The following is a 230,686-nucleotide window of genomic DNA, read 5'->3' as shown; positions in this document are numbered from 1 at the left end:
ATGGATCAGATGTTCAAGCTTGGTGGATTTGTTCATGTGGATATGAATGGAAAGAGGAAATAGCTAAAAGAACAGGAAGAAAAGACAAAGGCTGTCCAGTTTGCCGAAACAAAATCTTAAATCAATTATCTTCATTACAGAGTAAATATCCAGAAATTGCGGCAGAATGGCATCCGACATTAAATGGAGATTTAACACAAAATGATGTTTTACCAAACTCCAAAAAAACTGTGTATTGGATGTGTCGAAACAATACACAGCACGTATGGAAAACGAGTATTGCCTATCGAGTGAATAGAAAAACAACTTGTATATATTGTGCGGGTGCAAGAACATACTTTGAAAATGGATTTGCTTCTCGATATCCTAAACTTATGGACGAATGGTGTTATGAACAAAATAACGGAATTAATCCTGATGATCCATTCTTAAAACCTATGAAAAAAGTATGGTGGCGCTGTAAAAAGAACCATATCTGGGATATGTCCGTTTGGTATCGTATAAGAGGAGAAGGGTGCCCTTATTGTGCCAAAAAACGTGTGTTGCCAGAAGAGAGCTTTGCAGCCCTACATTCCAAATTGTTCTCAGAGTTACATTCGAAATTGAATGAGGGCGTAGACCCATGGCAGTTGGCACCTAAATCAGGGAAAAAAGTGATATGGCAGTGCACGAAGGATGAACAGCATATCTGGGAAATGGGAATTAATAGACGTACTCATCATGGTGAAGGTTGTCCGTACTGCTCAAAGACGCGCGTGTTACCAGAAGAAAGCTTTGGAAATCACTATCCACATTTAGCAAAGCAATGGCATCCTACAAAAAATAAAAGAGACTCTTACGGATATATTGCTAATTCAAAAATGGTTGTATGGTGGTTTTGTGAAGAATGTAATCATGAGTGGGAAGATGCGATAGTAAAACGTACCACTATAAAAAAACAGAAACCTTGTTGTGGTAAATAAAATTGTTACTTTCTTTAAAAAATCCGTTGTAATAATAGAATAATTTAGGATGCTTTTTATGATAACGAGCACAGAATTAGATTCATTAATTGAACGATTAAAAAGTGGTGCCTCTGATTACAAAAATGAAAATCCAGGTAATCGTGGTCTTTAGGAATATATGCTGCTAGATAGTGTGAGGGAACGGATTCATGCACGTGGTATTTGGATACCGTATAGAGAAGTAAGATGTACTTTGCATATAAAGGGGCAAATGGTATCGGAAATGAGTTTGAAAGCATATGGAATATTCATTATTCTTACGTATATATGATAATAAGGTGGAGGGGCGAGAAAAGGAAGCGCAGCGAGTAACGCAAGAAGAACTGCGTGGAAAAAATCGAACCGCTTCTAATCTTTCATCATAAAACAGGAAAATAAATGGCATTTATGCCACTAGTAGAACAAATTGCTCTTTGTGGTAGAGATTCATTAAAATTGGATTGGCGTCCAACACATCTTATTAAAATTAAGATGGTTTAAGTCGGGGTCTATGTAGCAACGGAACAAAAGCACGCAATAAGTATTAGCGGACATTATTTGCGCATGAAAAAGGAAGATTCTTCAATACAGAAAATCTCCCTCTTTAAAAATGCATGTAAGTACTATTTATAAATGTCACCACGATTTCCAATGGCTTGTATGTATATGACTTTCTCATCATGATTGATTTCAAATAAAATTCGAAAGGTTCCAACCCGTAATCGATATAGATCTGTGTAACTCTTCATACTTTTAATATCTCCTTCAGGAGGAATTTCAAGAAGTCCCTTCAATCCTGCAGCAATTCTTTTTTGTATTTCTTTTCCTTGCTTTGCAATAAATTTCACAGCGGACTTATGGTAAATCAATTTGTAGTCCGAATTCACGTTTTGCGTCCTCCCCTGATACATATCCTTCGTCACTATTTAGCTGATCTACTTCTTGTGTAGATAATGGTTCATGATCTGGATTCGCTATATCAATTTTTTTCCAATCGTTAGGTTTCTTTTTTGAGCGTTGGACAAGAAATTCTAAAAAATCAAACGCTGCTTTTTCATCTTGTCGGTTAAGACGATCTATCAATTGATACAACTCATTTTTACGAATAGCCATGTGGTGCACCTACCTTCGGTTTTATTTGGCATGTCCACTAATTAATTTTAGTGGACATGCAGTGTGGGGAAATAAATGTTTGATGTCCGCTAATATAATTGATAAGATTAAAATAACATGTCCGCTAATGTAAGTCAATAAAAGAGGAGGGGTATTTATGCATTCCACTAAGACAATTTCTATACAAGCAACATCTTTGATTTCCAATTTTATGTCTAGCTTATCTCAAGAAGGAGATTTGCATACAAAAACACTAAAAGAATATACGAGTGATTTAAAAGATTTTGTATTTTGGTTTGAAAATATGTGGGGAAAACATACTGAGGATACTCTTTTTCATCCAATAGAAGTTACCGCTCGCACTATTGCTCGATATCGAGAGCATATGCAAGTTACAAGATTACTAAAACCTTCTACAATTAACCGGCGCATTAATTCAATCAAACGTTATTTTGATTGGGCTAAGCAAAAAGGACTGGTACAAACAAATTATTCAAAATCAATTAAGTTTGTACCAACAGAAAAAACGAGTCCCAAACGTATGTCAGATAAAGAAGAAGCCGCGTTAATGCATGCCGTTGAAAAATACGGCACACTACGTGACAGGGCAATGATTATTTTCATGCTTCATACTGGTCTTCGTTCAATGGAAGTGTGTGATGTTCAAATAGAGGATGTTGTCATGAAAAAAAGAAATAGCCATATTGTTGTTCGATCTGGAAAACGAAATAAACAGAGGGAAGTGCCTTTGAATAGTACAACTCGTTGTGCACTAGAAGAACATATTAGAGTAAATGAGATTTCACAGAGTTATTTGTTTCCTTCTTCTAAAACAGGAAAACGCCTACAAGAAAGAGCGATCCGCCATATTCTTCAGAAGTATATTAGACTTGCAAAGTTAGAAGGATTTAGTGCCCATGATTTAAGGCATCGCTTTGGTTATGTGATGGCTGAACGTACACCATTACATCGTCTTGCACAAATTATGGGACACAATAACTTGAATACCACGATGATTTATGTAAGAGCTACACAAGAAGATTTACAAGGAGAAGTAGAAAAGATTGCTTGGAACTAAAGAATACACATCATCCTACTCATTTAGTCATGTGATACAAAAAGAATTGTAACGGGAGGAGCAAGGGTTATGCCTGTAGATTTTTTAACACCTGAACATGAAGAAAAATATGGTTGTTTTTGTGCCACTCCAACATCAGAGTAGTTAGCAAAATATTTTTGGTTAGATGATACAGACAAAGAACTGATATGGAATCGTCTGTAGGCATGGGATGAAAGTGAGGTTGGATACGGAGTGCTACCAAAAAACCGTAAGGTTTGTGGCACTTTAAGTATCCAAAATGTTGGTATTATTTTTTTATCTTGTTGTTGCAGCTACGCAATATAACTGATACAATATGAACATGATAAATAATTATAGAAAAACCAAAACAACTGTTTCATTCATTCACTACCATTTTGTGTTTTGCCCACGATACAGAAGAAAGATTTTTCGTAACTACTCAGCCACCTTTCGGTGTCTTTTTTAAATTTTACTAGTTTCATATGCCTCCCATTTGTAAATACTGAGTATATCAAACAGGGGAGGTGAATCTTATGGTCGATCGAAAAATTATTTTAGATACATATAAAAAAGGACCTGAAGCTGTTATTTCTTTATTTGAAGAAACATTTTCTAAGTTAGAAAAACGTATACAAGAACTAGAAAATGCTTCAAAAAAAAACTCCAAAAATAGTCATAAGCCACCTTCTACAGATGGTTTGGGTAAGCCCGTTACAAAAAGTTTGCGCAAACCGTCTCATCGTCAAACGGGTGGCCAGTTGGGCCACAAGGGACATACTCTTGGTTTGACAGCGACTCCAGATCATACGATTACACATTCTCCTACATATTGTACTTGTTGTCATACTTCCTTGAACCACGAGCCTGTAAAAGGGTATCGCATTCGCCAAGTGTATGACTTACCACCTATTCAGATCGAAGTGACAGAACATAAAGTAGAACAGAAAGAATGCCCACATTGCCATTCTATCCAAGAAGCCCAATTTCCTTCGACAGTATCTCGTCCTGTTCAATATGGTCCAAATATAAAAAGACTGATTCCCTATTTAACGCATTATCAATGCATTTCTTTGAAGCGAACAAAAGAATTCTTTCAGGATTGTTTTGGACATTCTATAAGCGAAGGAACCCTGGTAAATCATACACAGGCTTTCGCTTCTCAATTGCAGCCATTCATAAAAGAAGTAAAGGAAAAGATTCTGCAGTCTCCTGTTGTCCATTTTGATGAAACTGGTATGCGTGTAGAAAACAAAACACAATGGTTACATACTGCCAGTACACCGGAGGTGACATTGCAACATATTCATCAAAAACGTGGAAAAGAAGCAATGGATGCTGGAGAAATCTTGCCATCTTTTTCTGGAATTGCGATGCATGATGGTTGGAAATCGTATGATGCGTATACAGATTGTCGTCACGTTTTATGTAATGCCCATCTCTTACGAGATTTACAAGGAATTATAGATAGTACTGGAGAACAATGGGCACAACAGATGCAGAAATTTCTAACGCAAGCGTTGACGATGAAAAAGCAATCCGAAGGTACCATGCCAAAAGCGACGCAAAAGAATCTGTTTATTATGTATCAATCCATATTGAAAGAACAACAGATTCTTTCCACGAAACAAAAGAAGAAAGGAAAGCAGACGCCTTCTCAAAATTTATGGAATCGCTTCGTCAAGTATTCTGACAGAATTCTAGCGTTTTTAGAACATCCAGCCATTCCATTTGATAACAATCAAGCAGAACGGGATATTCGGATGACGAAAGTAAAACAGAAAGTGTCTGGGACTTTCCGAAGTAAGAAAGGCGCAGAATCTTTTTGTCAGATACGAAGCTTTATGAGTACCATGAAAAAACAAAAACAATCGGTCTTACAAGCGATAAACCAAGTCATAGAAACTAGAACGGTTCCTTGGAATAACACGACTTCATAAGAGAATTTCTCTATTTGGCATAGATTCTTTCTCTGATTGGAGTATTTTCTTTTCATGTTTTCGAATCGGAAACATGTATTTGGCCTGTTTTTTTATTTGAAGAAGCTGAGTAGTTACGATTTTTCTTCACACAAAAGTAGAAGAACGTTTCAAAGAGTTGGTCCAAGAGGTATGTGACGAACTGGATATTGTTATTATCGCAATGGAATGTGACAAAGACCACGTTCATTTGTTCTTGCATACACTTCCAACACGCAGCCCTGCTGATACAATGGCGAAAATCAAAGGAGTGACATCAAAGCGTTTAAGAGAAGAGTTCCCTCATCTCGCGCACTTGCCAAGTCTGTGGACTCGTTCCTATTTTGTTTCTACTGCTGGAAAGGTATCAAGTGAGACAATACAACAGTATGTAGGAAGTCAAAAAAAGAGGGGGTGAAACGGGTGACACAAACCATCACGGTCAAAGTTAAATTGCTTCCGACAAAAGAACAAATCAAGCGATTAAAGATGCGAAAAGTGTATGTTCTACAAAAGTAAAAAAGAGTACATACAAAATCGTTCCGATTCTAAAAAGACCAGTTTGTGTGTGGAATAACCAAAACGATCCCTTTGACTATACGCACTTTTCCATCCCGTTCATGATAAAAGGCAAGTCAACACGGTTACAGGTTCGTGCTTTATGAATCGACAAACATAATCGCAACTTCGACTTGTTGAAACACAAGTTAGGTACCCTTCGTATCACAAAGAAATCCGGTAAATGGATCGCTCAGATATCTGTCACGGTCCCTACAATAGAAAAAACAGGAACGAAAATTCTAGGAGTAGACTTAGGTCTCAAAGTTCCTGCGGTAGCCATCACAGACGATGATACAGTTCGTTTCTTTGGAAACGGTAGGAAAAACAAATACATGAAACGTAAGTTTCGTAGTGTTCGTAAGAAGTTAGGAGAAACGAAATGCCCTTCGACCACTTGATGATAAGGAACAAAAGTGGATGCAAGACCAAGACCACAAAGTAAGTCGTGAAATCGTCGATTTCGCAACGAATCATACGATCTCTGTCATTCGATTAGAGCAATTAACGAACATCAGACAGACGGCACGAACAAGCCGTAAAAACGAGAAAAATCTACACACTTGGTCATTCTTTCTCCTAGCGCAATTCATCGCGTACAAAGCGAAATTAGTTGGTATACAGGTTGAATATGTGAATCCTGCTTATACAAGTCAAACGTGTCCAAAATGCACGGAGAAAAACAAGGCGAAAGATAGAAAATATAAGTGTCCATGCGGATTTGAGAAACACCGCGACGACAAACCGTCCAAAAGGAACAAAATCTAAATACGGCATCGCTTCAGAATCGGTTGCTGCAAGAAGTGATGCAAGAGAAAAAGAACGTTACGCTAATTTTGTTGAAAGGTTTTCATATAAAAGGGAAAATACAAGGATATGATGTATATTCGATTCTAGTAGAGGTGGAAGGGAAACAACAGTTGGTATATAAACACGCCATTTCAACAATTCATCTTTAAAAGAAAAGAAGCATGAATGTAAGAAATCATGCTTCTTTCGACTAATAGATAGACAGATAAATATTTATTTTTTATAGCTTCTTTTAGTAGTTTTCATACTTTAAAGGCAGGTGTTTTTCCTGCAGGAATAGTCATAGGTTATCCGTTTTATAGATTTTGTCCTTCACGTGCAGAACGCTCTCGCACCTCGAATGTACAAAACCCAACTAGTTGGACATTGTCCCCATTTTATAAAGCGCGTTGAATGGATTCTAATGGGGTATCTACCGCGAGACTTCAAAATACGTAACGTTCCATACACTAGGGGAAACGGTGGGATATTAAGTTACAAAACTACTTCGATTCATCGTAGGGTTCTTGCTACAGACCGTAAAGTAGAAAAACAACATAAACAAAGGGACCATACTTATGATATTATCCCCTTTAGGTAGACAGTGTGAAAAAGACCATGTATACACATGGATGTTACACTGTTACTTAGAGGGGATGTTTCATGGCCAAAAAAGGTACAATATTTCATACATACTCAAATGAGATAAAGTTATCAGCTGTTCAAAGTTATTTAATCGGGGAAGGGACGCTACGATATGATAGCGGAGAAATATCAGTTGAGAAGCTCTACACAACTTAAAATAGGGTGAAAAAATATAAAGAATGTGGTGCAATTACAGATACTCGTGGGGAAAACAATAAAATGAAAGGCATACCGAACCCTTTAAAAGGCAAACGGATTCATTTTAAAACTGTTGAAGAAGAGCGTGATTACTATAAGGCCCAGGTTGCATATTTAAAAAAGCAGTATCCAAATCTGTAAATGGGGGCGTACTAAAATATAAAAAACGATATCATATCATTGAATGACTAAAAAGAAAATATCTCGTTATATGGCTTACTAATTTTGCGGGTGTACATCGCTCAAGTTACTATCAGTGGGTTCATACAAAAAGTATGAACCACATACGACTAGAATCCGATACACGATTAAAAAAGGTAATTCAATTTATTCACCTAGAGCACAAAGAATATGGTTATCCACGTATGAAAATTGCTTTAGAAGAAGAGGGCTATTTTATAAATCACAAAAAGGTATATTGATTCATGAGTGAGCTTAACATTCAGTCTATTATTCGGAAGAAGCGTCGCTTGTTACAGACATTACCTACCTACGATTTCAAGAGGGCTTCCGCTATCTTTCTGTTGTACAAGATATTTATAATAACGAAGTTGTTTCTTGGAAAATATCCAAGCGTAATGATACTGAACTTGTATTAGATACAATTGAAATGTTGGCACAAAAAAGAGATGTGCGTGGAACCATTCTCCATTCAGATCAAGGGCTCCAGTACACATCTCATGCCTACAACAAACTAATGTTCGATTTGGGTATCATTGGCAGCCACTCTCGCAAAGGAAACTGCCATGATAATGCCTGTATCGAGTCATTTTTCTCCCATTTTAAATCAGAGATGTTGTATGTGAGTCATTTTAAAACAGAAGCGGATTTCATACAAGCAATTGAAGAATATATTTACTTTTATAACTATAAACGTTTCCAAAAAGACTAAGCAACCATCGAGATTCGATAGTTGCTTAGTCTTTTTAATACTGTCTATTTGACAGGGATAAGACCAACTTAGCGGTCTCTTTGTTTATGATGGTGAGACTATAGTATATATAATTGTAGAATGTGGGGTGGTTGGTTGCTAGCCTTTCTCTTATATGTTAGAGAGAAAGGAGGTGACTCCTATGATGGAATATTTACTGTCTTTGCTACAGGATTTGTTAAAAGTCTTTTTGACAATCCTTACTTATCACGGCTTATGGAAATAAGCTTGTCAGCAAATTTAGCAAAAAACGTAAAAAGACCTCCCTACGCCGTGGAAAGTGTGGAAGGCCTTCTAAAAGAAAATAAATTTTAGTAGTAACCAGTCACCTTACGGTAACAGTTACCAGAAGAGATGTTAGCGCATCTCTTCTTTTATTTTATGTGTTTTAGGAAATACTTATACCTTAAACTGATACTTATATTATATCATTTTCAAAATCAATTGCAAATCCCGCTGCAAGATGAAACAACGGGATCTGTAAGTTACTAATTGTAAAATCATAAGTTGAGATTCGAAATGATCAGAATAAATATTATCAATTCACTTTATCTTACATGTATGCAAAAATGTAACTAAGCTAAACTTTTCTTTCAATCTTTTTCCCTAATAAAGGTTGAATACATACACAATTTTTAGCCGGAAAAAGAAAAGCTCATTTTTGTGGGAAATGAGCTTTTTAATCATTTATTCGTCGCAAAAACGATGGTTTTTGATAATTATATTTTTTGATACATGATAAGATAAAGAAATGTATTTTGACAGAAGTGAACTTGCTCTTCCTTTAGAGGACGGAATATCAAAGCGGTTCAACAGAAAAACTATCCCCAACAAGCTCAGCTGCATTAACTTGGTCTACAAGTTTGTAGATAGGCGTTGTTTCTGAAAATGTAAATACTTGCTTGCCATTTACCATAACACGCCACATTACATCATTATTACTAACTGGATTTGTAGCGTTATAACCACTAAGTACCAAATGATTTCCTATTTGTTTAAAAACCAATCGACCTTGTCCCTTATCAATTGTAAATGTGTATGGAATCCCAATGGTTTTCAGCAATGTTTTTGCTTGCCAATCATTATTATTTACACCATACACTTTCAAATCATTTGAATTATATTCAGCAATTAAATACGTTGCTTGAGCCGCGCTACCGGATATGAAAACGGGAACATCCCCAAAATAATTTTTATAGCTTGTAGATAGGCCATGCTCTGTATGATAGTGTCCTGCAAATACAGCTTTTACATCATATTCTTTTAACAGATTGATAAACCTTTGATTTGGCCCAGATTCTAAATTAGGATATTGCGATTGGGGATATTTATCTGAGTCCCACCCCCAATTGTTAGGTTCATGAAGATTAATAATAATTGCTTGTCCACTTGCTGAGGCCGATTTTAAATCTTGTTCTAACCAATCTAAAGAACTTTCCAGTGTAAATTTAATTCTTCCCATTTTAGTGGATACTGTTTTGTCTGGAAACGTCATCGTTGGATAATTATTAAGTTGGATAGAATGGATAGGACCCATATTAGTTGAGTATGCAAAACTTCCAGAATACTCTTGTGTCGGATCAGTAGTCGATGCATTAGGATTATTCATTTTCATATCAAAACTAGTTGTCGGTACACCGTATATTACCTGACTGAAATAATTCATAAATGAATTATAAATACAACCATTATCAGCACAATCGTTATAATTATTTTGAATGTCATGGTTACCTAGTCCTGGATAAACTGGAGATTTTAAAACATTCATAAGCTCCACCATTTTCCCCCATTCATCTTCAGCACCCAACCCTAAGATTTGAGGTCCATGTCCAAATGCAGTTATATCACCATTAACTAAAACCGGAGTAATCGTGTTTTTTATCGTATCAGTATACGCATTAATACTGTTATATTGTGCTCTAATCAATTGTTCTGAACGAGTTTTTTTCTCCGAATCAGATTCAGGTTCTCCTCGATCTGTTTTATCTGTCCATGGATACTGTGGATCCGAAGTGATTACAAAGGAGCCAGAATCCTTAAAGCCCTTATCAAAACCTGCGACTCCTGATCCAGGACCATCTGCTAGAACCTGTGTACAATTAAACATTCCTACAAATAGTATAAAAAGAATAAATGTTTTTTTAATCATCAAATCACTCCTGTAAAGATGCTAATTATTCAAATATTTCTGATAATTAACCGTAATAATTTTCTATTGTAAAGAGGGGATTACCATGATACTGCTTGTAAATGAAAGTGGAAATATCGGTTTTACTTTTGCATGTTTTTTTTCATCATTATCCCTCCCTTTTATTGTTATGCTCTCTCCCTCCCTATTCTAAGTTACACATACTACTTTATACAGCAAAAAAAAGATATTTGATAACTGCTAAAAAACTAATGATATGTACAGCAGAAAGCCAGGAATCGATGGGATACGAGAAACTCAATATCAGTTTTATTGCAAGGTTTTTTAACGAATTTCCCGAAATTCATCTCCCACCTCCCGTTAGGTTACGCCCTTCACACGCTTGAGGAAGGAGAGTTCTTTCAGAAAATTCGTTAAAATGATCAATAGATGGGGACTGATGATGTTGATACTTCATTTAAACTAGAGCTTGTAGAGAGAATTAAAAAATACACGGAACAATATGCAAGAATGGCCCACGCAATTGAATTACACCAACAAACAAAGAAAATCATGAAAGAAATTTATACTGTCATCGGAGTAAGTCAAGTTGCTTTGTATCGGAAGTTAAAAGAATTAAAAAAGATGAAAAGACGAATCTTTTTTATAGAAAAAATCGTATTTTTATATGAAAATATGTCTCACCGTACCATTTCGGTAAAATGGTACGGTGAGACCAAATAGCTGTCTTTATTTTGATAATGATGGTAGGTTATCTTCATATATAATATCAGTAGAACGTTTATTTCGATAATTAGATTCGATATCTAAAACCTCAACATCTAGCATTACATATTCTTTGTTTTTTTTCAATTACTGGTGATATGTTTGTAACCTTATACGTTCTATTTCTTGGCAAAAGTAATTCCATTTCTCCGGGAACAGTACTTAACAGGTCTACATATATAGCTGGTACCCCTTTAGGAACATGGATTTTCATCAAAATAGACTGTAAACTAAATGTTTTTGCTGCATCTTTTTCTGCTTGTAGGGTAAGTTTATTCCAAAGGTCAAAGAAATTTTCCCCCCAAGCTGTCGCTTCTGATTTACAGTCCGACTGAAAATCCAAGGGCCCTATAGGTTTTAAGAACAAGGACATTTCATCTCATGTTTTACAATATGTTTTTCTAATTTTCAGCATACAATGCAGTATCACTTCTTTCCAATTACCTTGTGAATATACAAGTAACAATAGTAAAGTCTATCTAAAAGGCTTACATTTTTTATTTTGTTAAGAAAATATTAAGAATTTTCATCATTATTTATTTAGAAATTCGATGTATCATTCAAATTACGTTACAAAAAATGATTGTACATAGAATGCCGTCTTATCGATTACATTAGAAATACTGTAACGAAATATAAACTATATAGGGTATATTTCATTTTTTTAAATATTACGTATTTTTAATTAGAGCGGAAATAGGGTGTTTTTGCCCAAATCCCCGAAATGGGGGAAGGAATACATAATGAGAAAATTCTTTTATATTAGAGTAAGTAGTAAAAATCAATCTATTGAGAGACAACTCGCAACCGCAGCAGAGATAAGTATTCCTGAAGAATACATCTTTATAGAAAGAGCAAGTGGAAAAGATTTTAAACGTCCTGAATATCAACTTATGAAGCGTATGTTGAGAAACGGCGATGTTTTATATATTCAATCATTAAATCGTTTGGGAAGAAATAAACAAATGATTTTAGACGAATGGCAAGAATTAATTAAAGAAAAAAAGATTGATATCGTTGTGTTAGATATGCCACTTCTTAACACTATGAAATATAAAGATTTAAATGGAATTGAAACTCTTATTTCAGATTTAATTTTACAGTTATTAAGTTATATGGCTGAAGATGAAAGAAAAAGAATCCGCGAACGACAAAAAGAAGGAATTACAATTGCACTTCAAAAAGGAGTTAAATTTGGCCGCAAAAAAGTGGAAATAGATGATAATTTTAAAGAAACTTATCAAGAATGGAAAAATCATAAAATTACTGCGGTAGAAGCCATGCAAAGAGTAGGGATGAAGAGTAATACATTTTATAGAAGAGTCAAAGAATACGAATATAGCTTAGAAAACGGCAAGCTCTCTTAAAAGAAAGACTTGCTTTTTTCTTATTCCCCCTTTTCGGGGGATGGGCAAAAACACCCAAAATAAAGACGTTAAAATCTCAGCCTACGTAAATGGGACTGTCCTTCTTGCTTGACACACTATAATAGGAACTTAAGTATCCATTTAAAGAATGAAGCGATAAGGCTGTTAACCACAGAGACTGTGGAGCTAACCCAATCAATTAGAAACCGATAAGTTGCCGTACTTAGGAATCCCCCCACTTTCATTTCTAAACGAAGTGAAAGTGGGAGTAGTTCAACCATCATGGATATAGTTATTTAATAATGATTTGTGGGAATAATTCCCTTGTTTATCCGCAGCTTTTATTTCGGCTGTACTTGGGAAGGCATTTTGAAAGTGTTTGATTAGATTTGATTTTTTAGTATATGTATTGTACAGGTAATGCGAAGTGGTTATTATTTATTCTTTAGGCATTTAATGAACCGATAGACCATATTCATTCTATATTAGCATATCATTTACCTCGTGGATAAAGGGAGTCTATATGATTTATTTGTATATAAAAGTATTTTTTTTGCAGAAAATTACATTTAATAAAGGTAATTTCCCTTTATTTCGTTCCACCTTTTCCTTGTTATAATCAATATGGAAATAAAGAGGATGTTATCTACACGTTCTCTTCATTTTACATGTAGAACAAAAGGGAGAGTAAAAGATGAAGATAAAAAATATATACAAAGTGTTGGCGACTACTATGCTAGTAGGCCAACTGATGGGTCCTGCGATTTCGTATGCGGCTACACAGGATCCTAGTGAACAAACCAATCAAGAACAAAAAGAAGTGAAACATGGTTTGTTAGCAAATTATTATACAGATGATGCGTTTAAAGATTTAACGATGTTTATGGTTCAATCTACAAGTAAAACGCAAATCAACCAAGAAACGCTACAAGGTGCCTTATCTAAAGATAAGCAACAGTTTCAATCCGTACGATGGATGGGCTACATTCAACCGAGTGAAAGTGGTGAATATGAATTTTCTACATCAGATGATTCACATACAACCATTCAAATCGATGGGAAGGTGATTGTACAAGATGCTCCCATGAAAGAAAAGATGACCCTAGAGAAAGGGAAAACGTATGCCATTACGGTAGAATATCACACAGATAAAAATGGAGCAAAAAATGTAGCTTCACAATTTGAGATGTTGTGGTCTGTGAATGGAAAAGAAAAAGAAGTTGTGCCAGAAAATAATTTAGTCTTACCTGATTTTTCTAAGGATAAAGTCAAGCAATTTACAACAACTGCTAAAAGTAATGTCCTGGCAGATGATGGGGGGATTACAATTGATTCTGACGATGATAACATTCCAGATGATTGGGAGATCAATGGATATACGGTGAAGAATGGACTCGTTGTAAAATGGGATGACTCGCTGAAAGAACAAGGGTATACCAAATACAAATCGGATCCACTGAATAAACATACCACGGGAGACCCGTTTACGGATATTGATAAAGTGTTAGGTCACGTAGATGGTGGTATTTTACCAGAAGCGAAAAATCCGATTGTAGCTGCTTTTCCTAAAATAGGCGTTAATATGGAAAAAATGATTTTAACAAAGAATCAAAACGTGTCTCATGATCAAGGGGGGACAGAAACAAATGAGGCAAGTAACACAGTGGGGGTCTCCACTACCAATAGTAATACGGAGTCGAATACGGAAGGGGTGTCTGCATCTGGCGGTTTCCCATGGTCTGTTTCCGTATCAGCAAATTACTCTCATGATTATACAACGAGTGTATCTGTGGATCAATCGAATTCTACCACAACTGGGCATAGTAACGGAAAATCATGGAGCGAAACATTAGGAATTAATACCGCAGAAGCAGCCTTTTTAAATGGAAATGTACGATATGTAAATATTGGAACTGCGCCCATTTACAATGTAAAGCCTACGCTTAATTTTGTTGTAGGAAAAGGTTCCTCTGCGCCGACAATCGCAACAGTCGTCGCAAAAGCAAACACAGTAGCCAATGTGTTAAACCCTGGAACATCTTATCCGTCAGCAACACAAAATCCAATTGCTTGGAATACGATGGATGATTTCAATGCACAGCCTATTAAGTTAAGTTATAACCAAGTGAATGATATAGAAAATGGAGCACCTTTACAAATTCAAACCACACAAGTATCTGGAAATTATAAAACATACAATGCTGATGGAGATACGATTGTGAATGATTCGCAAAAATGGGAAAATGTTATAAACGATATTGACAGTAAAACAGCATCTATTACTATCAGCACATCAAATAACGATACGAAAGAACGATATATTTCCGCTCGAAAAGCAGCAAATTATGAGACACAGAGTCAACCAGAAGTAACGTTAGGAGAGGCAGTGGAAGCTGCGTTCCCTGGAGCGAAGGTGAATGGGGATAAATTATCCTATCCAGGTCTTGATTCAGAAGAGATTGTTATAGATCGTCAAACGTATGATGACATACACAATCAAATGAGTCAAACAGGTGATCAAAATCTGTTTCATGCAAAATTAAAACAAGGTATGAACATTCTAATTCAGCCAAAATCAGTAACTATACGTACAATTGATAAGGGATCTGGTCGATTGATTTTTAAACAAACAGGAAATAGACTAACGGTTTCTGGTGAGAACACTGCCTATCCAATTAGTGACTCTCGTAGCGTTTGGCGTATTATGATAGACGGTAAACAAATGTATACATTTGTAGAAAGCACACCTGTCAAGGATATTGTAGAGAAGTTTAATATGTATAGTCAAGTTTTTGTCGGGAATAGTTTTTCTGTTGAACCTATGTAATCATTGAAAGAGGGGGAGAAAAATCAGGAGCCGATGAGGATGTATAGATTCACTGTTCGTAAGTAATTCTAGTAATACCTGATGAGAAGTATAAGCAGATTCTAGTAGGTCTTTCAAGTGTAAAAAATCCATTTACAGGCCTGAGAACCCACCTAGATACTTCTCCAGGAGAAGTATCACTAGCTGAACGGGCTCCCTACAGGGGGGGAGAGCCAGCATCTCCGAGTAAAACAGACATTTTTAAATATTCAGAAAATAATTAAGGCTATTAAAGTGGTTTCACATTTAGCTCAAACGTCTAAATGATTTAATCATTCAAAGCAACAACCTAATTTTTAGAAGATATTGCCACACCCTACCCTTCTGAAAAGATATATTAACAAAAAGTGTCACAGAACTATAGTTCTGTGACACTTTTTGTTAATATAAGACTGAATATAATAAAAAACAGGAGGTTTAAGCTTGAAAAAAAGTGACATAGAACTCAAAGAGTTTGGAACGTATCTTTTGGAACAAGGTAAACGAGAAATTACAGTTGAAGATTACATACGGCATATTCAAAATTTTCATTCTTGGTTAGTACATGAAAATAGTTCCTTACAAGATCTTACTCGTTATGATATTCAACAATATATTTATTTCTTATCAGGTTGTGGAAATCAAGCTACAACGATTACGCCAAAATTTAGCGCTATTGTTTCGTATGTTCATTTCATTGACCGAGAGGACTTACTTCACGATATTAAACGACCGGAGGTCCGACATGTTCGTCACATCTCTCCTAAATCTCTTTCCAGAAATTAAAGGAATCAATTACTTAGGAAAGTTGAACAATCTGAAAATTTTCGGAATATAGCCAATTATCTATTTAACGCTGTACACAGGCGTACGTATTTTTGAATTAGTGGCTTTAAATCGTGAGGATATAGAAATGCGAGAAAAATCTGGATTTTTAACCGTTCAAGATGGCAAAGGTGGCATTTCAAGAAAAATACCTTTACCAGTTGAAAGTCGATACCATTTACAACGCTATTTACAAAGTCGAACAGATTCTCAAAGCGCTTTATTTCTTTCTAATTATGGGAAACGCTTATCAAAACGTTCTGCTCAAAGAGTGTTTGAAAATTACGGGATTCATGCGCATATGTTAAGGCATACGTATGGCCGAGAATTAGTATCTTCTGGTATCGACATTGCAACAGTTGCCGAGTTAATGGGACACAATGATGTAAATACAACTAAACGCTATGCCGCACCTTCAATGACCGATTTGGAACAAGCAATAGACAATGTCTTTCAACGATAGGAACACTTTATGAAACAATAATTAAATATTAATGAAGAAATTGAAGCTTTTATGTTAAATCCTCAAGAATTAGCGTTAGTTACAAGTAAGCATAAAACGACTCGAGTTGGTTTTGCTGTTCTACTGAAATATTTTCAAATAGAATACTGTTTTCCGTCAGGAAAAAGTGAAGTTCCTAAGAACATGTTACACTTTATTGCGAAGCAATTACAACTACCTTTAGAATTATATTCATCTTACCAATTTGGGTCTCGTACTACCCATCGACATAAGCAAGAAATCCTTCAGTTGTTTGGTTTTAAAGAAGAGCAAGATGAAGACCGAGAATACATTCAAACATGGCTCTATAATTGAGTTTACGAATATAATCTAGATGCTACTCTATTGAAGGAACATTTATATATTAAGTATCGAACAGAGAAAATTGTAGCTCCTTCTGAGTGGCAAATAAATCAACTGGTTCAGCAACTTATTTTTCAAAGAAAACAAGATTTTTATTAAGAAATGTATAAAAATCTTTCAACTATTACTTTGAAAAAAATCGATGATTTATTGGACTATTGGGGACATATAGAAAATCAAGAAAGCGGTTCTAATGAAAGCCAAACATCAGAAATTAAATTCCGAAAATTAACAATTGGACCTGGATGTTTAAGTCAAGCCACGTTATTTACTGAACTTGATAAATTAAAAACTTTGCTAGCTTTAGAACTACCTATAAATTTATTTTCTGAAATACCACCTAAAGTACTTCAGAAATACAGGTTACGTGCTATTTCTGAGGATAAAACAGAGTTGCAACGTCACAAGAATCCGATTCGGTATACATTACTCGCCACTTTTTTCTGGTTAAAAATAAAAGAATTGAATGACAACTTAATTGAACTCCTTATTACCCTTATTCATAAAATTGATGGTTGTGCTGAGAAAAAAGTAAAAATGGAAATGATTTTAGAGGTAAAAAAAGTGTTTGGAAAAAACAAAATGTTAATTGATTTTCTCGAAACAGCACTTCAAAATCCCGAAGGGACTATAAAAGACACCTTGTTTTCAGTCGTAAATCCGCAAATCCTTGAGGATATTGTTAAAGAATTAAAGTATAAAAAGTCTATGTATCAACAAAAGGTTCACTGGAAAATTCGGAATTCTTATAGCAGTTCCTATCGTACTGCAGTAACAGAGATATTAAAACTGCTTAATTTTAAGTCGAACAATCATCTTCATCAGCCTGTTATTGAAGCGATTGAACTTCTACGAAGTTATGATAGTTCCAAACAAATCACATTTTCACCGCATGAAGATATTCCGCTGGGAACAGAAATTATTCCAATAAAATGGTATGATTTGGTTGTAATAGAAGATCAAAATAGAGATATACGTGTGAATCGAATCAACTATGAAATCTGTGTTTTACATGCTTTAAGAGATAAATTGAAATGTCGAGAAATTTGGGTAGCGTTTTCTCATCGTTATCGGAATCCAGAAGAATATTTACCAGCTGATTTTGAGGGAAATCGTATCCAACATTATGAAGAATTAAATCAACCTTTAGAATCTCAAGAGAAAATAGATGACCTACAACAACAACTACGTGCAAAACTAGATATGTTAAATAATAATATTCCTAAGAATAAAAAAGTGAAAATTTTAAGTAAACATAATGGGTTGATATCAATAGCTCCAAATGAATTAAGCAAAGAGCCGAAACAATTAGGTCATCTAAAAAGAGAACTGTCCAACCGTTGGTGGATGACAAATTTGATTGATATTTTGAAAGAGACAGCGCTAAGGACTGGTTTTATCAATCACTTCCAAAGCTTAGCTACTCACGAACGATTATATCGGGATGAAATTCAAAAAAGATTATTGCTATGTTTATATGGGATAGGGAAAAATACTGGAATTAAACGGGTATCTTCTGGTGATGCCAGTATGCAATATAAAGCGCTCTTATATGTAAAAAGAAAGTACATACATGTAGAAAATTTAAGAATTGCAAACCAAAGTATAGTAAATGCAATTTTAACTGAACGAGCCGCACCTATTTGGGGACAAGGTACCACTCATGTACTTGTAGTCATGTCATAGATCGGGATTTGAATGCAGCCATCAACTTGTCACGTTATGAATTAGTCAATGAACCAAACGTTATGGCTAATATGTAGGATGCGTTGTATCCGAATGTACGCCCTCGGAGAGTTCTATCAAATGGTAGTAGCTTTGGCAAAACCGGACTCGTAGAACAGGGAAATAAACAAACTTTATAGACTTTTATAAGGTTTTGGCAACGGTACTCCTTAATATACCTTTTGGAGGGGATGGGTAAGAAACCTCATTATATACATTAGAATGGCTGCAAGATCCTGCACTGAGAAGACGAATTCAAGAGGTACTCAATAAAGGAGAAGCGAGACATTCGCTTGCACGAGCCGTGTGTTTTCAACAATTAGGAGAAATACGTAATCGTTCTTATGAAGATTAGTTGCATCGAGTGGATGGTCTTCAGTTATTAATTTCTGTCATTGTCATTTGGAATACAGTGTATATTGAAAAGGCGATAGAATTATTACGATCGCAATCGTAAGGATTGGAAATTCCAGAAGAATATGTGCACCACATGTATCAATGTGGAAATAAATATTTACTTGAACAGCTAAAGTTCAGAGATTACTTGAGAGATAATGATGAAGCAAGAATTGAATATGAACAGCTCAAACTTAATTTAGCAAAGTTAAATAAAAATAATAAACGTAAATATGCAGAAGAGAAAACTACTTTCATTAAATCAATTTTAGAAAAAAATTAATGGTTTTTTATTAAGTTAACATGATAGTAAGTTGAAGAAGAAAGGACATAACATATTTTATATGACTAATATGTTATGTCCTTTAATTTATCTATCTTTTTTCAATTTAGGTCTTGATAACGTACAAATTTCCCGAAATGGTATCGTGGGGCCTTATTGTGAAATTAGGTTTTATCAATCAGACCTAATACGTGAAGTTTATGTATTATTTTTTTATCATAATCTCTTTAATTTATTGACATTTTAAGTTCATTTTATGTATATTTATTTCTTAATAGGTATACAATTTGTTTATTAGGTTCAAAAATGAATTTATAAGAACTTAAGGAGGGATTTTTATGACTGCTATTAAAGGCGTTAAAAAATTACCTATATGTGTTAGTACTCAAAGTGCTGTAGATTTATTTAGTAAATTGGCCAATATATCTTCAGAAATCGGAAGACTTGATGAAAAATTTAAACGTTCAATTTTACAAAGTGATTTTGTTAATATGTTAGCGTTAAATGAGTCTGTGCAATCTACAAGGATTGAAGGAACGCAAGTAACTTTTACTGATATGGTGGAACGAACTCATAAAACAGAACAGAAATGGGAACATATAGAGGTATTAAATTATCAGAAGGCTCTTTTAATAGGACAAGATAGAATGAGAAATGGTTACCCTCTTTCTACAAGATTAATTTTGGAACTACATGAAATCTTAATGGATGGGGCTAGAGGGACAAACGTTGCTTGTGGGCAATTTCGAAAAGTCCCTAACTGGATTGGTCCTACAAAAAGGCCTGAGGATGCGGTATATATACCGATAGATTCCAATGAAATAGAGGATTACTTAAAAAATTGGGAGACTTTTGCCAATGGTCATCCATATGGAGAGAAGATGGATACTTCTCATTTAAATTCTGATTGTTATATTATTAATGAGGAAGCTCATCCTTTATTGAAAGTAGCTATATTACACGCTCAATTTGAGTCAATTCATCCATTTTTAGATGGTAATGGACGTTTAGGAAGAATTATTATCGCGTTGTATATGATGCAATCTAAACAATTATCTAGTCCTATATTCTTTGTAAGTGAAGAATTAGAAAAACAAAGGTCGAGATATTATCATTTATTGAATGAAACACGTGGAGCAAATCCAAATTGGTCAAACTGGTTAAGCTTCTTTTTAGATGCTTCTAAACGAATGGCTGATAAATTGAATGTGTTATTTGACAAAGCTGAAGAACTTGCAAAAATAGGAATGGGCAAGTGTGAAACAGATACGGAAAGACGGGTATATTTAATGACATTTATGTCGCCTAATATTACAGCGGTACAGGTATCTAAACAATTTAGAATAGCGCCAAGTACGGCGAGAAGAATTTTAAATTCTTTAGCAGATAAAGGGCTTGTGTTTAAAGATGCTACAAAAAAGAGAAATATTGAATACTTTAATTATGATATTTTAGGTATAGTTGGATAGTAAAAAATAGGTTCTGTTGCAAAGTGTGAAAAAACATAAACCGACTTACAAAATATAGTTGTAGTTTAAGCAGTTCTGAATAAGTTTTGTAATTCATTGTACATCGGAAAAGAGAAGTCTGGAATGTGACTTCTCTTTTGTTTATATATAGCATGAATCGTTTCGATTCCTTTTAATGTACGTGAAGCATGGCGAAGACTTTGAAATCCTGCGGATTTAACAAAACATCGCTTGATATGTCTATGATCTTGTTCGATAAGGTTATTTAGATGCTTAACGGTGAAAATCTCGATAGAGATTATTAATGCAGCTATCAATATCAAAAATGAAGCAATACGCCTATTAGCGTTAGCATAGATAGTAATAAAATACCCCTTGGAACAAGGGAGTTAGCTCGGCTGTCTTAGGAGGGGTGATGACACACCCTCATCTTGAAGGCTGTTCAAAACAGAAATGGACTGCGAACGTTTCGTCATTCAGGAATCCCATCCGTTACACCGTAAGGTGTAGGACTTGCGGCTTTAGCCGTGGGAGTGTCAATGGAATAGAAGTTATGTATCTATCAAGTGTTTGAAGTAATTGCGTAAGAGCTGATTTCGATACCAAAGTATACAAGAACAATACAATCAATTATTTAATAGGAGTGAAGTCAAGGGGGCTGAATAATCAAAACAATCGAATATAGGTTTCTTATTGGATAAGGTGCTTATATTCGATTGTTCCAAAAAGTTTTGGTGCAAACCTTGAATGATGTCAAAATATAAGCGTATCTCCGAATATTAAGTTACTGTTTTTTATTAAAATACGCGTTCGCACTCTAAATTTTGAATGATTTATTTTCAAAATCATCAAATATTCATTTTAGAATTATTATAAATTATTTTTGCACCGGAATCCCCCATCCCAAATTACTATTTTACGTTAGTGATTTGGGAATTAAAGTAACCAATAGGTAGTGGATGCTGTTCCTTGATATTGCTGATTCTTATCATAAAAATCAAATCGAAGTTCTTGTACATGTGGATAATTTGTATAACGCATATATTTATATATATACCATCCTTTTAAATTGTTTGTATTTCTTATAAATAAGTCACTCATTTTTTTAGGTAAAACCAATGGTCCTGGTGCATCCATCATTCCTTCTGGAGCTAATCGAAGGTAGACATTATTATTTTTTTGAAATACTTGTGTAATATCTAACCATTCTGATCCTGTGTATTGATACGATGTAGAGTTACCCATTTGATTTGGTGATGCATCTACAACTTGTCTTGAAAAATCTATGATGTTTTCTCCTGTTGGTAAAGCCGTAGCAGAACAGGGAGCCTCTATCATAAAACTACAACAAGCAAGTATACCTGGAATAACAATAGATTTATTTTTTCTTGATTTCATCTTGTAAAATCCCTCCAATAAATTGTTGTATATGACATATACAACCATACAATACTGAATTTTGATTGACTAGATTTCATAGGTTGAGAAATATCTTACGGAATGACCTGTGGATAAAACGGAAATAACGATAATATTTCACCAAAAAGAAAAAACGCAATCACTTACGAAAGCGTTTTTTCTTTTGCTTATTTTTATGAACAATGGAAAGGGCTTCATGTCCACTTTGATTTTACCATACATCACCATCGACAAATATTGAGAAAATTCCATATGTAAAATAAATAATCCGGATTACAGAATTTATGATGCTTTCATCCCACGCAAGACGTTAGTCCGTCTTTAGACGTGGGATGAAAGCATCGTTTTTGCATAGCAAACCATGGTATACTTTATGTATAGTCATGCAAAAGACGTAAAAACATTTGAGAACGAACAATCTGTACGGTATGGTCACAGTACCGTAGCCCACGAACCTATATGGTCTGTTGTGGGAGTGGTGATGGCACACCGCAATCTTGCACGTCAGCGATACCAGAAATGGACTTCGCCTTTGGTAGCAAGAATCCCACTGACGTTAGTCAGCTTGCCCCTTTAGGGGTGGGAGTGTCAATATGTATTCTAGGTTCTGGTGCAAAAATAATTACTGGAATAGAAGCTCAAAAAAGGACAAACTTCTCCACTGTCCAAAGGCAGATATATCTTATCAATGAACGCTTTAGTTTAATAGCATAAAGTTAAATTTCGTTAGGAATCTTTCGTTCTCTCTATATCCTTATTATTTTTGTACCAAAACCGGTATTAACACAATCGATTTATAAAGAATAATTCGTAACTACTCAGCTTCTTCAAATAAAAAAACAGGCCAAATACATGTTTCCGATTCGAAAACATGAAAAGAAAATACTCCAATCAGAGAAAGAATCTATGCCAAATAGAGAAATTCTCTTATGAAGTCGTGTTATTCCAAGGAACCGTTCTAGTTTCTATGACTTGGTTTATCGCTTGTAAGACCGATTGTTTTTGTTTTTTCATGGTACTCATAAAGCTTCGTATCTGACAAAAAGATTCTGCGCCTTTCTTACTTCGGAAAGTCCCAGACACTTTCTGTTTTACTTTCGTCATCCGAATATCCCGTTCTGCTTGATTGTTATCAAATGGAATGGCTGGATGTTCTAAAAACGCTAGAATTCTGTCAGAATACTTGACGAAGCGATTCCATAAATTTTGAGAAGGCGTCTGCTTTCCTTTCTTCTTTTGTTTCGTGGAAAGAATCTGTTGTTCTTTCAATATGGATTGATACATAATAAACAGATTCTTTTGCGTCGCTTTTGGCATGGTACCTTCGGATTGCTTTTTCATCGTCAACGCTTGCGTTAGAAATTTCTGCATCTGTTGTGCCCATTGTTCTCCAGTACTATCTATAATTCCTTGTAAATCTCGTAAGAGATGGGCATTACATAAAACGTGACGACAATCTGTATACGCATCATACGATTTCCAACCATCATGCATCGCAATTCCAGAAAAAGATGGCAAGATTTCTCCAGCATCCATTGCTTCTTTTCCACGTTTTTGATGAATATGTTGCAATGTCACCTCCGGTGTACTGGCAGTATGTAACCATTGTGTTTTGTTTTCTACACGCATACCAGTTTCATCAAAATGGACAACAGGAGACTGCAGAATCTTTTCCTTTACTTCTTTTATGAATGGCTGCAATTGAGAAGCGAAAGCCTGTGTATGATTTACCAGGGTTCCTTCGCTTATAGAATGTCCAAAACAATCCTGAAAGAATTCTTTTGTTCGCTTCAAAGAAATGCATTGATAATGCGTTAAATAGGGAATCAGTCTTTTTATATTTGGACCATATTGAACAGGACGAGATACTGTCGAAGGAAATTGGGCTTCTTGGATAGAATGGCAATGTGGGCATTCTTTCTGTTCTACTTTATGTTCTGTCACTTCGATCTGAATAGGTGGTAAGTCATACACTTGGCGAATGCGATACCCTTTTACAGGCTCGTGGTTCAAGGAAGTATGACAACAAGTACAATATGTAGGAGAATGTGTAATCGTATGATCTGGAGTCGCTGTCAAACCAAGAGTATGTCCCTTGTGGCCCAACTGGCCACCCGTTTGACGATGAGACGGTTTGCGCAAACTTTTTGTAACGGGCTTACCCAAACCATCTGTAGAAGGTGGCTTATGACTATTTTTGGAGTTTTTTTTTGAAGCATTTTCTAGTTCTTGTATACGTTTTTCTAACTTAGAAAATGTTTCTTCAAATAAAGAAATAACAGCTTCAGGTCCTTTTTTATATGTATCTAAAATAATTTTTCGATCGACCATAAGATTCACCTCCCCTGTTTGATATACTCAGTATTTACAAATGGGAGGCATATGAAACTAGTAAAATTTAAAAAAGACACCGAAAGGTGGCTGAGTAGTTACAATAATTCTTTGTATTTGTAGTCCCAGCAATTGTCGGTATTGTTCACGTATCCGTTGGTATGAACATGGTTAGTGTTCTTTTGCCGGATTCATATTTTCGTAGTGATTTACTCCATTTACTATTTCATTACAGTTTAATTGTATAAGAGGATTGTGCTTCTGGAAGAAAATTAATATAATGATGTGATTTATACAAAAATTGTATTATTTATTTAAGAACAGATTATTTCAATAACCTGTTCTTTGTTTGTAAAGAAATACGTACACAGCTTTAGCAAGATCCTTCACTAGAGAAAGAATAAGATGAAAAATAATTCGAGATTTTTTATCTTTAACTATCTCCCAAAAAGGAGAAATAAGAAAGAGTAACCTCTTACAAAAACATCCAATAGAAATCCTCTTTTTTTGTTAAATTTATCATTTATTTGTACTAAAAATACGTTGCTTTCTTACAAACTTGTCATCTATTTGTAAGCTTAATCGATGTCTCTTCTTTCTTTTTTTATATAAAGTATGTTAGATAACCAGCTTTGTTTGATAGAAACATACTTGCTAAGGAGGAGACACCATATGAAAAAAAGTATTCAAGTAACTTTGAGTTCCATTATTATCGCATCCAGTATGCATTCCTATTGTTACGCTGACACAATACCTACAAATAAATCACTTACAGGCAAGGGTGTAAAAGTTGCTGTAATAGATTCTGGTATAGATGTTACACACCCAGATCTCAAACAAAATTATGTAAAAGGATATGATTTTCTCGATAATGATACGGTCCCTGAAGATAGGGATGGACATGGTACACATGTAGCGGGCATTATTGCTGCAAACGGAGCGATGAAAGGAATAGCGCCAGATGCATCCATTCTAGCATACCGTGTTTGGGGTGGTTCCAGCGGAGGTCCTCAAGCGATTATAAAAGCCATTGAGCAAGCGATTAAAGATGGAGCACAAATTATTAATTTATCATTAGGAGAAAACATTGATGGTACTGATACACCATTAAATCAAGCAATTCGAAAAGCGATCAATCGTAATATTACGGTGGTAGTAGCCGCAGGGAATGCAGGACCTACACAGTGGTCTATACATAGTTTAGCTAGTACACCCGAGGCTATCACGGTAGGGAATGCAAAGGCGCAGGGGATAAAAGAAACGATATTACAAATTCCAGGTATACAAAAAGAAATTGGGCTTCATCTACTGGACAAAAATCAAACATTGCATACGGGAGAGTATGGTATTGTGTATTTACATGATTTCAATCTTGATAACATACAAAAGGAAACTGACTTCAAAAATAAAATTGTGGTGATTGAAAATGCGGATTTCAATGGTGAACAAGCTATGAATACTTTACAAGAACTTCAAAAATGGGGTGTAGTAGCTATTTTGGACAGTCTGAATGATGAAAACAAATCGGTCAAACAGTATGCATCTTTATATAGGACAATGTTGAATATCCAAGAAAAAATTCCTGTACTGATAGGGATTTCGAAAGAGGAAAAGGGAATGTTAATACAGGCAGCTCAAGAACAAAAAATAGTAACCATTTTAAATGACACAGAGGCACGAGTTGATTCTAGCAGCTCGCATGGACCTACGGTAGGTTCTTGGGGAATAAAACCTGATTTAGCTGCACCAGGAGTGGATATAGAAAGTACATTCCCACTGAATTTAGAGGAAATGCCCTCCTCACAAAAGAAGGGGTACGCTATTATGTCTGGGACGAGTATGGCAGCCCCTTATGTGACAGGCGCCGCGGCGTTACTCAAGCAAGAGCATCCTGACTGGACACCTTATGAAATCCGTGCAGCTCTTACGGGTACGACCACATTACTTACAGAACGATCTGGTCAAGTCACAACCCCTTTGGCACAGGGATCAGGACAAATTAATATTGAAAAAGCTTTACGCGCAGAAATATTACCCTTAACGAATAATCTAAATTTCGGTTTCTTACATGCAAATACAGGAGTTCAAACCGTGACTCAAACATTAAGAATTGAGAATGTATCAAATAAGAACTGTACTTTATCTACTCAAAATCAATTATTAGATGGGAAAGTAGACATAAATATACCAGAGTATATTACCATTCCTGCCCATCAGACAATTGAAATTCCTGTCAAGTTACAGGTAGATACCTCTCTTACAATAGATAAACATATAGGGTTGATTTCGCTTGGACAAGGTGAGGAACAAATGCATATCCCGTATATCGTGTCAGTAGATCCAAAAGATTATCCATTTTTATCAATTGTTCATGGCGAAGAGACAGTTTCGCGTAACCAATTCCCTTATTTGTTAGAATATGATACACCATTCCCACCAAAACAGTTAACAATTTCTATTACAGGACATACAGTGGAGCAGCAACCATTTTCTGCGACTTTAATGGACACACGACATCCATCTAAAGGGTATCAACAATTTAAATGGGATGGAAAAGATAAAAATAAAAAGAAGGTACCGAAGGGCACCTATACAATTGTGATTACAGCGAAATATAATGGGAAATCATATGAAGTATCTCATCCCTTGACAATTAAATAACAAAGACGTTTGTATATATTCTACATGTAATTTTCACGCGTATTTCTTTAGGATGAAAATTCAAATGTTTGGGAAAGCTTCATCATTTCTCCTCTGTTAGTGAAGAGGAATAAGGGGTACGGCAACCATTCCTTCTTTGTAGAGCCACTCGCCAAATTGGCCCCACACGACAAAAAAAGAAATAAGAAGTAGCAAGAAACATCTCATTGCTGAAAACTGCATGATTTGCTATACTAACAGAGTTTTCGAGTAACGTGTTATTTGTTCTAGACGAGTATGTACTTGCTGACAAAAAGGCTTGGATATGTATCCAGGGCTTTTTGTTTTGTTATAGTTAAGTGTAGTGAGTAGCAGAATGAAAAAATCTTCATTCCTTTCTCAAAAAGGGCTAAAAACAGCATGATGGTTCTTTATTTTTAAATATTCAGCATGATCACGGTGTTTTTAATCTTTCCCAATTATTGTATTGTTCTTGGCTGATTTGTAGTTGTAGACTTAAACCTTTTGCAAGTGATGCCATCTTGGGCTCTTGTTCTAACATGAGTAACATCGGTTTATTGCTCTACTTCTAAGTGTAGATGTTTTAATCCGTATATTAAAAAACTACCGGTACTTTCTAATGTAATAGTAGGATTACGTTGAATATGAGAAAAAGTATTCAGTAACGATGTAAGACCTATTCGGGTCTCTAAGCGAGCAAGTGGGGCACCAAGACAAAAATGGATTCCATGTCCGAATGCTATGTGTGGATTGGGATTGCGATTTACACAAAATTGATTTGCATTTTCAAATTGATTCTCATCATGATTTGCTGAACCGATCCATGCAAGAATGCGGTCTCCTTCTTTTAACATTTGATCGCCTATCTTGACATCTTGCTTGGCAACCCGTGCCACTAATTGAATCGGAGATTTATAACGAAGTACCTCTTCAATCGCGGAAGGTATTAATGTCTGATTACAACGGATTTGTTCCAGTATTTGAGGGTGCTCCGTAAAACTCCAAATAGCATTCCCAATTAAATTCACCGTTGTAATGTGACCGGCTAATAAAAGGATTTCACAAAAGGACAGTAGTTCGATTTCAGATAATCGTTCTCCGTCTATTTCTGCGCGAATAAGTGCACTAATTAAATCCGCGCCCATATGTATCCGGCGTTGTTTAATAATCTGCCGAAAATATTGATTCATTTCTTCTAATACAGTTTGTCGATCCGGTCTATTATTCAGATTAAATTCGCCTTCGGTACTTAAAAGTTTATCTGCCCAATTTTTAAACATACCTCTATCCTCTGTCGGAATACCTAACATTTCAGCAATGACAATTGTTGGCAATGGGGCCGCAAAGTCTTGTATGAGCTCGATTTGACTTTTATTTTTCATGTTATTGATCAACTCATTTACAATTTGTGCAATCCGTGGTTCCATATCTTGGATTACTTTAGGAGAAAAAGCTTTAAATACTAGATTACGTAAATTTTTGTGTATAGGTGGATCAGATGTAAGTAAAGTTTTCGGACGTGGTTCTAGTTGCGAATTATTACTTTGAGCAAAATCGGAAGAAAATATTTTATAATCAGTGATAACCCGGTTAACATCTTCATATCGATATATCCCCCATACTTGTTGTGAGTCATCATAAACTATAGGGTAATCACAACGCATTTTCTTGAAAAATGGATATGGATTCAGGTACTGTTTAGAGTTTGGAAATAGCTTCATCGTCATTGCACCTCGTTCATTTTTATATGTATTATTTTCTACTTCTATTATTTTATTCTATTTTCATTGTGCGCTATCATTTGTTCATTGTTTACGTTAGGCTTAATCACCAATTTTGTGATTTTTCAAAATATAATAGAGATTACAGAAATTTTATGGTTACTCAAAAATGAAGGTTATCGCTTTTCACGCCAAGATTTAGAAAGGATAAGTCCCTATATAACTAGGCATATAAAACGATTTGGTAATTATATAATTGACTTACAAAAAACCTCTCATCCAATAGAGGAAGAAAAAGTAAGCGTATGACCTATTTTTGTGTATTATCTTGGCTACATTCCCTTTAGGGGGGCACATAACCGAAAAAAGAAAATTGTACGTTAAGGAATATTTTTACATAAAAAGAAGAGTCGTCTTTGCATCTTTTTTCAATTCTCTTAATTTCCGATCTAACGCAGCTAAGCTTACACTTGTGATAGCACAAATTTCTTTAATCGTTTTCTTCGTTTGTTGGCGTAATTCAATCGCATGGTTCATTCCTACAGGTTGTTCTGTACATTTTTTATTCTCCCTCGGTAAACTTCTTTTTGTTTTGCAAGTTTGATTCCAGCAATTTATTTTTCCTTAATCATTTCTCGGTTTAACTCACTAAAGACTGACATAACTGTTTAAAAAATTTTTCCTGTTGGAGTTCTTGTATCAATTCCTAAATTTAAAAAAGAAAATTGTACGCCTTTTTACGAAGATGTTCAACAAATTGTAGTAATTAAATTGTATGCCGTCCTTTTAACTAATCAAGGTTTAGATATGTTTGCAAAATTAATGGGACGAATGTGTAACCGCGGAGAAAATAAACATAATAAACAATTTCAGAAAGATGGGAAATCAACAAATGAAAAAGTTAGACTTTATGTCGAAATAGGAAAAACATTAATTGAAGCAAAAGAATTAGAAACAGATCCTTTCGAAGCTGTACAATCTATTATATCTTAGAAGAAATTCGTAATCGATCCTATGAAGATCAATTACATCGTGCAAGTGGACTTCAACTCATTATTTCTGCGATTGTAATCTGGAATTCTATCTATATCTCTCGTGCAATTGAAACGTTACGGAATAATGATATTCATATTTCAGAGGAATATATGCAGCACATCTTTCCATTAGGCTGGGAACATATCGCACTTACAGGCAATTATATTACAAAACTACCGATTCGTTCGGAGATACTGGTTTTACCCCTTTTTGGTGGTGTTTTTGTCTCGTAATGGTTTTAAATTATCGAAATTTATATCGTTGTATATTCGCACTTTTGGAATTTGACCCCGATTAGTAGTTTTTAATTAGATTTGAGCTACACATTGTCAATGTATAATGTTGCCTTTGACAACTCCATTTTTATGAATCTAAAAATATAGATTTAATGTTATTGTACTAATAGTCAGAAATATAATTCGAATTTAAATATTTTTAACAATTAAAATTCGGAGGACGTATATTATGTTAAAATCTTACAAAAAATTAAAGAAAATCATTCCGGTAACAATTCTATTAGCGGCTACGTTAACATCTTCACCGCTTTCTTCTTTTGCGGCTGAAAAAAACGATGTGCAAAATAATTATGTTTCTTCTCAAAAAACTAATAAAGTATTTCAGCCTACAGAAGAATCAATTACTTTCATGTCTAAAATAGTAAATAGTGGGGCAATTAAAGAATTTGATTTTAGTCAAGACTTAAAATCAATGACATATAAACATGATATGGTCACAATGAAAAATATTTATAACTTTAATGATGAAGAGCTTGCTAAATTAGAGCAAATTGTAACCTTCTATAATGAAAGTATGAAGAATAATTCTGTTGCAATAGGTGGTTTAACTAATCCACCTATGAACTCAGTTAAACAAGGTGGTCCGCAATATGTAGTAACTGATTGTGGTTGGACATGGATTAAAATGACTTTTACTAATGAAGAGACAAAATTACTTTTAGCTGGCGCTGCAGCTGAAGGAGCATACGCTTTATATGCGGCATTTGTTGGATTATCAGCAATTGCAGCTACGCCAGTAGGAGGAGCAATTGTAATGGTTTTAGGCACTCTTGGAATGCCTAAATTTGCTTCAATTTGTCAAACAGTTATACGCGCTCTATCTGCAGGAAAAGGAGTTTTTGTTGAAATTGGAATGGATGGTGTGATTCCATATATTACTGCGAGTGTTGCAAGACATTAAAATACACAAGGAGATGGGGCATATGAAAAATCATCAAAAAGGTAAAGATATGTTTAAAATCTCCTGTAATTTAGGGGTCTTCGGATATACGTTTTTCTTAGGATCTATGTATACATACGTGTACTTTTCAGGGGAAATGCTACTTGCAGTTTGTATTTATGCAATGATTGGAAGTGTATTATTAACTATACAGTATCATTTATTACGTCAGTTAGGTTTAAAAGAGAGACTATTTGAAATAATGTTGGTGTTAATATTTCAGGCATACAGTATGTTTTTTAAACATGATAATATTAATATAGTAGCTGTTGTAACATGTATCATTGGTGTTACTTGTGTATTAATTAACCACAAAAAGGTAAAGAAGGTCTATAGATAAATAACAACGTTATTATAATTTTTCAAAAGAGAGAGGGGCATACCATTACAGTTATGCTCCTTTCTCTTTCTTTATTTCAACCCAAATTGAGATTTGTTTTGTATGGGGTCACACGACCGAAAAAAATCGCACGTTAAGGAATACAAACACAGAGAAAATGATTTTCCCTGTATTTGTATTTTGCTTTATTCTATTTTTTTCGTAGTGGCCGTAAGTTTTCGAAATTCACTTTTTGATTTAAATTCCAAATATAATCGCATGTAAGTGCGATATGTTCCCAGCCTAATGGAAAGATGTGCTGCATATATTCCTCTGAAATATGAATATCATTATTCCGTAACGTTTCAATTGCACGAGAGATATAGATAGAATTCCAGATTACAATCGCAGAAATAATGAGTTGAAGTCCACTTGCACGATGTAATTGACCTTCGTAGGATCGATTACGAATTTCTCCTAATTGATTAAAAAATACAGCTCTAGCCAAAGCGTGTTTACTTTCGCCTTTATTTAACTCAACCTGAACTTTTCTTCTATGTTCAGGATCTTGAATGCTCTTCGTCAACTTGATGATACAGAACAAAGATGGATGCAAGACCAAGATCACAAAGTAAGTCGTGAAATAGTCTATTTTGCAACGGATAATACTATTTCTGTCATTTTCGATTAGAGCAACTAACGAACATGAGACAGACGGCACGGACAAGCCGTAAAAACAAAAATCGTGATATCGTTGGGGCGATGAATATTCGCTACGCAACTGTGGTTGGCGGTAATAGTCAATCAGCCTAAGAACCTATATGGTCTGTCTTAGGAGGGGTGATGACACACCCTCATCTTGAAGGCTGTTCAAAACAGAAATGGACTGCGAACGTTTCGTCATTCAAGAATCCCATCCGTTACACCGTAAGGTGTAGGACTTGCGGCTTTAGCCGTGGGAGTGTCAATATATGCGAATTCCGTTTTTTTGATATGTTCTCTAGGAGGTTCATTCTGTTTTATTTGTGAGTGAAATCATAAAATGAGGACAAGACGATGTATGTTGACATATCTTGTCCTCATTTTGAATGAAGTTAAAGAAAAATAATCAATGACAATCCCACGAAACAGATGTAGTTTTGGTGCAAATAACAGTAGTAGGATGGGATTGTAATGTAATGTAAGGATGTGCAAAAAGAAATGTTTCATAAGAATGGTTATAAAAACCATTCTATGAAAAAGTATGGTAAAATAGAAGGGATATGTGTATAAGGAATTCGAATCTCTCCTTCGTTAAGAGGAAAGATGGTGCATTATAAGAACAACTAATGGATTTGTGAATCCATTAGTTGTGTTAATTTTTGAAGTATTTTTTGTTTCTTTTTACTTTTCTTTTATAAATAGGAAATATAAGATGTAGACATGAAAAACCGCTTTATTTCTACAGATTGAAATTAATTTTTTATAGTATTACAGTTTTTAAAAATGAAAACGGTCACATAAGGTATGAGATATGCTATGTGTACAAAAGGAGGGCATTTCTATGAAATCAACAGGCATTATACGAAAAATTGATGAGCTTGGTCGAGTTGTGATACCGAGGGAAACGAGGCGTACACTCAATATTCACGAAAAAGACCCACTAGAAATATTTGTAGAAGGTGAAACGATTATTCTACAGAAATATAAATCGTATGGTACTTGTCCCATTACAGGAGAAATTTCTTCCCAGAATATCAAACTAGCGGATGGAAAGCTGACATTGAGCCCAGAGGGGGTAAAGCAATTATTAGCTGAATTAGAACAATACAAAGTAACGGTATGAGAAAAGAATAGGGGGCGAATTCGTTGGAAGTGAAATTACAAGCATTCCAAAGGGATAGAAGCAAGAACATGCTATCTTTGCAGGAACAATTGTTACAAGAGGCTTTTCAAAAGAGGAAGGATATCACGTTAATTCTGTTAAAGGGATTGCATGTAAAAGGAATGATACGAGGATTTGATACTTATTCTGTTTTAATAGAAGTTGAAGGAAAGCAACAGCTTGTATATAAACATGTGATCTCCACGATTCGCTTCTAAAATAAAACAGTAGCATGAAATTTTTAGAATTCATGCTACTGTTACAAAAATATTATTTAGCATTTACAGCTTCTTTTAATGTTTTCCCCGCAAAGGCAGGTGTTTTTCTCACAGGAATGGTAAGAGTTTCACCAGTATATGGATTGCGTCCTGCACGTGCGCCTTTCAGCGCGCATACGGCGTTCCATCGATGTAGATACCGAGAAAATAATGGGTTTACCCTGTACATCGTCCCCTTCGCTCCGATATCGGGCACAATTAGAGAAACACGTTGGTATCGCATACGGAAAAATGGAGAAGGATGGTTTCAATACTATAGACAGAAACATCCGAAATTATTTGAGAAATAAAGATTATACATGTATGAAGAGTCGAAACACCGAGCGGTGTATTACTGTTCGGCTTATTTGGCGATTCACATGTAATTCAGGATGAACAGGAGAATATTCTAACTGATTGAATATTCTGAAATTATGTTAATGCAATTTTTGAACGTGATGTTAGCCTCTTCGCTCTCTTCACCTATTCAAATGTTGAAAATAGAAGACCCAGATATCCACCGCGAATACGACAAAGACAAATTGTCCATTCTAGATGTATTAGCAACTTTAGATGACAAGACCCAAATTGCCATTGAAATACAATTGTAATGACCAAAATGATTTTCTGAAACGTAGTTTGTATTATTGGAGTCGTTTGTATGCTTCTCAAATGCAAAAAGGTAATTCTTATGACGCATTGCGAAAGACGATTACCATTAATATTTTGAACTTTCCGGTCTTTCCAGAATACGAAACGTTCCATACAACAGGGAAACTGTGGGATATTGAGTTACAAAAATTACTGATAGACGATTTAGAATCGCACATCATTGAAATCCCTAAATTAATGGCGTAATGGAAACAAGAACAGGTCAACCCGTGGGAAGACGACTTTGTACGATGGTTACTCTTATTATCCGCTAATGATGATACACAATTAACACATACGCTGGAGGAGATCGCCATGAACAGAGACCCGATTTTAAAAGATGTGATGCAAAAATGGGAAAAGATGAGTCAAGACCCTGGATTCCGTATGTTATATGAAGCAAGGTAAAAGACACTTATTGATGAAGCCACTAAATATAAATATGCAGAGAAAAAAGGGCGAGAAGAAGGTAAACTAGCCGAAAGAGAACAATTAATCCGTGGCATGTATATCGAAGATATCGCAAAGTTTACAAATATGGAACTGTCGGAAATACGCTATCTTTTGGGACAATAATATAGGTAAGAGCTTTTAAGAGAGGGAGTGTTATATATGGGGGGCTATTTAGAAATTGGAATTCTTACTGAAATTATCATACCAAAGCAAGTGTATGGTAATCCAATCGATATAGAAGTAATACAACAATCTGTCTTTCAAAAATACCTACTCGATTCTACATTGTATACTATTCAGGACCAAGAAAATTCGTATTGTTTGACGTTAAATCCGAAGGTATTACAATCGCATATAGCTCTTTTTCTACAAAAACAAATGTCATGTATGAAAGTATATACGTATATGCAAGAAGAATGGGAAGGCCTTCAATCAGTACTACATGCTTCTACCAGTTCGGAAGACATTTTAGCAATAGCGAATCAACAGAGATTCAGAAATTTTCAATCTGTAGAGATATATGATTATGTAAAAGCTCCTTTTCGCTCTTTAGATATTCGCCTGAAAATTATCGGTTACCATTCCGAAGGAAAAATACTAGCGGAAGAATTTGGAAAAACCGCTCATTATTTGATGAAACTAATTCGTGATTCCGACCCTACCAACCCTTTAGTGAATACCGTAATTGTTGCAATTCAATAAGGTTTTCAGTAATGCTATAGCTAAATCGGGTTTTTATGCCAAATCACATAAAAAGGGAAATGAGACAAAAAACCACTAATCTTTTTTATTCGTAAAGATACACGATTACAGTGACTAGACAAATCACAAATATTAAGTAATGAAAAAGTGTTTTAAGAGTTGTTTAGTTTATTAGAACAAAAGTTCATTTTGTTTCCGTTCTTAAGTTGATGGGCATGTAGGTGACCCCTACAAGTGAAAAATTGTAATACCTACGCTATTCAACTATAAAGCGAAGAATTGCATGGTTATCAATATAACGTAGTCGCGCAGGGAAGGGGGTTTTTCGAAAATATATTGTTTTCTTTAGCTAACATTAAAAAGATTCCAGAATGTTGGAGCTCTAAAGAGTTTTCTAACACTCTGGAAAAGGTAGCGGTAATCTTTTTAGTACACAAGGGTTTAGATGACAGAAAATTCATTCATCTTACACTTTATTTTAAATTATTAAAAGCGAAAATACAATTTTAATTACAGATTTCTCATTATGTTTTTTGAATAGTAATGGACAAAAAGGTTCCAACTCTAGTAACTCGATAATGTGTCTCATACTATGTTCAGAATCATAATACATATAAGTATGTTATATATTGATATTTTCGCTTCGCGCAATTCATTGAGTATAAAGCGAAATTAGTTGGTATACAGGTTGAATATGTGAATCCTGTTTATACAAGTCAAACATGTCCCAAATGCACGAAGAAGAACAAGGCGAAAGATAGAAAATATAAGTGTCCATGCGGATTTGAGAAACACCGCGATATCGTTGGAGCGATGAATATTTGCTACGCAACTGTGGTTGGCGGTAACAGTCAATCAGCCTAAGAGCCTATATAATCTGTCTTAGGAGGGGTGATGGAACACCCTCATCTTGAAGGCTGTTCAAAATAGAAATGAACTGCGAACGTTTCGTCATTCAGGAATCCCATCCGTTACACCGTAAGGTGTAGGACTTGTGGCTTTAGCCGTGGGAGTGTCAAAAGATGTAGAAGTGTTCAAGGAAATACATCCAACTTTATATTCGAACTTTATGAATTTGAGCATAGATATCTTGTAAATGTAAATACTATACAGTATAATTATAACCGTTATAACGTAATAACAATAAGATGCTATAACAAGAAAGATAGGAATAAACACAGACAAACATGTCGTAGTAAAACAAACTAAAAGGAAATAAGATACCTACTGACAATATCACGTAGTAATTGTCAGTAGGTATCTGCAAAGCGAGGAAATTCAAATGACTGTAGTAACTATAGGAGGTGCACTAACGATGAAACCAGTAGAAAGAAAGGTAACAAAGATAGGGAATTCTTTAGGAATAACTGTTCCGCAAGAAATTATGAATTTGTTAGATGTTAATTTGGGTGACATCGTTAGTCTAGAAGTAAATGATAATAATGATGAAATTATTATCAAAAAACAAAAGAAGGTATCGCTACCTAAAGATGTTGACCCTATGTTTTTGGATATTGTTTCTGATGTATTCGAAAGATATGATGAAACTCTAAAAGGTTTGGCGAACCGTTAGAGAGGAAGAAGTAGTAAGATGAATGCAGTAAAATATATAACAACAACCGAAGTAATCCTTCTTAATGAAATTGTCATTAAGAGAATAACACCAAGTGAACCCGTAGGTGTAAAAGAGTTGGGGCTTTTAGAGTCTGCGGTAGACCGTCCTAAATCTTCAGCATTTGGAGATGATGCTTATCCTACGATTTTTGAAAAAGCAGCCGCATTATTCGAATCAATAGGGAAAAATCATGCTTTTTTTAATGCAAACAAAAGAACTGCATTCACAGCTATGAACTTATTTTTAGGTTACAATGGTTATAAATTAGTAATGGGACAAAAGTTCGCTGAAGACTTTACTGTGAATATGGTTAATAAGGAATACACCTTCGAACAAATAGTAGCCATCATAAAAGAATACTCAGTAGAACGATAAAGACATAGATGTGAAATAATCTATGTCTTATTTTTTATTTAAACTATATAATTGTACCCATACGCCCATTATCCTTGCGCAGCCGCTTTATCATTTTAGCCAAGAAGACTCCTTCCTCAAGGAACGCGAAGTTAGTAGGTGGGAGATGAATTGGCTTCGGACAAGGGATGGCAGGAAGCCATCTTAATTGTTCGACATACATAAACTGTTACTTCACTATCTACCGAACGCATGTTTGTTGTACAATAGAAACATACCGAAATGGAGGTGAAATGAATGATGATTAATAAAGCATATAAATTTCGTATCTATCCAAATAAAGCACAAGCAACCCTAATCAATAAAACGATTGGCTGTTCTCGTTTTGTATTCAATCATTTCCTATCTCTATGGGATAATGCATACAAAGAAACAGGGAAAGGTTTGACATATGGTACATGCTCTGCCAAACTCCCTGCCATGAAGAAAGAGTTTGTTTGGCTAAAAGAAGTGGATAGTATCGCGATTCAGTCGTCTGTTCGCAACCTTGCGGATGCTTATACACGCCTTTTCAAAAAACAAAACAATGCCCCGCGTTTCAAATCTAAGAAGAACAACGTACAATCTTATACCACAAAACAAACAAATGAAAACATTGCCATTGTAGGAAACAAAATAAAATTGCCAAAACTAGGTCTTGTTCGATTTGCCAAAAGTCGTGAAGTAACAGGACGTATTTTAAATGCTACAGTTAGACGGAACCTTTCTGGCAGATACTTTGTGTCATTGTTAGTTGAAACAGAAGTGCAAGAACTTCCGAAAACAAACTCTTACATTGGAATGGATGTGGGACTAAAAGATTTCGCCATTTTGTCAGATGGAACAACCTATGAAAATCCGAAGTTTTTTCGATCATTAGAAGAGAAGTTGGCAAAAGCACAGCGTGTTCTTTCTAGAAGAATGAAAGGATCTTCTCGCTGGAATAAACAACGAGTAAAAGTAGCTAGAATTCATGAATACATGACGAATGCTAGAAAAGATTACTTGGACAAAATCTCGACTGAAATCATCAAAAACCACGATGTTATCGGTATAGAGGATTTGCAAGTATCAAATATGTTAAAGAATCATAAGTTAGCAAAAGCAATTAGTGAGGTATCATGGTCTCAGTTTCGAACTATGTTGGAATACAAAGCAAAATGGTACGGCAAACAAGTCATTGTTGTATCGAAAACATTTGCTTCAAGCCAATTATGTTCTTGTTGTGGATATCAAAACAAAGACGTTAAAAATCTAAACCTACGTAAATGGGACTGCCCTTCTTGCCTTACAAACCATGATAGGGATATTAACGCAAGTATCAATCTAAAGAATGAAGCGATAAGGCTTCTAACCGCAAGGACTGTGGAGATAGCCTAATAAATTAGAGTTCGATAGAACTCTTTACTTAGGAATCCCCCTCTTCTAAACGAAGTGAAAGTGGGGGTAGTTCAATCAACTAATTTGCCAATATACAAGCGGCGATCACGCATTATTTTAGCAATCCCACTTCAATTAGAATAGGGCATGCCTTACCGTTCTTTGTGAAAAACGATTACCATCATCTATTAGATGTTAAACTCTTTCCTCATTATGATGATATGCACACTGTTGGACAGTTTTGGAGCAGGCAACATCAAGAGGTGTTACTCAAAGCTTTAGAAATCCATTGTATTGAAATTCCAAAGTTACTACAGCAATGGAGAGAAGAAAAAATGAATTCGCTCGTTGGTTATTTTTATTACCAGCACATGAAGATGAACATTTAACCCACACTTTGGAGGATATGGCTATGAAACAAGATCCAATGTTACAGAAGGCAATCCACAAATGCGAAAATATGGGTCAGAGTAGCTTTTTCCGTCTCGCATAGGGGTATGGCAACCAAAAGCGAAATATGGGGCCATATGCAAATATATTCCAAATCAAAAAGGGTATGTGAAGAAGTTTTTATTCGCCACATACCCTTTTTATTAATTGGCTACTTGGTAAATTGGCATATCGAACTGTAAATCCGGTGGCTGTCTATTTGGATCAATCCCATATTTGCCAAATCGATTCACATGAGCTGTGATATATGGACTTAACTCACTTAGTACTTCTTCGTCCAATTCATTTCCATCTTGCCGATAATCATGTAACACTTGTGTTAATGCAAATACATTGTAAAAAATTAAACAATTCGCTACTAAGTGATTAAACTTAATCACTTTTCTTTGGTTTTCTCTATTATTTTCAGTAATGATTCCCTCTCCACCAAAAAATAGCCATTTGGTAAACCCATTAAATGATTCACTCTTATTTGTAGCTGTTTGAATGGTACGTCTCAATTGTTCATCAGCTATGTACTTTAATAAAAACATAGTACGAATTACACGTCCTAATTCACGAAACGCTTGATATAATTTATTTTTCTTACTATAGGTTCCTAGCTTATTCAAAATAGTGGAAGGAGTAATTTTTCCTACTTCAATTGACATGGCTACTCGTAGCATATCTTTATAATGGATTTCAATTAAATCCAAATCAATTTCATCGGTAAAAATATCGTCAATATGCTTAAATCGACTTTTTTTATCTGGACGGAACATTTTTAAATCTTTCCAATTTCGAATTCGTGGCATTAACTCGATTCCCATTAAGGTAGATAATCCAAAAATGGTAGCACTTTGTCCTTGTGTATCAGAATGAATGACTTCTGGTTGAATCTCAGAATTGTTATTCATTAAGACATCTAGTATATAAAGTCCTTCCCATACACCACACGGTATAAAATGACTAAATAATGCAATGTAATTATCAGAAACATGATAATAGCAAATTCCCCCATATCCTCCATAACGGATATGCCTCTCAGATAACAAGTTTTGTTCATATAAGGCCCATATTGTTCCATCAGCAGATGCGCTTTTCCCGTCTCCCCAATACTTAGGTAGGCCGAATTTGTTATAGGAATTAATAATGAATTGGATTGCTTGATCTAGATTTTCTGTCGTAATGTGTCTTTGATTTACCCATGAAATTTGCCTTCGGTCCATATTTCCTAATGATCTTGCAGTTTGAACAGGCCCTAGATTACAAAACCATAGCAAAACACAGTAGTTAAATAGCGTTCAATCGGATCTTCTATCGAGCCTCATGTTTTGAAATGGGTTTAAAAAATCGAGTCCAGTTTAACCAATGTTCTGTATCACCTAGCATATCTAAAACATTGATGGGAACTAGATTTTGAGCAATATATTTTTCTAAACTTTTTAATTTAGGAGAAGGTTTTCTTTTCTTTGACTTTCCAATGACAATTTCACCATTCTCAATACGCACTTGTTTATTGTATGGAAAAGAAGCATCTGTTTTCTTTGCTATTTTCATAAACCTTTTCCGTAATTGTTTTACATATTCTTTACCTGTAGAGGGGAGATTGCTTTTATGACAAAAATCCAATAATTTTTGTTCATATTCATTCCAAGAGATAAGTTGTTGTCGATAATCAGCGTATTTTTCACTTCCCTCAATGTAAAGATCTCCAGATTTTAAACCCCACATAATTTGGGTAAATACACAAGCTTCAAAGTGACGGCGATTCACTTCTTCTGGATAACACCCAGATTTTCGATTTGGAGCTATCCATCTCCACCATGCATCAGGAATCCACGATAAATCGAGTAGAGGTTTTATTTCCTTTTTCCAGTATCCCTTTTTTTCAATACTTACGATAGAAAGAGACTCTTTTCGGGAATTTTGATGAGTTTTTAAAAACGCAATTGTATCTTCTAATCCTTGATCTTGGTTTGTAGAGCGTAGGGAAACCGTGCTTAAAATTTTAAACAACGTAGAACGACTACTTTTATAATAATCCCAGACAAAGACAAAGTAATTATCACCACTATAAGCAAGATGTGATTCGCAATCATGTAATATCTCCTCATGTCGGTTTCCTACTACTTGTTCAATCGCTTCCATTTTATCTTGAGATTCATTTCCTGAACGATAAGCAAGAATGACATCATGAAGAGTTGTAATTAACAAATCGGTCCGTTTTTGGTTCTTCATTTGATAGTGTTGTAACTGATCACGACTTTTATTACGGGCGGACATCATTCTCTTAACCATCATTTCTCCAATATTATCTAAAACATGGGCGAGTTGAGATTGGATAAAAGAGAGAGCAAGTGCATATCGTTTTTTAGGTTCCATTTTTTTCATTCGTGCTGCATCGAGCGTTTTGGCTTCCGAGGCCATTTGTCGTACTTTAACAGAAGGAATACTCTTCAGTATAGTAGTATTTACTTTTTGATCCATTAACCATTCCATTTGTGCTACTAATTCCCTGAAATGCTTTATAGTAGGACTTTTGGCATCTTGCTTGAGATGATGCCAGAGAGTATACACCGTACCATCATTCGTTTGAAAGAGAGAATCAATCTTATTTTTATCGTTTTCATGTATCGATTGATATATTTGTTCATACACCACATGGTACGATTGAGATCGCAACCTCTTAGCTGTCTCATTTAAAGTAGAAAAAGTAGGTAATTCAAAACGCTGACGAATTAATTCATCTATTGCAGCATTAATGAAATCGGCTGAGTCGTCTTTTGTTGATGATACTTGATTCATTGTATCAGTCATAATTTTTCTAGCTTGGTCATTGAAGAAATGAATGTTTTTATATTCTCTAATCAAGGCATGGTGACGTTTTTGAGTACCTGAGTTATGATATTTCTGTAAATCATGTCGTGATACAAGAGTAAGATTCATTTTTTGAGCAATATGTATGACAATGTCTTCAGGTATTTCTGTTACAGGAAGAAAATATCCTAATCGTTGAAATGTTTTTAGTAAAACAAATAATCCTAATTTAGCTACATCTCCTTTTACATGTGGCTTCATCCAATGAATTTCTTCAATTGTAGGAGAATATAGCTCTTGTAATTCTTTTTGGGATGGATTACTTTTCAGTCGAGGATAAGCTGTATCTTCGATACTAGGCATAAAAAAACTCCTTATATGAATTTAACTACTAATACAATCTTTTATTAGTCCATGTTTCGATAAAGGGTCATTCTAGATACACCGGCTTTTTCGGCAGCCTCTGTGATACTTGTTCCTTGTTCTATTAAATAAAATGCATAACTTAATTTTTCTTTGTCTACAGATGGTCTACCAGGATATTTGCCTCTTTTTTTTGCTGCCAGAATCCCTTCTTTTGTTCGCTCTGAAGTTAAATCTCTTTCAAATTTAGCAATACCAGCAAAAACAGTAAACAGCATTTTTCCATGTGCAGTTGTTGTATCAAGCCAGGACTCTTTTAAGCTTTTTAAATTCGCTCCTTTTCGAGAAATGAGCTCGGCAATCTCAATTAAATCCTTTGTAGAACGTGAAAGTCGAGTCAGGTCTGTTACTACTACTGTATCTCCATTACGCAGAAACTCTAACATTCTATTTAGCTCCAGACGATCTAGTTTGGTTCCTGTTACTTTTTCAAAAAACATACGCTCGCACCCAGCGTCTATTAGTTGCTGTTCCTGGCGGTCTAAATTTTGATCAATGGTAGATACCCGCATATATCCAAACTTCATATAATTCCTCCTTTTCTGTTATAGTGTATCAAAAACGATATGAAATAGGTATTGTCACAAAAATGGTCGTTTTTGTTACACGGAGGATGAGTAAAGAAACCCAATTCATAAAGGTTAGTTTGTCAAACTAAAAAAATCCATTTATTAAAGGAGTTATTTTTATATTACACCATCCATGTTTAATGTTACTATTACAAATGTTCAGAATATTATTGCGAAGGATGGATGTAAATAATGAGATTTAAAAGTAAATTTTTATGTACTTCATTAGCATTATCTATAGGTATTGGTTTTGTAATGCCTAGTTTTTCTGTATCTGCTGAAACTTCAAAAATTTCAGTTCAATCATTAGAAGAAGAAAAACAAATAAATGAATTAGCTGATCAATTAAAATTTTTAAATGAAGAAGCAATGGTAGTTCAAAATGGTGAAAGAGTTTTTGATTTTAATAAAATTGAAAATAAATATGGACTGGACTATGCAAAAAATTAAAAAAATGATATTACTATGGTTGAAAGAATAAACGCCGATAAAGTTAAAAATCCATTTAATAGATATAAACGAAGTGCATGGACAGATTGTATGGTTGATGCTATAAAAGATCATTTTGGAGTAGCAGCTGTTACTGCGGCTTTGGAAGGTGGATTATGGGCATACCTTGAGAAAAGAGCGTATAAAGAAGCGGCTAAATTATTAGTTAAGTTTGCTATTGGTTCAAATGCTGTTGGATTAGCAAGTACTCTTATTTATTATGGTGGTAAATGCACTTATCAAAATGGTTGATATAGTTATATTTTAAAGCGAGGTTTAAAATATGCGTGTACATAAATTTTTGTATATAATGGTATATTTAGTTACCCCTTTTATATATTTCATAGTATCTATTATTTGGGGGAAGTTTATTTTAGAAAAATCCACATGGGATAATGTATCAGATAATTTATCAATCATGGGAATATATTATTTTTTTGTAAGTATTTTTTGGTTAGTCAATATGAAAACTATTGATATAGCTACAGAAAAAATAGAGCGTAATAAAAAATGAACAAAAAAGATCCTTAAGGGAATCGCCATATCAAAAATTGTTAACGTGGTTTTTTCCTAAATACTGTCGGCACCACAAAAAAGTAAAAAATCATATGGATAAATTTCTTTTCTTGATAAATTAATCTTAAAAATTAAAATAATAAATCGACCATACCCTAAAATTCGTTTTATGAGAGTTTGTATCATCCTACCCTCTGCACAATGTGTAGGGGGTTTTTCAAAAAAAAAAGACACCCTAAGGTGCCTTCCTTTTATCATGTTAGAATCAACATTAACTTAGACTGTATTAACTTTATTTACATTTTTGTTCTGGAATCCATTTTTGTAATCCACACGTCCACTTAATAAAAACTTTATACAACACTCTATTTAATATTTTAAATGGTATATTTTGTCTTATTCCCCCTTTTCGGGGGATGGGCAAAAACACCCAGATTCTTTTGAACTACCAATCAAGAGCTTAATTGGAATATATTTGCATATGGCCCCTTATTTCTCTTTTGGTTGCCATACTCCGCATATGAAGCACGAGAAAAAGTGTTATTTGATGAACAAGCGAAATAGCTTATGGAAATAAGCTTGTCAGCAAATTTAGCAAAAACGTAAAAAGACCTCTCTACGCCGTCGAAAGTGTGGGAGGTCTACCAAAAGAAAATAATATTTAGTAACCAACCACCTTGCGACTATAGTTACCAGAAGAGGTGTTGACAGCATCTCTTCTTTTATTTTATGTGTTGTAGAAAATACTTATGTGTTTAAGTTGATATTGATATTATGCCATCTTCAAAGTAACTTGCAAATCCCGCTGCAGGATGAAGCAACGGGATTTGCAAGTTACTAATTGTAAAACCATAAGTTAAGTTTCGAAATAATCAGCATAAATATTATCAATTCACCGAAAAAAGCAAGCTCGCTTAAAAGAAAAGCTTGCTTTTTTCTTATTCCCCCTTTTCGAGGGGATGGGCAAAAACACCCTACTTCTAAACGAAGTAAAAGTGAGGTAGTTCAAGGCTGGTATGAACTTAATAACTGCCCTATAATAATCAATTTGGACACAATCTTGGAAAAGATCAATGAAGAGGAAATGTTAAACTGGTTAAAGTGTGGGAAAATTATTGAGGAATAAGATTAAATTGATACACTTTGTATTATCTCCCTTTTTTAGGGTGAGCAAAAAAGCGCCAGATGCATTGTATAAATGTATTTCTCATATATATTCACAGTGAAAGAGCTTGTCTCATAGTATAATGGTGAGCACTATAATAGATTTTTCACAAAATGAGCAAGTATATGTGACCTAAAGAAAAAGGAGGGTAAAAAGGCTTTTCTTTATTTAAAAGAGGAGTGGTCAACGTGGAAGAATTACAAGATGTAAAAAGGGCAGTACAAGAAATTAAACAAGATATTAAGGAAATAAAATTTGAAATGAAGAGCTTAGAAATGAGAACAACAGGAAATGAAAAAGATATTATTAATATTAACAAACACTTGGATAAAATCAGTGCAAATACAACTTGGATATTACGTCTAGTTGTAGGTGGTATTATTGGAGCAATTTTCACATTTTTATTAAAAGGAGGAATATAGATATGAGTTTATTAAAAATAATATCAGCTATGAAATTGAGAGTTATTAAGAGGAAACGGCATCAATAGAACAATAATAAACGAATATCAAAATTTACTATAGCTGTACGAATGTGGTATGAGAAGAAACTATTTACCAAAAGAAATCCCCCATTGTCTGATGAGACGATGGGGGATTTCTTATCTTAGAAGTCGAAAAACAACTAAGACGGTTTGTTCGATGGCAATATCATTATACCGCATTTTTGAATGAAAATGACCTGCGATTTTTAACTTTTAAAAAGGTGAAAAATAAAACATGTAGTCCTTATTAGTTTAATAGATGTTTTATATAAGCCTAAAAACGATGGTTATGAGTCAATTGAAAGGTCCAACCAAGAAAAAACACTCTTCCGAGTGTTTTTTCTTCAGGCTGTGGAGAAAGTCTTCTCCACAGCCTGTTTTTGTGTCTGAACCTCTTTTTATGTGTCAACACTGATAAAAAAGAGGAAAAGGAGAGAGTTTTTATGATGGGTGCTTTAAAAAATCATCGTGATGAACGTGTATCTGTTTCTGTAGAAGAGTTGGTTCCACAAGATCATTTCCTTCGTGCGATTGAAGCGACAATTAGTTTTGATTTTATTGAAGAGAAATTACGCCCTTATTACTGTGAAAACAATGGACGTCCGTCAATCCACCCTATCGTTTTATTTAAAATGATGTTTATTGGATATTTTTACGGTATTCGTTCGGAGCGTCAATTGGAAAAAGAGATTAAAACGAAGATCGCCTACCGTTGGTTTTTAGGATTTTCTCTATCAGATACTATTCCAGATCATTCTACAATCAGTTGGAATCGCCGTACCCGCTTTATTCATACAAATATTTTCGAAGAAATTTTTGATGAGATCGTGAGGCAAGCGACAGAGCACCGGATGGTGGGAGGACGTGCGCTAATGACAGATTCTACGCACATTAAGGCCAATGCCAATAAGAATAAATTTGTACATAAATATAAAAAAGAAAAAGCAAAGTTTTATATAGATGAGCTAGAAGCTGCGGTAATCGAAGATCGTAAGGTACATGGAAAAAAGAATTAAAACCTAGAGAGGAAAGTGATACTCCTACCAAAAAAACTCGTATAAGTACCACGGATCCAGATAGTGGATTTTTAATGAGAGATGGAAAACCGAACGGTTTTCATTTCTTAGACCGTCGTACGACTGATGCGAAGTACAATATTATTACAGATACCTATGTAACGGCTGGAAATATGGCAGATTCCGAGCCATATTTAGCACGCCTCCAAGCTCAAATTGATAAATTCGGGTTCAAAGTAGAAGCTGTAGCTCTTGATGCAGGCTATTTTACGAGCTATATCTGTAAGAAATTATCGGAGAGAAATATATTTATGGTGATGGGGTGTATTTTAGAGTATGCGACAACGGATCGTGAAGGATATCGCTAGAAAAAACAAACTAACAGTTACAGGGAAAAAGTTGTACAAAGTACGCTGTTCAACTATAGAGCGAAGCTTTGCAGACGCCAAAGAACTACATGGTTATCGATATGCTCGATTTCGAGGGCTGAAGTCTGTCCAAATGCAGGCTTATCTCACCGCAGCTTGTCAAAACATGAAAAAAATAGCCCTCCATCTGACCAAAAAAGGTCTGGTGGAGGGCTATTTTTTGAAACTCTATTATTTTATGTTGTTTGTATTCGCTAAAATCAAAATGATTACAGAGTGTTGGGAACCCCTAAAGGCTTTCCCAACACTCTGAAGAAAAAACACTCTTCCGAGTGTTTTTTCTTGGTTGGATTTGATAAAAAGTTTTGCTTTCCAATCTAATGCATACATAAAACAAGTAACAACTTTAAATTAACTATATCATATAAATTAAGATAAAATATATGTGTGTTTGTACTTTTATAAAGGTAAAAAATATAATATAAATATGTGCGAAGGTTGACTCAGACGTGTTTCTTTTATATTTCAATAGGACATAATTTTTTTGTAAATATGATTTTATCTGAAGGAGCATTTCTTTTTTCAAAATAGGCGTAAAATGAGAGGGGTGATATAAAAAGACGTTAAAAGTGAGAGGAACACTAACGATGAAACCCGTAAAAAGGTAACATAAATAGGGAGTTTTTTAGGGATAACTGTTTCACAAGAAAGAATTAATTTGTTGGGTCTTAATTTGAGTGACATCATTAGCTTAGAAATTAATGATGAGATTATTATCAAAAAACAAAAGAAGGTATCGCTACCTAAGGATGTTGATCCTGTGTTTGAGATATTGTTTCTAATGTATTCGAAAGATATGATGAAGCTCTAAAGGGTTTGGCGAACCGTTAGAGAGGAAGGAGTAGTAAAATATATAACAACAACCGAAGTAATCCTTCTTAATGAAATTGTCATTAAGAGCATAACACCAAGTGAATCCGTAGGTGTAAAAGAGTTGGGGCTTTTAGAATCTACAATAGACCGTCCTAAATCTTCAGTATTTGGAGATGATGCTTATCCTACAATTTTTGAAAAAGCAGCCGCAAGATTCGAATCAATAGGGAAAAATCATGCTTTTTTAATGCAAACAAAGGAACTGCATTAACAGCTATAAACTTATTATATGTTTACCATAATTATAATATGTCTATTGAAAAATTCTAAGATAGGTCTCATATCTTCAATGCGAAAGAAGTTATACGAAAGTAAGCCATATAAAGAAGATGTAAAACTTTGTATATCGTAAAAAATTGTGTTTCGCACTTTGCTGTTATCATAGGAAAACACTTAGGTATCTAAGTCATTTTTCAATGCCAAAGGCCCCTCATCACTAATACAACCCTTACTGTTCTTTGATTTATAAGAATATGTAGTGTAAGAATGTTCTCATCTATACTTGAAAAAAGCATATATATATAAAGGGGAAAAAGTGAGATAGATGGGAGGAATTATCGTGACTAAAAAATTACATTTGGGTTGTGGACGAACTATTTTGAAAGGGTGGATTAATTTAGATATGATGCCTATGGAAGGAGTAGATGTAATAGCAGATTTAAATCAATGTAAAGTGGAGCCTTTACCGTTCGAAGATAATAGTGTAGACGAATTTTTTGCTTCGCATGTATTAGAACATATTCATAATTTGTTAGACTTAATGGAGGAATTGCATCGTATTGCGAAAGCAAATGCAACGATGATCTGCCATGTTCCTTATGGATCTAGTGATGATGCATTTGAAGATCCTACACATATCCGGCAATTTTTCTTAAACTCTTTTTCTTATTGTTCACAACCTAGTTATTGGCGAGCGGATTATGGTTATAAAGGAGACTGGTCGATTGAAAAAATAACTCTAATTGTAGATGGTGAAACTTATAAAAATAAATATGCTAAAGAAATTTTGGATGATGTCTACAAATATAGAAATGTCGTGATAGAAATGATTGTAAAGTTAAAGGCCATTAAACCTATAAGAGAAGCAAATCAAAAATTATTAAACAACGCTCCTATTGAAATTCAATTAACTGCACTCAATTCACAAAAAGCATAACTACAGATATACAACAGATAGGTAAAGAAGGGTATCCTCTCCATCAATTGAAAGAGCATTATGCTCTTTCAATTGATGTTTGCAAATTTTGTTTTAGTCACTATTAATGAAATTGGCTACATTTATCTATTATAAATTATATTTTAGAAATTCTAGATTCTCTAAATAATGAATATTTCTTTTTTAAAACTATCAAATAATATATATTTCCCGCCATTAATGTGCTCTAAATTAAAAACCCCATCCTTATAGCTTATTAACTCGATGTAAGTGTCTTTATAAAAAATTTCAAATATTATTAAATCTTGGTATTCTCTCCATGAAATCATTTCTCCATATACCATTGCATATCACTGTAGATGACTATAGATAATGCTTTTTAACAATTTTTTATCTGTTGATAAAGATATATCTATATTGTGTGTAAAGGGTGAATTCCAATCTGGAGCTGTAGTCTTTATTATTAAAGCCTCGTATTTATATTGCTTATATTTTAATGTCATTATACAAACCTCCTCGTATATTAATATTTAAGCCCTATTACAGGCTTAGATTTTCTTCTTAATAAGAGCCCTATAAATAAAAATACTTGGACGTCTCAAGATATTTCTAGATAATGATTGTAGGATCATTTGGGACAATTCTTTCACCTCCTGTGGATTTACCACATTTGAAGAGTGTTTCTCAGTGAACGTGCGGGACTCCCTACTCGCAGGCTGAGCAGCCTGCCCCTCGAACCTAGATGATAGTAGCTCTAGGGCGGCTTTCGATTCAGGACTAGCTCTCATACACGAGGTTGTTGGTCGGCGTACACACTAGAGATATCTCGAGACGTCCAAGAAATGATTCTAATATAGAAGGGAGGTCTCTTACATGAGATTATTTGTTGGTTTAGATGTAAGTTCGTTTGATATGAAAGTTTGCTTTTTAAATGGTGATGGAGAAAAACTGGATTCTTTTTCGGTCAGTAATGACCTACCAGGAGCTACTACACTCAAAGAAAAATTATTACAGTGTGTTGCAGGGAAAGAGGTCGACATCCTTAAGATTGGCCTAGAATCCACCTCTGTTTACAGCTTTCATCCTTCTATGTTTCTTCACCATGATATAGATTTACAGCGTTTTGGAGCAAAAGTATTTCTCCTAAACCCAAAGCAAGTCGCAAATTTTAAGAAAAGCTATTCTGACATGAATAAAACCGATGAGATTGATGCCTATGTCATTGCTGATTACTTACGATTTGGCCGCAATCAAATGTCTATCGTAAAAGAAAGCCAGTACGTGGCACTGCAGCAATTAACTCGATCACGATACCAACTTGTCAAAATGTTAACGAAAGAAAAACAACACTTTCTTCAACACCTAAGTTTTAAATGTAATACATTTTCACAAGAGGTGGATACTTCCGTATTTGGTAGCGCCATGACAGAACTATTTCTTGAAAAATTCAGCTTAGAGGAACTAGCTAATATGCCTTTAGAAGAACTCGCTGAGTTCCTACAGGAAAAAAGTCGAAACCGTTTTGGTGATCCAAAATGCGTAGCAGCATCCATTCAAAAAGCTGTGAAAGCTTCTTATCGCTTGGATAAGGTTGTAGAAGATTCAATAGATGTCATCTTAGGTACATCCATCGCAGTCATTCGTACGTTTCAACAGCAAATCAAGGAATTAGAAAAGTCTATTAAAAAAATCATGGCTGGTTTGACCCAAACACTTGAATCTATTCCTGGAGTAGGTCCTGTTTTCGCTGCCGGTATCATTGCTGAAATTGGCCAAATCGAAAGATTTGACGATGAAACAAAAATAGCCAAATACGCTGGATTATACTGGCGAAAGCACCAATCTGGTCGTTTTACAGCTGAAGATACTTCATTATCCCGTACAGGTAATCATTACTTGCGTTATTACTTAGTTGAAGCCGCCAATTCAGTAAGAAAGCATGTATCAGATTATCAAGAGTATTACGTGAAAAAATATAATGAAGTACCAAAACATCAACACAAACGTGCACTCGTTCTAACCGCAAGAAAATTTGTGCGATTGGTGGATGCGCTACTACGTAGCCACCAACTTTTTACGCCTGGAAGGTGTGTGAAAGAATGACATAAATTTTTGTCATCGCTACCTTTCATTATTTTCCAGTAAATTACATTCGTTACTGGTTTAGTTTCGTGATGCCTTTTTTAAACAAATTGACCTTTGGCAACTTTAAACTTTGTTATTTCTCAGTTGACATACTACCGCAGGTCTATATATGTATACTATGTTTAAACTAAAAAAATTGTGAGACAGTCCGTATGTTTTTAATAACTACATACAACATAAGTATATTATTCTTAATAATATGGACGGGTGGATGGTTCTTTTAGAGATATAGGGAGCACACATAGATGCTTTGGATTTGAAGCAGTCTATTTGTTGTTGTTTTCTGCTTTGAAACATGGTATTTTTGCTCATATTTAAACTAAATAAAAAGTAAATTAGCAATGTGAGTTTGCTCAACAATTTTGGTTTTGACAATAGCAAAAAGATTTGAATTAAAAATAATACTGCTTGTGTAGTAAGCGGTATATTTCACCTCCTGGACTAGGGAGTGTACTAGTTACTGCATAAAGTCTGTCACTTGTCTTCTGTTAACAAATAATTAAGGGTGGGGAGAATACATCATTTGAAATTTTGCTCATTCTGTTTTTGGAAATATAGTTTACTTTCGAAAATTTTAGAACAGAAGGTCGATACACCTCGGTAATGTCCTTTTTAAAAGGTTATTATTATAGCTTTGATATATTTTATACTCTAGTATACTGAACTTAGTGAGTTACTCGTAACTTACAGAATTTATGATGCGTGAAAGCCCACGCAAGACGTTAGTCCGTCTTTAGAGGTGGGATGAAAGCATCGTTTTTGCATAGCAAACCATGGTATACTTTATGTATAGTCATGCAAAAGACGTAAAAACATTTGAGAACGAACAATCTGTACGGTATGGTCACAGTACCGTAGCCCACGAACCTATATGGTCTGTTGTGGGAGTGGTCCTGATCATGGAACGGCATACGTTGAATCGACAGATATAGGAGATACTGTTTATTTCCAGCCATTTGATAATACAACCAATGGAGGATTGCTAGGCGCAAGGATTAAGTCACTTGCACTCATTGATGGGAAAAAATATCCGACAATAGGGTATTTTATTCAAAAACAAGCGAATGGACAAATCAGAGATGGCTATTATAATCCAGCAGATTTATCTTTGATTGCAGATTCAAATCATTTAGCAGATTACGGCTATACACCGTCCGTAATTGATGCGATTCAAAAAGATTTAAATCAAACATACAGCGTGATATGGGATGGAACAAGCAAACTAAAACGAGAAACAAATTATCAACTGCTTCCAGATGCTTCGGGTCTACAGAATGATGCAGCTGCATTCGGCTATAATCAAACGCTAACCTCGGGTGTATCAACGACAAATATGTTTGGAATAGCAACAACAGTCGGATGGAAAATAGGTTTGAGCGCGGGTATTCCAGGTGTTGTAAATGTTACTTCAGAGATTAGTGGAAGCTTAACAGCTAGTTTTCAGCATACTGTAAACGTTACAAAACAAACTAGTTCACAAGTTAAATTTGACATATCAAGAGTAGATAACCCTGACTATAAGTATAATGACTATGCGGCGGCTGTATACAAAATACAGTCAGACTATACATTGTTACCTGGTAAAGGATTATCCTCTATTATAGGATCAAAAGATCCGGATTTGAACCCAGATGGTATGACTCCACGTTTAGCTGCATTAGCAAATACAAATTACGCATATGAAGGTTCAAAATATTACTTCACAGTAACACCTGGATCACACAAGAAAAGTGTTTAATTAAAAAGCCTCCGTAAGGAGGCTTTTTAACCAGGCTGTGGAGAAAGTCTTCTCCACAGCCTGGTTTTGTGTCTGAACCTCTTTTTATGTGTCAACACTGATAAAAAAGAGGAAAAGGAGAGAGTTTTTATGATGGGTGCTTTAAAAAATCATCGTGATGAACGTGTATCTGTTTCTGTAGAAGAGTTGGTTCCACAAGATCATTTCCTTCGTGCGATTGAAGCGACAATTAGTTTTGATTTTATTGAAGAGAAATTACGCCCTTATTACTGTGAAAACAATGGACGTCCGTCAATCCACCCTATCGTTTTATTTAAAATGATGTTTATTGGATATTTTTACGGTATTCGTTCGGAGCGTCAATTGGAAAAAGAGATTAAAACGAAGATCGCCTACCGTTGGTTTTTAGGATTTTCTCTATCAGATACTATTCCAGATCATTCTACAATCAGTTGGAATCGCCGTACCCGCTTTATTCATACAAATATTTTCGAAGAAATTTTTGATGAGATCGTGAGGCAAGCGACAGAGCACCGGATGGTGGGAGGACGTGCGCTAATGACAGATTCTACGCACATTAAGGCCAATGCCAATAAAAATAAATTTGTACATAAATATAAAAAAGAAAAAGCAAAGTTTTATATAGATGAGCTAGAAGCTGCGGTAATCGAAGATCGTAAGGTACATGGAAAAAAGAATTAAAACCTAGAGAGGAAAGTGATACCCCTACCAAAAAAACTCGTATAAGTACAACGGATCCAGATAGTGGATTTTTAATGAGAGATGGAAAACCGAACGGTTTTCATTTCTTAGACCATCGTACGACTGATGCGAAGTACAATATTATTACAGATACCTATGTAACGGCTGGAAATATGGCAGATTCCGAGCCATATTTAGCACGCCTCCAAGCTCAAATTGATAAATTCGGGTTCAAAGTAGAAGCTGTAGCTCTTGATGCAGGCTATTTTACGAGCTATATCTGTAAGAAATTATCGGAGAGAAATATATTTATGGTGATGGGGTATCGCCGATTTGGAAAAAGAAATAAAGAAGTACCAAAAAGCCAATTTAAATATGTAGAAGAAATGAATGCATTCGCTTGTCCGATGGGGTGTATTTTAGAGTATGCGACAACGGATCGTGAAGGATATCGTCAATATAAATCGAAGCCAGAAGACTGCGCTGTTTGTCCGCTACGTGAGGTATGTTTTTCAAAGAAATAAAAACAAAAAGTTATCACTCATCATATATGGGAGAAATATAAGGATATCGCTAGAAAAAACAAACTAACAGTTACAGGGAAAAAGTTGTACAAAGTACGCTGTTCAACTATAGAGCGAAGCTTTGCAGACGCCAAAGAACTACATGGCTATCGATATGCTCGATTTCGAGGGCTGAAGTCTGTCCAAATGCAGGCTTATCTCACCGCAGCTTGTCAAAACATGAAAAAAATAGCCCTCCATCTGACCAAAAAAGGTCTGGTGGAGGGCTATTTTTTGAAACTCTATTATTTTATGTTGTTTTTATTCGCTAAAATCAAAATGATTACAGAGTGTTGGGAACCCCTAAAGGGTTTCCCAACACTCTGATTAAAAAGCCTCCGTAAGGAGGCTTTTTAACAGGGTTCTTGCTATCAACTACAAAGTAGCAACATTCACAAGGGTGTTTTAGGTGGCGCACAATCGAAAAAAGAAAATTATACATTAAGGAATAATATTATTATTATTATATGAAAGAGATGTTTATTTTCTATTTGGGTCAGTGTATCGACCCTAGTCTATCAAATTTTTTTTATGTGAAAAATGTTTGTTTTTCGAGAGTTAGTTAAACCCTAGTTATATAGGTTTACTTAAAAAATACGATAAACCCTGCTTTGGTTTTTTTCTAAAGAGTGGGTTATGCTAATCAATTCGTTCAAGGGTATAATTTTTTTATAAAATAGTGAGAGAACATGAGAGAAATAACGAATAGATGTGGCTGCTCTCTGTACAAAAGAAAACGAAGTCTGTCGTAGGACTTCGTTTTCTTAACATACCAGAAATCACACTAATTCATAATGAGTTTTTACATTTTTTCTGTAATTATATTGATTTACGCACGATTTTTCAAACTTGTAACGTTGTTAACTGTACCTGCAGTACCTTCAACATTTTCAATTGTTTGAGGTATAAACTCTTTTACAGATTGTAGATGGTTTTGAACAAAGCATTTAATCCCTATCGAAAGCGTTTCTACATCTTCAACAGATAGATTATATTGTTCTTTTACAGAGCTGTTATGATTGGTAGGAAAATGATCAATTGGAACTTCAAAAATCATAATTATTTTTTCACTCCTATGTAGTGTAGGGTTTTTTATGAAATTACCTGTGTATAAAAAAGTATTTTTGAATTAAGATAATAAATCAATCAAAGTATCTAATCCAGCAGCGATAGCAGGTGGGGATGCGAGTAACCCGCCTGCTAGAAGTAATGCAAGTATAGGACCCATATAAATCAACTCCTTAAATATATTTAAACAACTTTATAAATTTATAATGCATTAAAATGTTGTTCAAGAGATACTTTGTCCTGTAATAGGACAAAGTAAGATTATTGATACGTTTTTAGAAAGTACTTTTTTCTATAAGATGGGGATGACACATGACTATACTTCACATAATATATAGATTAGAAATAAAATGTTTTTGTGTGTATAAAAAGTACAAAATGGAGTTTATGTAGTGATAGAATGAGAACGCAATGGTCTAATCGTGTTATCAAAAAATCACGTTTTTGATGAGGTTAAAAACTATGTGAAATAAATTTTTAAAAAATACTATCAGAATATAAGTAACAATAACAATCATTAAGGATTTTTAGTGTTAACGATTGCATATAACGGTTTAAAATATGTCTGTAAGACCAATCTGTAAAAAGATTATATTTTATATATTGAACAATGTATGTATCGTCAACGTTATCACATCCCACAAGTTAATTTGTAAATGGTTTTCAGTTTCATTGAACGAAAATAACTCTAGGTTCAGCCAGGAATTCATAATCTTCTTTAAAATATTAAAAGGGGATTTTTGTATCTAAAAAATTTAAAATGTACCATTTCGTCCTTATAAAAGGATAAAAGAAGATTGTATTTTGGGTATAAATTCTATAAGGTAAGCGCATACCATATAAAACATACATCGGGAGTGTGATACACAATGAAACCAATTTTAAAAACAAGTATAGCTCTAATGCTAGTCTCTCTTTCTCTCATGGGGTGTCAGTCGCCATCAACACAGCCGAAACAAACATCTTCACTAACAGAACAACAAGTCATGGCAGATGTTTGGTATCAAACGGCTGGAGAAGCCAAAGCGCTCTATCATCAAGGATATAATCTAGGAAAAATGAAATTAGACGCGGCGCTTGCCAAAGGTACCGAAAAAAAGCCTGCTATTGTTTTAGATTTAGATGAAACAGTCGTGGATAATAGTCCGTATCAAGCTATGACTGTGAAAGAGAAGAAAGGATTTCCCTATAAATGGGAAGAATGGATTCAACAAGCGACAGCAGAAGCTCTCCCTGGAGCTGTTTCTTTTTTACAATATGCAAATGAAAAAGGTGTATCAATCTATTACATTTCCAATCGCAAACAAAATCAGTTAGACGCCACTTTGCAAAATTTACAGAAATTGAATATCCCACAAGCTGATAAGGAGCATGTTTTATTGCAAGGAAATGAAGAAAAGGGGAAGGAAGAGAGAAGAAAAAAAGTTGCGATAGAACATGATATTGTTCTATTTTTTGGAGATAATTTATCTGATTTTACGGGATTTGATGAGAAATCGGTACAAGATAGAAATCAAGCGGTCGAAGAGATACATGAAGTATTTGGAGAAAAGTTTATTGTGTTCCCAAATCCGATGTATGGGGATTGGGAATCAGCTTTATATCAATATGATTTCAAAAAATCAGATGCTGAAAAAGACAAAATCCGTAAAGATGCATTGCGTATATTTGAAGGTGGAAAATAATGAAAGACTAAAGAATAATAAATGTTTGCTATGATATTCTATTGTCTGTCACTTATAAGGTTGAGCGAATGCGCTCAACCTTTTTTCAGTGTGTCAGGTATAGAAATTATTTAAGCGGTGAAACTCTACTGTGGAGGTATACATTGACCAACGACTAAGGGAGAGTAGAATAAAATTTTGGATTGACGAACAGAAATCTGATAGGAAGGCTTCTGAATAAGTTGAAATCCAAAAGATGTTTTTAATACGTATTTTTCTTTTCCATAGAGGCTCCTTACTTATATCAGCAGATACCTTGCTGTACAGAACATTGAGGTGGTACAGTAAAACTGGAACACAGTATAGAGATAAATTATTCTATATAAGAGGTGTTTCAGATGAAAAAACAGTATGATGAAATGTTTAAAAAACAATGTGTAGAATTGGTGGTTAAAGAAGGGTGTACAATTTCGAGTATTCAAAGAGAATTTGACCTAGGAAACGGGACCTTAAATGCATGGATAAAGAAATATTCTTCCCCATTTTTGGATAATGAGAAATCTGATATGGAAGAACTACGTTCTTTGCGGAGAGAAATCCAGGCTTTAAAAAAGGCGGCAACTTTCCTTGCCAGCAACCAAAACTAACACGCTTTCAATTTATCAGGCAATATCATCACATATTTGGAGTGCGCTGGCTTTGCCATTGATTACAAGTTTCTGTTAGTGGTTTTTACGATTATACTCATCGTAAGCCCACTGAAAATCAGAAAAAACGTAATGGTGAGCTTATTTCAAGTGAGACAAGCTTTATGTGAAGCTGGATTAAAGTGAAAAATTGTCACCTATTATAAGAAAAGAAAGCACGAACATCATACATTTCCAAATGTACTAGAGCAATCCTTTAAACCTGGCAAGAAAGACGTTCCGACTGTTGTATGTGATATCACAGAATTTCGTTTAATGAATGGAATGAAAGTCAAAAAAGAATCCTATTTCATAGTGATCAAGGATCTCAGTTTGCCAGTTATAAGGTTACTGATTTTTGTAATCAACAAAAAATTCAGCAAAGTATGTCCCGCAAGGGAAACTGTTGGGATAACGCTGTGATGGAATCTTTTTTTAGCATCTTTAAACGCGAATGCTTATATGGAGAAAATCTAATTTCTCTTGCTCAAGTAAATCAGTTAGTCGCTGAATTTATTTATATGTACTATCATTCTGTTCGCCCTCATTCATTATTAAATGGCTTGACTCCGTATCAATATTCAAAATCAATTGCGTAATCTAATTGATGTTCCAGTTTTTCTTGACCAGGTCACATAAATACAAATTAAGATATAGTATTCCGTTGCTATAAACTTATAAAAATCTATAAATCATGTTTATTTCTCTGTTCTAGGGGTAGAATCAGCATCTTCGAGTGGAACATACATTTTTGAATATTCAGAATAAATTATTTAATTACTGATGCTGGTTCTCCTTTTAAATAGGGATGTTTTTGCCCAAATCCCCGAAATGGAGGAATTACTCATTGTCAAAAAGTTCCGGTTTTCTGTACATGTCAAAAAGAAATCTCTATTGTATGTTAAGATACTTTGCACTAGAAGTGTTAATTTTTCATTATAAATTGACCAAATCTGCATTTTATCTTTATGTACAAGGATTAATATATATTTTATAAATAAAAATTTACATTTGAATAATTACAAGAAATTCTACATTACTAGTTATACGATCACTTGTAAATTAAATACTGAAAGGAAGATCGAAATGTTAAAAAAAGTATGTGTTTCTCTACTTATGGGAAGTGTTGCTTTGTCTTCTGCAGCCTGTGCAAATAATGGAGCTGAACAAAAATCAACTAAAGTAGCTCAAGATACTTCACATGAGAAAAAATCGACTACAGAAACCCAAGATACTTCGTATAAAACTATTTTTAAAAATAGTGTGTTTGTGGGAGATTCCATGACAGAAAGGCTCAAATCTGGTGATTTTTTAGAGGGTAATAATGTTGTTGCTGAAAATGGATCCGATACAATAAAAGCTTTAGATCTAGTTAATGAGATAGCAACAAGAAAACCTGAACATATTTTTATCTCTTTGGGAGGTAATGATTTAAAACGTTTCGCAGAAAAAGAAAATAAACCTGCTGAAGGGCCAGTCGAATTTGTAACATCAAGTTATGCTAACTTATTAAAAAAACTAAAAGAAAAACTTCCAAATTCAAAAATACACGTTTTATCTGTTACCCCAGTCTCCGAACAGGCTTTGAAGATAGGTCCCGAATATAAAGAGATAGGTAATTTAAATGCGGCATTTAAAGATTTAGCAACTACTGAAAAAGTAGATTTCGTTGATTTATCTCCAATATTTGAAAAACATAAAGTCCCATATGTGGACGAAGAAAGAGAGGGTGTACATTTTAAAGATGATTATTACCCGCTTCTTCTTGAATATTTGAAAGACAAAGCTAAATAGGGTTTTGGAGTGATATCAACGCAAATATAGCCGATAAGTTTGTTAAAATGATTAACCGATTCCCTATGCGTTAAGGGATTGGTTTTTTTAAAAAATTATGTCTAAATGTACAATTTTCTTTTTGGGGTCTTGTGACCCCTAATAGCGGATATGCCCATGTTGATGCAAATAATACAGGCTCAACCAAGAATGACGATCCATTTTTAAATGTAGGGCAACCAATTGATATAAGCGACGACAATTTACCATTCTGACAAGTACATTAATGTATGAGGAGTATTTTTATCATTTTAGCCAAGAAGACTCCTTCCTCAAGGAACGCGAAGTTAGTAGGTGGGAGATGAATTGGCTTCGGACAAGGGATGGCAGGAAGCCATCTTAATTGTTCGACATACATAAACTGTTACTTCACTATCTATCGAACGCATGTTTGTTTTATAATAGAAACATACCGAAATGGAGGTGAAATGAATGATGATTAATAAAGCATATAAATTTCGTATCTATCCAAATAAAGCACAAGCAACCCTAATCAATAAAACGATTGGCTGTTCTCGTTTTGTATTCAATCATTTCCTATCTCTATGGGATAATGCATACAAAGAAACAGGGAAAGGTTTGACATATGGTACATGCTCTGCCAAACTCCCTGCCATGAAGAAAGAGTTTGTTTGGCTAAAAGAAGTGGATAGTATCGCGATTCAGTCGTCTGTTCGCAACCTTGCGGATGCTTATACACGCCTTTTCAAAAAACAAAACAATGCCCCGCGTTTCAAATCTAAGAAGAACAACGTACAATCTTATACCACAAAACAAACAAATGAAAACATTGCCATTGTAGGAAACAAAATAAAATTGCCAAAACTAGGTCTTGTTCGATTTGCCAAAAGTCGTGAAGTAACAGGACGTATTTTAAATGCTACAGTTAGACGGAACCTTTCTGGCAGATACTTTGTGTCATTGTTAGTTGAAACAGAAGTGCAAGAACTTCCGAAAACAAACTCTTACATTGGAATGGATGTGGGACTAAAAGATTTCGCCATTTTGTCAGATGGAACAACCTATGAAAATCCGAAGTTTTTTCGATCATTAGAAGAGAAGTTGACAAAAGCACAGCGTGTTCTTTCTAGAAGAATGAAAGGATCTTCTCGCTGGAATAAACAACGAGTAAAAGTAGCTAGAATTCATGAATACATGACGAATGCTAGAAAAGATTACTTGGACAAAATCTCGACTGAAATCATCAAAAACCACGATGTTATCGGTATAGAGGATTTGCAAGTATCAAATATGTTAAAGAATCATAAGTTAGCAAAAGCAATTAGTGAGGTATCATGGTCTCAGTTTCGAACTATGTTGGAATACAAAGCAAAATGGTACGGCAAACAAGTCATTGTTGTATCGAAAACATTTGCTTCAAGCCAATTATGTTCTTGTTGTGGATATCAAAACAAAGACGTTAAAAATCTAAACCTACGTAAATGGGACTGCCCTTCTTGCCTTACAAACCATGATAGGGATATTAACGCAAGTATCAATCTAAAGAATGAAGCGATAAGGCTTCTAACCGCAAGGACTGTGGAGATAGCCTAATAAATTAGAGTTCGATAGAACTCTTTACTTAGGAATCCCCCTCTTCTAAACGGAGTGAAAGTGGGGGTAGTTCAAGAAAGATGAATAGAAATCACTTTCCTTTTTTTGTGGGATGTAAAAAATACTTTTATTATGGTAAGGGTGTTTTGGGTGTTTATGTTTTTAATTTGTAGTGACTTTCTATTAAAATAATATTATTAAATAAAATGAGAAAAAAGGTGGGAAGTTATGAAATCTACAGGAATGAAAAGAAAAGTAGATGAATTGGGTCGGGTTGTACTACCAATTGAATTAAGACGAACTTTAGGAATAGCAGAAAAAGACCCAATAGAGATTTTTGGTAACTAAGCGGAGTAGTTACAAAGATTGGAAAGTAAAATGGGGATTGAAAAAGGCATACTGATAGTGAAAATAGAGGAATTCAGCGTACATTTTGAAATCCCTGAAAAAACGACATCTCAGTTTCTTCTATATGAGATATTATGACTATAGCTAATGGTTTTATATAATAAACAACAAAAAAGCTTTGTGTACAGCGGAATCCTTTTTAAATAGAGTTGTGTATTTTGTAGCAATGAGTAGATAGACATGCATGTATAACAAGTGATTGAAAAAATAAAACATCGCTATACGGAAAGCCCTATTAATGAAGAATGTACGTGAAATTATCCACCATTTATAGATAATTTCACATACCATATTGTATATAAAAATAACTACCCAAACACAAACCAACAAGGGTTGCTTCTTCTCTCCATTCTCCGATACAAGAGAGTCTGTCTCACTTAACGAAAGAACTTATTATTTCTCAATTAATAAAATAGATACATATGGTATAATTATATTTGGGTGAAAATCCAACATAAAAGTAAAGTGGTTATTAAGTGAAAAAAGGCACTCGTTGGAGTGTCCTTTTATTTTATGTATAGAAAGTTCACAGATTTTAGAAGAACTGTTATACTTTAAATGCACAATATAGCAAAATCACAAAGGATGAAGAGACGGCTAGGCAGTGCTGTCTCTTTGTTTATATTGGTAAGTCGAATTATGATAGAATGAGTACAACTGTATAACGTGGGGTGGTTGGTTGCTGTCCTTTCTCTTATATATTAGAGAGAAAGGAGGTGACTCCTATGATGGAATATTTCCTGTCTTTGCTACAGGATTTGTTGAAAGTATTTTTAACAATCCTTGTTACTGGTTTTAGAAATAGACTGGTTAGCGATATGAGCAAAAAACGTAAAAGAACCTCCCTACGCCGTCGGAAGCTTAAGAGAGGTTCTAAAAAAAGAAAATAGTATTTAGTAACCAATCGTTTTGCGACTACAGTTACCAGGAGAGATGTTGTCGCATCTCTTCTTTTATGTGTTTTAGGAAATACTTATGCTTAAAATTGATACTTATATTATAGCATTTTCAAAATTGATTGCAAATCCCACTGCATGATGAGGCATCTTTGTTTTATAGGTGTAAACCTAGCATCTTCGAGTGAATCGGTAAGGTTGTGATTTCCAGATAATTCACAGGTGTTTTTCATATTTTTGGAGCTTGAAATTCAAGTTTTTGAGTTCTATGTCATTTTTTCAAGATGTTAATCCATTAAATTAGTATCATTTTTTTATGATTTAAGTTAATAAGTGACACAGAATGCTCATTCTGCGACGAAAATATATAAGGTGCTAATGGAATATTGAGAAAATTAAAAAATTACTTATTTGCTCGGAAATGCTGGTTCTACCCCTAATACATTGTGAATGGTTAGATAGGAGTTAAGCTGAAAACTTCTGATAATTTGTATCTTTTTAAATACAAGACATATATATGTACCTCCACTCCACTGTCCTACAATATAATTTCCTTCAACTATTAAATCATCAACAGAAAGTTTTTTAATAACCTCTAAATTGCGATCCTTCGTCCAGAATGCTTGAAACTATTTATTTGTTCTCTTGTTTCATAACAACACCCTTTCGATATAATATATTTGGGGCAATATGAATTATTTTAAAGGCTATTATAGTTGGAATATTAGTTTTTTAAAATGTTATTGGAATGTAAGAATAAGATTTCAAAACTAAAATTTTATTTGTGTAGAGTGTGAACAATGCATCTCCAGATTCGATCTTAACGAAAGAAAAGGATAGCAAGTGGATTTATTTGTCCAAAGGCGAAAATCTCATATGCAACCTAATAGGAATGTATTAAAGAAAATAGTAAATCTACGTAAATATAATTTCACGTACCTAATTATATTTACAAATAAACATCCAAAAACCATCAATAAGCATTTAGTCTGGCTCTTCTCATAAAAAAGGATAATGGTGTTAAAATGGTTGTATAAATAGATTTTAGTATATGATGAATTATGATTTTGAGTTATGCAAGTAGAGACATTAACATCATTCGAAATAAAAAAAATTTATAAATAAAAATTAACTGGTACTAGGACGAATAAATTAGGGAAAAGAGTATTTAAAGGTCTTACGAAGTGATGATAAAGTAGAAATAGACATTAAAATGTATGAAAGTAAAGACTCTCGATTAAGGAAATTACAGAAGCGGATAGAATTTTCAGAGTAAGTGCAGGACAACAGAAACGGATAGATAACATTTGATGGGGTTATGTACCTTGAAATTCTTTTTTTAGTAGTTTTTATAAGTTATTCCAATTATTTATTACATTTCTCATTCATATATAATGTAAAAACCCATTGCTAAAGCAATGGGTTTTTACAAAAGATTTTATTATAGTTTACTAATTATAACTTTTGACTAATTACAACATCACGTGTAATAGATTTTGCGCCATCTGGAAGCATTGCTGATTTTTTTGGAGTAAGAACAGATTTTGCAGAATCAGTATCATTACCATATTGAAGTTGTAAAAGTTCTATTCCTGTATCAGTTTTATAAGGCTTAGTGACAGGGTAGCTGCTCTAGTCCGCAGGACTTTTCCCATTAAAAGTAAATAGGGAGATTCATACTATGATGTAACTGTACTTTCTGTGGCATTCTCTTTTTTTAATTGCCTCTTTGCTCTGATTAATGTACTTTTTGAAATACCCATTTTTTCTTCCACTTCTTTGTAGGAATGATTATGTAAAAGAAATAAGGCATGTTCTATTTGTTTCTTATTATATTTCTTTGGCCGCCCTTCTTTAAAATTAGGATTTAGCTTTGCGATTGCTTTTCCTTCTTGCGTACGTTCTACAATCATATCTCTTTCGAATTCAGCAAATGCGCTCATTACATTGAATACAAGCCTACCTGTTGGTGTATCTTCAACTAATCCCATATTGAGTATATGAACCTTTACACCTTTTTCAAATAGCGTTCTAATTATATGTATCGCATCAACGGTTGAACGTGCAAAACGATCTAGTTTTGTCACAACAAGCATATCCCCTGTTTTTAATATAGATAATAATTCCTGAAACTTTGGACGATCTGTTTTTGTTCCAGTAAACTTTTCAGAATAAATTTCTTCACAGCCTTCATTTTGCAATGTTTGAATTTGGGACCCCAGGTCCTGGTGTAATGTACTTACGCGTGCATAGCCATATTTCATAAAAATCGCTCCTATTTCCCCGTAACTTTAGACCTTAAGTTATGACACCTGTCTACATACTGATATTACAGCACTTCAAAAACAGAGTCAAAACTTAAAAGTTATGACTCTGTTTGTACAAGAATGATAACTTTTAAGCTACTTGTAATTTAATTGGTATTCTTTGATTCATATTTAATTTAAAAATTCCATATGGATTCACATGATGATAAAATAACGGGGTTAAACCTCGGAAATCTTCTATTGTCATTTTTTTCAACCAATATTGTTGGTTATCGTATAGAATTTCTTGTACCATTAAGGTATTCATATAGACCAAACAATTTTGAAGTAGCTGTAGTGATAAGGCCGATACTTCTTGATCCTCTAGTGAATTGGAGCGTAATTCACTATTTTTCCCATAGAAAATATAAGTAGTTACTGAATTCCATTGCTCTACAGTATTTAGTCCTTCTTGAATTTCTCTACGAATATCTTCGGAGTGTAAATATTCACATAAAAAAATGGTTTTCATTGCTTTTCCAAGTTCACATAATGCTAAATATGTTGGATGTTTTGTATCCCTTGTGAATCGTTTTAAAATAGATTCAGCAGAAGCTGTTCCCAGTCTTAGGGCAGTCGCAAACTTAACAATTTCTTCATATTGTTGTTGAATAAGATCCCAGTTAATCGGTCTACTTAAAACAGGATGTAACTGAGGGTATTCTTCGTTCATCCCAGCTTCAGGACGATACAATTTTTGAGAACCAATATTCTTGAAACGTGGCATAAGTTTGAAGCCTAACAGATGACAAAAGGCAAATGCAATCACACTTTGCCCATGCGTATCTACATAGTTTCGATCAATTTCCATATCTGTGCAGTGGCGCAATACACCTTCCATCATTGCAGCTACTTCAGAAGATAAACAAGATTTAATTTGAGAATACACACATGCAGAATTTCGATCTGTGTGCCAATAAATCATAATTCCATGTTTTCTATAACGAGGATGCCATTCTGTTAGTAGGTTTTGATCCCAAGCGCCATAATGTTTAGAATCCGAGGCACAAGCAGTGGTAGCTTCTCCCCATACATTTTTCTCTCGATGATTCATAATTTGATTGATTACTTCTGCATTCGCTTTTCTTAAATGATCTTTATGTATAAATTTCTGACGCATATATCGAAGCTCTCGATAATTATCAATGGGGTTTCCAGCAGCTACTGCTTTTAACCCAGTGTTTGTTCCTAATCCAAATAAACAAAGAAGTAAACGACGTTGAATCGTTTCTGAATCTAATATTTCTCGGTTAGCTGTAGTTTTAAAATGTTTGGTGAATCCTGTATGAAAGTCTGTTTCTTTTAATAAATCTAATAAATTAATATCATTCCATCTATTTTTAACTTCTTGTTTAATAGTTGGTACAAGTGGAGGCTCCAGTTGTTTATCAAGGGGAGTAACTTGGATCCATCCTTTATTACTTTTGGTAGTAATCACTATTTTTTTATTGCTTTGACTCTCTAATCCTTGATGAAGCATTTGTAGTTTTTCTTTCATTAACTGCTTTATATTTTCAATAAAAGGCTTCACATCAAGTGGTATCTTTAATGCTTCAAAATATTCTTCCTTATTTTCTTCAAAATCTTGTGGAAGATCTTCATCCGGGTTACGATATCGATTTGCTCCTTCAATCCAAATTTCTTTACACCGAAGCTGCGTACGAAGAGATTGAATGACTGCAATTTCATAGTTAATTCGATTGACTCTTTCAACTCCCTGACTATCCGCTTCGATAATGATATTTTTCCATTTAGGTTGAATGACACCCTCAATTGGAACAGTATCTTCAATTGCAAAATAACGTTGGCCACTTTCTTTATATTCTCGGATAAGTTGAATAGCTTCAATTACAGGTTGATGTAATTGGTTATTAGACCGGAAGGTAAGATTCATCAAAATATCAATAAATGTCCGTCGATAGTGTCCGCCATAAGAAGCATGCATCCTAGTATAAATTTTTTCTTTATATTCACGATCATTTTTTGTCATCTCTTTTATTATATCTTGAATTGTGTTAGCGCTAACAATTGGAAATAGGGTATCTTGAATAATCCCTTCGGGATGTTCTACAGTTGCTTTTAATAAGCTTATAATATGTTTATTTTTTCCTTTTACCCGTTCCAATTCTGTAATGGCTTCTTTCCGAGTTGTATTTTTAGCTCTATTTTTGATTTTAAGTGTAATTTCATCTAATAAATCTGCTAAAGAATCAATGACTTTCCCATATTGGTGTGAAAAAAGGATAGCTAATAATGTATAACGAATGTGGGACGGATGCGCACGTAATTCTGTTACAGTTTCTGTTGCTGCGCGGAAACGATATTTCTTTTCTAACTTTGGAGGTAAATGCTGAAATAGTCTAGGAGGAATTTCTAATCGTTGGATGGCTAACAGTTTTTTTAATTCTGTTTCCATAGTATTTACACTCGGTTTACATGCAGACGATAAAAGATATCGAAAAGATAACTGATTTGAATTTGTTTTTTCATACATGATGTCTACAATTTCTAAATCCTCATTTGATTGCACAGCTAACAATGCATCTAATCGACAACAAGTTTCAGCGGATAAATGTTCGGAAATTGTATAATATAAATCTTTCTCATACGTATCAATAGCGGAATGAATCATTCGTTTTAAACTACCTTTAGAAGGTGGTTCTACTTTCCATTTGCGAAATAAATGATAAGCTTGATCAGATAAATCTTCCATATCATGTGTAAGTTGTACTTGTTCTTTTAGCCATTGTATCAATTGGAGATTATCTTTTGAAGTGATCTCTCTGAAACCAAAGAGATCACGAATGATTTTTCGATGATCTGTATAACTTCTTTCTTTTCCGCCCCATTTATAATGTTCAAAAAAATCTTCAGGTAAAGCATCTATTTGATGTGCTAAATGTTGCACAATATCTTTCGAGATATCTTGTTTTTCGCTTGGAAAACGAGCTTCCTGTTGAAAATATTTTAGTAAGACAGCAAATCCCAGACGATTGGCGTTTGTTTTTTTACTCAATACTAAATGACGTTCATTTGGTAACAGCATGTAGTTCTCTAATAATTCTTCTTCAGTCCAACTTTTTTTCAATATTTCCCCTCATCTCATTACGTTTATTTAATAAATAGTATAATTGAGAGAGAGCATAACCTTCAAGAACACCCTGTTTTACTATTAATGGAAAAAGTCCTGCGGACTAGAGCAGCTACCCTGTCACTAAGCCTATAAGTGATAGTTAATTGGCTATGTGGAGGGATTTCCAATGTGTCTCCACCAAATTCAACAGCTGTAGATAATTGATTTTGTGTTTGTACGCTTTTAATGGGTTCTTGTTTCTCAGCAGCAAAAGTCATGGAAGGAGACAGTAACAGAGATGAACCTAATACAGCCATTGGTGCTAAGGTTGCTAATTTTTTGTGAATTTTCATGTATATTCCTCCTGGATTATGTAGTTAGAAAAAAATTTTCATACACCAATTATATAGGGTGGGATTTTATATCAACAGAAATAAAATGTACTTTTCTTCTTATTTAATATTTCATATCAGGATGACTTTGTCTAAATCCTCGAATTTTTGGAGTAAACTAATGTAACTTAGAAGTTATACCCAATTTCAAAAAGTACCATGTTAAGGGCAGTAACTTCATAAAAATCACATTAATTAAGAATCTAAATATCAATGTCTCATTAATCGAAGTTTATATTAATAAAAGGTCCGTTTCTGTGACAGCGCAAGTATTTTCTATAAGTGAATGTAACTACTCAGCTTCTTCAAATAAAAAAACAGGCCAAATACATGTTTCCGATTCGAAAACATGAAAAGAAAATACTCCAATCAGAGAAAGAATCTATGCCAAATAGAGAAATTCTCTTATGAAGTCGTGTTATTCCAAGGAACCGTTCTAGTTTCTATGACTTGGTTTATCGCTTGTAAGACCGATTGTTTTTGTTTTTTCATGGTACTCATAAAGCTTCGTATCTGACAAAAAGATTCTGCGCCTTTCTTACTTCGGAAAGTCCCAGACACTTTCTGTTTTACTTTCGTCATCCGAATATCCCGTTCTGCTTGATTGTTATCAAATGGAATGGCTGGATGTTCTAAAAACGCTAGAATTCTGTCAGAATACTTGACGAAGCGATTCCATAAATTTTGAGAAGGCGTCTGCTTTCCTTTCTTCTTTTGTTTCGTGGAAAGAATCTGTTGTTCTTTCAATATGGATTGATACATAATAAACAGATTCTTTTGCGTCGCTTTTGGCATGGTACCTTCGGATTGCTTTTTCATCGTCAACGCTTGCGTTAGAAATTTCTGCATCTGTTGTGCCCATTGTTCTCCAGTACTATCTATAATTCCTTGTAAATCTCGTAAGAGATGGGCATTACATAAAACGTGACGACAATCTGTATACGCATCATACGATTTCCAACCATCATGCATCGCAATTCCAGAAAAAGATGGCAAGATTTCTCCAGCATCCATTGCTTCTTTTCCACGTTTTTGATGAATATGTTGCAATGTCACCTCCGGTGTACTGGCAGTATGTAACCATTGTGTTTTGTTTTCTACACGCATACCAGTTTCATCAAAATGGACAACAGGAGACTGCAGAATCTTTTCCTTTACTTCTTTTATGAATGGCTGCAATTGAGAAGCGAAAGCCTGTGTATGATTTACCAGGGTTCCTTCGCTTATAGAATGTCCAAAACAATCCTGAAAGAATTCTTTTGTTCGCTTCAAAGAAATGCATTGATAATGCGTTAAATAGGGAATCAGTCTTTTTATATTTGGACCATATTGAACAGGACGAGATACTGTCGAAGGAAATTGGGCTTCTTGGATAGAATGGCAATGTGGGCATTCTTTCTGTTCTACTTTATGTTCTGTCACTTCGATCTGAATAGGTGGTAAGTCATACACTTGGCGAATGCGATACCCTTTTACAGGCTCGTGGTTCAAGGAAGTATGACAACAAGTACAATATGTAGGAGAATGTGTAATCGTATGATCTGGAGTCGCTGTCAAACCAAGAGTATGTCCCTTGTGGCCCAACTGGCCACCCGTTTGACGATGAGACGGTTTGCGCAAACTTTTTGTAACGGGCTTACCCAAACCATCTGTAGAAGGTGGCTTATGACTATTTTTGGAGTTTTTTTTTGAAGCATTTTCTAGTTCTTGTATACGTTTTTCTAACTTAGAAAATGTTTCTTCAAATAAAGAAATAACAGCTTCAGGTCCTTTTTTATATGTATCTAAAATAATTTTTCGATCGACCATAAGATTCACCTCCCCTGTTTGATATACTCAGTATTTACAAATGGGAGGCATATGAAACTAGTAAAATTTAAAAAAGACACCGAAAGGTGGCTGAGTAGTTACAAGTGAATTTAGAAAATTTAAGGTTGATACCCAAAAAAATGGATAATGAATGTATTCTAGCACAATCTTTCGCACAGTGGTGTTGGATACTTTTGTTCTCTCTTGTGAATAGAAGGCTTCACTTTTCAAATGACCAAAGAAACTTTCCATGACGGCATTATCATGACAATTTCCTCTCCAGGACATGCTGGTGATAATGCCATTTTCTTTGGCATACGCTTGAAATTTCTTCGCTGTATAAATACTTCCTTGATCTGAGTGAATGAGGACATCTTTTACTTTTCACGTCCTCATTGCTTGTTTTCATGTCTGCATCGCTAACGGCGGTGCTTGAGAATCGATGATGACATAACTAATAATTTCACGATTAAAGGCATTCATAATCGTTGATAAATACAAGGTCCGTTCTCCAAATAATAGATATGTTACATCCGTAAATCACTTTTGATTTGGTGCGGATGCATCGAATTGACGTTCCAATCGATGAGGGACTACAACTGGTTCCGCACCATTGCTATATTTCTTTTTCTTCCGACGAACTTTGGAGAGAATATGATTTTGTCTCATGATTCGTAATCAACCTCACTTTCATCCCATGCCTAAAGACGATAGGCTTTCTCGTTTGGGAAGGGTTGTAAGAATAAAGTTAAAATGAAGAAAGGAAATACTTATGATGGCAAATGGTTTTTCTTTTTATGTGTGTACCATAAAAAGTTAAAATAATATGAGAGAGCATATATAATTATTTTGGAGCATAGGAGTATAATAAGTGTATTTAATAATGTATATGCTATATAAATAATATATAGGAGTTTTTCGTATGGTTATATATGGTAAAATATTAGCTTGGAGAATATATCAAGAAGAAATCATATTTGGAATAAATTATGAAGATAAAGTGATAGAAATTTGTTGTTATAAGCATAAAATTTTAAATTTCGAACAAATTAATGAAGGAAAATATATATTACTAGATAAGGTAACAAACGAGGTTTTTATTATATGAATAATAAATGAGTTTTCTAAATTTGAAGTAAAGGAATATTTAGCAAAATAGTATGATGCAAATTTAGAAAAGTTATTGTAAAAACATCATAAAATTTCATTACCAAAGGGATGGGAGTTTTCTTATCATATTTATATGGTATAAGTAAAAAATAGAAATAAATTGATATTAGATTAAATTAAACAGATATTCATTATTGAGATAATATATAATAACCATTGTTATATATAGATGGTGTATATCCAGATGTTTATAGAATAATAGAAGAAATTTCATCACTTTCGTTACTAGATATATGTAAAAAAGGGGAGAGAACAAAATGAGAGAGAATAGATTAACAGAAGAGTCTATTTGTATACGTGAAATAGAAGAAAGAGATATTGAATTAATACGAAATTGGAGAAATCAAGATAAGATAAGACAATATTTTTTAAATCAAAATTATATTACAGAACAACAACAACAACAATGGTTTCAAATGTATAAACAAAAAAAAGATGATAAGATGTTTATTATTGAAAAATCAGGAGCAAAGAATACAAGAATTGGAGCGTTTGCATTTTATTATATAGATTTACATAAACACACAGCTGAATTTGGAAGATTAATGATTGGAGAAGAATCTTTTGTTGGAAAGGGATTTGGAAAACAAGCAGTTATTTTGGCATGTAAATATGCGTTTGAGCAACTAAATATAGAAGAAATATATGTATATATATTAACCCATAATACAAAAGTGATACAATTGCACAAAGATATTGGATTTGTAATAGAAAAAAAGAATGGGAATGAGAATACGACTTATATGGTAATAAAAAAACAATATGGTATAAATCTTTCTTAGTTAAAAAATAGGGGCTTTGAAATAAAATAACAATACATCATATGATATGCTAGAATTTTCAGAGTAAGTGTGAGACATCAGATAGATAATATTTTATGGATTTATCTGATGGACTAGAATAGCAGCCATATAATTAGTTCGAAAAGTGGCTTGTTTTGGGGAATTGCTAAGATAGGTGATAGGGATAGGTACCTTGGAATTCTTCTTTCAGTACTTTTTTATAAGTTATTTCAATGGTTTACTACATTTTTAACTTATATACACTGTAAAAACCCCATTGCTAAAGTAATGGGGTTTTTACAAAAATTTTTATTATATTTTACTAATTACAGCATCATTTGTAATAGATTTTGCGTCGCCTGTAAGCATTACTGATTTTTTTGGAGTATGAACAGATTTTACAGAATCAGTATCATTGTCATATTGAAGTTGTAAAAGTTCTATTCCTGTATCAGTTTTATAAGTGATAGTTACTAGACTGTGTGGAGGTATTTCAAATGTGTCTCCTCCAAATTCAACAGCTGTAGATAATTGATTTTGTGTTTGTACGCTTTTACTGGGTTCTTGTTTCTCAGCAGCAAAAGTCATAGAAGGAGATAATAACAGAGATGAACCTAATACAGCCATCGGTGCTAAGGTTGCTAATTTTTTATAAATTTTCATGTATATTCCTCCTGAACTAGTGTAGTGAAAAAATCTTTCATACACTAATTATATAGGGTGGGATTTTATATCAACAGAAATAAAATGTACGTTTCTTCTTATTTAGTATTTCATATCAGGATGACTTTGTCTAAACCCTCGAATTTTTGGAGTAAACATATGCAATTTAGAGGTTATGCTCAATTTCAAAAAGTGTGATTTTATGACACGGTTAAAAGTATAACCTATGTTTATTTGTCATTAAAGAAAATGACTGTACAAAAATAGAGTGCCAAAGTTATTAGCTGTTGTACCATGAGCAGGTATGCTTAGATCGTTTACTCTAGCGCCAACAAATTCTTAAATAAACACCAAGCAACGAAACAAGATGTTAAAGCAAATTTTTTAAATTGGTTTAAATCAGGGGAATGAGAAAGTTACTTTTAAAAAATCTTTCAAAATATATACATGAAATTGACATAATGAAAAACGTTCAATTTTTAGCTACCCTCGGGTCCGGGTGTCGGGGATTTTGGAAAAAAACACCCTATATTCAACTACACTATATCAAGAATATTTACCATAAGACTTTCCCTAAGATATGATCTATTGGAATTGGTCCAATTTCTCTGCTATCTTTGCTATTATTACGATTATCTCCCATTACAAAAATATGATTTGGAGGAACGACCCATTGGTCCTTTATAAGAGAATTCATCGGTTCTTTTATATAAGGTTCCTTTATTTTTTTGTGATTTCGATACACATAGCCATCTTTAATTTCAATGCTGTCGCCGGGTTTTCCTATGACACGTTTTACATATATGCTTTTATTTGTATCCCCTGTAAACATAGCGATTAAGCCAATATCAAGAATTTGATTTTGAAGGGTTTCTGCTTTTCCTAATTGACTATCAATTATAACGATGTCGTTATAATCAGGTTCTGCTGAAAAAGTATGTACGATCTTTGAAACAAATAGTAATTCTTGATTGGAAAGCGTTGGGTCCATAGAATGTCCTTCAACTCTATATGTTTGAAAAATAAACATATTGATAACCACAGTAAAAATAAAAGCTACTATTAAAATGCCAAACCAACGGCCAAATTTTTTCATGTAAGAACTATCCTTTCTTTTGCTGTATAATTCATACTGTTTTGTCATCTAAAAAAACAATAATGTGAGGAAAAGTATCTTTGTTCACATTATAGCTACATATGTGCTTATGACAAGGATCTTATAGCGTGAGGTACAATATAAGATCCTTGCTATTCAGAAATATGCGCGTTACTTATATCACAATCCTGGCGTGATTGGATACTTTACTAGATTACCACAATAGAAGCTACTATATACAACATTTTAATACCTTTACCAAATTTAATACCTTTACCAAATTGTTCTGGTGCAAAGAAGATTGGATAGAAATGAAGACACCAAATTACCTAAGGGAATTCAGTGTTATGCGAAGGATTCAAATAAAGTTGTAAATATGAATGGTAAGGAAATGAATGGATTCTAAATCAAGTGTATACTCGAATACAACAGAAAATATGCTGTACAAGATTCACATCATCAATGATTGTTTTTAGAGAACATCCACTCCCTAAAAAGAATAAAATATATTCGATTAAAATACTTTTTACTATAAGCCCAAGACATATTTAGAATTTCTTTCATAAGAATACCTCCATCAACGGTATATTGCTATGTGAGTTGCATTTACTAAAATTGATGCACAAAGTGCTTAAGTTGATGTGGCGACAGATAATTAACAGGGGTATTTGCTAAGTACTGTTGTTATATAGATAGTCAGAAAGATGGATTGGCTTTTCAAGGTGCCAATCCATTTTTGTATTTAATAAAAGGAGTCTTCGTATTTTATAGCCAACAGTATTAGTCAGTTGCTGTTTTTTTATCATTTTTCTTGATTCATATAGGTTTGTACGACATGTAATAAAAATTCTTCTTGCCTCATGCCAGCATCGGCGGCCATTTGAATTACTTTTTGTTTAAATTCATGAGTAGCATGAAAACTTAGTGCTTCTATATTACTTTTAAAGTAAACCCCTTCTACATGTGGAAGAATCATGCCAGAATTCATATGTGCATGTAAATACTTAAGCTCTTCTTGGAATTGCAAGGGGTCTACTTGTAAAACAAAAGGTTTAATTTCTAATTTGATAGTATCTGGTGTAATATTTAATCGCATATTTGTGGCACCAAGTTTTTTATAAAATAAGTTAATTAAATTATAAGTGATGGAATTAAATAATTGCGGCTTTTTAAATGTAAAAGATAAATATCCTCGCTTCGTAATTACGGTTTGTTTCGGGAGAATTTCGAAGGAGTACTCATGTTCTTTATAAGTGGATAGAGGAAAAACCTCTTCATCCTCTGTGAGAATTTTACCATCATTTCCATTGATTTCTATTACCCTCGCTGTTTTTTCGGTATGTATATGTCTTAATAATTGATATAAATATATATCTTTATCGTAAATTTTAGTAAGGAATGTTTTTCGTTCTTTTGTTTTAACTTTTTCATAATCAAGCATAAAAATTTCTAGTTCCTCTTCATCAATTAGATATACTTGTTTTCCACGTTTTTCTATCATTTTCGCAGGTAATTTTCCGGATTTGATGTAGGTAAAGATAGTGGAAGGTGCTACATTAAGAATTTCAGCTGCTTCGGTTGTACTAAGCCCCTTAAGCTCTGCTGTATTTTTTAGGCGTTCAATATCTCCCAAATAGAAAATCTTACTACCAAATTGTTTCCAATTATCTTTATATACACATTCTATTAATCCATCTTTTTCTTTTTTTAATATGGTCTGTACAGTTACTCCTAATAAATCTGCTGCCTCTTTTGTTGTCACAGTAGGTTTTGTAATGAACAATAAATCTTCTGTCATAAAAGACCTCCTTAATTGTTGTTTAATGATGGATACATTTTATATATATTATATCAAAAATTTATTTGTATTTAAAACTTTAAAAAATATTTTTATAAAATAAATAACTATTTACAAGTTATAAATAGTTAAGATTATCTTTCCATCTTAATTATATTTATATGTGAAGTTAATAATATGATTGCTGTAAAAATATAATCATTAATTACATATAGACATCTATTTACTAACAAATTATAAAAAAATATAAGTATAAGGTAATGGAGAAGAATATAGGATTCTTACAGAAATAATAGTAAATATCATTTGTATAAATGATATAAGTAAAATAAAATAATGATTATAGGTAATAAACTAAATTATGTTTATAATCTTTAGTAAGAAAGGAAAATTTAACATATGAATAATACAAATGAAAAAGACAATTTATTTATCATAAACAATCAAAGTAATTATATTGATAGATATATAGAAAATATAAGAGATATCATTCCATTTTTACATAACAAGGGTTATATAGATAAAGTAGAAGAGAAGATGGAAGTTGCAGAGAAAGAGGGAAAGAGTAAATATACGTATGTAAGTGACCTGGAAGTGATTTATCATTTCGTACATTTACAAAAAGATATGGATGAGAAGAAGAATAGGAAAGAGGATACAAAAAAGAGTTATATATCTGAAATCCTGTCGTTTTGTCAGTGCATGGTTCAGCATGCAGAAGAATTCGAATTAGATGGGGAAGAGGTACAGAAAACAGACTCTTTATTAAAAACATTACAGCCTTGGCATATTCGTAAGTACAATACATGGTTGAAGCAGGTAGAGAATGGTCGAAACGGTAACACCTATGCGGTCGCAACACTTGCAAAGAAAACAGTGCTTATCCGTTCTTTTCTAAAACACCTTCATATATTTTCTTATATTGCAAAACCACTTCATGAAGAACTACAGCGTGCAAATGTAAATGAACAAGATCGACCAAACCGAGATTTATCTTATGATGAAGTTATGAAAATTTTAGGATTTTATAAAGAGAGAGGGCATGTAATTAACTATACAATTTTATTGGCTCTCGCAAGTACTGGTGCAAGAATTCAAGAATTGTGCAACGCGAAAGTGAAAGATTTACATTATGACGGAAAGTACTGGTTAAAAGTCACTGGAAAAGGGGATAAAGTGCGTGAACTTTTCATTTCGGAACATTTATATCAGTGTATTTGTGAAATGAGGCGGAGAAGAGGGTTCCACACTGTATTGGATAGAGGAGATGAAAGGTCTTTATTTATAAATCAAAGGGGGAAGTCTTATAATTCGAAAACGTTATCAAATCAGGTAACAGATATGATCAAAAAGACAAACCTAGAGTTTCTACTGTATCGTGAAAATCCTGTAACGGCGCATACATTCCGTCATGCTTTTGCAATTATGGCAGTGGAACAAGGGCAGGCAGATCTGTATCATTTAATGCAAACGTTGGGGCATGAAAATATCCAAACCACAAAAATTTATTTAGAGAAATATATGAAACGGAAAAATAATGTGGGCGCTTCATTTGCAGATATGTTGCAATGAAAAATAAATCAAACGGACATGATGAGGGATAGATAGTATCTCATTTCTCATTTTAGCTAAGTAGACGCCTTACCAGGACCATCTTCTAAGGGAGAGTAGGCAGCTATTTTGTATACAATTACTTCCTATCTTTATGGAGTAGTGAAGTATTATAGTTTCAACTTATGTATATTCTGGAAATGATTTCTACTATCTGCCTGCTACTCAAACTCTTTTTAATAATAAAATCTATGTCGTTGAGCAAAAACATCTTGTTATTAAGATAGTGCTAGAAGTTCAATTTTTCGTTTTATTTGTGAGTCCTATAAAAATATAGGAAAAGCTAAAAAAAAGACTTTGTCAAAGGTTTATTTTTGTCTCTTCGTCCTCTTCTTTGATTAGTATAATTAGAAAATAATCAATCTTTCATGAGAAAGAGTCCCAGAATACTTTGCATCTTTGATTACAGCCGAAAATGCGCCCCTCTTTAATATTTTTGAATTTCCTGTATCACAATATTTTTTAATCATTATATTTTCCATAAAAAAGGTTGTGTGAAAATGAAACAAAATTTTTTTACAAGCAAGTATACCTCTCAATTTTCTTGCATTGGTTCTAAATGTGAAGACAATTGTTGTCAGGGGGATTGGGGTGTTTTTATAAGCAAAGAAGAATATGAAGGATATCAAAAGTTGGATAGTGAAAACGCAACTAATCTTTTACAATATATGGAGAAAAATGATAACGCTATATCAAATGGTGCGTATGCGACAATACAATTTAATTCTGCGGGGAGATGTTCATTTTTAACCGAGGAAAAATTGTGCCAAATCCAATTAGATCATGGACTGCATACGTTATGCGATACCTGTAAAACATATCCTCGAGTCATACAGAAAGTCCAGCATAGCTACTATGAAACATGTCATCTTTCTTGTCCTGAGGTAGCACGGTTAGTTTTGTTGGCTAACACGCCATTTGATTGGATTACATCGATAGATAGCAATCTGAAGACCACGTTTGTAGGATCATCTGATATTGACAGAAATCTAAATTATGTAAAAAAAATGCATAAACATATCACATATTTTCTCACACAAAAGGAATATGCGTTAACACAACGAATTCGGTTAATTGGGATATTTGTGAACAGATTTTGTCATGCACTTCAAAATAACATAGGTACGAATAAAGCCATGAAATTAGCACAAAAACAAATAAATATCGACTTGAAAAACAAAAACGAAAATATGTTCGACCTTAAGATATCTCTGCTATTACATGTTATTCTAAAAATAGAAAATGCTTTGCAGTCACATGATGTTTCACCACGGTTTGAAGAATGTTTACAACTTTTTAAAGAAGGTATGAAAATCAAACAAGGGGAGACCGTTAATCAAAATGACTTCCTACAAATATATAAACATAATTATGATGCGTATTACCAACCATTTTTTACAAAACATGAACAGATGTTAGAAAATTATTGTTCTTATTATTTTCAACACCAGCTCTTTCCATATGATGGTAATATACTTGCGAGAAATTTTTTAATATTTAACATAGAATTTTCAATTTTAAAACTTATTCTAGTAGGTATCTCTGCGTCACATATAGGATTAAATGAGGATATTATCATTCAATTATTCCAAAGTTATTCTAAAATTTTTCAACATTATCCTGGATATAAAATTGAATGTATTAATAAATTACATGATGAACTATTAAATTATACGACAGGCTATTCGCAAATACTTAATATCTTGATTAGCGAATAAATGTGGATGTAAAAAAAGATGTCTGTAGGCATCTTTTTTCTTTCATTTCTCGATAGAAAGTTAATAAGTTAGATTTTTTCAAAAGTAATCGCATGAGTTGTGGAAACAGATAAAAGTCAAGTCGACTTCTGCGTGATACTTTCTAAATGTAACGGTTTGACACTCCCACAACAGACCATATAGGTTCGTGGGCTACGGTACTGTGACCATACCGTACAGATTGTTCGTTCTCAAATGTTTTTACGTCTTTTGCATGACTATACATAAAGTATACCATGGTTTGCTATGCAAAAACGATCCTTTCATCCCACGTCTAAAGACGGACTAACGTCTTGCGTGGGATGAAAGCATCATAAATTCTGTAAAAGTTAACTTATCCTTTTTAACAACATGTAAAGTAAGATGATGCCATTTCTGAGAGTATCTATCTTCAATATAGGTAAATTTTATTATATAAAATTTACCTATTGTTTTTCTTTTATAATGAAATTACAGGGTAGACATAAGTAGGTGACACGTGAAAGTTTTCACAGTCTTTTTCGAAGGAGAAAGCTATCGCCTTTAGGCATGGGATGAAAGAGAGTTGGATACAGAGTGCTACTAAAAACCATAAGAAGTCAACACGTTTAAAAGTTCGTACCGTATTAACCGACCAATTGCGATTTATTGAAGTATAAGTTAGGCAGATTTCATATCATAATGAAATCTGGTAAATGGATTGCTCAAATTTCTGTCACAATTCCTATAATAGAAAAAGCAGGAGCAAAAATTTTTGGAGTAGACTTAGGTCTCAAACTGCCTGCGGTAGCCATCATAGATGATGATACAGTTCGTTTCTTTGGAAACGGTAGGAGAAATACATACAGGAAACATATCATATATGATACATGAGTAACGATGAAAATAGTGAAAAATATATAATTGGTTACACTAAAAAAATGGACTATTTCTGCATGAAAATAAAATGGATGTTTTGTGCAAGTAGAAAATACAGAGAGTTGCAGCGAAAAGTGCAGAGGCTAGCAGCTCGATTTTTTAAATAGTAATTTTAGTGTTTCCAGAAGACAACGCATTGCGTAAACGATAGCTTTCTCCCGTAAATGCAATAATGTGGGCATGATGGACCAAACGGTCCACCAATGCAGAAGTAAGTCGATTATCACCAAATATACGATTCCATTGACCAAATTCTAAATTCGAAGTAACTATCACACTTTTTTGCTCATAACAGTCGGCAATAATATGGAATAGGAGCTCCGCTCCTTGCTTTTGAAACGGTACATAACCTAGTTCATCTAAAATTAAGAGATCACATGATTCAATTTGTTTTTTTATACGAGTTAGATTCCCTTGTTTTAAAGCTTCTTCTAATATGCCTACTAAATCAGCTACTCGAAAAAACTTTACCTGATATCCTTGTTCACAGGCCTTTAAACCTAAAGCTGTTGCTAAATGTGTTTTTCCGGTTCCAGGAGATCCGAGTAATAAAAGGTTCTGTTTTCCTTCAAAAAATCGCAACTCACTAATATGTTCTTTGCTTGTCGTAGAAGGTAAATGAATTTGTTCACCCCATTCATAATCTTTCAACCACTTTAACTCTCTAAATTTTGCTTTTTTTATTAAAGTTGATACTTTTTTACTTTGTCGAGCTTCAATTTCTAAGTTTAAAATATCCTGTAAGAATTGTTCTTTATTTTCAAATACAACTTCATCATAATGCTCTAGAATAGAACTCAAATGTAATACTTTACAAGCTTCTTGTAGGTTTCTGTGTATCATAGTGAAAATGAACTCCTCTCTAAAGTTGGACAGAGTTTCCGATCGTATTGTTCTAAATCCGTTTCATAATCCACTAAAACAGATGGTGTGTGTTTCTCTTCCCATTTCTGCGGATAAGTTACTTGTTTCGCTTGTAATATGCCATCAAGTTCATAAGGGGTTTTTGATAGCCAATCCTCATTTTCTAAAACAACATGTAATTGTTGTAAAGAATACTTTTTGAGCAATCTTTTTATCCCTACTAAGCGTGATTTACGCTCTTCCGTTTGGAAGAGGAGATAATCCTGAACTCTCATAGGTAAGTATTTAAAATATCTTGAATAACGTACTACACGTGGTTTCTTTTCCCAATCTTCAAAAATTTCTTCCCAAGGAATGGGCCTATTTGTATGCATGTAAGGTCTATATTCTTTAAAGATTACTTCTCCTTCAGAAGTAAAACATGTAAATTGATCCCATTCTTTTTTTATGACAATAACTTGTTTGACATTTGTTTTGCGTAAAACAAATCGTTCTTGATCTACTGTAATTTCTCCATATTTATTTACAGTTGTAGTATCTAGTGAAAAGACCGATAGGTCTTCTAAAGGCAATGGCTTTAATGCATTTTTATCATCATTCCACAACTCCTCTATCATGATTTTCTTATCATAATGCGGTCGTTTTTGATCCTCTAATGCTTGTACTTCTAGCCACTGTGCAAGTTGTGAAAAACTTTCCATAACCGGTGAAGTTGTAAACCAATTATTACGTGTATAACTAACTTTACGCTCAACATTACCTTTTTCATGCCCGCTATAAGGGTTACATGGTTGTGTTTCAAAGTTATAATGCATTTGAAATTGTAAAAACGCTTCTGTATAAATACGATTTTCACCTTTTCCTATGGTGATTACAGCGGCGGATAGATTATCAATCCTAAGATGTGTTGGTACACCACCTGCTTGATGGAATAGCTGTTTTAAGCCTTCTAAAAAGCATTCCTTATTTTCAGCTGGTAATGGATAAGCAAATGCTGTATTGCTATGGGGAAAGCTTAACAATAGTACTTTAATATCTTTATATGCTCCATCTTTGACAACTGTCATATTTCCAAAATCAACTTGTGCTTCTCCAGGAGGATGTTCTAATCGTTCGTAACGTTTTTCTTTTGCTGTTTTTATCTGTGGTCTTCGATGTTGGATATAATCACATACGGTTCGATACGAACCTTGAAACTTATATTCTGTTTTTAATTGATTAAATATCTTTTTACTTGTTCTTCGTTCCTTACGGCGAAGCTTACTATCTTCCTCTAACCATAAATCTACAATTTCACCAAACTCACTATCATACATCATTCCTGTTTTTGTACAAACTGGACCAGTATCCGAAGGATACACTTCTTCATCAGCATACTTTTTGACAGTTCTCCAATTCTTTCCTAGTTTTCTTGCAATTTCAGAAATACTTAAATCATCATTTTCTCTTAAATGTTTGATATAATGAATTTCAGGCATTGTTAGCATCCTTTCTAGTCCTCCTGTTTCGTGTGGTAACGAAAACAGTAAGGGATTTATTAAGAGCTGACAAGCCTTTTTTTATGCACTTTATCTATGTACAAAATCGTTGCTCGACTCTGTACTTTTATTTTGCACTAAACAAATGGATCGTAGGGAAGATAAAATATGCAAAAAACAATCTTAATTTTAGAGGATGAAGACATTTTACGTGAAATAATGAAAGATTATCTACTGAACGAAGGATACAACGTTTTAGAGGCGATGAATGGGAAAGAAGCACTATGTATATTTGAAGAAAATGAGGTGCATTTAATCATTTTAGATATTATGTTACCGGAATTAAATGGTTGGGCGGTCTGTCGGCGAATTCGTAAGAAATCTAATGTACCAATTATTATGTTAACGGCGCGGGTGGACGAGGAAGACATTTTACTCGGGTTTGAACTAGGAGCGGATGATTATGTTACAAAGCCATATAGTCCTCCTATTTTATTAGCAAGAGTAAAACAATTAATTCAGAAAGGCTATGCTTCTACTGTCGATGTGTCTACTGAAGACAAATTAACTAGTTTAACTAGCAATGATATCCATGTCCATTTATCTTCTCGTGTAGTTACTGTATATGAAGAAAACATAACGCTGACACATACCGAATTTGAAATATTAGCGTATTTAATGCAAAATCAAGGGATTGTAATTTCAAGAGAACAATTAATTACTAAAATTTGGGGCTATGAATTTACAGGGGATGACCGCACTGTTAATAGTCACATACGTAATTTGCGTCATAAATTAGGAAGAAAAGCAAACTGTATTGTAACTGTCGTGCGAGCGGGTTATAAGTTTGAGGGACAAGTATGAAAAAAGGAATTGTATTAAAATTATTTATATTAACAACAGCATTATGCACTCTTATTTTAGTCACTATTTTTATTGGGCAAACCATATTTTTTAAGCAATACTACGCGAACCGAAAAATCAATGATATTAAAACAAATATTCAATCTTTTGAAAAAGCATATGTAAAAGCTGGAGATGACGAGAAAATAATCCAAGAATTAGAACAGACGTTTTATCGAGATAATGGGACATGGATTACAACGTTAGATAATGTGGGCAATATAAAATATGCAAATGATTTTTCTTTAGAAATTCAATTAGATGCTAATGAAAATAAGACTTTTTCAGAGCGTGTCATTCAAATTCCATTGTATAGCTTTGTACATGTAGAAGATATACAACGAATAAAATATAGGTTAGAACAGGGGGGGTCTATTATTATCGATGGGGTACAAAGAGGGGATACCGTTGTCCCGGCAATTTTAACAATGACAAATGAGAATGTTGGGCTGGAAAATGAGCAATTATCAGAAAGGATATATGGAAAAAAAACCCTATCTTCAACAGATGGCTCGCAATTATATTTAGCAGGAAGCATTAAAAATGTACGATTACCAGAGGCTACCGCAGGGACTAACTTTATTTATGGAAATCGTGTGCTTATAGATCGAATAAAACAATTTCAAGGCGATCTAATATTAAATCAAAAACCTAAAAATAGTAATTCTACAGAAATAATGGATTATGAAGAAAATGATATTAAATATAAATTATTAATCAAACCAACAAAAGATACAACTGGGAAGACAAATTATATATTCACTATGACATCATTGCAGCCAGTTGATGAAGCTGTGCAAATGATAAAGGATTATTATATATATTTAATTATCTTTGTATTGATTTTAATCATTTTGATATCGTTCTATTACTCAAAAAAAATCGCCAAACCATTATTACAAATAAATGATACGACAAAAAAAATTGCTGGTTTAGATTTCTCAGAGACAATACCTATTACTACAAATGATGAAATAGGTGATTTATCACAAAATATTAATACGCTTTCTAAAACTTTGCATTCGTATATTAATCAATTACAACAAGATATAGAGAAAGAAAAACAATTAGAAAATACACGTAAAGAATTTATCTCGGGTGTGTCACATGAATTAAAAACACCTTTAAGTATTATGAAGAGCTGTATTTCCATTTTGGCGGACGGTGTTGCGAGTAATAAAAAAGATTATTACTTTAAAGCAATGTCAAAAGAAGTAGATAAAATGGATATGCTCATTATTGATATGTTGGAGTTAGCAAAATTTGAGTCTGGTACATATAAAATGAAAATGGACGTTTTCCATGTCGATGAGATGATTGATTATATATGTGAGCAATTAACGTCAGATATAACAGCTAAGCGATTACATGTCCATAAACAACTTTCTAAAATTGAAGTCGTTGCAAATCTACATCGAATAGAACAGGTACTTACTAATTTTATTACGAATGCAGTCCGTTACACACCAGAATGCGAGAATATTATTATCTCCACTATAGAAGAGAATGAACGCGTGAAAATATGTATAGAAAATAAAGGGACTCATATTACGTTAGAACATTTGGAAAAGATATGAGATCGTTTTTATCGAGGAGATACATCTCGTCAGCGATCTAAAAAAGGTGGGACAGGACTGGGTCTTGCTATTTCAAAAAATATATTGGAGCTCCATGACGCGGAATATGGTGTATCAAATACAGAAGATGGCGTATTATTTTTCTTCTATTTAAATAAAAACGTGTAGAACGGAAAATCTACACGTTTTTATTATTTTTTTAAAATCGACATTATCTGCACGTAATCTTTACCTACATTTATTATTATTTTCATTAGAAACGGAATGAAAAGCTAATAAGGAGGTTGTTGAAATGAAAAAAAGAGCGATACTGCTTTTATTTATTATATTAATAATAAGTATGGGCTTTGGTTTAATACATGCTAAGGGACGTAAAAATATATCAAAAGAAGATTTACGCTTGAAAGGAAAAACCATTGTAATTGACCCAGGGCATGGCGGGGGCGATAGAGGGGCGCAAGGAAAAAATTATGGAACAATTGAAAAGGATCTTAATTTAAAAGTGGCACAAAATATAAAAAAAGAATTAGAAGAAAGAACGGATGCACAAGTTATACTCACACGTGAAACAGATACTAGTTTACTTCCCGAAACAAATCAAAAGGAAGAATTACAAGCACGTGTCAAAGTAGCTAAAGATAATGCAGCGGATCTTTATATCAGCATTCATCATGATACTTTTGGAGATACAAAAGTAAAAGGAATCACAACTCATTATGGAGCTAATAAGAGACAGGATAAAAAGTTAGCTGAAATTGTACAAGAAGCTATTTTTAATCAAAATATAGATACTCGGGATAGAGGTATTCAAGCAAGTGATTTTCTTGTCTTACGCGAAAATTCTTCCCCGGCTATTTTAATTGAGTTAGGATTTATGTCCAATAAGAGTGATGAAAAAAGAATGAATTCCGAATACTTCCAAATAAAATCACAAAAGGGTATTGTAGATGGTATTATTACTTATTTTACTACCTAGCAAAACAGGTAAATAAAAAATACAATTTTTTCTATATCTTAATCATGAAAAATAGTACTTTTTTGTATATAAAGCTAATAGTCGCCACATTATATACATCCATCAGAAACGGAATGCTTTGTTATTTTTTTCAGTAATATAACCAGTTTGGGAATAAATTTAATTGAAAGAGTGAGAAAAATATTTTTCAAAAAGGTGAACCAAATGAATGAATCTTTAACGAATTTCGACATTATCTGCATTTTATCTTTATCTCTTTCTAGTAATCTATGTACTATAAGTATCGGTTGAAACTAATAATTTAACCGCGTAAAGGCTCAGTTTTATAAATAATTACTATAAAAGGAGGAGTGACAAATAATGAAAAGATCACAAAATAAAATCAGTGGAATAATGAAAATCCTCATATCTATAGGAATTATTCTAGTAGCAGCTATTTCCATGATCTTTTTAATGGGGCAATTTAGCTCTACTCCAGCAAAAGGAAGCGGTAAAGAAAGTGTTACACAAGTTAACACACAGAAACCAGAAAAGAAAAATGAAACACCACCGCCGAAACAAAAAAGACCGGATGGAAAACCTGTAGGGAAAGTAGTTTATTTAACATTTGATGATGGTCCTAGCGAATTAACGGGACAATTTTTAGATGTGCTGAAAGAGCAGAATATTAAAGCAACATTTTTTATGCAAGGTAGTAATTTACAAAATACACGTTTTCAGGAAAATGTAAAACGAGCGGTAAAAGAAGGTCATTATATTGGTGCACATAGTATGACACATAATAGTGAGAAGTTGTACCAAAAAGGACAATTTGTACCAGAGATGAAAGAAACGTTAGCTCTTATTCACGATATTACAGGTACCACTCCTAAGCTGGTTCGTCCACCATATGGATCTGCACCAGGGTTAAAAGGAGAAGAGATTCGAAATCAAATTGTAGAAGCAGGCATAAAAGTTTGGGATTGGACAATTGACTCAAATGATTGGAAATTGAAAGATAATCCAAACCAGATTATAGAAAATGTAAAAAAGCAAACCACAGAAGATGTAGAAGTGGTTTTAATGCATGAAAAACCACAAACACTACAAGTCCTTCCTGAAATTATTAAATTTTATAAAGAGCAAGGGTATGAATTTGGAGTATATGATGATGCAGATCATTTTTGTCTAAATTTCCAAAAGGATAAACGTTTATAGTATACAAATAAATATCTTTAAATATTAGTTTTTATTTGTAAACCAATATTCTTGGATAATCCATAAAAGGAAGTGAGCGGTTGAAACTAGCAATTATTCACTTCCTTTTTATCTATCGAAACTTGTATTACGTGGTTTAAAATAAATCACTAGCAAGCCATTTCATTTTTTATTAAACCGATTTTTGAATAAAATGTCCGATCTAATTGAGGAGATATAAGCGTTATATTCTTCTTCTGTTAAGTTATGTGATCATTAATTTTCGAACCGTAAATTTCTTTAAGTTATATTGATATAATCTGCATCTTATCTTTACCTGTAACATATAATCTATATTTTGTAAACGAAAAAATCATATGGAACACAAACTAGTAGAGTTATATTCACCATCGCTTACAAAATAATGACTGGAGAGGAAGATCGAAATGTTAAAGAAAGTATGTGTTTGTCTACTTGCGGGAGCCGTTGTATGGACCTCTGCAGCCTGTGCAAATAATGAGACTGTAAAACCAGCAAATAAGACTGCTCCAAATGTTGCGCAAAAAAAATCACCGGAAAATAAGGAATTTAAATCGATTTTTAAAAACAGTGTATTCTTCGGAGATTCTATGATAGAAGCTATATCTTATTATGGATTTTTAGACGATGAAAATGTTTTAGGATCAGCAGGTGGAGCTACAATGTTCGCTCTAGATGAAGTAGAAGATGTAGTGAAAAGAAAACCGGAACACATTTTCATGAATTTTGGAAGTAATGATTTACTACTTCCTACGGATCTGGAAGGAAAACCTATCGAGAACCCTGTTAAATTTTCGATAGATAATTATTCTAACTTAATACAAAAGCTAAGGGAGAAGCTTCCGAATGTAAAAATACATCTCCTATCTGTTACACCCGTTACAGATAAAAATTTGGAGGAAAAACCACAATATAAACATATTAGTGAATACAATTCAGAACTAAAAGAATTAGCCAAAAGAGAGAAAGTAGATTACATTGACTTATCTCCAATCTTTGAAAAAAATAGAGATTTACATGATTCAGATGGTGTACATTTTAAAGCTGGTTATTACAAGGTATTACTCGAACAATTAAAGAATTCCATTAAATAGTTCCTGTGTTTCAAATTTACGGTTCTGGTGCAAAAAAGCGAAATGATTTGAAAATGCTCTTTCAAACTTGGCAATACTGGTGCTATTACTAAAAAAAGGTGTGTGATCAGTATGGAAAAAGAAAATATATTCAAATGGAAACAGTATCAGCCTGATATCATTGTATTAACCGTACGTTGGTACCTGCGGTACAACTTAAGTCTTCGTGATTTAGTGGAAATGATGGAGGAAAGAGGATTATTCTTAGTACATACAACAATTATGCGATGGGTGCATCAATATGGACCAGAATTAAATGAGCGTATTCGAAAACATTTGAAACCAACCAATGATTCTTGGCGTGTGGATGAAACATACATCAAAATCAAAGGAGAGAAAATGTACTTATATCGCGCGATTGATTCTGAAGGAAACACGATTGATTTTTATTTAAGTCGTAAAAGAGATGCGAAGGCTGCCAAACGTTTTCTAAAGAAAGCCTTGGCTTCTGTTCATGCCACAAAACCTCGTTCGATAACTGCTGATGGCGATAAAGCCTATCCTGTTGCAGTACGTGAACTAAAGGAAGAAAAGTGTATACCACACGGTATACCACTTCGTGTAAAAAAATACGTAACTACTCAGCCACCTTTCGGTGTCTTTTTTAAATTTTACTAGTTTCATATGCCTCCCATTTGTAAATACTGAGTATATCAAACAGGGGAGGTGAATCTTATGGTCGATCGAAAAATTATTTTAGATACATATAAAAAAGGACCTGAAGCTGTTATTTCTTTATTTGAAGAAACATTTTCTAAGTTAGAAAAACGTATACAAGAACTAGAAAATGCTTCAAAAAAAAACTCCAAAAATAGTCATAAGCCACCTTCTACAGATGGTTTGGGTAAGCCCGTTACAAAAAGTTTGCGCAAACCGTCTCATCGTCAAACGGGTGGCCAGTTGGGCCACAAGGGACATACTCTTGGTTTGACAGCGACTCCAGATCATACGATTACACATTCTCCTACATATTGTACTTGTTGTCATACTTCCTTGAACCACGAGCCTGTAAAAGGGTATCGCATTCGCCAAGTGTATGACTTACCACCTATTCAGATCGAAGTGACAGAACATAAAGTAGAACAGAAAGAATGCCCACATTGCCATTCTATCCAAGAAGCCCAATTTCCTTCGACAGTATCTCGTCCTGTTCAATATGGTCCAAATATAAAAAGACTGATTCCCTATTTAACGCATTATCAATGCATTTCTTTGAAGCGAACAAAAGAATTCTTTCAGGATTGTTTTGGACATTCTATAAGCGAAGGAACCCTGGTAAATCATACACAGGCTTTCGCTTCTCAATTGCAGCCATTCATAAAAGAAGTAAAGGAAAAGATTCTGCAGTCTCCTGTTGTCCATTTTGATGAAACTGGTATGCGTGTAGAAAACAAAACACAATGGTTACATACTGCCAGTACACCGGAGGTGACATTGCAACATATTCATCAAAAACGTGGAAAAGAAGCAATGGATGCTGGAGAAATCTTGCCATCTTTTTCTGGAATTGCGATGCATGATGGTTGGAAATCGTATGATGCGTATACAGATTGTCGTCACGTTTTATGTAATGCCCATCTCTTACGAGATTTACAAGGAATTATAGATAGTACTGGAGAACAATGGGCACAACAGATGCAGAAATTTCTAACGCAAGCGTTGACGATGAAAAAGCAATCCGAAGGTACCATGCCAAAAGCGACGCAAAAGAATCTGTTTATTATGTATCAATCCATATTGAAAGAACAACAGATTCTTTCCACGAAACAAAAGAAGAAAGGAAAGCAGACGCCTTCTCAAAATTTATGGAATCGCTTCGTCAAGTATTCTGACAGAATTCTAGCGTTTTTAGAACATCCAGCCATTCCATTTGATAACAATCAAGCAGAACGGGATATTCGGATGACGAAAGTAAAACAGAAAGTGTCTGGGACTTTCCGAAGTAAGAAAGGCGCAGAATCTTTTTGTCAGATACGAAGCTTTATGAGTACCATGAAAAAACAAAAACAATCGGTCTTACAAGCGATAAACCAAGTCATAGAAACTAGAACGGTTCCTTGGAATAACACGACTTCATAAGAGAATTTCTCTATTTGGCATAGATTCTTTCTCTGATTGGAGTATTTTCTTTTCATGTTTTCGAATCGGAAACATGTATTTGGCCTGTTTTTTTATTTGAAGAAGCTGAGTAGTTACAAAAATACTTAAACAATATCATTGAGCAAGATCATCGGTTTATCAAAAAACGGATTCGGAATATGCTAGGATTGAAATCATTCCCTACAGCTATAAAAATGATTACTGGAATAGAAGCTATGCATATGATCAAAAAAGGACAAACTCTCCAAGGGGAGAAGTCTGTCCAAAAGCAGATATATCTTATCAATGAACTCTTTGGTTTAACAGCATAAAGTTCCATTCCGTTAGGAATCTTCTATTCTTTTTTCACATTCCACTATTGTTGCACCAGAACCTCAAAATATAAAATATGACCTTTCCCTAAAGTTATTTTTATGTTTGTTATGACCTTTCGGATTCGTTATCTTTAGTAAGTCAATGAAAAATAACTTTGGGAGGAATCATTTTATGAAATTAAACAAAATAATGTATGGAACACTATTATCTACCGCACTATTAAGTAGTCAATATGTGATGACTACGCCAACATATGCTGCTGAAAATACAGGTGTGGTGTGGGAAGACAAAAACCAAAATGGTAAGATGGATGCAGGGGAATCTGGAATCAATAATATTAAAATGGATTTATTTACTATTAATGGATCTTTAATTAAAAGTTCTACAACGGATTCACAAGGGAAGTATTCTTTTGGTGATGTGGCCGATGGGAAGTACTATGCGAAAGTAAACGTTCCACAAAATTATCGCTTTGGTGGAAGCGTTCCTTATTTTGGTAGTGATGGATTAACAAAGTACATAACTGTAACTCAAAATAATTTAAAAGATTTAAATGTAGGTCTAGTAAAAATAAATGATCAACAAATTGAACAACAATTTAAATGGTCATTAGTAGGATATATGGATAACGAATTCGTAAATATGACCTTTACTCCAAAAAATTTAGAATTACAAATTAAATTTAATCTAAGTATACCTAATATTTATTCTACAAATTCACACTATGCCAATATCAAAGTTAAAAAATCTACTGGTGAAGTAGTGTATGATCGAGCTATAAACAATGCTCAGCAACTAGCGGATGAATCAAAAATGATTCCAATGAAAGCAGGTTATACAATTGAAATTGCACATACTGAAGGAGATAGACTGCGTTACACTATTGATAATGGCGAGACTACTAAATTAGGAAGTCCATATACAGCTGTTATCAAAAAATATGAAGTCACAAAAAACAGCTTGAAAGAATTACAATAAGGCATAAGTTTATTACGGTTCTGTTGCAAAGTTTGAAAAAACATCAACCTGCTTACAAAATACGGTTGTAGTTTAAGCAGTTCTGAATAACTGCTGTAATTCCTTGTACGTTGAAAAAGAGAAGTCTAGAATGGACTTCTCTTTTTTTTGTATATGGCATGAACCGTTTCGATTCCTTTCAATGTACGTGAAGCATGGCGCAGATTTTGAAATTCTGCGAATTTAACAAAACGTCGTTTGCTATGTCTATGATCTTGTTCGATGAGATTATTGAAATGCTTAACAGTACAATGTTTCGTATGCACATAAAAGCCATTATGTTTTAGTTTTTTGAACGCACAAAGTAAAGCATGAGCCTTGTCTGTTGTGAGAACCGTTGGTTCTCCAAAAGCTTTCACTAACCTTTTCATAAACATATAGGCTGCTTGATGATCTCGCTTTTTGCGAAGTTGAATATCCAATGTGTGACCTTCCTTATCAATCGCACGATAAAGATAACGCCACATTCCCTTGGCTTTGATATAGGTTTTATCTAAATGCCATACGGAATGTGCTGATTTATTTTTCTTCTTCCAAATTTGATAAATGATATTTCCATATTCATGGACCCAACGCATAATAGTTGTAGGATGAACTGAAACACCACGCTCTCTCAAAAGTTCAGATACGTCGCGATAGCTTAAAGAAAAACGACAATAGTAGCCGACAGCTACCAAGATAATGTCTCTCTCGAATTGTTTTCCTTTAAAATATCCCATATGTTATGCTCCTCAGCTCCAAAAACTTTGCAACGGAACCCTTTTATATACTCATGGCTACTTTGTTCCAATAGCATGAGTTGTTGAGTACAAGTATAAAGAAACCTCATTCTTGGCAAGAACAAGGTTTCAATCTGCTCATACTAGTTGTATGATTTTATTTCGATAGATCTTTAAATATATATCGAAATTCTAATGTCATTTAGGCAATATTATTGAAGAAATGGGGTTACGATTCTAGTAACTTGATAATGTATCTCATACTATATTCAGAATTGCAATGCATATAAGTATGTTATATATCGATAATCCAATGAAAATGAGATATTTTATATACGTCGAACCATGTGTATTGCTAAAAAAATGACTCCTAGCATTGTAATCAACATAATAAATAACAAAAATATGGGGTGGAAATATAGTGGATTACCGGTTAAATATACGATATAGCACAACCAGGATATAGTAAATAACAAGAAAGCAATCCAATTAGATTTATACATAAAAGAACTCCTCTCTAAACTGTTGTAGTTGAAATAATGATGTATAAACATTTATAAAAAAATGGAATTCCCTCCTACAGCTGCATAACGATAGCGATATATCTAGCTATCAATGACACTCCTTTTTAATAGGTACAGTATATTCATCCAATCTTGCTGCGCTCTGTTATAATTCAATTTTTCACTATTTCTTCTTGTTAAATACGGGTAAAAAAATTATGAATTTTATCTTTCTTCACATTTAATTGTTTCAAATTATATTGAAATTAAACCTATTCTCCATCACTATACATTTGACTTGGAAACATAATAATTGTACCTCCAAAAGAAGTGTTTGTTTCTTCTATGGTATGTTTTTCAATCTCTTATGGTTTTTTTATCAAATTCAGTAAAATCAAATAGATTATCTCCAAAGAAAAAAGAATAGCATGTTGCGCTATAATTTGTTTTCCTTGTTCCTCTTTCCCTTCGTCAGCCTCTATGCAATAAAACATGTACTTTATCAATTTTTTGAATCTTTTAATGTAGCATTCAACAGATTTAGTTACTGGTTTGAATTGTAACAAATCGGCACTTTTCTTTTATTTATATAATGTAAAAAAGAAACGAAAATACGTAAGGATATCGTTTTTCCTTGCGGAGTCTATGTTTTCTATTTATAATGAATAGCCTTTTCCTATTACATGGCCATAGTTTGATATGGATTATTATCCATGATTGGTTCATTTAAATCAAACACAATCACATTTTTTTTGTACCTTTGATAAATTTCGCATCTATTTTCATTTCTTCAATGCTATTTCTCTATAGGGAATAGCATCTGTTGTTTGATACAACATATCTGATAGGACTTGTTATTCTACAAGTGGAGGTATTTTCTTACGCCTACTTATAGCAATTATCCTACTAGAAAAAGCGAAAAGCATTACAATCGTATCATTTTCAGTTTTTCTTTCATTTGATATTTTATTCCTAGATGTATGGTATGAACGTATTTACAGTAGGTATACTCAAAATACAATTCTTTTTCGAGGAAGAGAAGTCCTATATTATAAAAGAAAGAACTTTTTATTTCCTCCTGTTTCGAACAAGAAAAAATTTTTTTATATTTTATGATGTAAAAATTATATAAAATCATTTTAAGTGACATAATAGAGTCGTAATAGAGCTTTGTTCTATAAAGTATTTTCCTATTACATGTAAATTTAAAGATTCTACATGATGATATGAGGAATTGAATAAAATCAAGATATATTAGGTTTTATAAACATGAAAGGAAGGGGGTGATACAATTTAGACATACATGTGTAAAATACTGTTGTATTATAAATACCAAAATTGCTACTGCATCAACACTTAATAGTTCTACTTAGATATGTAAATATATTTTCATCTATGTATCCTTTTTTATAGGAGAAAACACTCATAATAATAGAGTATAGTATTTTTAATTCATAGCTTTATCCCTTCTTACAAGGATATGAGTAAAAGCCCATTTGCGTGTAGAGCATGCATATTAAGTTACATTGAGAAAATGATGATCGTGTGTTACAAGAGGAAAATGTAAAATTTGTAGATTTATTATACGCATATATAATGCAAAATCAAAATAATGAGGAGGTTTAATATGCAAGCAAAACTAGATGATGCAATCGTATTTGAGAGAAATGGTATGGAAATTACAGGTATCGTAATAAAACTGTATGAGAGATCTGTATTAATAGAAATTATAAAAATAATTGGTGGTGATTTTCCATACGATAAGACCGTTGTGAGTCATAAAAACTATCGACTTTGCTGTATAGATGAAACTGAATAAATACTTGAACTGATTTCATATGGAAGGCTATTTTTTCATGAGAACATATTCAGAGAGCAAACACTCCTATTTATATCTAGGATTGTTTCTAAGATTTCTTATACAAAAAGGCCAAGCTAATTTCTTACGTCGGATTTTAATATGACAAAAGTCCATTACAGCCTAATGTGTCATTATCAGAAACATAAACAGAAAAAACTGTAAACAGACACATAACGAAAGAATATATACCATTTTTCAAGTAGTTATAATTATTATGCAGATTTTCAGTTTCATATTGATGAAAATAAAGTGTAAATTGAGCTATATGTTATTGCGAAAAAACAGAAAGCTAATTTAAAACGCTTAACGCATCTGTAAACAGAAAATGTTAGATTTATGTGCTTTTATTATTTTTTATAAAAAACCTTTTTAAAGCCAACCTGAACACCATAAATGGAACGTTAGCAATTGCATTTGGTTTATTGAACCAACATTGTTTTGTTTTTTGGTTCGTTACTTACAAGTAATAGGAAAGAAATATCTCCCTACATTTTTGTAAGAATCCATTACAAAGTGCATAGGTTTTTACAAAAGTGTAGGGTTAGGGTCATATTCATCAATAGTAATTCACCTCCAAAAAATAAAAATAGGTAAGGTAATCACAAATATAGAAGAATTTACATGATGAAACCAGTTATAGATGGAAAAAACATTTAAAAAAGGTACGGTAAAAAAGGAGAAAACCAATCACATGTGTTAAAATACGTATCATTTTCCATTCAAGAGGGTGAATTTCTTGGCATTATAGAATCATCTGGTTTTAGTAAAACGACACTGAAATTACATGTAATTTTAGTGCTGGAGAAGACGATAGGCAGTGTTATGGAAATTGTAGGAACGGATATTTAATGTGTACCATTTTATCTGGTGCATTCAAAGACAGTACACGTTATGAAATGCTTCATAAAATCGGTGTTCGCCGGGAATTATTAATATAATCAATTTATAAGGGATTATTCTTTGTATCCTTAGTTCCAGCAATTGTAGATATTGTTCACATATTAGTTGGTATGAACATGTTTGATTCTCTTTTAATTGATTCGTATGTTAGGATTTGATTACTCATTGTTATTTTGATCGTGATTTACTACTGGATTACAGTTTGATTGTATAAAAGAATCGTACTTCTGAAAGAAGGTTTATGTATACTGGATTAACTCAAATGGGTACAAGAAATTTAAAATTAATAAATGGACCGGTACGACAGGCTATAAAAATTGATTCTTGATTATAAATGATAACTTTTATCTGAGAACAGACTATTTCAAGGGTCTGTTTTTCTGTTTGTAAAGATATGTGTAGATTGGTTTATGCAAGGTCCCTCAGTAGAGGAAGACTAAAAGGCTCTTATGATGGGGAGGGTGAAGTGACCCCCGAAAGCTAGACAGGTCGTTTCATTAGGTATGTGGAAATGGTACACTAAACTGGACACTAAGTTAAGAGAGAAAGGTGATTCAGTTTATGAGTAGAAAAGTCTATGATCGTCAATTTAAAATAGCTGCAGTTCAGCTGGTACTGGAAGAGAATATGTTTGTAAAAGAGGTTTCCAGAGAATAATTGATTCATTCTAATACCCTATATCGTTGGATAAGTGAATATGAAGAATAACAGCAAATATTTGAGGAGCATAAGGGGCGGTATGGATCTTTAAGAATTACAAAAGTTCTGGAAAAGACAGGCATCAAAGTAAACCGGAAGCGAGTAGGAAATCTGATGCGTCAAATGAAACTGTATGCGATGGGCTGGAAAAGAAGAGCTTCTCTTGGTTGGCTATGATGTGAACATCATGGCACAGTGGAGAGAACAGGTGGCACTTTTGCGTATACGGACAAGAAATAGGCCGGGTGGAAAATACAGGTGGGATAAGCGTTGGACGATGTAGAAGTATGTGTGAGAGGGGGAGAAATTATCTACGGGGGCGGATTCTGTCTGTTTTGATGGATGGGGATATGGGAATGAGGGATTAGAAGAGTGCGAGTTTGGTGTGAATCTGTACAAAGGTTCCCAATAGGGTGTACCCGAAAGAAAAAAATTCAAAACGGCTCCCATTACCAAATGTTAGAACTATATAACAGATACAGGAAACTTCTTTGTTCGTTGCTCACGCAACGCGTGATACAAAGAAATGCTTATCTCTTTCCACAAAAAGTAAAATCATCCTATCTCGTTGTTTACTGTATTCTATACAATACCCAAGCCCTTCGTGCTAGTTTTTTTGCTGATTTCACCAAAAAAATGTGGCAATACCCAGAAAAGATAAGACAAACACCCAAGCATTTGGTAAAGAAAATCAATCATTCGTATGCTTGGTGAATGAAAAGGATTCGCTTTTAATTGCTTTATAGAAACATTAAGAAATAAAAATTATATTTATTTTTTTCACTTGTTCGTTTCACGAGACGTACACCTCTATGTAGGAATGATTCCCATTTGTATCATTCCCATTTGAGTACACCCTATTGGGAATTTTTTGAGGTGGGACCCTTGTGGATACAGGGGTCCTTGTCTTGGTTGACTCTATTTTGTGAAAAAGGAGGGGGTATCATGACAAAAAAGGGAATAGCCGCATCCGTCGTGACCGATTTGGAAATGCTCGAGATTATTCAGCAGTTCCAGTGGACGACGACGGGGCAGTTAGCTGCCTATATGGGCGCGTATAGTCGGCGGAGTATCCTGCGTAAACTCGAGCAACTGCGTCCGTATTTACACAACATTCAAGAGCCATCTCGTCATATTTTTGGACTCAATAGTAAAGGCGGTGCGTTATTGGGGACACCTCATGTGACGATGCTGAGTGGGTTACAGGACATCTACGATGTCTTATACCGCAAGGAAATTTGGGCGTGGTGTGGGTATCCAGCGTGGCAGTGGCAAGAAGAGGTATTGTCTTCTGTGAAGCGGGATCCACTGGTACCGGCAGCGTATTGGTATGACAGGAAGCGATTGCATCTTGTAGAAATCGATAATGGAGAAAATCTGCATCACACACTCTGTAACATGCGCCGGTATGAGGGGCTTGTGAAACATGCAGAAAAAGGCGGAAAGTCTGTGCCGCAGGTGTACTATTTTACACCTGACCGCCAGCGCCTCGCGTGGCTCGAAGAAGCACTGGGCGGGCATAAGCCGTGGCTACGGTGTGTGCATGTATTAAAAAAAGGAGGAATGATAACATGAAGCAAGAAGATCACAATGTGATACCCCTGTTGGTACCCACGATTCCCATTACACCGGCGGAAGAAGCACAGCTGATTGCGCTGTTTCAGCAGTTACAAACGGCAGTCATCAATTATTTTGCGAATCCGACGATTTTGCCGAATCAAGCCTTGCAGCAAGCCTTAACCCAGTTATACACGTTTTTACTCAATACGTTTCCGACGCCAGATGGGCGAAATGCGACGCGGTATAATATGTTTCTTTTACTTGGTACGACAAATTCGTTAGCCAGCTTGACTGCACCGGTTGGGCAAATCGCAGAGATGTTAAATGCGCTGTATAACGCGCTTTCTGTATTTGTCGCGTCTCTGATCACGTCTTCGCCATCCGTTCAAAATCAATTGTTCGTCATTCTCATCAATTTATTTGCAGCAACATCCACAAAGCTGAATACGGTGCAAGGGGGAACAGGACCAGCGGGATCACAAGGACCACAAGGATCGCAAGGGCCAGCGGGGCCACCCGGCTTACAGGGACCGCAAGGAACGCAAGGTTTTCCAGGTGTGACGGGACTCCAGGGGCAAGAAGGAGATCAGGGACCGCAAGGCGCTCAGGGATCACAAGGACCAGCGGGGCCACAAGGGGTGCAAGGACCTGAAGGAGACAATGGTGTGATCGGACCAACGGGACCGACCGGACCACAAGGACCTCCGGGACCAACAGGACCGACGGGGGCGATTGGCGTCAGTAATACATTACTAGCAAAGAAAAACAAGGGTACCTCATTTTTGGTAGAGGGGATACACAAAAACAATCCGCAAGGAGGAAACAGCGATGACGAATGATCACAGCAATTCAAATAATCAAAACCTCGGTCTACCAGATATCGGACCGATGATCACGCCAACAGTTCCGATTACCCCTGCGCAAGAAGCCGCTCTGTTAAACTTATTTGCCAATTTACAATTAGCCGTAACAGCTTACTTCAACAATCCCACGCCCGCTACGCAGGTACAGCTCAAAAACGAACTGAACCTTCTATACAACTTCTTATTAAATGAATTCCCGACACCAGCTGGACGGAATGCAACGCGGTTTAGTTTGTTTCTTCTGTTAGCTACGGTGAATCAATTACAAGGCGTGGCGCAGGTTGGGAAAATTTCAAATATGATGCAGTCCCTCTATAACGCACTGTCCATTTTTGTGGCGGAACTGCTTACATCGAGTCCCGCGGTGAAAAATCAGTTGTTTAACACGCTGACGTTTACGGTGACGATTACGTCCCATGTGCCGTCTGGCTCTCCAGGACCAACGGGTCCAGCAGGCGCGCAAGGGGCGCCTGGATCACAGGGTCCGCAAGGAGCGCAAGGAGCAGCAGGACCGACTGGACCACAAGGCGTGCAAGGAGCGGCTGGGATTCCAGGTATGAAAGGCGATCAAGGGGTGCAAGGAGCACAAGGATTGCAGGGACCAGCGGGACCACAAGGAAGTGCGGGGCCAGAGGGCGATAATGGCGTAACGGGACCACAGGGGCCTACAGGACCTACAGGACCGACGGGGCCTACGCTGCCGGCTGGGAATGTGTTTGTGGCAAACTATGGTAGTAATAGTGTTTCGGTGATAGATGGGACTTCGTTTGAGAATGTGACGACGATTGCAGTGGGCACGCGTCCTTGGGCTGTGGCGGTGGACGCGGCGAACAACAAGGTGTGGGTGACGAACAGTAACAGTAACAACGTATCGGTGATAGAAGCATCGTCGTACGCCAAGGTAACGACCATCCCCGTGGGTTCGGATCCTCAAGGTGTGGCAGTGGACGCGGCGAACAACCGGGTTTGGGTGCCGAACTCCAACAGTAACAACGTTTCGGTTATCAACGCATCTTCGTTCGCGAAGGTAACAACCATCGTGGTGGGCTCGCGTCCTGCAGGTGTGGCGGTGGACGCGGCGAATAACCAGATGTGGGTGGTGAATAACTTCAGTAACAACATCTCGGTGATAGACGGGACTAGTTTCGCGAAGGTGACGACCATCGCCGTGGGCACGAGTCCTTGGAGTATGGGGATGAACACGATGAATAATCAGATGTGGGTAATCAACAGCGGAAGTAGCAATGTTTCGGTTATTAACTCTTCAATGTATATGAAGGTGACAACCATCGCCGTGGGTTCGAATCCTTACAATGTGGCAATTAACCCGCCAAGTTTATAAGGTTTTCCATCCCCTGTCGATTTTTGACAGGGGATGGTACATACTTTTGTGACCAACTGAGGTGGCGAAACAAGAGGGGAAATATACAGAGAGTGAAAAGACGTATTTTGTGGAACACGTGATTTGTATGTATATGGAAATCTGATGGTTTGAAAGATTCATAAAAATATAAAGATATATTAATATAAGTTATATCGGTATATGCTTGCGTTATCGGTACGAAAAAGAAACAGTGTCCGGCAAATAGACAATCCTATGTAGAAGCGAAATGCGTGGTGCGAGTGGTTCTTTTATATCCCAATATAAGAAAGGGCTGTCAACAGAGAAAATACAAAGAAATAGCCTGGATCCACAAAGTAATATGTTTTACTTATGGGTATAGAAATTTTACAGATTAGCCAGAACATTGGCGGATATATAGAACAAAAGATTCGTGATTGTGCGTCCGATCATCTTTGGAAGAAACTTTCTGTGCTTCCTGATAAGGAGCAACGCTAAAAGTTAGATAATTTCCTTCAATCGGACCCGAAATCAAAAAAACTTATTTAGAGTACTTGAGCAATTTATCTGTTTTATTAAGGGAATTCATGTACTTGGTTACATCTAGAGTTTCTTATTAAAAGGATTAAACAACTTGCTCAGCACGCGAACTTTCGAAAAACGTTCATTACATTATTAGGGCATACAAAACCTCCTATAAAACTAAAAAGCCCTGGAAAGGGATTTGATATAGGTTATTTATACAGTACCTTCTAACACGACCACCAGATTAAACGCTAGCATATTCAGTACGGTACAGTCCGTAAGTTCTTTTCGTTACTTATGGAAAAAATTAGATTACAAGTAACACCTGCAGATTCTTCGTAATCACGGCTATATTCTTCAGAAATATGATATTGTGAGACCCGACCTAGATATGAGGATGGTATTCATTACAATCCGTCACACAGTATTAATCCAAAGAGAAAGGGGAAGTCTAACGACCTATACTGAATTTAAGTAAGTTAATTACTTTTTACTAGTTTACATAACCTTTATTATAGGAAGTTCTGAAAAATATCAGAATTATATATCCAAAAGACTATATGTCTTATCTTATTGAGATGAAATTCGAAAAATTTTTTTGAAATTATATATGATACTTTTTATTTACATACCGTTTTATTTTGCGGAATTCATTTTTTTAACATCGATATTTATATGTAGAAAAAAATCGCTTGTATCTCAAAACAAAAAGTATTCTTGATTTTTGAGATATCATAGAAAAAATAGAATTTTTCCATCTACCTTTTATCCTAGCCATAGGATTATTGCTCTAGTTCGTCAAAAATGTTGCAAAAACGAAAGACTTGAACCATCTCTTTTATACTTTTAAGGAAAAATTTTTCATCTATTTTTATAATAGATAATAAATGTAACGTAAAACATACAGCACGAACTACCGCTTTTGATAAGAACTATAAACTAGTCATCGGCTTACAAGCCATAAAAGAATTTGAGATGAAAGTAAATCAGGTATACACATGAAAAAAGCCCATTTACGTATTTCAATGGCATTGTAAACAATGTAATGGACAAGTTGGGTTTTGATGCAATTTTTACACACCAAACGTTCCTATGAGAAAGCCTGTCGTACTCATGGTGCGAGTTAATAGTCCTTTCTTATGTTGGGATATCAAACAACAACTCGCATCACGCATTTCGCTTCTACATAGGATTGTCTATTTGCCGGACACTGTTTCTTTTTCGTACCGATAACGCAAGCATATACCGATATAACTTATATTAATATATCTTTATATTTTTATGAATCTTTCAAACCATCAGATTTCCATATACATACAAATCACGTGTTCCACAAAATACGTCTTTTCACTCTCTGTATATTTCCCCTCTTGTTTCGCCACCTCAGTTGGTCACAAAAGTATGTACCATCCCCTGTCAAAAATCGACAGGGGATGGAAAACCTTATAAACTTGGCGGGTTAATTGCCACATTGTAAGGATTCGAACCCACGGCGATGTTAATCAGTTTTAACTGCTCATTTATTAATTTTTGGCATTTTCTTCAGCCCAGTCGAGATTGACTGTGGTTCATTGAACTACCCCCACTTTCACTTCGTTTAGAAGAGGGGGATTCCTAAGTAAAGAGTTCTATCGAACTCTAATTTATTAGGCTATCTCCACAGTCCTTGCGGTTAGAAGCCTTATCGCTTCATTCTTTAGATTGATACTTGCGTTAATATCCCTATCATGGTTTGTAAGGCAAGAAGGGCAGTCCCATTTACGTAGGTTTAGATTTTTAACGTCTTTGTTTTGATATCCACAACAAGAACATAATTGGCTTGAAGCAAATGTTTTCGATACAACAATGACTTGTTTGCCGTACCATTTTGCTTTGTATTCCAACATAGTTCGAAACTGAGACCATGATACCTCACTAATTGCTTTTGCTAACTTATGATTCTTTAACATATTTGATACTTGCAAATCCTCTATACCGATAACATCGTGGTTTTTGATGATTTCAGTCGAGATTTTGTCCAAGTAATCTTTTCTAGCATTCGTCATGTATTCATGAATTCTAGCTACTTTTACTCGTTGTTTATTCCAGCGAGAAGATCCTTTCATTCTTCTAGAAAGAACACGCTGTGCTTTTGCCAACTTCTCTTCTAATGATCGAAAAAACTTCGGATTTTCATAGGTTGTTCCATCTGACAAAATGGCGAAATCTTTTAGTCCCACATCCATTCCAATGTAAGAGTTTGTTTTCGGAAGTTCTTGCACTTCTGTTTCAACTAACAATGACACAAAGTATCTGCCAGAAAGGTTCCGTCTAACTGTAGCATTTAAAATACGTCCTGTTACTTCACGACTTTTGGCAAATCGAACAAGACCTAGTTTTGGCAATTTTATTTTGTTTCCTACAATGGCAATGTTTTCATTTGTTTGTTTTGTGGTATAAGATTGTACGTTGTTCTTCTTAGATTTGAAACGCGGGGCATTGTTTTGTTTTTTGAAAAGGCGTGTATAAGCATCCGCAAGGTTGCGAACAGACGACTGAATCGCGATACTATCCACTTCTTTTAGCCAAACAAACTCTTTCTTCATGGCAGGGAGTTTGGCAGAGCATGTACCATATGTCAAACCTTTCCCTGTTTCTTTGTATGCATTATCCCATAGAGATAGGAAATGATTGAATACAAAACGAGAACAGCCAATCGTTTTATTGATTAGGGTTGCTTGTGCTTTATTTGGATAGATACGAAATTTATATGCTTTATTAATCATCATTCATTTCACCTCCATTTCGGTATGTTTCTATTATAAAACAAACATGCGTTCGATAGATAGTGAAGTAACAGTTTATGTATGTCGAACAATTAAGATGGCTTCCTGCCATCCCTTGTCCGAAGCCAATTCATCTCCCACCTACTAACTTCGCGTTCCTTGAGGAAGGAGTCTTCTTGGCTAAAATGATAAATTTATCTTGTTTTCTACAACGGCAATGTTTTCGTCTGTTTGTTTTGCGATAAAAGATTGTACGTTGTTCTGCTTAGATTTGAAACACGAGGCACTAGTTTGTTATTTTTGAAAAAGTGTATACACACAAAGTTGCAAACAGACGACTTCATCGCAATGCGATCTACTTCTTTTAGCCAAACACACACTGTCTTCTTGGCAGGAAGTTGGGCAGAGTACTATAGTCAAATCTCTCCCACCTACTCACGTCACTTTCCTTGAGGGGAGAATCTTCTTGGCTAAAATAATAAAAGTAGTGCTACATTTATATACGTATAAATAGTAGTCACTACTTTTTACAGGTGCAACAGGAGGAACAGGAACCCCCTATACCATATATATGGTTCATAATGGAATTTGTGAATAAAATAATTTATTCTGATTATTATTTTTCTTTGCACGAAAATGGTACGTATTTTTAGCGTACAAAGAATTGGTAGTTTGTATCTAAATATACAATTTTTTTAAATAGAATTGTTATGTCATTTCAGTTGAACAACATAACTTTAGCCACTTTCTCTATATTTATTAGTCTGTTCAAAATCAAAAAGAATTTATTCATCAATTATTTGGATTCACAGCGTAAAGAATGCTGCCAGTAGGACTCCTCATTATTTCTTGGGAATATATCCTTTCTTTGCACCAGAACCTTTGATTCTATGATTCGCCTTCATGGTAGGATAAAGCTTTAGCGGGTGCACTGGATGCAGGAGCAGAATTCATAAAGTGAAAGGGCTCACCGCAAAATATAGTACACAATTCGAAAAGGAATATGTACTATATAACTGTGAATGCAGCCTATGTTTTTTTTGAAAATGAATTGGTTGAACTTTTATTTTTCGTTTTCAAATTTTCCAATGGTAACACTTATATCAGCTGTATTTGTTATATTGGCAAAAGTACGTAATTGATCAACAGCATGTATATGCCGAACAACTTCACTAAATTGAGCAGATCTTTTCGAATGAGAAGCATCTTGGACAAATGTAAAACGAAACCCACGATGGTAGCCATCTATAATAGTAGCCATACAACACATAGTTGAACCATATCCTATTACAAAGATTTCATAATCTATTAGTGACTCCATATGATTTGCAAACATAAGGTCGGAAAAACAAGAAAAATTTTCTTTAGTAAAAATAAATTCATTATTTTTAGGTTCAAATCCGGGAATAAAATTACTATATTGAGAATCTGGATGGAATATCGCTCCATCTTGAAGGTGTTGGACATGTAGAATCTCCCAAGACTCCGCTCGAGCTGTTTCTAATACTTTTTTTGCATTTTTTAAAGATGGACTAATTGTTGAAATAAAAAAGGGGCGTCCTTCTGACACGTATTCTTGCTGAATATCGATTAATAGTAAAACTTTTTTCTTTTCCATATTAATACTCTCCTTACATAATCATATAATTTAAGATGAAATTAACACACAGGTAAAATTATTTTAAAGGATAAGAAGTATGTAGATAGAATGTTAATGGCTTATTTAAGTAATAAACCATTAACATTGATAATTATTCCTCATTTTCAATTTTGAAAATGAAGTATTAATTGTTCGGTTACTTTAATTGAATCGAAATAAGGATTTTTCAAGTGGTCCTTTTTCATCTAATCGACCCTCTGGTCGATTTAAATACATCGGAGATTCACCTATACAAGATGTTACATCCAAATGCACCGTGTTGGAGTGCATTTTCAAGGTTGATGAATCTGCTTCCATTTCAATATATTCATAATCAGAAAATCCGAATGAGTTTCCTACAACGCGAAAACCGTAGCTTTCATAAAACTTTTTTAATTGAGATTGAGCATGCAGATAGAAATGTTTATAACCTTTTTTAAGTCCAAACGAAATTAGGTAGCGAAGTAGCTGATGGCCATAGCCTCTACCTCTATATGCATCTCGAATAGCTAAGCGCTCAATTTTAATTACGTTTGGAAAATAGCGGATTCGAGCAGTTAATACTGGTTCTTCTCCAATTAATCCAATAATTTGAGTAGCAGTAAAATCATTTAAATCGAATTCTTCTTCAAAAGGACAGTGTTGTTCATGCATATAGACAATGGCACGAACTAAATTAGCTTTTAACTTTTCCTCTTCATTTTCTACTACTTTAATAACGAGATTCTTGGTTACTTCTACAGGTCCCGATTTTTCGAGATTTTCACATGGTTGTGGTAAAGATTCTTGTAGTAAACCTTCTAAAATATGAAAATTTCGTGATGCGACTTGTACTGTAGAAGCAGATTCTCGAAATGCGCATAGAATTTCTTCAATTGTTTTTGGTGCCATACCTTTACTGCCATTTCGTATAGCGGTTGCAGAGATGCCATCTACTCTACGAATTGAATATGGATAAATCCATCCAGATTCATCATAGATTCTTCTAACCCACATACCTCCCAAATCACTTCCATGAATACCATGTATACGTTTCTTCGAGTATTTCTCTTTGATTTTGTGGATAATGCCATAAAATCCTTTATTATGATAAATATCCGGAAAAGAAAGGACTTCGATTTTGTCTGTCAATCCTGCTTCCTCGATCGCTAATTCCATCATTTTTTTTCGGGTTTCAAATTCATAAAATCTGTTTCCAGTTGGAAAGTAATTCACGTGTACATCCGCTTGGGGGGTACGTTTATAGATGCGCATTCCAGCTTGTCTTTCTGCAATTTCTATTTCGCCCTTGGTCAAAGCATCTGCATGTAATTTAGGAATCACAGTTGAGTGTATAATTACTTTTTCTAAGTTACGTTCTTTTATAGCCTGTTGTATGATGGCTAAGTGAGTATTATGAAAAGGATTAAATGTTCCAAAAAAAATGCCAATGCCCCCTTTACGAGGAAACAATGAACGGAAATCTGAAAGTATACCGGATCCAAATACCCAACTACCAAATATCAAACCTGTCAATAAAAAAATGGGCCTCATCCATTCAATACCAATTGCTGCGGCTGCGGTAATAAGGATATTAAGTGCTAAACCAAGAGATACATTTTTATTTACATTTCCAATTTCACGATTAGCTAAAGTAATGGCTATGTATTGAATACCTTGTGAAGCAATAGTTGTTAATAAAGAAATGCCCCATATTCCGCCCAATGATTTTGTATCAAATTGATTAATAATATTGCTATACAAAAATACATAAAAAATAAAAAGATTGAATAGCCATTGTGCAAAAAATCGACCCATTCTTCCTGGGGTTACAAATGCGGTTTTAAAGCAAAGCCATTCATCAATTTTATTACTAATACGAGAGTAATAAGGGAGAAAAAAACTAATGAAAAGTGTAATACATACTAAACCTATGTTGGCCCATGCCTGATGAGGATAAGCATAAGCAATATACATTAAAATACCGATAAAGTAGCCAATTAAGGTAGATGAACTTAGTAAATATGATTGAAATCGTACCATAAAAATTTCTCCTCTTTTTATATATGACATATCTGCGCTTGTGTTTGGAAAAGAAAAGTTCTTACAATAGGCCTATAAGATGTGTTTTTCCTTGAATAGAATATAATTGAGAGTTGTGTATTTTATATGTATTTTATAGGTCTATCGATGTGTTTTATTTGGAAAATATCATCTCTTCATGTGGTTACAGGGTATATGTACAGAAGGTACCCAGTTTATGAATCTAGGACATGTACCTAAGTCAAAGTTAGGGTTCTGGTGTAAAGAAAGAATATGTTCCCAAGAAATAATGAGGAGTCCTACTGGAAGCATCCTTTACGCTGTGAATCCAAATAATTGATGAATAAATTCTTTTTGATTTTGAACAGACTGATTCTGTAAATCAACCTGTTCTTTTTTATCATATGCATGACTTCTACTCCTACAAGAATACATGTAGCTGTGCCAAAAGATTTAAATCCTAACATAGAGCGTACACGTTTTTTTATGAACCGATGGTCTTGCTCCACTACGTTATTTAGATATTTTATCTGTCGAATTTGAGTGCCTAATGGCATTTGTTTCTCTTTCTTTAATTTAGTGATGGCAACTGGATAAGCAGGATTTTTATCAATTGTAATTGTACGAGGTTTTGAGAAATGAAAAAGCTGCAAAGCTTTCTTAAAGAATCGCTTTGCAGCCTTTTTATTTCTAGTTTTACTGAGATAAAAGTCAATCGTATTTCCCTCAGAATCAACCGCGCAGTATAAATACATCCATTGCCCTCTTACTTTTATATATGTTTCATCCACTCGACATGAATCATTTGTTTGTTTAAGATGACGTCGAATCCGTTTATCCAGTTCCGATCCGTATTGATGGACCCAGCGCATAATCGTGGTATGCGCTAAGGATAATCCTCTTTCTTCCATCATTTCCACTAAGTCTCGAAAACTTAGATTGTACCGTAGGTACCAACGTACAGTTAATACAGTGAATGCGTCCATTTAAACAAATTATCCCTTTGCATACTGATCATGCACCTTTATAGAGCAATACTATCAGTATGTCCAAGGTTTAGAGATTACTTGCAATTCCTCGATTTTTTTGCACCAGAACCCATAGTACTGCCTGTTCCCTACATAGATGTCCATATTTTTAAAATATGAACGCATTATGGCTTCTTAAAAAGATGCTGGTGTATAAAGAATTGTTACCATATAAAGCTCATCCGACAGGCCAGTAGGAAGCCAGTCAGCTAGTGCTACTTCACCTGGAGAATCATAGTAGTGTGATCCCAGGGGTATACTTGGCCGTTTATCGGCATTAAGACCTACTAGAACCTGTTTATACCTTCCGTCGGGTGATAGGAGTGTAAGTTTTTTAGTTCTTAATTCATTCAATGGTATATTTATATATACATTTTTTAATACACCATCGAATTGAAATTGACAACTCATCCCATCAATGGATTGGTTTCCTGTAGCTAATGTACCATCTTCAAGAAAATAATAATTATGCTTTAATTGAACTGATGGAGATGAATTTTGATCTTTAGCATAAAACCAGCCATTCGCTGCCGCACCACCATTTTTTTCATCAAAGTAATATTGTTTCCCGCTGTTATCTGTAAACCAGCCAGTTTTTTTGGACCCATCATTATTGAAATAATAAGTTTTTCCATCTATATCTTTTTTAACACCCAGTAGTTGATAGAATAAAATATTCATACCTTGCTTTAATTTGGCATGATAGATATTTTCATCACCTGTTTGGCTCATTTGATTATGTATCTCATCATATGTTTGACGATCCATCCCAATCCTCATAACATCTGGATTGACGTTTTGATACATAAGCTTATCCCCATCAATTTTTGCTCCTGGAAATGCAGTCTCTATCGCCTCTCCTAACGTGACTTCTGGTTGGCTTTGCTGATTATAGTTTGCTGCCTTTCGAGCTGAAATGTACCTTTCTTTCGTATCATTGACCGTATTTATGGTAATAGCTGCTGTTTTATTTTCAATATCGTTCATAATATTTTCCCATTTTTGCGAATCATCCACAATTGCATCTCCATCTGAATTGTATGTTTTGTAGTTTCCAGATGTTTGCGTCGTTTGAATTTGTAAAGGATCACCCTGTTCTATTTGTTGTACCTGGTTATAACTCAACTTAATGGGCTGTGCATTAAAATCATCCATCGTATTCCAAGCAATTGGACCTTGTGTTGTGGACGGATAAAATGTACCAGGATTTAACACGTTTGCTACTGTATTGGATTTTGCCATAACGGTTGCGATAGTCGGTGCAGAGGAGCCTTCTCCTACAACAAAATTAAGCGTTGGTTTTACATTGTAAATGGGCGCAGTTCCAACATTTACATATCGCACATTTCCATTTAAAAAGGCTGCTTCAGCTGTATTAATTCCTAATGTTTCACTCCATGATTTTCCATCACTATGCCCACTTGTATTAGAGTTCGACTGATCTACAGATACACTCGTCGTATAATCATGAGAATAATTGGCTGATACAGAAACAGACCACGGATAGCCAGCAGATACAGAGGCCCCTATTGTATTTGACTCCGACGTACTATTTGTAGTGGAGATTCCAACGGTATGGCTCGATTCATTTGTTTCCGTCCCCCCTTGATCATGAGACACGTTTTGATTCTTTGTGAGTATCATTTTTTCCATGTTGACCCCTACTTTTGGAAAAGCAGCTACAATCGGATTTTTTGCTTCTGATAAAATACCACCATCCACATGATCTAACACTTTATCCGTATCTGTATAAGGGTCTCCCGTAGTATGTTTATTCAGTGGATCCGATTTGTATTTGGTATACCCTTGTGCTTTCAGCGCGTCATCCCATTTTACAATGAGACCGTTTTTTACCGTATATCCATTTATTTCCCAATCATCTGGAATGTTATCATCATCAGAATCGATTGTAACGTCCCCATCATCATCTGCCATGACATTGTTTTTGGACGATATTGTAAATTGCTTAACTTTATCCTTAGAAAAATTAGGTAAGACTAAATTATTTTCTGGCACAACTTCTTTTTCTTTTCCATTCACAGACCACAACATCTCAAATTGTGAAGCTACATTTTCTGCTCCATTTTTATCTGTGTGATATTCTACCGTAATGGCATATGTTTTCCCTTTCTCTAGGGTCATTTTTTCTTTCATGGGAGCATCTTGTACAATTACCTTCCCATCGATTTGAATGGTTGCATGTGAATCATCTGATGTAGAAAATTCATATTCGCCACTTTCACTCGGTTGAATGTAGCCCATCCAACGTACAGATTGGAACTGTTGCTTATCTTTCGATAAGGCCTCCTGTAGCGTCTCTGTATTGAGTTGCGTTTTCCCTGTAGATTGAACTGTAAACATAGTCAAATTGTGAAACGCATCATCTGTATAATAATTTGCTAACAAACCATGTTTCACTTCTTTTGGGTCTTTGGTTTGTTCACTAGGATCCTGTGTAGCTGCATATGAAATCGCGGGACCCATGAGTTGGCTTACTAACATGGTGGTCGCCAACACTTTGTATATATTTTTGATCTTCATCTTTTACTCTCCCTTCTGTTCGACATGTAAAATAAAGTGAACTCCTCAGTAACGTTCTGCCCATTCTCATTCAACTTGTAACAAGAAACGAGAGTGACGATGTAAACTAAAATGAACTTTCACAAAAGTGATTTATTTCACATACAAAGTTTTGAAGTTCTACCTATTAATTTGAGCAACAAAACTCCACACCCCTATACTTATCATTGTACGCATATACCTTGATAGCAATGTATATGCCCTTAACTATTTAACATCGTGTAGATGAGATATGCAAGTTTATATTTTTTTGCTATACTGAATTATAAATCAATTTGTAAAGTGAGGTATAATCTTTTGAATAAACGACGTATTTTTATTGGTGCGGTAATGAGTAGTATTTTATTATTATCCGCATGTGGTTCCTCAGAAAATGTTGCAACATCAAAAGCAGGAAATGTAACACAAACCGATTTAGAAAAAGAATTAAAGAAAACGTATGGAAAAACAGCATTACACCAAATGATGCTGAATAAGGTTTTACTGGATAAGTACAAAGTTTCTGATGAAGAAGCAACTAAAAAAGTAAAAGAATTAAAAGAACAGATGGGAGATAATTTTAAATCAGCATTGGCACAATCTGGCCTTAAAGATGAAAATGCATTAAAAGAACAAATGAAACCCCAAATCGCTCTTGAAAAAGGTATTAAAGCATCCATTACAGAAAAAGATCTTAAAGAAAACTACAAACCAAAATTGAAAGTAAGTCATATTTTAGTTAAAGATGAAAATACAGCAAAAGAAATAAAAGAAAAATTAAATAATGGGGAAGATTTTGCTACACTAGCCAAACAATATTCAGAGGATCCTGGTTCAAAAGAAAAAGGAGGCGAATTACCTGAGTTTGGTCCAGGTGAAATGGATTCTAAATTTGAAGAAGCGGCTTATAAATTAGAAGTAGGACAAGTAAGTGATCCGGTAAAGTCCTCTTATGGATATCATATTATTAAGGTAACAGATAAAAAAGAATTAAAACCTTTTGCAGAAGAAAAAGAAAGGATTCGTAAAGAATTAGAAACCAAATACTTACAAGATCAACAATGGCAGCAAAAATTTATTGAGGATTTATTAAAAAAAGCTGATATAAAAGTAACAGATAAAGATTTAAAAGATACATTTAAAGAATCAAAAAAATAGAAGTATGTACCAAAAAAAGACCCTATTAGGGTCTTTTTTTGGTACATACTGTGAAATAATAGCTACTTATTTGCCTTATAAATAAGTAGGAGTGTTTAGTTCTCTTGGTTCTGGTGCAACAATAGTGGAATGTGAAAAAAGAATAGAAGATTCCTAACGGAATGGAACTTTATGCTGTTAAACCAAAGAGTTCATTGATAAGATATATCTGCTTTTGGACAGACTTCTCCCCTTGGAGAGTTTGTCCTTTTTTGATCATATGCATAGCTTCTATTCCAGTAATCATTTTTATAGCTGTAGGGAATGATTTCAATCCTAGCATATTCCGAATCCGTTTTTTGATAAACCGATGATCTTGCTCAATGATATTGTTTAAGTATTTTTTTACACGAAGTGGTATACCGTGTGGTATACACTTTTCTTCCTTTAGTTCACGTACTGCAACAGGATAGGCTTTATCGCCATCAGCAGTTATCGAACGAGGTTTTGTGGCATGAACAGAAGCCAAGGCTTTCTTTAGAAAACGTTTGGCAGCCTTCGCATCTCTTTTACGACTTAAATAAAAATCAATCGTGTTTCCTTCAGAATCAATCGCGCGATATAAGTACATTTTCTCTCCTTTGATTTTGATGTATGTTTCATCCACACGCCAAGAATCATTGGTTGGTTTCAAATGTTTTCGAATACGCTCATTTAATTCTGGTCCATATTGATGCACCCATCGCATAATTGTTGTATGTACTAAGAATAATCCTCTTTCCTCCATCATTTCCACTAAATCACGAAGACTTAAGTTGTACCGCAGGTACCAACGTACGGTTAATACAATGATATCAGGCTGATACTGTTTCCATTTGAATATATTTTCTTTTTCCATACTGATCACACACCTTTTTTTAGTAATAGCACCAGTATTGCCAAGTTTGAAAGAGCATTTTCAAATCATTTCGCTTTTTTGCACCAGAACCCGTTTCAATCACATTTTTTAAAATCAGGTCTCGATTCATAGAGACCTTTTCCAGTGTCCGTGTTAATTGTGCACTCTCGTTTGCTGACAAATACCGTACTTTTAGACAAAGTAACAAAAAGGTTCTGAATGGGATTAGAAATAACAGTAAGCCTATGACCTATTTTTACACGTGTATATCTCGGCTATATTCCATTTTACTTCGTTATTATTTCTTTTATCTGATCTTGTGCTTCTTCTTTTCCATCAATCGTTACCTTTACCTCTTGACCTGATTTTGCAGTAACTACCCAAGCATTTGGAATAAAACGGCCTTCATGAGATGTAACTGGTTTATTTATAATATCACCCATTGCATACAGAATGGTAGAAGCACCGCCGTCCATAGCTAATGCATTTACAGCCCCTTTTTCATACAAAATATCTTGACATTCTCGTAGTGTAGCACCTATACTGTGCAACTGTCTTCCATCTATCACTAAAAACATAATCGATCCATCTTTTTTCTGTGCCATAATAGTACGGGGGCCAGATCCCCATGAACCATCATCATCTTTGATTAGCTTTTCTCTGTTAACTATGAGTTGTGGCATAAAACCAGCAGCATATATTACGTTTTTTTCTAACAGTTGATTAGATGTGTATTTTCCCGTTAATAGTCCTCCATAGGATGTTAAACCTGCAACCAAGGTTGGCGAATCATTTTCATCAGCTCGATGAATAACATTCCCATTTTCAATAACGATTCCGGTACCTGTAGCCCCTCCTCCTTTACCTGTTTCATCAGAAAATCCACTTGCATTGACTGCTACTAAAGCATGGTTACGTTTTGCCATCACACTAAGCTTTTCCCCTAACTTCTGCCCTTGAGTTCCTTGTTGGTTTACTAATTTCACATTAAATGGATTACTTATTGTGAGCAGTTTACCTTCAAATTTATATTCTGCATTGCTGGTAGAATGGATTGTTTCGATTTTAATCTCTAGAGGTTTATCCTTTTGTTGTTGCAGTTGCTTAGATGTGAACTTTGCGCCTTCTATCTCGCTACTATTTTCCCATTTTGGATTGTTAATTTTATACGAAATATCATCTAGCTCCTTTTTTGATAATAAACTGATAGGTGCTAAGTATTGATGTTGTGAGGTTAAAATGATTTCGGCTAATGTTACACGCAATTTATGACCATAAGGTGTACCAAATAAAGTACAGGCTCCTAATAACAGCATGATGCAAAAAAGAAGAAAAAATCTTTTTATGGATTTTTTTATTTTTTTCTTTCGTATGTTCATTCTATTCACTTTTTTAACTCCTTTTTCTCTTAGTAGTAATATTCTACCTATACTATTCGTAAAAAATTAGCAAAGTTTTATAATATATATCCAGTTAGATATTTTAATAAACTGAAGCTAGTGAGTTACCTTTATTAAGATAAGAGGCTATACATACATTTGTTCTATAAAGAAAATATATTATAGAAGTAAGACATATATTATGAACAAAATTAGCATGAAGCTTTTAGAAGTGCAACTAGTAAATAATAGTTATCAATATGATGAAATTTGGTACTAGGAATCACTCGACCCTAAAAAATTGTATATTAAGGAATATTTTCACATGAAAAAGGATGATTCTTTTCTATATTAAAAAACCAGCCCTTTTGCGACAAAGAAATAATAAAAAAAAGAACCCACTTATTATAGTAAGTTCTTTTAAATATTTTTCGAGTTTAAAATTCCAAAATAATTCAAATTAAACCCATGAGAATAATATGGTAATTTTATGTGTAGTATGATAATATATGTATGAAAAAGAGTAGAGAATTTATTGTTGAATCCAATGAATTCTGAAGAAAAAGCTCATTTTCCACAAGAAATGAGCTTTTCTTTTTCAGACTAACAATTGTGTATCACTTCAACTTTATTAGGGGAAAAGATTGAAAGAAAAGTTTAGATTGGTTACATTTTTGCATACATGTAGAGACCATTTTGATTGGAATCCCCCAAACAAGCTTGCCAACACTATCTTCAAAAAAATTTGTTCACTCTTATGCTTGCTCTTGTATAAAAAGCATAGAAATAGAAGATTCTAATAGTGTTGCAGAAACTGTCCCATAGCATACTACTATTTTTCCATTGCGCATATGAAACATTAATCTTTCACAAATAAGTCATTAACTGTCCTTTTCTACAGGGACATCTTGCCCTACTTCCATACATTCGATATTTTTTTCTTGTAGACAACTCTATCATACTTGCGAATATCGTAGCACAACATAGTCCACAGATTATGGATAAAATAGGGGAAACTTCATAACTGAACCGAATCCTGTTGCTGGGCCAGTAGATTTATTCCTAAGTTACTCTTCAGCCATTCCCCCTTCTGAAAGACATAATGAAATTGCGCGTGTTTTTCAATAATCCTTACGATATAACAGAAATTCTCTAATTAGAGAGTGCCGTTAGAACATATACATTGTAATAAATATGACTTATTAATGAATATACATATAATTACCTTTTAAAAAAGTAATTTTTATAGAAATCATACAAAACCTATGCAGAGGGGAAAAATAGTCTTTATACAAAAAAATGATAGCTATCTTGTTTAACTCACTTTTATAAAATAATTTTTATATTAAAATATTTGCGTTGAAAGGATTTGAGTAGATTTTTTAGTGTATTAATCAAAAGACTTGTTAATGGTTGGACACTAACTAATACGCAATTCATTCTAAATGGCGTATATGGAGTTCAATCCAAAATGAAGCATGTCCGTTTTTCTATTTTAAATTTCACATTTAACTTAGCATCCCCTTATTACGTGTAACTTCTCTTATCTAAGTGTTTTTTTCATATCCCAAGTTCGTGGGTCAATTCACATATTATCACGTTTCAAAAAAACGACACCTTTCCTTATAGATTATAAGGAAAGGTGTCGTTTTTTGTACTTAGAGTAATAAATAATATTATGTTCAGAGACTGTTATTCATATACCTATAATTACATCAATATATTATAGAGTATATTTATTATTAAGCTTGAAGCGTTTCCTGCTCTTTACTATTGTGGAACTATAGAAACGTCAACCTTAAGAGATTGTATACCATCTTCATTTATAATAGTAAATTTATCGTATTTATACGTATATCCTCTTTGTATCAACAGTTCAACTTGATCTGAATATTTACTTAGATCAGATATATATGCTGCCGTTGTTCCTTTTGGTACTTTAATATGCAATAAAACACCATAGCGCTCTCCAGTAAAAGATTTATCTGGATCTTTCGATAGTGATGTACTCATAAACTTAAATGGCTCAAATGTTTTCCCCAAAAAATCATCCTGAATTTGTTGCGCTTTTGCTACATCCATACCACCCCTTGGGCCGTTTGGACGTAAATCACCAGCCTCCATACCAAATTGTGTTTCACTCACGCGTTTATACACCGAAACAGTTTCAGGAGTGCTGACTTTTTTCAAAATACCTTCTAGGTTTTTGATTTTTTCATTGTATTTTTGAGCATCAGCTAATTTATAGTCTGTGCCTGGTGGTAAATCTTCTTGTTTCTCGACTAAATTCCCTTTGGTCGCTATTAAATAATCATTAAGAACACTCGCACCACTAGCTGTATAATTGTACACTATGTCCTTTTCTGCCTTCGTTAATTTCTTCTCTTCCCAGTCTTTATATTTTTCTTCTCCCCATTTTTTAGCCGCTTCTTTATCTGTATTAAAATCTCTATCTTCTGTATTAGCAGCGTATGCTGTATTGACTGATACATGATACGGTGTATGCAAAATAGGTAGACTCCATACGAAACTTGTTAACAAACTTACAATCATTAATTTTCTTTTATTCATTTGTAACATTTCCTTTCTATATTACGTATTTTTGCTAGAATTCCATTATAAGAAAACCTATATTGGGTAAACATATGATGACTGTTGGCCCACTCACTCCTATAATCGATGGTGTAATACGTGCTGTCAAAAATCCATTTCATCGCATATAAACCATATGCTATTATTATATACAACCAATTTCTTTTCACGCCCCTAAAAGAGATTGGAACTGTTGCTTATCTTTCGATAAAGCCTCCTGTAGCGTTTCTTGGTTGAATTGCGTTTTACTTGTAGATTGAACCATAAACATCGTCAAATCTTTAAACGCATCGTCTGTATAATAATTTGCTAACAAACCATGTTTTATTGCTTTTTGTTCTTGCTTGGTTTGTTCACCAGAATCTTGTGTAGCAGCATACGAAATCGCGGGACCCATGAGTTGGCTTACTAGCATGGTAGTCGCCAGCACTTTTTATATATTTTTTATCTTCATCTTTTAACTCTCCCTTTTGTTCTACATGTAAAATGAAGAGAACGTGTAGATAACATCCTCTTCATTTCCAGTCCGATTATAACAAGAAAAGGGAAGAACGAAATAAAAGAAAATAACCTTTTACAAATGTGATTTACTGTAAGCAGATACTTTTATATACAAACAAATCCTCTACGCCCTTTTATCCACAAGGTGAAATGATATATTAATATAGTATAAATGTTTTTTTATCTTATAATGTCTGCGCATAAATAGATTAAAAAGTAAATTCAATTACATTTTTCACAAAAATATCTTCTCAAATACAGCCGGAATAAAAGCTACGGAGGGTAAGATGATTCTTTACTATTTTCACCATTTATTAACATATGATTTTTATATCCGAATTATAAACCTATAATTCTTCCTTCCCAAATCATACATCTTCATAACATACAGCACCGCTACTTTTCTGAAAATCCGGAAAATTTTATATTTTATTATACCTAATATAATTTTGGTGCAGTTATTCAATAAAAAACATTTGTATTCTTTACCGAATACAAAAAAAACTAAAAACGGCAGCATATTAAATACATCCTAACAAGTTGAATTTGTTACTAGACGATAAAACGTTACAAAGTAGAGATAAAATAGTTGTAGATAAACTTAACCAGTATTTCATATTTTTTGTCTATCACTGAGAGTATCGATACTTCAAGCATAATAGAAAAATTTTCATTCCATATTGTTAATATTACTAAATTAGGATTGTTGCTCTTCTAGTTCATAAGACTTTTTTCATTAAAAGTAACTGATCGAATCTATTATAGGTTTTCAAAAATATTCATCCTTCATTCCTATATATTTATCTGGGCACAGATAGAATTAAAATATTTTAATACACGAAAAAAGAGAAAAAACATAATTTTTTTGTTTAATATTTATATATCCAGAAACACAAAAAGTAACCTGCACGGTAAAGGCAGGTTACTTTTTTGATAAATTCATTCACACAGGATAATATTAGTCTTTAATTTTCTCTCTTACTTTCTCAGATAGATCTGTTTCTTTTACTTTTTTGTAATCTTTAACAAAATGATTTTCATCAGGATCAGTTGATTTTAATACACGAATCCGAAGAAACGTAGCAGGCTTTATCTCTTCCGATACAGTAAAAATAACTTTAACTTTTTCCCCTGCCTCATTGTAAGCGTTCAATTTATATTCATTCGTCGTCGGATGTTGTCGCGTGTCTTCATTTCCTTGAATTTGGACATAGTATTCTTGTGCTGTCGCTTTTTCATATAAACCAGATACTTGTTCACACCCTGCCGTAAAAACCATCAAAATAGTTAACCATACAAATATATTTAGATATTTTTTCATGTTTTCATCCCCTTCTATCTATATTTACTTGAATTATATTTTTGCTGTTCGATACTACTTTTTAGTCCATTTTCGTTTTTCATATTCTATGGAATTTAAAGTTGCTTTGGAAACACAAGTCTTTTATATAATTGTACAGTAATCAGATAATATATCGTATATATAATAAAGAAAATAAAAATTGGTGCCCCAATATTAATATAAGGATCTGTAAACATAACTACATTTGCAAAAACTTTCATTCCAACTAAAACATGTAGCACGCCAAGAATAGCGGGAAATATAAAGAGAACTCCAATTTCTTTATATATAGACTTTATAAGTAATTCTTTACGTACGCCTATTTTACGAAGTATGCGATAACGATCTATATCCCTTGTAGCTCCCGAGAGAATTTTAAACATCAAACAACTTGCCATCATCGCTAAAAATGCAATACCTAAGAAGAATCCCATAAATACAGTTCCTTTTGAGAAAGCAAGCATCTCTTCATACATACCATACTTTGTTAACAAGACGTCTTCTCTCTGAAGATTAGGTAATTGTTTTCGGTGACGAATATCTAATTCTTTCAATTCCTTTTTATATTTCAGAAAATCATCTACTTTAGCTAGTAAAAATATATGCTCTGGCCCAGAAACGGCTGTATACTGTTTTTGATCTACGATATATACTGCTTTCTGATCAAACATTTGCCTATTTATTCTAAATTCAAATGCGATTGCTCGATTCCACTCTGAAGGTAATGTCTTATACATTTTGTTATCACTAAACATACTGTAGGCTTCCGCTGGAAGTCCTTTTGTAATGCGATACGGATGACTCGCTTCAAAATTCAAAAATACAAGTGGTGGATGGGCTACAAGATCATCCTTTAAGTAATAAATCGCTTGATTATTGCTTTTATAGCGATATTGATTTTTTTCTGTTATTTTCATATTTTTCAATGTTTCATAATCTGCGTTTTCTGGATTCAAAATCGTAATATCATATACTTGAGTTTTATTTGCTCTTAATTCTACATTTTGTTGCAAAGACATACTACTAGCCATAGCACCAACCCCAAGTCCAATTAATATTGTAACTGTCCCTAATATTTTGGCTAGACTATTCACACGAAATTGTAATTGAGAAAAAGTAAAGGCATTAATATATCTTCCATTTAAATTTGTTTTTTTTAATACACTTATCAATACAGGTAAGAGTGAAATAAATAGTAGATATGTTCCTAACGTAATAGTACAAAGTGGCAGTTGAATATCTGAAACTTTTTTGATGCCAGGAACTATAACCAAATAATAACCGATTCCAAGTCCACTTACACCCACTATAGCTAGGAACATGGTTATAAGGCTCTTAGTTTGTATACGCTCTACCGTTTGTTCTATGTAAATCAATTGTAACTCTGTTTTCATAGATAGACGAAATACATTGATAATAGAGGTAAAGAAAAATAAGATACCAAAAAAGAAACATGTTTTACCCCAGGCAGGCAAATAAAAAACTTGATATCCCTTCAGAGAGATTTCTAATTGTTTCATTAATGAGAAACTCACTAATTTTGAAAGGAGAACTCCTAACACGCTTCCCAAAATAAGTGCTAAAAAGCCCATACCTATTGTTTCAAAAAATAATAGACGACTAATTTTATTTTTTTTTGCACCTAATATTAAATACATTCCCAATTCTTTACGACGCAGGGAAAGTAAAAAGGAATTCGCATAAAAAATATAAAAAAAAGAAATAAACATGAGTAAAATAGAGCCAATCTGGAATATTAGAACAATGGAACTAATTACACTATTTTGCTTTGTAAATTCTGTATTCATCGCCAAGGTTTGAAACATATAAAAAATAGCAATGGAAATAACTAGTCCAATTAATAATACTATATAATCTTTCATCATCTTTCGCATACTAGAAATAGAAAGTTTAAACAACATACTGTTATCTCTCCATTTCTTTTGAAAATGTGTCAATTGTAGCTAATACATCTAAAATTTCTTTATAGAAAACGTCTCGTGTATCACTCCGATGAATTTGCTTATACAACTCTCCATCTTGAATAAACAAAATACGCTTACAATAACTCGCACTATACGGATCATGCGTAACCATCATAATCGAGACATCTTGTTCTTTATTTAACTGTTGCAACGTTTCTAGTAAACTTGTTGCATTTTTAGAGTCAAGCGCTCCAGTCGGTTCATCTGCCAAAATTATCGCCGGCTTATGCACCAGTGCACGAGCTGCAGCGGTACGTTGTTTTTGCCCTCCGGATATTTCAACAGGGTATTTGGAAAGAATAGGAGTAATGCCTAATATCCCCGTTACATCATATACTTTCCCCTTAATTTCACGGGAGGATCTCCCTTGAAGCGAGAGTGGCAATGCAATATTTTCATAAACCGATAAATTTTCCAGCAAATTGAAATCTTGAAATATAAAACCTAATTTCTGAGATCGAAAATCAGAAAGTTCATTCGCTTTCATCTTTGTAATATCTATTCCAGCGATAGTAATCCTACCCTCTGTGGCTTGATCTAAGGTAGAAATCACATTTAGTAGTGTTGTTTTCCCTGAACCAGAAGGTCCCATAATTCCAACAAATTCACCTTCTTCTATAACAAAAGAAACACCTTTTAAGGCGTGGAATTGATTTTCACCTTTTCTACCGTATACTTTTTTCACTTTATTTACATATACTACGGATTTACTCATAATAATTACCTCCAATCCAAAATGTAATCTCAGGTTGATTCATATAATATTAGTTTATCTATTTTACTTTAATAAAGATATTGATTCTTCTTACATCTACCTTACAATGTTGTAAGCTGTAGTTTATTGTTATTTTTTCAGTCAAAATATAGGTAACAAGAACTCTTCAAATGATATAGATCTATATCCAAAATGTATCTCCGTTTAAATTATTCAGACCTAAAGTTTATAACCTCATGACCATTAACGTAAGGGTTTTCACTACCCCAAGTACAACAAGACATTATTCTTTCTTGACGGACTAGATAAGAAAGTACAATGTCTTTTATGAAATCTCTTGATTCAAGATGAATTACAGTCATTTGCGAAAGAAATCAAATGACACATCATACTTGTATTTTAACAGAGCTGGCAAGCGATCCCTTAGTCCGATTACGTTAATCGCATTTAATAGATTTACTTTTTAATTAGAGGGAAGTACTACCCTTATAGCTTGGTAAATATAGAAAGCTAATATCCTAAAAAGCCCCCACTTCAAGCAGTCCGTTAAGACGTTAAGTGGGGGACACGTTCACTAAAACATATTTACTTATTGATTCACTGCATTAACTACAAGTGCTGCATATGTTTCTGCACCTACTTTAGTTAAGTGTACACCATCAGGTGCAAAGTATTCACTCTTTCCAGCACTTGCGTCATACCAATCCACTAGCGTTACATTTAGATATTCCGCTGCTGTTACTTTTAATCGCTCGTTCACAATCGATTCCCATGGACGTGGTACCCTCGTATTAATCAATATTATTTTACGTTCCTTTCCAATTAATTTTATTAATGAAACAAGGTTCTCAGTAGTAAAAGCTCCATTTGTACCTAATCCAATAATGACATGGTTTCCTAAATTCCCTTCATTTTTTAAGCGTTCAACTACAGGAATTGCTTTTGACAGCTGGCGACCAATTTGTGCATCGATCCCAATATCAGGAAATGTATTTTTTAAATACGGAGCAATATCAATCATTATGGAATCGCCTATCGCAGTAACTGTTAGTGAATTTTTAGGTTGTACAGAATTCACTTCTTTTGATTTTTCTTGATTTTGAGGCGCTTCTTGAGTTAGATTTTCCCGTACTGCAACTGGATGTTTCGCAGGTTGTGTTTTCGTTACTTCCACCGTATCCTTACTAGCTTTTGCTACTCCTAAAACGGCTATGGCCGAAACGAATACTGTACCAATTAAAGCTAACTTAATACCTAAAGTGACATTTTGAAATCTTATATTTTTAAACTGAATATTCCGAAGTGTACCTTGTCGGATTGGATTTTCAATAAATTTCCAAGAAATTTGCGCAATTATGATAATCAAAATGAATTGAAGAATTGCTCTTATTAGTGAAAAATCCCCAGTATTTACTTTTGGGGTCGTCAATGTAAGAATTGGATAATGCCAGAGATATATTCCATACGACCTCACCCCTATCCAGCGTAAAGGTCTAAATCGTAAAAATTTAGCAATACGACTAGCAGGATGAGCAAGATTTGCTACTAACAATGCTGTCGCAATTGATAAGATAACCATTCCTCCACGGTATAGAAATGCATCATATTGATTAGTCTTCCAAAACATAACCAATATAATAATAAGAGCACTCCCTCCCACTACATCAAGAATGAAACGTGCCTTTGGAATAATTTTATTTGTAAGCTCAGCGCTTGGCCAAATTAAAGCCAGTGCTGCTCCAATAAGTAAAGAAAAGGCCCTCGTATCTGTACCATAATAAATTCTACTTGGATCAGTTCCCGGTTCATACAAAATTGCCATTGCTAACGCTGAAAAAGCAGCCCCCAGACAAATCAATAAAATCAACCGAGATCGTTTTTTTGTGTAGTACAGTCCTAAACTAATGATAAATGGCCATACAACATAGAACTGTTCCTCCACTGCCAGCGACCAAAAATGATTCAATGGAGAAGGTTGGTTAAAATTATCAAAGTACGATAATTTATGATAAATATACCACCAGTTACTAACATAAAATAATGCTGCTAATGAATCGTCACGCATTGTTTCAAGTAAAGAACTATGAAAAATCGCAATCCATGCGAACGTGATAACAAGCATAACAAGCATTCCTGGAAGCAATCGTCTTGTCCTACTAAACCAGAACTCCTTTAAATCAATTCGCTTATTTTTTCTCCACTCCGTCACTAAAATATCTGTAATTAAATACCCTGAAAGTACAAAAAATACAGTAACTCCCAAAAAACCTCCAGGTATCCAATTAAAATTAATATGATACAAAATAACAGCCATTATTGCTAGGCCCCTTAGGCTGTCCAATCCAACCATATAACGACTATTTTTTTTTGAAGGTTTAATCACCTTACAATCCCTCCTATTTCTTAAAAATCAGGTTACGGTTAGTGATACAAAATGATACCTTTTTCTAAAAATTCTTTGAGAAATTGTTCTATAGCTTTGGTGTAAAGATAATGAAATATAAAAAAACTATACTTCCAATTATTGAACATTATCCAACAATTAGAAGTATAGTTCAGAGCACCTTACACTTTCCGAATAAACTTATTATTTATTCGGAAAGTGCATGTATTTGTGGATTTTGATATGGTTGTTATAGGGCTTTAATTAAGACGCTTGATTCATCTATTGACTCTATCGTGAACTACCCGCCACTTAACGCTCTTACGAGCTGTTTGAAGTGGGGGCTTCTCGGTTAGTCGTTACTTTTATTAGCTAACGAATTAGTCGTAAGACCGCGAGCTATCTCCCATGTCCCATAGGTTCTTTGATACGATTTATGATAATTCTAACAAACGTATAGCTTCGTTTTTGATGTTGATTGCAGAATTATAATCTCTATCTATTGACGTACCACAATCACAAACATACACTCGTTCAGATAGTCCTAAATCCTTTACGTTTCCACAATTACTACATGTCTTTGTAGAAGGAAACCATTTATCAATTCTTATAAGCTGTTTGCCTCGTTCTTGTAACTTATAGGCTAAAAAAGTCGTGAACATTCCCCATCCATTATCAGTAACACTTTTTCCAAAGTTTAGTGCTCGTGACATTCCTTTCATGTTCAAGTCTTCAATTGCTACAACACCAAAGTTGGTAACTAATTCTTTCGATTTATGATGAAGAAAGTTCTTACGTTGATTTGCTACTTTTTCATGCAATTTAGCTACAAGAATCCGTTGCCTATTCCAACGCTCTGAGCCTTTTATGCGTCTTGATAATACTCTTTGAGCCTTTGCTACTTTTTCTAATACTTGACGGTAGAAGCGAGGATAATTGGCTTTCTCATTCTCACTACTTACATATAGTTCAGACATAGAAAAATCTAACCCAACAACAGTTTCCGCTTTTTTTTGCACAATTTCTTTTTCATACTCAGTCAAGATAGAAACATAATATTTCCCAGTGGGTGTCATGGAAATCGTACATGACTTAATCACATGGTTTTGAGGTATTTCTCTATGTTGTTTAATCTTTACAAGCTTCAATTTCGGTAATTTGATATGACCATACAGCAACATAATATTTCCGTTGACCACATTCGTTGTATAAGATTTTCTATCCTTTTTACTTTTGAACGTCGGGAAGTCATTTTGACCACTAAAGAAATTTTTATAAGCAGTTTGCAAGTTTAATTGAGCATTCGCTAATGCTAACGAATCCACTTCTTTCAGCCATTCAAACTCTACCTTATACTTTGCAGGAGTAGGGAATTTTTGTTTCTTTAATTCTTCTTTATTCCCTTTGTGCTTCTCATACACTTCCTTTCGTTCAGCCAACATCTTATTGTATACAAATCGCACACACCCAAAAGTTTTACGTATAAGATGTGCTTGTTGTTCTGTAGGATACAAACGAAATTTGTACGCTTTATTACGTATTGTCATATCATTTCACCTCACTTTTCCCCTTGATTTTCAATATACCTTTTTACTACATCTATTGGTGAACCACCAGTAGTTAGTAAGCAAAAACTTCTTGACCAAAACATCTCTTTCCAAAGCTTCTTTTTTACTTGTGGAAAGTCTCTCTTGATGAGTCGAGAGCTGGCACTTTTATACGCATTGATGAACTTTGTTATTTCTGTATTTGGATGCGATTTGAATACAATATGAACATGGTCATTGTCATGATTCCACTCAACTAAAGTTATGTTATAGCTTTCTGAAAGCCTTATAAACATATCCTTTGCATAGTTAGACATATCATCATCGAATACCTTTCTTCTATATTTCACAACTAATATAAGATGATAATAAAGTAAGAATACTGAATGATTATTACTATCTAATTTCATTGATATACCGATCTTTATACTTAATAAGACTGATTATATCAGAGTGAGATTGAAAATAATAGAAAGAACCTTTCGGCTAACGCCAAACCGAAATTCATCTCCCACCTACCGTTGGGCTATCGCCCTGCACACGCTTGAGGAAGGAGAATTCTTTCGGATAAAGCGTTAAACTTATATCTGTTAATACTCAGCTATTTCACTGAATAGTGAATTTAGCACTAGACTCAGCGCCTTCGAGTAGCTAATCCACATTTCCACCATTTTAGAAAAATTGTACACTAGTTAGTTGTTTATGCAACTAGGATTTATTTTGAGTTTAACCTTATTGGTTCAATTTGTAATTCGTGTGTTAATAAAAATTTTATATTCTGTATTCCCTAAAATAGTTTACTAAGTAAAGTATTTTCGCAATTATACTATAAAATAAAATATGTCTTTTAACAACATAAAAAAAGGGCATTCACAATGGTCATTTTCCATCTATCTAAAAACGTTGTAAGAGTCCATATAAATTTTATAGCTTATTAGTCTAACGAAAGATAGTGCATATTATTTGAATGTTTCAACTTTCGGATTTTTATACCTATTGGTATCTTTCCTCAACTGTTCTCTAAGGATTCAACAAATAGATGCCCCTATTACTCGTAAAACTGAACATGCAAAGAAAAAAGCACTCTTACGAGCACCTTTTTCTTTGCTATTCATGATATATATCTTACTTCTCAATATACATCGAACGTATAATCGTACGCGTATATGGATGTCCGGATTCATTTTTTCCTTTTACATCAATCGTAAGATTGTATACACCCGACTGCTCTACATGCTGTACCATTGTAGACAACGTATTTGCATCTAATTGTTGAATCCCCGTAGATTGTGAAACGAGTGTACCCATCTGATTAACAACTCGCACCGTCATAGAAACATTCTCAGCTTCAACTGATTTTTCATTAACAGATTGCATTTGAACCTTTGCTGCATCCGCTTTCGTTTTAGCAGGTATTTTTAAACGGAACGGTGCTTCTTGTTGATATTGTACTATCGCTAAATAAGCATCTTTTACCGCTGTATTCATTTTTATTTTCCATTCACCTATTTCCATACTTTTCAACTGAAAGGTATGAATGGAAGCCCCTTTAAAAAAGGTATCTTTATCCGCTGTTAATACAGCCTCCTGTTTATTGTAGACTGTCCCTGTAGGTGAAATGAGTTGTACTTCAATCTGTTTATTTGCAGTTAAAATTGATACTGTTCCTGATGTTAGTGTATCTACAGAAAACGTAGCGTAATTATCTTGATGTGGAATTAGTTCACCACCTAAAACCGTTTGATTTTCTGTTGTATCTAACGCTGTATAAGACTTGTTCATAAGAGAGGAGGAGGATAACCTTTCTTTCCCCATCTCTTTCTTTTGTAGATAGGGTTCTATGCGAGCGAAAACGGCTGTTCCTGTCCGAATAGAGTCATGATCTAATGTAGGGTCGGAAAAAAGATGGACACCGTACGGTAATGCGGTACTCCATTCACTGACAAGTCCATCGTTATTTCCATATGGAGACAAATATAACCCTCCCATAGATAAAGCAGAGAAAGTAGGACCCCAGCTCGTCCCTGCTAACGTGTAATACTGATTAGAATTTATGACTGGATTCGTATCAATAATCGAGCGAAAACGCGCCATTTCACCAGTTTGTAACGCATACGTCCCTTCATCTTGTTGTCCTAGTAAGGATGAAAGCCATCCTGCCCACCAACTATATGCTAGATCTGCTAGATGTGTCCCATGATGAGGGGATCCAAGTGTGATTACCTTATCAACAAAACGATATGCGCCATATTGTACAAGGGCCGCTTGTGTATCAATTCCCCCTTTACTATGTGCGACGATGTTTACTTTTTTCCCAAAATGTTGAGAAATGGCTTCTAATTTTTCCGCCAATAATTTTCCATTTGTCCAGGGACTCACAGACCCTGCACCCGCAGCATCATAGAGTTGTACAAAAGCAGTTTGATAACCAGCATGGTAAGCCAAGTCGTACATATTATTTTTCCCATGATAGTAAGTATCTTCGTACCAATCATTTGCCTTCCCATTCTTTCCTTGTACAAATACAATCGGTAATTTTGTAGAATCTATCTGTGCAGGTGTTGCCCCCACAAACCAATCTCCCGGTAGAAAAATGTCTTTTGATGGGAATACCTTACTGTAATCTAGATGTGTATCGGCAGATACAGAAGGTAGACTACAAAACATGATAAAAAAGAAAAAAAATGATTGCAATAGTATTTTACAATGCCTCAAGTGAATGCCCCCCTATGTTTTTGTTCTTTATTATTACACACATTAACAAATTAAGGTTACATCTCCTCACCTCCCTCGTATATTAATATTTAAGCCCTATTACAGGCTTAGATTTTCTTCTTAATAAGAGCCCTATAAATAAAAATACTTGGACGTCTCAAGATATTTCTAGATAATGATTGTAGGATCATTTGGGACAATTCTTTCACCTCCTGTGGATTTACCACATTTGAAGAGTGTTTCTCAGTGAACGTGCGGGACTCCCTACTCGCAGGCTGAGCAGCCTGCCCCTCGAACCTAGATGATAGTAGCTCTAGGGCGGCTTTCGATTCAGGACTAGCTCTCATACACGAGGTTGTTGGTCGGCGTACACACTAGAGATATCTCGAGACGTCCAAGAAATGATTCTAATATAGAAGGGAGGTCTCTTACATGAGATTATTTGTTGGTTTAGATGTAAGTTCGTTTGATATGAAAGTTTGCTTTTTAAATGGTGATGGAGAAAAACTGGATTCTTTTTCGGTCAGTAATGACCTACCAGGAGCTACTACACTCAAAGAAAAATTATTACAGTGTGTTGCAGGGAAAGAGGTCGACATCCTTAAGATTGGCCTAGAATCCACCTCTGTTTACAGCTTTCATCCTTCTATGTTTCTTCACCATGATATAGATTTACAGCGTTTTGGAGCAAAAGTATTTCTCCTAAACCCAAAGCAAGTCGCAAATTTTAAGAAAAGCTATTCTGACATGAATAAAACCGATGAGATTGATGCCTATGTCATTGCTGATTACTTACGATTTGGCCGCAATCAAATGTCTATCGTAAAAGAAAGCCAGTACGTGGCACTGCAGCAATTAACTCGATCACGATACCAACTTGTCAAAATGTTAACGAAAGAAAAACAACACTTTCTTCAACACCTAAGTTTTAAATGTAATACATTTTCACAAGAGGTGGATACTTCCGTATTTGGTAGCGCCATGACAGAACTATTTCTTGAAAAATTCAGCTTAGAGGAACTAGCTAATATGCCTTTAGAAGAACTCGCTGAGTTCCTACAGGAAAAAAGTCGAAACCGTTTTGGTGATCCAAAATGCGTAGCAGCATCCATTCAAAAAGCTGTGAAAGCTTCTTATCGCTTGGATAAGGTTGTAGAAGATTCAATAGATGTCATCTTAGGTACATCCATCGCAGTCATTCGTACGTTTCAACAGCAAATCAAGGAATTAGAAAAGTCTATTAAAAAAATCATGGCTGGTTTGACCCAAACACTTGAATCTATTCCTGGAGTAGGTCCTGTTTTCGCTGCCGGTATCATTGCTGAAATTGGCCAAATCGAAAGATTTGACGATGAAACAAAAATAGCCAAATACGCTGGATTATACTGGCGAAAGCACCAATCTGGTCGTTTTACAGCTGAAGATACTTCATTATCCCGTACAGGTAATCATTACTTGCGTTATTACTTAGTTGAAGCCGCCAATTCAGTAAGAAAGCATGTATCAGATTATCAAGAGTATTACGTGAAAAAATATAATGAAGTACCAAAACATCAACACAAACGTGCACTCGTTCTAACCGCAAGAAAATTTGTGCGATTGGTGGATGCGCTACTACGTAGCCACCAACTTTTTACGCCTGGAAGGTGTGTGAAAGAATGACATAAATTTTTGTCATCGCTACCTTTCATTATTTTCCAGTAAATTACATTCGTTACTGGTTTAGTTTCGTGATGCCTTTTTTAAACAAATTGACCTTTGGCAACTTTAAACTTTGTTATTTCTCAGTTGACATACTACCGCAGGTCTTTTTTACATAAAGTTTTTCATGATATTCGGTTTTCGAAAGAGAAAAACCTTTTATTCTAACAATTTCACTATATTTCCCTTATATAAATACAAGGAGTGTTATCCAGTAAGCCTGACCGAAGATATAAAATGAGGGGAGTAAAAATTGAGATAAATTGAACGTGAAAATTTTGTCTAGTTTTCGGACAAAATAAACATTCTATATTTTGAAGAAATCCTAGGTTTTATTATATTAATTCGTTATGATAATAATTGAAAAAAGTAAAGGATTCCTGATTATACGGCTGATTTTATCATTTTAGCCAAGAAAACTCTTTCCTCAAAAAACACGAAGTGGTAAGTGGGAAATGAATGAGCTTCGGACGAAGGATGGCGGAAGTCATCTTATTTGTTCGACATACAAAAATTGTTACTTCACCACCCACAAAACATATGTTCGTTATATGATCGAACCACATCGAAATAGAAGTAAAACTTGTGACACAAACTATGACGGTCCAAGTTAAATTGCTTCCGACAAAAGAACAAATCAGGCTATTGAAACAACGTAGTCAAGAGTATATGAAACTCATTACTATACTTGTATCTGAAATGGTTAAAGAAAAGAAAAATACAAAGGATATCAAAGCCAACCTTCCAAGTACAGTGAAAAAGAGTGCATGTCAACTCGTTTCAAGGCTTGTACCGTATTAACCGACACATCTAATCGTAATGTCGACTTGTAGAAGCACAAATTAGGTATACTTCGTATCACGAAGAAATCTACTAAATGGATTGCTCAAATATCTGTTACGGCTCCTACAATAGAAAAACAGGAACAAAGATGAATGCAAAACCAAAAATCACAAAATGAGTCGTAAACTCGTTGATTTCGCAACGAATCATACGATTTCTGTCCTTCGATTAGAACAACTAAATAACAGTAGACAGACAGTGCGTAATAGAAAATATAAGTGTCCATGCGGATTTGAGAAACACCGTGATATCGTTGGAGCGATGAATATTCGCTACGCAACTGTGGTTGTTGACAATAATAGTCAATCATTCTAAGAACCTATATGGTCTGTCTTAGGAGGGGTGATGGCACACTCTCATCTTGAAGACTGTTCAAAATAGAAATGGACTGCGAACATTTAGTCATTCAAGAATCTCATCCGTTACACCGTAAGATGTAGGACTTCCTGCTTTAACCATGAGAGTGTCAAATCCTTTAAGAATTAGAGGTGAAATTATTGAGCAAAATAAATATTTTCTGCACAATAGATCGTCTTGGGCGACTATATATTCCAAAATATGTTCGACGAAACATGGAGGTTTCAAAACAAGATAAGATTGAAATATATACAGAAGGCCAAACCTTACAACTAAAACCTTATAAACCACAGTGTCTTATCACAGGCACATGTTCTAGTGAAAACATTGTATTATCTCGTGGAACAATTATCTTAAGCAAGGAAGGTGCCAAGCAAGTAATTACTCAAATCCAAACATATTTAGAAAAATAATCAAAAATATGAATTTAGCATTTATCTTATATAAATGCTAAATTCTGCAATTCCACTACAAACAGAACGCTTATTTTTCAAAGAACCGTTCTGTTTTACAACAAATTTAACAGATATATGTAGAAAGACTCCGAACAAAAAGATATTTAAATTTTCTTTATATTCATTTCTCCTTATTAGTATCTTTTTACTTTTTTATTCAATAAAGTACAATTAAAGCGGGGTATATATCTTTTAGTATAGATAATTATCTAGTGGGATTTAAAAATATAATATAGATGTAAAAAGTAGAACTTTGGAATCATTTGAATCACTACTCATAAAAAGAAACAACGTGCGCTCATAAAATTCAGATGCTTATCTAATAGAGTAGAAAGGATTGTATGTAGAATGTTATATTCAGAGCTAACTTTTTCGTTACAACAGAGTTTTCGTTCAGATTTATTTAAAGTATTACGCTATTATTTAGAGGATACAAATTATGCATGTGTTACAGAAAACACACCTATTATGACAGATTCTTTTGTGGCGATGTTGGTTGTATATTTTCAAGGTTCTAATTTATTCTTAAAGTGGGAGCTAATGGGGTTCGAAATAGACATTATTTCATGTAAAAAGATATTACATGAAATTGAAACTGCCATGAGACAGAGAAATTCTACGTTAAAACAAAGAAATTACTTTTATAGTTTACTACGGGATATAGGCATTCAAGAAAATATACCAAGGGACCTATTATGTTTGAAAAAAAGACTATTGGAGTTAGAAATGCTAAAACTTCAGCAAGAGACAAAAAAAGAATGTCCAAATCCTATGCAAAAAATCAAAATTTTGCAAAACATGTAAAAAAACATTCCATTGAACGTTAGCGCTATCAAAGAATACGAAAAAATAATTTAAATTAGCCTTGTCCCAGTGGGATAATAACGGGCATCATGTGTAATAAACATATCCAAACAGGATGTAATATTAGATGGTTACAGATATAGCTAACAGAACTCTCGAATGGCACTTTACTTGATCTAAATGCGTATGTATCTGATGACAAAGAACTGGATTCGTACCTAAGTCTATTTTATTTTTGGTAACATCGATTTATATAATGATAACCATATAAAATTAATTTTTGTATTACGATTTGTATACATTATTCCCAAAAAAAAATTGTATGCCTCAGAATTTTAGAGTTAATTTGATCGTTTTTAGTTGGAACTAGGATTTCCTCGTATGATAAAGCAAGCACATAACGATTACGTTGTGTGCTTGCTATTTGCTACATTTATCAAAATAAAACGTTTAAAATTTTCATTTCTCATACATTTCAAACAATTATAGCCTATGCTTGCCAGAATACATAACTTAAAATGTAAGTATTCCCTGATGCTATTAGGCTAAAGCTATTTTGAAAATAACCGTTCCTGGTATGGCACATACAGTCCATAGTCGGCTATATGACATTATATATTACGCCCACTTACCTTCTTATTATTAATCAGAGTGACAATATACATAATAATTTCATATTATTACCGCTTCACTCGGGGATGCCGGTTCCCTTTCCCTTATAAGAACCCTCTTGTTTCCAAATTACTTAGAGTATAAACTATCACTTGAAATTTGTTGTTCAGGTCCATTATTAATAGACCATAATAATTCCATTATACTTGCACCAGGTCCATTGAAGTATTCTATTTTAATATTATATAATTCATCTTTATTTAAAGAAATTGATCGGCTAGTATGTTTTGTTTTTGGCATTACATTGTAATCATCAATTACAGCTTCATCATTAATATAGACACGTACACCATCATCAGAGTTCGTAATAATTTTATATTCTCCTGTTTGAGGCGCTTTAATTTTTCCAGTCCAGCGAATTGAAAAATTTTCTGGAACTTTTCCTAATGCGTCGGGTAAATCGCTAATAGTAATATTTTTATCTACACGTTCCATTACTTTATTATTAAAAAATACTCCTGTATAGTATTCTCCTAATAAACCATGCTCTATTTGGGGTGGTGTTTCATTTTTCACCAACCCTGCATTTAAATTTTTTAAATTATTTTGAGTTACAGTTATGTACTTCGTTAATCCATCACTACCAAAATAAGGACTGGTTCCAAAAAAGCGATAATTTTGTGGAACGTTTACTTTCGCATAGTACTTACCATCGGCCACATCACCAAAAGAATATTTTCCTTGCGAATCCGTTGTAGAACTTTTAATTAAAGATCCATTAATAGTAAATAAATCCATTTTAATATTACCGATTCCAGATTCTCCTGCATCCATCTTACCATTTTTGTTTTTATCTTCCCACACCACACCTGTATTTTCAGCAGCATATGTTGGCGTAGTCATCACATATTGACTACTTAATAGTGCGGTAGATAATAGTGTTCCATACATTATTTTGTTTAATTTCATAAAATGATTCCTCCCAAAGTTATTTTTCATTGACTTACTAAAGATAACGAATCCGAAAGGTCATATTTTATATTTTGATGACGTAAACATAGGATATTTTGAAAAAAAGAGCTTTATCTTATCAAAAAAACCCAGTACATACTTCCCTCTACATGTCCCTCAACTTAAGAAAATAAAATGTTGCTCTTTTAAAAAAGCAACTTATTTGACATCATGGTTATAGTTCTACTGCAAATTTTTTCAAAAAAAAAAGAGACTACCACCTGAAAAAGAAACGCAGAGAATCACACATGAAATATTTTTATAGAAAACAATTCAAATAAAATACTATTTTAATAGTCGATAATTAAAATTAATACTACCGTTTTCCTTTACCCTTGCCGTTAGAAATTATCATCACTTTAATTTGTCTACCTTCATTTTGATTTTTACTACTCATCCATACATATTCAAATATTCTGTCATTTACGAAAAACTCCTTAGATTCTACTTAACATAATCATATTATAAGAAGAAAAAAGAGTCTACAGAGATAGATACGTTCCAATTGTTTGGTATCACATCTTTTGGTTCAAATAATCTATCAAAACAAACAACTGTCACAAGATATAACCTTTATGAGCGATAACTCTGAAAACATTTATCAACCTATACAATCTAGTCAATGTATATAATTTATTGTATGTTTAGTGTGCAAACAAGACTTTGACTGTAAAAATAAAATTAGAAAGGAGAATACTATGAGGTATCATGCGTCTATCCTTCTGAAGATTGCCTTAGTAGGAATTATCGGATTTCTATTTGGAACTACTATAAGTGCTGAAACTGAGAAACCTTTTCAATCCAATGATTTTTCTACATACGGGCTTGGCTTAAAAGATAATAAAGTGAGTGAAGATATCCCAGAATATACACCATCTACTTATTATCTTACAAAACAGGAAGCCGCTATACAAAAACAACAAGGAGTTTCAAATCCAAACATTCTTCCGAATCGAATCAATTTACGTGAATATTTTCCAGAGGTACGAAGTCAAGGGAAATTTGGAACTTGTGTCCCCTTTGCTACAACTGCTTTAAGAGAATACTATATTGCGAAAGATGCGGGAGCTCGTGGAACGGATATTACGTATTTATCTCCCTCTTATATTTATTACCCAAGTGGACCCAAGGATGGTATGTATTTCGAATCAGCATTTCAAATTTTAAAACAAGAAGGCGTACCGCCAGAAACAGAACGCTTGTATGATTTAAATCCAGAAAATATAAACCAGTTTAAAGAACCTCTTACATCATTACAACAAAGAAATGCCCTGCCTTATAAAATTAGTTCCTATCAAGCCATACGCCAAGCAAATATGATTGCCGATATCAAACAAGCATTAGCCAATCAAGATCCTGTTTTAGTAGGAATACATGTATATCCAAACTTTGATGCAACTCCTACATCTGGAGTTGTACCGCCTGTTACGGAAAAGAAATCACGGGGAGGACACGCCCTCGTGGTAGTGGGGTATGATGAGACAAACCAATGGTTTATTCTAAGAAATAGTTGGGGAACGAAATTTGGCGATCACGGATATGCTTATATGACATATCAAACATTATTAGATATGTCAAATAGTGTCGCTTATGTTATTAAGCCTATACAAAAACAATATCCACCATTTGGTGTACAAATAACAACTGCAAATATAAATTCTTCTGAAGTCAAATTCAATGTTTCAGCGAAAAACGTAACTGCATATGATTTATATAAAAATAATCAAAAAATACAGACTTTCACAACAAATATCATTACAGATTTAAATATTCGGCCCGAACAATCCTACATGTATCATTTGGTCGCAAAAAATGCAATTGGAGAAACGCGTAGTTATCCTTTATCGATTCTGACCCCATCTTTCATACAAATAGGGAAAGCCAATTAATTATGCTGCAATTGGGAACCATAAACACACTTGATAAACATTGATGTAAAAAAGAATAGAGACAAAAGGAGAACCTGTTATATACGACAGGTTCTTTATATCACTAAAAATAATAAATTTTCAGGAAAAACTCTTCTTTACCACACGAATGAAAAGTGAGTTTCGTAAAGTTTACAAAGTTTTCTATGACCATACCATTTTGATGCATGATATGGATAAGTTGAGCTGAAATTTTCCTTTCGCCATACTTTCTTTTCTCCCCCATTATATGGAAAACAGTAAATTTACAGGTATCAACAGAGCGCATCTTTTTGCCTGAATTATTCATTTAATAAGAAGAAAAATCAAAAGTATAGGAAATAAACCTTACCTATAATGTCACAGCCCTAGAAACATTTAGTTTTGTAAGACAATCAAAAATAAATGTTTCTGCTAATGTCCGATGGGTATCGTTAACAGATATCTAGTTATTGATAATAGTTATTTTATATCCACTAATATACAAAATTCCCCTTGATGATTTAGCGCTATTGCTATACATACCCCAAAATTCCGCGCTTAATAGCAAAAAATTCATAATTTCACAACATAACAATCTATAGTTTCACTCCCATTGGCCTTACTCCTATTGATATCGTTGCTACTACAGCGTTGGTTCAAGAAACATGCGGAGAATTGGATATTTCTATTGTTGCAATAGAATGCGACAAAGACCACGTTCACTTGTTCTTACATACACCATCAACACTTGCCGAGCCTATGGACGCGTTCTTATTTTGTTTCTACTGCTGGAAATGTATCAAGTGAGACAATAAAACAGTATGTTGAAAATCAAAAAACGAGGGGGTAAAACTTGTGCCACAAACCATCACAGTTAAAGTTACATTGCTTCCAACAAAACAACAAATCATGCTATTGGAACAAAGTAGCCACGAGTATATAAAAGTCATGAATGCCCTTGTATCTGAAATGGTTGAAGCAAAGAAAAGCACGAAGAAAAGTACAAAGGATATGGAAGCCAATCTCCCAAGTGCGGTGAAAAATCAAGCAATGAAAGATGCGAAAAGTGTGTTTTCTACAAAGGTGAAAAAGAGTACATACAAAATCGTTCCGATTCTAAAAAGACCTGTTTGTGTATGGAATAACCAAAACGATTCATTTGACTTCACGCACATTTCAATTCCGTTTATGGTAAACGGAAAGTCAACTCGTTTACAGGTTCGCGCTTTATGAATTGACAAATATAATCGCAATTTCGAATTGTTGAAGCACAAGTTAGGTACACTCCGTATCACGAAGAAATCTGCTAAATGGATTGCTCAAATATCTGTCACGATTCCTACAAACGAAAAAACGGGAACAAAGATTTTAGGAGTAGACTTAGGTCTTAAAGTTCCTGCGGTAGCCATCACAGATGATGATACAGTTCGTTTCTTCGGGAACGGTAGGCAAAACAAATGTATGAAACGTAAGTTTCGCAGTGTTCGCAAGAAGTTAGGAGAAGCTAAGAAACTGAATGCCTTTCGTCAACTTGATGATAAAGAACAAAGATGGATGCAAGACCAAGACCACAAAGTAAGTCGTGAAATCGTTGATTTTGCAACGGATCATACTATTTCTGTCATTCGATTAGAGCAATCACGAATATGAGACAGACGGCACGAACAAGCCGTAAAAACGAAAAAAATCTACACACTTGGTCATTCCATCGTTTCGCACAATTCATCGCGTACAAAGCGACATTAGTTGGCATAAAGGTCGAATATGTGAACCCTTCTTATACAAATCAAACGTGTCCGAAATGTTCTGAAAAGAACAAGGCGCAAGACAGAACATACAAGTGCCAATGTGGATTTGAGAAACATCGTGATATCGTTGGGGCGATGAATATTCGCTACGCAGCTGTGGTTGGCGGTAATAGTCAATCAGCCTAAGAACCTATATGGTCTGTCTTAGGAGGGGTGATGGCACACCCTCATCTTGAAGGCTGTTCAAAACAGAAATGGACTGCGAATGCTTAGTCATTCAAGAATCCCATCCGTTACACCGTAAGGTGTAGGACTTGCGGCTTTAGCCGTGGGAGTGTCAATACCCAAAGATATACTTCTTTAAATGAGATGAGCTACAGTCCTACTTAAAAAGGTTTATAAAACAAAAAATGGTTATTTTTTTGGTTAATGAAGCATAAAAATGATATTATGAAGAAAAAAAGTGTTTTATTCTTGTGGAATATAGCATACTGTTTAGTGCAAAATAAAAGTACAGAGTCGAGCAACGATTTTGTACATAGATAAAGTGCATAAAAAAAGGCTTGTCAGCTCTTAATAAATCCCTTACTGTTTTCGTTACCACACGAAACAGGAGGACTAGAAAGGATGCTAACAATGCCTGAAATTCATTATATCAAACATTTAAGAGAAAATGATGATTTAAGTATTTCTGAAATTGCAAGAAAACTAGGAAAGAATTGGAGAACTGTCAAAAAGTATGCTGATGAAGAAGTGTATCCTTCGGATACTGGTCCAGTTTGTACAAAAACAGGAATGATGTATGATAGTGAGTTTGGTGAAATTGTAGATTTATGGTTAGAGGAAGATAGTAAGCTTCGCCGTAAGGAACGAAGAACAAGTAAAAAGATATTTAATCAATTAAAAACAGAATATAAGTTTCAAGGTTCGTATCGAACCGTATGTGATTATATCCAACATCGAAGACCACAGATAAAAACAGCAAAAGAAAAACGTTACGAACGATTAGAACATCCTCCTGGAGAAGCACAAGTTGATTTTGGAAATATGACAGTTGTCAAAGATGGAGCATATAAAGATATTAAAGTACTATTGTTAAGCTTTCCCCATAGCAATACAGCATTTGCTTATCCATTACCAGCTGAAAATAAGGAATGCTTTTTAGAAGGCTTAAAACAGCTATTCCATCAAGCAGGTGGTGTACCAACACATCTTAGGATTGATAATCTATCCGCCGCTGTAATCACCATAGGAAAAGGTGAAAATCGTATTTATACAGAAGCGTTTTTACAATTTCAAATGCATTATAACTTTGAAACACAACCATGTAACCCTTATAGCGGGCATGAAAAAGGTAATGTTGAGCGTAAAGTTAGTTATACACGTAATAATTGGTTTACAACTTCACCGGTTATGGAAAGTTTTTCACAACTTGCACAGTGGCTAGAAGTACAAGCATTAGAGGATCAAAAACGACCGCATTATGATAAGAAAATCATGATAGAGGAGTTGTGGAATGATGATAAAAATGCATTAAAGCCATTGCCTTTAGAAGACCTATCGGTCTTTTCACTAGATACTACAACTGTAAATAAATATGGAGAAATTACAGTAGATCAAGAACGATTTGTTTTACGCAAAACAAATGTCAAACAAGTTATTGTCATAAAAAAAGAATGGGATCAATTTACATGTTTTACTTCTGAAGGAGAAGTAATCTTTAAAGAATATAGACCTTACATGCATACAAATAGGCCCATTCCTTGGGAAGAAATTTTTGAAGATTGGGAAAAGAAACCACGTGTAGTACGTTATTCAAGATATTTTAAATACTTACCTATGAGAGTTCAGGATTATCTCCTCTTCCAAACGGAAGAGCGTAAATCACGCTTAGTAGGGATAAAAAGATTGCTCAAAAAGTATTCTTTACAACAATTACATGTTGTTTTAGAAAATGAGGATTGGCTATCAAAAACCCCTTATGAACTTGATGGCATATTACAAGCGAAACAAGTAACTTATCCGCAGAAATGGGAAGAGAAACACACACCATCTGTTTTAGTGGATTATGAAACGGATTTAGAACAATACGATCGGAAACTCTGTCCAACTTTAGAGAGGAGTTCATTTTCACTATGATACACAGAAACCTACAAGAAGCTTGTAAAGTATTACATTTGAGTTCTATTCTAGAGCATTATGATGAAGTTGTATTTGAAAATAAAGAACAATTCTTACAGGATATTTTAAACTTAGAAATTGAAGCTCGACAAAGTAAAAAAGTATCAACTTTAATAAAAAAAGCAAAATTTAGAGAGTTAAAGTGGTTGAAAGATTATGAATGGGGTGAACAAATTCATTTACCTTCTACGACAAGCAAAGAACATATTAGTGAGTTGCGATTTTTTGAAGGAAAACAGAACCTTTTATTACTCGGATCTCCTGGAACCGGAAAAACACATTTAGCAACAGCTTTAGGTTTAAAGGCCTGTGAACAAGGATATCAGGTAAAGTTTTTTCGAGTAGCTGATTTAGTAGGCATATTAGAAGAAGCTTTAAAACAAGGGAATCTAACTCGTATAAAAAAACAAATTGAATCATGTGATCTCTTAATTTTAGATGAACTAGGTTATGTACCGTTTCAAAAGCAAGGAGCGGAGCTCCTATTCCATATTATTGCCGACTGTTATGAGCAAAAAAGTGTGATAGTTACTTCGAATTTAGAATTTGGTCAATGGAATCGTATATTTGGTGATAATCGACTTACTTCTGCATTGGTGGACCGTTTGGTCCATCATGCCCACATTATTGCATTTACGGGAGAAAGCTATCGTTTACGCAATGCGTTGTCTTCTGGAAACACTAAAATTACTATTTAAAAAATCGAGCTGCTAGCCTCTGCACTTTTCGCTGCAACTCTCTGTATTTTCTACTTGCACAAAACAAGCATACATATAATTGCAACATGTGTTGCTATATTTTCTATATTTATTGACACATGTTGCATATCGATATTACTGAAAAAAAGTAATGATTTATGTGTTTTTTTAAATAATTTGTAGGAAAATCGGTTCTGTTGCAAATTAACAAAACATAAACCTGTTTACAATACGCGGTTATAGTTTAACCCGTTTTAAAAATAGCCAAACTCTAGTACGTAGAAACCACTAAAATGTTATAAAAACCATAGCCTATTTTGTTTTTTTCAATAACTCATTATTGACAATACGAATTTAATTTATCAACTATCTCTAATTTCCATAAATCTTGAACAGTTTGTAATCTATTTTTCATAAATGTGGTATTTAATTGCGATGCACGATTTACTTCATCCACTAAGCTAGATAACATAGCATCTAACTCATTCCATTTTGTATTTAAGCTTTCTAATGAACTAAGCAAGCTTAACGTTACAAAGTTTCCATCTGTATTAGGTCCATTAATATTACCGATAATCACATCAATATGATTATATAAAACCTGTGCATATAAAAATTTTTGCTTTGCACCAATAGTATCGTATCCGTCTGCTAAAACTTTTACTTTGGCGTTCACCATTTGCAATTGCTGTGAATTTTGCGCAAACGCTTGTTTAAAACCATTTATTTGCGTTAATAGTTCTGTAAATCCATCCTTAAAATCTGTAATGTCAGACTGCAAATGCATCAGGTCGATGAGAATATATTTTTGTAATGTTGGATCTTTTACTTGTTGTTGTACTTCAATTTCTTCTTTTATCACTTTTAACTTATCATCAAATTTAGTATTATACTCCATAATTTGCTGCTTTCTCCAGTATAGCGTAGGTTGTAGAATATTTTTCCACTGATTAGCCAGTATAAATACATTATTTTCAAGATTTGTCGCATTTGATAAAGTAGCCTCTGATAGATCTGTATTATTTTTAACTGCCGTTATTTTATCTACAAAAGAAGGATGTATTTGAATAATATTACTTGTTAATGCATTTATAGTAGAAACAGGCCCAACTATCATTTCTGCAGATACAGGATTTGATATAAAAGAAGAAATAACAATACATATAACAATTAAATAATAATTCTTTATTTCCCGAATATATAACATATATATATCACTCCCCGTATATTCAAATAAAAATTATATGTATAAATATTTATACACATAAAACTCTTACCTACTAGTTTTTCATTTGTTGAATTTTTACAATGGATTGACTATCCCCTTTATGAGTAAACAATTTTTTTATTCCTCAATACCTTAGTTTTGTCTATACTCTTTTCATAATATGTATAAAAACGAACGGACCATGATACTTTATATAGACTCTTCGTCAAAAAATTTTAGACTTTTTCCTAACCAGCACTCTGTCCAAAAAGCGAGTTTACAACGTATTTTTTATATACACATATTTACTTTATTACCAGTCCTTCTGAGTTTACTACAGGTATCCCTAAAGGTTTAAAGTTGATATTTCCGTTTACATCTAATTCATAAGTTTGAACGCTAGATTCATATACTGAACCTGGTTCTTTTTGGTCTCTCATATCAATCACACCATTAAAAATGACTTCTTTCGTCTGATCATCTAAAGCAAATCCTATTTCTTTTAATTTGTTCCAGATAGTCGGATTGTGTTGAGAGATGACTTTTAATTTATTATAAATCCCTAATTGTACCCTTGTTGGATACGTATCTACATAATATCGTAGGACAAAAAGAAACAAACATTCGCCCTCGAAAATTGTTATGAACGAAACAAAAGCGTTCAGCCTATCTGCTGACGGCAATTCATCTCCACCTGAATTGTTGGGTTTCACCCGTAACACAAATCAGATGGAGTCTTCTTGCCGGAAGAGATAAAGTTATAACTATCCTTTTTCCAATTGGTTTGTTCGTTTAAATCATCGATCTCTACAAGATAATTTATCGTTTCATACATAAAATAAATACGACTATAATCACTTGAATCATTTTGTTCCACACAAGATTGTTCATATCCTTTTCCTTGTTTTAAATAAATATTTAGATTAGTCACTGCAAATGAATAGTTTGGAGATATTAATAATGACGTACTTAATACCCCAGCAAGTAGAATAACCTTTAATATTTTTTATACTGATACATATCCTGCTCCTCTTCTCACACATATTCTTTAAGACTACGTAAATAATATCAAAAACATATAGAGTGTAATATATAAAAAGGGCATTTAGCAACAGCAAAAATATGATTCTGGTACAAATAAATGATACGCTAAACACAAAATCAGGATTTCTAGCGACATCTTTTTAATGCTATTCATCCAAAAAGTTAATTGATAAAAATATTCGGATGCTTGCGGCCGCCATTTTTCTTTCTTCAGTTTTTCAATAAAAATTGGATACATTGGATTTTGGCCAACTGTAATCGTAAAAGCTTTAGAAGCCAGTCACTTTTACTTTAGAATCAACGGCGCGATTTAAATATATTTACTCCCTGTTACTTTTTATATGAGTTTCGTCAATCCTCCATGTATCATTTGTTTAATTAAGATGCCGTTTGAATCCTATATTGCTACACCCAACATATAATGACTATATAGACTAAGGGGAACTCTCTTTGCTTCCATCACTTCCACCGAATTATGAACGCTGAAATTATACAATAAGAAAATCATTTCTCGTATTACAAAAAACGGTATAACTAAGTAAATAATTTATAAAATAAAACAAAGGATTTTGATTTTAACGTGCTACTTAATTATGCCATCCGCGATCCTCATTAATTGTAAAGATAATTTCTTCATGGTAAGCAAAATAAAGGGTGATGTAAAATATAAGATTAATAAAATTTATGTTCTTCATTTACATAATAGAAAAGTAATTCCCTCGTAACCAGAATAGTTTGAATTACTCGAACAGATGAAAATCTCCGTAAATATAGCTTGATATATAAATCTTTCTATTCGAAAATACAGTAACCTAAGTATACTATGAAAGGAGTAAATAAATTGCTCACAAGTATCATTGTTTTAACCCATAATCAACTCCCTTATACAAAGGAGTGTATTCGAAGTATACGAATGTATACAAAGTCAGAAGAATACGAATTAATCGTTGTCGACAATGCCTCCACAGACGGAACAACGGAATGGCTAACAAGTCAACCTGATATTATAGTAATTAAGAATATAACTAATATGGGGTTTCCAAAAGGTTGTAATCAAGGGATTTTAAAGGCAAAAGGGGACAACATTTTATTGTTGAATAACGATGTTATCGTAACAGAGAGATGGTTAACAAATTTATTACGGTGTTTGTATAAACACGAAAATATAGCTGCTGTTGGACCCGTGACAAATAATGCCTCCTATGATACCGCCATTCCAGCTACTTATACAACTCTAAAAGAAATGCAACAGTTTGCGTCTAGATATAATATGGGTGATGAAAACAAATGGGAAAGACGGTTGAAGTTAATTGGATTTTGTTTATTAATAAAACGACACGTCCTAGATGAAGTTGGTTTATTAGACGAGCAATTCACACCAGGAAATTATGAAGATGATGATATATGCCTTCGAATCACGCAACTAAATTATACATTTTATTTGTGTAAAGATACATTTGTACATCATTACGGAAGTCTATCTTGGAAAAAAGATATACAACAATATGCACATGTTTTAACTGAAAATTCACAAAAATTCAAAAATAGATGGGGGTTCTCTGCTACTACTTTAAATATCTATACGGGCTTAGTAAATCAACTACAACAAAATATCCCTTTTAAAAATGAGTTGCGGATTTTGCATGTTGGATCAGGATGTGGTGCAACATTATTAGAAATACAAAACCGATATCCACATTTCAAGGTTTTTGGTGTAGAAAATAACTACCATGCACACTTGTTTTCAAAACAAATAGCACCTACATTATGTATGCCTTATGAGAATATAACTAAAGCATTCATCAACACTAAATTTCATGCAATTTTATTAACCATTCCTCCTCAAAACAGCAGTTAGAAAATATATGTAATTCTCTCTCGTCACTCTTAACAACTAATGGTTTAATTTATATACCAAATGAAAATTTATAATATAAATTTCGCTTCTATTCCTATATTCATTTTTTCAAACGCTAAAAGAAAATTGTGCCATCAAAAGAAGGAAAAAATCTTTTATCCCACATCAATACCAACAGAAACACCTATTTTTTATACGATTTGTATTTCTATTTATATTAAGAATGGACTCAAATTTCCTACCTCTTAGATTTCGTCTAATCGTAGCATATAAAGTATATCCTTGTCCTTCTACTTCACGATTTTTAGCAAAGTGAACAAGGTCAAGTAACATCCTCCTTTTCTTTGAACTACCTCCCTTAGAAGTGAGGGATTCCTAAGTAAATAGTTAGAACGAACTCTAATTTATTAGGATAACTCTGCAATCCTTGCAGTTAGAAAGATTTATTGATACTTGCGTTTCTATTTCTATCATGGTGTGTAAAACAAGAAAGTCAGTCCCATTTACTTAGGTTGGGACTTTTAACGTCTTTATTTTGATACTCACCACAAGAGCACGTACCATAGTCAAACATTTTCTTGTTTCTTCGTATGCAGGATCCCATAGGGATAGGAAATGATTGCATACAAAACGAGAACAGCCAATCGTTTTATTGATTAAAGTCGCTTGTGTTTGATTTAGATTGATACGAAACGTATAAGCTGTATATATGTCTGTGGAATAAGTAAGATCGCTTTCTTTCATCCCTTGTCTGAATCCCTCACTACGCGTTCCTTGAGAAAGGAATCCCCTTGGTTAAAATGGTAAAATAACCTAACAATTTATATATTATTGGCATTTTTCAGCTTAATATTGTATTTCAATCCTCCATAAAATGGTGTTATTGTTATATCAAAATCATATATGTTCAAAAATAACTTTTTAATAGTATATTTCATATTCTCCTTGAACTCCCTCAACTTCAAACCGCTAACAACAAAATCTCTTTTCTTGATATTTCGCCTCTATACTATTTTGTCTTGATTTGTTCAAACCATCTTTGGAACTCTGTTCTACTATGCTTACCGCTAATACGGCTCGATTCCTTACCCTCCTTAAAATGAATAATAGTGGGAGTACCTGTTATTTTATACTCATCCCAAGGACCATCTAATGTTTCAATATCCATAACTTTCATATCAATATTCAAGTGTTGCGCCATCGGTACTATAATTGGAGATATTTTTTGACAATGAACACAAGAAGTTTGATAAAAGTAAATTATTTCTTCTTTGTTCTCTTCTAAATTTTTTTGAAGATTTGAAAAGGAAATTTTGTTTGTGTAGTAGTCAGAACTATTTATTTGACTACTATTAACATTATCCTTTTGCGTATTAGTGGAATCCGTTTGTTTTTCTATTTGTACGATAATTAAAATTGTTGCAAACAAGATGCTAAGAATACCACCGAATATGAACATTTTTTTCATTTTTTCATCTCCTTGTTTGTTGTTGATTACAATGAAACTACAGACAGCGCTTGTGAAAAAACGATAAGTGTTGAATTCTCAGAAAAATATAAGTTTCCTAACTTAGCAACACATAAAACGCCTTATTCAATTCATAAATAATTTAACCTTTTATCGCCATCTGGATACTCCTTATATAGACTTTACAACCTTTTTATGTTTTTGATACACACGTAATTTTATAAAAATGTTAATTTAAAATCGAGCAATAGTATAATTACAGATAACCTTCATCAAATTTACTCTTTACTTATATATACTGATTTTGATAATAAGTAATACATAGTAAATATCTTGCAATGTTAAATGATATAACTTTTTAAGTTTAAGACCGGCAAAATTAAAACAACCTCCATAAGGAGGCTACATAGTCATATTGATTTGAAAATCAAATTATTAGTACATGCTACACTATCATCAACTGGCCAAATATACATGTTTGGATTTACTTCCCCTATTTTAAAATAATTGTATTTTGCTGTTTTTCTACTTTTCTTATTTTTTCTACAGGAGCTCCTACAGGATTGTTATAATTAATATTCCCAGCTACATCTAACTCATAAGCCTGATAGATTACCGTATACGAATCATCCGTTTCTTTCCTGTCTATCATATTAATAACTCCTTTAAAGATAACTTCTTTCGTTCGATTATCGAGAGAAAATCCTAACTCCTGTAGTTTCTCCCAAATCATTGGATTGTGTTGAGAGATTACCCTGAATTTATTATAAATGCCCAATCGAATCCACGTTAGATAAGTATCGACATAGTCCGTATAGTACCCTGCAATTCTAGAGATTCCTAATAGTTTTGATGCATATATAGGTTTACTCAATTTAGCAGTTTTTATAACAGCTGTACGAGGAGCCACTTCTAAATTTTCTGGTAAAATTCGAACAAACTTTATTTCAATATCTATAGTTTTAGTTGCATTCATATATCCATGATTATAATTAAATTCAACAATTCGATCAGTTTGCGCCTTAAGAATATCTTCCAAACCACCTGATAATGTAAGTTTCAAGGGTTCTTTCGCTCCCACATTCAGAATATGTCTGACAGATAATTCCTTACTCATTTGATAAGTCGTTACTATTTCTTGAGTTGATGCGGTTATTTTATTGGTGTAAAACTGATTAATGACTTTCATATCAATAGTCTGATACTGATTTGAATTAGAGTCCGGTCTAGGTGCTTCCAAATATTTATCTGCATTGGGATTAGAAATCTGCAATGTGTCAATACCAGTAATTGTATTTGTGTTACTATGATAGCCATCTATCGCTTTAAGGATTTGCTGAAGTGTTACATTGTCTTTTGAAATTGCATTTAACTTATTTAAAACACCTTGTTCTTGGCTTGGTAAAATTAAATAATTAAGACAAACAAAGTTATATGAGTCCCCTTTCCAATTAGTTTGTTCATGTAAATCGTCAACTTCTACAAGATGATTTATAGTTTCATACATAGAATAAATACGCCTATGATTACTTGCATCATTCTGTTCCACACACCCCTGAAAAAATACCTGTTTCATATAAATCTCAAGATTAGTTGCTGTAAAGGAACTAATGGTGTGCTTAATACCCCAACAGGTGGAGCGATTTTTAACATTTTATTATATCGTTTCATACGTTTTCCTCCTTATGTATGTTGCAATTTAATTTTATCAAAAAAGAGCAGACACATAATACAAAGAAAGGGATTTTACAAAGGGATAATTCGAATTAGTACTTTTACTATCAACATAAAAATATAATTTCACCTTAAATGGAATTGGAACCCTTATTTCAGATTTAATTCTACAATTATTAAACTACCTGGTGAAGATGAAAAAATACGTACATGACAAAAAGAATACATTACAGTTGCAATTCAAATAGGATGTGAACTACCCGCCACTTAACGCTCTTACGAGCTGTTTGAAGTGGGGGCTTCTCGGTTAGTCGTTACTTTTATTAGCTAACGAATTAGTCGTAAGACCGCGAGCTATCTCCCATGTCCCATAGTTCTTTGATACGATTTATGATAATTCTAACAAACGTATAGCTTCGTTTTTGATGTTGATTGCAGAATTATAATCTCTATCTATTGACGTACCACAATCACAAACATACACTCGTTCAGATAGTCCTAAATCCTTTACGTTTCCACAATTACTACATGTCTTTGTAGAAGGAAACCATTTATCAATTCTTATAAGCTGTTTGCCTCGTTCTTGTAACTTATAGGCTAAAAAAGTCGTGAACATTCCCCATCCATTATCAGTAACACTTTTTCCAAAGTTTAGTGCTCGTGACATTCCTTTCATGTTCAAGTCTTCAATTGCTACAACACCAAAGTTGGTAACTAATTCTTTCGATTTATGATGAAGAAAGTTCTTACGTTGATTTGCTACTTTTTCATGCAATTTAGCTACAAGAATCCGTTGCCTATTCCAACGCTCTGAGCCTTTTATGCGTCTTGATAATACTCTTTGAGCCTTTGCTACTTTTTCTAATACTTGACGGTAGAAGCGAGGATAATTGGCTTTCTCATTCTCACTACTTGGTTCTGGTGCAACAATAGTGGAATGTGAAAAAAGAATAGAAGATTCCTAACGGAATGGAACTTTATGCTGTTAAACCAAAGAGTTCATTGATAAGATATATCTGCTTTTGGACAGACTTCTCCCCTTGGAGAGTTTGTCCTTTTTTGATCATATGCATAGCTTCTATTCCAGTAATCATTTTTATAGCTGTAGGGAATGATTTCAATCCTAGCATATTCCGAATCCGTTTTTTGATAAACCGATGATCTTGCTCAATGATATTGTGTAACTACTCAGCCACCTTTCGGTGTCTTTTTTAAATTTTACTAGTTTCATATGCCTCCCATTTGTAAATACTGAGTATATCAAACAGGGGAGGTGAATCTTATGGTCGATCGAAAAATTATTTTAGATACATATAAAAAAGGACCTGAAGCTGTTATTTCTTTATTTGAAGAAACATTTTCTAAGTTAGAAAAACGTATACAAGAACTAGAAAATGCTTCAAAAAAAAACTCCAAAAATAGTCATAAGCCACCTTCTACAGATGGTTTGGGTAAGCCCGTTACAAAAAGTTTGCGCAAACCGTCTCATCGTCAAACGGGTGGCCAGTTGGGCCACAAGGGACATACTCTTGGTTTGACAGCGACTCCAGATCATACGATTACACATTCTCCTACATATTGTACTTGTTGTCATACTTCCTTGAACCACGAGCCTGTAAAAGGGTATCGCATTCGCCAAGTGTATGACTTACCACCTATTCAGATCGAAGTGACAGAACATAAAGTAGAACAGAAAGAATGCCCACATTGCCATTCTATCCAAGAAGCCCAATTTCCTTCGACAGTATCTCGTCCTGTTCAATATGGTCCAAATATAAAAAGACTGATTCCCTATTTAACGCATTATCAATGCATTTCTTTGAAGCGAACAAAAGAATTCTTTCAGGATTGTTTTGGACATTCTATAAGCGAAGGAACCCTGGTAAATCATACACAGGCTTTCGCTTCTCAATTGCAGCCATTCATAAAAGAAGTAAAGGAAAAGATTCTGCAGTCTCCTGTTGTCCATTTTGATGAAACTGGTATGCGTGTAGAAAACAAAACACAATGGTTACATACTGCCAGTACACCGGAGGTGACATTGCAACATATTCATCAAAAACGTGGAAAAGAAGCAATGGATGCTGGAGAAATCTTGCCATCTTTTTCTGGAATTGCGATGCATGATGGTTGGAAATCGTATGATGCGTATACAGATTGTCGTCACGTTTTATGTAATGCCCATCTCTTACGAGATTTACAAGGAATTATAGATAGTACTGGAGAACAATGGGCACAACAGATGCAGAAATTTCTAACGCAAGCGTTGACGATGAAAAAGCAATCCGAAGGTACCATGCCAAAAGCGACGCAAAAGAATCTGTTTATTATGTATCAATCCATATTGAAAGAACAACAGATTCTTTCCACGAAACAAAAGAAGAAAGGAAAGCAGACGCCTTCTCAAAATTTATGGAATCGCTTCGTCAAGTATTCTGACAGAATTCTAGCGTTTTTAGAACATCCAGCCATTCCATTTGATAACAATCAAGCAGAACGGGATATTCGGATGACGAAAGTAAAACAGAAAGTGTCTGGGACTTTCCGAAGTAAGAAAGGCGCAGAATCTTTTTGTCAGATACGAAGCTTTATGAGTACCATGAAAAAACAAAAACAATCGGTCTTACAAGCGATAAACCAAGTCATAGAAACTAGAACGGTTCCTTGGAATAACACGACTTCATAAGAGAATTTCTCTATTTGGCATAGATTCTTTCTCTGATTGGAGTATTTTCTTTTCATGTTTTCGAATCGGAAACATGTATTTGGCCTGTTTTTTTATTTGAAGAAGCTGAGTAGTTACTATTTTTTTACACGAAGTGGTATACCGTGTGGTATACACTTTTCTTCCTTTAGTTCACGTACTGCAACAGGATAGGCTTTATCGCCATCAGCAGTTATCGAACGAGGTTTTGTGGCATGAACAGAAGCCAAGGCTTTCTTTAGAAAACGTTTGGCAGCCTTCGCATCTCTTTTACGACTTAAATAAAAATCAATCGTGTTTCCTTCAGAATCAATCGCGCGATATAAGTACATTTTCTCTCCTTTGATTTTGATGTATGTTTCATCCACACGCCAAGAATCATTGGTTGGTTTCAAATGTTTTCGAATACGCTCATTTAATTCTGGTCCATATTGATGCACCCATCGCATAATTGTTGTATGTACTAAGAATAATCCTCTTTCCTCCATCATTTCCACTAAATCACGAAGACTTAAGTTGTACCGCAGGTACCAACGTACGGTTAATACAATGATATCAGGCTGATACTGTTTCCATTTGAATATATTTTCTTTTTCCATACTGATCACACACCTTTTTTTAGTAATAGCACCAGTATTGCCAAGTTTGAAAGAGCATTTTCAAATCATTTCGCTTTTTTGCACCAGAACCTCCAACTGAGAGGCCTCTAACCAATTCTTAATCAAGTGACTATGTAACACGCCTTCTGATTAAGGCGTGAAAAAATCTTATAAGCTTGGCAAATTAATCTTTCCACCGCTGGTAATCGTCGCACCTTTGGAAACATTCGTTCTCATCCAAACTTGATCATTCTCCGTATCCTAAGACGCTATACCTACGTCGATGGATTAACACGTATATTCCCAAACAGCGCCAATGATCCGCCCGTTGCGCCTTTAGGTCCCGTAGGCCCAGTCGGTCCTGTAGGGCCAACGGGTCCTGTCGCACCTGCATCTCCCTGAGGTCCCTTCATCCCTTGAGGTCCTTGAGGTCCTTGTATACCGCCTATCCCCGGAGGACCTGGGTCCCCTTGAGGTCCCTCTGGTCCTTGAGGCCCTGGATTTCCTTGTAATCCTTGTGGTCCTTGAGGCCCTGGCAATCCCTGCGGCCCCTGTAATCCTGAAAGTCCTGTTGGGCCTATTGGCCCTGTAGGTCCTGGTATACCAAATGATGTAATTGCTGTAATAGAAACTAAGGATAGAAGTATATTAAAAAGTTGATTTTTAACGGCAAGGCTAGAGGGTATTAATTCTGCTATAAAGATAGAAAGTGAATTATATAGAGCTTGTAATAAATTCGCAATTTGACTAACCTCAGGTGCTCCAGCTAACTGATTCACTGTTGTTAAAAGAAGAAACATACTGTATCTAGTCGCATTACGTCCATCTACCGTTGGAAATTGATCTCGTAAAAAGATGTATAATTGGTTTAATGATCCCTGTAATTCTTGACGATTAATAACGTCTGGATTTGCAAAATAAGCTGTGGCAGTCGTTTGTAGAATAGAAAATAAGTTGATGAGCTCCGTTTCTTGTATAGGTGTAATAGGAACAGTTGGTGTAATCATAGGTATTATATTTCCACTCATTTATTTTCCCCCCTTTTATACTGTTTTGTGAATCTGGCAAACAAGAAATATACCCTCCATTGTAAAATGACGTTTCTTGAAATATAGTGGATATATTGTAAATCAAACTATATTCCCCTCCTAATCAGCTTTCGATTCATGTATTCGGTATCCATTTTTGCAAACTAGTGAAACTATCTTTTTGTGTTTGTCAGAGGGAAATATAGCCTGTTTCTAACACCATTCTACATACCTAACATAATTAGTTTTATATGATGTGCAAATAGATATAGACCGTGTTTATTGTAGGGAATATTAGTGGTTAGGGGTTGGATATACTTCATTCGAATGAATGAGAGCTACTAGAAAGTGAATCGAGGTTAATAAGGAGTTTTAGTAGTATGTCCAGTTTCATATTAATCCCTCTTTTTCATTCGATACTGTATGTTATGAAAAAATATTTTATGTTGTGTTAGATCTTTGTCCAATTCCATTAAAAAGAGTTAAAATTCTTTTCAAATTTATAACAATATAAAAATGGTACCCTTCAACAGCTGGAAATCATACATTGGTACGAGACAATTGAACTACCCCCACTTTCACTTCGTTTAGAAGAGGGGGATTCCTAAGTAAAGAGTTCTATCGAACTCTAATTTATTAGGCTATCTCCACAGTCCTTGCGGTTAGAAGCCTTATCGCTTCATTCTTTAGATTGATACTTGCGTTAATATCCCTATCATGGTTTGTAAGGCAAGAAGGGCAGTCCCATTTACGTAGGTTTAGATTTTTAACGTCTTTGTTTTGATATCCACAACAAGAACATAATTGGCTTGAAGCAAATGTTTTCGATACAACAATGACTTGTTTGCCGTACCATTTTGCTTTGTATTCCAACATAGTTCGAAACTGAGACCATGATACCTCACTAATTGCTTTTGCTAACTTATGATTCTTTAACATATTTGATACTTGCAAATCCTCTATACCGATAACATCGTGGTTTTTGATGATTTCAGTCGAGATTTTGTCCAAGTAATCTTTTCTAGCATTCGTCATGTATTCATGAATTCTAGCTACTTTTACTCGTTGTTTATTCCAGCGAGAAGATCCTTTCATTCTTCTAGAAAGAACACGCTGTGCTTTTGCCAACTTCTCTTCTAATGATCGAAAAAACTTCGGATTTTCATAGGTTGTTCCATCTGACAAAATGGCGAAATCTTTTAGTCCCACATCCATTCCAATGTAAGAGTTTGTTTTCGGAAGTTCTTGCACTTCTGTTTCAACTAACAATGACACAAAGTATCTGCCAGAAAGGTTCCGTCTAACTGTAGCATTTAAAATACGTCCTGTTACTTCACGACTTTTGGCAAATCGAACAAGACCTAGTTTTGGCAATTTTATTTTGTTTCCTACAATGGCAATGTTTTCATTTGTTTGTTTTGTGGTATAAGATTGTACGTTGTTCTTCTTAGATTTGAAACGCGGGGCATTGTTTTGTTTTTTGAAAAGGCGTGTATAAGCATCCGCAAGGTTGCGAACAGACGACTGAATCGCGATACTATCCACTTCTTTTAGCCAAACAAACTCTTTCTTCATGGCAGGGAGTTTGGCAGAGCATGTACCATATGTCAAACCTTTCCCTGTTTCTTTGTATGCATTATCCCATAGAGATAGGAAATGATTGAATACAAAACGAGAACAGCCAATCGTTTTATTGATTAGGGTTGCTTGTGCTTTATTTGGATAGATACGAAATTTATATGCTTTATTAATCATCATTCATTTCACCTCCATTTCGGTATGTTTCTATTGTACAACAAACATGCGTTCGGTAGATAGTGAAGTAACAGTTTATGTATGTCGAACAATTAAGATGGCTTCCTGCCATCCCTTGTCCGAAGCCAATTCATCTCCCACCTACTAACTTCGCGTTCCTTGAGGAAGGAGTCTTCTTGGCTAAAATGATAAATCATTTGATACTCCCACGGCTAAAGCCGCAAGTCCTACACCTTACGGTGTAACGGATGGGATTCCTGAATGACGAAACGTTCGCAGTCCATTTCTGTTTTGAACAGCCTTCAAGATGAGGGTGTGTCATCCCCCCTCCTAAGACAGACCATATAGGTTCTTAGGCTGATTGACTATTACCGCCAACCACAGTTGCGTAGCGAATATTCATCGCTCCAACGTATAGAACTGAAACAAACAGACAAAAAAATAATACCAGCATTTTGGATACTTAAAGTGCCACAGACCTTACGGTTTTTTGGTAGCACTCCGTATCCAACCTCACTTTCATCCCATGCCGTAAGACGATGAGCTTTCTCGTTTGGGAAGGGCTGTAATTATCACATGGCTTTCAGTGGACCTGACTTCTATGAGGATATACACACACTTTACCAATGGGCAAATTACACCTAAAATAAACAGAGAGCTTTTCTCAAAGAATCTCTCTGCATAACGGCTGAGAAAGAAACAAGGTCCTTATTGTCGTTCTCATATATAAAATTGTGATGGAAGCGCACCTTTTTAGGTGATCAGATAAACGGAGGTTTTATTCTTCCCCTTGTTTCTCTACAAGCTTTCGCAATTTACGCTGTATTTCTTCATCTGGTAGATACGTCAGTACCTGCTCATAATGCGAAATCGCTTTTTCCTCCTGTTTGAGATGTTCATAACACTCACCCAATTGTTTATGTGGAAACCACGTGCGAAAGGCAATTTTATCTTGAGACCAGGAATATGTTACTGGTACTTGGAGAGCCAGCTCATACCAAAACATAGCGGTATGGACATCTCCTTTTCGTAAGAACGATTCTCCTAAACGGCAACAAAATACAGGTTGCGGCATTGCATATGCCAGGGATTGAAATGCCACCTCTTCTTCTTTTTCTATATTTTGTATAAAAAAATAACACGAAGCAAGTTCATTTAGAATAAAGAGCCGGATATCTGGTGCAATCCCTGGTGTCTTTAAGTAAATATTAAATATGTCAATCGCATCCTCGTAACGTTCGTGCATTGACAATTCTCTGCCGTAATGAAATAAATCGTGTGGTGTTAATGTGCCGCCTCGTTTCAGGTAACGTTCATATAAGTCCAGATTCCGTATGGAACGCTCATTATTTGGTGGTTGGTGCGTCACGACAATATCACTGGCCCAAATGGTATCTGTCGAGGGCACTTCAATATGCTCATGCACCACACCCGTCCATCGATATTGTTTTTCTCGCTTGAATAAGCGATGGCGGATGACACTCCCCGTCACATTACCTTGTACATCAAAATCAGCATGGTATTTCATCGATACGGCATCCACACTTTGGTCTAACACATTTTTTAACATCCTCAGCCTGTTCGCCTCTTCTCGCATCAGCACATCGTCTGCATCGAGCCAAAAGATATAATCCATGGTAGCATGTTGAAATGCTTCATTCCGTGCAGCTGAAAAATCATACACCCATTTGAAATCATAGACGCACTTCGTCCATCTGTTTGCTATTTGTTTCGTCTGATCTGTAGAACCGGTATCCACAATAATAATTTCATCGGGTATTCCTTTTACAGATTCTAGACAACGTTCCAATACATGTTCCTCATCTTTTACAATCATACATAAACTAATGGTAACCATATTTCTCCCCCTCATGGCTTGAGATACTTATCGGGTGTAAAGCGTTTTGTTTCATATATATATGCACAAGAGATCACACCATACATGAAAAGATATACCTTCTTACGCTATGTAATACACTTTCCCTTCCTACGTACATCAAAACAAACGCTCACTACCTTTCCATCGCCACATGCAAAGATGGTTTCACGATGTTTCTCAAATCCACAGAGGCACTTATATTTTCTATCTTACGCCTTTTTCTTTTCAGTGCATTTGGGGCATGTTTGACTTGTATAAAAAAGACTTACATATTCAACCTTTATACCAACTACTTTCGCATTGTACTCAATGAATTGCACGAGGCGATAGAATAAACAAGTATGTGAATTTTTTCTTTTTTAAGGCGTATTCTTGTATACACTACCGACACACAGCCCTGCTGATACAATGGCGAAATTCAAAGGAATGACTTCTAAAAAGTAAGAGAGGCATTTCCTCATCTTCAGCACTTGCCAAGCCTGTGGACTCGTTCCTATTTTGTTTCTACTGCTGGAAATGTATCAAGTGAGACTATACAACCGTATATAGACAGTCAAAAAACGAGGAGTGAAACTGTCTTCCCTATCGTACACATATGCTAAGCAAATTTCAGTTCCCTGTATCGTCTAACCTACACTCTATACTCACTTAGATTACCTTTAAGTATCCTACCGATACCTAATTTTTTTCATATTCATCTACAAACTTTTTTGTCTTTTTTCTAACTTTCTAATCCGTTTCTCCATCTTTTTCGCCAAAAGAAATTTCAAATATATGAAAATTATTATCCTTACTACAGAACCTCCCCTCTTTTTTGAAATTGCTCGATCTTATACTCTAAAAACTGTTCGTATTCTGCAATTCTTTTTGAAAGCTTCTCAGCAAGTTCACCACCCCTTATAGCCCCTGGCAATTAATCCCGAAACATTTTTTGAATATCTTCCTCATATACTGTGTGATCTTTCTTAGATGGTTTTTAAAAAATTCCTTGAGAGATAAGGATGGTGTGGTGAGAATCCCTCATACCTAAATAATCATAGTAATTTTTAGGTATGATTATTTGTCTTTTCCCTGTAATTTTTTTATTTTCAATGAACTCAAATTCCTTTTCAAAAAAGATAGCGCTTGTGTCAGGCGCCTTATTTAATTGATTGAATACAATCATTAAATCTGAATCCGATTAAAGTCTTTATTATTCTAAAATTTCACATAATACGTTCCTATTATTGACGATTTAAAGAGATTAGAAGAAGTTCCAGGAAACATCATTTTTAAGACTTCACCATTTGCATTTTCAATGGTAGCTACATTATTTATAATTATTTCCAAATGTTTTTTTACGCCATCTTATACTATTACAAAGATGTAAGAATAGTGTAATAGAATTCGATAGAAATAAACGCAGAGTACGGATAGACTAGAAAAAAGTTAGTAGCCCTACTGGTTAAAAGGGATATCAACTATACATTTTATTTTTTGGAGGAAAATGAACTTGGGAACGTACCTACTATCCATTAAAACTGCTTTTCTTATATTTCTAATTGTTGTCGCTATCGTCTCCATTCCATTTTTATTGTGGCAATATAAAAAATATGGTTATATTCATTATTTTCATACGTTTATTGTGTATTCTTTGTTACTATATGGCATATCCGCATATTGTTTAGTTATCTTCCCTTTACCAGATACGTTCAATACCTGTAGTATACAAAAAGCAGGGATGCAACATTACTCTTTAGTTCCCTTTACATTTGTTACAGATTTTTTAAGGGAAACGAATATTGTTTGGAATTCTCCCATTACATATAGTAATATATTTAAAGAACGTGGGTTCATACAAGTGACATGTAATATGCTATTATTATTTCCATTAGGAATATATTTACGTTATTATTTCTGTTACAAAATTCTGCAAACATTACTTATTATCAGTTCAATTTCTCTTTTCTTTGAAATAACACAATTAACAGGGGTCTATGGTCTATATAATTGTCCCTATCGTTTATTTGATATTGATGATATCATTCTAAACATTGGTGGAGGCATAATTGGCTTTTACGTCGTTTCGATAATTTTCTATAACAAAAAAATAATATATAAAAATAGTTATATAAAAAACTCTAAAGCCTAAAACCAGCATTTTTATTACTTCCCTTTTCGAAGAAAGTGGCAAAGAATCTATATATCTATTGCAGCGGAAAAGATAAACTAAAAATAACCCTAATATTTGATTTTGAGATTTTTTTCATTACGGTACGTGAAATTATAAATTTCCACCTTAACATACCTCTTTTTGCTTGTATTACTTATCTCCACAGAGATATAGGTAATTTTAACCTGTAGTTTAGCTGCGGTTTCCCTACTTGTATTTTCGGTATCATGTTTAAAACGTACAATAAATTATTCTGTTGCAAAATTTTAAAAAAACACAAATAGTTTAAGCGGTTCGGCATAACTTCTGTAATACTTTGTTTGTATATAGCGTGAATGGTTTTAATTTCTTTAATGGTACGTGAAGCAGGACGAAAAGTTTGAAATCCTGTGGAATTCAAACCAACAACCTTTAATATGTCTATGATCTTGTTCAATGAGATTTTTGAGATACTTAATGGTACAATGTTTCGTATCCGCATAAAAAGAATGCGCAAAGTAGAGCGGGAGCCTTGTCTGTTACGAGAATCTTTGGTTCTTCAAAAACTTTCACTAACTTTTTCATAAACATATACTCAGCCTGATACTCTCTGTTTTACGAAGTTGGATATCCAAAGTATATCCTTCATACAGCTACATCCGTTGTCTTTTTATGATTATTTACCCTTGTAAAAAGTTATTTTTATCATTATCTGTACCTTCATTCCCTGCTATAGTAAAAAAATAGAGCTAACACCTCTTGCCATCCAGGCCAAAACATATTTGGATTTACCCTTTATTTATCTTTAGCCAAGTTGCATTGTCAGCCACAAATGACAATGCAACTTGGCTTTTTTATTACCACCCCTTCAACAATTTATCTATTGTTTTTTCCAGTAAACGAACCATCGTACTTCTGCGTTCACACGTCGTTACTTGACCAGGATACCTCACTACTTGCTTTTATTAACCTATGATTCTGTCATCACATATACGATACTTGCAAATCCTCTATACCCATCACATCATGGCTTTTCATGATTTCAGTTGAGACTTTGTCCAAATCATCTTTTCTAGCATTTGTCATGTATTTCATAAATGCATGCTGCACTTTTGCTAACAAACAACTAAATTACAATGCGATTCTCTTCCTTTAACCAGACAAACTCTTTCTTCCTGTTTTTTGTATGTATCGATAGGAAAAGATTACATACAAAACGATCCCAGTCAATCTTTTTATTGACTGGGATCGCTTGTGCTTGATTTGGATAGATACGAAACGTAGAGGCTGTATTCATCGTCATTCATTATAAGGTTCCTTTTGAGTTTCGTTTCCTACAATTAGCTACTATAGGTATTTGTCTATGTGAACTATCTGACAACTGTCCCATCAAATACAATCCGACGTTCCCCTATACAAAAAAAGAGAGCCACCAAAATAAAATGGCTACTCTTAAAATAAACACTATTATAGAAAGGGATGCGTATAAACAAATAGGTACCAATGAAGTGGTTATCCTATATTTTAATGTATGCTCTTTTTGCAAAAAGGTTCTAGTCCAAATAATGATACAAAACACAAAAAGAGCATGTAACCAGCATGCTCTCAGAAAATGTTTTTATATTACCCTACACTCTAATATATACATTCGTAACCCAAAACGTGATAATTTCATTATAAATTTACAAACATTTATATGAATATAACATAAAACGTTGCTATTTATCCCTTTTTTAATTTAACCTTTAGAAAACATCATTTTCTACATCTACCACGATGCCCAGCACATTAAATGAATGTATCATTTAATTTCTGTGAAGGCACAACCCTATTTGTCTTCACATCTGGCCACATGACTTTAATAAATATGCGATATGTCTCTTTTTATAAAACAGTATGCAAACAAAGTGATTTTTCCATCAAATCCTTATGTTATTACCATAATTCATGTTTTTACGAATTTCAATTGACTTTGGCAGTGACTCTAAATAGTACCTTTTTATTCCATGAATGCTATAAAACGAATACTTTCCGCTTGCTTTTGTTTTTTTCGCTATTCATTCTAACATCATTCCCTGCACATCCCTCATTTTAAATATTTAATTACTATTCCATCCGCTAATGTATTGGATAAACAAATATAGCGCCTTAATTTCTATTTCATTCAATCTTCGCTGTATGTTAAATACGTAGTCTCATCTTCTAATCTTTGATATTCTTTCCCATCAATTGAACGTTCATAATCCACCTATTCTTTTTTCTATCATTTCCATCTTAACATATATATACTTTTATCATTTTGTTGTTTTATAGGCATACCTGTTTTACGCTTACTTTAATCCTCTTTTTTCGAGTTGTTGATACAAACCGCTCCGACTACACCCTAATTGCTGACATATTGCTTTATAAGTAAGCCCTATTTCACGTAACATGATAGCTTGTTCACATCGTTCATCCCATCTTTTTCGCGCATTTTCTTGTATTTGTTTTCTGCTTGTCGGATGCCATAATCCCATTTTTTTAAGTCGCTTCCGTAACGTGTTTGCTTCGCATCCTATCTCTCCAGCGATTGCACTCATCGAAATTTTTTTTTGTAACATCTCTAAAATTTTAGGCATCAATGTTTCCCAATTTCTCCGTCTAGAACTTTCTCTAACTTGCTCTGCACGCGGAGCTAATTGTTTCCCCAGTCTATACAAATCTGCTCCTACCTTACAATTCACCATACAATACTTAGGTGAATCGTTTGTCCGATGTTCACATGCTGCGCAATGCTGATCTTGCAAATCCAATATGTAAATTCTGGTTTCTTTCGCATTCATGATATGGGCCCCTTACGTTAAGCTGCTTTTCATACTATCCAGATAGCTTGTACAACAGCCATCCCGAAAACACCTTATATTCTTAATCCTTCTTATGCATACTTAACCCCACTTACAGATACTTTACCTCGGAAATACGTATGATATGCATAAAAATCATCAGGGTCATTTTTCAGGTTTTTGAAAACACGTATCTGATTCTCTTAACTCTTTGAGATACTTACACTGATTTTTTCAATTCATACTAATTGTTCAACTGTCGTTTCTAAATCAGTTGTTTTGTTTACTAGTTCTGTAAACTCGACAGATATTTCAAATTAAAAAATATTGTTATTTTTTCTCTCCTCGTGTATAAAAATTTTGATTTAATCCATACTGTTCATAAGCTGTATTTCCTGCAGCAACGAAACACCGAAACCTTTTTCTGTTCTTACAAGTTTCAACAAAGCAACTTGCTTATGTAAGTTGCTTTGTTGCCTTGTGTGCATTTTTATAGCTTTGACATATTACTCTTGTATTAAAATATTGTTGTATTTAGAATTCACTTATTTTCCTCTCAGAACTCTATTTAACATCCCTCCCTATAAGTAACCGTTTTTTGCAACGACTACTTGTATCTTCGTACCAAACTCCATCAGCGTACGAATATGTTTAATAACCACTGTATATAATTCCTACTCATAAATTGATTTCAATCAAAAATTTCTACGATATCTTTTTTCTTACTACGTGATGGGGTGATTAACCATGGTAAGGGCCGTTACTTTATCGCTTTTTCTATATGTTTATCTAAATTTTACAGACGTTATTTATCGATATATACCATATCCTGTCAAAAAAAGCAGACAGAATGTTAAGAAATTTCATAAGTTAGTTGGGTTAATTACGATATTGCTTGTAACATTGTTGCTCGTAGAGTCACTAACAATAACGGTTTTAATGAAACGCGTTACGTTAATAGAAGAAACATTTTGTATATTTGCATTCCGCACCCACACCTGATTATTCCCTGTGTCTATTGCTATGCCCGCAGGATTCGTACTAACACTAATGAGTATCGGCGTTACAAAGGTAGACTCATTTATTAATGAGACCTTGAGGCTAGACCGATTTGTTATCCAGACCTAATTATTTCCCTGTTCACTACCGCTCGGGATACCCGTACCATTCCAAAATTTCATTCTGAAGTATCACTTCATAGACTCAATTAAGATAGTCATATGAGTCGTTCGAACATATAAAGTGTACTACCATGAAAACAACACCTATTTCTCCCAAAAAATAGTAAAGATAAAAACCGACGTAATTGTAAGGAACATATAGCTACAGTTGAGGAAAATATGCAACAAGCTGAGTTCGTTGCTCACTGTGTACCCGAACTTTTTATTTCTTTCAGTCTTTTTATCACAAATCAGCAACAATTCAAGAACTATAGAAGGCCCGTAAGATAGTATAATTGAATTATAAACTATACAATAGCTTCTACTGTATTCAATACAGACCAAGTACTCACCGTCGATGAAAGAGTTAACCATCGGGTGTACTAATTAAAAAAGGATACTCCTCAAAGAAAATTCATGAATATTTAGTTATGCAAGGATACACAGGCAGTCCTTCTACAACTCGTTATCATATCCGATTGCTTAGAAGTAACAGAACATCAAGAAGCCATTTTCTCATTCTATTCCAGAATTAGACCCCTTCCTACATGGAATAAAACAAAGCTTATTAAACGTATTATGTTTGGGAGAAATAGTTTTGATACCTTGCGAAAAAAGGGTTTGTTGCGGGAGTTCAACTAATATGGGAAAGAACCAGTTTTCATTGTACATCTACATATTCCAGGAAATTTTAAAAATTAATAAAAATAAAACGATATATATTTAAATTAAACCACCCCCGATAGAATGTTCATAACCTTGTATCAAAAATTATATTTAAGTTAATGCGACTATTGACATACTTGCACCAGATTGTCTCGGAGGAACTGAATTTATGGTTATTATGCTAGTGGCAGTATTTACAAGTCGAACACTTCCTCCTGAGGGCGAAGCGGTAAAAATAGTAGTTGCAGACATTGTCAATGAAAAACTATTACTGCTAGTAGATTTTGCTACTGTAGTATAGGGTAATGGAACACCGTCTATTTCAATAGAAATTGCAAACCCTGCAGTCATAGTAACAGGAGTAAATGTGTATGTGATTAAATATGTCCGTCCTCCTTCTAAATTTATTATAGTGTCATTAAGAGGATTTCTCGTAACAGCTGTTCCATTCTGAAAATTTTCTATTTCAAATCGTACGGGAGCGTTTGCGGCTATACTTTGATTGAGAAATGTGGATACTAATAGATATTCATTCGTAGGTGCTTGTACAGGTGGTCCAGTCGGTCCAGTTGCACCTGTGGCTCCTGTAGCACCAACCGGTCCTGTAACACCATTGTCACCTTCCACACCTTGAACCCCTTGCGGCCCCTGAGGCCCTTACCCCTTGCGGCCCTTGCTCGCCCTCAGGTCCTTCTGGTCCTGGAGGCCCTATTGGCCCTTGTGTTCCTTGTGCCCCAGGAAGGCCCTGTATCCCAGGAACACCTTGTGGACCAGGGACCCCCTGTGGTCCAGTCGGCCCAGTTGCTCCAGCACCACCATCAGGAACAGCGGCTGTTCGTGTCACCAAAGCAGATAAAATATTGAGAATTTGGTTGCGTAGGGCAACGTCCATCACAAATTCTGCCATTAAAAACGATAAAGTAGTATACAGAGATTGTAACATGGTCGCGATTTGACCAACTTCTGCCGAAGTAACTGAGGCTAAACGATTGTTGACAGCTAAGAGAAGATATAAACTATTTCGTGTAGCGTCTCTCTCCGTTGCAGTAGGAAATTCGGTGAGTAAAAAGTTATATAAATTCATTAAACTATTTTGTAAAGTCATACGATTTACTAAATTAGGATTATTTAGATACGTATTGATAGCAATTTGTAATTGTTGGATTAAAGTGAAAAGTTGTGCTTGTTGCGCTGGAGTAATAGGAACTGTAGGGACTAGCTGTGGGGTGATGAGATTATCAAATAAATTTTCGTCCTTACTCATATAGATGATCCTCCTCGTTGTAAAGTACAATAAATTCGATAGAAGACTGGTAAACTTCTTATCATATATTTCCTCCTTTTCTAAGATGATGCATACACCGCAGCCACGGTTTATGTCCGCCCAGCGCTTCTTCGAGCCACGTTAAACGCAGCCGATCACTTGTAAAATAATAGACTTGGGGAACAGGTGTGCTACGTTTTTCGGCTTGTTTCACGAGTCCCTCATAACGGCGCATATTACAAAGTGTTGCATGCAAATTCTCCCCTGTATCGATTTCGACGACATGCAGGCGCCGCCCTTGATACCAATAAGCCGTCGGCACAAGCGGTTCTCGTTTACGAGAAGAAAATAGCGTCTCATTCCACTCCGGATACCCGCACCATTCCCAGATTTCATTGCGATAAAGGACATCGTAGATGTCTTGTAACTCTGTCAAAATGGTCACATAAGACGTTCCCAGTAACGCACCACCTTTGCTATTGAGTCCGTAAATATGACGAGCCGGTTCTTGAATGATGTGGAGATAGAGGGACTAAGTTGTTCGAGTTTACGCAGAATGCGTCGCCTGTTATAAAAACCAAGTAACTACTCAGCTTCTTCAAATAAAAAAACAGGCCAAATACATGTTTCCGATTCGAAAACATGAAAAGAAAATACTCCAATCAGAGAAAGAATCTATGCCAAATAGAGAAATTCTCTTATGAAGTCGTGTTATTCCAAGGAACCGTTCTAGTTTCTATGACTTGGTTTATCGCTTGTAAGACCGATTGTTTTTGTTTTTTCATGGTACTCATAAAGCTTCGTATCTGACAAAAAGATTCTGCGCCTTTCTTACTTCGGAAAGTCCCAGACACTTTCTGTTTTACTTTCGTCATCCGAATATCCCGTTCTGCTTGATTGTTATCAAATGGAATGGCTGGATGTTCTAAAAACGCTAGAATTCTGTCAGAATACTTGACGAAGCGATTCCATAAATTTTGAGAAGGCGTCTGCTTTCCTTTCTTCTTTTGTTTCGTGGAAAGAATCTGTTGTTCTTTCAATATGGATTGATACATAATAAACAGATTCTTTTGCGTCGCTTTTGGCATGGTACCTTCGGATTGCTTTTTCATCGTCAACGCTTGCGTTAGAAATTTCTGCATCTGTTGTGCCCATTGTTCTCCAGTACTATCTATAATTCCTTGTAAATCTCGTAAGAGATGGGCATTACATAAAACGTGACGACAATCTGTATACGCATCATACGATTTCCAACCATCATGCATCGCAATTCCAGAAAAAGATGGCAAGATTTCTCCAGCATCCATTGCTTCTTTTCCACGTTTTTGATGAATATGTTGCAATGTCACCTCCGGTGTACTGGCAGTATGTAACCATTGTGTTTTGTTTTCTACACGCATACCAGTTTCATCAAAATGGACAACAGGAGACTGCAGAATCTTTTCCTTTACTTCTTTTATGAATGGCTGCAATTGAGAAGCGAAAGCCTGTGTATGATTTACCAGGGTTCCTTCGCTTATAGAATGTCCAAAACAATCCTGAAAGAATTCTTTTGTTCGCTTCAAAGAAATGCATTGATAATGCGTTAAATAGGGAATCAGTCTTTTTATATTTGGACCATATTGAACAGGACGAGATACTGTCGAAGGAAATTGGGCTTCTTGGATAGAATGGCAATGTGGGCATTCTTTCTGTTCTACTTTATGTTCTGTCACTTCGATCTGAATAGGTGGTAAGTCATACACTTGGCGAATGCGATACCCTTTTACAGGCTCGTGGTTCAAGGAAGTATGACAACAAGTACAATATGTAGGAGAATGTGTAATCGTATGATCTGGAGTCGCTGTCAAACCAAGAGTATGTCCCTTGTGGCCCAACTGGCCACCCGTTTGACGATGAGACGGTTTGCGCAAACTTTTTGTAACGGGCTTACCCAAACCATCTGTAGAAGGTGGCTTATGACTATTTTTGGAGTTTTTTTTTGAAGCATTTTCTAGTTCTTGTATACGTTTTTCTAACTTAGAAAATGTTTCTTCAAATAAAGAAATAACAGCTTCAGGTCCTTTTTTATATGTATCTAAAATAATTTTTCGATCGACCATAAGATTCACCTCCCCTGTTTGATATACTCAGTATTTACAAATGGGAGGCATATGAAACTAGTAAAATTTAAAAAAGACACCGAAAGGTGGCTGAGTAGTTACAAAACCAATATACGAAACAAGCTGACTGGTTGTGGTCCACTGAAACTGTTGAATCATCTCTAAAAACTCTAAATCGGTCACGACTTGTTCCGCCATCACCTTTCTTGCCATCATACACCCTCCTTTTTTAGAAAATAAAGCAACCGAACAAGGAAAGGAATTCATCCAGCACAATTGTTTCTACGATACACATTCCCAATCGAGTATCCCCATCAAAAATGCAAAAGAACAATCAAAACAGGAAAAAGTAACTACTCAGCTTCTTCAAATAAAAAAACAGGCCAAATACATGTTTCCGATTCGAAAACATGAAAAGAAAATACTCCAATCAGAGAAAGAATCTATGCCAAATAGAGAAATTCTCTTATGAAGTCGTGTTATTCCAAGGAACCGTTCTAGTTTCTATGACTTGGTTTATCGCTTGTAAGACCGATTGTTTTTGTTTTTTCATGGTACTCATAAAGCTTCGTATCTGACAAAAAGATTCTGCGCCTTTCTTACTTCGGAAAGTCCCAGACACTTTCTGTTTTACTTTCGTCATCCGAATATCCCGTTCTGCTTGATTGTTATCAAATGGAATGGCTGGATGTTCTAAAAACGCTAGAATTCTGTCAGAATACTTGACGAAGCGATTCCATAAATTTTGAGAAGGCGTCTGCTTTCCTTTCTTCTTTTGTTTCGTGGAAAGAATCTGTTGTTCTTTCAATATGGATTGATACATAATAAACAGATTCTTTTGCGTCGCTTTTGGCATGGTACCTTCGGATTGCTTTTTCATCGTCAACGCTTGCGTTAGAAATTTCTGCATCTGTTGTGCCCATTGTTCTCCAGTACTATCTATAATTCCTTGTAAATCTCGTAAGAGATGGGCATTACATAAAACGTGACGACAATCTGTATACGCATCATACGATTTCCAACCATCATGCATCGCAATTCCAGAAAAAGATGGCAAGATTTCTCCAGCATCCATTGCTTCTTTTCCACGTTTTTGATGAATATGTTGCAATGTCACCTCCGGTGTACTGGCAGTATGTAACCATTGTGTTTTGTTTTCTACACGCATACCAGTTTCATCAAAATGGACAACAGGAGACTGCAGAATCTTTTCCTTTACTTCTTTTATGAATGGCTGCAATTGAGAAGCGAAAGCCTGTGTATGATTTACCAGGGTTCCTTCGCTTATAGAATGTCCAAAACAATCCTGAAAGAATTCTTTTGTTCGCTTCAAAGAAATGCATTGATAATGCGTTAAATAGGGAATCAGTCTTTTTATATTTGGACCATATTGAACAGGACGAGATACTGTCGAAGGAAATTGGGCTTCTTGGATAGAATGGCAATGTGGGCATTCTTTCTGTTCTACTTTATGTTCTGTCACTTCGATCTGAATAGGTGGTAAGTCATACACTTGGCGAATGCGATACCCTTTTACAGGCTCGTGGTTCAAGGAAGTATGACAACAAGTACAATATGTAGGAGAATGTGTAATCGTATGATCTGGAGTCGCTGTCAAACCAAGAGTATGTCCCTTGTGGCCCAACTGGCCACCCGTTTGACGATGAGACGGTTTGCGCAAACTTTTTGTAACGGGCTTACCCAAACCATCTGTAGAAGGTGGCTTATGACTATTTTTGGAGTTTTTTTTTGAAGCATTTTCTAGTTCTTGTATACGTTTTTCTAACTTAGAAAATGTTTCTTCAAATAAAGAAATAACAGCTTCAGGTCCTTTTTTATATGTATCTAAAATAATTTTTCGATCGACCATAAGATTCACCTCCCCTGTTTGATATACTCAGTATTTACAAATGGGAGGCATATGAAACTAGTAAAATTTAAAAAAGACACCGAAAGGTGGCTGAGTAGTTACAGGAAAAATATGTATTCCCTCTTATTCTCTCTTCTCCCAACGAGACAAGAAACAATATGTCCGTTGCTTATACTGTATGCTATACAAGACCCAAGCCCTTCGTGCTAGTTTTTTGCTGCTTTCGCAAAAAAACAGGCGTAAAAATGAAAATACAAAAAACACCAATTGTATGGTGTATATAATACAAAATTATATGATAGATTTCTAATTTTCCGAACACTTATACCCTCCATTTACTTTCCCGTCCGCCGGTTTCCATATCTGCGTTTTTCACCGTTTTTATTTTCTCATAAGCGGTGTGTCTACCCATTCTCTCCACTACACCCCAGTCGCCTCTAGCTGCAGAAACATCTTTTTATATTTCCGCATACTTTGTATCTCACTCACATATAGTAAAATGACTCCTGTTGTGTCGTACCAAAAACCGTTTCCACGGAACAGCATGCCCACCCAGCACATTGGAATGCTGTTCTCCCTTTAGTCATGCGCTCTGACTTTTTACCTATATATAAGATTCCATAACACCAAAATAAAACATATCTTTTCTTCCATCATACACATCCTTTCATTACAGCCCCTTTTATAATCATAGGATACAAAGGAGGCTTTGGTTTGGATATTCATGATTTACACCTACAACTAGAGGAACTGCAGCAAAATGATTACCTGTACTTACATACATGTAATGTAAAAGAAATTACCTTCACCATGATGCAACATATAGGTACAATCGATGCCTACACACGAGAAATGCTCATTTATCCATGTTTTCAATATTTTATACAGCATAGCCTTTTAGAAAGTTCACAATTAGAAATATTACTAGCTTCCTGTCTTAATGCAAATTATTTATATTTTGAAATATCTCCTTCACAAAATGATGGCATTTTCACTCGTTCCTATACACTTGCACTTCTAGCTTTAATCATACAGTACGACACAGAACACCCTTTTTTACCAGAAAATCAACTCGTAGACGCTCTAGAAAAAATCCTTCAATACTTTAAATTAGAAAAAGACTACCGTGTGTATATACCTGACAAAGGATATACACGCCACATACTACATGGCTCATCTGCCCTACATGCCTTGATTAAAAATCCGAATATTTCAAATATTCACTACGAAAAAGTAATTCATTGCTTACTAAATACAACATTTCACCATCAGGATGTACTTTATAATAACGAGGATGAATATCTCATTACACCACTCCTAGCGATTTTACAACATGAATTTCCACAAAAACAGTTTCTATCGATTCTTACGAAGAAAATACAACGTCTTTCTCAAGTGAAAGAAAGGCTTACACCAACACAATTCGCTGTTTTATATGGAAATATCAAAACCTTTTTACGAACTCTATTTTTCCGAACGAAGAAAGATATAAGCTTAACAAACATTCCAAACCAAATTGAAAAAATCCTCTATCAATTTCCCCAATATTTTTAAACTAGTACCAACATACAATTCGGTATATAAAAGAACCTGTCTCTGGAGTAGAGTATCGAAGAGGAGATATGTGCAACATTGTTTCATTTTTAGAACAAGGAGGTGAAATCCTCCTTGTTTTTTTCTTGCCTACTTCACATACACATAGGCTTTGTTTTCCGTTAGATAGAATGTGTATCTCTAATATAAAAAATCCACTTGTTGTGCCTATCATTTAGCTGTGTATCGGTAATAAACAATCGTTTATTTAGGGGATTTTGATACTGTAAGTTTCACAGGTTGATGAGTTTGCACATATGGTATACCAAACCCAAAATACTATCATAAAAATCACTACATTTGTATTTTGAATGGTGAAACATATGAAAGAGAGGTTATAAACATGTATCCTAATCCTTATCAAGTAGGCTCTGGAGCTCAGCCCTACCACCCGTATCATATAGGTTCTGGAGCTCAACCATATCACCCGTATCATATCGGCTCTGGGGTTCAGCCATATCACCCGTATCATATCGGCTCTGGAGTTCAACCGCATCACCCGTATCATATCGGCTCTGGAGTTCAACCGCATCACCCGTATCATATCGGCTCTGGAGTTCAACCATACCCTATGGGTTCTGGGTGTTCTGAATCTAAAGCATCTATGTATAATCCGTATTATAAATAATATGTATAGTTTAGTTAAAGTTAATTCAATCCAATAAATTTGTGAGTATAAAGTAAACAACGTCCAATTTTGATGGACACCTTCAATTGTTAGACACCATCAACAATTGAAGGTGTCCTTTTTATGGCTAAATTCTCACCAGAAGAAATAGTAAAAATCGGAAAACTACAAGGGGATTAGCTCCTAACATGTTAAAACACCAATTCCACTCATCTAAACGTAATAGAAATGAATTTCATTTACATGATAAACTGTTGTATGTATCATCTGTTTTAGACTTATTATAGCTCGTAGATAGAGACGATACACCGGCACATTCTCTTTTTCTAAAATGATAAATAATGCGGTCATACAAACCTTCTTTGGCTTATTCAAGTATGAATTACATTATCTTAAAGAATTCGAGAGTATAAACCATTTCAATCTAAAATTAGATAATTATATTCATTACAATCACAAAAGAAAAAACAAAATTAAAAGAGATGAGACCGATACAATACCGGACTCATATTCAAACAGCCACTTAATTCTTCTGTCTAACTTTCCAGTTCAATTAAGGGCTGTTTTCCTACTTCACATACACATAGGCTTCATTTACTGTATAGTATGTTGTTCCGCTACTAATGTGCAATTCCCACTTCAAACCTTATATACTTCGCATAAATTCATTGATTTCCGACAACCATGTATCAATCATTTTGAATGCCCCATCCCTCACGATACATATTCTTCACAATCCCATTATTCATTCCTAATTTTGTACGAATACGTAATTATGACAACCCTATAAAATATTATTAGCAAATGATACTTGTAAGACCGCCTCTACTATATATATTTTAAATTCTTTCTACAATGGTTTTACATCGTCCAACATACGATATGGGCAGTGCTTCCCACTCCATGATTGATGTATGCCCACTCTGTTAGAATGTTACATCGTTTCATTAATTGAGCGATATGGCGGCAGTTTCCTTTTCTTTGCCGTAGTATTTATCTGCAACAAATTTCCATACTAATCAATTTTCTGTTCCTACTCGTCTCGTTTTACATTTAACATAATTATCCATATCCTCTACATCTTAAAAATTCTTTTAAAATAAGATACTTGTCCTATCACTAACATCATTAAATTTTCATATAATATTTTAAAGTAATTTTATTTTATTAGGAGGATAAAAACTTGAATATCAAAATGTTTTTTACATCTTTAGCGTTTAGTACACTCTTACTACTACCTTTCGCATCTAATCCTACACATGTACATGCACAAGAACTGAATAGACACTCCATATCTAGCAAACTACCGATTGTAAGTGATCCTTTACCGAAGGTTAATCCCGATAAAAATTCAATTCACCTCGACTCCTTCTCCCCTACAGACGTCGAAAATTTTAATTCTCTGCCCCATACTTTAGCTCCCACTCGAACCGTTACCATTTTAATCGCAGCTGATGAAGAATATCGAGCTGCTCATCCTGACTGGAAAACAATTACTACGCAAATGGTAGAAAAAGCAGATAATAGCTTTTGGGCAGAACATGACATTAACTTCATTGTAACAGGTTACGCAAATTGGAAATCCGATGGTGCAAATAGTAGTGCACTGTTAGCTGATTTAAATGCCGAATGGAAAAACAATACACAATACGATTTTGTAATTGGATTTACTAAAGACAACAAATTTACAGCTGGCGGCATTGCTTATGTCTATTCTGCCGCACCTCAAAGCGGTATTAGCGTTGTGCTTGATCAAGGAACAACCTTTACTCCTTATGCAATCCAACATGAATGGTCTCACAATTACGGACTATCGCATGATGCTTCTGGTAGTGGTATCATATGCATGATGAACTATGACTACGTGTATTCCGTGAATTATTGGGATGCTGCGCACGATGCTTTAATTGAAAGCCACCGTAATTGGTATGGTTATTAATTCAAAAATGAGTAAAAAGTATGTACAATAGTTATATACTCTTTCTTCTATAAAAACAAAAAGGCATCCTTTACGGATGCTCCTTTGTTTTCCACGGCTACATTCAACCTTGCACCATCGATATCTGATTTCGGATTTTAGATGCCATCATTATAGGTCGTTTAGACAAAATTAAAAAAATCTATATGAGGCGTGTTTTCCGCCACTACTCATACCTCAACTATAACACATTTATTCCAAAACAAGCGGCAGTTTTTATAATTCAAAGGTTTCAATATCATTTGTAAATATAGCTTTTACACCAAATAAACTTTTCTTCTGCTCCATCTCTTTCTTTTGAATAAGCCATTCTGGATAATTTAGTTCTTTCAGTACATTGTTATAATATGTCGGATGTACTTTGATTATATCTGGATTTTTTCCTTCACGCCTCTGATAACGATTTAATGCTTCCAATAATTTTTCATTGAACATATAGTTCCTCCCTTACCTTTTCTTTATATAGGTATACGTCAAGTATTTAATTTATGCTTCCCTATTCCCCTACCTTAGTAGGTCATTCACGGAATTCCTAGACTCCTTATTATCTATGATTTTATCAATTTTTCACCTTTCCATACGGCAGTTCGTAATACTACAACATCAAAGTTCGTAGTTAATTTTTTAGACTTATGATGAAGCAAATTTTCACATTGATTGGCAGCCTTTCCATAAAACTTTGCTACACACATACAATTCAACCATTGCAACGTCTAATCCAACTACACTCTCCACTACATGAGTATTATAGATTTTTATCATTATACCAAATTTCACCTTTTATAAGACTGATTATATCAGAGGCAAAATAAATAGAAGTTCATCTCCCGCCTATCTCTAGACTATCATCTTTCACACGCTTGGGGAGGGAGACTTCTTTCAAAGAACACGTTAAATTTTGAATCGTGCCTGCTATACCATTCCAAAAATAATTCAATTAGGCACTGTCTCCATCCATTTTCCATGTTTATTTTGTTTTAAATCCACAAAATTACGACAGTTTATATAACTTTCCCCAATTGCATGCTCTTTCCCTTCTTTACACATCATTCTAAACTTTTTATAGAATGGAAATGTGTACCTTTATTTTCTCAATAGATTTCCTGTATTTCTAAACAAGAAATTATATCATGATGATAGCGTTATCATTATAATAGACAGCGTGGAAAGAACTTCTGAGAATGTCTTGCAAGTCTGTATTCTACAATTAAAAATGAAAGGTGTGAAAAGATAGTGAAAAGGTTATCCAGTCTTACAATAGCTGCTTTAATCGGCTGCAATGGGTGGAGTATACTGAGTATGCTGACTACACCGCAAGCCCATGCAGCCAGTCAAGAAAAAGTTACTACTTTGAACCGAGAATTTCTACAAAATGACCAATATGCTTATAATGGATATCGTGTAAAGGAAGTAGGGAAACCAGACATATATTTAGTGGATAGAGGCATGAAGCGTTACATTACGGATCGAGATACGTATAATCGTATTTTTAAAAATCGGGATGGAGTATTAGAGTTTCAAAGCCTTCACACAATTCCAAACGGAAGAAATATTGATCAGGATATGGGGTTAATACAGTTTGAAAATGATTCGTTTATCTATTTTCTTGATAAAGATGCGACCGGAAAACCAATGAAACGCTGGATTACGAGTCCATCTCTCTTAAACAAGTATGCGTTTCATGCAGAGGCATCTGTGCTTCCCCAGTGGATGAAAAATGCTATACCTAATGGTGCAGCTATTCGTTAAAAACAAAGTTTCCTAACGTAAGCATTAAACTACCCCACTTCCACTTCTAAACGACGTGAACGTGGGGATTTCTAATGAATTAGACTAACTCCAGAGTCCCTGCGGTTAGAAGTATTATTACTTCATTTCTAAGATTTTGTCCTGCGTTAATATCCCTGTCATGATGTGTGCTACAAGAAGAACAATCCCATTCACAAAGATTTAGATTCTTAACATCTTTATTTTGACACCCACAGTATGAATACAATTGAGAACTTGCAAATCCTCTATACCCATCACATCGTGGTTTTTGATGATTTCAGTTGAGAATTTGGCCAAGTAACCTTTTTTAGCATTCATGAATGCTAGAAAAGGTTACTCACTGTTCTTTCGCCAACTTCTCTTCTCATGACCGAAAAAACTTCGGATTTTTATAGATTGTCTCCTCTGACAAAATGGCCAAAGCTTTTTCTCCCACACCCATTCCGATGTAAGGTTGTGTTTTCGAAAGTTCTTGCACTTCTGTTTCAAATCACAATGGCACAAAGTATCTGCCAGAAAGGCTCCGTCTACCTGTAGTATATACAATACGTCCCTTTATTTCACGACCATTGCCAAAACCTTATAAAAGTCTATAAAGTTTGTTTATTTCCCTGTTCTACGAGTCCGGTTTTGCCAAAGCTACTATCGTTTGATATAACTCTCCGAGGGCGTAAATTCGGATACAACGCATCCTACATATTAACATAACGTTTAAGGGGCTAATTGACTAATTCATAACGTGACAAGTTGATGGCAGCATTCAAATTCTGATCTATGACATGACTACAAGCACATTTGTATATGCGATCAGATAGCTTTAAATCTTAAAGAAAATTCAATTTATATATGTTGAGAAAATACAAAAACGTTAAATGTATTAAAAGAACCAAATAAAAAGAGGGCTCTCTCATCAAAAAATAGAAGAAATTAAAAATATCCTCCAAAACGAAATAACAAATTGAACAGTGACTTCCCACGATATATAATGAACATATACCATTCTTTTATTTAGTTCAGGGATTGGGAGAATAGTACGAGCGTATATTCTCCTATTTCCTACTATATCTTCACACATAACATGTAAAGGGCGTGCTGTGTATATGATTTTCTTATATCGATTTGATGCAAAAGAGAATGGCATTCATTTTATTTTAAATGAACAAATAGCTGCGGATATGCTTCCACAATACGATGTATTATTGAGACCATTAGTGACATCTTTGGCTAAAACGTTGCAATTGTATTATTTACAGAGTCAACATGCCACCTTGTTAATGAGTAACATACGAGACAACGGTGAAATTGAAGTGATGTTAAGTCAAGAATTGGGTCAATGTATAGATGGATATACCAAAGACCATATGATTTTGAAAAATGGAAAACGAATTGCAGATATTTTAATAGAGATTAAGAATGCTCCTACTGTATATCACTAAACTTATTATCCAAGTAAGATATATATGTGTTTTTAATCAAGTCGCTAACTTGAAAATGGACATGAAAGCAATGAAACAATCCAAATTCCAATTAAAAAGAGGAATTTGACAGATGTCCTTTTTCCTTATTAAAATAAAAAATACCCGTAAGATTGATACGCATAATGGTATAAGACAGGAGAGGAATCATAGTGAACAAATCATATGTTAGCGATTCTACACACTTATTACAGGAAATTGATCGAAAAATGAGTATAATCGGATCTACTCTTCAACAAATTTCTGAATCTTTGATTACAAAAGAAGTATATACGATTCATTATATGCTTTTAGAAGTGTCCAAATCATTGCTCACCTTACAACAAGACCCTAAGATGACAACACTCGCAAAAGAACTAAGTTTACAACTTCAAGACATACAAGAACAGTACAAGCAATTGTTTGCCAAGAAAGAAAAATACCCTTAATTTTCTGAATTTTTAAAAAATAAATACATATCCGTACTGGTTTGCCTGTCTTTTATTGTTCCAAAATATAGCGGATACCCAAAAATTACGTAATTAGGTGATTTTCTATATTTTGGATATTTATATCATTTTTATGCATACCATGGATAAATAGCTCTCTTTCGGTTAATTTCCTCCCCTCCCACGAAGACCTTCTTCTCGTCCTTTTACCTCGTCTCATGTATCTCAAAGTACAAGATTACCACCTCCCATTTTATTATTTGATCACATGGAGTAAATTCATCCCTTTCTCCATTAAATATAAGACAAGCAATCTCACAAATTGTATATTACCAACATAACTATATGTCTCGACAATTTTAATTAAACGCTGCTCTTAGAATTGAGAAGAAAATTCCCACCCATTCTTCTGATTAAAGCACCTCAGATAGTGTACCTCCCTTTAGTAAAAAAACGAGTATATATTAGTAGTCTTTAATACATGAGAATAAGCACCTGTTTATTCTCATACTCACCCCTATAAAAATATAGTCTGACGTAAGAAAAGCACCCAAATGGATGCTAAATTAAATGTTACTCTAGCATTCGACTCGATCTACGAATCCGAGCAGAAGACACTTGTTGCACAGAAACGATGTGTTCTGGATTAATTACAATATCATTAAAACGTATCAAACCTTCCTTAAAACATCCATCTGGAGCAACTACTTTATCTAAAAATCTTTCCAGACTCATTTGAAAAATATGTACTTTTCCATTCATAAGACCAACATGAGTCGTAACTATTTTATCCATTTCAACTTCTCCCCATCCTCAGTTATTTTCCCTGTATTAAATAGCATCTTTCAAATCCTCCTGTAACGCCCTTCATGTTATGATAAAAACCAGTCAACATAATCCAAGCTCATTATGTTTTTCGATATCTATTCACTCTCTACACAGCCAGGTAATGTATTAATTTGGCTGTGCTTTTTCTGGCGAATAAGAAAAACATTCTATCTCTTTTCTTCCTTTGAATGTTTCCGGACCCATTTTGCCACTCCCCCTAACGATTTCAACTTTCCCTTCCATATCCATACATCCACCTTTCTTTTTAACCGATCAAAAAAAGAGGGACTGAATTGTATGTACTTTTCTTTATCCTTTTTCCACAACTCTTCCAAATTTGAGCGCATGATATATTCTTTTGAATAGGGCACCAAACGTTCTCCATATATCTTGTAATATTCAAAATGTTGTATATCAATTCCTAATTCCTTATAAGCTTTCAAATGTTCATGATACACACAATTATCCATAGGACATAGCTGTAACATATCAATTTTCATTTGTAAATCTGTGGATATAGTTCTCATATTTTAACACCCTTCTCGCTGTTTTCCACTAAAACAACATCCTAGTGGTACTTATCACATTTATATGTTCTTATTTGGTATATAAAACCAAAAAACAGTAAATAGTAAGAGTGGATGAAGAACTGACAATCAGATTTGTACATTGCAGGCCCCCAATTAGCTAATCTACTGCAATGTTTGAATACTCTTCATCCTTTCCATCACTCCATGAAGGGTGAGGAACATGTTGTATACTTCCTATTAAACCTAAACCATTATTTTCCTTTGTGGTAATAATACAACTGTTCCTTATCCCTTCACTTCTATAGGTATTCTCTATGCGTTGCAAATTGTACTCTATATCCCCTAACAATACATACATCTCTCACCACCTGAACACTTATCTTTACATTTGCAAAAGGTTATCTTTATCATTTTATATTTGCATGCTGCCTGTTATAGTAAAAGTATCCTAACATTCCAAATGCCAATTGTGGTTACAACGGATTTTTTCTTACCCTTTCTTAGCACAGCTACTCGTCTCCCGCGGATGATGTAGCTGTGTATTTTTTGTCCCTACTTATTTTCTGTTCTACTTGCCCTTGGAAAAGGTTATTTTTATCATTATCTATACTTTCGTTTCCTGCTATAGTAAACATAGGTTAAACCTCTCTTGCTAATCAGGCTAAGATATATTTACCCTTTATGTCTCACCCTAAGCACAGTTGCTTGTCGTCCACAGATGATAATTGCAGCTGTGCTTTTCATTTCTTTTTATTCCTACGATTCCCTCCATTGCTTGAGCGCTATGTTATCCTGCAACCTATTGAGAATACAAAGGAGTATATGTAAGAGTGAAATAAGGTAACGTAACAAGCATTAGCGAACATTATCTGTACATAAAAAAGGAAGCTTCTTTAATTTAGAAGATCTTCCTAATTAAAAGTACATATTTGCATTATTTATAGATGTCACCACGATTTCCACCAATAGCTTGTATATATGACTTTCTCATCAAAATGTATTTCCATTGAACTATCCCCACTTTCACTTCGTTTGGAAAAGGAAAATCCCCAAGTAAAGCGTTCTAATGAACTCTAATTTATTAGGTTATCTCCGCAGTCCTTGCGGTTAAAAACCCTATCGCTTTATTTTATAGATTAGAGTCGTTTGTGTTTGACTTGGATAGACACGAAATGTATATGCCTAATTAATTCAGAGGGCTTCTTACCATTCCTTGTTGGAAGCCAATTCATCTCCCTCCGATCCAATTCGTCTTCACTAAGGAATGAGAATTCTTTCCGGCAATACGTTAAATACAGTACTGCCTAAAAAAAAACATTCATATATATTTATGGGATATATTTTGAAATCTATAGAGTATCAACGACTATTAAAAGCTAGTTGTTCCACTTTTATTAGCTTTTTACAAAGTTATTAAAAATATAATAAGAATACAAAGGAGGGAACTATCTGTGAACCACCAAGATAATAGTAACTCAAAAATTCACAAGCCCTGTTCTTGTCCATCACCCACGGCTAACAGTTTAAATGTTGTTCAAACTACCCCAACGATAGTGGCTGTAAATTCTGCGATTCCACTCGATACAGTCGTACATTCTAACGGTACAGCGATTTCATTTACACCACCAACAACAGTATTGCTTGAAGGAGGGAGAAATTACTTAGCAATATATGAAGTAGCAGTTTATATTGAAGCAGGAGGGCATTATGCAGGTATCACTATGCGACTTAATGATAATGTAATCGTTGGCTCAGCTACTTCTCTAGGGTATACTGCAGGGTTTACTTCTGTATCAGCACCCGCAATTTTCACTACACCTTCAGGTGTAACAAGTACCCTTACTGTTAATGTAGGACCGTACTCTGATCCATTAAATACTTGGGGATTAACCCTTACAATTGTAGCACTAACATAATCAGATCTTATTCTTTCTCTAGTTATTCCCCCTTGTATTTTGTGGTTAACCTATAAATTTGATATTTCATCATCAAACACTTGCCTGTGGTATATTTTATTACAGCCCTTCCCGAACGAGAAAGCCCATCGTCTTTCGGCATGGGATGAAAGTGAGGTTGGATACGGAGTGCTACCAAAAAACCGTAAGGTTTGTGGCACTTTAAGTATCCAAAATGCACGGAGAAAAACAAGGCGAAAGATAGAAAATATAAGTGTCCATGCGGATTTAAGAAACACCGCGATATCGTTGGAGCGATGAATATTCGCTACGCAACTGTGGTTGGCGATAACAGTCAATCAGCCTAAGAACCTATATGGTCTGTCTTAGGAGGGGTGATGACACACCCTCATCTTGAAGGCTGTTCAAAACAGAAATGGACTGCGAACGTTTCGTCATTCAGAAATCCCATCCGTTACACCGTAAGGTGTAGGAGTTGCGGCTTTAGCCGTGGGAGTGTCAACAGTACAAAGTGTTACTGTAAAAGAAACACTGAATATTTATTACTATCTAATTCCACTGCACTATAACCTATCTGTATGCACAGACAGGTTATAGTGCAGTGGTCAGATAACTACAAATACTTTGGCTAATACCAACCAAGATGCATCACCCACCAATTATTGGGCTACGCCCTTCAAACGCTTGAGGAAGGAAAAGGCTTTTAGGGAAGAGTAAAAAACTCAAAAATAAGATTGCATCTCCATTTGTAAATGGGTTCATCTTAATTATTTTTATACTTCAAAGGAACACTGACTTTGCCGACCAAATATTTCCCCCACCAATATTTATGGCACAAAAGTACAATACATACTGGGATTCCGATTCCTAATATCTGTATGCTCACTATATACCATAAAGTAGACAGTTGAAACCTATATATGTATATCGCAACATACTTTTGAACAAGCGGATGCAACAAATATATCCCATAAGAACAAGAACATACCAACTTTATAGAATATGGCGTATCAATCCAATATCGAGAAAAAAGAAATAATCCAATAAATATAAAAGCAGTATAGAGAACTACATCATACCTTGCAGAACTAACCATATGAATTATACCGTTATGAAAAAGGATATGTACCATACAAAAAGTAATAAATAAATTTAAATACATATATTTTCTATATCGATAAATGAAACTGCGAAATTGATCGATATTCTTTCCTGCATAAAAGGCCATTGTAAAATAAAATAACCATCCTAAAAAAGGAATTCTAAACAAAATCTCCCAGCTATACTTAGAAGACGGTAAATTAGGTACGTATAAATCAAACATCAACCAATACCCCATGCTTAATAAACCTGTATACGTAAGTAAAATGGCGGGATTGCTATCATAAAAATATTTAACAAAAAAGATATGAAGAAGGTACATTTGGCAAATGATTAAAACAAAATAACCATGCCATTGACCAATTAAATATAATCTCCATATTTCAAAAAATCCCTGATTAATATTTGATGCAGAAAAGGTCTTATCTATTGCATAAATGATGCTCATAATGAAATACGGAACAATAATAAATTTTATTTTCCTCCATAAAAACCCCTTAGGGATAGAATTTTTAGTGGAATGAGCTGTTATCATTTCCGACACAAGGACAAATAAAGGGGTTGCGAACATCAAAGATAACTGTATAACCATTAACATATGATTGAGTTCCTGGTTCCATACCTCTCGTCCATATATTGTTCGGTGAAGAGTATGAATCATTACAACACTAAAACAAGCAATGAAACGTATAAAATCTAATTCTTTAATTTGATTGCTAGATATATAAACACCTCCTAGGAAACGTTTCCCCTCTATCCTTTCCTTTTTCAATTAGCTTTTTTCTTATCAGTTAGCGCTAATAAACAGTTTATACACTTGAAATCTTACCCTTGATAGGATGAGGATATGTCATCACCCCTCCTAAGACAGACCATATAGGTTCTTAGGCTGATTGACTGTTACCGCCAACCACAGTTGCGTAGCGAATATTCATCGCTCCAACGATATCACGGTGTTTCTCAAATCCGCATGGACACTTATATTTTCTATCTTGTGCCTTGTTCTTTTCAGAACATTTCGGACATGTTTGACTTGTATAAGCAGGATTCACATATTCAACCTATATACCAACTACTTTTGCTTTGTACTCGATAAATTGTGCTAGGCGAAAGAATGACCAAGTGTGTAGATTCTTTTCGTTTTTATGGCTTGTTCTTGTCGTCTGTCTTATGTTCGTTAGTTGTTCTAACCGAATGACAGAAATCATATGATTCGTTGCGAAATCGACAATTTCACGACTTACTTTGTGGTCTTGGTCTTGCATCCACCTTTCTTCCTTCTCATCCAGTTGTCGAAGGGCTGTAAACTAATAATGACGAATTCTTCAAAATAGACATTTTTTACATAAATTGTATTTGATTTGTAATTCCTAAGTTTTAGGATTGAAAACACTATTAGCAAACTCATAGTCACTATATCCTAGTAATAACCTTGAACTATCCCCCTTTTCACTTCCTTTAGAAGTGGAGATTCCTAAATAAAAAGTTCTAATGCACTCTAATTTATTGAGCTAACGCCGCAAGACTTGCGGTGAGAAGACTTATCGATTCATTCTTTAGATTACTATTTGTTTTCCTATCTCTATCAGTCACATCGTGGTTTTGATGACTTAGTAATCTTTTTCCAGCACTTGTTATGTATTTATGAATGCTAACTACTTTTATTCGCTGTGTATGCCAGCCAGTATATCCTTTTATTTTTCCAGAAATAACACGCTGTACTTTCGCTAACTTCTCTTCTCATGACCGAAAAAACTTCGAGTTTTGATAGGTTGATCCATCTGATAAAATGGTAGGATTTTTCCGTCCCACATCCACCTCTATGTAAAAATGTGACTTCAGAAGTTTAGTTTTTATCTTCCTAAACTCTCCTTTTATTTTTCCTCAACATAAGTTGGTGTAGACAATAGTACCCTGTGCATTATTTTATTTAATTTCATAAAATGATTCCTCCCAAAGTTATTTTTAATTGACTAGTTAAAGATAACGAATCTAAAAGATCTTAACAAATATAAAAATAACCTTAGTAAAAGGTCACTTTTAATGATAGTGCAAAAATCTAACACTTGTACAACGAGTTTTTAACGCACAATCCGAAAGAATTCTCCTTCCTCAATCGTGTGAAGGGCGCGAGACCAACGGTAAGGGAGATGAATTTCGGTTTGGCGTAGCCAAAAAGAACTTGACTTGGCTTTTTATTTTTTTGTTTTGATATAATTAGTCTTATCAAGATAAAAGGTTGATATATCAATGAAATGAGATCGTGATGATCATACAGTATTCTGATTGCATGATCATCTTGTATTAATTGTAAAATATAAAAGAAATGTATTTGATGATACTATATCAAACTATGTAACAGACATGTTTGTACGACTTTGTACGACTGTCTAAAACATACAATGTAACTTTAGTCGGATAGCATCATGGTGTAGACCATGCTCCGACTTTGTTCAAGGTACATCCCAATACAGAAACGACAAAGTTTATTCAGGCTTATAAAAGTGCAAGGTCTCGACTCATTAAGAGAGATTTTCCGCAAGTAAAAAAGAAACGGTGGAAAGAAATGTTTTGGTCAAGAAGTTTCTGTTTAGCGACTACTGGTGACGCAACACTAGATGTAGTTAAAAGAATATTGACAATCAAGGTGAAAAGTGCGGTGGAGGTCATGTTGAAAGCATATAAGTATCATATCTATCCGAATGATGAACAACGATTATTTTTCGCAAAAACATTTGGTTGCGTTCGTTTTGTATATAACAAAATGCTTGCAGATAGAATGAGTTCGTATCAAGAATCCCAAACATGCATAGATACATCCATCAAATATCCTACACCTGCACAATATAAAACTGATTTTCTTTTTCTAAGGGAAGTTGATAGCTTGGTAAATATAGATAGCTAACAAAAGTATCTAGTTCCCAAGAAGCCCCCACTTCAAACAGTTTGTTAGGACGTTAAGTGGCGGATAATTCACATCTTAATCATACTGATACTATTACTCTATACAAAGTCTGGCTATTAGTATGAATCAGGAATATTTGTTTACATAGTGATAATACCTGTCAGATTTTATATGTCTAACAATGAAACGAAACCATTCATGTTATATAAAAAAAGAGAAGCGAGCTTCCAAACTTCTCTTTTCGACACGTAAAGATTTACAGCAGTTACTCAGAACCTCTTAAACGCTAACTAAAGTTTGAAAACGAGCCTATATTTTTTCAAACTTTATAACAGAACTTTTTCACACGAAATATATAGGATAGAGAAACATAGAAAGCAACACAGATATTCCGAATGTTTGCCGTATTTCAGGACAAATATACGGTTTAATAACAATTAAATGCGTTATAGCATTTTTAAAATTTATTAAAAGAGTTTATTTATATGAATCCTATACTTGCGTTACTTTTAGAAGTTGAGGGTACTTGCGGTCCCGCCCACTACCGCTGCTGAGTTAGATGCTTTGGTTCTTTTATTATCTTAATTTCAAACTACTTTTGTATAAAAATTATTTTTATAAACATTAACAATGCATATTTTTTGTATACATTTTAACATCATTTGAAGTATACCCCAGAACCGTCAGCCAGGTTGTCAAAAACAACTATTAACACTTTGTATAGAAAGGACACACATCATGAAACAACATCTTCAAGAGAGTTCGAACAACGCGCTATTGAATTAACAAACACTGAGCGTGCAAAACAATAACTACTTTAATCATAACAGCCCTACATATGCATCTCCATTTGATATGATGAATAAATTTGGTGTTCTTTGCAAGGGAAAACATTACTCAAGGTCCAACGTATACCTCAAGAAGTAGGGCACGCCTGGATGAATAGTGCTGGACACCGTACAAACATCCTACATAACGGCTTCACTCACATCGGTCTTGGCTATGGGATGCAAGTGAGATTCGATACAGAACGCTGCTAAAAGATCGTAAGGTGTAAGACTTGCGGATTTAGCCATGAGAGCGTCAAAAAAAAAACAAAATAAACATGTAATTTTACGAATAAAAAATCAAACGAACATGTAACAACGATACCGCATCACACACTACATATTAGCGGATATTATTATTTGTATACAAAAATAGAAAATTATTCAATTTATGGTGCCCAACATACCATCAGCACAATCTTTTTTATTTTCATTGTCATTATTTTTCTTGCCAAGTTATTAACTTGTATCTTTAAACAAGGATTCCCCAAATAAATTAGCTTACAAATTTATTTGGGGAACCTTATATAATAATTTGGTTTTGTTTCTATACACAATCTTTTTTCATTATTTTAATAATTGAGCACGTTTTTCAGGGTTTTGGTAATCTGTTAAAGACATTTGAACTTTCGGTTTATTTGGATCACTTGGTATAAATTCAATTTTTGCGTCAGCTTTAAATCCTAATTTTCCTGTAAAGGTAGATGTAATTGGTTGCTTTAAAATGACTCTTTTATTTACATTATCTAATTCTATATAATTTGGTAATCCACTATAAGCTTGATTTGTAAGCGCTTTTTTAAATACATCATAAATATCCAATTTTTCTTTTACATTTCTAGGATCATCCGCTCGGCCGTTCCAATGCCCCTCTTCTCCAGGATACGTAAAGTACTGCTCGGTATCTATTGTGCCAGTCAGATAACCGCTACCTTCCATTTTCCCAGAAAATTCAACACGTTGGACTTTACCTAAATAGTGTGTTGTTCCATGCGGTGCCGCTACAAGCGTTTGAGAAGGTAGGGTAATTTGTTCTGTATGAGTAGTTGTATTCGAGCTTGTATGATTATAAGAGAATTCAGTAGACACTTTTTCAGTTGTAGATCCACCAGCCCCTCCTATACCTGGAATCTCCACGTTTGCAGTGAATGTATGATCCAATTCTATACCTAATTTTGCTCCTTCTGTATTGGAATACGTAAAGGAATCTGTATTGGTAATCGTTTTAGACGGTGTAATGTGTGTTTGATTTAAATCCGTCACATTTTCATACGTAGCCTCCTGCGTATCGTCCGCTGTTGTTATATCTTTTGTTTCTGTCGCATTTACGTCACTAAATTTCTCCAAAGAAGGTGTGACATCAACCGTTGCAGGATTCGTAACATGACCTGGCAAATATTGTTTTCTGCTGCCATCAGATTGAGGTTCCGGTGGCATGTATTCATTTGCTGTCTTAAGATCTTTTTTAAATTGTTCCATATCTATAGCCGATACCGAATCTGTGTTAGTACTTGTATCCGTCCCTGCTTTTATATCCGCACTCGTACTTGTATCCGTTCCCGCTTTTGTATCTGTACTCGTACTTGTATCCGTTCCTGCTTTTGTATCTGTACTCGCACTTGTATCCGTTCCTGCTTTTATACCTGTACTCGTACTTGTATCCGTTCCTGCTTTTGTATCTGTACTCGCACTTGTATCCGTTCCTGCTTTTGTATCTGTACTCGCACTTGTATCCGTTCCTGCTTTTATACCTGTACTCGTACTTGTATCCGTTCCTGCTTTTGTATCTGTACTCGCACTTATGTCAGCTCCTGCTTTGTTTTTTGATTTTTTTGGAGAATGGATTTTACTATCAACACTTATTTTAGAGTGCATACTATGTGTTAGGTTGGTTTTGGAATGGGGACGTCCGTTCGTTTCAGCTGCAAAAGAAGTAATTGGCAGAATGCTACCTATCGTTAACACACTAACTACTGGAATAACGACTGAAAATTTGTTAGGTTTTTTCATTCATAACGCCTCCTCGGCTACTTTTTTTGTGGCTGTTTTACTTTGATAATATAAATATAACAGCGTTTTCAGTAAAAAATATACATGAAAAATATACCATGTAACAATTCGGATTAGAGTCCCGTATACATCGCTGGTGTTACTACTCTCAAATTTTAAATGTATTGGTACATCATTTTGTTGCATCCTTTGTCTCTTGTTATACATAGAAAAGTAGGATAAATCATTGTACTATTCCAAAGTAATTAACATATGAGTACCTATCCAGTACTATATTTGGCAACATCGTATGTATTTATTGTTTTAATTTTTGTAGTGATTCCTTTCCTATTTCCTGTCTGTATTTTACGAAATTTCTGTAAACAAATTAGAGTATTATTCCCATAACCTTTGTTTTTGGTCTACCTGAAGGAGTTTTTCTAATTGTTTTTTCTGAGCATTGTCACAAAGACAACAGAGCTTTCTCCATATATTTTCAGCTGCACGATCACGTACTGTCGATATTAACCTTGTTAATATGGATACATTCGTTTGTACAAGACCTTTTTGCTTAGCCGAGTCAAAATGCTGTTTAATAGAATTCATACACCGGTTAATCCTAGCAGGTTTTAATAATCTTGTCATTTGCATATGTTCTCGATATCAGGCAATAGTACGAGCGGTAACTTCTATTGGATGAAAAGAGTATCCTCAGAATGTTTTCCACACACCTTTTCAAACCAGAATACAAATTTTTTTAAATCACTCGTACATTCCTTTAGTGTTTTGGCATGCAAATTTCCTTCTTGAGATAAGCTAGAAATAAAATCGAAAATCAAAGATTGTGCTTGTATAGAAATTGTTTTAATGGAATGCAGACATGAAAAACAATACCAAAGAAGGTAGGGATAGTTCATGGCTATTCGAAAAGATGAGTTGTATCAATTGATAGATTATCTGGATTGACAAGATGCAAAAGCAGCGTTTGATTTTTTAGAATTTCTTGTTCAACGCTCCAAAAAGAAACCTAACGATTGGGAAAACTTGATATGGCGGATCCAAATCATGAATCATTGTCTATACAAGAAATAGAACAGCTAAATAGTGAAGAAGGATATACGTGAATTCGGGCTACAAATTGATTTACCATAAGTCCGCGGTGAAATGTACTGCAAAGCAAGAAAAAGGAATACAAAAAAATTGCTGAAGGATTGAAGGCTCTTCTTGAGATCCCTCCTGAAGGAGATATTAAAAGTATGAAGGGTTACACAGATTGATATCGATTACGGGTTGGAACCTTTCAAATTTTATTTGAAATCAATCATGATGAGAAAATCATATACATACCATTGGAAATCGTGGTGACATCTATAAATGGGACTTACATGTAATTATAAAAAGGAAGATTCTTCAATTCAGAAGACCTTCCTTTTTTATGGCGAATCATATCCGCTAATGATTGTTGTAGTAATCTTGTTCCATTGCTACATATAACCCGCCTTTTTGTTTTGAAATACTATAAAGGACCGAAAAAAGATTATACGGTGGATAATTTTGTCTATCCAGAGTAAAAATCCAAATGTTTTATAGAAAAGCAATCTTCGGATTAACTTGTAAAATCAAATCGTCGATGTTTGCATTATTACTATTTGCTAATACATGATTGTTACTCGATATATAGTATTGACTTGGGATGCCATACCTATGTGCTGTGGGATTTAAACATTATCCTGGAAACAATCTAGCTTGGATAGAATTTACAATCTATAGTAATGGGTCTTTTATTTAGGGATAGATTGGTAAATATAGAATGCTAATAAACGTATCTAGTTCCCAAAAAGCCACCACTTCAAACAGCCCGTTAGGACGTTAAATTGTGGGTAAGTTCACTATCTGTCAACTTTCACCTAATAAATCTTGAATAATTTTGTGAATTCCACTTCTTCCCGCCTCTATCATTTGTGCGAGTGTTATATCCTCATTTAATATCTCTTCAAGTTCTATCTCTAATTGTTCAAATGTAAATTCATTTATCAACGTCTCAAGTTCTACTTTCCCCAATGATGCCATAAATGTAGTAACAATCATTGCCCTCTCAAGCTGAGTTAATTCCATTCTCTCTCCTCCTTATCTTTCCCCATTAACAATATTGAATGAATGTTCCCTTAATTATATGCACCTTTTTGGTATCGAAAACCAAAATATGTACATACTACAAGTGGATGAAGAAATATACACTGTAATCTATACATGAAATGATCCCAATTAGCTATTCTATTTCTTTAAAATGTATAAACATGTATATGCTTCATCCGTTCAATCATTTCTCGAAGGATAAGGAGCGCGTTTGTTATTCAGAATAACGATCAAGCCATTACTTTCTTTTGTTGCAGTCATACAGCCGCTCGTTTTCCTTTGCTTGTAGGTTCTTTCTCTATCCAAAATACAATATAACCCTTCTCATACTAATTCTTTTATTTTACTCCAGTAGAAATTCGTAACAAATAAATTTAATTTTATTGGTATAAAAAACCAAAATATGTTGCATATTAATAATGAGCGAAGAACATACGTAAAGATTTATACTTAAATAAATCTCTTTTTTTGTATCCTACACCTATACTCTATGTACAAAGATCATATGTTCTCGTTCAACTTTTCCATTTAAACGGATGATGAGCGCTTATATCTCATTCATAAAGTTCCTCTTTATCGTATATAGTCGCTCTTCATCCGCTTTTATTATAACCTTTCCCCATATATCATGGGGGCATTTTATTAGGTTAGTTTCTCCTTACTAATATAAATAAAAGCATCCAAATGGATACTTTTAGCCCTAATCTTGATTTATTTTTTCACTTCTAAATATTAATGGAATATTGGGTTGCATTTTTACATTGAATTCCTCAATTATTACTATGTATAAGGAATTTAAAGCCACTTGCAGTTCCTTTCCTGTTTCTACATCTATATGAGGAACTAAAATCCATGTATTAAACAATTCTCTTTCTCCATTAATTAGCTTTTTTCCAATTAGTTCATTAAAACGAAGCGGTACCATATATTCTTTCCCATTTGATAAAATAATTTTGGAATAGCAATCCATACATATCCCCACCCATATTTTGTAAAGTTAACCAATGCATCGGTCTTTTGTATATTGGTCTTCTAGATTTTGAATCGATAAGATAAAATCGTCAATCATAAGAAGAGAGCAACCTCTAAAGAATAGTTTGCTCTTAAAGTAAATTCTATGCTTGAAAGGCGTTCTTATGAGCAAATAGATGACCATAAATGGAAACCTATACTTAAATATATGCTTGCACCATTAAAAGAGTGTCATTTCTACGATTATGTTGGTGTACAAAATTAACCATATGCGGAAGCATTTTGTTCTCCAAAAAAGTTTTTATATTCCCTCAACACTATAGCTAAAGAATTCGTCCTAAGACAGCCAAACTAACTCCCTTGTTACAAAGGTTATTTTATCGCTATTTATGCTACGCTAATAGGCATATTACTTCCTTTTTGACAGTGTTAGCTGTATTTATAATCTCTATGCGATTTATAGAACGGATTCGTTCAAACAATCCCACATGTATTACACATTCCCATAACTATTACATGCTTTTATGGCTAGAAACCATCTCTATTTTCACAAGTTGTTTTTGGGTTTAAACAACTTAAAAAACCTGTACTAAAAATGACTGAACAAGAAATACGATAACTTCTTATTTTCAGCCCCATAACTTAACCCGTAATAACAATATATCCGTTTCTCTCCACAACATCGCCATCTCTAGGATGCTGATATATTGTAGTGTCTATCCATTGCATATGAATTACCTATGTGATTTATAATAACCGTTACGCTTTATGCATCTGATCTTCCAATTCAGAAATTTGTTTATCGTGCTGTTGATATTTCTTTTCCAAGTATCTTGTATCTTTTCTCATCCTTACCACTTGTTGCTTCACAATTGTAGTGTCTTCACGTAATGAGGCAACCTCAGTCTTTACTACATTTAAATGATTCTCTAATCCATCTAAACGTTTGTTCAAGCCATCAAATCCTTCTTGCATTACCTTCATTAACATATCTAATTTCTCATCCACCACAATTCCCTCCTTATGCAATCATCTTGATTACCCCTCATTGTAGCATGTTTCATTCCAAAATAACTAGGAGGAAATATTCTATTCAAGATTCCTTTTCAAATGGAAGAGCGCTCCTCAAAATAAGTGCTCGTTCGCAAACAATATCGATATTCCTATTTACAGCGACTCTACAGCAGTCTATACTTTTTCCATTCACGTTATATCAAAATTTTTTCTATTTAAACATCATAAATATCCGCTACTCTATTAAATGGTATACAAGTAATGCATATGGTCAAAAAGTACAAATGACTTTCCGTTTTTTCAACTGAACCATTCAACATCTATTAGTACTTTTTATAGAAAATAAAATAGCCGGTAAGATAATATAACCGGTTACCATCGCTAAAATAACAAATGAAAAAACACAAAAATAACAGATACAAAAATTATTATGTGGATAGACGGTATTATTCCACCTCAGAGCATTTCTAAAAGCCTAATGGCATATACGACTTCACCAATAGAAAAATTTGTCGTATCAATAATTTGTATTTTTTCAATATGTAATATCTCGTCATTTACATGCAGCCATTTTTTTCGTTGAATTGGATTTTGACCTTTATTATCATTATTAATTCTATTAATAATAGTTTCTTCGTTCGCTTGAAGACCATATATCTTATACTCAAACTTTGTTTTATCGCTAACAAAATCTATGATATGTTTGTACATGCCCTCTGGTATTAATACACCAGTAATTATCAATAATTGATATTTATGATTATGAAAATTATTAATACACGCCTTAAGATTCTTACCCACTAATTCATAAAAATCATCATCTATCTTAAATGGTTGAATGCTACCAAGTTTATCAGTGTCTATTAAGGCGGAGTTATTAGGACAAAAATGAATTAATTTTTGTCCTGTTTCAGTTTTTCCAACACCAGGAGCACCAGTGATAAAGACTAGTTTAGTTTTCATGTTTCCCCTCAACCTACTTATATTATATTCTTCTGGATAGCACAGCTGTATATTTTGTTTTCCTACCAGTCAATATACAAATTCCAACATCTTCGTTTGCTAAAAATCCTAAAATTTTACCCTTACACATTTTTTTGTCAAACAGCTGAGGTAATCCCGTCGCCAAAACCTTATAAAAGTCTATAAAGTTTGTTTATTTCCCTGTTCTACGAGTCCGGTTTTGCCAAAGCTACTTTTGTTTGATATAACACTCCGAGGGCGTAAATTCGGATACAACGAATCCTACATATCAGCAGTAACTTTTTAGGTGTTAGCTTGCTAATTTATATCGTGACAAATTCATAGAAGCGTTTAAATCCCTATCGATTTCATGACTACAATTGCATTTATATATTCGGTCAGAAAGTTTTAGTTCTTTTTTGATGTTTCCGCAATTTGAACACATTTTTGAAAAGGGATACCATGTATCAGCTTCTACAAATTCAATACCATATTTTTCACATTTATATTGTATTTGTCTTTTGAACTCATATAAATATTGCTTCGCAATAGCTTTAGACAAGTGTTTATTCTTCATCATACCTTTGATATTCAAAGTTTCCATCACAATACGAAATGGCTTGGTTTTCACAATTTCGCTCGTTGATTGATGAAGATGATTATTTCTGATATTTGATAATCTTCTATATAGTTGTCGTATCTCTTGCTCTATTTTTATAATGTTGCTCGTTTTGACAAAACGGTTTCCCTCCTTATTCCTTTCATATTTGCGAGAAACTTGACGTTGCAACCTACGAAGGCGTTTCTCTGCCTGTCTTACTACCTTTGTTCTATTGATATTTTTCTTTTTCTGACCATCAGAACAATATGCTAATTCTTTGATTCCAATATCTATTCCTAATGAAACATCCGTTAGCTTCTCTTTTTCAAACTCCTGTTCCATACCTACAGACAAATACCAATACTTACCGTCAAAGCTAACTCTTGGATTCGAGTATGTAACATCTAAAGGTAGCTTTTCGGATGTTTTCCTTCAACCAACTTTCTCAATCAAGACTTGTTTTTTCTTTATTTTCAACTTGATATTGTCGTTATAGAAAGATGGTTTTGATTTCCTTCCGCTTTTGAATCGTGGGTTATCAGCCAGTCCCTTGAAGAATCGCTTATATGCTTCACAAGCATCTTTAATCGCTTGCTTTGTCATGTTATTGGATACTTCTTATAGCCATGCATATTCTGCTACTTGTTTCAGAACTGTTCATTCTTTACGAAGGATGCCGTCAGATAGAAATTTACCACCGTGCTTGTGATTTTCTTCTTGTTTACCTACTGTCCAATTATAAGCCCATCGGGCTGTTCCAGCGGATTTCCGAAGTTGATGTTCTTGTTCTTTATTCGGCTTGATTCTCACTTATTTTCCATTAACTCCTTACTCATCTTCTTAGCTGTATTCGCCCTTTTCCCTTGCAGACGGCAACTACATACTGTGATGATCTGAATGAAATCTTCAACTCATTCTTGCTCCTCAGTTTTCTCTGTGTTATCTATGATTTCAATAGTTGTACCATACTTATCGCATAGATTTTCAATTCGTTCATCTCCAAATCTAATCAATCTATCTTTGTATAAAATGACTATCTTTTCAACTTCTGAGTTTGTAATCATATCGACTAGTTGATTTAATCCTTTTTTATTGTAGTTAATCCCACTACCTATATCTGTGATGATTTCAAATGGATAACCTTTGGCAAACATATAGGTTTTCACATTTTCAATTTGTCTTTCTAAATCATCTTTCTGCTTATGGGAACTAACTCTACAATAGCCTATCACCTTTTTAGTTATTTCTTCTTTATTGCGAATCCCTAGAAAATGATTAAGTTGTTCCTGCGAATCATAGCGAGTGCCACCAACAGAAACATGATGTGGCTTGAATTTATTATTTTCATCCCCATTCCTAAGAGTTTGTTCCGTCCTACCTATCTTTTCTGCAAAATCACCAATTGAATATAGTTTCATGTTTCTCACCTCACGAAACTATTTTACTATATCAATATTTTTATCTATAAATATTTTATCGTTACTTATAGATTTTTATAAATATAAACTAACTGTTGTTACTCTCCTTTTAAGAGTATTATGAAGAGTAAAATAGATTTTTTCTTTAAGATGTTAGGTAGCTATTAAACAATACATGTTTGAAATGTAATTTAACATACAGAAATAGTAATGATAACTTTAAATTAGGGATTTGTTAAGAGTCACATTCCATTGAAAATCAAAATGATATATGTATACTAGGATTCCTTGTAACTTAAAATGGCGAAAAATAGTCCTAATGTTCTTGCTCAACTGCACGATAAAATCTCTCAAAGTAAACCTTATTTCCCTTTGAACTTCCCCAGTATACGAGCCGAATCGTTTCACTTTTGGGCTCTCCTCGCCTTTCGGCATGGGATGAAAGTGAGGTTGGATACGAAGTGCTACTAAAAACCGTAAGGTTTGTGGCACTCTAAGTATCCAAAATGTTGGTATCTTTTATGTTTTTTGTTGTAGTTTTGTAATCTAACAGATACAATGTAAGCATGATGAATGATTATAGAAAAACCAAAACAACCGTGTCATTACTTAACTATCATTTTGTGTTTTGCCCAAGATACAGAAGAAAGATTTTTCTTCATACAAAAGTAGAAGAACGTTTCAAAGAGTTGATTCAAGAAATATGCGGAGAATTGGATATTTCTATTGTTGCAATGGAATGCGACAAAGACCACGTTCACTTGTTCTTACATACACCTCCAACACGTAGTCCTGCTGATACAATGGCAAAAATCAAAGGAGTGACATCAAAACGTTTGAGAGAAGAGTTTCCTCATCTTCAACACTTGTCGAGCCTATGGACGCGTTCTTATTTTGTTTCTACTGCTGGAAATGTATCAAGTGAGATAATACAAAAGTATGTTGAAAATCAAAAAACGAGGGGGTGAAACTTGTACCACAAACCATCACAGTTAAAGTTACATTGCTTCCAACAAAACAACAAATCATGCTATTGGAACCAAGTAGCCACGAGTATATAAAAGTCATGAATGCCCTTGTATCTGAAATGGTTGAAGCAAAGAAAAAAGATGGATGCAAGACCAAGACCGCAAAGTAAGTCGTGAAATCGTTAATTTTGCAACGAATCATACGATCTCTGTCATTCGATTAGAGCAACTCACGAACATGAGACAGACGGCACGAACAAGCCGTAAAAACGAAAAAAATCTACACACTTGGTCATTCCATCGTTTCGCACAATTCATCGCGTACAAAGCGACATTAGTTGGCATAAAGGTCGAATATGTGGACCCTTCTTATACAAGTCAAACATGTCCGAAATGTTCTGAAAAGAACAAGGCGCAAGACAGAACATACAAGTGCCCATGTGGATTTGGGAAACATCGTGATATCGTTGGGGCGATGAATATTCGCTACGCAACTGTGGTGGCGGTAACAGTCAATCAACCTAAGAACCTATATGGTCGTCTTAGGAGGGGGAATGGCACACCCTCATCTTGAAGGCTGTTCAAAACAGAAATGGACTGCGAACGCTTCGTCATTCAAGAATCCCATCCGTTACACCGTAAGGTATAGGACTTGCGGCTTTAACCGTGGGAGTATCAAAATGTAAAGTTTCTCTTAAATATAAAAGAAATAAGAAGAATCATCGTTTCGTCAAAACAAGCAAGATGATACCACTTGAAAAGCAGATACAACACTTACAATCGCGAAAATCAGACCTTGTGGAATTGTACTGGGAATGATGAGTAAATATTTATCCAAAACCATTGCACAACAAAAATTATATAAATTCGAAATAAAAATACAGTATACGTGTGCAAAATGTAGAATCAAATATATCAAAGTTGATACGTGGTTTCCTTAGTATAAGATATATTCAAATTACGGTGCAATCAGAAAAATTTGCTTTTATCCGAACGGATATATACTGGAAGGATGGCCATGAAATAGCCAGAGAAATCCACACACCTTTCAATTGGTTGCGTTATCGCTAACCTAGAATGCGCGTTTTAAATTTATGCCCTAGGAGTGTGATATCAAACGAAAGTAGCTTTAACAAACGAGGGGCCATCTCGGAAAATACGGAAACAAATACATAATAATCTATAATTTAAGCTGCGAAGCTCGCAGCCATCTCCAAAAGAATTATCTTACTTTAGACCATAATAGAGAATTGAATTCTGTACGGAACAGGATTCAATTCTTTTCATATTGATTGTCACATTTATCATTTCAAATATAGTAGCACTAAGTAGTAATTTTTATGCCTAACGTATTTCTTTGGGAATACCAAAAAAATACGTTAGGATGAAACCAGCTAGATACCCGGTAAATAATCCAATGATATATTTTAACCATTCTCCGTTTGCGATTAAAGGAATTAAAGCTATACCAGATGGTCCAATTGCAATGGCTCCCACCGGTTGTAATAGACCTATGACTGCCCCGCCAATACCACCACCAATACAAGCCGTTATAAAAGGGCGGCCTAATGGCAATGTGACGCCATAAATAAGTGGCTCACCAATCCCAAGGATACCGACAGGAAGTGCGCTTTTTATTACAGTTGTCAATTCTGAATTCTTATTACAGCGGACCCATAAAGCAATGGCTGCTCCAATTTGTCCTGCTCCTGCCATTGAAAGCATAGGAAGTAATTGTGTTGTACCTGATGAATGAATCATTTCAATATGAATTGGTATTAACACCTGATGTAAACCCAACATAACAAGTGGTAAAAATGACATTCCGAGTACCATTCCTGAAAGGATACTACCATGTTTTAATATCCAGTCGATACCCCACATTAATTTATCTGATAAAAAACCAGCGAATGGCATAATCAAAAAAATTGTAATTAATCCCACCATTAACAATACAATCGTGGGTGTAACAATAATATCTAGTGCATCTGGAATCCATTTGTGTAACTGTTTTTCAAAAACTGATAATATCCAAACAGCTAATAGAACACCTAAAACCCCACCTTGCCCCGGTAATAATGGCTCACCATTAAATATATTGTTTATTGGAGAATTGGGTGGCATTCCTGTTAAAAGAGTTACGCCCCCGATAATTCCACCGAAAGCTGGTGTTGCTCCGAATTCTTTAGCTGCGTTAATTCCAACATAAATAACCAAATAACTAAATAAAGAATTTGTAATAATATTCATAATAGTGATATACGGTTGCCATGTAGCGTAGTTTAATGTTCCGATAGTAATATTATTTTGTAAAATAGATGTAATACCAGAAACTAAACCTGCTCCGACAAAGGCCGGTATTAAAGTAATAAATATATTTCCAATTTTTTTGAGTAACGATTTAAAAGGTGTATTATTTTTTTTCGCTTGTTCAGCTTTGATATGAGCACCTTTTATTTGTAAATCTTCCGTAAAAGACGAGGATGGATTAAGAGACACGTTTGCTTCTTGTGTATTCATAATATGAAATTGTTTTGCCACTTTTGTAACTACACCTGGCCCCAAAATAATTTGATATGTGTCATCATCCACAACTCCAAGGACTCCATCTATTTGTTGGATAGCCTCTTCATTTATTTGATTGCGATTTACTGCCGTTATTCGGAGGCGAGTCATACAATGTGTATAAGATAATATATTATCTTTTCCACCCATCGCCTCTAATATTTTCGAAGCTATATTTTGGTATTTATCCATATTAAATTCCTCACAATTTTGCAGGTTTAATTGCTTGACGAATAAATCCTTGTGTTTCTTGTAGGCGTTGCATAGCCTTTTCTTTTGAAAAACCTGTTAGAATCATTACAATTGCAGTTTTTGGTTTATTATCAGCTTGTGTTAAATATAATGCTGCTGTTTTATAATCACAATCCGTAGCGTCCATTATTATATGTTTTGCGCGTTCTGCTAGTTTCTCGTTTGTTAACTGTACATCCACCATTAAATTTCCGTATGTTTTTCCTAACCCGACCATAGATGCTGTTGAAAGCATATTACAAATTAACTTTTGAGCTGTCCCCGCTTTTAATCGAGTAGATCCAGTTAGTACTTCAGGTCCATTATTAATTTCAATTGCAATATTTGCTTTTTCTCCAATTATAGATCCTTTATTACAGCTTATCGCTACTGTTTGAGCACCAATAGAGTTTGCATATTCTAAAGCACCAATTACATAAGGGGTCCGCCCACTCGCAGCAATTCCAACTACAACATCTATATTTTTCAGATAAATGTCTTTCAAATCTTGTATTCCTAATTCTTTACGGTCTTCTGCACCTTCTACTGCTTGGATAAAAGCTTTTTCACCACCAGCAATTAACCCCACTATTTCTTTTAAATTTGTTCCAAACGTTGGTGGACATTCTACAGCATCTAATAAACCAATCCGTCCGCTTGTTCCAGCCCCAATATAAACTAAGCGCCCGCCCTGTTTTTTTGCTGATATAATCGCTTCAACAGCTTTTGCAATTTGTGGAATCTCCAATTTTACGCTGTTAGCTACTTTTGCATCTTCTTCATTCATTGTAGTTAAAATTTCCATGATTGACATCTCGTCTAAATTCATAGTTTTATTATTACGAATTTCTGTCGTTAAATTTTCTAACATCTATATCACCTTTTCATATAATTAATTGACACTCCCACGGCTAAAGCCGCAAGTCCTATACCTTACGGTGTAACGGATGGGATTCCTGAATGACGAAACGTTCGCAGTCCATTTCTGTTTGAACAGCCTTCAAGATGAGGGTGTGTCATGACCCCCCCTAAGACAGATCATATAGGTTCTTAGGTTGATTGACTGTTACCGCCAACCACAGTTGCGTAGCGAATATTCATCGCTCCAACGATATCGCGGTGTTTCTCAAATCCGCATGGACACTTATATTTTCTATCTTGTGCCTTGTTCTTCTTCGTGCATTTGGGACATGTTTGACTTGTATAAGCAAGATTCACATATTCAACCTGTATACCAACTACTTTCGCTTTGTACTCGATGGATTGCACGAGGCGAAAGAATGACCCAGTGTGTAGATTCTTTTCGTTTTTACAGCTTGTTCGTGCCGTCTGTCTGATGTTCGTTAATTGTTCTAACCGAATGACAGAAATTGTATGATTCGTTGCGAAATCGACGACTTCACGACTTACTTTACTGTCTTGGTCTTGCATCCACCTTTGTTCCTTATCATCAAGTTGTCGAAGGGCATTCAGTTTCTTCGTTTCTCCTAACTTCTTACGAACACTACGAAACTTACGTTTCCTATATGTGCTTCAATAAGTCGCAATTGGTCGGTTAATACGGCACGAACTTTTAAACGTGTTGACTTCTTATGGTTTTTAGTAGCACTCTGTATCCAACCTCTCTTTCATCCCATCCCTAAGGGGCATCGGCTTTCTCGTTCGGGAGGGCTGTAATAAAAAAGTTCTCATAAAGAAACCAATTCAGTCTACATTTACAGAATAAGCTGGATTTCAAACAGATACAAAAATTAAATTTACCTCACGCACCCCAAATAACAGAAAATTCAAAGGTCTTTAGCATATTACCAAAATTCGTGAGACACATGCTCAATTATTAAAATAACCGAAAAAAGGTTTTATTATGTATAAAAATGAAGACGAAGTAGATAATGGAGTATTTATCGGTTGAAGATAGTATTTTAACGATCCAAAAGAAACAAAGGAATTTCAGTTGACAGGCTATATTCGATATATACGACGCGAACAACGGATAGGAATATTGTGATGGAACCATCAAAAGGGGCATTTACTTTATGTGAATTTTAAAAAGAAGCTGTTTTTTTGATATGTAATAGAGTTAGGTGCTTTTTTATGCACAGAAAAGTTGATATTTCTGTACATTTTATTTTTAAGTAATGAAATAGATATTTTTTAGTAACTATCTATATTTACCAAGCTATAAAGTAGTCTCTATCTTATTTCTGTCCTCAAGCATTTTAGCTACGATAGTAAGAGATCTATTTTTTTCTTCGGTTAAATCTCGATAATAACGATCAGGATATTTTTGAAAGGCCTGTAATCGTATATCCCAATACGCTTTGACATCTGCTGACGTCAGGTATCTGAACGTTAATTCGTTAAATGGGCCTATTTGTTGTTTATGGGTCTGAATGAAACATACTTATAACCGTTGCCATAAACTTATAAAAATCTATAAATCATGTTTATTTCCCTGTTCTACGTGTCCAATTTTGCCGAAGCTACTTTTGTTTGATATAACACTCCGAGGGCGTAAATTCGGATACAACGAACCCTACATATCAGCAGTAACTTTTTAGGTGTTAGCTTGCTAATTCATATCGCGACAAATTGATAGAAGCGTTTAAATCCCTAGAAAATGATTAAGTTGTTCCTGCGAATAATAACGAGTGCCACCAACAGAAACATGATGTGGCTTGAATTTATTATTTTTATCCCAATTCCTAAGAGTTTGTTCCGTCCTACCTATCTTTTCTGCAAAATCACCAATTGAATATAGTTTCATGTTTCTCACCTCATGAAACTATTTTACCACATCAATATTTTTTATCTATAAATATTCTATCGTTACTTATAGATTTTTATAAATATAAACTAACTGTTGTTACCCTCCTAAATTAATGATTGTGTGGCGTTGTAAATAAGTAATACAAAAAATGCAATGAAGAACATGTTGTCTAAAAACAACATTCCAACATAATATAAAAATATTCTATTCATTTAATGCTAAAGCATTAGCAAGAAAAATACTCCTCCCAAGCTTGTAAAATTCATCTCCCAGCGATAAGTGGGAGATGAATTTTTGTAATTTAGTATTCTCGCCAAAGTTTTGATAAACAAGCTACATGAGATTCTTAGATAACTTGATATAAGAAGGAGACAGAAAGAAATAGCGTCCGAAAGCCTAGCCATTCGGTTCCTACTTAAAATAGCAACCGTACTAAGAGAGACAGACAAAAGGTTCCTTGCATCACGGAACTGAAAATTAGTTTGTACAAAACATTCTATTCTTTTATATGATTTTCTTCTATTCTTTCCGTTTTCAACCAGTCTTTTTTTCTTATCAATTGACGCCAACAAGCTAACCACACACTTGGAATTACTAGTAAATTATACAGTGGCATACTTACTCCCGCTAAAGCACATTGCCCAAAAGTACAGCTGTTCGCCGCCTCCTTCTTAGTGACTTGATAATAACGAATCCCCCAAAATAACCCAGGTCCGAAAACTAAAAACCCCCAAAGACAAAGAGCTGATACATTCCATATCCATTGTTTGGATTCAATAAAAAATTGAAAATCATATGAATACAGAAACACCCCTATCAATCCCCATGATAAGACCATAATCAAACTACCTATTAAACTTGTCCACGGCTGTAATAAAAAATACAAAATATCAATTTTTGCGAGAAAAGGTATTTTTGCTTGTGAAACTTCTCTTAATCGCCGAAGACATTGCATATTCCCTTGTGCCCAGCGGCTTCGTTGTCTAATGTAGCGAGTGATTGATGTAACACCTTGCTGATACATTATACTATTAGATAGATGACGGATTTTCCATCCACAAATTAATAAAGATAGACCAAAATCAAAATCCTCTAACAAACAACTTGACCAAGGATTTTCCCCTAATTCTTGCATGGCGCTCAATCGAGAAAACTGTCCATTTCCTCCTAACCCAACACTCTGTAAATATTCACGACTATTTTGAATCGCTGCCACACTAGAATAAAACTCCACATCTTGCATAAAAGATAACCAACTTTTTCGGTTAGTCATACGAATATTCGTTTGTGCAGCCCCAACCGTTGAATCTGCAAAAGCATGTTGTGCCTCTTGTAAAATATTATTACTTGGCCGACCATCTCCATCTACAACCGTCAAGATAACTTGGTGAGGATCAATAGATAGACGATTTACCGCTTTGCAAATTTTTTGATATGCATCATTTAACGCATCTCCTTTACCAAGGCGTGCTTGTGGATACTTTCTCTGATACACTCGGACTCTACTATCATTCATCTGTCGGACGACCTGGACCGTATCATCGTCTGAAGCATCATCAATTACAACGACAAGCAAACGATGATAATCTAATTGTAATAAAGATTCTACTGTTTTCTGAATTACTTTCGCTTCATTTAAACAGGGTATACAAAAAATAAAGTACGGTTTTTCTTTCTCTAAAGGGAGCTTCCTATCTTTGGAATTATATCTAGGTAGAAGTGAAATAAATGTGATATACATATAATACAAAAATACAAGTGGAACAGATATTATTCCACAAACCCATAAAGCATTTCCCACTCTTAGTCCCCCTTTTTACTCAATTATCTATATGAAAAAAATCTTATACCAATTGCAATATAACAATTATACGACTCTGATACCCTCCTTTCTCTCGAATAAATTCACCTGTACAGGTAATAAGAGTAACACGTGATTCCCCTTGTATATTCATAACCGCTTCAGGCACTTCATTCATCGGATATACATTTTTTTCTACAACCTGGAATGTGCGAATTTCTTTATCTTCATATTGAATAAGAACTGTTTCGTTTTTTTGAATCGTTTCTAAATATTGAAAATCCCCTAATTCACCTTTCCAATCTCGATGCCCTGCAATTAAAGAATTTCCTGAATTGCCAGGGATCGCACTGTTCCGATACCACGAGGCCGTTTCTAAACCATCCTTCACAACCATTCTCCCGTCTTTGTCTAATCCTACTGGAAGAATATTAACCGTGCCTTGTGTTCGCTGAAAAGTGAGTTTCATGGGTACGGAACTAATATTCATTGATGATTCTTGCTCTTTTACATTTTGTGTACTTGGTACAATAGGCTTAATCAAAATCGTCTGTTGAACCGTTGCATCAGCTGTACCAAGTAAAATCCTTTGTTGCACGTAATATCCTCCCCCCAATATCAGCAAACAAGTAAGGACAAACACTATTCGTTTTTTCATATCCATTCTCTTTCTTTGCGCATATTTGAGCAAATTAATCCATTATACAAAACAAACATCGCTGATTTAACATAAGCATTTACATACTCTCCCCTTATTAATTTAGTTAGGACTTGACGAATAGAAATACGACTTATCTCAAATTGAGTTGCTAAACGATATTGATGAAATACCTTCCATTTTTGATATATTTTATTCATAATATTTAACTTTATAGATTTATACACTTGTTGCTTTCGAGACTGTTGTTGCATATCTATTCTCCTTTCACGCTATTTTCATTCCTACTATTAAACAATAATTTAGATTGATTATTGCATTCCTGATTAAGCAACACATGGGTTATTTAAAATTTTCCCATTCAAATTTAAGGACATCTCATTACTTTCTTCAATTCGAACATAGATGCGTAGGCCGATTAACTTTTATCAACAGTCATAGTTGCGTAGTGAGTATTCATCATCCCAACGACGTCAACCTAATGCCGAAACAAGCCTCTTGATGAATACACCAAAAAGCGATTCGAAATCCAAATACAGGACTTTCAGCAAAAATACATCTAATATAAGCAAACCATTTTACAAAAATAAATTATACAAGGCGGTTGCCAATTACTATAGATAAAAAAAGGGATTTGCATAAAGACTATTTTACTCCATCCCATTCATTCCCTTTTACATAGTGGGTCTTTTACGATTTCTATAAAAATTACTTTTTCGAAAGGTAATTATATGTATATTCATTAATAAGTCATATTCATTACAATGTATATGTTCTAACAGCACTCTTTAAAATTAATTTAGAGAATTTCTGTTATATCATCAAAATTTTTTGTAAATTCAGATTATTCAATTCTGAATTTTCCAGAAAAACTCTTACAATTTCATTGTACGTACAAAAGGAGGGGAGTAAGAAATGAGTAGCAATTTAGGAATAAATCCACTGGTCCCAGCAACAGGATTCGGCCCTGTTATTGGTTTTGCATTAATAGATGGATACCCTATTTTAGCCATTATTTGTGGAATATGTTGTGCCACGATATTCGCAAGCATGATGTATCGGTATACAAAAAAAAACACCACCCATATGGACGTGGAGAGCAACTTTCCTGTAAAGAATGATAGATAATCTCCTCTTTATGAAAAGTTAATTTATTATAAAGTTGATGTAAACATGCCCATCAACTTAAAAGCGAGAACAACCTGAATTTCCCGTTCATCAAATTAAACCATTTCTAAACTAAGTCAAGCCTGTATGGGTTTCATTTTTTACATTATGCAGCTCTCTTTTATTTTTTCAATTCGTTATCTTCATAGAAAACACCCATGATATCAAAGACAGTCTTCTTCTCATATCTGTACGATTTAGCGCCCATTCTTCTGTAGGAGGAATGGCTCAAGCAGATTAGGATTTTTGTTCTTTCGTGGGTATTTTCCTGTGTAGATTGATACAAAAGAGATGGATAATCCTGAATCATACCAATCGCTTTATACTCACTTAACGTCCTTACGGCCTGCTTAAAGTGGGTAATACCTAGGTATAAAAAAATCTAATGCTATTTAGCTTGATACATAATCAAAACACCAGATACTTGGTGTATGCTACTAAATATTAAGTATACTCTTTTTCTAAAAACCCCGCCCACAAGCTTTAGAACTGTTAAATTTGCTAAGTCAAAGATAGTCACATTAAGTAAAAGGTGAAAATTCGCGAAGCTCTTGTTGTTTACATATATTTAATGCCGCAATTTTTTGTTTTAACAACTGTTTTGTAAACATATATAATTTAAAATCTAATTTATTATCAAGAATAATTAGATTTACAAGTTCATTGGAAATGTCTTTTTTTAAATCTGAATTTACAAATTGATTCAACTTTTGGTATTTCATATCCTTCCAATTGAACCTTTCTTTCATTAAAAATAAAGATTCATTGTACATATCAGTAATTCCAGCTATAGAAAAATGATTAACAATATTATATTTTGCAATATCTAAATCTGGAAAGTCTGCACCTGATACACGTAAGGTTTGGTAATTTGGATAATATAATTTTTGTTTAATAAAAGTTTCAAGATCAACCGTTGGCGTTTGCATATGCATACTAAAAAAATTATTCCGTTTGTAATGATGATATAAGGACAGTATATGTTCTACAGGTTCTCTTAACATAGTAATATGGGCAATATTTCTCGACGTATTTATTGATGCTAGTAACGGCTCCTGTATTATATGATTATATTTCATTCCATAGCTAAAATGTCCACTAATACTTTTAGCTGTATGAATGTGTGATAACACCCTATTTAGGATTTTCTCTTTACTATTCAGATCCGGCACAGATGGATCTGCATATATACTTAATGAATCAGGACCGTATTGTTTATCTAAAATATCCCTTAAAGTTGTACCACCGGTTTTGGCAATGTGAACAAAAACAATCAATTCACTAGTCTCATTCAATCTTTATCCCTCCTAGGGATATATTTTGTTCCAGTACTTCAAAATTCAAAACATTTATATATAATATATAGTTCATCGATAAAAATATGTGTAGAATATTAGTTTTTTTAAATTGATACACTATAGCATACTACATCACCATACAAGAAAGCGCTTTCTTATGAATCCAGTTAAAGACCTCTTCAAAACATTGGTTCCATAGGCATGTGACAAACTAGATATTGTGATATCGTACTGTTTAGAAAAAAAAGCACTCCTAAGAGTGCTTTTTTTCAGAGTGTTGGGAAACCCTTTAGGGGTTCCCAACACTCTGTAATCATTTTGATTTTAGCGAATACAAACAACATAAAATAATAAAGTTTCAAAAAATAGCCCTCCACCAGACCTTTTTTGGTCAGATGGAGGGCTATTTTTTTCATGTTTTGACAAGCTGCGGTGAGATAAGCCTGCATTTGGACAGACTTCAGCCCTCGAAATCGAGCATATCGATAGCCATGTAGTTCTTTGGCGTCTGCAAAGCTTCGCTCTATAGTTGAACAGCGTACTTTGTACAACTTTTTCCCTGTAACTGTTAGTTTGTTTTTTCTAGCGATATCCTTATATTTCTCCCATATATGATGAGTGATAACTTTTTGTTTTTGTTTCTTTGAAAAACATACCTCACGTAGCGGACAAACAGCGCAGTCTTCTGGCTTCGATTTATATTGACGATATCCTTCACGATCCGTTGTCGCATACTCTAAAATACACCCCATCGGACAAGCGAATGCATTCATTTCTTCTACATATTTAAATTGGCTTTTTGGTACTTCTTTATTTCTTTTTCCAAATCGGCGATACCCCATCACCATAAATATATTTCTCTCCGATAATTTCTTACAGATATAGCTCGTAAAATAGCCTGCATCAAGAGCTACAGCTTCTACTTTGAACCCGAATTTATCAATTTGAGCTTGGAGGCGTGCTAAATATGGCTCGGAATCTGCCATATTTCCAGCCGTTACATAGGTATCTGTAATAATATTGTACTTCGCATCAGTCGTACGATGGTCTAAGAAATGAAAACCGTTCGGTTTTCCATCTCTCATTAAAAATCCACTATCTGGATCTGTTGTACTTATACGAGTTTTTTGGTAGGGGTATCACTTTCCTCTCTAGGTTTTAATTCTTTTTTCCATGTACTGAGGTGGTACAGTAAAACTGGAACACAGTATAGGGATAAATTATTCTATATAAGAGGTGTTTCAGATGAAAAAACAGTATGATGAAATGTTTAAAAAACAATGTGTAGAATTGGTGGTTAAAGAAGGGCGTACAATTTCGAGTATTCAAAGAGAATTTGACCTAGGAAACGGGACCTTAAATGCATGGATAAAGAAATATTCTTCCCATTTTTGGATAATGAGAAATCTGATATGGAAGAACTACGTTCTTTGCGGAGAGAAATCCAGGCTTTAAAAAAGGAAAATGAATTTTTAAAAAAGGCGGCAAGCTTCTTTGCCAGCAACCAAAACTAACACGCTTTCAATTTATCAGGCAATATCATTACATATTTGGAGTGCGCTGGCTTTGCCATCGATTACAAGTTTCTATTAGTGGTTTTTACGATTATACTCATCGTAAGCCCACTGAAAATCAGAAAAAACGTAAAAAGACAGCGGCTTATATTGTCATGCAATTTAAATGTTTAAAAGGTAGAATGGGCTATCGAAAACTGTACCGTTACCTTGTAAATAAAAATGTAATGGTGAGCTTATTTCAAGTGAGACAAGCTTTATGTGAAGCTGGATTAAAGTCAAAAGTTGTCACCTATTATAAGAAAAGAAAGCACGAACATCATACATTTCCAAATGTACTAGAGCGTTCCTTTAAACCTGGCAAGAAAGACGTTCCGACTGTTGTATGTGATATCACAGAATTTCGTTTAATGAATGGGATGAAAGTATATTTTTGTGCCGCATTAGATATTAGCACCCGTCGGGTGCTTGGTTATTCGTTGGATACTCACCAGGATGCTCAATTAGTAAAAGACACAATTCAGCAAGTTAAACAAGCTTATGAAAGTCAAAAAAGAATCCTATTTCATAGTGATCAAGGATCTCAGTTTGCCAGTTATAAGGTTACTGATTTTTGTAATCAACAAAAAATTCAGCAAAGTATGTCCCGCAAGGGAAACTGTTGGGATAACGCTGTGATGGAATCTTTTTTTAGCATCTTTAAACGCGAATGCCTACATGGAGAAAATCTAATTTCTCTCGCTCAAGTAAATCAGTTAGTCGCTGAATTTATTTATATGTACTATCATTCCGTTCGCCCTCATTCATCATTAAATGGCTTGACTCCGTATCAATATTCAAAATCAATTGCGTAATCTAATTGATGTTCCAGTTTTTCTTGACCAGGTCATACCTTACGATCTTCGATTACCGCAGCTTCTAGCTCATCTATATAAAACTTTGCTTTTTCTTTTTTATATTTATGTACAAATTTATTTTGTAACTACTCAGCCACCTTTCGGTGTCTTTTTTAAATTTTACTAGTTTCATATGCCTCCCATTTGTAAATACTGAGTATATCAAACAGGGGAGGTGAATCTTATGGTCGATCGAAAAATTATTTTAGATACATATAAAAAAGGACCTGAAGCTGTTATTTCTTTATTTGAAGAAACATTTTCTAAGTTAGAAAAACGTATACAAGAACTAGAAAATGCTTCAAAAAAAAACTCCAAAAATAGTCATAAGCCACCTTCTACAGATGGTTTGGGTAAGCCCGTTACAAAAAGTTTGCGCAAACCGTCTCATCGTCAAACGGGTGGCCAGTTGGGCCACAAGGGACATACTCTTGGTTTGACAGCGACTCCAGATCATACGATTACACATTCTCCTACATATTGTACTTGTTGTCATACTTCCTTGAACCACGAGCCTGTAAAAGGGTATCGCATTCGCCAAGTGTATGACTTACCACCTATTCAGATCGAAGTGACAGAACATAAAGTAGAACAGAAAGAATGCCCACATTGCCATTCTATCCAAGAAGCCCAATTTCCTTCGACAGTATCTCGTCCTGTTCAATATGGTCCAAATATAAAAAGACTGATTCCCTATTTAACGCATTATCAATGCATTTCTTTGAAGCGAACAAAAGAATTCTTTCAGGATTGTTTTGGACATTCTATAAGCGAAGGAACCCTGGTAAATCATACACAGGCTTTCGCTTCTCAATTGCAGCCATTCATAAAAGAAGTAAAGGAAAAGATTCTGCAGTCTCCTGTTGTCCATTTTGATGAAACTGGTATGCGTGTAGAAAACAAAACACAATGGTTACATACTGCCAGTACACCGGAGGTGACATTGCAACATATTCATCAAAAACGTGGAAAAGAAGCAATGGATGCTGGAGAAATCTTGCCATCTTTTTCTGGAATTGCGATGCATGATGGTTGGAAATCGTATGATGCGTATACAGATTGTCGTCACGTTTTATGTAATGCCCATCTCTTACGAGATTTACAAGGAATTATAGATAGTACTGGAGAACAATGGGCACAACAGATGCAGAAATTTCTAACGCAAGCGTTGACGATGAAAAAGCAATCCGAAGGTACCATGCCAAAAGCGACGCAAAAGAATCTGTTTATTATGTATCAATCCATATTGAAAGAACAACAGATTCTTTCCACGAAACAAAAGAAGAAAGGAAAGCAGACGCCTTCTCAAAATTTATGGAATCGCTTCGTCAAGTATTCTGACAGAATTCTAGCGTTTTTAGAACATCCAGCCATTCCATTTGATAACAATCAAGCAGAACGGGATATTCGGATGACGAAAGTAAAACAGAAAGTGTCTGGGACTTTCCGAAGTAAGAAAGGCGCAGAATCTTTTTGTCAGATACGAAGCTTTATGAGTACCATGAAAAAACAAAAACAATCGGTCTTACAAGCGATAAACCAAGTCATAGAAACTAGAACGGTTCCTTGGAATAACACGACTTCATAAGAGAATTTCTCTATTTGGCATAGATTCTTTCTCTGATTGGAGTATTTTCTTTTCATGTTTTCGAATCGGAAACATGTATTTGGCCTGTTTTTTTATTTGAAGAAGCTGAGTAGTTACTTTATTTTTATTGGCATTGGCCTTAATGTGCGTAGAATCTGTCATTAGCGCACGTCCTCCCACCATCCGGTGCTCTGTCGCTTGCCTCACGATCTCATCAAAAATTTCTTCGAAAATATTTGTATGAATAAAGCGGGTACGGCGATTCCAACTGATTGTAGAATGATCTGGAATAGTATCTGATAGAGAAAATCCTAAAAACCAACGGTAGGCGATCTTCGTTTTAATCTCTTTTTCCAATTGACGCTCCGAACGAATACCGTAAAAATATCCAATAAACATCATTTTAAATAAAACGATAGGGTGGATTGACGGACGTCCATTGTTTTCACAGTAATAAGGGCGTAATTTCTCTTCAATAAAATCAAAACTAATTGTCGCTTCAATCGCACGAAGGAAATGATCTTGTGGAACCAACTCTTCTACAGAAACAGATACACGTTCATCACGATGATTTTTTAAAGCACCCATCATAAAAACTCTCTCCTTTTCCTCTTTTTTATCAGTGTTGACACATAAAAAGAGGTTCAGACACAAAAACAGGCTGTGGAGAAGACTTTCTCCACAGCCTGAAAAAAAGCACTCCTAAGAGTGCTTTTTTATACAGACCATAACATTAAACATTCTATGTTATTATCGTACTTTCTATTGAAAATCTATACATATATTAATGGACCTTGTAGGACTTGAACCTACGACCGGACGGTTATGAGCCGTCTGCTCTTACCAACTGAGCTAAAGGTCCCTAATGAGATAAAGTATACCTATCTTATCATATTAGAGTAACTATGACAATCGGAACTAGTCAAAGAAAAAATACTCTTGTGAGAACTTTTCTTTGACATGTCGACATGATAACTACATCAAATTTAATACCATCTTGTTTCACCGAAACACCGATACGAATTATTCCCCTCTCACATATATTTTACCATATACATGCGCGGGTTGGTGCAAATAAAAAATACGTTCCAAATAATTCATAATGGGACTCCCCCCAGTTTCATTTTATTTAAAAGAGGCGCCTTATTACTGAACCCTTTTAACACTTTTCATCACATTCCCATTTATTTTGCTTCTTATTAAATACTCTACCTTATTCTTTACTATTCTTTTCCCCTGTTATTTTACATTTGTAAAAGGTCATCTTTAGAATTCACGGTTTGTCTCTTTTCGGTTATATTAAAAGTACCCTAATCTTGTTCCTTATAGCAATGAAGTTATAATGAACCTTTTTCTACTCTTTATATGCACAGCTACTTGTCTACTACAGATAATGTAGCTGTGCTTGTTTGTCTACCTCTTCAAAAGTTTCTTCACCATTTTAACTCGAAAAGATATCTACACTCCTCTGGACTCTGCATTACCCTGCGCCTTATTCTGCATAACACTTACTCTCTCTAACTTCTGTGAATCCAGTCTGTATCTATTTTCTCCTCCAACATGGAAATGCGTGTACCGATAACTATAATTTGTTCTCATGTATTCATTCTCCCCACAACTAAAAAACAATCGCCACCTTCCATTACTTAACATTTTGTTTTATACACGCATACCAGTTTCATCAAAATGAAAAACACGAGATTGAAGAATCATATCTTTTGTTTCTTAAAGAAAATTCTGTAATTAAGTCTAAAAATTGTTTGTATGATTGACTAACGTTTCACTGATAAAATGACCAAAACAACCTTGAAAGAATTCTTTCATTCATTTCAAAGAAAAGTACTGATAATGAATTAAATAGAAAATCCATCTTTTATATTTGGAGCATATTGAACAGAACGGGCAACCATAGAAGAAAACTAAACTGCTTGACTTAAAATAACAAATTTTTATAAATCGTCATACATTGAAAGAAAATTTAATATACCTATCAGTAGTCTATGTATAATTTAAAATACATATTATGTATGTCCGACTTAGATTCCAATATGATTGTGTCAACTCTTATATTCACGAATACTTGATGATGTATTTCTAAAAAGGATGTATATATTTATTATATATACATATACGATAACGATATTAATGACGTTATTATGTATGCTTTTACACAGACCACAACACATTATTAAATACTGTAAGAATCATATATCCATATCAAAATTATAAGCAGGAAATATATACAAAATATTCACTATGTTTTAACGTTTCAAAATATCAATAATAGAAGTATTTATATATAACTAAAATTTATTTTATGAGGAGGATATGTATATGGAAAAACCTTTAGTAAGTGTTTTAATTCCTGCCATAGGAAACCCTCATTATGTAGAACTTGCTTTAACAAGTGTTTTACTCCAAACTTATACAAATATTGAAATTATAATTAGAGATCCTTCTACTACCGATACAATACAGATTTTATTAGAAAAAGAGTTCTTACCGTACTCAAATAAAATAACGTATATTAGAGACTCCAAATATATGTCTAGGTTAAATATATTACAAGAGTTATTAAAAGTTTCAAAAGGAGAGTATGTTACCTTTCTTATGGAAGAAGACCTACTTTATCCATCGAAAATTGAAAAAATGATGAATTATTTTTTAAGAGATAATACAAATTCTATAAAATTAGTTACATCGTATACAGAACCTATTGATATACAAGGAAATATACTCCCTGTTGTAAATAGCATAACAAAAAATCACGCATCAGATGTTCAATGGGATAGTACAATAGGTAGCCATTTTATTTTAAAATATAAAGATTATGTGGGAGGACTTTCCGCCCCCTTATTTAGAAAACAAGATTTAATTCAACCCTTTGGACAATTTGCAGGGCATCAATTCATAAAAGATGTAGAAATTGCCTCATGGCTTACCTTATTAACACAAGGATCCTTGGTGGTAATTATAGATGAATTAACATTTGAACGTAAAAATATTGATAATCAAAAATATAAAATAGATATAGACCTTATTACAGATTGGATTAGTATAATTAAATTAATTAAAAATAGTAGCAATATACACACTAAAAATATTGAAAGGATTATTGTTCAAAAATTATTAGGATGGCTAAGCAATTTGTTAGCAAATAAACAAAATATCTTTTCTCTAATGGAACAAGAAAAAATGAATTCCTATAAAAATTATTTATATGAATTACAAACTTAAATTCACATTTTATAACTTTATGATATTACGTTTAAATAAATACCTATTGAAGAAGACTAGTATCATTTTACAATGCATCATGTATATACCTACTTATATTTTTCAGCATAATGATATTAACTTCTCAACATTTAAGAAACGATTATGTCCTATCTTCCGAAATGCTTGATTATTCCGTTTATATAAATGATATATAAGCAGGGCCCATATAATTTATTTTTTTGAAGGAAAGAAGGCGTTGATATGTGTAAATATTCTAATTTTTCAATTCAAATCACTTCAAAATATCATTCTTGTGACGAGAATAGAGGTGTTAATCCTGAGAATTCAAATGAAATATCGAAGGCACAAACTAATACACATATAGAAGGTATTAAGACACACGCAGAAGGGCTTGCTTCTCATGCTGAAGGGTCCCATACAAAAGCAAGAGGAGTTGCTTCTCATACAGAAGGTGCTTATACAGAAACAACAGGGACTGCTTCTCATGCTGAAGGATCTCATACAAAAGCAGAAGGGATCGCTTCTCATGCTGAAGGTGTTAATACAACATCATGGGCAAATTATTCACATGTAGAAGGTGCTAATACTTTAGCAAAAGGGACTGCTTCTCATGCTGAGGGAAATAATACAGTAAGTTATGGAGAAAACTCTCATGCTGAGGGACATTATACTACTACAGGTCATGCTGATGACCCTTCACAAGGGAATAGTTCTCATGCTGAAGGGTCCCATACAAAGGCAGAAGGGATCGCTTCTCATGCTGAAGGGTCCCATACAAAGGCAGAAGGGATCGCTTCTCATGCTGAAGGAACTAATACTTTAGCAAAAGAAACTGCTTCTCATGCTGAAGGGTCCCATACAAAGGCAGAAGGGATCGCTTCTCATGCTGAAGGAACTAATACTTTAGCAAAAGAAACTGCTTCTCATGCTGAAGGGTCCCATACAAAGGCAGAAGGCGTTGCTTCTCATGCTGAAGGACATTTCACCATTGCTTATGGGGGAAATGCTCATGCTGAAGGACACTTTACCATTGCTTATGGGGAAAATGCTCATGCTGAAGGACATTTTACCACTGCTTATGGGGAAAGTGCACATACCGAAGGTTTTTATACTATGGCTCAAGGTAAAGCTGCTCATGCTGAAGGAGCTCATACCGTAGCAAAGGGGAATTTTTCTCATGCTGAGGGTGTTAATACGCAAACCATTGGTGATTTCTCTCATGCTGAAGGCATTGGAAATAGTGCAGGATTTAAAGGCACTCATATCATGGGGAAATACGGTGATACTCAAGAGTCTTATTCCTGGTTTATTGGTAATGGGGTATCGCCAGATAATAAAGAATTGGGCGCAAAATGGTTAGCAAGTACAAGAAATATGTATATTGATGGCTCTACATATTTTTCTAACGGAACTGGTTATGCTGAAATGTTCGAAGTGAAAAATAAATCTATTGATATTGGTTATTTTGTTACATTTGATGGAGAATACGTACGAAAAGCTACAGCACAGGACGAATATATTTTAGGAATAACTACTGATACATCTAGTATTTTAGGAAATAGTGCCGAAATGAGGTGGAAAGAAAAATACGTTGTAGATGAATGGGGAAGATTACAATTTGACAATATAAATTGTTCAGGAATAATAGAAAAAAGTGCTATATTGAATCCAGATTGGGATTCTGAAAAGAAATATATATCTCGATTTGAAAGATCTGAATGGGTCATTGTTGGCTTACTAGGTCAAATTCGAGTAAGAGATGATGGAACATGTCCAGTTGGTGGATATTGTTTTCCTAATACAGAAGGTATTGCTACAAGAAGTCAGAAAGGGTATCGTGTAATAAAACGCATAAATCCTAATCAAATTCTTATTATGTTTAACTAATACTTTCTCTTTGCAAAAGATTTACAAATTAATTATTCTATTTATTGACTATCAATTACTTTAAATACAATCTTTTTGTAGGTTAAATGGTGACCTAAAATATATTGTACTAGAGGTGATAAAAATTGACTGCTGAAGATCCGCTTGTAAGTATATTAATCCCTACGTATAATCGAGCAAATTATTTTCAAATCGCTTTAAAAAGTGCTCTCGCACAAACCTACTCTAATATCGAAATTATAGTTGTAGATGATAGCACTAATTTGGATACATATCATTTGATACAGCCTTATCTTCAACAATATCCACACATAAAATATTATAAAAACCATAAAAATATTGGCGGTGCTTTAAATTTCATTAAATGCTATGAATATTCTACGGGAGAATATATAAATTATTTAATGGATGATGATATATTTCACCCTCATAAAATTAAAACAATGTTACAATATTTTTTAAATGATACCTCCAAACAAATCAAATTAATTACCTCATATTTTTCATTAATTGATGAAAATGGAAACGTTCTTCCTCATAATGTCTATAGTCATCGAAAATTTAAACAAATAACGATTGTAGATGGTACACAAGCAGGCGATTCTCTTGTATCTGAATTTAATTGGATTGGGGTTCCTACCATCCCTTTATTTAGAAAAAATGATTTATCGCTTCCATTTGGTGTTTTTTCTGATAGATTATACCGTTCAGGTGTAGATATTGCAGCTTGGTTAAATCTTCTATCTAAAGGAGATGTATTATACATCCCTGATTCTCTCAGTCAGTTGCGTCTACATTCTCATAATATTGGTAAAGATAATAATATGCAATTATATGCTATAGAGGATTTATTACATTTATTGTTTCATTGTAAACAAAATGGATTTTTAAAAGAAGATTCTGAATATAAAAAAGCATTAGACATGGTACAACAAATCTTCAATCATATATCCCAACGATTTCCATTAAACATACCACAAAAAAGATCATGCAATTATTATTCACTACTCCTCAAAAAATTAATGGAATCTTATACACACACATAAAAATTAAAACCTTAATACTTCCCTACAAAATTTATACGTTATCGATCACGTTATATATATTTGAACAAGAGAGGAAGAATTATATGGAAACGCCTCTAGTCAGTATCCTAATACCTACGTATAACCGTCCTGTCTATTTTAAACAAGCACTACTAAGTGCACTTTCACAAACATACTGTAATATAGAAATAATCGTGTGTGATGATAGTACTAATGACGAAACACAAAACATCGCATTGCAATACACTAAAGAGTTTCCATATATTAAATACTATAAAAATAAGATAAACATTGGTGGTAAACGCAACTTTCAATTGGCTTTTCAAAAAGCAACAGGAGAATATATAAATTATTTAATGGACGATGATTTATTTCATCCTCATAAAATTCAAAGAATGATGCAATATTATTTATTAGATCAAACAAATACCATTAAATTAATTACATCCTATCGCCAACCTATTAATGAGCAAGGAAAAAACCTTTCAGATTTTACTTTTACAAAAAAAAAGTTTAATTCTGACACTATAATAGACGGCATTGATGCAGGAAATTCGATTCTTTTAGAAGGAAATTGGATTGGCGAACCGACTACAGCTCTATTCCGAAAAAAAGATTTAACTAATCCTTTTGGCCAATTTTGTGGTACACAATATGTTTTTAATGTAGATATGGCAGCATGGCTTAGTCTTTTATTAGATGGAAAACTTGTTTATATTTCGGATACACTAAGTTATCTACGACTGCATACATCAAATATTGGAAAAAAACCAGAAATGAGAATAGATGCTTTATTCGATTGGATTCACATGTCTTTTCATTGTTCTCGTCATAAATTTTTAGAACACCCTCATCATCTATCTCAGCGGATAAAGTTAAATTTACAAGTCATACAAGATTTAGAAACCTTATATGAAGATCAACTATCCCCAAATAAAAAACAATTTTTATTATTTTATAAACAATGCTTACAAAAACATTTAAAAAAAATTACTTGTATGCCAATTCACAAAAATAATTTTCCTCTCAAATAAATATAGTACGCTAAACTGGACACTATGTTCAGCGAATTAAGAATAACCATAATTCAACTTATGAGGGGAGTTTAACTGAAAAAATTACACATTCAATAATTTATCACATTTCCCCTCTTCATTATATAAAAATATGAAAAACCCAAAAAATTTAATATTAATTTATTAAACAAGCAATATAAAAAATTAAGGTTCCTATTTAGAATTTAAAATAGACTAAAAAACATTCTATCATACTAACAAGAGGTGATAAAAATTTGAATAACAACATGCCCTTGGTTAGCATAATAATTCCCACATACAATAGACTGAATTATTTTCAACAGGCTTTAAAAAGTGCATTAGCTCAAACTTACCGAAATATTGAAATTGTAGTTGTGGACGATAGTACTAATTATGAAACTTATAATTTAATCCAGCACTATTTAGTAAAATATCCTTATATTCGTTATTATCGTAACAAAACAAATATTGGTGGTGCTTTGAACTTTATACGAGGTTTTGAATATTCCAATGGTGAATATGTGAATTTTTTAATGGATGACGATATCTTTCATCCTGAAAAAATAGAAACAATGATAGCTTATTTTTTAAACGATACCAACAACGAAATTTCATTGGTGACGTCTTATCGACCTTTTATAGATGAAAACGGAAATAATATCCCAGACAATATTTACAATCAAAAAAGATTCAACGAAATTACTTTAGTAAATGGGATTAAAGCTGCTAGTTCTATAATTTCTGAATTTAATTGGATTGGCGAACCCACAACTCCACTTTTTCGAAAAAAAGACTTACTCGAGCCCTTTGGTGTCTTTTCAGGAAGATTGTATCGATCTGGAGTAGATATTGCTGCATGGTTACATTTACTATCTAAAGGAAACCTAGTATATATACCACTGCCTCTTAGTAATCTACGTATACATTCCAATAATATAAGTAAAGATAAAAATATGTTATTGTATGCCGTACAAGATTTAATACATTTATTATTTCATTGTAGACAACATAAATATCTTTTAGAGCCAAGTGAATATCAAAAAGGATTAAAAAATACCTCTCATTTTCATTCTGTTCTTTCCACCCAATTATCTTTAACCACCAATCAAAAAATGAAATTAAATTATTATTCTTTACTTTTACTTAAATTAAGTAAGGAATTTAAGCAAGACTTCAGTTCACTACACACATAACAACATTAACGGATAATGAACTCCCTTGTTCCAAAGATTATTGCTTACGATTTATAGCCATGCTAAACTTGCATGGCTTCTTTTTTGAAATAGATAGCTACCAAATTTATATGCTCTATTGATCATCATTCGTTTCACCCATTTCGCTGCGGTTCTACTACAAAACAAACATCCGTTCGAAAGGTAGCAAAGTAACACTTTATGTATGTCGAACAAGTAAGATGGTTTCCTGCCATCCCTTGTCCGAAACCAATTCATCTCCCACCTACTCGCTTCACGTTCCTTGAGGAAAAAGTTTTCTTAGCTAAAAAAATAAAATTATCAGCGTTATTCAAAACCGATTCTTAACTACAGTGTCTGAACAACTTAATTATAGCCAACATAAAAGGCTGTTTTTATTTTTTCATCGTGAAACCAAAAAATTCATATCATTATATAGCGCTGTGAAAAATTTTTTGTAACACTTGATCCCACAGTCTGTCATCTAATAATAAAGGCATCCCAATACTACATGTATATAGTAAATCCCAATCATATTCAACAACTGTATCGCCATCTATATCATTAATTAATAGTACTCGAAATTCACCCTGAATCATCTTAGAAAGCACCGTTTCTAATCGCTTTGCTTCTTCATATGTCCCACCGATTCTTACAAATAAAATCTTTTGACATGTTTCTAATTTATTTAAAAATCTTTGTATTCTTCTATCCAACGTTACTCGAAATTCTTCATACATCACCCAATTCTCGGGTGTATTCCTTGTTATGGGAAAATCATGTACCGATGTAATATCATATACCTTATCTGTTAATAATAAACATTTACCAGATACATCATATCCATCCCATAATAAGTTTTCTTTTTTCATAAAATCCCCAAATCGATTTTCTAACAAATCTATTACTTTCAAAAGTTTAGGGGAAAGCATCCAATCTATAACCCCTGTATAAAGTCGAAGTCGATATTGTACTAATCTATAAGATGCTAAACAACGTCCCCCTAAACTAAAAATAGCATTATATTCACCTTGAACATCTATTAATTTCATAGATTATCTCTCCTAATTTCTAGTTCACTCCATCTATTTCGAACTATCCAATATAAACAGAATATTAAAGCCCTTCCATCGTCTCACAAATACTAATCCTATACTTAATAGTTAGCATAAAATTGTAAGCATTATCTTCTAAATATCGCTATGTGAAATTCCTTTCAATAATTAATTCCAGCGTTCATAATTATGATTCTCATTCATTACTATTCCTACACTACAGATAAATAATAAATTCCAATCCTATTCGACAACCGTATAGCAATCTTTTCTAATTATTAATACTCCTCCAAATTCACCTTGTACTATTTTAGACAACAACATTTCGCATTACTTTAACTCTTTATATACACACCAGTTCTTACAAATAAAACTTTTTGACATGTTTCTAATCTTCGAAAAACTCTGTATTCACCTCCCCCATACTGCTCGAAATTCTTCATATATACGTCAATCTGTCGATATATTTTCTGTCACTAAAAAAATAATGACATGATATAATATCATATTTTATATCTTTAAATTGGTTCCAGTTTCATTATTTTAACGACCTTTAAAATTATATATGCAGCTTACAATACGAGTAAGTAAAGAGACGCACGAAAAAACATTTAAGTTATTCATATACAAAATTAAACAATTTAAATGTGATGCGCAGAACTTTTCTGAACACCCCCAATTTCACTTCGTTTAGAAAAGAGAATTCCTAAATATAGCGTTCTAACTAATTCTAATTTATTAGGATAGCTCCACAGTTCCTGCGGCTAGAATCCGTATCGCTTCATTCTTTAGATTGATACTTGCGATACTTGAGAAAGAAGTTTTATTGACTAAAATGATAAATTTCATTTTTACCATATATCGTCGTTCTTCATCCTTCTTTATTTTCCCTTTACTATCTATCATTTTTCAACTCATCATATTAGCTTCGTTATGCTATTATGAAAATGTAGTCAACATATCCCCTTCCCTATGAGAGGATATACGCTTTCTTTATCTATTCACACTTGGCAAAACCAAATTATGTATTACAACATAATTTGGTTTTGCTTTTTAATGGTACTAAGAAAAATGTTCGATATCTTTTAAATCTCTATAGATCCACGCTGCGCCCCTTTAATGATTCCATTTTAAACACATTACATATTTCTTTGCATAGATATGCCTAATCGAACACACCACACTGTTTTCTCCTATCAAAAAGAGAGTACCCAAAATAAAATTTGGGTACTCTTAAAATAAACTTTTTATAGAAAGGATTTCATGAGCGGATAAATACCAATTAAATGGTTGTCCTATACTTCAATGTATGCTTACCCTTAAAAAAGGTTCTTGGCACCTCTTTAAAATGGTTCGAAAAACCAAAAAAGCACATAACCCTCGTGTTCTTTTGGTTTTATTCTCTACAGCATATCATACACAATTAATTTAAAATGGGGATTTTTTGGTTTAAAAAACCATTTTTCAGTTCATAATAGAGATGGAGGAAGAACTTATTATCAAATTGGTACACTACATGTACTTATCTGCCCGTATACCGTACCAAATAGTACCTGTCTTCCTCCTCCTACTATTAAGAAGGTCGAAGAATGCATAGGATACCTTATATGACATCTAAGATTACCCCACACACTTGTATATCCTTGCATTCTTCATTCCTTCGCCTGTCTATACTTTCACAATCCAATATCCGGTCGTTAGACTTATTTTCCCCTTTGCTTCCATACCCTGTTCTTTTTATAATACATAGCATCTTTATTCATAAAGTCCGCAGTGTGACCCGGAATATTAAATTTTTTATTCTTTTTCTTGTCCCTTTTTTTTCGCCTTTTTTCCTCTTGAATAGCTTGAACATCCTCTTTCCATTGCTTTAACATATCCTTCGTCGTTCGCATCAGATTTTATTTCTCCTATGCACATGTATAGAATTACTTTAACTGAAAAAAGAACAAACAAGAAGCATATATACTACCTATATCAAGAGACTAATTTAGAGGTGTAAAAAGGATAACTCTACACCCGATGCTCTTCCGTCAAAAACTTATATTATTATAAATTATCTTTTCAATAAACTTGTTGGTTTCCATGATTCTATTTTTAGAGGTGCTTCCGTAACAGGTTTGCTTTGCACCATATCTCTCCAGCGATTACATACAGCGGGATTTCTTTTTGTAACATCTCTAGAATTTCAGACATCAATTCCTCACACTTTTTCACAAGATACGTATGGAGCCGATTTATCCTATGCTAGCGGTGGATTGCGAATAAACCGTCCCGAAAATATCTCTCGAGGCGTTCAACAAAAGTATAACGGAACGAATTCCCTAAATTTCTAATCTCCCTGTGCCCTTCTGAAAACATTCGCTAGATTCACTTATTCAACTCTTTGAAATACTTACAATAATTTTTTCAATTAACTCTTCTAGTTCAGCAGCTGTTTCCAAATCTGCAGTATTATCCGCAATTTCTTGTAATTTTGCAGATAATGCAATTAAAAAGTCTGTGGGTACTTTCATTTTTGTCTCCTCCTCGTATAAAATTATTACTTTAATCCATACTAGCTATAGGCTAGTGAATAGCCTATAGCTTCTTGTTTTTTCTCTTCTTCTACTGAGCAGTTAGCGTTTGCTAGCTGCTTTGTTGTATAAATTTTTATATTTTGAACGTGCTCTTCGTAAGCTAATTTTTTGGTATTTACGATTGACCTAATTTCCTTAAATCAATTCCTGTTATAATGAACTCGACATATGTTTTTATTAAACTGTCAGCCCCAACTGGCAGTTTCTCCTTTAATATATTTCTCAACATAACCTTTTGATAAAATTCCCCATAATGACTAATAAATAAATTCCCAGTATCTCGAATCCTTATATCTAGATGCAAAATAAAAAGGAAAACCTTTTGGCTACGCCAAACCGAAATTCATCTCCCACCTACCGTTGGGCTACGCCCTTCACACGCTTGAGGAAGGAGAATTCTTTCGGGAAATTCGTTAAAATTGAATAGTAGCGTTTCATTTATATTCTATTAATCCCTAACAATAAAAGTATATATTTTTATTACTATACTTCCTATAACAGTAATACCCTTTCTTTAAGGTAAAATAATAAAATTATAGCACCGAAATATCCTCAAACAACCGTAGTGTTTCAGAAATTTAATTTTTGTATAGAAGCACGAATCCTAAAAACAATATAATATAATAATTAAAATTACTAACCTATTATACAAATTAGGGAGAAAATAGGAAAACAAAATATAACATAAAAGGTTTCTTTATCAAAAGCAGCTCCCTAGAAAAGGGGAAGATGAAAAAATACCTGAAGAGTATGGACGATAACATCAGTAATATGGTTGATATTTCTGGTAGATTAAATCCTTCTCTCCATCTCTTTAGCTGGTTTCCTTTTCTTTGGTTGGGCTGTTTCTTTTGCCTGTTTCTCACTCACTTGTTTCTTCCGGACATCGTTCCAATCCTTTTCGTTCGTTGGAATATCCTCTTTAAGATCTACAAAGCATTTCATTGTCTGAATGAAGTCTTTCCCAGCCTTATCATTATCGACTGCCATTATGACCTCTTTAATATCGTACCCCTCTTTTTTCGCATCCATTAAAGATTCAATCACTGTTTTTGACTTCAATCCATGCATAGAAACCAGGCGAGCGTTTTGGATATTATTTTGCTTGATACTCCAATGAGATAACATATCAATCGGATCTTCATAAAAATAGATTTTATCCGGTTTACCCACATCAACTGTAAAACCAGCATTGATTCTTTCGTAATTTGGTACAATTTGCTTAAAGCTTCCTCTTTTATTCTCCATTTTGACTGTACCTTGACGATTCATACCAATAACTTGCCCTTTTCCTCCTTCTTCCCTCCATTTAAACACCACATTGTTTTTCTTATCCTGGGCGATGAGATCCTTTTTAATCAGCCAATTCACCAAGCGAGGATCTATTTTCCGTTCATGAATTAGATATTCTTTTATCACTGTTTGCTTATTTACTTCCATGTATTTGGGATAACTAAATGGCTGCTGCTCTTTTTTACGCTCCTCTTCCGCTTTTGAACGATCAAATTCTTTGTAGTCTCCCTTCTGAATGTCCATCACGGCTTGTGGAAAGGTCATGTCATAGTACATCATGGCAAAGCTAATCGCCCCATATCCTTTTTCCCCTCGACTATTCCAGGCGTACTGATTTCCTTTAATGATGAGACTATCATGCTCCGTATGACGATAATAATTTCCTTCTTTCTTAAACGCTTCTCCTTTTGCTTCCAGATATGAAATCAAGTCAATGTTTCTTGCTTTCATCGCATCCTCCGCACTGACATATGCCATTACGGAATCCCCCTTTACTCTATAAAATGAAATAAAAAAGAGGACTATTCCGTTTCCTAGTCCTCTTTTACATACATTCAATTTTTATTTTCCGAATAAGAATTTTAATCGCTTCTCCTGTACGCTGTATGATAAACGAGCGTCAAATTTCTTCCCGTTTTTGTTTGAGATAAACCCTTTGATCTGATCCGTTACATTCTTTTCTAATAACTTTTTCACATGGTTACTACTTAAATTTTTCCCAGAGAATGTACCAAAAATAATGAAGTCACAGCCTTTTTTGTATTTTTCACATAAGTAGTTACTTTTCCCTACAAGAACCCTACTCTTACACAATGGACATTTACCAATCGTACGATCTTCAGTCGTTGGAAAACGGAATTTCAAACTTCCGTCCGCTTCCATATAGATAGCTGCTGTAAATTCTCCCTTTTCTCCTTGAAAGCCGTTGATAAAATCTGTTGTTTTATACTGAAGTAGCTTCTTCATTTGATTACCAGGGATTGCTTTCCCTTTCATTTTTGCTGGTAACATAAAATCACATCCATTTTTATGCTCTGTGCATCCATAAAATGTTTTACTATGAAGCATATCCCCTTTTTTACATTTTGGACATTTACCAAATGACAGCTCCTCTTGTGTTGGGAACTGAAATTTAACTTTTCCTTCATGTAACACTAAATAAGCGGAAAACTCCTTCTCATTAGACTTAAATCCTTTTAAAAGATCTGTTTTTTTATCCTCAAAAAGCTTTTTCGCTTGCGCTTCTGGAATCGCTTTTTCTTTGATTTTTTTCGGTAAGGAGATTTCACATTCCGGATAATTACTGCACCCGTAAAAGGTTCCTTTATGAAGGATTTTTCCTTTTCTACAAGGGCATTTGCACACCTCAATCTGCTGATTCCAGGTATTAATAATGCTATCCGACACCTTATCATCCATTGCGCCTAATTGTTCCACCGTATCTTTTACAAACGTATTTGTTTTTTCCACAAATTCTTCATAATTCATTTCGTTTTTTTCAATCATGTAAATCATCCCTTCCATTTCAGCCGTATAAGCTGGATTTTTAATTGCATCTACCGGAAAAGCATCTATAAAAGCACGACCAATAGGTGTCGTTCGAATTTGATTATTGGTGACATCAATATAGCTACGATCTAACAGTTTCGGAATAAATGTTTCTTCCGTTGCGACTGTCCCAATCCGTTTTCCTTTCATAAGTTCTTTCAAATGTTCATCATCTAATTTACGCCCTGCCGTCTCCATAAAGGTTAAAATGGAACTTTCCGTATGAAAGGCTGGTTTCTTCGTTCGAGACTCAATCAAGTCATACTGAACGATTCTGAAAGAATCTCCTTCTTGTAAAATAGGTATCTGGAATGCTTCAACTGATCCCTCTTCTATATCCTCTTGAAACACACTTAGAAACCCTTTCTCTTGTAGGATCTTTTCTTTTGTACTGTATGTGTTGCCCTCTTGATCTATAAAATGCACTTCTCTTACCAAGTAGATTGCTGGCTTCATAAAATTTCCGATAAATCGTTTTACAATTAAGTCATATAAATGTTTTTCTAATGGTTCTCGGTTGGTCCCGACATATAATTTTGTTGTTGGGATGATGGCAAAGTGACTACTGACTAATTCATCATTAAAAGTAGAATGTTTTTTCGTAATAGAAGATGGAGATACTTGTTGTACAAGATTTGCATAGGCGCTTTTTTCTAATGCTGTCATTACTTCTTTCACTCGTTCCACTTGTTCTGTAGGTAAGTGCCTGGATGAAGAACGAGGATATGTGATAAAGCCTTCTTCATACAAACTCTGAATATGCTTTTTTGCTGTTTCCGCATTTATCTTCAGTTTGGCGTGAGCATCTTTGTAGATATCCGTTAAGTTATATAATAATTTTGGTTTCTTTTTTCTATTGCTTTCTTTAAATTCCGTTACAATTACATTCGTTTCTTTCAAGCTATCTCCAAGCTTTTGTAGTGGCGATGGATCTATCAGTTGATCTTCTGTTTTCATTACTGGTGATAAACCGTTTTCCGTTAGTAGCTTTAAATTGTAATAGGTTTGTTCTTTATAATTTTGAATAGCGATTTCCCTTTGACGGATTTCATTCAAGATACACATTTGAACACGACCAGAAGCCAATAAGAATTGGTTTCTTGCTAGTTTGGATGTACAGCCCCTTGTAACATTAATCCCTAGAATATAATCCAGGTATTGCCTTGCTTTAGCGGATTGAGCAAGCCCGTCATAATCCGTTAATGGTTCTAATCGATTCAATGCTCCTTCTAATTCTGCTGCCTCAAAAGATGACTTGTATACACGAGATTGCTTTTTGTTTACCCCAGCGTACTCGTATACTTCCCTATAGATTAATTCTCACTCTCGATCCGCATCACATATGTTTACCACGTGGTCAACATCATGACGCTGCAACAGTTTAACAAGTGTTTGTAGTTGCTCAGCATACTCTTGTTTTACTTTATAAACTGGCTGATAAATTAAGGGTAAATGCTCCAATTTAAATACCTTATACTTGGAATCCATCTCTTCCGGATGTTTTAACTCTAATAAATGGCCCCGGCACCAACTAATAATGTAATTTTCAGTTTCATAGTAGCCATAATACGGCATACTTCCCGAATACTTTTGAGAGTTTCTAAATCTAGGTGATTTTAATAATTCAACAGCTACCTTCTGTTTTTCAGCAATAAATAATGTTTTCCCCATACGTACTACCTCCTATTAATCTGCAATTTCAGTTTCACGCTTCCATTTCTTATTTCTCCGCTTTTTCATCATTCTGTGACCAAACAATAGAAACATGTTCAAAAAGACAGCTACAAGGAACATACAGCCCGCAAACAACCATACATTCATGGCATTATCTCCTTTCCGTTCTATAAATAAGAAAGAGGGCTTTTTCTTTTGCCCTCTTTCTTTTTTAGATATAAAAAAATCACTTTCCGTTATCTCAATTGAGTAATAAAAAATGATTTAATCTGGTATTCCGTCTATACAATTTTTCATCGTTCCATTTCCATTGTTTCTTTTTTTCTACCCGATTTCTTTGTAGACTTCGACTGTTCTACATTCCCAGGATCTATTTCCTTTTCTTTTTCTTTTTCATTCGCTTTTTTTGGTTCTGGTGCAAAAAAGCGAAATGATTTGAAAATGCTCTTTCAAACTTGGCAATACTGGTGCTATTACTAAAAAAAGGTGTGTGATCAGTATGGAAAAAGAAAATATATTCAAATGGAAACAGTATCAGCCTGATATCATTGTATTAACCGTACGTTGGTACCTGCGGTACAACTTAAGTCTTCGTGATTTAGTGGAAATGATGGAGGAAAGAGGATTATTCTTAGTACATACAACAATTATGCGATGGGTGCATCAATATGGACCAGAATTAAATGAGCGTATTCGAAAACATTTGAAACCAACCAATGATTCTTGGCGTGTGGATGAAACATACATCAAAATCAAAGGAGAGAAAATGTACTTATATCGCGCGATTGATTCTGAAGGAAACACGATTGATTTTTATTTAAGTCGTAAAAGAGATGCGAAGGCTGCCAAACGTTTTCTAAAGAAAGCCTTGGCTTCTGTTCATGCCACAAAACCTCGTTCGATAACTGCTGATGGCGATAAAGCCTATCCTGTTGCAGTACGTGAACTAAAGGAAGAAAAGTGTATACCACACGGTATACCACTTCGTGTAAAAAAATACTTAAACAATATCATTGAGCAAGATCATCGGTTTATCAAAAAACGGATTCGGAATATGCTAGGATTGAAATCATTCCCTACAGCTATAAAAATGATTACTGGAATAGAAGCTATGCATATGATCAAAAAAGGACAAACTCTCCAAGGGGAGAAGTCTGTCCAAAAGCAGATATATCTTATCAATGAACTCTTTGGTTTAACAGCATAAAGTTCCATTCCGTTAGGAATCTTCTATTCTTTTTTCACATTCCACTATTGTTGCACCAGAACCTTTTTAATTGAGAATCCGAACTTTTCATTTATACCTCCATATAACTGTCTGAATTAGATGTGGCGTTCTTTATTCTATATACAGTTTGCCTAGTTATACCGTTTTCTTTTGCAATATGAGAAATGGCTTCGCCATCATTTAACATTTCAACTACTCGATTGTATACTAACCTTTTTTGAGGGTCCTTTGCTTTTGGAGAATAAAGAGTCGGTCTTCCTTTATAAACTCCTTTCTGTTTTGCTATTGAAATTCCTTGTGCTTGTCTCCTTTTCGTTTCTGTTCGTTCCTGTTCCGCAATCATAGCTAAGATTTGAACGATTAAATCTTTAATAAATTTATCTAATAAAGAATTTCCAATTACTTCTGCCATAATAGGTAGGCTGGTAATAATTAACTTCACTTCTTTTCTTTTTAGGTAATTAACAGTATGAATAATTTCATCATAATTACGCCCAAGTCTGTCGATTGCTTCCACCATAAATGTATCTCCACTTCGAACAAATTTTAACGCCTCTTGAAATGCTTCTCTATTATGAACAGATGCACCAGATTTTTGTTCCGTGAATATTTTTTCCGCTCCAAATTCTTTTAATGTTTGTATTTGTCTATTTAAATTTTGATCTAAAGTTGAAACTCTAGCATAAGCAATTTTCATTTTTAAAGATCCACCTCATTTTCTAACTAATTATCATACACCCTAATCATACAGTTAGAACCGAGTGTTTTCAATAACTAACCAATGGATGATTAGGGTCTACCCATAATAGACAAAAACGGACTCTTTGTCGTAAGATGAAAGAGTAGGCAACCACTTTTGGTGTAACTCTAACTAGGAGGAATGAGATTGACTTCAGTTGAACGTACAGCATATCCCAGATTTAAACAAAACTTAACTAAGAAAGAACTTGCAGCAATTTATACGATTACACATGAAGAAAATATATTTGCACATCGTGTAGCACGTGGAGAGAGTTCAGTTTTTATTTGTTTAGTCATGTTAAAGTCTTTTCAACGATTAGGCTACTTTCCACGTCCTAAGGATATTCCATCGATGGTACTTCAACATATTCGAACATGTCTTAATATATCTGATGGAATAGAACTTAAATTCAATCCAAAAGTGATGTATCGACATCAAAAAGAAATTCGTCAATATTTACAGGTATATGCATTTGGAAAAGATGCTTTGCATGTAGCTACAAAGGCTATCTATCATGCTTCTCATGTGATGGATCATCCTCCGGATTTAATTAATGTTGCAATTGAAGAATTAATTAAAGAACGCTATGAATTGCCAGCATTCAGTACTTTAGATAGACTTTCTCGTCGTGTACGAACACTGGTTAACAACCAATTGTGTCACACAGTTATGACTCGGTTGTCAAAACAAGAAAAACATAAACTTGAAGAATTACTTTATACTTCGCAAGAAACCAAGCATTCTGGTTTTAATTATTTTAAAGAACTTCCTAAAAGCCCCTCAATTTCTCATATGAAAGAGCTACAAAATAAATTAGATTTTATTACATCATTTATGTCGAACATCGAGGAACTATTAAAAGAGATTCCAAATTCTAAAATTAAACACTTTGCATCAGAAGCACTAGCTTTAGATGCATCAGAAATAAAAGACTTTCATATGGCTAAAAGGTATATGTTGTTATTGTCTGTTATTTATCGTTCACAAATTGTAACAAGAGATAATTTAATAGATATGTTTTTAAAAAGGATTGCTAGGATACATAAAAGAGGAAAAGAAGAATTAGCTCTTTTACGAGAACAGCAACGTTCTATAAGTGAAAACCTTATTTCTATATTGAGTGAAGTTTTACATACAACTCATACGTATGATGATACGAACATGATAGGAAGTAAAATAACGGAGTTATTTGAAGAAAAAGGCGGTATCGATTCTTTGCAACAAGATTGCTTAGCCATTTCTGCGTATAACAGGAATAATTATCTTCCTTTATTAGAAAAGTTCTATAACAGTCACAGAAAGACTCTATTTCGATTGATTTCATTATTAGAATTGGATTCAACGACTCAGGATGATTCTCTTATAAAAGCCTTACAATTTTTGTTGCTAAATGAAAATCGGAGAGTAGAACAGCTTCCTACTAATCTTGATTTATCATTCGCAAACGAGCAATGGAGACAAACTCTTCGAGTTGGAAAAGACTCTAATTTATTGTATCGTAAACGTCTGGAACTTTGTATATTTTCCTATTTGGCTTCCGAATTAAAGACAGGTGACGTAAGTGTACAAGGTTCTGAAAAATTCGCTGATTATAGGAAACAGTTATTACCTTGGGAAGAATGCGAACCGATAGTTAAGGAGTATTGTGAAGAACTTAATTTCCCTTCATCTCCTATTAATTTTGTTAAACAACTAAAACACAAATTAACTTCTGTTGCCAATACGGTAGATTTAAATTATCCAAATAACGGACAAGTGATTATAACAGAAGATGGTGAACCTATTTTAAAACGATTAGCACGAAGAAATGTATCTACAAGTAGTAAATTATTAGAAAAAGAAATTATACAACGTTTACCAGAGCGAACCGTATTAGATATACTTTGTAATGTAGAACATTGGACTCATTGGACAAGACATTTTGGTCCTTTATCCGGATCTGATCCTAAATTAGAAAATCCTACGGAACGTTATATTGTTACTACATTCGGATATGGATGTAATTTAGGACCAACGCAAACAGCCAAACATATGCGTAATACGATGACGGCTCACATGCTTTCTTTTGTGAATCGTAGACATATTCATATTCCGAAATTAAATACGGCACTTCAGGATGTTTTAAATCAATATAATACATTTAGTCTACCAAAACTATGGGGAACGGGAAAAGTAGCTTCAGCTGATGGAACGAAACATGATATGTATATAGAAAATTTAGTATCAGAATACCACATCCGTTATGGCGGATATGGAGGACTTGCCTATCATCATGTTGCGGATAATTATATCGCCCTTTTTAGTCATTTTATCCCCTGTGGTGTTTGGGAAGCGGTATATATTATTGATGGGCTATTAAAAAATAAATCTGATATTCAACCCGATACTCTTCATGCGGATACACAAGGACAATCGACACCTGTATTTGCCTTATCCTATCTATTAGGAATTCATCTTATGCCTAGAATTCGCAATTGGAAAGATTTAAAATTTTTCCGTCCAGATAAGCATACAAACTACAAACATATAGACCCTTTATTTAAAGATGTAATTGATTGGGGAGTGATTGAAACACATTGGAAAGACTTATTCCAAGTGGTTGTTTCAATTAAAAAGGGAAAAATTTTACCTTCAACGCTTCTTAGAAAATTAAGTAGTAACAGTAAGAAAAATCGATTATATCAAGCATTTCGAGAGCTTGGAAGAGTGATTCGAACAATCTTTCTTCTTCAATATATTTCAGATATGAAATTACGTGAACAAATTACAGCTAGTACGAATAAAGTAGAAGCTTATAATGGTTTTTCAAAGTGGTTGTTCTTTGGTGGCGATGGTATTATTACGGAAAACGATCCAATTGAACAGGAAAAACGTATTAAATACAACGATTTAATCACCAATTCCGTAATTTTTCAAAATGTAGTGGATATCACTATGATTTTATGGCAACTAAAAAAAGAAGGTTATCGCTTTGCACGCCAAGATTTAGAAACACTAAGTCCTTATATGACTAGACATATAAAACGTTTTGGGGATTATGTAATTGATTTAAAGAAAGTTCCTCAACCAATAGAAGAAACGATCCCTATATAAGCTCAATAGGTCATAGTTGGAAATAAAAGTAAGCCTATGACCTATTTTTACACGTATCTCGGCTGTACCCCATTATTGGTGATCTATTCAATGCAATTTTAACACGTATGTTTGGTGGAAATATAACAGGATATACGAACTTATCCCCATTATTCCAACAAGGTACACTACTCCATGGAATGGCTAGCGCATTTGAGGTATTTTATTTATGGTATTTAGGTTTAATTTGGATGGGATTACGAACAGTGGCCGGATTAAGTAAAGTAAAATCCTCTATTCCAGTTGTTGTCATCTTTTTGATACAAGCGGCGTTTATTACTTTTGGCACCATGATGGTATCAAAGTTCATGTAATCTAAAGTATATGTTATGCTCTACTTGAATATATCCAGGTAGAGCATATATTTTTAGTGTATATCATTTAAGGGGATAGAAATCTATACGAATACATTTGAATCCTTTGGGTGGATAACGAATCGTTTATCCTAACAGGTGAAAACTGCAGCCAATGTCCCCAAAAAGCAGTGTTACTATAATTTTTAAGTGCTTAGCTATGTTGACAGAATAGAAAGGGTTGTATGTAAGATGGTATATGCAGAGCTAACCCCTTCGTTTCAGGGGAGTTTTCGTTCTGATTTATGTAAAGTATTGCGCTATTATTTAGAAGACACGAAATATGCATGTGTGACAGAAGATACATCGATTGTGACAGATTCATTTGTGGAGATATTGATGGTATATTTTCAAGGTTCCCCTGTATTTTTTAAGTGGGAGAAGATGGGTTTTGAAATGGACCGTATCTCGTGTAAGCAGGTATTGCAAAAAATTGAACATGCCATGCGCCAAAGAAGTTCTACGTTAAAACATAGAAATCATTTTTATCGTTTACTACGAGAGGTAGGCCTGCAAGAAGATATACCACAAGACTTTTTATGTATGAAGAAAAGAATATTAGAATTGGAAATGCTAAAACAACAGCGAGAGACAAAGAAAAAAGGCCGTCTTGTTTCGGGGCGACAAATCAAATTGTTACAAGTTTTGTGGAAGAAAACATTTCATCGAACTTTAGAGGTATCAAAGGACATGACACAAGGAGAAGTAGATGAGTTATTTCGTCGTATACATAAAAAACGGTGCAAGTTAGCTCGGATGTCGGAAGAAAATAATTCTGGTGACATATCAAAGATCTTTTGATATGCGAAATTGCATATTTTGTTCTTTCTCTACTCATGTATAATGAGATGAATACAGAAGGTAAGATTTTTAATAAGGGGAGCAATAGGGTATGTCAATTGCAAT

157 protein-coding genes, 1 tRNA gene and 63 pseudogenes (1 of these 221 running past the window's edge) are annotated in these 230,686 nt (G+C 34.3%); 116 read left to right on the top strand and 105 right to left on the bottom strand.

The genetic code is table 11. The annotated features are described in order from the left end of the window. Positions 1 to 962, top strand: partial view of a zinc-ribbon domain-containing protein gene (locus tag MHH55_RS32035; RefSeq protein ID WP_078188044.1) — the 3' portion only. Its footprint begins 325 nt before the window's first position; only the last 962 of its 1,287 coding nucleotides appear in the window; the start codon falls outside the window, past its left edge; its stop codon occupies positions 960 to 962. Positions 963 to 1,243: 281 nt separating this feature from the next. After that, positions 1,244 to 1,369 carry a hypothetical protein gene (locus MHH55_RS32030; RefSeq protein WP_303047674.1) on the top strand — a complete coding sequence of 42 codons (126 nt, stop codon included), beginning with the start codon at positions 1,244 to 1,246 and terminating at the stop codon, positions 1,367 to 1,369. Positions 1,370 to 1,606: 237 nt separating this feature from the next. Here MHH55_RS32030 and MHH55_RS32025 read toward each other — a convergent pair whose 3' ends face one another. Both MHH55_RS32025 and MHH55_RS32020 read right to left on the bottom strand, forming a co-directional pair. Next, the gene (locus MHH55_RS32025) at positions 1,607 to 1,870 is read right to left on the bottom strand and encodes a type II toxin-antitoxin system RelE family toxin (protein WP_078188045.1); all 264 of its coding nucleotides are present in this window, start codon (positions 1,868 to 1,870) and stop codon (positions 1,607 to 1,609) included. After that, positions 1,839 to 2,096 carry a hypothetical protein gene (locus MHH55_RS32020; RefSeq protein ID WP_078188046.1) on the bottom strand — a complete coding sequence of 86 codons (258 nt, stop codon included), beginning with the start codon at positions 2,094 to 2,096 and terminating at the stop codon, positions 1,839 to 1,841. Before MHH55_RS32020 ends, MHH55_RS32025 begins: the two co-directional genes overlap by 32 nt. Positions 2,097 to 2,253: 157 nt before the next feature. On the opposite strand from MHH55_RS32020, the gene MHH55_RS32015 reads away from it, so the two are divergent. The 6 genes and pseudogenes from MHH55_RS32015 to hfq (MHH55_RS31990) form a co-directional block, all read left to right on the top strand. Then, the gene (locus MHH55_RS32015; protein ID WP_078188047.1) at positions 2,254 to 3,174 is read left to right on the top strand and encodes a tyrosine-type recombinase/integrase; all 921 of its coding nucleotides are present in this window, start codon (positions 2,254 to 2,256) and stop codon (positions 3,172 to 3,174) included. A gap of 343 nt (positions 3,175 to 3,517) precedes the next feature. Continuing rightward, a pseudogene (locus tag MHH55_RS32010) lies at positions 3,518 to 3,613 on the top strand (IS200/IS605 family transposase); the annotation flags it as partial. 97 nt (positions 3,614 to 3,710) lie between these two features. Beyond that, complete coding sequence (gene tnpC / locus MHH55_RS32005; RefSeq protein ID WP_100910632.1) at positions 3,711 to 5,114, top strand: IS66 family transposase; 1,404 nt, start codon at positions 3,711 to 3,713, stop codon at positions 5,112 to 5,114. A 118-nt stretch (positions 5,115 to 5,232) separates the two neighbouring features. Then, positions 5,233 to 5,550: pseudogene (gene tnpA, locus MHH55_RS32000) on the top strand (IS200/IS605 family transposase); the annotation flags it as partial. Positions 5,551 to 5,605: 55 nt separating this feature from the next. Then, positions 5,606 to 6,458, top strand: a pseudogene (locus tag MHH55_RS31995) (RNA-guided endonuclease InsQ/TnpB family protein); the annotation flags it as partial. Beyond that, positions 6,431 to 6,649 (top strand): annotated as a pseudogene (hfq, locus tag MHH55_RS31990) (RNA chaperone Hfq); the annotation flags it as partial. The pseudogenes MHH55_RS31995 and hfq (MHH55_RS31990), both read left to right, overlap by 28 nt. Positions 6,650 to 6,742: 93 nt before the next feature. Here the strand turns inward: hfq (MHH55_RS31990) and MHH55_RS31985 are convergent. After that, a pseudogene (locus MHH55_RS31985) lies at positions 6,743 to 6,919 on the bottom strand (HU family DNA-binding protein); the annotation flags it as partial. A 223-nt stretch (positions 6,920 to 7,142) separates the two neighbouring features. Here MHH55_RS31985 and MHH55_RS31980 point away from each other — a divergent pair. From MHH55_RS31980 to MHH55_RS36590, 3 genes and pseudogenes are all read left to right on the top strand, one after another. Beyond that, entirely contained in the window at positions 7,143 to 7,280 is a 138-nt protein-coding gene (locus MHH55_RS31980; RefSeq protein WP_254849763.1) for a hypothetical protein, read from the top strand. Positions 7,281 to 7,597: 317 nt separating this feature from the next. Then, positions 7,598 to 7,744, top strand: a complete 147-nt coding sequence (locus MHH55_RS36595; protein WP_139362491.1) for an IS3 family transposase — start codon at positions 7,598 to 7,600, stop codon at positions 7,742 to 7,744. A gap of 56 nt (positions 7,745 to 7,800) precedes the next feature. Then, positions 7,801 to 8,214: pseudogene (locus MHH55_RS36590) on the top strand (IS3 family transposase); the annotation flags it as partial. An 838-nt stretch (positions 8,215 to 9,052) separates the two neighbouring features. Here the strand turns inward: MHH55_RS36590 and MHH55_RS31975 are convergent. Further along, positions 9,053 to 10,402 (bottom strand): metallophosphoesterase, encoded by a 1,350-nt coding sequence (locus MHH55_RS31975; RefSeq protein WP_078187253.1) that lies wholly within the window; start codon positions 10,400 to 10,402, stop codon positions 9,053 to 9,055. A gap of 429 nt (positions 10,403 to 10,831) precedes the next feature. Between MHH55_RS31975 and MHH55_RS31970 the strand changes: the two genes are divergently transcribed. Further along, positions 10,832 to 11,125: a hypothetical protein gene (locus tag MHH55_RS31970; RefSeq protein WP_254849762.1), complete on the top strand. Its 294-nt coding sequence runs from the start codon at positions 10,832 to 10,834 to the stop codon at positions 11,123 to 11,125. Positions 11,126 to 11,216: 91 nt separating this feature from the next. On the opposite strand, the gene MHH55_RS31965 is transcribed toward MHH55_RS31970, so the two are convergent. After that, positions 11,217 to 11,540, bottom strand: a complete 324-nt coding sequence (locus tag MHH55_RS31965) for an ADP-ribosyltransferase (RefSeq protein ID WP_340882169.1) — start codon at positions 11,538 to 11,540, stop codon at positions 11,217 to 11,219. A 370-nt stretch (positions 11,541 to 11,910) separates the two neighbouring features. Here MHH55_RS31965 and MHH55_RS31960 point away from each other — a divergent pair, with 370 nt between their 5' ends. The 7 genes and pseudogenes from MHH55_RS31960 to MHH55_RS31920 all read left to right on the top strand — a co-directional run bounded on the left by MHH55_RS31960 (position 11,911) and on the right by MHH55_RS31920 (position 20,942). Next, positions 11,911 to 12,534, top strand: a complete 624-nt coding sequence (locus tag MHH55_RS31960) for a recombinase family protein (protein WP_078187252.1) — start codon at positions 11,911 to 11,913, stop codon at positions 12,532 to 12,534. A gap of 694 nt (positions 12,535 to 13,228) precedes the next feature. Further along, positions 13,229 to 15,361, top strand: a complete 2,133-nt coding sequence (locus tag MHH55_RS31955; protein WP_078187251.1) for a binary toxin-like calcium binding domain-containing protein — start codon at positions 13,229 to 13,231, stop codon at positions 15,359 to 15,361. Positions 15,362 to 15,823: 462 nt separating this feature from the next. Next, positions 15,824 to 16,165 (top strand): site-specific integrase, encoded by a 342-nt coding sequence (locus MHH55_RS31950; RefSeq protein WP_254849761.1) that lies wholly within the window; start codon positions 15,824 to 15,826, stop codon positions 16,163 to 16,165. A 100-nt stretch (positions 16,166 to 16,265) separates the two neighbouring features. Next, positions 16,266 to 16,667: a tyrosine-type recombinase/integrase gene (locus MHH55_RS31945; protein ID WP_254849760.1), complete on the top strand. Its 402-nt coding sequence runs from the start codon at positions 16,266 to 16,268 to the stop codon at positions 16,665 to 16,667. Between the two features lie 51 nt (positions 16,668 to 16,718). After that, a pseudogene (locus MHH55_RS31935) lies at positions 16,719 to 18,731 on the top strand (DUF4158 domain-containing protein); the annotation flags it as partial. A gap of 262 nt (positions 18,732 to 18,993) precedes the next feature. Beyond that, a pseudogene (locus tag MHH55_RS36585) lies at positions 18,994 to 19,473 on the top strand (Tn3 family transposase); the annotation flags it as partial. A gap of 338 nt (positions 19,474 to 19,811) precedes the next feature. After that, entirely contained in the window at positions 19,812 to 20,942 is a 1,131-nt protein-coding gene (locus MHH55_RS31920; protein ID WP_078187248.1) for a Fic family protein, read from the top strand. Positions 20,943 to 21,007: 65 nt separating this feature from the next. On the opposite strand, the pseudogene MHH55_RS31915 reads toward MHH55_RS31920, so the two are convergent. Continuing rightward, a pseudogene (locus tag MHH55_RS31915) lies at positions 21,008 to 21,223 on the bottom strand (DDE-type integrase/transposase/recombinase); the annotation flags it as partial. On the opposite strand from MHH55_RS31915, the pseudogene MHH55_RS36580 reads away from it, so the two are divergent. After that, positions 21,221 to 21,299: pseudogene (locus MHH55_RS36580) on the top strand (RNA-guided endonuclease InsQ/TnpB family protein); the annotation flags it as partial. The pseudogenes MHH55_RS31915 and MHH55_RS36580 sit on opposite strands and share 3 nt — an antisense overlap. Positions 21,300 to 21,878: 579 nt before the next feature. Here the strand turns inward: MHH55_RS36580 and MHH55_RS31910 are convergent. Both MHH55_RS31910 and tnpC (MHH55_RS31905) read right to left on the bottom strand, forming a co-directional pair. Beyond that, complete coding sequence (locus MHH55_RS31910) at positions 21,879 to 22,340, bottom strand: hypothetical protein (protein WP_078187247.1); 462 nt, start codon at positions 22,338 to 22,340, stop codon at positions 21,879 to 21,881. A gap of 948 nt (positions 22,341 to 23,288) precedes the next feature. Then, positions 23,289 to 24,692, bottom strand: coding sequence for an IS66 family transposase (gene tnpC, locus MHH55_RS31905; RefSeq protein WP_100910632.1), 1,404 nt, complete (start codon positions 24,690 to 24,692; stop codon positions 23,289 to 23,291). A gap of 672 nt (positions 24,693 to 25,364) precedes the next feature. On the opposite strand from tnpC (MHH55_RS31905), the gene MHH55_RS31900 reads away from it, so the two are divergent. Continuing rightward, positions 25,365 to 27,353, top strand: coding sequence for a S8 family serine peptidase (locus MHH55_RS31900; RefSeq protein ID WP_078187476.1), 1,989 nt, complete (start codon positions 25,365 to 25,367; stop codon positions 27,351 to 27,353). A 554-nt stretch (positions 27,354 to 27,907) separates the two neighbouring features. On the opposite strand, the gene MHH55_RS31895 is transcribed toward MHH55_RS31900, so the two are convergent. Continuing rightward, positions 27,908 to 29,074 (bottom strand): cytochrome P450, encoded by a 1,167-nt coding sequence (locus MHH55_RS31895; protein ID WP_254849775.1) that lies wholly within the window; start codon positions 29,072 to 29,074, stop codon positions 27,908 to 27,910. A 102-nt stretch (positions 29,075 to 29,176) separates the two neighbouring features. Here MHH55_RS31895 and MHH55_RS36575 point away from each other — a divergent pair. Next, positions 29,177 to 29,383 (top strand): annotated as a pseudogene (locus MHH55_RS36575) (Tn3 family transposase); the annotation flags it as partial. 84 nt (positions 29,384 to 29,467) lie between these two features. On the opposite strand, the pseudogene MHH55_RS31890 reads toward MHH55_RS36575, so the two are convergent. Further along, positions 29,468 to 29,840: pseudogene (locus tag MHH55_RS31890) on the bottom strand (recombinase family protein); the annotation flags it as partial. Positions 29,841 to 29,881: 41 nt separating this feature from the next. Between MHH55_RS31890 and MHH55_RS31885 the strand changes: the two are divergent. The 4 genes from MHH55_RS31885 (at position 29,882) to MHH55_RS31870 (ending at position 31,685) form a co-directional block, all read left to right on the top strand. Beyond that, a complete protein-coding gene (locus tag MHH55_RS31885; RefSeq protein WP_254849773.1) occupies positions 29,882 to 30,067 on the top strand; it encodes a hypothetical protein in 186 nt (61 codons plus the stop codon). Continuing rightward, the gene (locus MHH55_RS31880) at positions 30,022 to 30,342 is read left to right on the top strand and encodes a Tn3 family transposase (protein WP_340882225.1); all 321 of its coding nucleotides are present in this window, start codon (positions 30,022 to 30,024) and stop codon (positions 30,340 to 30,342) included. Before MHH55_RS31885 ends, MHH55_RS31880 begins: the two co-directional genes overlap by 46 nt. 232 nt (positions 30,343 to 30,574) lie before the next feature. Beyond that, the gene (locus MHH55_RS31875; RefSeq protein WP_078187473.1) at positions 30,575 to 31,306 is read left to right on the top strand and encodes a hypothetical protein; all 732 of its coding nucleotides are present in this window, start codon (positions 30,575 to 30,577) and stop codon (positions 31,304 to 31,306) included. Between the two features lie 22 nt (positions 31,307 to 31,328). After that, on the top strand, positions 31,329 to 31,685 hold the full coding sequence (locus MHH55_RS31870) for a hypothetical protein (protein ID WP_078187472.1): 357 nt from the start codon (positions 31,329 to 31,331) through the stop codon (positions 31,683 to 31,685). Between the two features lie 190 nt (positions 31,686 to 31,875). Here the strand turns inward: MHH55_RS31870 and MHH55_RS31865 are convergent. Then, positions 31,876 to 32,238 (bottom strand): annotated as a pseudogene (locus MHH55_RS31865) (Tn3 family transposase); the annotation flags it as partial. Between MHH55_RS31865 and MHH55_RS31860 the strand changes: the two are divergent. The 3 genes and pseudogenes from MHH55_RS31860 to hfq (MHH55_RS31850) form a co-directional block, all read left to right on the top strand. Beyond that, a pseudogene (locus tag MHH55_RS31860) lies at positions 32,233 to 32,477 on the top strand (RNA-guided endonuclease TnpB family protein); the annotation flags it as partial. The pseudogenes MHH55_RS31865 and MHH55_RS31860 overlap by 6 nt on opposite strands. Before the next feature lie 730 nt (positions 32,478 to 33,207). Next, a complete protein-coding gene (locus MHH55_RS31855; RefSeq protein WP_078187471.1) occupies positions 33,208 to 33,489 on the top strand; it encodes an AbrB/MazE/SpoVT family DNA-binding domain-containing protein in 282 nt (93 codons plus the stop codon). Positions 33,490 to 33,512: 23 nt separating this feature from the next. Next, positions 33,513 to 33,746 carry an RNA chaperone Hfq gene (gene hfq, locus MHH55_RS31850; RefSeq protein ID WP_078187470.1) on the top strand — a complete coding sequence of 78 codons (234 nt, stop codon included), beginning with the start codon at positions 33,513 to 33,515 and terminating at the stop codon, positions 33,744 to 33,746. A gap of 52 nt (positions 33,747 to 33,798) precedes the next feature. Here hfq (MHH55_RS31850) and MHH55_RS36570 read toward each other — a convergent pair whose 3' ends face one another. Next, a complete protein-coding gene (locus MHH55_RS36570; RefSeq protein ID WP_438284856.1) occupies positions 33,799 to 33,975 on the bottom strand; it encodes an HU family DNA-binding protein in 177 nt (58 codons plus the stop codon). A 223-nt stretch (positions 33,976 to 34,198) separates the two neighbouring features. Here MHH55_RS36570 and MHH55_RS31835 point away from each other — a divergent pair. From MHH55_RS31835 to MHH55_RS31805, 7 genes and pseudogenes are all read left to right on the top strand, one after another. Continuing rightward, positions 34,199 to 35,012: pseudogene (locus tag MHH55_RS31835) on the top strand (Rpn family recombination-promoting nuclease/putative transposase). A 36-nt stretch (positions 35,013 to 35,048) separates the two neighbouring features. Further along, positions 35,049 to 35,591, top strand: coding sequence for a hypothetical protein (locus tag MHH55_RS31830; RefSeq protein WP_078187469.1), 543 nt, complete (start codon positions 35,049 to 35,051; stop codon positions 35,589 to 35,591). Between the two features lie 633 nt (positions 35,592 to 36,224). After that, positions 36,225 to 36,455 (top strand): annotated as a pseudogene (locus MHH55_RS31825) (transposase); the annotation flags it as partial. A 451-nt stretch (positions 36,456 to 36,906) separates the two neighbouring features. Further along, positions 36,907 to 37,164, top strand: coding sequence for an AbrB/MazE/SpoVT family DNA-binding domain-containing protein (locus MHH55_RS31820; protein ID WP_078187468.1), 258 nt, complete (start codon positions 36,907 to 36,909; stop codon positions 37,162 to 37,164). Between the two features lie 18 nt (positions 37,165 to 37,182). Beyond that, the gene (locus MHH55_RS31815; protein WP_078187467.1) at positions 37,183 to 37,581 is read left to right on the top strand and encodes a type II toxin-antitoxin system death-on-curing family toxin; all 399 of its coding nucleotides are present in this window, start codon (positions 37,183 to 37,185) and stop codon (positions 37,579 to 37,581) included. A gap of 276 nt (positions 37,582 to 37,857) precedes the next feature. Further along, on the top strand, positions 37,858 to 38,979 hold the full coding sequence (gene tnpB / locus MHH55_RS31810) for an IS200/IS605 family element RNA-guided endonuclease TnpB (RefSeq protein WP_340882104.1): 1,122 nt from the start codon (positions 37,858 to 37,860) through the stop codon (positions 38,977 to 38,979). A 144-nt stretch (positions 38,980 to 39,123) separates the two neighbouring features. After that, positions 39,124 to 39,469 (top strand): annotated as a pseudogene (locus MHH55_RS31805) (PD-(D/E)XK nuclease family transposase); the annotation flags it as partial. 103 nt (positions 39,470 to 39,572) lie between these two features. Here MHH55_RS31805 and MHH55_RS31800 read toward each other — a convergent pair. From MHH55_RS31800 to MHH55_RS31790, 3 genes are all read right to left on the bottom strand, one after another. Beyond that, on the bottom strand, positions 39,573 to 40,637 hold the full coding sequence (locus MHH55_RS31800; RefSeq protein ID WP_254849793.1) for a transposase: 1,065 nt from the start codon (positions 40,635 to 40,637) through the stop codon (positions 39,573 to 39,575). Between the two features lie 88 nt (positions 40,638 to 40,725). Then, positions 40,726 to 42,591 carry a DUF4158 domain-containing protein gene (locus MHH55_RS31795; RefSeq protein ID WP_254849792.1) on the bottom strand — a complete coding sequence of 622 codons (1,866 nt, stop codon included), beginning with the start codon at positions 42,589 to 42,591 and terminating at the stop codon, positions 40,726 to 40,728. Positions 42,592 to 42,635: 44 nt separating this feature from the next. Then, positions 42,636 to 43,178 (bottom strand): recombinase family protein, encoded by a 543-nt coding sequence (locus MHH55_RS31790; protein ID WP_078187784.1) that lies wholly within the window; start codon positions 43,176 to 43,178, stop codon positions 42,636 to 42,638. 234 nt (positions 43,179 to 43,412) lie between these two features. Here MHH55_RS31790 and MHH55_RS31785 point away from each other — a divergent pair, with 234 nt between their 5' ends. The 10 genes and pseudogenes from MHH55_RS31785 (at position 43,413) to MHH55_RS31740 (ending at position 54,822) form a co-directional block, all read left to right on the top strand. Next, on the top strand, positions 43,413 to 43,670 hold the full coding sequence (locus MHH55_RS31785) for a hypothetical protein (RefSeq protein ID WP_254849791.1): 258 nt from the start codon (positions 43,413 to 43,415) through the stop codon (positions 43,668 to 43,670). A 15-nt stretch (positions 43,671 to 43,685) separates the two neighbouring features. Then, positions 43,686 to 43,961 carry a hypothetical protein gene (locus MHH55_RS31780; protein ID WP_254849790.1) on the top strand — a complete coding sequence of 92 codons (276 nt, stop codon included), beginning with the start codon at positions 43,686 to 43,688 and terminating at the stop codon, positions 43,959 to 43,961. Between the two features lie 31 nt (positions 43,962 to 43,992). Further along, positions 43,993 to 44,223: a hypothetical protein gene (locus MHH55_RS31775; RefSeq protein WP_078187782.1), complete on the top strand. Its 231-nt coding sequence runs from the start codon at positions 43,993 to 43,995 to the stop codon at positions 44,221 to 44,223. A 1,355-nt stretch (positions 44,224 to 45,578) separates the two neighbouring features. Beyond that, positions 45,579 to 45,812 carry a hemolysin XhlA family protein gene (locus MHH55_RS31770; RefSeq protein WP_078187778.1) on the top strand — a complete coding sequence of 78 codons (234 nt, stop codon included), beginning with the start codon at positions 45,579 to 45,581 and terminating at the stop codon, positions 45,810 to 45,812. Between the two features lie 505 nt (positions 45,813 to 46,317). Then, a pseudogene (locus MHH55_RS31765) lies at positions 46,318 to 47,571 on the top strand (IS1182 family transposase). 600 nt (positions 47,572 to 48,171) lie between these two features. Then, positions 48,172 to 48,402: a Fic family protein gene (locus MHH55_RS31760; protein WP_340882223.1), complete on the top strand. Its 231-nt coding sequence runs from the start codon at positions 48,172 to 48,174 to the stop codon at positions 48,400 to 48,402. A gap of 348 nt (positions 48,403 to 48,750) precedes the next feature. Next, the gene (locus tag MHH55_RS31755) at positions 48,751 to 49,347 is read left to right on the top strand and encodes a class I SAM-dependent methyltransferase (RefSeq protein ID WP_078188007.1); all 597 of its coding nucleotides are present in this window, start codon (positions 48,751 to 48,753) and stop codon (positions 49,345 to 49,347) included. A gap of 873 nt (positions 49,348 to 50,220) precedes the next feature. After that, positions 50,221 to 51,450 carry an IS110 family transposase gene (locus tag MHH55_RS31750; protein ID WP_340880302.1) on the top strand — a complete coding sequence of 410 codons (1,230 nt, stop codon included), beginning with the start codon at positions 50,221 to 50,223 and terminating at the stop codon, positions 51,448 to 51,450. Positions 51,451 to 52,363: 913 nt separating this feature from the next. Continuing rightward, complete coding sequence (locus MHH55_RS31745) at positions 52,364 to 53,230, top strand: hypothetical protein (RefSeq protein ID WP_078188005.1); 867 nt, start codon at positions 52,364 to 52,366, stop codon at positions 53,228 to 53,230. A gap of 129 nt (positions 53,231 to 53,359) precedes the next feature. Continuing rightward, a pseudogene (locus tag MHH55_RS31740) lies at positions 53,360 to 54,822 on the top strand (IS1182 family transposase). A 502-nt stretch (positions 54,823 to 55,324) separates the two neighbouring features. Here the strand turns inward: MHH55_RS31740 and MHH55_RS31735 are convergent. Beyond that, positions 55,325 to 55,552, bottom strand: coding sequence for a hypothetical protein (locus MHH55_RS31735; RefSeq protein WP_078187969.1), 228 nt, complete (start codon positions 55,550 to 55,552; stop codon positions 55,325 to 55,327). Positions 55,553 to 56,432: 880 nt separating this feature from the next. Between MHH55_RS31735 and MHH55_RS31730 the strand changes: the two genes are divergently transcribed. The 7 genes and pseudogenes from MHH55_RS31730 to MHH55_RS31700 all read left to right on the top strand — a co-directional run. Continuing rightward, the gene (locus MHH55_RS31730; RefSeq protein ID WP_078187968.1) at positions 56,433 to 57,248 is read left to right on the top strand and encodes a 5'-nucleotidase, lipoprotein e(P4) family; all 816 of its coding nucleotides are present in this window, start codon (positions 56,433 to 56,435) and stop codon (positions 57,246 to 57,248) included. Between the two features lie 377 nt (positions 57,249 to 57,625). Continuing rightward, the gene (locus tag MHH55_RS31725; RefSeq protein WP_078187967.1) at positions 57,626 to 57,874 is read left to right on the top strand and encodes a transposase; all 249 of its coding nucleotides are present in this window, start codon (positions 57,626 to 57,628) and stop codon (positions 57,872 to 57,874) included. Positions 57,875 to 58,179: 305 nt separating this feature from the next. After that, positions 58,180 to 58,512 (top strand): integrase core domain-containing protein, encoded by a 333-nt coding sequence (locus tag MHH55_RS31720; protein WP_139362552.1) that lies wholly within the window; start codon positions 58,180 to 58,182, stop codon positions 58,510 to 58,512. A 487-nt stretch (positions 58,513 to 58,999) separates the two neighbouring features. Beyond that, positions 59,000 to 59,707, top strand: a complete 708-nt coding sequence (locus MHH55_RS31715) for a GDSL-type esterase/lipase family protein (RefSeq protein ID WP_078187966.1) — start codon at positions 59,000 to 59,002, stop codon at positions 59,705 to 59,707. A 170-nt stretch (positions 59,708 to 59,877) separates the two neighbouring features. Further along, a pseudogene (locus MHH55_RS31710) lies at positions 59,878 to 59,961 on the top strand (single-stranded DNA-binding protein); the annotation flags it as partial. 217 nt (positions 59,962 to 60,178) lie between these two features. Next, positions 60,179 to 61,300, top strand: a complete 1,122-nt coding sequence (tnpB, locus tag MHH55_RS31705; RefSeq protein ID WP_340882145.1) for an IS200/IS605 family element RNA-guided endonuclease TnpB — start codon at positions 60,179 to 60,181, stop codon at positions 61,298 to 61,300. 228 nt (positions 61,301 to 61,528) lie between these two features. After that, positions 61,529 to 61,639: pseudogene (locus tag MHH55_RS31700) on the top strand (AbrB/MazE/SpoVT family DNA-binding domain-containing protein); the annotation flags it as partial. A gap of 2,644 nt (positions 61,640 to 64,283) precedes the next feature. Here MHH55_RS31700 and MHH55_RS31695 read toward each other — a convergent pair. The 5 genes and pseudogenes from MHH55_RS31695 to MHH55_RS31675 all read right to left on the bottom strand — a co-directional run. Further along, positions 64,284 to 64,868, bottom strand: coding sequence for a recombinase family protein (locus tag MHH55_RS31695; RefSeq protein WP_078187806.1), 585 nt, complete (start codon positions 64,866 to 64,868; stop codon positions 64,284 to 64,286). A gap of 133 nt (positions 64,869 to 65,001) precedes the next feature. Continuing rightward, positions 65,002 to 67,956, bottom strand: coding sequence for a Tn3 family transposase (locus MHH55_RS31690; protein WP_445661833.1), 2,955 nt, complete (start codon positions 67,954 to 67,956; stop codon positions 65,002 to 65,004). A gap of 104 nt (positions 67,957 to 68,060) precedes the next feature. Further along, positions 68,061 to 68,336 (bottom strand): hypothetical protein, encoded by a 276-nt coding sequence (locus MHH55_RS31685; RefSeq protein WP_078188242.1) that lies wholly within the window; start codon positions 68,334 to 68,336, stop codon positions 68,061 to 68,063. A gap of 444 nt (positions 68,337 to 68,780) precedes the next feature. Further along, entirely contained in the window at positions 68,781 to 70,184 is a 1,404-nt protein-coding gene (gene tnpC, locus MHH55_RS31680) for an IS66 family transposase (protein ID WP_100910632.1), read from the bottom strand. Between the two features lie 144 nt (positions 70,185 to 70,328). Further along, positions 70,329 to 70,862 (bottom strand): annotated as a pseudogene (locus tag MHH55_RS31675) (IS3 family transposase); the annotation flags it as partial. Between the two features lie 244 nt (positions 70,863 to 71,106). On the opposite strand from MHH55_RS31675, the gene MHH55_RS31670 reads away from it, so the two are divergent. Both MHH55_RS31670 and MHH55_RS31665 read left to right on the top strand, forming a co-directional pair. Beyond that, complete coding sequence (locus MHH55_RS31670; RefSeq protein ID WP_340882143.1) at positions 71,107 to 71,292, top strand: hypothetical protein; 186 nt, start codon at positions 71,107 to 71,109, stop codon at positions 71,290 to 71,292. Positions 71,293 to 71,611: 319 nt separating this feature from the next. After that, entirely contained in the window at positions 71,612 to 72,136 is a 525-nt protein-coding gene (locus tag MHH55_RS31665; protein ID WP_078188026.1) for a GNAT family N-acetyltransferase, read from the top strand. 312 nt (positions 72,137 to 72,448) lie between these two features. Here MHH55_RS31665 and MHH55_RS31660 read toward each other — a convergent pair whose 3' ends face one another. From MHH55_RS31660 to MHH55_RS31650, 3 genes are all read right to left on the bottom strand, one after another. Beyond that, positions 72,449 to 72,799, bottom strand: coding sequence for a hypothetical protein (locus MHH55_RS31660; RefSeq protein ID WP_078188025.1), 351 nt, complete (start codon positions 72,797 to 72,799; stop codon positions 72,449 to 72,451). Positions 72,800 to 73,355: 556 nt separating this feature from the next. Next, complete coding sequence (gene lepB / locus MHH55_RS31655; protein ID WP_078188024.1) at positions 73,356 to 73,895, bottom strand: signal peptidase I; 540 nt, start codon at positions 73,893 to 73,895, stop codon at positions 73,356 to 73,358. Between the two features lie 802 nt (positions 73,896 to 74,697). Next, positions 74,698 to 75,693, bottom strand: coding sequence for a helix-turn-helix domain-containing protein (locus MHH55_RS31650; RefSeq protein WP_078188023.1), 996 nt, complete (start codon positions 75,691 to 75,693; stop codon positions 74,698 to 74,700). Positions 75,694 to 76,092: 399 nt separating this feature from the next. Here MHH55_RS31650 and MHH55_RS31645 point away from each other — a divergent pair, with 399 nt between their 5' ends. The 3 genes and pseudogenes from MHH55_RS31645 to MHH55_RS31635 form a co-directional block, all read left to right on the top strand. Continuing rightward, entirely contained in the window at positions 76,093 to 77,265 is a 1,173-nt protein-coding gene (locus MHH55_RS31645; RefSeq protein WP_078188101.1) for a tyrosine-type recombinase/integrase, read from the top strand. Positions 77,266 to 77,804: 539 nt separating this feature from the next. Next, a complete protein-coding gene (gene fliB / locus MHH55_RS31640) occupies positions 77,805 to 79,022 on the top strand; it encodes a flagellin lysine-N-methylase (protein ID WP_340882134.1) in 1,218 nt (405 codons plus the stop codon). Positions 79,023 to 79,636: 614 nt separating this feature from the next. After that, positions 79,637 to 79,892, top strand: a pseudogene (locus MHH55_RS31635) (RNA-guided endonuclease TnpB family protein); the annotation flags it as partial. Positions 79,893 to 80,057: 165 nt separating this feature from the next. Here the strand turns inward: MHH55_RS31635 and istB (MHH55_RS31630) are convergent. Both istB (MHH55_RS31630) and istA (MHH55_RS31625) read right to left on the bottom strand, forming a co-directional pair. After that, a complete protein-coding gene (istB, locus tag MHH55_RS31630) occupies positions 80,058 to 80,801 on the bottom strand; it encodes an IS21-like element helper ATPase IstB (RefSeq protein WP_172404313.1) in 744 nt (247 codons plus the stop codon). Then, a complete protein-coding gene (gene istA / locus MHH55_RS31625) occupies positions 80,798 to 82,309 on the bottom strand; it encodes an IS21 family transposase (RefSeq protein WP_078188121.1) in 1,512 nt (503 codons plus the stop codon). Before istA (MHH55_RS31625) ends, istB (MHH55_RS31630) begins: the two co-directional genes overlap by 4 nt. Before the next feature lie 159 nt (positions 82,310 to 82,468). On the opposite strand from istA (MHH55_RS31625), the gene MHH55_RS31620 reads away from it, so the two are divergent. From MHH55_RS31620 to MHH55_RS31580, 9 genes and pseudogenes are all read left to right on the top strand, one after another. After that, positions 82,469 to 83,164 (top strand): response regulator transcription factor, encoded by a 696-nt coding sequence (locus MHH55_RS31620; RefSeq protein ID WP_078187952.1) that lies wholly within the window; start codon positions 82,469 to 82,471, stop codon positions 83,162 to 83,164. Beyond that, a pseudogene (locus MHH55_RS31615) lies at positions 83,161 to 84,948 on the top strand (HAMP domain-containing sensor histidine kinase). Before MHH55_RS31620 ends, MHH55_RS31615 begins: the two are co-directional and overlap by 4 nt. Before the next feature lie 124 nt (positions 84,949 to 85,072). Beyond that, on the top strand, positions 85,073 to 85,756 hold the full coding sequence (locus tag MHH55_RS31610; RefSeq protein WP_078187953.1) for an N-acetylmuramoyl-L-alanine amidase family protein: 684 nt from the start codon (positions 85,073 to 85,075) through the stop codon (positions 85,754 to 85,756). A gap of 360 nt (positions 85,757 to 86,116) precedes the next feature. Beyond that, positions 86,117 to 86,953 (top strand): polysaccharide deacetylase family protein, encoded by an 837-nt coding sequence (locus MHH55_RS31605; RefSeq protein ID WP_078187954.1) that lies wholly within the window; start codon positions 86,117 to 86,119, stop codon positions 86,951 to 86,953. 425 nt (positions 86,954 to 87,378) lie between these two features. Then, the gene (locus MHH55_RS31600) at positions 87,379 to 88,065 is read left to right on the top strand and encodes a GDSL-type esterase/lipase family protein (RefSeq protein ID WP_078187955.1); all 687 of its coding nucleotides are present in this window, start codon (positions 87,379 to 87,381) and stop codon (positions 88,063 to 88,065) included. 111 nt (positions 88,066 to 88,176) lie between these two features. Continuing rightward, a pseudogene (locus MHH55_RS31595) lies at positions 88,177 to 88,680 on the top strand (IS6 family transposase); the annotation flags it as partial. A 99-nt stretch (positions 88,681 to 88,779) separates the two neighbouring features. Beyond that, the gene (gene tnpC, locus MHH55_RS31590; RefSeq protein WP_100910632.1) at positions 88,780 to 90,183 is read left to right on the top strand and encodes an IS66 family transposase; all 1,404 of its coding nucleotides are present in this window, start codon (positions 88,780 to 88,782) and stop codon (positions 90,181 to 90,183) included. Positions 90,184 to 90,302: 119 nt separating this feature from the next. After that, positions 90,303 to 90,515: pseudogene (locus tag MHH55_RS31585) on the top strand (DDE-type integrase/transposase/recombinase); the annotation flags it as partial. Positions 90,516 to 90,690: 175 nt separating this feature from the next. Then, positions 90,691 to 91,497 (top strand): SdrD B-like domain-containing protein, encoded by an 807-nt coding sequence (locus MHH55_RS31580; RefSeq protein WP_176116663.1) that lies wholly within the window; start codon positions 90,691 to 90,693, stop codon positions 91,495 to 91,497. Between the two features lie 72 nt (positions 91,498 to 91,569). Here the strand turns inward: MHH55_RS31580 and MHH55_RS31575 are convergent. Further along, positions 91,570 to 92,255 (bottom strand): annotated as a pseudogene (locus MHH55_RS31575) (IS6 family transposase). Between the two features lie 2,130 nt (positions 92,256 to 94,385). Here MHH55_RS31575 and MHH55_RS31570 point away from each other — a divergent pair. The 7 genes and pseudogenes from MHH55_RS31570 (at position 94,386) to MHH55_RS31545 (ending at position 99,983) form a co-directional block, all read left to right on the top strand. After that, complete coding sequence (locus MHH55_RS31570) at positions 94,386 to 94,577, top strand: DUF2187 family protein (protein WP_078187572.1); 192 nt, start codon at positions 94,386 to 94,388, stop codon at positions 94,575 to 94,577. A gap of 735 nt (positions 94,578 to 95,312) precedes the next feature. Continuing rightward, a pseudogene (locus tag MHH55_RS31565) lies at positions 95,313 to 95,465 on the top strand (bacitracin ABC transporter ATP-binding protein); the annotation flags it as partial. Continuing rightward, positions 95,465 to 95,725, top strand: a pseudogene (locus tag MHH55_RS31560) (ABC transporter permease); the annotation flags it as partial. The pseudogenes MHH55_RS31565 and MHH55_RS31560, both read left to right, overlap by 1 nt. Before the next feature lie 508 nt (positions 95,726 to 96,233). Further along, positions 96,234 to 96,362: pseudogene (locus tag MHH55_RS36565) on the top strand (IS3 family transposase); the annotation flags it as partial. A gap of 801 nt (positions 96,363 to 97,163) precedes the next feature. Further along, the gene (locus MHH55_RS31555) at positions 97,164 to 97,793 is read left to right on the top strand and encodes a hypothetical protein (protein ID WP_340882125.1); all 630 of its coding nucleotides are present in this window, start codon (positions 97,164 to 97,166) and stop codon (positions 97,791 to 97,793) included. Next, complete coding sequence (locus MHH55_RS31550; RefSeq protein WP_078187575.1) at positions 97,790 to 98,617, top strand: collagen-like repeat preface domain-containing protein; 828 nt, start codon at positions 97,790 to 97,792, stop codon at positions 98,615 to 98,617. The genes MHH55_RS31555 and MHH55_RS31550 overlap by 4 nt, the downstream gene beginning before the upstream one ends. After that, positions 98,607 to 99,983 (top strand): YncE family protein, encoded by a 1,377-nt coding sequence (locus tag MHH55_RS31545; RefSeq protein WP_078187576.1) that lies wholly within the window; start codon positions 98,607 to 98,609, stop codon positions 99,981 to 99,983. Before MHH55_RS31550 ends, MHH55_RS31545 begins: the two co-directional genes overlap by 11 nt. Before the next feature lie 2,171 nt (positions 99,984 to 102,154). Here the strand turns inward: MHH55_RS31545 and tnpB (MHH55_RS31540) are convergent. The 6 genes and pseudogenes from tnpB (MHH55_RS31540) to MHH55_RS31515 all read right to left on the bottom strand — a co-directional run bounded on the left by tnpB (MHH55_RS31540) (position 102,155) and on the right by MHH55_RS31515 (position 110,503). After that, the gene (gene tnpB, locus MHH55_RS31540) at positions 102,155 to 103,276 is read right to left on the bottom strand and encodes an IS200/IS605 family element RNA-guided endonuclease TnpB (RefSeq protein WP_340882104.1); all 1,122 of its coding nucleotides are present in this window, start codon (positions 103,274 to 103,276) and stop codon (positions 102,155 to 102,157) included. Positions 103,277 to 103,462: 186 nt separating this feature from the next. After that, a pseudogene (locus MHH55_RS31535) lies at positions 103,463 to 103,680 on the bottom strand (IS200/IS605 family element RNA-guided endonuclease TnpB); the annotation flags it as partial. Between the two features lie 656 nt (positions 103,681 to 104,336). Continuing rightward, entirely contained in the window at positions 104,337 to 104,891 is a 555-nt protein-coding gene (locus tag MHH55_RS31530; protein WP_078187716.1) for an isochorismatase family cysteine hydrolase, read from the bottom strand. A 183-nt stretch (positions 104,892 to 105,074) separates the two neighbouring features. Continuing rightward, positions 105,075 to 106,934, bottom strand: coding sequence for a GNAT family N-acetyltransferase (locus tag MHH55_RS31525; RefSeq protein WP_217700452.1), 1,860 nt, complete (start codon positions 106,932 to 106,934; stop codon positions 105,075 to 105,077). Between the two features lie 315 nt (positions 106,935 to 107,249). After that, positions 107,250 to 107,943 (bottom strand): annotated as a pseudogene (locus MHH55_RS31520) (IS6 family transposase). A gap of 154 nt (positions 107,944 to 108,097) precedes the next feature. Continuing rightward, positions 108,098 to 110,503, bottom strand: coding sequence for a binary toxin-like calcium binding domain-containing protein (locus MHH55_RS31515; protein ID WP_078187714.1), 2,406 nt, complete (start codon positions 110,501 to 110,503; stop codon positions 108,098 to 108,100). 336 nt (positions 110,504 to 110,839) lie between these two features. Here MHH55_RS31515 and MHH55_RS31510 point away from each other — a divergent pair, with 336 nt between their 5' ends. Then, positions 110,840 to 111,679, top strand: a complete 840-nt coding sequence (locus MHH55_RS31510; protein WP_078187712.1) for a peptidylprolyl isomerase — start codon at positions 110,840 to 110,842, stop codon at positions 111,677 to 111,679. A 169-nt stretch (positions 111,680 to 111,848) separates the two neighbouring features. Here the strand turns inward: MHH55_RS31510 and MHH55_RS31505 are convergent, their stop codons facing one another. The 11 genes from MHH55_RS31505 to MHH55_RS31455 form a co-directional block, all read right to left on the bottom strand. Continuing rightward, positions 111,849 to 112,556: an IS6 family transposase gene (locus tag MHH55_RS31505; protein WP_100910607.1), complete on the bottom strand. Its 708-nt coding sequence runs from the start codon at positions 112,554 to 112,556 to the stop codon at positions 111,849 to 111,851. Positions 112,557 to 112,843: 287 nt separating this feature from the next. After that, positions 112,844 to 113,935: a phosphodiester glycosidase family protein gene (locus MHH55_RS31500; RefSeq protein WP_078187584.1), complete on the bottom strand. Its 1,092-nt coding sequence runs from the start codon at positions 113,933 to 113,935 to the stop codon at positions 112,844 to 112,846. A 1,770-nt stretch (positions 113,936 to 115,705) separates the two neighbouring features. Further along, positions 115,706 to 116,506 (bottom strand): ADP-ribosyltransferase, encoded by an 801-nt coding sequence (locus MHH55_RS31495; protein WP_078187578.1) that lies wholly within the window; start codon positions 116,504 to 116,506, stop codon positions 115,706 to 115,708. 187 nt (positions 116,507 to 116,693) lie between these two features. Beyond that, positions 116,694 to 116,924 carry a hypothetical protein gene (locus MHH55_RS31490; RefSeq protein WP_139362518.1) on the bottom strand — a complete coding sequence of 77 codons (231 nt, stop codon included), beginning with the start codon at positions 116,922 to 116,924 and terminating at the stop codon, positions 116,694 to 116,696. 1,062 nt (positions 116,925 to 117,986) lie between these two features. After that, positions 117,987 to 118,349 carry a YxeA family protein gene (locus MHH55_RS31485; RefSeq protein ID WP_078187580.1) on the bottom strand — a complete coding sequence of 121 codons (363 nt, stop codon included), beginning with the start codon at positions 118,347 to 118,349 and terminating at the stop codon, positions 117,987 to 117,989. Between the two features lie 95 nt (positions 118,350 to 118,444). Continuing rightward, the gene (locus MHH55_RS31480) at positions 118,445 to 120,292 is read right to left on the bottom strand and encodes an ABC transporter permease (protein ID WP_078187581.1); all 1,848 of its coding nucleotides are present in this window, start codon (positions 120,290 to 120,292) and stop codon (positions 118,445 to 118,447) included. A gap of 4 nt (positions 120,293 to 120,296) precedes the next feature. Further along, entirely contained in the window at positions 120,297 to 121,070 is a 774-nt protein-coding gene (locus tag MHH55_RS31475; RefSeq protein ID WP_078187582.1) for an ABC transporter ATP-binding protein, read from the bottom strand. Positions 121,071 to 121,659: 589 nt separating this feature from the next. Next, positions 121,660 to 123,453, bottom strand: a complete 1,794-nt coding sequence (locus MHH55_RS31470; protein WP_078187583.1) for an acyltransferase family protein — start codon at positions 123,451 to 123,453, stop codon at positions 121,660 to 121,662. A 434-nt stretch (positions 123,454 to 123,887) separates the two neighbouring features. Continuing rightward, a complete protein-coding gene (locus tag MHH55_RS31465) occupies positions 123,888 to 125,000 on the bottom strand; it encodes an RNA-guided endonuclease TnpB family protein (protein WP_340882113.1) in 1,113 nt (370 codons plus the stop codon). An 11-nt stretch (positions 125,001 to 125,011) separates the two neighbouring features. Beyond that, the gene (gene tnpA / locus MHH55_RS31460; RefSeq protein ID WP_002066009.1) at positions 125,012 to 125,410 is read right to left on the bottom strand and encodes an IS200/IS605 family transposase; all 399 of its coding nucleotides are present in this window, start codon (positions 125,408 to 125,410) and stop codon (positions 125,012 to 125,014) included. Positions 125,411 to 126,125: 715 nt separating this feature from the next. Then, on the bottom strand, positions 126,126 to 127,667 hold the full coding sequence (locus MHH55_RS31455) for an esterase/lipase family protein (protein WP_139362572.1): 1,542 nt from the start codon (positions 127,665 to 127,667) through the stop codon (positions 126,126 to 126,128). A gap of 480 nt (positions 127,668 to 128,147) precedes the next feature. Between MHH55_RS31455 and MHH55_RS31450 the strand changes: the two genes are divergently transcribed. From MHH55_RS31450 to MHH55_RS31435, 4 genes and pseudogenes are all read left to right on the top strand, one after another. Continuing rightward, a complete protein-coding gene (locus MHH55_RS31450; RefSeq protein ID WP_340880302.1) occupies positions 128,148 to 129,377 on the top strand; it encodes an IS110 family transposase in 1,230 nt (409 codons plus the stop codon). Between the two features lie 624 nt (positions 129,378 to 130,001). Then, positions 130,002 to 130,574, top strand: a pseudogene (locus MHH55_RS31445) (zinc ribbon domain-containing protein). A 182-nt stretch (positions 130,575 to 130,756) separates the two neighbouring features. Next, positions 130,757 to 131,029: an AbrB/MazE/SpoVT family DNA-binding domain-containing protein gene (locus MHH55_RS31440; RefSeq protein WP_078187330.1), complete on the top strand. Its 273-nt coding sequence runs from the start codon at positions 130,757 to 130,759 to the stop codon at positions 131,027 to 131,029. 390 nt (positions 131,030 to 131,419) lie between these two features. Further along, positions 131,420 to 131,875 (top strand): hypothetical protein, encoded by a 456-nt coding sequence (locus tag MHH55_RS31435; RefSeq protein WP_078187331.1) that lies wholly within the window; start codon positions 131,420 to 131,422, stop codon positions 131,873 to 131,875. Between the two features lie 741 nt (positions 131,876 to 132,616). Here MHH55_RS31435 and MHH55_RS31430 read toward each other — a convergent pair. Beyond that, on the bottom strand, positions 132,617 to 133,456 hold the full coding sequence (locus MHH55_RS31430) for a PA14 domain-containing protein (protein WP_176116630.1): 840 nt from the start codon (positions 133,454 to 133,456) through the stop codon (positions 132,617 to 132,619). A gap of 740 nt (positions 133,457 to 134,196) precedes the next feature. Between MHH55_RS31430 and MHH55_RS31425 the strand changes: the two genes are divergently transcribed. The 5 genes and pseudogenes from MHH55_RS31425 (at position 134,197) to istB (MHH55_RS31405) (ending at position 140,014) form a co-directional block, all read left to right on the top strand. Then, a complete protein-coding gene (locus tag MHH55_RS31425) occupies positions 134,197 to 135,387 on the top strand; it encodes a C1 family peptidase (protein ID WP_078187333.1) in 1,191 nt (396 codons plus the stop codon). A gap of 651 nt (positions 135,388 to 136,038) precedes the next feature. Beyond that, positions 136,039 to 136,237 (top strand): annotated as a pseudogene (locus tag MHH55_RS31420) (transposase); the annotation flags it as partial. 5 nt (positions 136,238 to 136,242) lie between these two features. Beyond that, positions 136,243 to 137,321 (top strand): annotated as a pseudogene (locus MHH55_RS31415) (RNA-guided endonuclease InsQ/TnpB family protein). 441 nt (positions 137,322 to 137,762) lie between these two features. Beyond that, entirely contained in the window at positions 137,763 to 139,274 is a 1,512-nt protein-coding gene (gene istA / locus MHH55_RS31410; RefSeq protein WP_078188121.1) for an IS21 family transposase, read from the top strand. Then, positions 139,271 to 140,014 (top strand): IS21-like element helper ATPase IstB, encoded by a 744-nt coding sequence (gene istB, locus MHH55_RS31405; protein WP_172404313.1) that lies wholly within the window; start codon positions 139,271 to 139,273, stop codon positions 140,012 to 140,014. The genes istA (MHH55_RS31410) and istB (MHH55_RS31405) overlap by 4 nt, the downstream gene beginning before the upstream one ends. 337 nt (positions 140,015 to 140,351) lie before the next feature. Here the strand turns inward: istB (MHH55_RS31405) and MHH55_RS31400 are convergent, their stop codons facing one another. Together MHH55_RS31400 and MHH55_RS31395 are read right to left on the bottom strand one after the other, a co-directional pair. Next, positions 140,352 to 141,221 carry a hypothetical protein gene (locus tag MHH55_RS31400; protein WP_078187334.1) on the bottom strand — a complete coding sequence of 290 codons (870 nt, stop codon included), beginning with the start codon at positions 141,219 to 141,221 and terminating at the stop codon, positions 140,352 to 140,354. A 305-nt stretch (positions 141,222 to 141,526) separates the two neighbouring features. Next, positions 141,527 to 141,904, bottom strand: coding sequence for a hypothetical protein (locus tag MHH55_RS31395; protein ID WP_176116628.1), 378 nt, complete (start codon positions 141,902 to 141,904; stop codon positions 141,527 to 141,529). Between the two features lie 1,202 nt (positions 141,905 to 143,106). On the opposite strand from MHH55_RS31395, the pseudogene MHH55_RS31390 reads away from it, so the two are divergent. Next, positions 143,107 to 144,197 (top strand): annotated as a pseudogene (locus MHH55_RS31390) (glycosyltransferase family 2 protein). 476 nt (positions 144,198 to 144,673) lie between these two features. Here MHH55_RS31390 and MHH55_RS31385 read toward each other — a convergent pair. From MHH55_RS31385 to MHH55_RS31365, 5 genes and pseudogenes are all read right to left on the bottom strand, one after another. Then, a pseudogene (locus tag MHH55_RS31385) lies at positions 144,674 to 144,867 on the bottom strand (helix-turn-helix domain-containing protein); the annotation flags it as partial. Between the two features lie 265 nt (positions 144,868 to 145,132). Next, positions 145,133 to 145,591, bottom strand: coding sequence for a thioredoxin family protein (locus tag MHH55_RS31380; protein WP_078187336.1), 459 nt, complete (start codon positions 145,589 to 145,591; stop codon positions 145,133 to 145,135). A 493-nt stretch (positions 145,592 to 146,084) separates the two neighbouring features. Further along, positions 146,085 to 147,167: a hypothetical protein gene (locus tag MHH55_RS31375; RefSeq protein ID WP_078187337.1), complete on the bottom strand. Its 1,083-nt coding sequence runs from the start codon at positions 147,165 to 147,167 to the stop codon at positions 146,085 to 146,087. Positions 147,168 to 147,653: 486 nt separating this feature from the next. Next, a pseudogene (locus MHH55_RS31370) lies at positions 147,654 to 148,178 on the bottom strand (RNA-guided endonuclease InsQ/TnpB family protein); the annotation flags it as partial. A gap of 64 nt (positions 148,179 to 148,242) precedes the next feature. Further along, a pseudogene (locus MHH55_RS31365) lies at positions 148,243 to 148,449 on the bottom strand (DDE-type integrase/transposase/recombinase); the annotation flags it as partial. 98 nt (positions 148,450 to 148,547) lie between these two features. On the opposite strand from MHH55_RS31365, the gene tnpC (MHH55_RS31360) reads away from it, so the two are divergent. Then, on the top strand, positions 148,548 to 149,951 hold the full coding sequence (gene tnpC, locus MHH55_RS31360) for an IS66 family transposase (RefSeq protein ID WP_100910632.1): 1,404 nt from the start codon (positions 148,548 to 148,550) through the stop codon (positions 149,949 to 149,951). A gap of 128 nt (positions 149,952 to 150,079) precedes the next feature. Here tnpC (MHH55_RS31360) and MHH55_RS31355 read toward each other — a convergent pair. The 5 genes and pseudogenes from MHH55_RS31355 to MHH55_RS31330 form a co-directional block, all read right to left on the bottom strand. Next, positions 150,080 to 150,568: pseudogene (locus MHH55_RS31355) on the bottom strand (IS6 family transposase); the annotation flags it as partial. Between the two features lie 275 nt (positions 150,569 to 150,843). Then, positions 150,844 to 151,596, bottom strand: coding sequence for a collagen-like repeat preface domain-containing protein (locus MHH55_RS36560; RefSeq protein ID WP_078188168.1), 753 nt, complete (start codon positions 151,594 to 151,596; stop codon positions 150,844 to 150,846). Between the two features lie 636 nt (positions 151,597 to 152,232). Continuing rightward, positions 152,233 to 153,354: an IS200/IS605 family element RNA-guided endonuclease TnpB gene (gene tnpB, locus MHH55_RS31340; protein WP_340882104.1), complete on the bottom strand. Its 1,122-nt coding sequence runs from the start codon at positions 153,352 to 153,354 to the stop codon at positions 152,233 to 152,235. Between the two features lie 775 nt (positions 153,355 to 154,129). After that, complete coding sequence (locus MHH55_RS31335) at positions 154,130 to 155,209, bottom strand: tetratricopeptide repeat-containing glycosyltransferase family 2 protein (protein WP_078187608.1); 1,080 nt, start codon at positions 155,207 to 155,209, stop codon at positions 154,130 to 154,132. A 233-nt stretch (positions 155,210 to 155,442) separates the two neighbouring features. Then, positions 155,443 to 155,583, bottom strand: a pseudogene (locus tag MHH55_RS31330) (zinc ribbon domain-containing protein); the annotation flags it as partial. Positions 155,584 to 155,709: 126 nt separating this feature from the next. Here MHH55_RS31330 and MHH55_RS31325 point away from each other — a divergent pair. Continuing rightward, a pseudogene (locus tag MHH55_RS31325) lies at positions 155,710 to 155,832 on the top strand (transposase); the annotation flags it as partial. 890 nt (positions 155,833 to 156,722) lie between these two features. Then, entirely contained in the window at positions 156,723 to 157,361 is a 639-nt protein-coding gene (locus MHH55_RS31320; RefSeq protein WP_139362520.1) for a VanZ family protein, read from the top strand. A gap of 334 nt (positions 157,362 to 157,695) precedes the next feature. On the opposite strand, the pseudogene MHH55_RS31315 reads toward MHH55_RS31320, so the two are convergent. From MHH55_RS31315 to MHH55_RS31265, 11 genes and pseudogenes are all read right to left on the bottom strand, one after another. Next, positions 157,696 to 158,008, bottom strand: a pseudogene (locus tag MHH55_RS31315) (DDE-type integrase/transposase/recombinase); the annotation flags it as partial. Positions 158,009 to 158,297: 289 nt separating this feature from the next. After that, positions 158,298 to 158,453 (bottom strand): annotated as a pseudogene (locus MHH55_RS31310) (IS200/IS605 family element RNA-guided endonuclease TnpB); the annotation flags it as partial. 34 nt (positions 158,454 to 158,487) lie between these two features. Beyond that, positions 158,488 to 158,664: a helix-turn-helix domain-containing protein gene (locus MHH55_RS31305; protein ID WP_078187606.1), complete on the bottom strand. Its 177-nt coding sequence runs from the start codon at positions 158,662 to 158,664 to the stop codon at positions 158,488 to 158,490. 1,027 nt (positions 158,665 to 159,691) lie between these two features. Continuing rightward, positions 159,692 to 160,183 (bottom strand): sigma-70 family RNA polymerase sigma factor, encoded by a 492-nt coding sequence (locus MHH55_RS31300; RefSeq protein WP_254849787.1) that lies wholly within the window; start codon positions 160,181 to 160,183, stop codon positions 159,692 to 159,694. Positions 160,184 to 162,120: 1,937 nt separating this feature from the next. Further along, on the bottom strand, positions 162,121 to 162,636 hold the full coding sequence (locus MHH55_RS31295) for a hypothetical protein (protein ID WP_078187605.1): 516 nt from the start codon (positions 162,634 to 162,636) through the stop codon (positions 162,121 to 162,123). Continuing rightward, on the bottom strand, positions 162,626 to 163,273 hold the full coding sequence (locus MHH55_RS31290; RefSeq protein ID WP_078187604.1) for a collagen-like repeat preface domain-containing protein: 648 nt from the start codon (positions 163,271 to 163,273) through the stop codon (positions 162,626 to 162,628). Before MHH55_RS31290 ends, MHH55_RS31295 begins: the two co-directional genes overlap by 11 nt. A 61-nt stretch (positions 163,274 to 163,334) precedes the next feature. Then, positions 163,335 to 163,709 carry a hypothetical protein gene (locus MHH55_RS31285; RefSeq protein ID WP_340882096.1) on the bottom strand — a complete coding sequence of 125 codons (375 nt, stop codon included), beginning with the start codon at positions 163,707 to 163,709 and terminating at the stop codon, positions 163,335 to 163,337. Positions 163,710 to 163,971: 262 nt separating this feature from the next. Further along, positions 163,972 to 165,375, bottom strand: a complete 1,404-nt coding sequence (gene tnpC / locus MHH55_RS31280; RefSeq protein ID WP_100910632.1) for an IS66 family transposase — start codon at positions 165,373 to 165,375, stop codon at positions 163,972 to 163,974. A gap of 57 nt (positions 165,376 to 165,432) precedes the next feature. After that, positions 165,433 to 165,588, bottom strand: coding sequence for a hypothetical protein (locus MHH55_RS31275; protein ID WP_340882093.1), 156 nt, complete (start codon positions 165,586 to 165,588; stop codon positions 165,433 to 165,435). Between the two features lie 253 nt (positions 165,589 to 165,841). After that, the gene (gene tnpC, locus MHH55_RS31270) at positions 165,842 to 167,245 is read right to left on the bottom strand and encodes an IS66 family transposase (RefSeq protein WP_100910632.1); all 1,404 of its coding nucleotides are present in this window, start codon (positions 167,243 to 167,245) and stop codon (positions 165,842 to 165,844) included. A 420-nt stretch (positions 167,246 to 167,665) separates the two neighbouring features. Next, positions 167,666 to 167,806: a hypothetical protein gene (locus MHH55_RS31265; RefSeq protein WP_176116614.1), complete on the bottom strand. Its 141-nt coding sequence runs from the start codon at positions 167,804 to 167,806 to the stop codon at positions 167,666 to 167,668. A 153-nt stretch (positions 167,807 to 167,959) separates the two neighbouring features. Between MHH55_RS31265 and MHH55_RS31260 the strand changes: the two genes are divergently transcribed. The 3 genes from MHH55_RS31260 to MHH55_RS31250 all read left to right on the top strand — a co-directional run bounded on the left by MHH55_RS31260 (position 167,960) and on the right by MHH55_RS31250 (position 171,405). Further along, positions 167,960 to 168,799 carry a DUF2785 domain-containing protein gene (locus MHH55_RS31260; protein WP_078187246.1) on the top strand — a complete coding sequence of 280 codons (840 nt, stop codon included), beginning with the start codon at positions 167,960 to 167,962 and terminating at the stop codon, positions 168,797 to 168,799. A 998-nt stretch (positions 168,800 to 169,797) separates the two neighbouring features. Continuing rightward, on the top strand, positions 169,798 to 170,256 hold the full coding sequence (locus MHH55_RS36555; RefSeq protein ID WP_078187244.1) for an IS3 family transposase: 459 nt from the start codon (positions 169,798 to 169,800) through the stop codon (positions 170,254 to 170,256). A 393-nt stretch (positions 170,257 to 170,649) separates the two neighbouring features. Continuing rightward, positions 170,650 to 171,405 carry a M12 family metallo-peptidase gene (locus tag MHH55_RS31250; protein ID WP_078187243.1) on the top strand — a complete coding sequence of 252 codons (756 nt, stop codon included), beginning with the start codon at positions 170,650 to 170,652 and terminating at the stop codon, positions 171,403 to 171,405. Positions 171,406 to 171,660: 255 nt separating this feature from the next. Here the strand turns inward: MHH55_RS31250 and MHH55_RS31245 are convergent, their stop codons facing one another. Further along, complete coding sequence (locus tag MHH55_RS31245) at positions 171,661 to 171,879, bottom strand: hypothetical protein (protein WP_078187242.1); 219 nt, start codon at positions 171,877 to 171,879, stop codon at positions 171,661 to 171,663. An 864-nt stretch (positions 171,880 to 172,743) separates the two neighbouring features. On the opposite strand from MHH55_RS31245, the gene MHH55_RS31240 reads away from it, so the two are divergent. Beyond that, positions 172,744 to 173,193 (top strand): hypothetical protein, encoded by a 450-nt coding sequence (locus tag MHH55_RS31240; RefSeq protein WP_340882088.1) that lies wholly within the window; start codon positions 172,744 to 172,746, stop codon positions 173,191 to 173,193. A 79-nt stretch (positions 173,194 to 173,272) separates the two neighbouring features. Here MHH55_RS31240 and MHH55_RS31235 read toward each other — a convergent pair. Together MHH55_RS31235 and MHH55_RS36550 are read right to left on the bottom strand one after the other, a co-directional pair. After that, positions 173,273 to 173,791 (bottom strand): annotated as a pseudogene (locus MHH55_RS31235) (IS200/IS605 family element RNA-guided endonuclease TnpB); the annotation flags it as partial. Between the two features lie 142 nt (positions 173,792 to 173,933). Then, positions 173,934 to 174,038, bottom strand: a pseudogene (locus tag MHH55_RS36550) (RNA-guided endonuclease TnpB family protein); the annotation flags it as partial. A gap of 276 nt (positions 174,039 to 174,314) precedes the next feature. Here MHH55_RS36550 and MHH55_RS31230 point away from each other — a divergent pair. Both MHH55_RS31230 and MHH55_RS31225 read left to right on the top strand, forming a co-directional pair. Next, the gene (locus MHH55_RS31230; protein ID WP_176116612.1) at positions 174,315 to 174,650 is read left to right on the top strand and encodes a hypothetical protein; all 336 of its coding nucleotides are present in this window, start codon (positions 174,315 to 174,317) and stop codon (positions 174,648 to 174,650) included. 191 nt (positions 174,651 to 174,841) lie between these two features. After that, the gene (locus MHH55_RS31225) at positions 174,842 to 175,117 is read left to right on the top strand and encodes a hypothetical protein (RefSeq protein ID WP_078187239.1); all 276 of its coding nucleotides are present in this window, start codon (positions 174,842 to 174,844) and stop codon (positions 175,115 to 175,117) included. A gap of 573 nt (positions 175,118 to 175,690) precedes the next feature. Here the strand turns inward: MHH55_RS31225 and MHH55_RS31215 are convergent. The 4 genes from MHH55_RS31215 to MHH55_RS31200 all read right to left on the bottom strand — a co-directional run bounded on the left by MHH55_RS31215 (position 175,691) and on the right by MHH55_RS31200 (position 177,110). After that, positions 175,691 to 175,912, bottom strand: coding sequence for a hypothetical protein (locus MHH55_RS31215; protein ID WP_078187238.1), 222 nt, complete (start codon positions 175,910 to 175,912; stop codon positions 175,691 to 175,693). A 200-nt stretch (positions 175,913 to 176,112) separates the two neighbouring features. Next, positions 176,113 to 176,472, bottom strand: a complete 360-nt coding sequence (locus MHH55_RS31210) for a hypothetical protein (RefSeq protein WP_078187237.1) — start codon at positions 176,470 to 176,472, stop codon at positions 176,113 to 176,115. 160 nt (positions 176,473 to 176,632) lie between these two features. Continuing rightward, on the bottom strand, positions 176,633 to 176,833 hold the full coding sequence (locus MHH55_RS31205) for a hypothetical protein (RefSeq protein ID WP_078187236.1): 201 nt from the start codon (positions 176,831 to 176,833) through the stop codon (positions 176,633 to 176,635). Between the two features lie 151 nt (positions 176,834 to 176,984). Next, positions 176,985 to 177,110 (bottom strand): hypothetical protein, encoded by a 126-nt coding sequence (locus MHH55_RS31200; protein ID WP_303047666.1) that lies wholly within the window; start codon positions 177,108 to 177,110, stop codon positions 176,985 to 176,987. Between the two features lie 816 nt (positions 177,111 to 177,926). Here MHH55_RS31200 and MHH55_RS31195 point away from each other — a divergent pair. Both MHH55_RS31195 and MHH55_RS31190 read left to right on the top strand, forming a co-directional pair. Next, entirely contained in the window at positions 177,927 to 178,391 is a 465-nt protein-coding gene (locus MHH55_RS31195) for a hypothetical protein (protein WP_078187235.1), read from the top strand. Positions 178,392 to 178,600: 209 nt separating this feature from the next. Next, positions 178,601 to 178,738: pseudogene (locus MHH55_RS31190) on the top strand (zinc ribbon domain-containing protein); the annotation flags it as partial. Positions 178,739 to 179,154: 416 nt separating this feature from the next. Here the strand turns inward: MHH55_RS31190 and MHH55_RS31185 are convergent. Together MHH55_RS31185 and MHH55_RS31180 are read right to left on the bottom strand one after the other, a co-directional pair. Then, the gene (locus tag MHH55_RS31185; RefSeq protein ID WP_078187234.1) at positions 179,155 to 180,264 is read right to left on the bottom strand and encodes an acyltransferase family protein; all 1,110 of its coding nucleotides are present in this window, start codon (positions 180,262 to 180,264) and stop codon (positions 179,155 to 179,157) included. Between the two features lie 112 nt (positions 180,265 to 180,376). Continuing rightward, positions 180,377 to 180,793: pseudogene (locus tag MHH55_RS31180) on the bottom strand (RNA-guided endonuclease TnpB family protein); the annotation flags it as partial. 985 nt (positions 180,794 to 181,778) lie between these two features. On the opposite strand from MHH55_RS31180, the pseudogene tnpA (MHH55_RS31175) reads away from it, so the two are divergent. The 3 genes and pseudogenes from tnpA (MHH55_RS31175) to MHH55_RS31165 form a co-directional block, all read left to right on the top strand. Continuing rightward, positions 181,779 to 182,177: pseudogene (tnpA, locus tag MHH55_RS31175) on the top strand (IS200/IS605 family transposase). Next, the gene (locus MHH55_RS31170) at positions 182,161 to 182,397 is read left to right on the top strand and encodes a helix-turn-helix domain-containing protein (RefSeq protein ID WP_078187233.1); all 237 of its coding nucleotides are present in this window, start codon (positions 182,161 to 182,163) and stop codon (positions 182,395 to 182,397) included. The pseudogene tnpA (MHH55_RS31175) and the gene MHH55_RS31170 overlap by 17 nt, the downstream one beginning before the upstream one ends. A gap of 740 nt (positions 182,398 to 183,137) precedes the next feature. Continuing rightward, positions 183,138 to 183,437, top strand: a pseudogene (locus tag MHH55_RS31165) (CAP domain-containing protein); the annotation flags it as partial. A 354-nt stretch (positions 183,438 to 183,791) separates the two neighbouring features. Here MHH55_RS31165 and MHH55_RS31160 read toward each other — a convergent pair. The 8 genes and pseudogenes from MHH55_RS31160 to MHH55_RS31120 form a co-directional block, all read right to left on the bottom strand. Further along, positions 183,792 to 185,234: an ETX/MTX2 family pore-forming toxin gene (locus tag MHH55_RS31160; RefSeq protein ID WP_340882083.1), complete on the bottom strand. Its 1,443-nt coding sequence runs from the start codon at positions 185,232 to 185,234 to the stop codon at positions 183,792 to 183,794. Positions 185,235 to 185,609: 375 nt separating this feature from the next. After that, entirely contained in the window at positions 185,610 to 185,819 is a 210-nt protein-coding gene (locus MHH55_RS31155) for a hypothetical protein (protein ID WP_254849754.1), read from the bottom strand. Between the two features lie 1,290 nt (positions 185,820 to 187,109). Beyond that, entirely contained in the window at positions 187,110 to 187,328 is a 219-nt protein-coding gene (locus MHH55_RS31145) for a hypothetical protein (protein WP_078187180.1), read from the bottom strand. 721 nt (positions 187,329 to 188,049) lie between these two features. Beyond that, positions 188,050 to 188,319: a hypothetical protein gene (locus MHH55_RS31140; RefSeq protein ID WP_078187181.1), complete on the bottom strand. Its 270-nt coding sequence runs from the start codon at positions 188,317 to 188,319 to the stop codon at positions 188,050 to 188,052. Positions 188,320 to 189,080: 761 nt separating this feature from the next. Next, complete coding sequence (locus MHH55_RS31135; protein WP_078187182.1) at positions 189,081 to 189,329, bottom strand: hypothetical protein; 249 nt, start codon at positions 189,327 to 189,329, stop codon at positions 189,081 to 189,083. A gap of 462 nt (positions 189,330 to 189,791) precedes the next feature. Next, positions 189,792 to 190,298, bottom strand: a complete 507-nt coding sequence (locus MHH55_RS31130; protein ID WP_078187183.1) for an AAA family ATPase — start codon at positions 190,296 to 190,298, stop codon at positions 189,792 to 189,794. A gap of 310 nt (positions 190,299 to 190,608) precedes the next feature. Further along, a pseudogene (locus MHH55_RS31125) lies at positions 190,609 to 191,709 on the bottom strand (RNA-guided endonuclease InsQ/TnpB family protein). Then, positions 191,706 to 192,317, bottom strand: a pseudogene (locus tag MHH55_RS31120) (IS607 family transposase). The pseudogenes MHH55_RS31125 and MHH55_RS31120 overlap by 4 nt, the downstream one beginning before the upstream one ends. A gap of 566 nt (positions 192,318 to 192,883) precedes the next feature. On the opposite strand from MHH55_RS31120, the gene tnpA (MHH55_RS31115) reads away from it, so the two are divergent. Together tnpA (MHH55_RS31115) and MHH55_RS31110 are read left to right on the top strand one after the other, a co-directional pair. Beyond that, complete coding sequence (tnpA, locus tag MHH55_RS31115) at positions 192,884 to 193,285, top strand: IS200/IS605 family transposase (protein WP_078187185.1); 402 nt, start codon at positions 192,884 to 192,886, stop codon at positions 193,283 to 193,285. 130 nt (positions 193,286 to 193,415) lie between these two features. Then, a pseudogene (locus MHH55_RS31110) lies at positions 193,416 to 193,810 on the top strand (RNA-guided endonuclease TnpB family protein); the annotation flags it as partial. Positions 193,811 to 194,629: 819 nt separating this feature from the next. On the opposite strand, the gene MHH55_RS31105 reads toward MHH55_RS31110, so the two are convergent. From MHH55_RS31105 to MHH55_RS31075, 7 genes and pseudogenes are all read right to left on the bottom strand, one after another. Continuing rightward, positions 194,630 to 196,042 (bottom strand): PTS transporter subunit EIIC, encoded by a 1,413-nt coding sequence (locus tag MHH55_RS31105; protein ID WP_078187186.1) that lies wholly within the window; start codon positions 196,040 to 196,042, stop codon positions 194,630 to 194,632. A 10-nt stretch (positions 196,043 to 196,052) separates the two neighbouring features. Further along, positions 196,053 to 196,952, bottom strand: a complete 900-nt coding sequence (murQ, locus tag MHH55_RS31100) for an N-acetylmuramic acid 6-phosphate etherase (protein WP_078187187.1) — start codon at positions 196,950 to 196,952, stop codon at positions 196,053 to 196,055. Positions 196,953 to 197,131: 179 nt separating this feature from the next. Next, a pseudogene (locus MHH55_RS31095) lies at positions 197,132 to 197,608 on the bottom strand (RNA-guided endonuclease TnpB family protein); the annotation flags it as partial. 1,081 nt (positions 197,609 to 198,689) lie between these two features. Beyond that, positions 198,690 to 198,848, bottom strand: a pseudogene (locus MHH55_RS31090) (MerR family transcriptional regulator); the annotation flags it as partial. Between the two features lie 499 nt (positions 198,849 to 199,347). After that, positions 199,348 to 200,652, bottom strand: a complete 1,305-nt coding sequence (locus MHH55_RS31085) for a glycosyltransferase family 2 protein (RefSeq protein ID WP_078187188.1) — start codon at positions 200,650 to 200,652, stop codon at positions 199,348 to 199,350. 43 nt (positions 200,653 to 200,695) lie between these two features. Continuing rightward, the gene (locus MHH55_RS31080) at positions 200,696 to 201,250 is read right to left on the bottom strand and encodes a class F sortase (protein ID WP_176116604.1); all 555 of its coding nucleotides are present in this window, start codon (positions 201,248 to 201,250) and stop codon (positions 200,696 to 200,698) included. Between the two features lie 56 nt (positions 201,251 to 201,306). Further along, on the bottom strand, positions 201,307 to 201,564 hold the full coding sequence (locus MHH55_RS31075) for a GntR family transcriptional regulator (protein ID WP_078187190.1): 258 nt from the start codon (positions 201,562 to 201,564) through the stop codon (positions 201,307 to 201,309). Positions 201,565 to 202,225: 661 nt separating this feature from the next. Here MHH55_RS31075 and MHH55_RS31070 point away from each other — a divergent pair. After that, positions 202,226 to 202,438 (top strand): hypothetical protein, encoded by a 213-nt coding sequence (locus MHH55_RS31070; RefSeq protein WP_078187191.1) that lies wholly within the window; start codon positions 202,226 to 202,228, stop codon positions 202,436 to 202,438. 160 nt (positions 202,439 to 202,598) lie between these two features. Here MHH55_RS31070 and MHH55_RS31065 read toward each other — a convergent pair. The 3 genes and pseudogenes from MHH55_RS31065 to MHH55_RS31055 form a co-directional block, all read right to left on the bottom strand. Continuing rightward, positions 202,599 to 202,817 (bottom strand): annotated as a pseudogene (locus MHH55_RS31065) (IS4 family transposase); the annotation flags it as partial. Between the two features lie 181 nt (positions 202,818 to 202,998). Beyond that, on the bottom strand, positions 202,999 to 203,772 hold the full coding sequence (locus tag MHH55_RS31060; RefSeq protein WP_078187192.1) for a sulfotransferase family 2 domain-containing protein: 774 nt from the start codon (positions 203,770 to 203,772) through the stop codon (positions 202,999 to 203,001). A 365-nt stretch (positions 203,773 to 204,137) separates the two neighbouring features. After that, positions 204,138 to 204,946, bottom strand: a pseudogene (locus tag MHH55_RS31055) (transposase); the annotation flags it as partial. Positions 204,947 to 205,020: 74 nt separating this feature from the next. Between MHH55_RS31055 and MHH55_RS31050 the strand changes: the two are divergent. From MHH55_RS31050 to tnpC (MHH55_RS31035), 4 genes and pseudogenes are all read left to right on the top strand, one after another. Next, positions 205,021 to 205,098 (top strand): annotated as a pseudogene (locus MHH55_RS31050) (hypothetical protein); the annotation flags it as partial. A 41-nt stretch (positions 205,099 to 205,139) separates the two neighbouring features. After that, a complete protein-coding gene (locus MHH55_RS31045; protein ID WP_254849840.1) occupies positions 205,140 to 205,289 on the top strand; it encodes a hypothetical protein in 150 nt (49 codons plus the stop codon). Beyond that, the gene (locus MHH55_RS31040; RefSeq protein WP_340882220.1) at positions 205,244 to 206,143 is read left to right on the top strand and encodes an IS3 family transposase; all 900 of its coding nucleotides are present in this window, start codon (positions 205,244 to 205,246) and stop codon (positions 206,141 to 206,143) included. The genes MHH55_RS31045 and MHH55_RS31040 overlap by 46 nt, the downstream gene beginning before the upstream one ends. 226 nt (positions 206,144 to 206,369) lie before the next feature. Then, complete coding sequence (gene tnpC, locus MHH55_RS31035; protein ID WP_100910632.1) at positions 206,370 to 207,773, top strand: IS66 family transposase; 1,404 nt, start codon at positions 206,370 to 206,372, stop codon at positions 207,771 to 207,773. Between the two features lie 113 nt (positions 207,774 to 207,886). On the opposite strand, the pseudogene MHH55_RS31030 reads toward tnpC (MHH55_RS31035), so the two are convergent. The 3 genes and pseudogenes from MHH55_RS31030 to MHH55_RS36545 form a co-directional block, all read right to left on the bottom strand. Next, a pseudogene (locus tag MHH55_RS31030) lies at positions 207,887 to 208,364 on the bottom strand (transposase); the annotation flags it as partial. 197 nt (positions 208,365 to 208,561) lie between these two features. After that, positions 208,562 to 208,635, bottom strand: a tRNA-Ile gene (locus MHH55_RS31025). 800 nt (positions 208,636 to 209,435) lie between these two features. Next, positions 209,436 to 209,692: pseudogene (locus tag MHH55_RS36545) on the bottom strand (IS66 family transposase); the annotation flags it as partial. A gap of 415 nt (positions 209,693 to 210,107) precedes the next feature. On the opposite strand from MHH55_RS36545, the gene MHH55_RS31020 reads away from it, so the two are divergent. The 6 genes and pseudogenes from MHH55_RS31020 to MHH55_RS36535 form a co-directional block, all read left to right on the top strand. After that, entirely contained in the window at positions 210,108 to 211,010 is a 903-nt protein-coding gene (locus tag MHH55_RS31020; protein WP_176116620.1) for a glycosyltransferase family 2 protein, read from the top strand. Between the two features lie 243 nt (positions 211,011 to 211,253). Beyond that, on the top strand, positions 211,254 to 212,900 hold the full coding sequence (locus MHH55_RS31015; protein WP_078187298.1) for a peptidase G2 autoproteolytic cleavage domain-containing protein: 1,647 nt from the start codon (positions 211,254 to 211,256) through the stop codon (positions 212,898 to 212,900). Positions 212,901 to 213,025: 125 nt separating this feature from the next. Continuing rightward, a complete protein-coding gene (locus MHH55_RS31010; protein ID WP_078187299.1) occupies positions 213,026 to 213,946 on the top strand; it encodes a glycosyltransferase family 2 protein in 921 nt (306 codons plus the stop codon). A gap of 83 nt (positions 213,947 to 214,029) precedes the next feature. Beyond that, a complete protein-coding gene (locus tag MHH55_RS31005; RefSeq protein ID WP_176116622.1) occupies positions 214,030 to 214,980 on the top strand; it encodes a glycosyltransferase family 2 protein in 951 nt (316 codons plus the stop codon). A gap of 269 nt (positions 214,981 to 215,249) precedes the next feature. Next, positions 215,250 to 215,637, top strand: a pseudogene (locus MHH55_RS36540) (glycosyltransferase family 2 protein); the annotation flags it as partial. 95 nt (positions 215,638 to 215,732) lie between these two features. Next, a pseudogene (locus MHH55_RS36535) lies at positions 215,733 to 215,895 on the top strand (glycosyltransferase family 2 protein); the annotation flags it as partial. A gap of 712 nt (positions 215,896 to 216,607) precedes the next feature. On the opposite strand, the gene MHH55_RS30995 reads toward MHH55_RS36535, so the two are convergent. From MHH55_RS30995 to MHH55_RS30970, 6 genes and pseudogenes are all read right to left on the bottom strand, one after another. Then, entirely contained in the window at positions 216,608 to 217,228 is a 621-nt protein-coding gene (locus tag MHH55_RS30995) for a DUF1796 family putative cysteine peptidase (RefSeq protein ID WP_078187302.1), read from the bottom strand. A 1,706-nt stretch (positions 217,229 to 218,934) separates the two neighbouring features. Beyond that, positions 218,935 to 219,108, bottom strand: a complete 174-nt coding sequence (locus tag MHH55_RS30990) for a hypothetical protein (protein WP_438284851.1) — start codon at positions 219,106 to 219,108, stop codon at positions 218,935 to 218,937. 501 nt (positions 219,109 to 219,609) lie between these two features. Next, entirely contained in the window at positions 219,610 to 219,747 is a 138-nt protein-coding gene (locus MHH55_RS30985) for a hypothetical protein (RefSeq protein ID WP_176116623.1), read from the bottom strand. Between the two features lie 855 nt (positions 219,748 to 220,602). After that, positions 220,603 to 221,580 (bottom strand): DUF3991 and TOPRIM domain-containing protein, encoded by a 978-nt coding sequence (locus tag MHH55_RS30980; RefSeq protein ID WP_078187304.1) that lies wholly within the window; start codon positions 221,578 to 221,580, stop codon positions 220,603 to 220,605. A gap of 84 nt (positions 221,581 to 221,664) precedes the next feature. Beyond that, positions 221,665 to 224,322: pseudogene (locus MHH55_RS30975) on the bottom strand (DNA topoisomerase). A 15-nt stretch (positions 224,323 to 224,337) separates the two neighbouring features. Then, positions 224,338 to 224,472, bottom strand: a complete 135-nt coding sequence (locus MHH55_RS30970) for a hypothetical protein (protein WP_001103675.1) — start codon at positions 224,470 to 224,472, stop codon at positions 224,338 to 224,340. A 352-nt stretch (positions 224,473 to 224,824) separates the two neighbouring features. Between MHH55_RS30970 and MHH55_RS30965 the strand changes: the two genes are divergently transcribed. Further along, complete coding sequence (locus MHH55_RS30965) at positions 224,825 to 225,532, top strand: IS6 family transposase (RefSeq protein ID WP_100910607.1); 708 nt, start codon at positions 224,825 to 224,827, stop codon at positions 225,530 to 225,532. A 91-nt stretch (positions 225,533 to 225,623) separates the two neighbouring features. Here MHH55_RS30965 and MHH55_RS30960 read toward each other — a convergent pair whose 3' ends face one another. Then, positions 225,624 to 226,250, bottom strand: a complete 627-nt coding sequence (locus MHH55_RS30960; protein WP_078188074.1) for a recombinase family protein — start codon at positions 226,248 to 226,250, stop codon at positions 225,624 to 225,626. Positions 226,251 to 226,439: 189 nt separating this feature from the next. On the opposite strand from MHH55_RS30960, the gene MHH55_RS30955 reads away from it, so the two are divergent. From MHH55_RS30955 to MHH55_RS30945, 3 genes are all read left to right on the top strand, one after another. Further along, positions 226,440 to 229,388, top strand: coding sequence for a Tn3 family transposase (locus tag MHH55_RS30955; RefSeq protein ID WP_078188075.1), 2,949 nt, complete (start codon positions 226,440 to 226,442; stop codon positions 229,386 to 229,388). A gap of 107 nt (positions 229,389 to 229,495) precedes the next feature. After that, positions 229,496 to 229,741 (top strand): hypothetical protein, encoded by a 246-nt coding sequence (locus MHH55_RS30950; RefSeq protein ID WP_197234766.1) that lies wholly within the window; start codon positions 229,496 to 229,498, stop codon positions 229,739 to 229,741. A 231-nt stretch (positions 229,742 to 229,972) separates the two neighbouring features. Then, the gene (locus MHH55_RS30945; protein ID WP_127064276.1) at positions 229,973 to 230,581 is read left to right on the top strand and encodes a hypothetical protein; all 609 of its coding nucleotides are present in this window, start codon (positions 229,973 to 229,975) and stop codon (positions 230,579 to 230,581) included. The last annotated feature ends 105 nt before the right edge of the window (positions 230,582 to 230,686 follow it).

Origin of the sequence: Bacillus sp. FSL K6-2944 (assembly GCF_038005385.1) — a bacterium.
In the GTDB taxonomy this organism is placed as follows: Bacteria; Bacillota; Bacilli; order Bacillales; family Bacillaceae_G; genus Bacillus_A; species Bacillus_A cereus.
The sequence above is the reverse complement of the archived record's forward strand: the minus strand, read 5'-3'. Positions and strand labels throughout refer to the sequence as shown.

Excerpts from the sequence above, each read along its gene's own strand:
- MHH55_RS32030 (WP_303047674.1), top strand. The coding sequence starts at position 1,244 with ATGGAATATTCATTATTCTTACGTATATATGATAATAAGGTGGAGGGG.
- MHH55_RS32020 (WP_078188046.1), bottom strand. The coding sequence starts at position 2,096 with ATGGCTATTCGTAAAAATGAGTTGTATCAATTGATAGATCGTCTTAAC.
- MHH55_RS32015 (WP_078188047.1), top strand. The coding sequence starts at position 2,254 with ATGCATTCCACTAAGACAATTTCTATACAAGCAACATCTTTGATTTCC.
- tnpC (WP_100910632.1), top strand. The coding sequence starts at position 3,711 with ATGGTCGATCGAAAAATTATTTTAGATACATATAAAAAAGGACCTGAA.
- MHH55_RS31980 (WP_254849763.1), top strand. The coding sequence starts at position 7,143 with ATGGCCAAAAAAGGTACAATATTTCATACATACTCAAATGAGATAAAG.
- MHH55_RS36595 (WP_139362491.1), top strand. The coding sequence starts at position 7,598 with ATGAACCACATACGACTAGAATCCGATACACGATTAAAAAAGGTAATT.
- MHH55_RS31975 (WP_078187253.1), bottom strand. The coding sequence starts at position 10,402 with ATGATTAAAAAAACATTTATTCTTTTTATACTATTTGTAGGAATGTTT.
- MHH55_RS31970 (WP_254849762.1), top strand. The coding sequence starts at position 10,832 with ATGGGGACTGATGATGTTGATACTTCATTTAAACTAGAGCTTGTAGAG.
- MHH55_RS31965 (WP_340882169.1), bottom strand. The coding sequence starts at position 11,540 with ATGTCCTTGTTCTTAAAACCTATAGGGCCCTTGGATTTTCAGTCGGAC.
- MHH55_RS31960 (WP_078187252.1), top strand. The coding sequence starts at position 11,911 with ATGAGAAAATTCTTTTATATTAGAGTAAGTAGTAAAAATCAATCTATT.
- MHH55_RS31955 (WP_078187251.1), top strand. The coding sequence starts at position 13,229 with ATGAAGATAAAAAATATATACAAAGTGTTGGCGACTACTATGCTAGTA.
- MHH55_RS31920 (WP_078187248.1), top strand. The coding sequence starts at position 19,812 with ATGACTGCTATTAAAGGCGTTAAAAAATTACCTATATGTGTTAGTACT.
- MHH55_RS31910 (WP_078187247.1), bottom strand. The coding sequence starts at position 22,340 with ATGAAATCAAGAAAAAATAAATCTATTGTTATTCCAGGTATACTTGCT.
- tnpC (WP_100910632.1), bottom strand. The coding sequence starts at position 24,692 with ATGGTCGATCGAAAAATTATTTTAGATACATATAAAAAAGGACCTGAA.
- MHH55_RS31900 (WP_078187476.1), top strand. The coding sequence starts at position 25,365 with ATGAAAAAAAGTATTCAAGTAACTTTGAGTTCCATTATTATCGCATCC.
- MHH55_RS31895 (WP_254849775.1), bottom strand. The coding sequence starts at position 29,074 with ATGAAGCTATTTCCAAACTCTAAACAGTACCTGAATCCATATCCATTT.
- MHH55_RS31885 (WP_254849773.1), top strand. The coding sequence starts at position 29,882 with ATGTTTGCAAAATTAATGGGACGAATGTGTAACCGCGGAGAAAATAAA.
- MHH55_RS31875 (WP_078187473.1), top strand. The coding sequence starts at position 30,575 with ATGTTAAAATCTTACAAAAAATTAAAGAAAATCATTCCGGTAACAATT.
- MHH55_RS31870 (WP_078187472.1), top strand. The coding sequence starts at position 31,329 with ATGAAAAATCATCAAAAAGGTAAAGATATGTTTAAAATCTCCTGTAAT.
- MHH55_RS31855 (WP_078187471.1), top strand. The coding sequence starts at position 33,208 with ATGAAATCAACAGGCATTATACGAAAAATTGATGAGCTTGGTCGAGTT.
- MHH55_RS36570 (WP_438284856.1), bottom strand. The coding sequence starts at position 33,975 with ATGTACAGGGTAAACCCATTATTTTCTCGGTATCTACATCGATGGAAC.
- MHH55_RS31830 (WP_078187469.1), top strand. The coding sequence starts at position 35,049 with ATGGGGGGCTATTTAGAAATTGGAATTCTTACTGAAATTATCATACCA.
- MHH55_RS31820 (WP_078187468.1), top strand. The coding sequence starts at position 36,907 with ATGAAACCAGTAGAAAGAAAGGTAACAAAGATAGGGAATTCTTTAGGA.
- MHH55_RS31815 (WP_078187467.1), top strand. The coding sequence starts at position 37,183 with ATGAATGCAGTAAAATATATAACAACAACCGAAGTAATCCTTCTTAAT.
- tnpB (WP_340882104.1), top strand. The coding sequence starts at position 37,858 with ATGATGATTAATAAAGCATATAAATTTCGTATCTATCCAAATAAAGCA.
- MHH55_RS31800 (WP_254849793.1), bottom strand. The coding sequence starts at position 40,637 with ATGGACCGAAGGCAAATTTCATGGGTAAATCAAAGACACATTACGACA.
- MHH55_RS31795 (WP_254849792.1), bottom strand. The coding sequence starts at position 42,591 with ATGCCTAGTATCGAAGATACAGCTTATCCTCGACTGAAAAGTAATCCA.
- MHH55_RS31790 (WP_078187784.1), bottom strand. The coding sequence starts at position 43,178 with ATGAAGTTTGGATATATGCGGGTATCTACCATTGATCAAAATTTAGAC.
- MHH55_RS31785 (WP_254849791.1), top strand. The coding sequence starts at position 43,413 with ATGAGATTTAAAAGTAAATTTTTATGTACTTCATTAGCATTATCTATA.
- MHH55_RS31780 (WP_254849790.1), top strand. The coding sequence starts at position 43,686 with ATGGTTGAAAGAATAAACGCCGATAAAGTTAAAAATCCATTTAATAGA.
- MHH55_RS31775 (WP_078187782.1), top strand. The coding sequence starts at position 43,993 with ATGCGTGTACATAAATTTTTGTATATAATGGTATATTTAGTTACCCCT.
- MHH55_RS31750 (WP_340880302.1), top strand. The coding sequence starts at position 50,221 with ATGAGATTATTTGTTGGTTTAGATGTAAGTTCGTTTGATATGAAAGTT.
- MHH55_RS31745 (WP_078188005.1), top strand. The coding sequence starts at position 52,364 with ATGGTCTGTTGTGGGAGTGGTCCTGATCATGGAACGGCATACGTTGAA.
- MHH55_RS31735 (WP_078187969.1), bottom strand. The coding sequence starts at position 55,552 with ATGATTTTTGAAGTTCCAATTGATCATTTTCCTACCAATCATAACAGC.
- MHH55_RS31730 (WP_078187968.1), top strand. The coding sequence starts at position 56,433 with ATGAAACCAATTTTAAAAACAAGTATAGCTCTAATGCTAGTCTCTCTT.
- MHH55_RS31725 (WP_078187967.1), top strand. The coding sequence starts at position 57,626 with ATGAAAAAACAGTATGATGAAATGTTTAAAAAACAATGTGTAGAATTG.
- MHH55_RS31715 (WP_078187966.1), top strand. The coding sequence starts at position 59,000 with ATGTTAAAAAAAGTATGTGTTTCTCTACTTATGGGAAGTGTTGCTTTG.
- tnpB (WP_340882145.1), top strand. The coding sequence starts at position 60,179 with ATGATGATTAATAAAGCATATAAATTTCGTATCTATCCAAATAAAGCA.
- MHH55_RS31695 (WP_078187806.1), bottom strand. The coding sequence starts at position 64,868 with ATGAAATATGGCTATGCACGCGTAAGTACATTACACCAGGACCTGGGG.
- MHH55_RS31690 (WP_445661833.1), bottom strand. The coding sequence starts at position 67,956 with ATGCTGTTACCAAATGAACGTCATTTAGTATTGAGTAAAAAAACAAAC.
- MHH55_RS31685 (WP_078188242.1), bottom strand. The coding sequence starts at position 68,336 with ATGAAAATTCACAAAAAATTAGCAACCTTAGCACCAATGGCTGTATTA.
- tnpC (WP_100910632.1), bottom strand. The coding sequence starts at position 70,184 with ATGGTCGATCGAAAAATTATTTTAGATACATATAAAAAAGGACCTGAA.
- MHH55_RS31670 (WP_340882143.1), top strand. The coding sequence starts at position 71,107 with ATGGTTATATATGGTAAAATATTAGCTTGGAGAATATATCAAGAAGAA.
- MHH55_RS31665 (WP_078188026.1), top strand. The coding sequence starts at position 71,612 with ATGAGAGAGAATAGATTAACAGAAGAGTCTATTTGTATACGTGAAATA.
- MHH55_RS31660 (WP_078188025.1), bottom strand. The coding sequence starts at position 72,799 with ATGAAAATTTATAAAAAATTAGCAACCTTAGCACCGATGGCTGTATTA.
- lepB (WP_078188024.1), bottom strand. The coding sequence starts at position 73,895 with ATGAAAAAATTTGGCCGTTGGTTTGGCATTTTAATAGTAGCTTTTATT.
- MHH55_RS31650 (WP_078188023.1), bottom strand. The coding sequence starts at position 75,693 with ATGACAGAAGATTTATTGTTCATTACAAAACCTACTGTGACAACAAAA.
- MHH55_RS31645 (WP_078188101.1), top strand. The coding sequence starts at position 76,093 with ATGAATAATACAAATGAAAAAGACAATTTATTTATCATAAACAATCAA.
- fliB (WP_340882134.1), top strand. The coding sequence starts at position 77,805 with ATGAAACAAAATTTTTTTACAAGCAAGTATACCTCTCAATTTTCTTGC.
- istB (WP_172404313.1), bottom strand. The coding sequence starts at position 80,801 with ATGATACACAGAAACCTACAAGAAGCTTGTAAAGTATTACATTTGAGT.
- istA (WP_078188121.1), bottom strand. The coding sequence starts at position 82,309 with ATGCTAACAATGCCTGAAATTCATTATATCAAACATTTAAGAGAAAAT.
- MHH55_RS31620 (WP_078187952.1), top strand. The coding sequence starts at position 82,469 with ATGCAAAAAACAATCTTAATTTTAGAGGATGAAGACATTTTACGTGAA.
- MHH55_RS31610 (WP_078187953.1), top strand. The coding sequence starts at position 85,073 with ATGAAAAAAAGAGCGATACTGCTTTTATTTATTATATTAATAATAAGT.
- MHH55_RS31605 (WP_078187954.1), top strand. The coding sequence starts at position 86,117 with ATGAAAAGATCACAAAATAAAATCAGTGGAATAATGAAAATCCTCATA.
- MHH55_RS31600 (WP_078187955.1), top strand. The coding sequence starts at position 87,379 with ATGTTAAAGAAAGTATGTGTTTGTCTACTTGCGGGAGCCGTTGTATGG.
- tnpC (WP_100910632.1), top strand. The coding sequence starts at position 88,780 with ATGGTCGATCGAAAAATTATTTTAGATACATATAAAAAAGGACCTGAA.
- MHH55_RS31580 (WP_176116663.1), top strand. The coding sequence starts at position 90,691 with ATGAAATTAAACAAAATAATGTATGGAACACTATTATCTACCGCACTA.
- MHH55_RS31570 (WP_078187572.1), top strand. The coding sequence starts at position 94,386 with ATGCAAGCAAAACTAGATGATGCAATCGTATTTGAGAGAAATGGTATG.
- MHH55_RS31555 (WP_340882125.1), top strand. The coding sequence starts at position 97,164 with ATGACAAAAAAGGGAATAGCCGCATCCGTCGTGACCGATTTGGAAATG.
- MHH55_RS31550 (WP_078187575.1), top strand. The coding sequence starts at position 97,790 with ATGAAGCAAGAAGATCACAATGTGATACCCCTGTTGGTACCCACGATT.
- MHH55_RS31545 (WP_078187576.1), top strand. The coding sequence starts at position 98,607 with ATGACGAATGATCACAGCAATTCAAATAATCAAAACCTCGGTCTACCA.
- tnpB (WP_340882104.1), bottom strand. The coding sequence starts at position 103,276 with ATGATGATTAATAAAGCATATAAATTTCGTATCTATCCAAATAAAGCA.
- MHH55_RS31530 (WP_078187716.1), bottom strand. The coding sequence starts at position 104,891 with ATGGAAAAGAAAAAAGTTTTACTATTAATCGATATTCAGCAAGAATAC.
- MHH55_RS31525 (WP_217700452.1), bottom strand. The coding sequence starts at position 106,934 with ATGGTACGATTTCAATCATATTTACTAAGTTCATCTACCTTAATTGGC.
- MHH55_RS31515 (WP_078187714.1), bottom strand. The coding sequence starts at position 110,503 with ATGAAGATCAAAAATATATACAAAGTGTTGGCGACCACCATGTTAGTA.
- MHH55_RS31505 (WP_100910607.1), bottom strand. The coding sequence starts at position 112,556 with ATGGAAAAAGAAAATATATTCAAATGGAAACAGTATCAGCCTGATATC.
- MHH55_RS31500 (WP_078187584.1), bottom strand. The coding sequence starts at position 113,935 with ATGAACATACGAAAGAAAAAAATAAAAAAATCCATAAAAAGATTTTTT.
- MHH55_RS31495 (WP_078187578.1), bottom strand. The coding sequence starts at position 116,506 with ATGAATAAAAGAAAATTAATGATTGTAAGTTTGTTAACAAGTTTCGTA.
- MHH55_RS31490 (WP_139362518.1), bottom strand. The coding sequence starts at position 116,924 with ATGGGTCCCGCGATTTCGTATGCTGCTACACAAGATTCTGGTGAACAA.
- MHH55_RS31485 (WP_078187580.1), bottom strand. The coding sequence starts at position 118,349 with ATGAAAAAATATCTAAATATATTTGTATGGTTAACTATTTTGATGGTT.
- MHH55_RS31480 (WP_078187581.1), bottom strand. The coding sequence starts at position 120,292 with ATGTTGTTTAAACTTTCTATTTCTAGTATGCGAAAGATGATGAAAGAT.
- MHH55_RS31475 (WP_078187582.1), bottom strand. The coding sequence starts at position 121,070 with ATGAGTAAATCCGTAGTATATGTAAATAAAGTGAAAAAAGTATACGGT.
- MHH55_RS31465 (WP_340882113.1), bottom strand. The coding sequence starts at position 125,000 with ATGACAATACGTAATAAAGCGTACAAATTTCGTTTGTATCCTACAGAA.
- tnpA (WP_002066009.1), bottom strand. The coding sequence starts at position 125,410 with ATGAAATTAGATAGTAATAATCATTCAGTATTCTTACTTTATTATCAT.
- MHH55_RS31455 (WP_139362572.1), bottom strand. The coding sequence starts at position 127,667 with ATGTTTTGTAGTCTACCTTCTGTATCTGCCGATACACATCTAGATTAC.
- MHH55_RS31450 (WP_340880302.1), top strand. The coding sequence starts at position 128,148 with ATGAGATTATTTGTTGGTTTAGATGTAAGTTCGTTTGATATGAAAGTT.
- MHH55_RS31435 (WP_078187331.1), top strand. The coding sequence starts at position 131,420 with ATGTTATATTCAGAGCTAACTTTTTCGTTACAACAGAGTTTTCGTTCA.
- MHH55_RS31430 (WP_176116630.1), bottom strand. The coding sequence starts at position 133,456 with ATGAAATTAAACAAAATAATGTATGGAACACTATTATCTACCGCACTA.
- MHH55_RS31425 (WP_078187333.1), top strand. The coding sequence starts at position 134,197 with ATGAGGTATCATGCGTCTATCCTTCTGAAGATTGCCTTAGTAGGAATT.
- istA (WP_078188121.1), top strand. The coding sequence starts at position 137,763 with ATGCTAACAATGCCTGAAATTCATTATATCAAACATTTAAGAGAAAAT.
- istB (WP_172404313.1), top strand. The coding sequence starts at position 139,271 with ATGATACACAGAAACCTACAAGAAGCTTGTAAAGTATTACATTTGAGT.
- MHH55_RS31400 (WP_078187334.1), bottom strand. The coding sequence starts at position 141,221 with ATGTTATATATTCGGGAAATAAAGAATTATTATTTAATTGTTATATGT.
- MHH55_RS31380 (WP_078187336.1), bottom strand. The coding sequence starts at position 145,591 with ATGAAAAAAATGTTCATATTCGGTGGTATTCTTAGCATCTTGTTTGCA.
- MHH55_RS31375 (WP_078187337.1), bottom strand. The coding sequence starts at position 147,167 with ATGAAACAGGTATTTTTTCAGGGGTGTGTGGAACAGAATGATGCAAGT.
- tnpC (WP_100910632.1), top strand. The coding sequence starts at position 148,548 with ATGGTCGATCGAAAAATTATTTTAGATACATATAAAAAAGGACCTGAA.
- MHH55_RS36560 (WP_078188168.1), bottom strand. The coding sequence starts at position 151,596 with ATGAGTGGAAATATAATACCTATGATTACACCAACTGTTCCTATTACA.
- tnpB (WP_340882104.1), bottom strand. The coding sequence starts at position 153,354 with ATGATGATTAATAAAGCATATAAATTTCGTATCTATCCAAATAAAGCA.
- MHH55_RS31335 (WP_078187608.1), bottom strand. The coding sequence starts at position 155,209 with ATGGTTACCATTAGTTTATGTATGATTGTAAAAGATGAGGAACATGTA.
- MHH55_RS31305 (WP_078187606.1), bottom strand. The coding sequence starts at position 158,664 with ATGACGATGAATACAGCCTCTACGTTTCGTATCTATCCAAATCAAGCA.
- MHH55_RS31300 (WP_254849787.1), bottom strand. The coding sequence starts at position 160,183 with ATGAATGCGAAAGAAACCAGAATTTACATATTGGATTTGCAAGATCAG.
- MHH55_RS31290 (WP_078187604.1), bottom strand. The coding sequence starts at position 163,273 with ATGAGTAAGGACGAAAATTTATTTGATAATCTCATCACCCCACAGCTA.
- tnpC (WP_100910632.1), bottom strand. The coding sequence starts at position 165,375 with ATGGTCGATCGAAAAATTATTTTAGATACATATAAAAAAGGACCTGAA.
- MHH55_RS31275 (WP_340882093.1), bottom strand. The coding sequence starts at position 165,588 with ATGGCAAGAAAGGTGATGGCGGAACAAGTCGTGACCGATTTAGAGTTT.
- tnpC (WP_100910632.1), bottom strand. The coding sequence starts at position 167,245 with ATGGTCGATCGAAAAATTATTTTAGATACATATAAAAAAGGACCTGAA.
- MHH55_RS31265 (WP_176116614.1), bottom strand. The coding sequence starts at position 167,806 with ATGTGCTGGGTGGGCATGCTGTTCCGTGGAAACGGTTTTTGGTACGAC.
- MHH55_RS36555 (WP_078187244.1), top strand. The coding sequence starts at position 169,798 with ATGATAAATAATGCGGTCATACAAACCTTCTTTGGCTTATTCAAGTAT.
- MHH55_RS31245 (WP_078187242.1), bottom strand. The coding sequence starts at position 171,879 with ATGTTCAATGAAAAATTATTGGAAGCATTAAATCGTTATCAGAGGCGT.
- MHH55_RS31240 (WP_340882088.1), top strand. The coding sequence starts at position 172,744 with ATGCTGACTACACCGCAAGCCCATGCAGCCAGTCAAGAAAAAGTTACT.
- MHH55_RS31230 (WP_176116612.1), top strand. The coding sequence starts at position 174,315 with ATGATTTTCTTATATCGATTTGATGCAAAAGAGAATGGCATTCATTTT.
- MHH55_RS31215 (WP_078187238.1), bottom strand. The coding sequence starts at position 175,912 with ATGGATAAAATAGTTACGACTCATGTTGGTCTTATGAATGGAAAAGTA.
- MHH55_RS31210 (WP_078187237.1), bottom strand. The coding sequence starts at position 176,472 with ATGAGAACTATATCCACAGATTTACAAATGAAAATTGATATGTTACAG.
- MHH55_RS31205 (WP_078187236.1), bottom strand. The coding sequence starts at position 176,833 with ATGTATGTATTGTTAGGGGATATAGAGTACAATTTGCAACGCATAGAG.
- MHH55_RS31200 (WP_303047666.1), bottom strand. The coding sequence starts at position 177,110 with ATGTTTACTATAGCAGGAAACGAAAGTATAGATAATGATAAAAATAAC.
- MHH55_RS31170 (WP_078187233.1), top strand. The coding sequence starts at position 182,161 with ATGTTGAAAGCATATAAGTATCATATCTATCCGAATGATGAACAACGA.
- MHH55_RS31160 (WP_340882083.1), bottom strand. The coding sequence starts at position 185,234 with ATGAAAAAACCTAACAAATTTTCAGTCGTTATTCCAGTAGTTAGTGTG.
- MHH55_RS31155 (WP_254849754.1), bottom strand. The coding sequence starts at position 185,819 with ATGAATTCTATTAAACAGCATTTTGACTCGGCTAAGCAAAAAGGTCTT.
- MHH55_RS31145 (WP_078187180.1), bottom strand. The coding sequence starts at position 187,328 with ATGGAATTAACTCAGCTTGAGAGGGCAATGATTGTTACTACATTTATG.
- MHH55_RS31140 (WP_078187181.1), bottom strand. The coding sequence starts at position 188,319 with ATGGATTGCTATTCCAAAATTATTTTATCAAATGGGAAAGAATATATG.
- MHH55_RS31130 (WP_078187183.1), bottom strand. The coding sequence starts at position 190,298 with ATGAAAACTAAACTAGTCTTTATCACTGGTGCTCCTGGTGTTGGAAAA.
- tnpA (WP_078187185.1), top strand. The coding sequence starts at position 192,884 with ATGATGAATGATTATAGAAAAACCAAAACAACCGTGTCATTACTTAAC.
- MHH55_RS31105 (WP_078187186.1), bottom strand. The coding sequence starts at position 196,042 with ATGGATAAATACCAAAATATAGCTTCGAAAATATTAGAGGCGATGGGT.
- murQ (WP_078187187.1), bottom strand. The coding sequence starts at position 196,952 with ATGTTAGAAAATTTAACGACAGAAATTCGTAATAATAAAACTATGAAT.
- MHH55_RS31075 (WP_078187190.1), bottom strand. The coding sequence starts at position 201,564 with ATGCAACAACAGTCTCGAAAGCAACAAGTGTATAAATCTATAAAGTTA.
- MHH55_RS31070 (WP_078187191.1), top strand. The coding sequence starts at position 202,226 with ATGAGTAGCAATTTAGGAATAAATCCACTGGTCCCAGCAACAGGATTC.
- MHH55_RS31045 (WP_254849840.1), top strand. The coding sequence starts at position 205,140 with ATGGATAAAGAAATATTCTTCCCATTTTTGGATAATGAGAAATCTGAT.
- tnpC (WP_100910632.1), top strand. The coding sequence starts at position 206,370 with ATGGTCGATCGAAAAATTATTTTAGATACATATAAAAAAGGACCTGAA.
- MHH55_RS31020 (WP_176116620.1), top strand. The coding sequence starts at position 210,108 with ATGGAAAAACCTTTAGTAAGTGTTTTAATTCCTGCCATAGGAAACCCT.
- MHH55_RS31015 (WP_078187298.1), top strand. The coding sequence starts at position 211,254 with ATGTGTAAATATTCTAATTTTTCAATTCAAATCACTTCAAAATATCAT.
- MHH55_RS31005 (WP_176116622.1), top strand. The coding sequence starts at position 214,030 with ATGGAAACGCCTCTAGTCAGTATCCTAATACCTACGTATAACCGTCCT.
- MHH55_RS30995 (WP_078187302.1), bottom strand. The coding sequence starts at position 217,228 with ATGAAATTAATAGATGTTCAAGGTGAATATAATGCTATTTTTAGTTTA.
- MHH55_RS30990 (WP_438284851.1), bottom strand. The coding sequence starts at position 219,108 with ATGTTAAAGCAATGGAAAGAGGATGTTCAAGCTATTCAAGAGGAAAAA.
- MHH55_RS30985 (WP_176116623.1), bottom strand. The coding sequence starts at position 219,747 with ATGAAAGTACCCACAGACTTTTTAATTGCATTATCTGCAAAATTACAA.
- MHH55_RS30980 (WP_078187304.1), bottom strand. The coding sequence starts at position 221,580 with ATGGCATATGTCAGTGCGGAGGATGCGATGAAAGCAAGAAACATTGAC.
- MHH55_RS30970 (WP_001103675.1), bottom strand. The coding sequence starts at position 224,472 with ATGAATGTATGGTTGTTTGCGGGCTGTATGTTCCTTGTAGCTGTCTTT.
- MHH55_RS30965 (WP_100910607.1), top strand. The coding sequence starts at position 224,825 with ATGGAAAAAGAAAATATATTCAAATGGAAACAGTATCAGCCTGATATC.
- MHH55_RS30960 (WP_078188074.1), bottom strand. The coding sequence starts at position 226,250 with ATGAAAATTGCTTATGCTAGAGTTTCAACTTTAGATCAAAATTTAAAT.
- MHH55_RS30950 (WP_197234766.1), top strand. The coding sequence starts at position 229,496 with ATGTTTGGTGGAAATATAACAGGATATACGAACTTATCCCCATTATTC.
- MHH55_RS30945 (WP_127064276.1), top strand. The coding sequence starts at position 229,973 with ATGGTATATGCAGAGCTAACCCCTTCGTTTCAGGGGAGTTTTCGTTCT.